A 226,944-nucleotide genomic window follows, 5' to 3' on the forward strand; every position below is an offset into this window, starting at 1 on the left:
AGAACTGACAACCTTTTTATCCCATCACCCTTATCTCAGCGCCGCCTGGGTTGTGCTCTTGGTGCTGCTGATAGCGGCGCTGGTCCAGGGCATGTTCTCCAGCATCAAGCGGGTCAAGCCTCAACAGGCGGTATTCCTGATGAACCAGGAAGGCAGTGTGGTGGTGGATATCCGCCCGGCAGCAGACTTTAAAAAAGGGCATATCGCCAATGCCCTGAGCCTTTCCAAGGATGAATTGTTAAAAGGTGAAACAACTCGCCTTGAAAAGCACAAAGACGCCCCCATTATCCTGGTATGCGACGCGGGCCATAACGCTCAGCAAGTTGCTAAAACGCTCAGCAAAGCCGGCTTTAAGTCCCTTTATGTGCTCAGCGGTGGTCTCCAGGGCTGGCGCGACGCCGGAATGCCCGTCAAAGGTTAAGGAGTTATGACATGGCGGATATCGTTATTTACACCAAAACCGGATGCCCCTACTGTGTACGGGCCAAGGCTCTGCTGAGTGAAAAACAGCAAGCGTTCGAAGAAATCTGCAATGACAATGCGGCCGAGCGCCGCGAGAAGATGCTGGAACTGACCGGTGGCCAAAGTTACACCGTGCCCCAGATCTTCATTAATGGCCAACTCATCGGCGGTTGTTCCGACCTCGAAGCCCTCGAGGCCCAAGGTAAACTCGACGCCCTGCTGAGCGCCTAAGCAGACACCTAATAACGACAAATACACAATCAAAACAGGTTTATATCATGGCTGAAGAACTGAACAACGCCGCCGAGCAGCAAGCTCCGCAATTCAACATCCAGCGCATCTACACCAAGGACATCTCCTTCGAGACCCCTAACTCTCCGGCCATTTTCCAGAAAGACTGGACCCCGGAAGTGAAGCTGGACATCGACACCCGCTCCAACAAGCTGGCTGACGACGTTTATGAAGTGGTACTGGCCCTGACCGTTACCACCACCGTTGGCGAAGAAACCGCCTTCCTGGCCGAAGTGCAACAAGCCGGTATCTTCACCATCGGCAACATGCCTGACCCGCAACTGGCCCACACCCTGGGTTCTTTTGCCCCGAACATCCTGTTCCCTTATGCCCGCGAAGCGGTGTCCAACCTGGTTAATCGTGGCACCTTCCCGCCGCTGAACCTGGCACCGGTCAACTTCGACGCCCTGTTCGCCCAATACGTACAGCAGCGCGCCGCCGCTGCCAACGGTGAGGCCCAGGCCGAAGCCTGAGATTAGCGCATGACAGCCGAACAACCGGCCATTTGCGTACTGGGGGCGGGGTCTTACGGCACCGCCCTTGCCATTTCTCTGGCACGCAATGGCAACCGCACCCTGCTGTGGGGCCACAACCCCAAGCACCTGGCCGACCTTGCCAAAGATCGCCAGAACCGTCGTTACCTCGACGGTATTGCCTTCCCTGACAGCCTGGAAATGGAGCCCGATCTCGCCAAGGCGGTATCGAGCTGCCGCGATATCCTGGTGGTGGTGCCTTCCCACGCCTTTGACGACGTGCTCAAGCAGATGAAGCCACACCTGCGGCCTGATGCTCGGGTGGCCTGGGCCACCAAGGGCCTGGAGCCCGATACTGGCCGCCTGCTGCAGGACGCTGCCCGGGAAGTGCTGGGCGAGCAAATTCCGCTGGCGGTAGTGTCTGGCCCCACCTTTGCCAAGGAGCTGGCCGCTGGCCTGCCCACGGCCATTTCCATTTCCAGCACTGACGAAGACTTCATGCACCGCCTGGCGGACCTGCTGCACTGCGAAAAGCGGCTGCGCACCTACGCCAACCCCGATTTTATCGGGGTGCAACTGGGCGGCGCCGTGAAGAACGTTATCGCTATTGGTGCCGGCATGGCCGACGGCCTGGGCTTTGGGGCCAACGCCCGTACCGCCCTTATCACCCGAGGCCTGGTTGAACTGTCGCGCCTGGGCGCCGCCCTGGGAGCCGATCCGGCCACCTTTATGGGTATGTCCGGCCTTGGCGACCTGGTGCTGACCTGTACTGACAACCAGTCTCGCAACCGGCGTTTCGGCTTGGCCCTCGGCCAAGGCAAGAACGCCCAGCAGGCCATGGACGATATCGGGCAGGTGGTGGAAGGCTATCGCAACGCCAAAGAGGTGTTCGAGCTGTCACGGCGGCTGGGGGTGGAAATGCCCATCACCGAGCAAATTTACGCCGTGCTCTACGAGGGACGCGACCCAAAAGAAGCGGCGCGAAACCTCTTGGCCCGGGAACGAAAATCCGAATCCCTGGCATAAAAAAACCGGCCTTCTGGCCGGTTTTCTTTTTCTGCCTTTTGCTTTGCTGATATGCCTTTGTACGAAAATTCGCCAGCCTCTACATTGCTGTTCAACCATCAACCCAGTGCAAGGATGCCGTTATGTTGAAGCTGCAAAACTCCGTGGGGCTGTCGGGCATTAACCTGCCGGCCGACGTCAAACTGATCCAGACCCTCCTTAACCTCCATAACCCCAAGCCCCAGCACATCGGCACCGACGGGCGCTGCGGCAATAAGACCATCAAGGCCATCATCGCCTACCAAAACCGCATCATGCCCGGCTGGAAAGCCGATGGCCGGGTCGACCCAGGCGGCCGCACCCTCTTGAAGCTACTCAGCGATGTTGCCGCCAAGGACCAAGACAAAATCGAGCTCTCGCTGCATTCGGGTAAACCGGCCAAGCTGGTCAAGCTCGCCGCCGTTTCCACCGCCGATAAAAGCGTGGCCTACAGCAGCGGTGTGCCCAGCAACAAGCGGCTGGTCAGCGACTACGCCATCAAAGTGGTAAAAAAGGCCCTGGCCGAGGCCGGCATGAAAAAAGCCATCATCACCAGCACCCTGCGCTTTCCACAGGAGCAGGCCGCCATCATGTACAGCAACGCCAAAATCAACCTGGCCAAGCAAAAGCAGCTTTACGGGGTGAACGGCGACAAGGTGCTGGACGTGTATGACGCCAACAAGAGCAAAGCGCAAAGCGAAGTGGTGGCGCTGATGACCAGCAAAATCGAAGAGCTGGCCAAAGCCGGGCGTAAGGTGTCCAAGCACTGCACCTCGGTGGAGGACTACAACCGGCTTAACGTCTTTGATATCGGGGTCAACTCCACCAAGGCCGCCGATCCAAGCAACTTCGACCTGAAAAAGCTCACCACCGCCTTCAAGGCATTGGCCACCGACGGCTATATCAATAAACTGATCGACGAGACCGCCAAGAGCAATAGCTGCTGGCATTTGGAGATCCAACCCAACAAGAAGCCTCTTGAAGACAAGGACGTAAAATGAAACCCCTGATGCCGCTGTTGCTGACAGTGTTGCTGGCCCCCGCCGCCAACGCCTGTACCCTGGCGCCCATTAAACCGAGCTTTACCGGCACCGACATTGCCTCGGTCACCTACCAGCAAGGCATACGCCAAGACAGCGAAGAGCCCTTTATCCGGGCGCTGGTGCTTTATAAAGACAGCGACATGGCGGTGGTGGAGTCGCGAAGCTGCGAGATGGAAAACTACAGCGTTAACTACTTCAGCACCCAGGGCGGCACCGACAGCGCCCGTATCCAGGCCCTGCTGGCGCCCTCGCCGCTAAGCAAGGTGACCCTCACCAAGCCGCTTTTGGCGCAACTGCCCAAAAAGCCTGGCCTACAAGACCTCTCCGATGACGTGACCTACGCCCAGGGCCAGGTGGAGCTCTTGGTCAGCAACCAATCCCTGGACGACGCCCTGACCCCTTTTCGTACCCTGGTGTCGGTGAGCCTTGCCCTTGGCGGCGCCGATTAACCGAGGTTTGGATAGCCCAGTTGCCGCAGCGCCTCGTAGCTGATGATGGCCACGGCGTTGGAGAGGTTGAGGGACCGCGAATCGGGCTGCATGGGAATGCGGATGCGCTGCTCGGGGGGCAGGCTTTCAATCACCGCCATGGGCAGGCCACGGGTCTCGGGGCCGAACAGCAACACGTCTCCTGCCTGGTAGGCCGGTAAGTGAAAACTGCGGCTGCCCTTGGTGGTGCAGGCGTAGACGGTGGCACCCGGCAAGGAGGCCAAGCAATCGGCCAGGCTGTCGTGTTGGGTGACGGTGGCAAATTCGTCGTAATCCAGGCCGGCCCGGCGCAAGCGCTTATCTTCAAAGACAAAACCCAGGGGTTTGACGAGATGCAATTTGCAGCCGTTATTGGCGCAAAGGCGGATGATGTTGCCGGTATTGGGCGGGATTTCCGGTTGGAATAAGACAATATTGAGCATGTTTACGCTTCTTTACCGGGGCTAAACGCCCCTTTGCATTGCGCGGGTTAATCTAGAGGCGAAGTCAATCACAGGAGACACCCCATGAAAAGCCTTTTCCGTACTCTGACCCTGGCCTCTGCACTGGTGCTGTCTGCCCAAGCCATGGCAGGCGACAACCCCGGTCCCCGCCCTGGTCACGGCGGCCCAGAAGGCCCTGGCATGATGCCGCTGCACATGCTGCTTAAAGACCGCGTATCCGAAAAACTGGCCCTGACCGACACCCAGAAGGCGCAAATCAAGAGCCTGCTGGAAGCCCACAAGGGCGAGCGCCCCAGCCGCGATGAAATGAAAGCCAAGATGGCTGAATTCAAAGCGCTGATGGAAGCCCCCACCTTCGACGAGAACAAGGCCCGCGCCCTTCTGGAAGAGCGAGTGGACCACGAGCTCGACCGCATGAAACTGGGTCACGACGTAATGCAGGTGCTAACTCAGGAGCAGCGGGATAAACTGGCGGACATGAGAGAGAAAATGATGTCCCGCCATCTTAAGAAACATGACTGAGCAATACGCCAATTTAGTGAAAAAGGCGACAATGGCCTCTACCTTTGTCGCCACCCTTCTTATCATCAGCAAGCTGCTGGCGTGGATCATGACCGGTTCCGCCAGCATGCTCGCGTCCCTGACCGACTCGCTGATGGACGTGTCCGCGTCCCTTATCAACCTCTTTGCAGTGCGTTACGCCGTGCAACCGGCCGATGAAGAGCACCGCTTTGGCCACGGCAAGGCCGAATCCCTGGCGGGTATCGCCCAGTCCGGTTTTATTGCCGGCTCCGCCATCTTACTGATCTTCAACGCCGCCGACCGGCTGATAAACCCCATGCCGTTAACCCAAACCAGTATCGGCGTTGGCGTAACCCTGCTGGCCCTGGTGCTCACCCTCGGGCTTATCGCCTATCAGAGCTATGTGGTTAAAAAGACCGGCTCTCAGGCGGTCAAAGCCGATGCCCTGCACTACCGCTCCGACTTACTGCTGAACATGGGGGTGCTGATTGCCCTGGTGGCAGGCGGTTTTGGCCTGATGTGGGCCGACGGCGCCCTGGCGCTGGTGATTGGGGTTTATATCCTGGTTTCGGCCGGCAGCATTGCCATCGAGGCCGGTAACACCTTGATGGATAAAGAACTGCCGGAGGAAGAGAAGGAGCAGATCATGCGCATCGTGCACGGCTTCGAGCAGGTTCACGGCGCCCATGAAGTGCGTACCCGCCAGGCCGGCCCTACCCGTTTTATCCAGATGCACCTGGAGCTGCCTGACGATATGTCGCTGGTGGCGGCGCACCGGGTCGCCGATGAGGTGGAAAAAGCCCTGGAAGCCGCCTTCCCGGGGGCCGATGTCATCATCCACCAAGACCCCCTGTCAGTGACCCCCCGCTCTCGCAAGGCTAAGCCGGCAGGCTGAGCGCAAAGCGCAGGCCGCCAAGGGCCGAGCGGCTCACCTTGAGCTCCCCGGCCATGGCCTTGGCCGCCGCCTGGGCAATGGCCAGGCCCAGCCCGGTTTTGCCCTGGTGGCCACGGGCCGGGTCGCCCCGGTAGAAGGGCTCGAAGATCTTGTCGAGCATCTCTTCCGGCACGCCGGGGCCGTTATCGTCCACCGACAAAAACCACTGGGCGCCGCGCTTTTCCAAGCCCACATCGATGCGGTCAGCGTAGCGGCAGGCGTTGGACAGCAGGTTGTCGAGGATGCGTTGCAGCAGCCGTGGCTTAAAGCTGCCCGGCGCCTCGGCAGGGGCGGCCAGGTTGATGGTTTTACCGGGCATCTGGAAACGCCAGTCTTGCACCGAGGAGTTAACCTGTTCGCCCAGGTCGCCCTCTTCGGGCTCTTCCTGATTGAGGGTGGCTTCCAGGCGCGACAGGGTCAGTACTTGGTCAATCAGGTGCTCGAGGGTGTCGCATTCCTTCTCGATGCGGGGCACGTATTTGTTGTCTTTATGCTGGTCCCCCAGCAGCGCTGCCGCCAATTTAAGGCGAGTCAGCGGTGAGCGCAGCTCATGGGAGACATCCGCCAGCAGCCGTTTTTGCGAGGCCAGCAGGGTTTGCAGCTTCTCGGCCATGGTGTTGAAGTCGCGGCCAAGTTTACCCAACTCGCCGCCGCCGGGTTTGACCCGCACGCTCAAATCGCCATCACCAAAACGTGCCGCCGCCCGCGACAAGGTGCGCACCGGCCCGGCCAGCCAGGCCGCCAGCCCCAGGCTCAGCAGCAGCACCACTACCAACGAGATGCTCAGCCGTATCCAGGCCGGGCCCTGCCAGAACCGCTCCCAGGGCCCCATGGGCCGTGGCGGCATCATCCACACCGCCAGCACCGGGCCGTCCAGGGTTTGAATATCAAAAGGGCCTATAGCGCGCATCTCGCCTTGTTCCAGCACCTGCACGCCGTTATCGGAGGCCACCAATTCAGGAATGCGCCAATGGCGGGGCCTGCGCCGCTCCAAAGGTTGCAGGCTGCGGGCGTCGAACAGCACCAGAAAGCGGGCCGATTTACTGTGAATAAGGGCGTCTTTGGGGCGCTCGGCAAAGCGGCGCAGGTGGTCACGAAGGCCGGCCAGCTCTTCCATTTCCTGGGGCATGGCCGGGCGCAGCTCCTCGTTTGAGCGAAGGTGGCGGCTAAGTTGCACATTGGCCACCAACATCAGCGTCAGTACCAGCCAGAACCACAGAAACAGGCGGCCGGCAAAGCCGGTCAGCCACCCCAATCCCAGGCGCCTCATTGGGGCTCCGCGATCAGCTGGTAGCCGACTCCGCGCAAGGTACGGATCACCTGGGCCGGGTTTACCTCGGTCATTTTCTTGCGGATATGAGAGACATGGATATCGATGTGGCGGTCAAAAGGCTGCAGGTGGCGGCCAAAGGCCTGCTGGCAGATGTCTTCTTTGCTCACCACCTCGCCGCAGCGCTCAAACAGCACCGCCAGCACCCGAAACTCGGCAGCGGTGAGATCAAGCACCTGGCCATGGTAGCGGGCCTCGAGGCGCTCGGGCAGCAGGTCAAGGGCGCCCATGGCCTGGCTCGGCGGCGACAAACGCCGCAAAATCGCCTGAATACGGGCCACCAGCTCGCGGTGAGAAAAGGGCTTGCCCACGTAATCGTCGGCGCCCAGCTCCAGGCCCAGCACCCGGTCGACTTCGTCGCCACGGGCGGTCAGCATCAGCACCGGCACCTGGCTTTTCTGGCGGATACCACGCAGCACCCCAAAACCGTCAAGGCCGGGCAGCATGACATCCAGCAGCACCAGATCCGGGCTGGTATCCAAGGCAAGGGCCAGCCCCTCGGGGCCGGTGTGGGCACTTTGCAGCTCAAAACCGTGGCTGGTCAGGTAGTCACCCAACAGCTCACAGAGGCTGGTGTCGTCATCGATAATAAGGATTCTGGTCATAGCGGCATCCTAACTGAGTCCTTATTTTAACCAACTGTTTTTACCGTTCTTTGCAAAGCTTTAATCCTGCCCCGAGAGCTTGCGGGTAAGGGTGTTGCGGCCCCAACCGAGGCTTTTGGCGGCGTCTTGCTTGTGGCCGTTGGAGCGGCGCAGCGCCACTTCGATAAGGGCGTCTTCCAACATCTGCTGGGCCTGGGCCGCCACTCCCTGGTTACCTGCCACCATCAGTTGGTCGGCCCATACCTTGAGCGCTTCCACCCAATCGAGGGAGGCTTCCTTAAGCTCCAGGTTGTCGGGCAGATCCGAGGGCAAGATCTCCTGGCCGGCGGCCATCACCGTGAGGTAGCGGCAGGTGTTCTCCAACTGGCGCACGTTGCCAGGCCAGGGCAGCTTGGTGAGCAGCTTGACTGTCTCCGGGTGCAGGCGCCGCTCCGGGGTGCGCAGCTCGGCGGCGATACTGGCCAGGAAATGCTCGGCCAGCTTGGGAATGTCTTCCCGGCGCTCGGCGAGGGGCGGCAGCTGGATGCGAATGACGTTGAGGCGGTGGAACAAATCTTCCCGAAAGCGTCCTTCTTTTACGCCCTTTTCCAGGTCTTGGTGGGTGGCGGCGATGATGCGCACATCAACGCTCACCGCCACCGCGCCGCCAACCCGGTAGAACTGCCCTTCTTGCAGCACCCGCAGTAGCCGGGTTTGGGCGGGCAGCGGCATGTCGCCGATTTCGTCCAGAAACAGGGTGCCACCGTCGGCCTGTTCAAAACGCCCTTCGCGGCGCCCGGCGGCGCCGGTAAAGGCGCCTTTTTCATGGCCGAACAGTTCCGACTCAATCAAGTCGGCCGGAATAGCGGCCATGTTGATGGCCACAAAAGGTGCCTTGCTGCGCGGGCTGTGGCGGTGCAGGGCCCGGGCCACCAGCTCCTTACCGGTGCCGCTTTGGCCGTTAATCAGCACCGACACCGAGGAGCGAGACAGCCTCCCCACAGCGCGAAACACCGCCTGCATGGCCGGCGCCTCGCCGATAAGGTCGGGCATGGCGCCTTGGGGGCTGGCGGCCACCTCGGCTTCGGGCTGGTCTTTGACTGCCCTTTTGAGGAGCGCCACCACTTCGTCCAAATCAAAGGGTTTGGGCAGGTACTCAAAAGCCCCGGTCTGGTAGGCGCTGACGGCGGTGTCGAGATCCGAGTGGGCGGTCATGATGATGATCGGCAGCTTGGGGTGGCTCTGGCGCAGCGACTCGGTCAGGGCCAGGCCGTCCATGCCGGGCATGCGCACGTCGGTCAGCACCACGTCGGGCTGGTCGCTTTCCAGGGCGTCCAGCAGGCTACGGGCATCTACAAAGGTGGTGACCTCTATCTTTTGCTGGCTAAGGGCACGCTCAAGCACCCAGCGGATAGCGGCGTCGTCGTCCAGGACCCAGGCTTTCATCAGGCCTCCTCCATTGGCAGATACAGGGTAAAGAGGGTGCGACCGGGCTGGCTGTCCAGCTCGATACGGCCGCCATGCAGGGCCACCAGGGACTGGGCGATGGCAAGGCCCATGCCGGAGCCGTCGGCGCGGCCGGTAACCAGCGGGTAAAAGAGGGTGTCTTTGAGCTTCTCGGGTACGCCTGGGCCGTTATCTTCGATATCGATACGGGCCACCATGCGGTGGCGGCTGCCTTGTAAGGTCACCCCTGAAGCGACCCTTGAGCGCAGGATGATTTGCCCGCTCTCCCCCAGGGCCTGGGCGGCGTTTTGCAAAATATTCAGCACCGCCTGCTCTATCTGGGCGCCGTCCAGGGCCATGTCCGGCAGGGACGGGTCGTAATCGCGCAAGATGCGAATGCCCTCTGGCACCTGCAGGCACACCAGGGTCCGGACCCGCTCCAGCACCTGGTGGATATTGATAAGGCTGCGCTGAGGGCCGGTTTTGGGGCCAAGCAGCCGGTCAACAAGGTCGGTCAGGCGGTCAACCTGGGCCATGATGAGGTCGGTGTATTCGCGCTGCTCGGGCGTCAGCTCCAGCGACAACAACTGCGCCGCGCCGCGCAGGCCGCCGAGGGGATTTTTTATCTCATGGGCCAGGCCGCGCAAGATCTCCTGGCTGGCTTGTTGCTGCACCTGGTGAAAAGCGTCTTGGGAGAGCCTTTTTAGCTGGTCGATGGGGGTGAGCTCGATAACCAGCCGGCGGCTGTCGCCTTCCAGCACCGACACCGCCAGCTCCACATGCACTTGGCCGAGGTTGCAGTCGGCGTCGATAAAGCCTTGGCCGGTAGCCAGGATCTCTTCAAACCGGCTCATGCTCAGGTATTCCCCCAGCAACAGCGCCAATGGCTGCCCCTGGCTTTTGACCCTTGAAACGCCCAGCAATGACTCGGCCGAGGTGTTGAGGTAAGCCACCTTCATGGCTTCGTCCACCACCAGCACGCCGGTCAGCAAGTTGTCCAGAACCTGTTGTTTTTCCATCACCCCTCCAATTGCACCAATTTGGTGCAAAAGCCAAAGCAAGTAAAGGAAAAGTTCCCGGCTAAGGCAAGTGGGCCGGCGCTTTGTGACCAATAGCAGCAATTGTCGAACGTTCTGTTACTTGAGCTGTCATCCGCTACTGGTACTCTTTGACGGTCCGCTTTGATTGCAAAGGAGTTGTGCCCATGAAATATCCTCTCGCGCTAGCTTTGGTGGCCCTTAGCAGCACCGCCATGGCCGAGGAGGCATCGCGCTGGTCAGCCGGTATCGGCGTGATCCAGTCTCCTTCTCCTTATATCGGTGTCAGCAACCAGAACCTGGTGTTCCCGGCGGTGGGTTACGAGGGTAAGGATTTTTATCTGCGCGGCCCTTCTGCCGGTTATTACCTGGCCAAGGATGAGCAATGGTCTTTGGCTTTGGGCCTGCAACTGGGGCCATCGCGGCTCGACCCGGATAAGTCCGACGATCAGCGGATGAAACGCCTCGATGATCGCAAGTTCAGCGTACTGGGCGGGGTTAGAGCGACCCACAAAGCCAAGTGGGGTCTGTTGGAAGGGACACTGGCAACCGATGTGTCAGGCCGCCATGACGGCCAGTATGCAGAGCTCGCCTACAAGTACCCGGTGATCCGCAACGCCCGCTTTCAGCTGACCCCCGGCCTGGGCCTGGCTTACTACTCGGACGACTATGCCGACTACTACTATGGTGTCAGCACCGGTGAGAGCCTGCGTAGCGGCTTTGCCGAGTATCACCCCGGTTCGGCCACCAACAGCTTTGCCACTTTGGATATGAACTGGAAGTTTGCCAGCCAGTGGCTGGCAGTGGCGTCCCTGCGCTACACCTGGCTGGACGACAGCTTGTCAGACAGCCCCATTGTCGACAAAGACCACAGCACCTCGGCCTATCTGGGGCTGGTGTACCGCTTTTAACCGCCGCCACCGGCCGGCTGACGGCTGGGGCTGAAGATGCTGGCCCTGTGCATATAAATGGTATGGGGCTCGCTCTCGGCGATGATCTGGTTGCTGCGATCAATCAGCTGCACCTTGATGCTGTGCTCGCCTCGCTCCACATCCCTTATCACAAAGCTGCTCACGGTTCTGGCCGCCCCCAGGGGTTTGCCGTCCATGAACAGTTGTACCCGCTGGCCAGGCAACATGGCCGGCTGGGTCTGCACCGACACCGACATTTCACCGTCGTTTTCACGCAAAGTGGCCTCGTCACCGGGGCTCAGAATGGTAATGCTCCAACGGGTTTCCTCGGCAGCCTTGGGCGCTTGCTTGAGGATGTTGGGGTCGGCCTTGGGCATGTCGTACTGCTGCGACAAGGCCACATTGGTTTCCTTGGCGCCGGGGTGGGGTTTGTCGGAGTAATGCGTCACGCCGTTGGCATCGGTCCAGGTGTATATCTTGCCGGACTCGGCCGCCATGGCGGTCGACGCGGCAAGCAGCAATATCAGCAGAGCCTGTTTCATGATCCGGGTCCGTAGAGGGGTCTGTTCCCAGCCTCGGACAATGCTCGGGCCTTGTCCAAGGCAATACCTCAAAAATCTTCTACCAACATCGCCGTTGCCGCAATAAAAAAGCCCACCTGACGGTGGGCCCAACACGCAAAGCAGCAAACTTTCAGTGTTGTTAAACGCTGTAGTAGAGCTCGAATTCCACCGGGTGGGTGGTCATGGCGATACGCTTGGCTTCAGCCGCTTTCAGCTCGATGTAGGCATCGATAGCTTCGTCGGTGAACACGCCGCCACGGGTCAGGAACTCGCGGTCAGCGTCCAGGCAGGCCAGGGCTTCTTCCAAGCTGGAGGCAACAGTCGGGATCTCGGCCGCTTCTTCGGCAGGCAGATCGTACAAGTCTTTATCCATGGCATCGCCAGGGTGGATCTTGTTCTGAATACCGTCCAGACCGGCCATCATCAGGGCAGCAAAGCCCAGGTAAGGGTTGGCAGTCGGGTCAGGGAAGCGTACTTCGATGCGGCGAGCCTTGGGGCTGGACACATGGGGAATACGGATGGAAGCGGAACGGTTACGGGCAGAGTAAGCCAGCATGACCGGGGCTTCAAAGCCGGGCACCAGACGCTTGTAGGAGTTGGTAGAAGCGTTGGTGAAGGCGTTGATGGCCTTGGCGTGCTTGATGATACCGCCGATGTAGTACAGGGCTTCTTCAGACAGGCCGCCGTATTTGTCGCCAGCGAAGATGTTTTTGCCATCTTTGCTCAGAGACTGGTGGCAGTGCATGCCAGAACCGTTGTCGCCAACGATGGGCTTGGGCATGAAGGTAACAGTTTTGCCGTAAGCGTGAGCCACGTTGTGCACGACATACTTGTAGATTTGGATCTCGTCAGCCTTGGCAGTCAGGGTGTTGAAGCGGGTAGCCACTTCGTTCTGACCGGCAGTAGCCACTTCATGGTGGTGAGCTTCAACCACCAGACCCATCTCTTCCATCACCATACACATGGCGGCGCGGATGTCGTTGGAGGAATCAACCGGGGCAACCGGGAAGTAACCACCTTTAACCATGGGGCGGTGGCCTTTGTTGCCTTCGGCGTATTCACGGCCGGAGTTCCAGGCAGCTTCTTCAGAGTCGAGCTTGTAGAAGCAGCCGGACATGTCGGCGCCGAAACGGACGTCGTCGAACATGAAGAATTCGGGCTCAGGGCCAAACAGCACGGTGTCGGCGATGCCGGTGGAGACCAGGTAGGCCTCGGCGCGCTTGGCGATGGAGCGGGGGTCACGGTCGTAACCTTGCATGGTGGCAGGCTCGAGGATGTCGCAGCGCAGGTTCAGGGTCACTTCTTCAGCGAAGGGGTCCAGAACGGCGGTGGTCAGATCCGGCTTGAGCACCATGTCGGATTCGTTGATTGCTTTCCAGCCAGCGATGGAAGAGCCGTCAAACATTTTGCCGTCTTCCAGGAAATCGGCGTCCACCTGGTGGTGGGGGATGGCTACGTGCTGCTCTTTACCTTTGGTATCGGTAAAACGCAGGTCGACAAATTTGACTTCGTGTTCTTTGATCAGGTCGAGGATTTGCTCAACGGACATTCGAATTAGCCTCCGATTTTAAGTAGATGTCGCCTGGCTGGGGCGTCGCTGGCACTATCACTACAATTCTCGCGCCAACTTCACAAGAGATTGTTTTACATGACTAATCTACCCATTTCCCTTGGGGTTCCAGACGGGCAATGCACCAGATTGGAACAGCGATTGCACCACATTGGTGCAAACCGAAATATCCGGTGCGAAAATCAGTTTACGCTTAGTACTGTTAAAGTCATGTGGCTTGAGTACAATAGCGGCCATTTTTTCATCTGGGGCCTTGGGCCCCGGATCCAGTGCCGAACTGTGGCGCACTCACACCACTCCTGGAAAAGTCATGCAAATTCAACAACTTCGTAACGTCGCTATTATTGCGCACGTCGACCACGGCAAAACCACTCTGGTGGATAAGCTGCTGTCCCAGTCCGGTACCCTGGAAACCCGCGGCGAAATGGCCGAACGCGTAATGGACTCCAACGATCAGGAGCGTGAGCGCGGCATTACCATCCTGGCCAAGAACACCGCCATCCGCTGGACTTCTCCTGCTGGCGAAGAGTTCCGCATCAACATCGTGGACACCCCCGGACACGCCGACTTCGGCGGCGAAGTAGAGCGCGTGCTGTCCATGGTGGACTCAGTGCTGCTGCTGGTTGACGCCCAAGAAGGCCCGATGCCGCAAACCCGCTTCGTGACCCAAAAGGCATTCGCCCAGGGCCTCAAGCCCATCGTGGTTATCAACAAAATCGACAAGCCCGGCGCCCGCCCTGACTGGGTTATCGACCAGGTATTCGACCTCTTCGACAACCTCGGCGCCACCGACGAGCAGTTGGACTTCCCTATCGTTTACGCCTCTGCTCTGAACGGCTGGGCCAGCGATTCCGACAGCGAAGTGGGTGCCGACATGACCCCGCTGTTCCAAGCCATCGTTGACAAGGTTTCCCCGCCTGACGTGGACTTGGACGGCGGCCTGCAAATGCAGATCTCCCAGCTCGACTACAGCTCCTACGTGGGCGTTATCGGCATCGGCCGCATCAAGCGCGGCAAAGTTAAGCTTGGCCAGCAGGTGACTATTCTGGGCGCCGACGGCTCCAAGCGTAACGGCAAAGTCGGCCAGGTACTGGGCTACATGGGCCTGGACCGCTTCGAGACCACCGAAGCCACCGCGGGCGACATCGTTGCCATCACCGGCCTTGGCGAGCTGAAAATTTCCGACACCGTTTGTGACACCAGCGCCCCCGAGGCCCTGCCTGCCCTGACCGTGGACGAGCCTACTGTAACCATGAACTTCCTGGTTAACACCTCGCCCTTCGCCGGCAAGGAAGGCAAGTTCGTTACCTCTCGCCAGATCCTTGACCGCCTGACCCAGGAGCTCAAGCACAACGTGGCCCTGCGTGTTGAAGAAACCCAAGACCCGGATACCTTCCGCGTCTCCGGCCGTGGCGAACTGCACCTGGGCGTGTTGATTGAGAACATGCGCCGCGAAGGTTTCGAGCTGGCTGTTTCCCGCCCTCAGGTGATCATGCGCACCAACGAAGCTGGCGAGAAAGAAGAGCCCATGGAAACCCTGACCGTGGACGTTGAAGAACAGTCCCAGGGCAGCGTCATGGAAGCTCTTGGCCTGCGTAAAGCTGAGCTTCGCAACATGGACATCGACGGCAAGGGCCGTGTTCGTATCGACTTCATGATCCCGGCTCGTGGCCTTATCGGCTTCCAGACCGACTTTATGACCATGACTTCCGGTACCGGCCTGATGTACCACAGCTTTGACCACTACGGCCCCTTCAAAGGCGGCACCATTGGTCAGCGCAACAACGGCGTGTTGATCTCCAACGCCACCGGTAAGGCCCTGGCCTACGCCCTGTTTAACCTGCAAGAGCGCGGCCGTCTCTTCATCGGCCACGCCGTTGAGGTGTACGAAGGTCAGATCATCGGTATCCACAGCCGTGACAACGACCTCACCGTAAACTGCCTCAAAGGTAAGCAGCTGACCAACATGCGTGCGGCCGGTACCGACGAAGCCCTGACCCTGACTCCGCCGATCAAGATGACCCTGGAACGCGCCATGGAATTCATCGACGACGACGAACTGGTGGAAGTGACCCCGCAGAGCATCCGTATCCGCAAACGCCACCTGACCGAGAACGACCGTAAGCGCGCTTCCCGCGCGTCCAAGGACTAAGTTCCGGCCAGCAAAAAACGGCGCCCAAGGGCGCCGTTTTTTTATGCCTGTCAGGCGGCAACCACCCGGTTTCGCCCTGCCTCTTTGGCCTTGGACAATCGCAGCTCGGCCTGGGCCAACCAGCCATGATGGTCTCGCTGGGCCGGGCTGAAACCGGCTACCCCGGCGCACAGCCCAAGCTGCCCCTGGTCGCGGCTCAGTTCAGTTAATTGCTGGCGGATGCGCTCGGCAATCACCACCGCTGCATCGAGCCGGGTCCCCGGTAACAGCAGCCCCAGCCCCTTGTTCCCCCAAAAACCCAGCTTGTCGCCGCCGCGCATCTGCAGCGCCAGGATGTTGGCCAAATGGCGCATCTGAGTGCTGCTCCACTGCTCGCCCCTTCGTCGCCTAGCCTGGCTCATATCCAGCAAGATAATACTGGCCGATGCCAGATCTGCCTGGCATTGCAAGAAACGCTGCTCCACCAGCCGCTCCCAATCGCTCATGGGGTAAATGCTGGCCGGGCCGCTTTCTATGGCCAGCGCGCCATTACCGGGTTTGTCGGCGCCAAGGTAGCTCAGCAAGGCCCAGAGGAGGGGATAGCACAGCAATAACGGCAGGCAGCCCAAAAGCTCAAAAGCCGAGGTCTGCCACTGCCAATGCCCCACGCCGGCCAGCAGCATAGCGCCCACCACCAGCAGCTGGCCGGCCACGGCTTTCGCGAGCAGCACCGGGCCACCGGCCACCAGCAGGTTGGCCGCCAGCAGCACCCACACCAGTACCGAGGGCAAGGCGTTAAAGCCAATCAGGGGTAACCAGGCCGCGCCCAGCAAGGCATCGGCCAGCAGGTGCTGGCGCTCGGATCGCAGGGCGCTGCGGCACAGCAAGGTTCGAAGGAAGGCCAGATGCGGCCAGATAAAGCCGTGCAGCAGCAACAGCCCCCAAAGCCACCAGGCGGTGGCGCCTTCCCACAGCACAGCGGCCATGGCCAGCGCCCCCAGTCCCAAGCCCATGATGCGCAGCAGATAAGCGCGCCTCACCAGATCCAGACTGTTGCCTTTCATCCCACGTCTCCAGATACCACCCTGAAGCGAACAGTCCAGTTCAACTGCCGGGAAAATGGCCCTGCTTGATAAAAAGCACCGTGTCCTGTGCGGTCATCAGTTTGTCACCATGCCAATCCGGCCTTCTCAGCCAGGTACCGGCGCGGTATCTGCCCCGGGCATCAAGCAGGGTACCGGCCAGCACCAGCGCCTCAACCCGGCCATCAAGGCAAGGCAGGCAGGTGTCGGCCCCCTGGGGCAGACGAATTAGAGCGGTGTATTCACCACCAAAACTGTGCAGCGGCAACTCCACCGGCAACCCCGGCTCGCAGCACCATGGCCGGGTATCGACGGCAAAACGCCGGCTGTCGCCTGGGCGAAACTGATTGAGTTTAACCAGCAGCTTGCAACCTTGCTCGCTGAAGGGCGCATGGCGGGTGCCAGGGGGGTTGCGAAGATAGGTGCCGGCCTTGTAGTCGCCGTTTTCGTCGCTGAAGGTGCCTTCCAATACCAAGATCTCCTCCCCGCCGGGGTGGGCATGGGGGCTGAACCTTGAACCGGGCTCGTAGCGCACCAGGCTGGTGGCATGGCCTTCTTCGGCTTGTTGGCGTTCAAGGGGGCAGCGGTACACCCCCTTTTTCGGGCTGGGTAGCCAGTTGGCACTGGCCGAATCGACGGTGACTGCTTCACCGAAATCCATATTTAAGGGTACAAACATGCAATAACTCCTTGGGGGAGCTTTAAATTTAGGCAAGAAAAGGGGCGCTGAGAAGTCCGTTAAAATACGGCAGGGGCGCCGAGGCGCCCCTGAATTGTGCAAGCAAGATAATTTTATATTGGTTTTAGAAGCGCCAGTTAAGGCTCAGATGGTAGGAACTGCTGAACTGGCCGCCATCAAATGCTGCCGGTTGTTTGAATTCCACACGCTGATGTTCGGCCTTTTCGAATTGGCTGCTCAGGCCCAGGGTGAGCGCCTGGTTGAGCTTAACCTTGAGCAACGACGGCTCTAAGACTTTGGCCTGCTGCGGAGCAGGTTCCGCCATCAGGTGTTGATACCAACTGGTAACAGGTTCTGGTTGTGCGGTGGTCTCCGCCAAGACGGGCATCCCTGCCAACGCAACCAGAATACCGCAGAGCATGTGGTGCATTGCATTTCCCCTCTCGTTAACCCGTGGCTACAGATTGATTCAGGGAGCATTCACCTTCCAAGGCATTAACACTGGCGCAACACTGAATAATGCTTAAACAATGACCATATCCATATGTTTTTAAAAGATTAAATAAACTTGGCACGCCATTGATGAGCATTCAGTAATGCAGGCTATATCACAACTTTTTTCCGCGGTTTGGGCGCCATGGCGCTGGCCCTTGCTAGGCTGAACATGAAATGCCTTGTTTGGGGGTGTTATGCGAAACAAGGGACGCGGTTTTATCAAACCCGGTTTGGGTACCTTGGCGGTGGTGATGCTGCTGGGCTGGTCGGCAAGGGAACTGACCCTCGACTGGCTGGGAGACGAAATCGCCCCTGCCAAGCCCAGCCACCAAGTGCTAGCCCTGCCCGCAGGTTACCAACCCAACCGGGCCAAAGTGCCCTACCCGGGCCCACACCCAGTATTTAACCCATTGGATCTCAGCGCCTTTTCCCTGCCGGTGGCAATAGGTGACAGCGGCCCCGTAGACACCCAGCTGTGGCCGCTGGACTACCCCTTTGCCTGCGCTACCGAAGACTCAGGCCTTGGCCAGCCCTTGGTGGATAACCAGCAGGGCGCCGGTACCCCGGTTACAAGCGCAGACGGCGCGGCCCTGGGGTTTAGCCAAGATTGCCAGATAGCCACCCGGGTTGATTACTTCTACCTGCAAGAGGGGGCGGAGCAACCCGTGCCTCTGCCGCCTGGGGCGCTGCCAACGGATGCCCAGCGTGACGCCCAGGGCCCGGTGATAGTGCGAGTCGAGCGCGGCAGCCTAAACCGCTACCTCTACGGCATTGCCATGCGGGTAATGCCAGAGGAGCCCATCAACAGCGCCACGCTTTGGAATCACAAGGTGATTTTTGCCTTCAAGGGCGGGGTGGGTATAGGCAAGTACCAGGGTAAATTGCGCCTCTCAGACCTAACCGAAGACAACCTCACGCTGCTTAAGGCCGGTTACGCCATCCTGGCCTCCAGCGGCAACGTTACCAGCACCCATTACCACCTCTGGCGCGGCGCCCGCACCGCGCAATTGGTCAAGGCGCAGTTTGTGGCCCGTTACGGCGAGCCGCGCTGGACCATCGGTATCGGCGGCTCGGGCGGCGCGGTGCAGCAGTATATCTTTGCCGAAATCGCCCCGGGTCTGCTCGACGGCCTGCTGCCCCAATACAGCTACCCGGACATGGTGACCCAATCCATCTGGGCCCTCGATTGCGAGCTGCTGGAATATTACTTCGACGAACTGGGCGGCCCGCGCTGGCAGGTTCAGACCGAGCGGCCATTGGTGGAGGGGCTGACCGCCTCCAACACCCAAGGCCACCGCTTTCGGCGCATGGACGACTGGTCCCGCTGGCTCAACTTCAAACCCAGCCGCCTGCCCCCCGGTGCCACCGAATGCAGCGCCTCCTGGCGGGGCCTGACTCCGCTCACCAACAACCCCCATTACTACCACCGGGCGCCGCTGTTCAGCGACGCCCTAGCCGCCCAAAGCCATTTCAGCTACTGGCACGACTTGGGGGATATTTACGGCCAAGACGCCGCCGGTTACGCCAACCGCACCTATGACAACATCGGCGTGCAGTATGGTCTTGAAGCCTTGAAGGAAGGCGCGCTGAGCCCGGCAGAATTTTTGCACCTCAACGCCCATATCGGCGGCTGGAAGCCCCCGGCCCAGATGCAGCAAGAGCGGTTTTGGGTGCTCTCTGGTGACCAAAAGCTAAGGCGCCTGTCCCTGTGGGGAGACCACAACATGCAAAAACGGCCCGGCGGCCTGCTGCCCCTGGCAGCCTTTTCAGGCCCGGTGTCCGCCGGGTTCGAGCCCGCCCCTCGCAACCAGGGGCACCCACAAGCCATGGCTGCAGCCTACCTGGGCGGCCAGGTGTTTTTGGGCCGCCTCTCCCTGCCCACCATCGATTTACGCCACTACCTGGACCCGGTGCTCAACATGCACCACTCCTTTGCCAGCCTGTCGGTACGGGAGCGGCTTATTCGCCAGCAGGGCAACAGCGACAATTTGGTGATCTGGGTAGCGGCCAAGCCCTTTGACCCTACGCCCCAGGCCCTTAGAGCCATGGAGCAGTGGCTCGAAAGCGGCAGGCGCCCGGTAAGCGACAGCTGTTTTGACGGCGAAGGCAAGGTATTGGCCAGTGGCGATACGGTGTGGAACGGCCGCTGGAACCAGCAAGCCGATGGCGCCTGCATGGCCATCTACCCGGCCCACAGTTCACCGCGCAATAGGGCCGGCTCGCCTCTGGCGGGAGACTTGTTCAAATGCGCGCGGGTAAGCGTTCAAGACGCCATAGCGCAGGGCTTTTACGGCACCAAAGAAATGGCCCCCTACCAGGCATGGTTGGAGGCCATTTTCCCCGATGGGGTTTGCGATTATCGCCAGGAGGACGCAGCCCGGCCCAGCGAGCGTGCCATGGGGTTTTAGGCGACAGCGTCCCGGGCTTTGCTGTCGATTTTCGCCAGCACCTTTTCCACCAGGCCGTTCTCGGAGAGCTTTCTGCTGCTGGCCATCATCTGGTCAAGGATCTCCTCACGGTCCAGGCAGGCGCTGGTTTTGAGCTTGTCCATCTCGGCCATGGTTTCGCTGAGTTCGTCCAAAAAGGTTTTGAGCAGCTTGGGCATGTACTGGCGGCTTTGATAAAGCGCGTACATCTCGCCGCTTTCCATGGTCCAGTCGGGCAGCACCCGCACCAGGCGGCCCTCGTTAACGTAGGGCAGCGCCATAAAGAGCGGCACGGCGCCAACCCCAAGGCCTGAGAGCAGCGCTTCGCGGGCAAAGGTGACGTTATTGCAGTGCATGCGGCCCTTGGGCTGCACTGTTACCTGCTCCTTGCCTTTGGAAAAACGCAGCGGCTCGTAAGCATCGCCAGACATCTTCAGCAGAATGTTTTCGTGGTCACCCAAGTCTTCGGGGTGCAGCAGCGGGCTGTTGCCGGCCAGGTAGTCAGGGGTGGCCACCAAAATCTTGCGGGTCGAGCTCAGGCGCCGGGCGATAAGGTTGGAGTCCTGGCCAAGGCCCACCTGGATGTTCACATCCACCCCTTCTTGCACCATGTCGATGCGGCGGTTGGTAAGCTCCGCGTCGATTTCCACATCGGGATAGCGCTGCATGAAGTGGCCAAGGAAGCGGCCCATCAGCATCTGGCCCAGCTCGATGGGCATGACAATTTTCAGCTTGCCCCGCACCTGCTCGGCGCGGGTTGTAACCAGTGCCTGGGCATCGCCAAGGTCGGTCATGATCCGCGAGCAGCGCTCATAGAACGCCTGGCCGGTTTCAGTGAGATTGAGCTGGCGGGTGGTGCGGTTTAAAAGCCGCACCCCGAGCCGCTCTTCAAGGTCAGCGATTTTGCGGCTGACCGTGGCCTTGGTCATGTTCAATCGTTCACCGGCCGAGGTAAAGCTTCCGACTTCCACTACCTTGGTAAATACCTGAATTTCATTGAGATCCATGAAGCCTCCTACGCCGGTTGAACGGTTATAACGCCATAACGAACTGTTATAAAACTAGAAACAGTACGTGTTATACAGAGCGACTAATAAAAATAATGTAACGACGCTAGAATGTCGAGCCTCAGATTGGAGGTCCAATGTCCAAACGCATTATTTTCTTGCTTGTAGTGGTAGCTCTGGCCGCAGGTGGTGGGGCCTGGTGGTGGTTGCATCAGGGCCAGGAGACAACCGACAACGCCTATGTCAAAGCTGACATCGTGCCGGTGATGAGCCGCATCAACGGCACTGTGACACAGATACTGGTTGCCGATAACCAAAAGGTGACCGCCGGCACCCCCCTTATCCAACTCGACCCCCGGGATTATCAGGTCGCCCTGGCCGAAGCCAAGGCCGACCTTGCCGAGCAGCAATCGGTACTCGACCACTTGGTTGATCGCCAGAATGCCCAGCAAACCTTGGTGGAATCGGCCCAGGCCAGCTTTGATGCCGCCAGCGCGGAGCTTAAACGCGCCCAGCAACAGGTAGACCGGCTGTCGCGCCTGTCGGGCAAGCAGTATGTCTCCCAAGACGACCTGGACGCAGCCGAGCTGAACCGCGACGCCGCCAAGGCCCGCCTGGCCCAGGCCAAGGCGCAAATCGCCTCCGAACAGGCGCAATTGCAGGTGATTTTGGGTGAACAGCCGCAGCTGCAAGCCACAGTGGATGCCGCCAAGGCCAAGGTAGAAGATGCCGAGTTGCAGCTCTCCTATACCACCATCACCGCCCCTCGCGACGGTTTTGTGACCAGCCGCCAGGTGCAGCTGGGCCAAACCGCCAGCCCCGGCGCGCGGCTGATGAGCTTGGTGACACCCAAGATTTGGGTAGAAGCCAACTATAAGGAAACCCAGGTTGCCGGCATGAAGATTGGCCAGCAGGTCGATATCGTGGCCGACGCCAAATCCGGGGTGACCTTCAAGGCCCACGTTGAGAGCTTTGCCGGTGCCACCGGCTCCGAGTTCGCCCTGTTGCCGCCTGAAAATGCCACCGGCAACTTCACCAAAGTGGTACAGCGCCTGCCGGTTCGCCTGGCCTTTGATAACGGCCAGGACTTGAGCGTAATGCGCCCCGGCATGTCGGTGCTGGCCACGGTCCACACGGAGTAAGGGATGCTGTCGCGCATACCGAAAAACTGGCTGGCGGTGATGGGCGCCCTGGTGGGCGCGTTCATGGCGATCCTGGATATCCAGATCACCAACTCATCGCTCAAGGAGATCCAGGGGGCCCTGGGGGCCACCCTGACCGAGTCTTCCTGGATAGCCACCGCCTATCTGGTGGCGGAGATGATCGCCATCCCCCTGACCGGCTTTTTCACCCGCTGGCTCAGCCCTCGGCGATTCCTGCTGTGGACCAGTGCCGGCTTTGTGCTGGCATCCTTGGCCTGTTCCTTCTCCTGGAACCTGGAGTCGATGATCGCCTTTCGGGCCCTGCAAGGGTTTACCGGCGGCGCCCTCATTCCCATGGCTTTTACCCTGGTCATGACCCAGCTACCCATGGAGAAGCAACCGGTGGGCATGGCGCTGTTCGGTGTCACCGCCACCTTCGCGCCCTCTATCGGCCCAACCCTTGGCGGCTGGCTCACCGACACCTTCAGCTGGCACTACATCTTCTACCTGAATGTGCTGCCCGGCCTGCTGGTGATGGTGCTGCTGGCCATGGGCCTGGACAAACAAGACCGTGACGACGACCAGCTCAAGACCATAGACCTGTTCGGCATGGTGACCATGGCCCTCGGCCTTGGCTCCCTGGAAGTGGTGCTGGAAGAGGGCTCCCGCGACGACTGGTTCGACGCCGAGTACATTCGCTGGCTGTCGGTCATAGCCGTGGTCAGCATGACGGTGTTTGTCTGGCGCCAGCTCACCGCCAAGGCGCCACTGGTGAACCTGCGGCTCTTTAAGAACCCGGATTTCTCCAAGGCCTGCCTGGCTTACTTTGCCCTGGGCGCCGGTCTTTTTGGCTCGGTGTACCTGGTGCCGCTGTACCTGGCGCAAATACACGACTACAACGCCATGCAAATCGGCCTGGTGCTGATGTGGGTGGGCTTCCCGCAGCTGCCGCTGTTTCCGCTCATTCCCAAACTGGTGAAGAAGGTTGACCCGCGCTACCTGGTGTTTGCCGGCTTCGTGGGCATCGCCATCAGCATGTGGATGAACGTCAATATGACGGTACTCTACGACGGCGCCTTCCTGATCCCGGCAATGTTGGTCAGGGCCATGGCCCAGCCCTTTATGATGGTGCCGCTGTCTATCATCGCCACCCAGGGGGTGGACAAGAAAGACGCCCCCTCGGCTTCGACCTTGCTGAACGTGATGCGCAACATGGGCGGCGCCGTGGGCATTGCCCTGCTGGCCACCTTGATGGACGTGCGCACCCGCCATTACCTGTGGCAGGTACGGGAATCCCTGGTAAGCGGCAGCCAGAACCTGACCCAGTGGCTGAGCCACACCGGCCAAATACTGGAGGCCCAGGGCGGCAACGCCACCCAGGCCTATGGCCTGCTGTTTAAGGAAGTGAACCGCCAGGCCAGCGTTATGGCCTACAACGAGGCCTTCTTGTTGATGGGCTGCATGCTGTTTATAGCCGCCCTGGCGGTGCTGGCCATTAGCCCGGTCCGCCAGCAGGCTGCCAAGCCGGCCGAACCGGCGCCCAAGACCGAGGCCCTGGAACAGGCCGCCTGACCTAAAGCCCTCATCCGAGGGCTTTTTTATTGCTGTGGGTCACGAAAAGCCGCCATCAAACGCCAAAGCCTTGTTCAGCTATTGACCAAACCCGCCGCCGCCTGCAATTAATCCCACAAAGGATGCGGATTTATTCAAGGGGTGTGCGGTGTTCAACGAGATGATGAGCGACGACAAGGTCCGGGAGCCCTACCAGGCCCTGGTGGAATGGATGGAAGCCACAGGCCCAGAGCAGCTGGCCCAAAAGCGCATGGAAGCCGAGACCCTGTTTCGCAAGATTGGCATTACCTTCGCCGTGTACGGTGACGGTGGCGACCCAGAGCGGCTTATTCCCTTCGACCTTATTCCCCGCATCTTCACCGCCGCCGAGTGGCGGCTGCTCAAAAGAGGGGTCGAGCAGCGGGCCCGGGCCCTGAACGCCTTTTTGTTCGACGTCTACCACAACGCCGAGATCATCAAAGCCGGGGTCATTCCCGGTGAGCTGGTGTTCAACAACGCCGCCTTCGAGCCTTCGGTGATCGGCATCGACCCGCCCGGCAAGGTGTACAGCCACATCATCGGCGTCGATATCGTGCGGGTCAGCGAAAACGAGTTTTACGTGCTGGAGGACAACTGCCGGACCCCATCCGGGGTGTCCTACATGCTGGAAAACCGCGAGATAATGATGCGCATGTTCCCGGAGCTGTTCTCCCAGCTGCGTATCGAACCGGTAGACAGCTACCCCGAAAGCCTGCTCAAAACCCTCAAAAGCATCGCCCCCAAAGGCTGCGGCGGTGACCCCTGCATCGTGGTGCTAACCCCCGGCGCCATGAACAGCGCCTATTACGAGCACTCGTTCCTGGCCGACCAGATGGGGGTGGAGCTGGTGGAAGGCCAGGATCTCTTTGTGGAAAACGGCCACGTTTACATGCGCACCACCCGCGGCCCAGCCAGGGTGGACGTGATTTACCGGCGCATTGACGACGCCTTTTTGGACCCTCTGTGCTTTCGCCCCGACTCGGTGCTGGGAGTGCCGGGGCTGCTGAACGTGTACCGGGCCGGCAACGTGGCCATTTGCTCGGCGCCGGGCGCCGGAGTGGCCGACGACAAGGCGGTGTACACCTATGTGCCGTCGATGATCCGCTTTTATCTCGGCGAAGAGCCCATCCTCAACAACGTGCCCACCTACCAGTGCGCCAAGCCCGACGACCTCGAATACGTGCTGGCCCACCTGCCAGAGCTGGTGGTCAAGGAAGTACACGGCTCCGGCGGTTACGGCATGTTGGTGGGCCCGGCCGCCACCCGCGAGGAAATCGACGCCTACGCCGGGCGCATCCGCGCCAACCCCGGCGAGTTTATCGCCCAGCCCACCTTGAGCCTCTCCACCTGCCCCACCTTTGTGGAGAGCGGCATCGCGCCGCGCCATGTGGACTTGCGGCCATTTTGCCTGGTGGGCGACAAGATACGGCTCACCCCGGGCGGTTTGACCCGGGTGGCGCTCAGGGAAGGGTCTCTGGTGGTTAACTCCTCCCAGGGCGGTGGTGTCAAAGACACCTGGATCATGGCCGAATAACAGGAGCCGCCATTATGCTCAGCCGTACCGCAGCCAACCTGTTCTGGCTGTCTCGCTATGTGGAGCGGGCCGAAAACATGGCCCGCCTGATGGAAATGGGTTATCGCATGGGGCTGATGCCCGCCGCCGGCAAGGGCTATCGCAGCGAGTGGCAATCGGTGCTGGCCGCCGCCGGTTTCAGCCCCACCGATTACATTCCCCTGACCCAAGCCGAAGTGGCCGATTACCTGGTGTTCGACCCGGCCAACCCCTCTTCGGTGAGCAACTGCCTGGAGCAGGCCCGCAACAACGCCCGCGCCATGCGCACCGCCATCACCGCCGACATGTGGGACGCTATCAACAGCGCCCATATGGAGCTGAAAAAGCCGGCGCTGCGCTACATGGTGCGCAACAACCTGCCGGAATTTTTGGACTGGGTAAAACGCCAGGGCGCGCTGTTTCGCGGCGCCACCGACTCCACGGTGCTGCGTAACGACGGCTACGACTTTTTGCGCCTGGGCACCCTGTTGGAGCGGGCCGACAACACCGCCCGTCTGCTGGACGTGAAATACTACGTGCTGCTGCCGGAAACCTCAGTAGTGGGGGACAGCCGCGACAGCTACCAGTGGACCACGGTGCTGCGGGCGGTGTCGGCCTTGCGGGCCTTTCATTGGGTGTACAAGGACAACTACACGCCGCTGCTGATTGCCGATTTTTTGATTTTAAACCCGCTCAGCCCGCGCTCCCTCACCCACTGTTACGCCGGCACCACCGACCACCTGCAACGGCTGGCCCGCCATTACGGGCGCCGCTCAAGTGCCGCCGCCGAGGCCCTGGAGACGTACTCGATACTGCTGCACGGCGACATGGAGGACATTTTCAGCACCGGCCTGCACGAGTTTTTAAGCGATTTTCTGATGCGTAACGCGGCGCTGTCTAACAGCATCGCCGAGTCGTACTACTTCGGAGGACAATAAATGCGCCTGACCGTCAGCCACAGCACCCGTTACCGCTATGACCCGCCGGTGCGCAGCGTCACCCAGAGCCTCAAACTCAGCGCCAGCCGCTTCGCCGGCCAGCAGGTACTGAACTGGCAGATAAGCGCCGAGGGCGCCACCATCGGCACCCCCTTTGTGGATGGCTTTGGCGATACCGTCTTTACCCTCACCGCCAATGGCCCCCTGGACAGCCTGGAAGTGCTGGTGACCGGCACGGTGCGCACCCAGGACCACGCCGGGGTGCTCAAGGGCCACCGGGAAAAGGCCTCGCCCCAGGTATTTTTGCGCGCCACCGCCGCCACCCGGGCCGACGAGACCATCCTGGCTTTGGCGCAAAAGGTGAAAGCCGACAATGCCCAGGCCAGCCAGTTGGATCTCGCCCACGCCCTTTCCCAGGCGGTGAGCGAGGCGATGCGCTACGCCCCCGGCAGCACCCACGCCCACACCAGCGCCGCCGAGGCCCTGGCCGAGGGCCAAGGGGTGTGCCAGGACCACACCCAGGTGCTTATCGCCATGGCCCGCAGCATCGGCCTGCCGGCCCGCTATGTGTCGGGGTATCTGTTTGCCGACGCCGACGGCGTGCCCCATGAAGCGGCCCACGCCTGGGCCGAGATTTATGTCGACACCCTCGGCTGGGTGGGCTTTGATTGCGCCAACCGCTGCTGCCCCACCGAGTACTACATTCGCCTGGGCTCGGGGCTCGATGCCCGCGACGCCGCCCCCATCCGCGGCATACATTCCGGTGGCAGCGAGGAACAACTTGATGTATCAGTGGTGGTGAAACAATCACAGCAATAACAGGCGCGCCATGACCTACTGTGTCGGACTCAAGCTCAACGAGGGCCTGGTTCTGCTCTCCGATACCCGCACCAATGCCGGCCTCGACAACGTGGCCCGCTTTCGCAAGATGTTCACTTGGGAAGAACCCGGCGAGCGGGCCATTGCCATGGTTACCGCCGGCAACCTGGCCATCACCCAGGCGGTGATGAACCGGCTGCAAGAGGCCATCGACACCAGCGACGCCGAGGGCACCCTGCTCAGCGCCCCCACCATGCACAAGGTGGCGCAGATGGTGGGAGATGCCATGCAGCAGGTGCAGGGGAAGTATCACCAGACGCTGGAGCAGCGTAACGAGAACTCCGCCGCCACCATCATGGTGGCTGGGCAGGTCAAAGGTGGCCAGCCGCGGCTGTTTTTGGTGTACGCCGCCGGTAACTTTATCGAGGCCACCGAAGACACCCCCTACCTGCAGATTGGCGAGCACAAATACGGCAAGCCCATACTCGATAGGGTAATAACCGAAGACACCCCACTTAGCGACGGCATCAAGGCGGTGCTGCTGTCCATGGACTCCACCCTGCGCTCCAATTTGTCGGTCGGTATGCCGCTTGATCTCACCGTGCTGCCGGCCGGGCAATGCCAATTTAGTATCCGCCGGCGCATCGAAGCCGAAGACAGCCACTTTCGGGCGCTGTCTGATGCCTGGTCACAGGCGCTGCGCCACGCCTTTACCGATATGCCCGACTAAACCAAGGACTGCAGGGACTGCCAAGACGGCCGCCAGATTGCATCGAGGCGGCCCGCTCTTTACAGTAGCGCCCCCATTACAAGGAATTTGCCCACGCCATGCGACGCGCCAACAACCCCGACGACAAAGCCCTGCGCTACCGGCAGATCCTCGATTGCGCCCGCACCTTGCACCGTGATTTTCAGCGCCTGCCCACCGCCGCCGAAATGGCCGGGCACCTGGGCCTGGGCAAAGGCACCTTGTATCTGTACTTTCGCTCCCGCGAAGCCATCTTCCTGACCCTGCTGGAAGATGACATGCGCAGCTGGCTGGAGCGGCTGGAGACCGCCGTGGATACCCTGCCGCTGCCCCAGGCCATAGACGAACTGTGCCGCCACATTGCTGGCGACGAAGACAGCTGCCGCCTGGCGGCCCTGGCCCACGGCCTGATTGAGCATTGCGACGATCTGGACGCCATCCAGACCTTCAAGCGCCACATGGCCGATGCCGTGGCCCGCTGTGCCGCCCGGGTGGCCAAGGCCGCCGCCATGGAAGAGCGCAGTATCCAGGCCCTTATTCAAGCCAGCCACGCCATGGTGGTAGGGCTGTGGCAAGCGGCCAACCCGCCAGCTGCCATTCGCGCCCTGCCCGATGCCACTGGCCTTTTGGTACCGGATTTTTCCAACACGGTGCGCCAGGCGCTGTTTGCCCTGTGGCAAGGTTGGCTGACCAAGTACCGCCACTGAGCATTCACCCTGCCTGCCGGTCTTGTGGTCGTGCCGGCCGTTGAGCCTGGCGCCAAATCAGGGACACTGAACAAAAAACGCCATAGGAAGTGCTATGAACCGTCTCACCCCTGTCGCCGCCCTCTGTTTCGCCCTTTTAGGCGGCTGTGCCCAGACCCATTCCCCGGCCGACCCGGCCCAAAGCGTTCAAACCAATTTCAATAGCCTGATGGACCAGTACTGGCAGGCCAGCAGCCAATACGACAGCCTGCTGGCTGGCAGCCATAACCCCAGGCGCAGTGCCGGCCACCTGCCGGACCTTTCCCCGGCAGCCCTGGCCGCCGAGGACCAATACTGGCAGCAGTTCAAACGCCAGGTCGAAGCGGTGCCAACGGCCAGCCTTGGCAACCAAGACCAGATCAGCAAAACCATGCTGATCTACGAGCTCGACAACCGCATCGACAACTACCGCTTTGGCGACCACCTGATGCCGCTCACCTCCGAGTACGGCTTCTGGGTGGGCCTGGCCGGCATGAAGGATTACCTGCGTTTTCAAAAAGACGCCGATTTTGACGCCTACCTCACCGCCCTTGGCGATGTGCCCCGTTACATCGACCAGCAAATCGCCTGGATGAAAGAAGGCCTGGCCAAGGGCATCACCCAACCCAAGGCGGTGCTGGGGCTGGTGGGCAGCAACATCAATTCCTACATCAACGAAGAGCAGTTCCTGAGCCCCTTTGATGCCTTGGCGCAAGACGACCCGCGCCGGGCCAAGGCCAACGAGGTGGTAGACAAGGCGGTGCTGCCGGCCTTTAACAAGCTGCACGACTTCATGGTCAACACCTACATTCCCAACGCCCGCACTAGCATCGGCATGTCCGAGATGCCCAATGGCCGGGAGTGGTACAAAAACCGGGTCAAACACTACGTCACCCTGGATATCAGCCCCGAAGAGGTGCATCAGCTCGGCCTGACCGAGATGAAGCACATCCACGAGCAGATGAACGCCATCATCCAGCAGCTGCACTTCAAGGGCGATTTGCATGACTTCATGCAGTTCCTGCGTACCGACCCGCAGTTCTACGCCAAAACCCCGCTGGAGCTACTCAAAGACGCCTCCTACTACGCCAAGCGGGCCGACGGCATCCTGCCCCGCTACTTCGGCAAGCTACCCCGCAAGCCCTACACCGTTACCCCGGTGCCGGCGGATATTGCCCCCAACTACACCTCGGCCCGTTACTCCGGCTCCTACACCGACGACAGGCCAGGGGAGTTCTGGGTCAATACCTACAACCTCAAGGTGCGCCCCATCTACGAGCTGGCGCCGCTGACACTGCACGAAGCGGTGCCGGGCCACCACCTGCAAATCAGCCTTACCCAGGAACAAACCGGTCTGCCAGCCTTTCGCCGCAACGGCTACATCAGCGCCTTTGGCGAAGGTTGGGGCCTATATAGCGAATACCTCGGCGAAGAAGCCGGTTTCTACCAGACCCCTTACGAGCACTTTGCGCGGCTGATCTTCGACGCCTGGCGCGCCGCCCGGTTGGTGGTGGACACCGGAGTGCATTGGTACGGCTGGAGCCGCGAGCAGGCCCAGAAATACATGGCCGACAACACCGGCCTTAGCCTGCACAACGTGCAAACCGAGACCGACCGCTACATCACCTGGCCCGGCCAGGCGCTGTCATACAAGATGGGCGAGCTGACCATCTTGCGGCTGCGTGAAAAGGCCCAAACCGAGCTTGGCGACAAATTCGATATCCGCCGCTTCCACGACGCAGTACTGGCCAACGGCGCCGTCCCCCTCAAGGTGCTGGAGCAGCAGATAGACCAATTCATCGCCACCGAGCAAGCCCGCAAGGACTAACCCCCAAGCCCCGCCAGCGGGGCTTTTTATGGCTCCGGCGCCACTAAAAACCAAGCGGCGCTGCTGCTTTTTAAGGCAATATAGCCAAGGCGTCGTATAGCGAAAAAGCCAATAACAATGAAAGGGGGATAGATGCAACAATCTATGTTTAAGGGCCTGGCGTTTGCGCTGGCACTGGTTGCCTCGGCACCGGCCTTCTCGCAAAGCTGTGAAGTCACGTTACCGGTCACCATCGATCACAACACGCCTTTTCTGACCTTAGCGATCGGCAAACAAACAGTGACGGCAGAACTTGATTTAGGGGCGAGAACAGCGCTGCATCTGCCAAGCACGCTGATTAAAACCCTGCCGGGTGTGCATTACAGCAACAAAAGCCTTCGCAGCATGAACGCCGAAGGTAAAGTGCAGCAAAATAAACTTTTTACCCTCGACAGCCTTTCCTTAGGCTGCCTGACCCTTACCCAGCTTAGCGGCGTTGAATTCCAGCCCTGGGAAGTAAACATGGGCGATGCATCCGAAGCGCCCAAACAGCCCAAAGCGGTAATAGGCCGTGACTTTTTTAAAGGCCAGATACTGCACCTTGATTTAGCCCACCAACGCCTGACCATAACGCCAAGCAAGGCACCACTGGTGGGTGCGAGTGGTTACCAAAATACAGCCGAGGGCCTGACCATAATGGCTACAAACCATGGCCACCCTTATCACTTGGTGCTAGATACCGGCGCCACCAACTCGGTATTGGCAACGGCGAAAGTCGCCAAAGATGCGGTCATTGACCATTGCAGCTTTAATCTTGGCAACAACATTCCCTGCCAAACCTTGGCAGGGGGCCTTACGGTCCAGAGCCACACCTTTGCCTTGTCGCCGCTGCTGATAATCCCCTTCGATCCGCGTTTTCAACAGGACGGTCTGCTGGGCTACGACTTTTTTAGCCAAGCGGTAGTCGACATCGATTTTGGCCACCAGCAATGGCGTTTGGCGGCCAAGGCCCAACCGAGCCCACAATAGCCAGCGCCTTGCTCAGCATTAGCCCTTGTCAGCAACGTCACCGGAACGATCAGTGCAGCCAGCGGCAGCGAAAATGCTGCCTGCTTGCTGCTTAAAGCCCGCCAATATAAAGGCCCCACCCAGCGGGGCTTTTTTATCAGCCCAGCGCTGGTAAACTTGGCAAAAACCCGTTGTAACTCAAAGGAATGAACATGCACCTGGGTAAAGCCCTTTTTCTGCTGGGCCTGTTGTGGTGCAAACCGCTGCTGGCCGCCACGTGTGACCATGTCACCCTGCCACTGACTTTTGACGCCCAAGGCCGGCCCTATATCGAGGTAGAGGTGGCTGGCCATGACTACCAGGCGCGGATCGAGGTAGGCAGCAAGATTGGCTTGTCCATGGCGCAGGAGGTATTGCTCAAGGTGCATGCCACCAAGTTCAGCGGCAAGGACGTACGCATCACCGACCTGGACGACAATCAGCGTAACCCCTGGGATTACCAGGTGTCGCACTTTCAGATTGGCTGCATGCGCTTTAGCAACATCAGCGGCGCCGAGCTGCCGCCACAAAGCCAGCAACCCGGCCAGGACAAAATCGTGCTGGGCCGCGACATGTTTAAAGGTCGGCAACTGGAATTAAGTTATCTGTTCTCGGCGGTGACCATCCGCGAAGTCAGCAAACACGGGGCCACCGACCGCTTCGAACCCATGACCCTGGACCCCTACTTCGGCATCATGATCAGCGCCCGAACGCTGGCCAAAAACTACCGTTTGGCACTCACCAACGGCACCCGCCACACCCTGCTGGATAAAGCCAAGGTGCCCAAGACCGAGCAGGTCAAACCCAGCACCTATTCCACCGACCAAGGGCCGCTCAGCGAGCTGGACAGGCCGCTGCTGGTAGGCCACAAGGCCTTTAGCTCACACATTTTGCTCTACCCCATCAAGGGCCCTAACCGAGAGGACAGCGACGGCGTCCTGGGCAACGACTTTTTCAAACAATACGATGTGGATATCGACTTTAAAAACAAGTTGATACGGCTAATTAAGACGTAAAAAAACAATAGGGCCTGCATAACAGGGTGAGGCATCCGTGACCCTCAGGTCAGGAAAAAAACGGGTGTCAGAGCGGCTCACTCCATCGAGCATAAAGCGGCATCGCCAGCGAAAGACAGTGACCTTCACTTTGACTACGGGAAACCCTAAGCCCGCGCGTTCAGCATTCACTGGGCCAGGGTGGGCGATAGTCGCTTTTTTGCCAGCAATGGAGTGCTGCCATGAAGTGTCTTTTTCCGCTGATGTTATTGTTGGCCAGCGGCGCCCAGGCCACCGAAGCCGAGGCCCTGGTGGCGGCAGCCAAGGCCCGCACCGAGCAAGCGGTACGTTACGACGGCCGCTATTTCACCATCGGCTACCCTGGCGGCGATGTACCAGCCGGGCTTGGGGTCTGTACCGATGTGGTGATCAGAAGCTACCGGCGCCTGGGGGTCGATTTGCAGCAAAAGGTGCACGAGGACATGGCCCAGCACTTTGCGCTGTATCCGTCCAAACGGATCTGGGGCCTTAGCCGCCCCGACAGCAATATCGACCACCGCCGAGTGCCCAACCTGCAGGTGTTTTTCAGCCGCCACGGCCAATCGCTACCCGTCAGCCAAGACCCGGCCGCCTACCGCCCCGGCGATTTAGTCACCTGGATGCTGCCCGGCAACCTGCCTCATATCGGTATCGTCAGCGACCAGCGCGCCCCTTCGGGCAACCTGATGGTGGTGCATAACATCGGCCGGGGCCCGGAGCAGGACGACAGCCTGCTGCGCTTTCCCATCACCGGGCATTATCGCTACTTCCCGCAATAAAGCGCTTTTCAAATCAGCCGGTTGCGGTAACGTAACCGGTGATTGAAGGAGAGCAAGCCATGTTGACCATCACCCCATTCCAGCCCCACCACCAGCAAGGGGTGGTGGAGCTTATCCTGCCCATTCAGCAGCGCGAATTCGGTATCGACATCGATATTGCCCGCCAGAGCGATTTGCTGGATATCCCCGGGTTTTACCGCCAGGGCGCCGGTAATTTCTGGGTGGCTTTGGACGGCGAACAGGTGGTGGGCTCCATCTCGGTGCTGGATATCGGCGCCGGCCAGGGGGCACTTCGCAAGATGTTTGTCAAAGCCAGCCACCGGGGCGCGGGCCAGGGAGTGGCCGGCCAGCTCCTTGATACCCTGCTCCTCTGGTGCGCCCAGCAAGGCCTTAGCGACATTTACCTTGGCACCACCGCCCAGTTTCTGGCGGCCCACCGCTTTTACGAGAAACACGGCTTTAGCCTGGTGGCCAAAGAGGCGCTGCCGGCACGTTTTCCGGTGATGGCAGTAGACAGCCGCTTTTACCGCCGGCAACTGCCCGCAAGCTGAACCCGGCCCGGCCTGCCTTTGCACCGGCCCCGGCGCCTTTGTTTTACTGGGGGCTCACGGCATCGCAAAGGAGTAGAGATGAACGTTTTGGTTATAGGCGCCACCGGAGGCGTCGGTAAGCACCTGCTGCCGCTCTTGGCAGACAAACACCAAGTGGTGGCCATGGCCCGCAGCGACGCGCAGCTGGCCGCCTTTGAGGCAAAGGGCGTTGACGCGGTCGCCGCCTCCCTTGAACAACCGGTCAGCCAACTGGCCGCGGCCATGGCCGGCATGGATGCGGTGGTGTTCAGCGCCGGCTCCGGCGGCGCTACCGGCAGCGACAAAACCCTGCTGATAGACCTCGACGGCGCCGTTAAAGCCATGGAGGCGGCCAAGGCCAGCGGCGCCACCCGCTTTTTGATGGTCAGCGCCATCCAGGCCCACCACCGCCCCAACTGGAACGAGAGCCTGCTGCCCTATTACGCCGCTAAGCACTATGCCGACCGCGAGTTGATGGCAAGCGGCCTCGCCTACACCATAGTGCGCCCGGCGCTGCTAAAAGATGAGCCCGGCACCGGCCTGATAACGGCCGCCAAAGACATCACCAGCGGCGGCGCCATTGCCCGCCAGGATGTCGCCCGGGTGCTGGCCGCCTGCCTCGATACGCCCCACACCCAAGGCCAGGCCTTTGACCTGATAAGCGGCGAGACCCCCATCCCACAAGCCCTGGCCGCGCTATGAAAAAAGCCCCGCATTGCGGGGCTTTTCATTATCAGGCGGCGAAGCGCTGATGCAGGTAACGGTTGATGTCGTTGGACTCGTACATCCACTCAACCTCGCCGTCGGCGTGGGTGATACGCAGGCACGGCACCTTTACCTTGCCGCCGCCGGCTTCCAGAGCCTGGCGAGCGTTGGGGTCACGGCGGACATTGGCCATGTCGATGGGCAGGGCCAGGCGGTGCACTTCCTTTTTCACCTTGATGCAAAACGGGCAGGTATTGAACTGATACAGAGTCAGCTGGCGACAGGCAGCGTCCACTTCAGCCTGTTTGGCAGCGTCACGTTTAATGGCTTTGGGTTTGGAAAGGGCCGCGTAGATCAGCATAAAAGGCATCAACACTCGGCGAAGGACGATAAAAAACAAACGGATAACGGGTCTCATAGACTCTTCCTCATGCCCTTGGGCATACCGCAAAGAAAGGAAAACCCGTGCAGTTTATCAGCCAGGCGGCCCCCGGGCGAGACCGGGGGCGCCCAGTTAGCGGCGCGGAGGCGGCGGCGCCCGGTATTCGTCTTCGCTGATCACGCCATCGCCGTTGGCATCAAGCTTGTCGAACATCTGCGACAGCATCGGGTCGCTGGCCGCTTCGCTGGTGCTGATCATGCCGTCACCGTCGGTGTCGAGGCTGGCAAAGGACGGCGGCCCGTGGCGGTCTCCCGGGCCATGGCTGAGGGCAGCTTTAAACTCGGCTTCGCTGAGGGTGCCGCTGCCGTCGGTGTCGATGCGGCTGAACATATGGCTCAGCATCGGGTCGTTGGCGGCTTCACTGCTGCTTATCTCGCCGTCGCCATTGCTGTCGAGGCTGCTGAACGAGGGCGGAGCGGGAGGCGCCGGGCGGTCTTCGGCCCAGGCGGTGCTGACCGCCAACAAAGAGGCCAACGCCAGAAGATGGTGTTTTTGCATGGTATGGTGGTCCTGTGATTTACCCGTTACCGACAGTAAACCCGGGCCAGACGCGGCGCGGTAAAGATTTGCAAAGGAAAATACGCAAATGAGCAGCAAAAGTGCACCGCCCCTGATCCGTTTTCCCAATGCGCAAAAAACCGAACTGCTAACCCTGTTGCAAGACTGGTTCGACAAGGAGCTGGACCAAGAGCTGGGCCAGTTTGATGCCGAATTCCTGCTCGATTTTATCGCCGCCAAAATGGGCCCGTATTTTTACAACCAGGCCCTGGCCGATGCCCAGGCGCTTATCGCGGCCCGTCTCGACAGCCTCAACGACGGTTTTTTTGAGCTGGAAAAGCCCCTGGGCTAAGCGGGGATCTCCGCCACCTTGCAAAGCACCTGCAAGAAGGCCTCGCAGGCTGCGATGGAGGCGGTCTCTTCCATGGTGTGATAGCCGGTGGTGGGGATCTGCAAGGTGGTGCCGGTCACCATACCGTTGGAGGCGGCCACAATGCGGCCCATCTCGGTACTGCCCAGCGACTGGGGCTCAAGGCCCTGAGCCTGCAACTCGCGGTTATGCTGCTCGATAAACTGGTCTTTGAAGCTCGCCTGGTAGCCGCTTTGCTGGCAAAGCCGCTGTAACTGCCCGGTGAGTTCCAAATCAAAGGCGGCGTTGGCGTCTTTGTTGCGAAGCACCAGGTGCTGCTGGTCGGCAGCGGCGCGGTCCGGGTAGGGGCTGGTGTCTACTACCACCAGCCGGTTGGTGCTGCTGCCAAAGCGGCGGAACCATTCCAGCAGGTAGCGCCAGCTTTTGCCCGCTTCTTCCTGGGCGGTGAAGAAGGCGGTGCCTTCAAAACCCAGGCTAAAAAGATGCACCAAAAAGGCGGCGGTAAGCACGTTGTCCAGCTGCCCTGAGACGGTATCGGAGCCAACGGTCAGGCGGTCGGCAAAGGCTACCGGGGTGCCCGCCACCAGATGCTCCAGGCCATCGAGGGTAAAAATCAGGTTGTTGCGCCGCTCACAGACATGGGCCGAGGCGATCTGCCCCTTGCCCCGGTATGCGCCGGACCAAGGCTCGTAAGCCATCACCGGGGTAGCGTCGAAGCGGTCCACAATTTTCGCCATCAGCTGCTCAGACACCGAGTTACCCAGCAGATCGGAGCGGTTACCGGCCACAAAGGCGGCGTATTGAAACTCGTTGGGGCCGGTGCAAATCAGGCCATGGCGGTCGATATGGGCCGAGAACATCGCCGATTGCGGCTTGTTACCCTGGGCCACCAGCAGCCCCTCATACCAAGTCACCTTGGCGCCCCGCTCTTCCAGCTCGCGCTGTAACACCCTGAAAAACGCATGCTCGGCGCCCACCACACTGGGCTCGCGGATCAGCACCTTGAGCAAGTCAAAAACGTCATTCAATTGCGCGGATGGGTTCACAAGGGCTGCCTGCTGCCGGAAAAAGGTGCCTCTAGCATAAGCAGCCGGCGCCTTTTTGCCAGCGACTTTTTAGCGCCAGCGCCCTGATGGCAAGGCGCAATGCCCGGTGCGTCAAAAAATTGGCCTTTGGCGGTTTTCTTTTGATTCAGGCTTTGATAAATCATGTAGTTAGAAGGCGCGATGGCGCCATCAGGGAACAGAGCAGGACGATGTCACAAACAGCCACAGGGTCACCCCGGCGCAATGCGGGCCAGGCCTTTTTACAAAACGCCACCGTTACCACCGTTAACAGCACCGACGCCTTTGCCATGATTGAGCACGGCGGCGCGCTGGATTTGCACATCACCACCCCGGTGGGCAGCCAATACCATTGCTCCACGGTGCTGATTGGCAAGCACGGTAACCGCTGCCTGCTGCTGGAAGTGCCGGACATTCCCGCCGACGACTTCAACTACTTCTTCCAAGACGGCTTTTGGATAAACGTACGGGCCATCTCGCCCCGTGGCGAAGGAGCCGAGCTGCACTTTCGCAGCCAGCTGTTGCATCAGGTTAAAGATCCGCTGCCGATGCTGCTGCTGTCGGTGCCCACCTCGGTCAAGGTAACCCAGCTCAGAAAAGAACCCCGGTTCGAGGTAAAACTGCCCGGCAAGGTGATTTTGGAGAGCCACAAGAGCGATTGCGAGCTTAGGGATTTATCCAAAAGCGGCTGCCGCTTTGTTACCCCGCCCCTTGGCAGAACCTTTCAGCTGGGAGACCAGCTCACCCTCAGCATTTTTGCCAACAGCCAAAAGACCCAGGTGTTTGCCCCGCTGCAAGGCTCGGTGTGCAACCTGCAACGCTCCTTGCACTACGCCCTTTACGGCCTGAAGTTCGACGAAGAAGGGGCCAATGCCGCCAGGGCGCTGCTTAACCGCCTGAAATTCAACGGCAGTAAGCTGACGCTACCGGCCTAGCGGCCACAAAAAAGCCTCCCGGGGGGAGGCTTTTTCACAACTGCGCCCTTACAGGGTGAAGCTGTAATCCAGGTAGTAATCGGCGCCGCATTTGGCGGTAAATTCTTTGTCTTCCATCATCGCCTGGGGCTTGCCGTCGCCCTTGATCAGGCTTATCCAGTGGCGCATGGCGGCCATGCTGGGGGGCAGGGCCGGGCCCTGGCTGAAGGTGGTGCAGCTTTCCAGTTGGATATCTTCAATCGCCACCAATTCCACGGCGCCGCTGCCCTTGCGGCACCCCAAAGACAACTCCAGGTGGCAGCCGCTGCCATCACGCAGCAAGATGGCGCAGGGGTCTTCCTTCTCGCCGGTAAAGGCCACGAAGTGGCTGGCGTCTTTCAGGCCACAATGACTGCCGTCTTTGAAGTAGGCCAGCAGGTGGTGGTAATCGATGACGTAGCAGGTTACGTCCTGGTGGGAGCCGGCATCGAGGGGGAACAGGTTGTCCAGCACCGCTTTGGCTTTGAGCTGCTTCTCGCTTTGCTCGCCGGCGCTCACCGCTTCCACCGCAAAGATGGCCTCGGCGATAACGGGTTTGTGCTGGTCGTGCAGGTCTGTTCTGTTCAATGCGGGCATGTTCATTTGTGGTTACCTCGTTGAAAGTGTCCTCGTTACTGGGCAGTTGCCCACCTGATTTTTCTGCCGCCAGGGCTTTTGAGCGGCTTGTTTTGTAGCCTAGCCAAATCCTGACTATAATTTGACAACAAAAATTTCACAGTGTGAATTTTACAAAATGGCAGTGTCAAAAAGTCTGGTAAGGCAATCCCACTTCCTCGGCACCAAGGTTAGAAACTTGCGTAAAAGCAACAGGTTAACCATGGAAGACCTGTCATCGCGCTGTATCCGAATCAACCCTGAATACGCGCCGTCGGTGTCTTACCTGTCGATGATTGAAAGGGGCAAGCGGGTGCCCAGCGTGGAAATGCTGGAGGTGATTGCCGAGGTTTTTCAAAAAGATGCCAAGTGGTTTTTGGACAACGAACCCGAGCAAAGCAGCGAGCTGACCCCCGACAAAGGCAGCCGTGGCGGCATCAGCGGTATGGCCCTGGAGCCGGGGTTTTTGTTCTCCAACGAGATTTTGCAAATCGCCATACCCGAGATGCTGTCGCAAACCGGCATCACCGGCCGCCAGTTCGCTCACCTGCTGATCCGCGCCCACCAGGAAAACCTGCAAAACCACTTTCCCAACCTGGAACGGGCCGCCGAAGACATAGGCCAAAAGCGCCTAAACCTGGCGGTGGACGACTTGCTGGCCATGGCCAAGGCCCAAGGTCTGAGTATCCGCTGGGTAAAAAGGCCCCCTAAAGAGGTGGTGGACGAACTGGGCAACAGCGCCAAACAGTTGGTGACCTCCTTCTTCGAGCCCCCCGGCACCCTCTACCTCAACGAAGTGCTGCGCCAATACCCCACCCGCCTCAAGTACGACTTGGCGGTGTATATCGGCCACAAGGTGCTGCACAGTACCGACACCCTGCAAAGCGTGCTGGCCATCGGCAATACCCAGCCCTGGGAAGAAACCCCCGACAGCCAACCTACCTCCGATCTCAACGCCCAGGACATACTGCAAGCCTGGCGGGATTTCGAGTCCAGCTTCTTCGCCGGCGCCCTGTTGTGCCCCAAGGTGCCCTTTCGGCAACTGTTGGACCGCAACGGCTACGAGATAGACGTACACACCAAGGCCGGAGTGTCGCCGTCGGTGGCGATGCGGCGGATGACGGTGGTCTCCCCCTACCCGCACTGGCACTACTTCGACGCCTACGGCCAAGGCAAACTCAAAGCGGTGTACCGGGGCAACGGCATCCCCCTGCCCTGGGGCAACATGCGCAAGGTCAACGACCCTTGCCAGCACTGGGCGGTGTTTCGCCGGCTCAGTGAAGCCCACGCCAGCAGCCAAAGCTCGGCGCAGATCTCCATTCTCAACGTCGGCGACCAGCCCCGCATTTATTGCTGTGAATCGGTGAACGTTATCGACCCGGCCGGCAACAACCGGGTGCTGTGCGCCGGTATCGACCTGCTACCCGCCCTCGCCGCCCAGGGCTTTGCAGCAGACGCCATCGCCCAAGAACTCAAAGCCTCCTGCGTGAAAAACGGCGGCAGCACCACCATTCCCAACCCCATCAAAAAAGAGCTGCGCACCGTCGCCAAGATTTTGAATATCAACTGGATAGAAAGAGGCATCGACACCGAAGCCCGCCTTATTTGCTCCCGAGGCGCGGTGTGCCCCAGAAAGCCCAGCTGCTACGCAGGGTGCGGTGAGGGCTAGGCGTACGCCACTTTTGAGAGATTTTTAATGCCAGCCCGTTTACCCGTCGTTTTGATGTGGCTATGGTGAGTCTATGGCGCTTATCTCGCTGAGTAATATGGAGATTTGGTGAAAGGCTAATGCCCAAGCAACTCCGGATATACGAGGTGGAAGGAGCCACCAGGGATGGGTAACAACTCAAGATGAGAAAGGGACATTGGGAACCACACTCAAGGGGTGAACCTCGAAGTCAAAGCATTGCTTTGACGCAGGTGAACGCGAGTGCACAGGACGCACGAGCCGGGTGACTCGCCAGGGAAGGTTTCCCAACGCTGGGTCAAGTGATAACAAGGATGCTATCAGCATTTGAGAGCTGTAACTCAAGGGCGGTAGCGTCGCTTACCCCAAGGTTATTTCCGCATATATCACACTGATAATTAATAGTTTTTATTCTTTCCTGATTTTCCTGACAGCTCCTCTATACGCCGGGTCTCGCCCCGGCAGGCGAGGTACTTTGTTTTCGCACAAAGTCAGCAGGGCAGCCCACCCAAAAGCACTGCCCAGGCGTTGCGCGTTGTCCTTTCGGGTATCTTCGATTGAAGCATGTGTCGATAGCCGTCCGTGGCGGATCCTTCCGGCTCGCATGTCCTGTGCTCGCGCTCAGCAGCATCAAAGCAGCACTTTGATATGCAAGCTTCGCCCCGACGGTAAGGCGCTCCACTTAAATGGGCTCCAAGAGCGGCGTTAGCGATGCGTTTGGTTGAGAAGACTGACTAAAGCCATTCCCATCAAACCGCAGTAGCTAAGCCACTGACTAAATTGAATCTCTAAGGTGGTCCGACTTCACGACATGAAGCCGGTCCGATCAGCAAAAGAAGCCGGCGCGTTTTCACGTAGGGTGATTGACAGGTTCGCAGATATCACCAAGGAGATCAGGTGGTTAAAATCACCATCCCAAGTGATCTGATAAGTGAAAACGAGCCGGTATTATAACTATTGTTATAATGCATAGTATGCATCTCAATGAACTAGCAGAATCCTACTTATTGTCGTTAACTCATGACAATCAAAGTCTGTACATTGAGTTTCTGTTTTTATCTGAAAACGGGCAAAAAGTTAAAGTGTTTGCCCATAAAAAATAAAAATCCAATTTCAGTTGAGTTTGTTGGCTTAACTCTTAAGGCAAACTTCATCACATTTGAAGGCGTATCTAGCCTTGGAGAAATAGAGTCAGTAGAAGAATCTGACTTTGGATTTTCATTCGAAGGTGACATGGGATTTATCAAAGTTGTTGCTGATACTTGGTATATTGAAAATGCCCTATAACAAGTGCATGTTGCATCATCCACTGCGTTGCTTGGACGGTTTTTCCGCTCGTGCCTCGCTACAAACCGCCGCAAATACTGGCGTTATCCCCTTAGAGGATAAGTATGAGTTTTAGTGATCCTAAAATACAGGCGGCGTTGATTTCGGCTGTAGTTTCAATTTTTGTATTAATACTGAAGGGAATCTCTAGACCCATTTGGGAACGGTATTTCCACACATATAAATTAGAAAGTGACTATAGATTTAAACAAAAAAAACAAGTGAGAGAGGCGTTATCTAAGCACAAAATAGCTTTGTTAAACGCAGCAGAATCGCTGAACCATCGAATGTGGAACTTTTCTGATAACGCTCCAGAAGGTTGGCACAAAGTTGATAGCTCTCCTATAGCTCAAAAATATTACTTAGTTTCCTTTTGCTATAGGTTTCTGTTGTTTTTTGCTATTTGCAGGGACATTGAAAAGGAAGCTGTATATTTAGATAGCACAGTGTCAACAGACACTGATTTAACTTTTTTAAAATATATTAAGTTGTTTCCGCAACTGTTTTGTGACGCAAGTATATTTAAAGAGTTAGATTATGATAAATCATCAGACTCCGACCATTTTTATCGAGATGATTTCAATGCAATGCTGAAAAAACTGTACTCTAACGAACAATTGCTGGATTTTGACGATTTCAAAAAGCTTAATTTAGATAACGACTTTGCAAAAATCATTGAGTATTTGTCTGGTGTTTCGGTTCAAAGAGACTGTATGAGGTGGCAGGCTTTAAACTCATTTCATTTTGTTTTGATGGCGTTTATTAATGAGTATGGCTATGACTTCCAATTTACTAGCCCAAAGCAGTTTAAAAAGCTTGCCGCTGATTTACCTACAAATATCCTTGCGCATAATGTTGATAAGTTTGTAAGGCGATCAGGTTTAGGGAAAAGTAAGCAATTGAAAGGTGCTCTCAACTCTTTAAAACGGGTATAACAAATAATTTAAGAGTGATTCGGCACGCGTGGCATTTTTGGTTTGTGGTGGCTTTAGTGGTTAAGGTGGTATGAGGCGGCATTGGTATTGCGTACCTCACACATTAATTGGGCGTTATGCAAAATAAGCATGGATCAATAAATGTTAGAATTCCTAATTAGAAATCAAGATTCTTTTATTGTTAGCTTTATATTTTTAGTGGCTGGGTCTGGTCTTGGTCCTCTTTGGGCTGCATTACAAAGGCGTAACTCTAATCCTAAAACGGCTCAGCCGAAGCAGTCACTTCCAGAAATAGTCGAAAGATCAGGCAGGGTTATTTATCTTCCTATGGAAGATCGTACAGATAAAAGTCGTAGCTCAAGAGACAATAGTCAAGATGACATTCTGCCATTAGTTTATGGGACTATTTTTGTACTATGTGGACTTTATATCTACTGGCGTTACGAAATACTTATAGCCCTTACTTCTATATCATTCTTTTTGATTTCATTTTTTAGTAGCGCATCATTATATGCGTACATAAAAAACCAAATTGGTGGAAATGAATGGATTATTTATCTGACTGCAATTCTTTTCGCCTCGTTTTTCACGCTTATTTTAATATCATCAGCCCTAAGGCCGAGGTACGCTCCTGAAGGGTTTTCATCTATACAGCAGATTTTTAGAGAGCTTGGTGTCAAAGGCTTAATCAAGTTGTTAACACCCGAATCAATTCCTTGGCTGTTAACACATGTTATGGGTGTGTTTTTTCTCCTATCTATGCAACTGCGAATGGCTAGTTCTTTGGTTCATTACACATCAATAGTTCATATTAGAGCTACAGGAAAAAATAATGGCCTAGCATTCCAGATGGCAAAGCTAACTCGAGAGTATCGAAACCCATATAAAAACATATTTATTCTCATATTTTTATCATTTGTTTCATACTATTTCATAAATGGGTATGCCTATATTCTATTTAATTCATTTATTGGCCAACCATAGTGCATGACAAACACCTCACCGGAACCAAAAGCGACGCTTTTGGTTCCGGTGAGGTGAGCGTTAGCCGTCTTCGGAAGATTAAACATAATTAAGTGGAAATTGATATGAGTATATTGGATAAAAAAGAGATATTTCGTGTAGAAGAATCTAGCTTGACATTTGCACAATTAGTTAATGAAGCAGCTCCTGAGATATCCTCTGGATTGAGGGAGAAGAGTGTCGTAATTCTCCCTTCACATGGTCATGATGATGTGTTTTACGCGGGAACATTAGACACATTGGACTTCTTAAATGAAAATGGAATCAATACTGATGTATATGCTTCTGATGAAGAATATAAGGAACTAGGTTTACACGGGGCAGAGTTTTGGCTTGGTACATTCATAATTCAAAGCATTGTAGTTCCAGTATTTTGCGGTGTTATTTCTTCATATATCTATGACAAACTAAAAGCTAAAGATGATGACAACATTGCATTAAAAATTATGGTGGAAAACAAAGAAGGAAAAACCACTGCTATAGAGTTTAATGGTAAGGTAGAAAATTTAAGTAAAGCTATAGATGCAGTGAAGAGCTTGAGCGATGAAGATTGAACTAACAACTATAGATGACACTGAAACTAATGAAATAAAAAAAGTTATAGAATATCTTGAGGCGGAGAAAAGATCTGCTATTGATAATGGTGATGAAGATAAGGCTAATAACTGTTGGCTAAGCCTAGAATCTCTGGATTTGAATATATCGTTTATTAAGGCGTTCAATAACATAAAGCTAAAAAATTATAGACAAGCGTGGAATGAGCTAGAGCAGTGTGAAATAAAAGAGAACTATATTCGAGAAAACTCTTACAAAGATCATATCGTTGCTTCGAGGTTAGACTTTATCAAGAGTAAGGTTTCTAAATGGCAATCTCTTTATCCATATTGTTTATTCTGTAGTCCAGGGTTTAAAGTTGGCTATTATTCTTGCAGTATCTGTGGTCACAAAGTAAGGCCTAGATCTCGGTGTGAACATAAGAAGGGCAAGGTATATAATGGCCAGTTATGTGTACATGAAGTGCACGATATGGAGATACTCGAAATTTCTATCGTAACAAAACCTGTCCAAAAATATTCAGTGATGCACGATGACTCAACTTTAGACTTCACGCTTTTGGAACGTTTATCTAGTTTCTTAGATAATGCATTTGAAGATTGGGATGTACGCTGGACGAAAATGAAATTCCCAATTGCACGATTTAGCAGCGTTTCTAAGGAAGATAAATGTCCTTGCAAAAGTGATAAAACTTTTGAAACATGCTGTATGAATAAGGAAGATGTTGAAATTCCACATGTGGATTTTATTTTTTCAAAACCATTACTGAGTGATGCAGAAAATATAGTGTTCCCATATGACAACGGCTAACAAAATTCTTAAGAGTGATTTGGACTTAAAATATAAAAAATATAAAGGACACCCATCTTTTGAGTAACCATAAAGGGTGAACTCGATGTGTTTCCTCGTCGCTATATAAAAAATAAAGAAAAATAAAAAAATAAAGGAAATCCATCTCCTGAGTAATTCAAAGTCCAGTTTTCGTATCGCATCGACAGTGCGGTATTAATCAGCCTTGAAGGTGTTTTCTTCGCGCTGATACCGCGTTTTATCGTTAAAAACGCAAATTCAAGGCGAGCAAGATTGTCAGCGGGTGCCGAGGGTTTGTGAGTGTGGCGGTGAAGGGGAGCGTTAAGCGGCTTTTATCGGTGGGCCGACCACATGTCGTCGATGATGGGCTTTGGCGTAAGCACTTTGGGCTTGTTTGTGGCCAATCACAGAGCCACGGGAAAGCTGGTGTTGGCCAAGAGCGATAAGGAAGCTGTCGGCATCAAGGCCGAAGCGTTCCAGAATGGCAGGGGTGTCTGGGGTGATGAAACCGCGCTTGTCGTCTCGTTGTGCCCGACCCGTCCAATCCACCAGCGCCAAGTAATCGGCCAGTGCAAAAGGAATACCCTTGGGGCTGTCTTTAAACTGAGTGACAAAAGGCAGTAGTGCAGGCTTTGTTCCGTCTTCAGTATTAAGTCTTGCCGACAGCGACACATCAGCGGAAGCCTCTGGGGTATCCACTATCTTGGCGCGAAGCGGGTTGAGTTCGATATAAGCCATACAAGCCAATAAACCGGCTTCATCCAAAATGACTTGCGACTTAAAACATGATGGGATGGGTGTCTTTTTTTCTTAAAGGACGTATATGGACGCCCCGTATTTTGCAACTTTCGATGAAAAGCGGTTTGTGGCGGTTGTGGGAATACATGTCCTCTTTCACTTTTTTCTTTTATTTTTATGTGAATCTATGAAATTCAAAATAACGGAAATCTACGGCGTAGACATTTGCAGGGATGGAGGATCTTATTCCTTATCGTTCAAAGCGGATGACGGCGACTGGTACGAGTTTTTTGTCCAGGTTAAAGAAATTGATAGCACAGAGTACTACGAGCCAAAAATGTATAAGGGCGGTGTAGATGGTGGGGAGGTAGTTAAAGAATATAGCTGGAAAAGTGCACGCGAGTTTCTCTCAAAAATACAGTGCCAGGAAGAAAGGTTTCCAGAAATTATTCGACTCGTAGATGCTGGCGGTGTACTCACATAAAAAGCAGCTAAATTAGTTATTGGACCTCACCCGCTTTAATGGACTGCATCACTTACTCCCCCAAAGGGGAGCGATAAACGCATACAAAACTTGAAATGCACACAGCAACACTGGCCTAAATACGATATAACAACATCATTTTCCGAATCTTATAGGTTAACCCAGGCTCTTAAGTAGCCTGGGCTAATAAATATCACCGTTTTCGTAAACCTATGTATTCAGACTAGATTTTATAAAAACTATTCCGCTACGTAACTAAAACACCCCAAAAATACTGGATCGTCGGAAACTTCTCTCTTCACTTTGCTCGGGTTATATTCGAATTCATACTGAACTATGACCCAACGTGCTTCTGACAATCCTTTTTCCCTAGCCCTATCTAATGCATCTATCATGAAGGACTTAGAGTAGGAAATGTCTTCAAGCAGCTCCTGTAATGTCACTAAATTAAAATCAAAACAGTTAGCTTCTTGATTATCTAGATCATAATATCCAACACCACACAAATCCTGTAATGCATCTAGCTCTTCAGGGTCATTGGCATTGTCTGTTAATCCAACCCAAATAGATACTACTCCTTCCTTTTCGAATCCTTGGGTGTAGTAATCGTCTTCATCAGAGTAGTCTTTTAACGACATATCATTGCCTACTTAGTTATGAAATCCCGAGGGCAATGCATCATAGCCCCCATTTATCCACTTCTCAGCCCACACTCTCATGTTCGTTCTGTAATCACTCAAGCTATTAGACTTTTGAATTACGGTCTGCAACTCATTATGTGCGGTCTTTGAACCTGGCGCTTTAGACCCTTTGATTCCAGTTGAATGCTTCCAACCCTTGGCTAATCCACCCTCATTGAGCGTCGAGATCGGAATTGCGAAGTCCTCTTGCACTTGCTGCGCTGTAACACCCCATTTGCTCCATTGAGGGGCTTCAACAACCATCATGAATTCGTGTTTGCCCCCAGCACCTCTTAACCCGTCAGATATTTTGTTCTTAAGACTAGGCGTTTGATAAAGAACGGCAAGCTCTTCTGGAGTCCTCGCATCGAACCACTTATTAAAGTCCCCACTCTTGAACGACGGAACATCATTCGGAGTTATGTTGTTCAAATCAATAGGCCTGCTATTTTGAACAACTTCACTTTCTGCTTTGATAGACTCCCCAAGAATATCAGCTTTGTCTCCCGGTACAACCGCAGCCTCGCTTTCAGCAGTACGTGCGGCAACGGATTGGGACTGGGCAGTACTGACCTGTTGGTTTTGTTGCCTTGGGGTGTCATTTCCCGCAGCGGGGACAGCATTGTTGCCTGCTCCGTTACCGTTACTTGCGGTAGCGCTGCTTAGCTCAGTATCGAGGCCGTCGGTAACTTGGAAGACGTAGAGATCGCCATTTTCTATCGCTTGAATCAGTTGTTGCTCTGCCTGGGTATCACAGAAGGTATGTAGCGATGACTGAGTATTGAGATCGCGCCAAAAGTGAAGTAGCTCGTTTAAGCCGTAGTATGGAAGCCTGTTTAAAATCAGAGGCAGGTCGTCACGGCCGATGTTTTTGGCATCGCCAAACAACTGCAAACCTACCGCATCACCCCGACCAGCAAAGACGTAGGTGTTGCCCAGGTTGTCGATAACTTCCAGATTTTCTGAGAAAAAGCGCATCCATGCACTCCAGATAACAAAATCTTGGCGACGTTACAGCCCCCTAGACATGGCAAAAAGAGCGCATCCAGTTTTGGAGAATATCTATTCGCTCTTAGCTGTTTTAGCCGTCCTTAATAAGAAAGTGCGCCGATGAGATAGAGTTGTCAGCTGCGTCAAGGGCAGTATCACTAAACGAACTGTGGATTTGGGAAACAGCGATACCAGAAAGTCAGTCGCCCGTCGGGGTGACAAACCTATCCGGAACAGCTTTGAGCATCGGAGCGAAGTGGCGATGGCCCTTGGGGCGAAAGCCAGGGATGGCTCGAGCTGGCTGGACAAAAAGCTTGGGATTAAACCCCGGCCGCCCGTAGGCAACCGGGGCCTTGATACCCTCTTTACAGCGACTTTAAGAAGCTCAGCAACTGCTGGCGCTCTTGCGCACTGAGTGCTGCAAAACGCTGTTTACTGGTTTGCGCTTCTCCGCCATGCCACATAATGGCTTCGGTCAGGTTACGCGCTCGGCTGTCGTGCAGATATCCCACAGGTGTGCCCGCCGCAACATATTCGGTGTAGCCAATGCCCCACAGCGGTGATGTGCGCCACATGCTGCCCGTTGCCAAACCTTCTTGAAAGCCATCGGCCAATCCGTCACCCATATCGTGCAACAGCATGTCGGTGTAGGGCTTTATTGTCTGATTGCGCACTTCGGCAAATTCTGACGTGTTGCCGGTCTGCAGCTCCACCACATGGCAACTGCTGCAACGGATATCGGTAAAGAGTTTCTCCCCTTTGGCTATCGCATCTGGGTCTACATCCAGGTACGGCAAGGGGGTAACGCCTTTGGGAAAGCCACTGACTAGGCTGCGCTGCGCCGGGACGCCCAGCAGCTGCAAATACTGGGTCATGCGCTCGACCGCTTCGGCAGAAAGCCCCATATCTAGCCCATCACTGGCATTACAGTGGGCAGAGCCTGCCAAGCACAGCCGATTGGGGTAGACCGGTGAGGTGACCGACATATCCAGCAATGCTGCGTTGGTTACTTGATGGCGCAAGCTGACTTTACCGGCCTTCCAGCCATAGCGGCCGAGATGTACTTCGCCGGTTTCTGGGTCGTAGCCGTAGTTTGCTGTGCCTTTCACGCCATCTTCGTCTGGGCTGGTGCGCACCCGAGATAAAATCTCGGCATCGGGGATGGCTTCTAGCAGCCCCATGCCAATCATCGGCTGCGCCGCACGCAGTGAATAGACCGCAGGCGCCGGCCCCTCGAACGCTATCTTGGGTTTTCGAAGCGCCACCACTGTGCCATCGGCCAGGGTTGCTGAGGAATCGTCAAACCCTGCCAACCAAACCCCGGTGCCCCAATTTTGCGCTTCGCCAGTGGTTACTGAGCGGGCGTTCATCTGTACCGCAAGGCCGTAATGGCGGTCTGGCCAATAGGTGCCATCGACGGTGGATTCGGCGGTGCGTACCGCCATGGTATCGAGCCGCTGATTAACCACCGTTGGCGCTGCACTGCGGCCATTATTGATGTGGCAACCAAAGCAGGAAGACTGGTTGAAGCGCGGCCCCTGCAACGCCATGCCCGCATCGTTGCGGTCGTTATCCGGCTCGTTGTGCTCGCCAGTCCACAGGTTGGTATGGATCCAACGGCGCCCTTCCACAAAGCGTTGCATGTTTTCCATGGCAATGGTGGTTTGCGGCTGTTGGAACATAAAAGCGGCATTATCGGCGTAATCGTAAGAAATAGAGCCCGTGCCGCCTTGCAGTGTTTCCTTGGGCAGTGGCTCGTTTTTCAGCCGTGGCTGCACCCCATACCAAGGCCGCAAACCTTCACCCATGACGTAAGTCAGCTCATTGGTGTAGTAGCGATAACCGTGGCTGTCGCCCAGGGAATCCATGATCTCGCGGGTGGTAAAAAACGAGCTGGAAAACTCCAACACATCGCCTACTTCCAACGGGCGGGCGTCAATAGTTTTACCGTTCGGCACCATAACGCCGTTGGCGTCGGGTGAATTGTCGCGATGGCCCGGAAAGGTATCAAACAACACACTGCAACCGTCGTTTGCACCAATTACGCCGCCATAGCCACTGTCGGGACGCAGCAACACACCATTAGCGGGTTTAGCCACTACCGGGCAGGGGGCACCATCGGTCAAATAGGTGGAGTCATCCAGCAAATCACCCGGGCTCATCCAGCCATAACCGGTCACATAGGGATTATCAAAGCCACGAACAAAGACATGCCCGCCGCCTTTTTGCGGCTGTTGAAAATATTGGTTAACCACTAACTTGGGATGGGTCACCCCGGCGACATGGCTGTCGTCGATGATCTCCACGCCCCAGGTACGAAACTGAAAATAGTTGGCCACAAAATTAAGATGCGCCCCTGGACCTTTGTCGCGGGGATTACCTGCCGCATCCACGGTGTCATTCACGCCATAGCCAATCTCGTTCCAGTCTTCACCGCGTTCACGGGCATGGCGAGAGCGGCCAACCATACCAAAGCGTGTTACCAAGCGGCCGTCGGGTAAGGAAAACTGGGTGGACTCTATCGGCTCGTCAAACTGTGGCAGTGGGGTCAGCCCTTCACCCGACATCGGCACAGACACGGCTGAAGTTTGCAGTGTGGGCAGAGAATTCTCGGCAGTTGGTGCGCGAAATTCGGCCTCAAACAGTGAGTAGCCATACTGGGTTGACCGCGTTATCCCCTGCAAACGCAGATAACGGGCGTAGATACCCAAGTTGTAAAACTGCTCGGTCTCCCCCTGCGAACCGACCACATAACGCAATTGATACCAGGTTTGGGCATCGTCAGAGATATACACCGCATATTCCGCTGCATGGGCGCGTTCCCATTGCAGTTTCATGTAACCGATGGCGGTCTTGCTCCCAAAATCAAACTGCAGCCACGCCGCGTCGGGGTCAGTCGCTGTGTTACTCCAGGCGCTTTCCCAACGGGTTTGTAAATCACCATCAATGGCTTTTGCGGCAGTATTGGTGTCGTTCTCATCGCCCGAAGAGCTGGCTTGCACAGGCGTAACCACCTCCGCATCCGTTACTGCTGCCGCGGCGCTCATGGCGGACTGGCGTTGCGATGAGCTAAACACAAAATCTGCCGGCAGCCTTAAGCTATCCGGCGGCGGTGGTAATGAAGGGCCACCGGCCTTGGGCAACAGTACCGCACTGGTGAGAGTGGGCGCTTCCAAGGTGGGTTGGTTTTCATCTTCCGGCACCGGCGTTACCGGTGTATCACCCGGTTCGTCAGTATCAGGGGTACTCACAGGGGGTGTGGGAGTTGTCTCTGTACTGCCATCATCACCGCCACCGCCACCGCCACCGCAGCCAACAAGCAGCGTGCCAAGGAGTGGCAACATGACAACCCAGCGAGCGACAGAGAGAAAGCGAGTTTTATCATTGGTGAGCAAAGGCAGTTCCATTGTGATTCTTCCTAAGAGGCGTTTATGCACCCCTTTTCAAAAGGCGATTAGTTGCCATGATTGACGCAGGGCTGCACTGCGTTTTCATGCTCATCGCAATCCGCTACGTCGCCAGACGACATGAATGCTTAACTCATATTGGCGACATGGTTTTTACATTTATTGATTGCGATGTGAAAAATTGTTTTTTGAAGCGACAACAAACCCAGCATCAATAGGGGTAAGCCACTTCCGTATCCAAATCAGTTCAAGAGGTAACGAAGCTACCCGCCTTGGCCCGCTTTACGTGGAACGCCTTACTGCCGTGGGCGCAAGCGAATGTGACCAGTAAGTAAACGTCAAGTTTACACTTTGGCGCCAGCGCGCGAAGAGCAAAGCCAAAAGGCAGCGGCCAGAGAAAGCCTGAGTAACCAAGACCATAAGTCGCCCGGCGGGGTGAGGCTTGCCTATCAAAGCGCTGCGGTGCTGCTGCGAAGCGCGAGCACAGAACCTGCAAGCCAGAAGGAATCGCCACGCAATGTAAGCAACATTTGATTCAACCCAAGCTCCCCGAGAGGGCACCGCGTAACGCCTGAGATTCTGCTTTGCCTCAGCGGCCCGCATACATTTTTAGACAAAAATGATCGTTTAAAAATTAGGGCCGCCCGCCGGGGCGGCAAATTTGTTTGAACATCGAAGTAAAACGACGATGCCCTTTAGTGCTAAGGCCAGAGATGGCTTTTGTCGCCCCGGTTTTACAACCAGCCGAAATGCGACATTCATACCCTCGCCAACACCTCCACAAAAAAAGGCCGCCCTCAGGCGGCCTTTTTATTGCAGCAGAAAATGCACTCAATCTTTCAACACGTTAAAGCTCACCGAGCTCGGGTACTGGGCCGAGTGGTAAATCTTGTGAGTGGCGCGGACGTAGTCGCTCTTTTTGGCTTCAAAGATATTGGGCACGTACTTCTGGGGGTTTAAATCCAGGAAGGGGAACATGCTGCTTTGTACCTGGATCTCCAGCTTGTGGCCACGCTTGATGGTGTGCAGCACGTCGTAAAGGGTGAACTTCACTTCGGTGGGCTGGCCGGGCACAAAGGGCTTGGGATCAGAGAAGCTGTCACGGAAGCGCCCGCGCATCACGCCCCAACGCACCAACTCGTGGCGGTTGCCGGTGGCGTCGTCTTTAAGACCGGTGTTTTCGTCGGTGCCGGGGAATACATCCACCAGCTTGACGATGATGTCGGCGGCGCTTTGGTCGGTGGAGAACCACAGATCCAGGTTCAGCTGGCCGGCGATGGTCATGTCATCTTTGGCAACCGGGGTGTCAAACACCAGCACATCGGGGCGACGGGCGGCAAAGCGCTGGTCGGCAGTCATGTACTCGCGGTCCCAGCCACGGCTGATGGCGGTGGATTGCGGCACCGGTTTATTGGGGTCAGACACGTAATCGCTAAAGCCACCGGCCGGGTCTTTTTGCTTGAGCAGCTGCTGGTTGCTGCCCAGATAGAGGGTCTCGGGCTGGGTGTGCTTGGGCGGCCAGGTGTCGAAGGTGCGCCAGCGGTTGGCGCCGGTTTCAAAGACGGTGGCGCGGGCCAGCTCGGGCTCGTCTTTACCTTTGAGGTAGTGCTCGAAGAACGGCAGCTGGATGTTGTCCTGGTACCACTTGGTGGTGTCAAAGCCGAAGTGGGCTTCGCCAAGGCTGGAGCCGTCGGCGCGGTTCCACTGGCCGTGGAACCAGGGGCCCATGACCAGCCGCACGTTGTCCTTCTTGTTTTTGTGGGACATGGTGGCGTAGGTGGCCAGCGCCCCGTAGAGATCCTCGGTGTCGTACCAGCCGCCTACCACCAGGGTGGCGGGCTTGGTGTTGCCAAGGTGCGGCAAGACGTTGCGGGCCTGCCAGTAGCTGTCGTAGTTGGGGTGCTGGGTGATTTCGTTCCAGAACGGGCGGTCGTTCTTGAAGTAATCCTTGTTGACGTTGCTGTGTGGGCCCAGGTCTTTAAAGAACTGGTAGCCGTCTGGCGTTGGCAGCTTGTGGCCCTCTGGCCAGGCGCTGATGGTGCCGTCGCGGGGCTTGTCGAAGGTGTCGAAGAACAAGAACGCCATGGGGGTGACAAAGGCGCCGTTACGGTGGAAATCGTCAAAGAACCAGTCGGCGATGGGGGCTTGGGGCGAGATGGCCTTAAGGGCCGGGTGGGCGTTGATGGACGACACCGAGGTGTAGTAACCGGGGTAGGAAATGCCCCACTGGCCCACTTTGCCGTTGTTGTCCGGCACGTGTTTGACCAGCCAGTCGATGGTGTCGTAGGCGTCGGTGGCGTCGTCAACGGCTTTGCCGCCTTTCTCGCCGGCGTCCTGGGGGCGCATGTTCACGAAAGTGCCTTCAGACATGAACTTACCGCGCACGTCTTGGAACACGAAGATATAACCGGCTTTTTCAAAGCTCTCGCTTGGGCCCAGGCGGGTTTTGTACTGATCGAGGCCGTAGGGCGACACCGTGTAGGGGGTGCGCTGCATCAGCATCGGGTATTTCTTGGTGTGGTCGTACGGCACGTAGACGGAGGTAAAGAGCTTGGTGCCGTCGCGCATGGGGATCTGGTATTCGTACTTGGCGTAATGGCTGCGAATGTAGTCGGCCCGCTCTTTGTCGGCAGCGGTTTCGTCGGCCCAGGCCATGCTGGTCAGCAAGGCGGTGCCAAGCAAGGCAAGGGCGCCCCGGGTGAACAGATTTTTCATGTCATCTCCTTATTGTTGTGCTGCTTTTTTACCGGGCTTGGCGAGCCGGCACAAGCCTCGTTAGCCAGGGGGCGAGCCAGGCAGGGCGAAAGGCTAGGAGGCGGCCACCGCCGACTTCAGCCGGCGCACATCGCGAAGGGGCGGGGCACCAAAAAGGCGGGTGTATTCGCGGCTGAACTGCGACGGGCTCTCATACCCCACCCGCAGGGCGGCGCTGGCAGCGTCCAGCTCATGGTTTAGCAGCAGCTGGCGCGCTTCAAGCAGGCGGTAGCGCTTGAGGTATTGCAGCGGGCTCATGCCGGTCACCGCCCGAAAATGCTGGCGAAAGGACGACGGGCTCATATTGGCCATGGCGGCCAGCTCATCTACCGGCAGGTTGCGAGAGAAATTAAACCTAAGCCAAGACACCACCTTGGCCACCCGGTTGATGGGCGAGCCGGCCGACACCAACTGGCGCAGCGTCCAGCCACCGGGGCCCAGCAGCAGCCTGACCACAATCTCCTGCTGGATAAGGGGCGCAAGCTGGGCCAGCAACACCGGCTGGTCCAGTATCGCCAGCAGCCGGGTGAGGGCGTCGGCGATGTCGTCTTCGAGGTCGAGAATTTTCATGCTCTGGCAGTAGCCGCCATCTTTGCCGGCGTCCATGGCCAGGGCCAGCTGGGCGATAAGCTGCATGTCCAAATCCAGCCAGATACCGAGGTAGGGGCTGTTGTCACTGGCCGGGATGATGTTGTTGATCACCGGCAAGTCTGCCGAGGTGATCATCAGCTGCCCGGCGCTGGCCAGGTAAACATCCTCTCCCGCCATCAGCCGCTTACTGCCCTGCACCGTGATGCCCAGGCCAAAGATATACAAGCAAGGCATGGGTACCACCTTGCCGCTGTAGCGATACAGCTTGAGCCCGCCATAGGCGGTGGCGGTTTCGCCGTCGCGCTCAAGCTTTTGGCTAAGGGCCGTGGCCAGGGCAGCAAGGGAAGGGCTTGGCATAAATGGCAATCCAGCAGCACCAAAGATACTGGCCAGCCTAGCACGGCTCGCCTACGGCGATAGTGCCCGGCCATGACGCTTTGTTGGTTTAGGCAAAAATCGGCTTAAAACAGACAACCGCAACAGCAGGCTCCTGGCCGAAGATGGCTTCCCGGCGGCATCGCCGCTCCCCATCAACCACCCAGGAGTTCCCATGGCAAAGGTTCTAATCATCAACGCCCATCAGCTTTACGAAGGTTGGTCCCCCGGCAACCTTAACCGGCACCTGGCCGAGGTTATCGACCAGGAAATGCAGACCAGGGGCCACGAGGTGCGCCACACCCATATCGACAGCGGCTACCAGGTAGACGACGAAGTGCAAAAGCATGTGTGGGCCGACATCATCGTGCTGCAAACCCCGGTTAACTGGTTTGGCGCCCCTTGGAAGCACAAGAAGTATCTGGACGAAGTGTTCAACGCCGGGCTTGAGCAGCAGTTGCTGATTGCCACCGATGGCCGCACCCGCACCGACCCCACCCGCCAGTACGGCATGGGCGGCTTGATGCAGGGCAAATCCTTGATGATGTCCCTGACCTGGAACGCCCCGGCCGAGGCCTTTGGCAACCCCGAACAGGTGCTTTACCAGGGCCGAACGGACCACGACGCCTTCTTGCACATCGCCACCTGCTACCGCTTTTGCGGCGCCGAGGTGTTGCCGACCTTTTCCTGCTTTGACGTGATGAAAAACCCCGCCATCGACGCCGATATCGAGCGCCTCAAGGCTCACCTTAGCCGCCATTTTGGCGCCAAGGTGCCGGCTGAGCTTGCCGGTTGAGTTACAGCTGGCTGCGCACCGGCAGCCAAGATAGCACCCGTGCCAAAAAGCGGCGCCCCAGGCTTGCCAGGGGCTCCACCGAGGCGCTCCACTGCTCCCCCTGATGGCTGCGGCGCCACAGCAGCGCCGAGCCGCTAAACCCCGGTTGCCAGCTCTGGCTGCCACCCACATAAGGGGCAAGCTGCGCCTCAAGCTCGGCAACGATAGCCGGGCAATCGAGCAGCAGGCCCATCTCGGTGTTGATGAAAATCGAGCGCGGGTCGAGGTTGAAGGTACCCACAAAGAGCCGGCGTTTGTCGTAGGCGATAAGCTTGGCGTGCAGGCCAGACTGGCTGCCTGCTTCCTGGCCGCCGGGCAGGTCAGCGTCGCTGGCCAGCTCGAAAAGCTCGATACCGGTGGCCAGCATGGCCTGGCGCTGGGCGGCATAACCGGTGTGGGCGATCACCACGTCGTTGGCAGCCAGGCTGTTGGTGAGGATGCGCACCTGGGCACCAGCGCCCTTTAACTGGCCCATCTGCCCCAAGATCTCACCAGACGGCACCAGATAGGGGCTCACTACCAGAAGCTCGTGGCGGGTTTCTCTGGCCAGGCGGCCAAGGGCAATAGCCGTGCGCGAGCCGGCTCGGCGCCGCTGCTTGCGCAAGGGATGCACCTTGGAGGGCGGGTCGAACAACACCTCCATGCCAGCCGGGTGCAAGGGTTGCTCCAGCACATTCTTTGGCAGGCTGGCCAGCAGCGCCTGGCATTGGGGCCTGTCCCAGAAAGCTTTGAGGTTTTTAAAGGCCTGGCGCGCCTCGCGCTTTAATGGCCGCAATGAAATGAGCCGGGAAACCGGCACCGCCCACTGGGCGTTGTAGAAAAGGTCAAAGGCTTCGGCCACGTCTTCGGCTATCGGGCCCACCGCCAACAGATCCATATCCAGAAAGTTGCGCCTGGGGTGCAGCCCGAAGTATTCGTCCCCCACGTTGCGCCCGCCCAGCACCACCAGCTCGCCATCGACGATCAGCGCCTTGTTGTGCATGCGGTGGTTGGCGCGGGAAAAATCCCACAGCCATTCCAGGGGCCGGGTGATGGGGGTAAGTACCCGGCTGCCAAAGGGGTTAAAGAGGCGGATGGACACATTCTGGTGCACGTTGAGGCGGGCAATGAGGGGGTCGTCGTCGGTGTGGACATCGTCAATCAGCAGCCGCACCCTCACCCCGCGCTCGGCGGCGTCCAGCACCGCTGCCAGCAGCAACTTGCCGGAGGTGTCGGCCCGCCACTGGTAATACTGGGCATCGATGCTGGCTTTGGCGTTTTGAATCAGTGCCAGGCGGGTGGCCAGGGCATCTTTGTTGTCCCACAGCAGCCGCACTCCGGCTCCCAGGCGCTGCTGCCAGGGCGTGCCCTCTGGCACCGGCAGGCGATAAGAGGGCTCGCGGGCAAAACGGGGCACCCGGTTAATGGCACCGGCCACCAGCAGCGACAAGGATGTCAGCCACCAACGCAGACCACTCATGCCACCGCCTCCCAGTTGCCGCCGTTACCGGGCCCATTATTCCAAGTGCATGAGATATAACATAAACAACCAAGGGCTTGTTCATTTTCCCTTAAAGTACTTCGGGTCACCTTATGGGGGCTGCTGGGGCCGTACTACGCCGGTAGTGGAACTCTCGCGGCGGTTTTGATATTGTCCTCCCGCTCAAATAACGCTCAGTATCCAAAGGAGTGGATCATGCAAAAAGCGCTCTTCCTTGTCGCCCTTACACTTCTGATGTCCGGCTGCGTGCAGACCTCGGGCAAAGATAAGAGCAAGCCCCAGTTCGACGTGGTTGTCACCCAGGACAAACTGGAAGAAAGCCCCGTCAAATCCGACGTTCTGCACCGGGTACAAAGCATTGCCGTGGCCGACTTGTCTGCCTTCTTGGTGAACACCTCCCCGGAAAACCAGCGCCTTTATCAAAGCATTGTCGGCCAGACCACCGAGCTGCTGGCCGAGGATACCCGTTACCGCCTGGTGGGCCCTGCCACCTTCGCCAAGCAGATGCGCGACATGAAAGTGTCGTTGGATCTCAACAGCATGAGCGAAGACGAGATCAACCAGATCCTGGCCAAAGTGGCCTATTCCCTCGGCGTTCACGCCGTGGCAGTGGTGGATCTTAAAGACAGCATGGGCAACACCCGCTGGTTTGAGGCTCCCAAAGATGCCAACGTCACCGCCAGCCTGACCCTGCTGCGCACCCGCGTGTACATGCCGCTGTGGCAGCAGCGTGAAGCCCTGGCCTGGGTAGACGTCAACAACGGCCTGGCTTCGGTAAACGACGCCGCGCTCAACGAAGAAGTGCACAGCTTCATGCAGCCGCTGGTGCAATCGCTCAGAGGCGATTACCAGAACTGAGTAAAGGGCCTGCGGGCCCTTTTTTATTGCCCGGCTCCACCACCTTTTTGCCCATGGTTTACAATCCTTTAACACGTACGTTGTTAGGGGCCTGGCTATGCGGCACACCAGTCTTCGCGTACAGATAGCAGTGGGCATTGCCCTGGTCGCCATCTGTATTTCCTGGGTTTTCACCTTCTTTACCATCATCCAAACCAAGGACGACGTTCGCACCCTCTCCGGACACCTGCTCACCCAGAATGCCCGCATTCTGATGAACCAACTGGATATGGACATGGAAAAGCGCCTGCAGTTTTTTGAAGGCGCCGCCAGCCTGCCCCTGTTCCGCCCACCCATCGATGGCGACGCAGTGGTGGCCTTTTTTGATAACGTCGAGCGCTTTTCGCAAAACCTGGACTGGATTGGCCTGCTGGATGCCGAGGGTAAGGTGCTCTACGCCACCGACCCTTGGCTGGTGGGCCAAACCCTGACCGGGCTCGACCTGCTGCATCTGCCGGGCGATGCCAACAAACCGGTACCGGTAGTCAACCCGGCCTGGCCCAGCCGCCAAGCCCACCCCTACTTGCAGGCTGGCCTGACCATAGCCATTCGCGGCCCCGACCAGCAAACCCTGGCCATCCTTGCCGGTCAGTTCTCCTGGGACTGGGCCAAGGTTATCGAGCAGGCCCTGGCCCTGCCACGCCAAGACAGCGCCAGCATCGAGCCGCTGCTGCTGGATAAAGCCGGGGTGGTAATGGTGGGCAGCGGCGCTCAGCTGGGGGATTTGATTGACGGCGAGCAACTGGCCGCGCTGAAAAAACGTGGCTGGCAGCGCTTTTACGACGACCAGGGCCAGGCCTTTTTATATGCCCTGACGGCCAGCCACTACCACTCGCCGGGCTGGCAGGTGCTGCTGCGCCAACCAGTGGCGGAGATAGCCGAGCAGATATCGCCGATGCTGCTGCGGCTATTGGGGATGACAGTGCTGGCCAGTCTGCTGGCTGCCGGCCTCGGCTGGTGGTTGTCAGGGAGGATAAGCCGGCCCATCACCCGCATTGCCCGGGCCGCCAATCGCCTTAGCGCCGGCATTCCGGCCTCCATTCCCAAGGTCAAAGGCGTGTGGGAGCTGCAAATGCTCAGCGATTCCCTGTGCGACATGGTAACCAACCTCAGCAAGCACCAGTCGGCGCTGGGGGTGATGGAATCTCTGGCGCTCAAAGACACCCTCACCGGCCTGCCCAACCGTGCCGCCCTGCTGCGCTTTATGCAGGGCCAAGTCGACCCACTGGTGTTTTTGTACCTGGATCTCGACGGCTTTAAGGCCATCAACGATAACTTCGGCCACCAGGCCGGCGACTTGGTGTTAAAGGAGGTGGCCGAGCGGCTTATTCACAACACCCGCGACGGCGACTTGGCAGTGCGGCTGGGGGGCGACGAATTCCTGGTGGTGCTGCAACTGGGCCCCCACACCCAACCGGTGCAAGTGGCCGAGCGCATTTTGGCGGCGGTAAACGAGCCCATGGAAAGCCAATGGGGCTCGCTGCTGGTGGGTTGCAGTATCGGCGGCGCCTATTGGCCCAAGGACAACGACGACCCCAAAACCGTGGTGTCGCTGGCTGACCAGGCGCTTTATACCGCCAAATCCCAGGGCAAGGGCCGGGTTTGCTTTTACCGCTTTCCCGGCGACTAGCGCTGCTGCCCCTTCAGATGGGTATCTAAAAACCGCAGGTACGCCTCAGAAGCGGCGATGCGGTTGAGCTTTTTGGTAAAGCCGTGGCCTTCATCGGCAAATTCTAGGTACTGCACCGGCGCGCCGTTTTTCTTTACCGCCGCCACCAGCTCCTGGCTCTCCACCGGCAATACTCGCGGGTCGTTAAGGCCCTGCACCACCAGCAGCGGCTTGTTGATATTGCTGGCATGAAAGAGCGGCGAGATGCGCCGCAGCCGCTCGCCGTCTTTGGCCGGGTCGCCCATCTCCGCGTACAGGTAGGACTTAAAGCTCTCCCACCAGGGCGGAATGGCGCTCAAGGTGCGCGGCCAGTTGGTGACCCCGAAAATATCCACGCCGGCGGCAAACACATCGGGGTGAAAGGCCAGGGCCGCCACCGTCAGGTAGCCGCCATAACTGCCACCCATGATGCCAATACGGTCTTTATCCACCCAGGGCAGGCTTTGCAGGTAGCCTTTGGCCTCGACCAGATCCCTCAGGTCGTCCTCGCCGTGGCGCCTGTCGTCCAGGTGAAAAAACGGTTTACCGTACCCCGACGAGCCCCTGTTGTTGACCGCCAGCACCCCGTAACCGTGGTTGACCAGATGCTGCAAGGTGGCGTTGTAGCCATGGCGGCTCTGGCCACCTGGGCCGCCATGTACCCAGACAATCACCGGCGCCGGGTCCTCGGCTGAGGCGCCTTTGGGCCGGTACAGCAAGGCCGGGATCTGCAACTGGTCAAAGCTCGGGTAGCGCACCACTTGGGCAGTCACCAGCTGCCCGGCATCGATAGCCGGGTTCAGGGCCGAGGTAAGCGCGCGGGCCTGGCCGCTCTTTAAATCCAGGGCGTAGAGATTGGCCGGGCTGGTGTCACTGGACAGGTAAAAGACCATGGTGGCGTCGTCGTCGCTGAAGTTGACGCCGGTAATGTCGCCGGGGGGCAAATCGGGTAGCGCCAGGGCCTTGCCGGTGCGGGCATTGCTGACCCTAAGCTCGGTACGGCCATCCGCGTTAACCGATTCCACCCGGTACTGGCCCGAGGGCGAGAAGGCAAAGCCGCTGACGTCCCAGTCGCTGCCAGCCACCTTTTCCTGGGTGCCGGTGGCCAGATGGTGGGACCACACCTGGTTGAAGTTGCCGTAGGCATCGGTGGCAAAATACAAAAAGTGCCCTTCGGGGCCAAAGGTGAGGCCGCGAAAATTGGCATTCTCGCCGGGTAAGTCTCCTATCAGTACCGGGGTTTTGTCGGCAGCTTGCAGGTCGACCAGGTAAAGGTCGGTGTCGCTGTTGCTGTTGACCCTGTCCAGGGCCAAAAAGCGGCCGTCACGGCTGATGGCGCCAATTTCAAAGGCCTGGTCGTTGTTGAATAGCCGCTGGCGCTGGTAGGTGGTGGCGTCGTAGCGGTAGAGGTCCATCAGCTTGGGGTTGCGCTCGTTGCTGAGCAGGTAAAAGGCGGTGCCGTCCTGATTGAAGGCCAGGAACTGGGCGCGGGCGTTGGGGTCGGGGATAAGGTCGTGCTGGCCGGCGTCATCGGCCACAAAAAGGTGATAAATCTCATTGCCGCCGTCGTCGCGGGTAAAGAGAAACCGCTCGTCATGGGGAAACCAGCTCACCGCAAAGGTGGAGCCGGGGTTATCGGTCAGCTCCCTGGGGCTGCCGCCCTGCACCGGGATGGCAAACACATTGAAGATGCCGCTGATATCGCTGCTGACCAGCACCTGCTGGCCGTCGTGAGACAACGACAGCCCCCGGTAGTTAACGGTATCGAAAAACGCTTTGGCGTCATAACGGGGAGTTTGGGGGGCGGGGGGTTTGCTGTCGCAGGCGGCTAAGGCCAGCCCCAGCAGGGTCAGGTATACAAGGCGCATCCGGCTCTCCTTTTCTGGCCATGGCAGCCATTGAAAGTTGGTAGAGAGCTAACAAGTTGTCAAGTAAGGAAAAAATCTCCACTTTCTAGCGGCGCTAGGCTGGCAGTTGGCCTGTTGTAGCGGTAGATAAAGGCTAAAAGCGCCTCTTCCCCCAACCACACCTGATGGCGCTCGCGCCGGTATTCCCAGGGCTCGCTAAAGCCCGGGCCGCACTCTTCGTAGCTATCCAGCGCCGCCAGCAGCGCCGGGGTTAACCGGTACAAGTCCCCTGTTACCCAGCCAGGCCCTGGCACCCAACCGGGGTAATGGGCCACTCGGTAAAGCTGGCCCTGGCAGCGCGCCTCTCCAAGATAACGGCCCTCATCCGCCAGCCGCCGGGCCAGGGGATGAGGGCTTTGCCGGCGCAAGGTGCCGTAGACAAAAACCGGCAGCTCAGCCCACCTGGGTGGTGACATCCAGCTTGTCTTCCAGCACTAGGCGCAGGGTGTCGCCTTTATTGAGCACGCCAACCCCTTTGGGGGTGCCGGTCAGCACCAGGTCGCCCGGCTCCAGGGTAAAGGTGGTGCTGATCAGCGCCAGCAGCTCGGTGATGGGGGTGATCATCTGGCTGCTGTGGCCGTCTTGGCGCAGTTCACCGTTTTGGAAGAACTGGTAATGCACGGCGCCAAGGTCGTCAAAACCCTCGGGGCCCACCAGGGAAGTAACCACGCAGGAGCCATCGAAAGCCTTAGCCAGCTCCCAGGGGTGGCCTTTTTCTTTAAGCTCGCTTTGCAGGTCACGCAGGGTCAAATCCAGGGCTAGGCCAAAGCCGGCAATGGCATCGGCCGCTTCGGCAGCGCTGGCCTTGGTGAGGGGTTTGCCCACCAGCACCGCCAACTCGCACTCGTAGTGCACCTGACCACGGCTCTCGTCGATGCTAAAGCCGCCTTCGGCCGGTACCAGAGCGGTAGCCGGTTTCATAAACAGCAGCGGCCGCTCGGGCACGGCATTGCCCAGTTCTTTGGCGTGCTCGGCGTAATTACGGCCCACACAGACCACTTTTCCTCTGGGCCAGGCCAGGGGCTCACCGGAATTCCACTTCAACTGCATCTTGTGACCTCCATTGAGTAAGCAGCTGTTTTACTACGGCGTCGCGGCCGGTACAAGGTGGCTGAACCACGGCTGTCGCCCCGGTATGGGGCCAGGAAGCCCTTACCCGGAAGGCGGTAATTTTTACAGGCTGGCAGGGGCGCCGGTAAAACAGAAAATCAATAAATTATTGAAATAAAACGGTTTTAAAAGTTGGCACGGTGCTCGCAATAGCTAAAGCGACAACGCTTACCCAGTCCCAAGGAGGAACTTATGCGTTTTAACAAAACCGTACTGACCGCCCTGACCCTGACCGCCCTTGCCAGCGCCCCGGCCATGGCAGCCAACAACTGGAAAGGGGATGCCAAAGACGCCTGGCTGGACGGCAAACTGGAAACCGCGTTGATGCTCAACACCGAGCTCAACAACTTCACCATCGACACCGAAGTGTCCCACGGTGTAGCCACACTGAGCGGTACCGTCTCCAGCGACGTTGAAAAAGACCTGGCTGGCCAGATAGCCAAAAACGTCGATGGCGTGTCCGACGTCAACAACAAGTTGACCGTCAAGAAGGACTATAAAGGCGAGGCCGACAAGACCAGCAAGAACTTCTCGCGCGCCTGGCATGACGCCACCATCACCGCTGGCCTGAACATGAAGTACGCCGCCAGCAGTGAACTGAGCGCCATGGATATCGACGTCGACACCGACAACGGTGTAGTGACCCTCACCGGTGAGGTGAAAAACGACGCGGCGCACGATCTCGCCATCGAAATGGCCAAAGGTTATGACAACGTCTCCGACGTGAAAGATAACCTCAAGGTCAGCGAGTAACGGGTATCTCGATGTTCGGTACCCATGATGCACGGCTGGTACAGGACCTGATTGCCGTCTGCCAAGACGGACGGCAGTTCTACCAGTACGCAGCCCGCCAGGTCGACGACAGCGATTTGCAGTCCCTGTTTCGCGACATGGCCATGGCCCGGGCGGACATTGTCCGCGACCTGAGCAAACAGGTAGAGGCCATGGGTGAAACACCGGACCGCGGCGGCACCCTGGCAGGCAGCATGCAAGCCGTTTACACCGACCTTCGCGCCCAGCTGAGCAACGACCCGAACTACCAGTACGTTGCCCAGCTTGAAGAAGCCGAGCACCGCGCCTTGCGCCGGTTTCGAGATGGGGTGAGGGAGCTGCAGAGCCGGCCCCTGGCCCAGGATGTGGCGGGTTGTCTGGCGACCATCCAGCTCACCCACGACCGAATGAAGGCCATCAAAGACGGTTTGCAAGCCCGCAAACATTGAGTGTCGCCCCATTAAAAAGCGCAGCTTCGGCTGCGCTTTTTGTTGCCCGCGCCAAGCCAAGGGTGAGGCGATGCTGAACCAACTTGGCCCTAAATGATAGTTAAGTATCTGGTTAATCTCGTGATCATCCAGCCTTTGCTGTACTGGACCACCAACACGGAAGAGGACTCGGATATGGCTCGTCTGCACCTTGTTACCGATGATCTGGCCCTGGCCCAGCAATTGGCCACTCCCCTTACCCAGGCCGGTTACCAGCTGACCCAAAGCACGACCCTTCAAGAGCCCTTCCGGGCCGATCTGGTGGTTTATGGCCCCAGCCGTTTTGGCGAGCAAGACTACCGCGAGTATCGCCAGCACCCCCTGGCCCACCAGGCCGATTGGCTGCTGGTAAGCGACGGCACCCCCAACCCCTGGCTCGACAAACTGATGCGCCGGGGAGTGGCCTACCACTTTCGTAAACCCCTGGATCTGGACCACCTGCAACAGGTGCTGGCCGAATTTCGCGATGAATTGGCCGAGCAAAGCGCCAATGGCGCCCAAGCGCCGCTTCGCTCCAACCTGGACCAATTTGGGCTGCTGCTGGGCTCAAGCGAAGTGATGCGCCGGCTGTACCGGCTTATTCGCCGGGTATCGCGCACCGACGCCAACGTACTGCTGGTGGGGGAGAGCGGCAGCGGTAAGGAACTGGCCGCCCGCACCATTCACCAGCAAAGCCAGCGCGCCACCGAGCCTTTTGTGGCGGTGAACTGCGCTGCCCTCTCAGCTGAACTGGTAGAGAGCGAGCTGTTCGGCCATGTCAAAGGAGCCTTTACCGGCGCGCTGAAGGACCATTGCGGCTTTTTCGAGCGCGGCGCTGCCGGCACCCTCTTTTTGGACGAGATCACCGAGATGCCGCTGGAGCTGCAAAGCAAATTGCTGCGAGTGCTGGAAACGGGCGAATTCCGCCGGGTGGGCAGCGACAAGGTGCAATACACCAAGGTGCGCATTATCGCCGCCACCAACCGCAGCCCAGACGAGGCCATAGACGGCGGCTTTTTGCGTGAAGACCTTTATTTTCGCCTGGCCCACTTTCCCATCCAGCTGCCGCCCCTTCGCCAGCGCGACGACGATATTGTCGAGCTGGCCCGGCATTTTCTGGCATACCGCAACGTGGAAACCGGCACCGACAAGGCCTTTACCCAAGGCGCCATCGACGCCATCGCCCAGTATTCCTGGCCGGGCAACGTGCGCCAGCTCAAGCATTGCATCGAGCGGGCCCATATTTTGGCCGTTACCGAGATTGGCCTGGGCGAGCTGCCCGATCTCACTGAAAAGCCCCTCACCACCGAAGATATCGGCCCCGGCACCACCTTGCGGGATGCCGAGCGCTCCTTGATCCTCGCCACTTTGGAAGCCTGCCAGCAAAACAAAACCCAGGCCGCGCAGCAGCTGGGGGTAAGCGTGAAAACCCTCTACAACAAGCTGGAAAAATACCGCGAAGGCGAAGAGGAGTGGCAATAAGGGCGGCCTCTGCCCTGCTTTTTTACGCCGCGCTCTCACAAAAAGGCCAGGGTTAACCCTGGCTTTTGCCATTAGGCGCTCCCGCCGCCTTCACGGCCAGATACAAAACTGCCGGTAGAATTTTCACGGCCACCCTGAGTTTTTTGCCCGGCACATCAAAGCCCTGAAACTAAAATCCCTTTATTTTCAACTCATTATGAGTTGGCACGGATACTGCGATAGTCAGGATGAACCCTAACTTCAGGAGGACGCATGTTACGCTGGGCACTGATATTTCTGATTGTCGCTTTGGTGGCCGCCGCCTTGGGTTTTGGTGGTATCGCTGGCGCCGCGGCGGGTATCGCCAAGGTATTGTTCTTTGTGTTTGTGGTGTTGCTGGTGATTTCCATCCTGGTGCATCTGGTTCGTGGCGGCAGCCCCAGGCTTTAGGAGGACGTGATGAACCACGATATTGCACAAGGCAAGTGGTTGCAGCTGAAAGGCAAGGTCAAAGCCCGCTGGGGTAAGTTGACCGACGACGAGCTGGAACAGGCCGAAGGCCACACCGAGAAGCTGATTGGCCTGCTGCAAAGCCATTACGGCATGGCCAGAGAAGAGGCCGAAAAAGCCTTGGATAAACTCTGACGCAAAGTAAAAACCCGGCCAAGGCCGGGTTTTTTAATCGCCGCTCAGCCCTGAGACTCCTCAGGTACCGCCACATTCATCCGCCCGTATTTGTAGTCGATGGTCAGCAGGAAGTGCTTGATTACGTCGTACCCCAACAACCCCCGCACCCGCACCGCATGTACCGGAGCAAACAAGGAGCGGCGCTCCGGGTCGTCCCTGATGTCGATGCTGCCGTCTTTGGGTACCGTCACGGCCACGTTCTCGACCTCAAAGGGGCCAAAACTGATCACCGGCAACCGAAAGCTGTCGTTAAGGGCGGTGAAGTTAACCCCCATGCCGACGGTATCTTGGGTTTCGTATTTATCCAGCCAGCCTTGATCCTCGGCCAACAGCCGGGGCAGCACCAGGCCGCCGGTATTACCGGTATCCACAACCAGCCACACCGATTTTTGGTTGTTGAGCCTGACCTTGACCACCGGGCTGCCCCCTTCGTCGGAGCGCATCTCGATGTTGTTGTATTTCTGCATGTCCAAAGAGTCGCGCTCAATCAGGCGCAGCCGATTGTGGGGGTAGTCAATCTGGAAGATGAATTTGTCAAAAAAGCTGGCACCCAGCAGCAGCCCCACGTCTTTGCCGCCAAAGTGGCTGGTAACCAGCTGGTCCATCTTCCACTCGGTGCCAAACAGCGACACCGGCACCTGGTTGTAACTGGTCTGGCGCTGGGTGCCGTAAACGCCCCGCACCATCACCGGCGTACCTTTGGCGAGCTCCAGGTGGTTTGCTTTTACAAAAGCGGCGTTGATACCGTTGATTTGGGCGCCCGAATCCAGCACCACTTTGGTTTCAATGCCAGCTATCGTCACCGGCAGGGTGATGTGGCCGTGGTGCAGCTCGAAGGAAACCCAGGGGGTAACGGCGGCGTGAGAAAAGAGGGGAAACAGCAGTAACAGCAGCATCAGGCTGCGGCGAAACACAAAACGCATGGCTCATCCTTAAGGCATCGGTTTACCGCCGCCACTGTATCCGGGTGGCGGCGGATTGTCAGCCCTACAAACTCACATTTGATAACAAGCTCAACAAGTTAATGTTACAAACCTTGGTGAATAACGGCGATGGGCCTGGTTGGCCATTGTGTGGCATGCTGGCGTTTCGTCTCCCCAAGCCCAAAACCTATGGAAATTTTCATCGCCGTTTTGTTCTTTGCCTTTTCCACCTCCATTACCCCGGGGCCCAACAACGTGATGATCATGTCTTCCGGCATGAACTATGGGGTGCGGGCCAGCCTGGCGCACCTTTGCGGGATCTGCCTGGGATTTCCGCTAATGGTGCTGTTGGTGGGGCTGGGTTTCGGGCTGGTGTTTGAGCGCTTCCCTCATCTGCATCAGCTGATCAAGGTGCTGGGTACCCTGTACCTGCTGTGGTTGGCCTGGAAGATTGCCAGCCAGACTCCCAAAGCCATCCAGGCTGGCCACGCCAAGCCGCTGAATTTTTGGCAAGGGGCTGCTTTTCAGTGGGTAAATGGCAAGGCCTGGGTGATGGCCACCGGCGCCATCGCCGCCTTCACCTCGACCCAAACCGGCATGTGGTGGCAAGTGCTGGCCATTGCCCTGGCCTTTTTGGTGGTGGCTTTTCCCTGTGTGGGGCTTTGGCTGGTGGCTGGGGCGGGCCTGCGCCGGGTGCTGACCCAGCCGCTGGCCCAGCGTATTTTCAACATTGCCATGGGCTTGCTGCTGGTGTTGTCGGTTGTGCCGGTATTGATTGAGCTTTGGCACTACTACCTGAGCTAGCGACAAAAAAGGAGGCCTGAGCCTCCTTCTTTTTTATCCCAGTTTGCCGCTGGCCAGCGCCAGCACAAAGGCGAAGTCGCGGGCGATTTCCTTAAAGCGCTGATAACGCCCGGAAAGGCCGCCATGGCCCACCTCCAGCTCGGTTTCCAGCAGCAGCAAGTGGTTATCGGTTTTCAGCTCCCGAAGCCTGGCCACCCATTTGGCCGGTTCCCAATAGGCGACTTGGGTGTCGTGCAGGCCGCTTCGCACATAGATATGCGGGTAGGCTTGGGGGCGGATATTGTCGTAAGGGCTGTACGAGAGCATCAGGAAGTAATCGGAAGGGTTATTGGGGTTGCCCCATTCGTCGTACTCGCCGGTGGTCAGCGGCAGGCTGTCGTCCAGCATGGTGGACACCACATCCACAAAGGGCACACCGACCAAGGCGCCTTTGTACAGCTCTGGCGCTTCATTGAGCACGGCGCCCATCAACAGGCCACCGGCGCTGCGCCCCTCGCAAAACACTTGGTCGTGAGCGCCGTAACCTTCGGCAACCAGCGCTTTGGTGACATCGATAAAGTCATGGAAGCTGTGCCATTTATGCTGGCGCCGGCCCCCTTCGTACCAGGCACGGCCCTTTTCCTGGCCACCGCGAATGTGGGCCATGGCCACCACGAAGCCTCTATCCAATAGGCTAAGACGCGCCATGGAAAAGCCAGGGTCGATGCTGATGCCATAGGCGCCGTAGCCGTCTATTAGCAAGGGGTTGGTGCCGTTTTGAAAGTTGTCCTTGCGCCACACCAGGGTTACCGGCACTAAGGCGCCGTCCCTTGCCGGCACTTCAATACGTTTGCAGTCGTAAAGCGCTGGCTCGACATTGGGCACCGGCTTAGTTTTGAGTAGCGTCTTGGTCAGCCCCGCGTCGATGCGATAAAGGCTGGGGGGCTGCACCGGGTTTTGGTAACCCACCACCAGTTCGCGGGTGTCGTCGCTGTGGCCAAGCCAGACATCGTGCACCTCGGCGTCCCAGGTGAGCAGCTGGTTGCCGTCACCTTGCAGGATCCGCACCCGAGGCTGGCCTTCAAAGCGCTCCAGCAGGGCGATACCGCTATCCAGCAGGTCAAAATCTTCCAGCAACACCGCCGGGTTGTGAGCCTGGCACTCGCTCATGGCATCGGGGCCGCTGCCGGTTAGCAGCTTGAAGTTAAGGGCATTTTCATTGCTGAGCGCCACAAAGCGCGCGCCGAGGCTATCAAGGTTGTACTCGATACCATCGCGGCGCGGCCAAAATGGCGCCGGCACGTCGCTGCTGCCATCCAAGGGCAACAGCCGCACTTCCGAGGTCAGGGTCGCAGCGCAGGACAGCAGCAGCCATTGGCGGTCGCGGCTCTCGCCCATGCCCAGCCAGAAGGTGTTGTCGGTTTCTTCATAGAGCACCTGTGGCGCCTGGCCAAGCACTTGGCGGTTAAGGCGATAAGGCAGCAGGCTGTCGTCAAGGGTGAGGTAATAGAGGGTTTGGCTATCGCTACCCCAGATCAATTCGCCGCTGATGGCAGGAAAGGGGTGGTCCAGCAGCTTGCCGCTGGTTAAATCCAGCAGATGCACCTCATAGCTGCGATCGCCATTGTGGTCGGTGCTGTAGGCCAGCAAGTTGCCGTCGGGGCTGAGAGCCATATCGCCCAAGGAGAAGTAACTGGCTGACCCGGCCAACAGGTTGCCGTCCAGCAGCAACTGCCAGGGGGCATCTTCACTGCGCCGCCCCTCCACCAGAGCATATTCCTTGCCGTCCAGAGTGCGCTCGCGAAGCTGCCAAAGGTGATCCCACCAGGGCAGGCTGGCATCTTCTGGGGCGGTGCGTGAGCGCATCTCGTCAAAAAGCTGCTGCTCCAACTCGCCGTTTACCGCCAGCAGCGATTGGGCGTGGTGGTTTTCAGCCTCAAGATGCGCCAAGACCTCGGGGCTGTTTCGCTCGTCGTCGCGCAGCCAATGGTAAGGGTCGTGGCGCTGGTGGCCGTGGCAATGGTGAATGTGGTTCTTTTTCGCGGCAATTGGCGGCATGGCAAAGCCTGGCTCAATACAAATTTGCCACCATTATGCCCAACTGGGCCGGGCCTGGTTAGCCCCGCAGCCGATTAACCAAATCGGCCACCTTGTCCGCTGAAAAGCCCGGGTATTTGGCTTTTATTACCCCGTCACCGTCAACTTCATACAGCACCGGCGACAAGATGGCGTCCATATAAAGCACGCTGGGTTTAGCCGCTGTTGAAAGCACCACCATATTACGGTTACTGGCATCAGCCATGGCCGGCGCCTTTTCATCATCAAAAGCAATGACCAGAAAAGGCACATCGTGTTGTTGGCTCAGGTAATGCACCAGTTCGTCGCAGGATGGGCAGTTCTCAACATAAGGCAGGATAAGCGTATCCCTGTTGATAAAATCACCCAGCCTCGCTTTTTTACCCTGCACCACTACCTTGGTAGAAAGATCCATCTTCATATTCAGGTTGTGCTGCTTTTCCTTTTCCGCCAGTGAGAGAAAACTGGCGTTACTGTTAAAGAACAAGTCCAGGGTGTAGCGCCCGGGCTCGGTCTTTAAAAACACGGCAACCGCCAATGCCAGCACACAAAAGCTGACGGAGAACTTGGCGAAGCCGTTAATAGCCTGACTTCCTGTCATTAAAATATGCTTCCATTCAAAAGTAACTTGGTGATCGCCTGGTTGCGATTTTCGCTTTGCGTCTTTGCTAACACATTATTCAAGTGAAATGAAGCTGTCCTTTCTGCAATATTCAAAATCTTGGCCACTTCCCAAGTGGTTTTCCCCTCAGACACCCACTTAAGGCATTCCTTTTCCCTTGGGCTGAGTTTCGGATTTTGCGCTTCTTCCATCAAAATGCGATTGGCCTGCTGGTGAAGTACTTGGAATATGGCTGCCAGCAAATCCACATTGGCACTGAAGAACCGTACACTTTCCGGGTCGCGGAAAAAGAAGGTCAGGCTACCAAAAGAAAGTCCCATACCATGAACCGGCGTTACCAAACCAATCAGCCGTTGGCTTTTCAGTGCCTGTTGATAGTTCTTTTTTAAAAGAGGGGACAAAGCAGTCACTTCGGTGTGCTCGGAGGCGTACTGCGCGACAGGGCAGTCCACTGTCTTGCTTTGGGTGAGGCCAGCGCCCCACTCGAAAGGAATGTTGTGCAGGCTCAGTACATCATGGCGAGTCAGAGTAAGGGGTTTGTGCATGGCAAACCAGTAATGGGTGGCGCCAAGCTGACGGGTCAGGTTACCCAGGCTCTGGCCCAGGCTGGCCCTACTGTCGATGTCCCTGGCATCAGCCAGAACGCTACAGATATCAATGTGCCCTTCCATGTTTTTATCCTCAACAACCGTGGTGTGGGTCCACAGTAGGAACACGGCTTTGGTATGACCATAAGGAGCAACTGATATTGGGGTGACTTTCGCCAAGTCACACGAAAGTCACACAGCACAAGCAGGCAAGAGGGCTTTACATCACTAGTTACCAATCAATGACCTATATGCCGCCACTAGGCATTTACCGCCATTGATACATCTGATAATAATAGTCCTATCAGGGAAATAGGTTGGCACGTAACGTGTTAAAAGTAGGACGTTTTTATATCAATCCCCAGCAACAGCTCTTGCTGGACGAAAATAAAAATGAGATCGCCCTTGAAGCGAAAGTTCAGGAGATCCTCTTTTATCTTTTCGATAATCGCGACCGCTACGTCTCCTTGGAAGAACTGCACGAAAACGTTTGGTCTGGTCGAATTGTCAGCGACTCCGCCGTCAGACGCACCATCAGCAAACTGCGTAAACTCTTTGATGATAACGGTGAGGAAGCCGAGTATATCAAGTCGGTAGTCAAAAAGGGTTATAAGTTTGTTTGTGATGTGGAAGAATCTGTTGACAATGAAATATTCCATGAAGAAAAAAGTAAGAAAGTGCAAGGAAGGAAATTTACCTTTTCCTTTAAATTATTCTTCAAAATGATAATTTTTTCTTTATTGATTGCTTTTATCTTGTTTTTATCTGTCACTACATTTTTTAAGATTATGACCTTGGCGCAAGATGATATATTAGCCTTGGACCAGAACGAGTACGGCGATTATACATACATTGGCTATGAAGCTAGTGAACATCGATATCAACTTTTTTACAGGCCATCGGGAACAAAAGACGATCAGCAGCTTATTTTTTCAAGTGAACCATTAATAAACCCTATATTCATTGATAAAAACATTTACGTTGGATTAAAAAATTCTGACTTTTGCGGCCTTAAAATAGTATCAGTTAATGACTCAAGTACAAACAACAAAGATCTACACTGTTACTCTTTGACTCATTTATCAAAAATTGACAGTGGAGAGCTATTAATTACGATGCAGATGACACTTGGTGGGAACTACCAGTCATACATCTTTGATATAAAAGATGAGAGTATATATGCGCTAGAAAACACAGTTAATCAGACTCCATATATTGCAGCTTTATCTAAAAATAAAAGTATTCTCGCAATTGCAACCTCTCATAAGAAAGGAAGTAGCTTACGATTATTAGACATGAAGAATCGGCTTCAGCTAAAGCAAAAGTTCTTTAATGAACGGGTTGTGCAAATTAGGTGGAACAAATCAACATTAATTTTAGCCACAGAATACTCTACGTACTCACTGAATAATAGCACTGGGGTCTTAGATAAATTTGATGTCCGGACGAATGTAGCAAGTAAAACAAGAATTTTAGACTTCAGCTTGTACGGCGATGATATAAATGTGCTTAATGACGCCGATCTTAATGTCAGTCAATATTTAAATACTTATATAAAAAAATCTGGCCAATTGAAAGTTTTCAACACTGTTTTCCTAGATTCGCATATGCTACCTGTGTTGAATACCAAGGACTTGATTGTTGATTATCAAGATACTGGCTATGTTCTTAAATTCAGAGGGGAAAGTAAGGCACTAGAAGTAAGTGATGAGCCTTTCAGTCTAGTTACTCAACTTGTCGATAAGCAGAAAATCCTTATCGTGAAAAAATCAAATGTCGAATTAATTGATGTAGATAAAGGGACATTACAATATAAGCTAGACATACAAGGCGAGGTAAAACAGGTCATTGATCTACCAAGCGAGCCGGCTTTATGGCTGATAGTGAAATCTCAATTTGGTTGGCAAACATTGCTTTGGAAATACCACGAGAATAAGCTATCTACGATAGCCCTGAATGAGCGATTAAGATTTTTAGTTAATAATGACCTCTACTGGATTGATAGCGAAAGCAATAGACTATTGACTAAAAATGAAAATGGAGACACTAGAATTCTCAGCAATTACATTCCCATTACTCCAGATAGTCTTTGGGTTTTAAGTGATGACGGAAATCTTTTCTTCTCTGCTCCAACTGCCTACGGTTCTGAGATATATAGCATTAGCCTGAAAAATGGCTCAGATGCAAATTTAGAGCTAAGAGTAAGGGATCTAGTTAATCTGGGAATAGACGAAAAAGGACGACTTGTCGTAGTCGTAGAGAAAAGACCAAAAAGTCAGGTCTCTAGCTCATTTCGTTTGTTTGGCTTATAAAAAAGGCCCTGATGGGCCCTTTTTTATAAAATAAAATCAGAACTCAAGACAAATTCTGGCGCCTTGCCCGGCGTTGATGCAATATTTCTCCGTCCCACCCTGCGTAGTCATGGTCTCGTCATCCGAGGCATTGGCAGAGGGGACGGCTAACAAAGTGGAAGCTACGGCAACTACCAGCAAGATTTTCTTGAACATGATGAGGTCCTCCTGTGACCTAGCTAGGGAGCAGCATTAAGGTTAATAGGATGTAATATGCTTAATAGCTGTACGATCCCACAGTAAAAAGCGACAGGGCAGGTGACTTTTGTTAGGTCGCTGTTACGCCTTTTGTAAGGATTTTCGGGTATGATGCCGCGCAGCCGAGATTGAAGAGGACACAAGGATGCGTGCGTTGCTGGCAACACTTTTTGGCCAATGGCAGGCCCCGCCCTGGATGCGCTGGTGCGCAAAGCACCCCGTAAAAGCCGTTGGCAGCCTGTTGCTGCTGGCACTGATCGCCGCACTTTGCTGGGGTGGCTGGTATTGGTACCAGCATCTGCCCAAACCCCGCACCCTGCACTATTCCCTTGAAGCGCCGGCCCTCACCGATTACCACCAGGACAAACCCCAGGTCGCCCCTTTAACCCTGGCCTTCAGCGGCTCGGTGGCGCCTCTTGATGGCATCGGTAAACCGATAACCAAAGGCATCAGCCTGAGCCCCAAGCTCGCCGGGCAGTGGCGCTGGGCCAGCGACAAGCATCTGCAATTTATCCCCGACGGCGACTGGCCGGTTGCAACCCGCTTTGAGGTGACGCTGGATAAAAAGCAGCTGCTGGCTGACCACATCCTCTTGAATAAATACCAGAGCGAATTTGGCACCGCACCCTTTACCGCCAAGATAACCGAAGGGCGTCTTTATCAGGACCCAACCCAGCCTAGCATCCAAAAGCTGGTGGCTACCCTCGCCTTCAGCCACCCGGTGGACATGGCCTCGGTCAAAACCCATTTGTCGGTGCTGCTAAGCCCTGGCCTCACTTACAGCGCCAGTGGCGACACCGAAGTCACCTTCGACGACAAACACCTTTTTGCCTACGTGCACTCGCCGGCGCTGGCCACGCCGCTGGAGCAAAGCACCGTGACCCTGGAGATGGCCAGCGGCATCCACGCCGCCGGTGGCGGCAATGAGGCCGGTAAAGACAAATGGCAGGTGCGGGTGCCGGGCCGGTACCAGCTGAGCTTTGAGCCGGCCCAAGTGAGCTTTGCCTACAACGACAAAGACGAGCCCAAACCGGTGCTGACCATGGAAAGCTCCCGGCCGGTGAGTGACGACGCCCTGCGCGGCAAGGTGCAGGCCTGGCTGCTGCCCAAGAAAAACCCCAAAGGCAGCAACAGCTGGTATGAAGAGAACGTCACCGAGCAGGTGCTGGCCGGCTCCCCGAAACTGTTCCTGACCCAGATCCCCGGCGCCGAAGGCCTGAATCAGCTGCACAGCTTCAAGTTGCAGGCCCCGGTTGGCCGCTACGTGGCGGTGATGGTCGACAAGGAAGTGGAAGGCCAAGGCGGCTACCTGTCTCGCAACCCAGTGCTGAGCGTGGTGCGCATGCCCCAGTATCCCAAGGCTCTTAAATTTCTGGGTGAAGGCTCGCTGCTCAGCCTGGACGACGACCAGCGCCTGGGTTACCTCGCCCGTGGCGTGCAAAAAGTGCAGGTGGAGGTGGCGCAATTGCTGCCTGACCAGCTCAATGCCCTTATCGACCAAAGCACCGGCAGCTTTGCCGAGCCACACCTTAATAACAGCGATTTTGACCGGCTAGTGACCCGCCAGGTCTTTAACCAGCAGTTTGCCAGCAAAGACCCCAGCAAGACCCTCTATGGCAGCATCAACCTCAAGCCGTTCTTCAAAGACAGGCGCGGCATCTTTGTTGTCAAACTGACCCCGGCCAACGAGAAAGACAACGAAACCTTCGATTACTACCAGACCGAGGCCCACGACCTGCGCTTTGTGGTGGTGACCGACCTTGGCATCCTTGCCAAACGCAGCCGCGACGGCAGCCAGGATTTGTTCGTGCAGTCCCTTGCCAGCGGCCAGCCGGTGGCTGGCGCCGACGTGGCGGTGATTGGCCGTAACGGCCTCCCGGTAGCCACCGGCAGAACTGACGAGCGCGGCCACGCCCGCTTTGGCAAACTCGGCAACCTGCGCCGGGAAAAGACCCCCCTCTATTACCGGGTGGAAAAGGGCAGTGACCTGTCCTTCCTGCCCATGGGCGACTGGCGCCGCCATCTCGATTTGTCCCGTTTCGACACCGGCGGCAGCTATGAAAGCGACGACCAAGCGGCACTGAGCGCCTACCTCTTTACCGACCGCGGCCTCTACCGCCCCGGTGAAACCGCCCATATTGCCAGCCTGGTCCGCGGCCAGGATTGGGCCACCGCCCTTGGCGGCCTGCCGGTAAAATTGCAGGTCACAGACCCTCGCGGGGTAACGGTGCTGGACCGCACCTTCAAATTGGATGCCAGCGGCTTTGACAGCCTGGATTTCACCGCCAGCGAAACAGCCGCCGCCGGCGATTACCAGGCCAGCCTGTCCCTTATCAAAGGCAAGTACCGGCTCACCCGCCTGGGCGACGTGAGCTTCAAGGTGCGCGATTTCGAGCCCGACCGCATCAAGGTGCGAGTCTCCCTTGGCGCCGACAACAGCCCAGCAGGCTGGCTCAAACCGGCGCAGATGAGAGCCGGGGTATTGGCCGAGCAGCTCTTTGGCGGCCCGGCCAGCGACCGGCGGGTCACCGGTGAGATGGTGCTGTCCCCCACCGATATCAGTTTCCAGGCCTGGCCCGGTTACCGCTTTGGGGTACTGGGTAAACTCAAGGAGTCGTTCCGCGAGACCTTGAGTGAAGCCACCACCGACGGCGATGGCAAAGCCAGCCTCGACCTGGCCCTAGACCGTTTTGCCGGTAGCACCTACAAGCTGCACCTGCTGGCCAAGGTGTTTGAAGCTGGCTCCGGCCACGGCGTCAGCGCCCAAAGCCAGGTGCTGGTGTCCGATGCCGATTGGCTACTGGGCTACAAGGCCGATGGCGACCTTGGCTTTATCAGCAAAGGTGGCGAGCGCCAGCTCAGCCTGCAGGCGGTGGGCCAGGATCTCAAAGGCATGGCCGCCGAGCTTCAGGTTGAGCGCATTGCCCGCCGTTGGGTGTCGGTATTGGTTAAGCAAGACGACGGCACCTACCGCTACCAGTCGCGCCGCAAAGACACCCTGCTGGACAGCAACCCCCTGGCGCTGGCCGCCCAAGGCCAAGTGCTGGCCCTGGATACCCGCACCCCGGGCGACTACCGGCTGCGGCTGGTGGACGCCAGCGGCCGCCAGCTCAACCAGATTGACTACAGCGTCGCCGGCAGCGGCAACGCCAGCCGCACCCTGGAGCGCAACGCCGAGCTGGAGCTGACCCTGGACAAAGGCGAATACCAGCCCGGCGAGACCATCCAAGTGGCTATTCAGGCGCCTTACAGCGGCGCCGGCCTTATCACTATCGAGCGCGACAAGGTTTACGCCTTCAAATGGTTCAAGGCTGACAGCACCCGCTCTTTGCAAAGCATCACCCTGCCGGCCGGCATCGAGGGCAACGCCTACATCAACGTGCAATTCCTGCGGGCGCCCGATGCCAAGGAAGTGTTCATGAGCCCGCTGTCCTACGCCGTCAAACCCTTCAAGGTTGACCTGGGTGAGCGCCGCCAGGCCATCAGCCTCAGCGTGCCAGCCAAGGTCAAACCCGGCAGCGATCTCGATATTGCCCTGAACCTGCCGGTGGCCTCCAAAGTGGTGGTGTTTGGGGTGGATGCCGGCATCCTGCAGGTGGCCCGTTACGCCCCGCCGGACCCGCTGGGCCACTTTTTTGACAAAAAGGCGCTGAGCGTTGATTCGAGCCAAATTCTCGACCTGCTGCTGCCCGACCTCAACGTGCTGATGCGCCAGGCCGCCCCCGGCGGTGACGCCGCTGCGCTCTTGGCCGCCAACCTCAACCCCTTTAAGCGTAAACGCGCCATGCCGGTGGTGTATTGGTCCGGCATTCGCGAACTGGTCGCTGGCGAGCAGCACCTGAGCTATGCCGTGCCGGATAGCTTTAACGGCAATATCCGCTTCTTTGCGGTCAGTGCCACCGACACCGCCATGGGCACCAGCGAGGCCGATGTCGCCGTCAAGGCGCCGGTGGTGATGAGCCCCAATGTGCCTGCCTTCCTGGCACCGGGCGACACCGGCGATGTCACCCTCGGGCTCTACAACACCGAGCCCAAAGCCGCCGATGTCACCCTCACCCTGACCCTGGAAGGGGGCCTTGCCAGCACCCTTGCGCCCCAGCAGTTTCATATCGAGCCGGGCCATGAAGTCACCGCCCACTTTGCGGTCAAGGCCGGTACTGCTTTGGGTGAAGGCAAGCTGCATTGGCAGCTCGCCACCAGCGAGGGCCAATTCAAGATGAGCGAGAGCATCTCGGTGCGGCCGCTCACCCCTCACCGCCTGACCCTGGCGACAAAAGTGCTGGACAGCAGCGAAGCCAGCCTCAAGGTCGACCGCCAGCTCTTTGCCCCGTTCAGCAAGGTGGACGCCGCCCTTGGCAGCAGCCCGCTGGTGTGGGCCCAGGGCCTTAGCCAATACCTCAATAGCTATCCCCACGCCTGCACCGAGCAGCTGGTGTCCAAATCGGTACCGGCGCTGCTCCTTGGCAAGCCCCAAGACAACCTGGCCGCCTTCAACCAGTTGATTGGCCAACTGCGCAGCCGCCAGAACAGCAAAGGCGGCTTCGGGCTCTGGGCCGCCAACCCGGTGGTGGAACCCATGGTGGCTCTGTACGTGGTGGACATGCTGCTGGACGCCAAGGCCAACGGCTACCCGGTGCCGCAAGATCTGCTGGATAAGGCCAACGGTTATCTCTCGGCGCTAAGCTCAGGCCCCAGCAATGGCCTAGGTGAGCTGCGCGAGCGGGCCTACGGCGCTTACTTGCTGGCCCGCCAGGGCGTGCAGGTGAGCGGCGCCCTGGCCGATATCCGCGAGCGCCTGCAGCGCTACTATCCCAAGGACTGGCAGGGCGATATCGCCAGCGCCTGGCTGGCGGCGAGCTTCACCCTGATGCAGCAGCAACAGCTGGCCGAACCGCTGTGGCAGGCCCAGCACTGGCAGCTGCTGGAAGACACCCCCAAGCGCCTTGGCCTCTACCTCGACCCCATGGTCCACGACGCCCAGTTGCTAACCCTGCTGGCCCGCCAGGCGCCAGCGCGCCTTGCCGACCTGCCCGCGAACCTGCTGCCACGCATGGGCCAGTGGCTGAGCGAGCAGCGCTACAGCTCGCTGTCGGCCGGCACCCTGGTGCGCGCCCTCACCGCCCTGGGTAACGCCCGTGGCGACCAGGGCCTTGCCATGCAGGCGCTGGTGGGCCAGGCCTGGCAGGTGCTGAGCCTGCCCCAGGCCGAGCTACCCGCCGGCAGCCAGCAGGTGAAATTCCAAAAGACCGGTAACGGCCAGGCCTTTTATCTTCTGAGCCAAGAAGGCTTTGACCAACAGCCGCCTGCACCTTTCAGCCAAGGGCTGGAAGTGAGCCGCGATTATCTGAGCCTGGACGGCCAGCCCCTTGGCAAGGTCAAGGTGGGTGACGAATTCCTGGTCAGGCTGCGGCTGCGCGCCACCAGCCTCGACCAGCTGCAACAGGTGGTGATGATCGACCTGCTGCCGGGCGGGGTGGAGCCGGTGTACCGCGACAAGGACGACAGCTTCGACGGCTGGCAGCCGCCGGTGGGGGTAGGCAAGCTCAGTGACTGGTCGCCCCAGTGGCTGAACGTGCGGGAAGACCGCCTGGTGCTCTACGGCACCGCTTGGCGCGATGCCAAAACCTTTGTCTACAAGGTGCGGGCCACCAACGCCGGGCAGTTCCAGATACCGCCCGTCTATGCCGAAGGCCTGTACGACCCGCTGAGCCAGGCCCAGGGCCCGGCCGGTGAGCTGGTGATCGAGGCGCCATGAGGCGCCGCTACCAGGCCCTTCTGGCCCTGGCAGCCTTGCTGCTGGGGCTTAGGCTCTGGCCGGCCCAGCCTTTTTCGGCCATGGCCCCTTCGTCGCGGGAGGTGCTGGCCAGCGACGGCAGCCTGCTGCGCCTGACCCTGGCCAGCGACGGCCAGTACCGGCTTTGGCAACCCCTGGAAGGGGTGTCGGCCAACATGGTGCAAGCCATGCTGCTAAAAGAAGACCGCTACTTTTACCTGCACCCCGGCATCAACCCGGTGGCCATGGCCAGGGCCATTGCCGCCACTTATATCGGCGGCGATCGCCAGGGCGCGTCCACCCTCACCATGCAGGTAGCCCGGCGGCTTTACGGCATCAACAGCCGCCAGGTGCCGGGTAAACTCCAGCAAATGGCGGCCGCGCTGTGGCTGGAGCTGCGCTACTCCAAGCACGACATTCTGGAGGCCTACCTCAACCTGGCGCCCATGGGCGGTAACGTGGAAGGAGTGGGGGCCGCCAGCCAGATTTACTTTCACAAAGCGGCCGGTGAGCTGTCGTTGAGCGAGGCGCTGAGCCTGGCGGTGATGCCGCAAAGCCCGGCGCGGCGCGCCCGCTTTGGCGCCGATTTCCAAGACGCCCGCGACCGCCTGGCCAGATTCTGGCAACAAAGCTACCCCGGCGACCCGCGCAACAGCGCCCTGCTGGCGCTGAGTGCCATCGGCCACGACCGGCGCGAGCTGCCCTTTTTGGCGCCGCACTTTAGCCGCCGCCTGCTGCGCGAAGACGCCGCCACCGTTATCCACAGCACCCTGGACCCGGCCCTGCAAGATCTCCTAGAACGGCGGCTCGGCCAGTACATCGCCAGCCGCCGCCACCTGGGGGTAACCAACGCCGCCGCCCTGCTGGTGGACAGCCGCGACCAGAGCATCAAGGCCTGGGTGGGCTCGGCGGACTTTTTCAACGCCGACATCGAAGGCCAGGTCGATGGGGTCACCGCCCGCCGCTCGCCGGGCTCCACCTTAAAGCCCTTCCTCTACGGCCTGGGGCTGGACCAGGGCATCATCCACCCTTTGAGCATCCTCAAAGACGCCCCCACCGCCTTTGGCAGCTTCGAGCCGGAGAACTTCGACCACCGCTTTACCGGCCCCATCAGCGCGCACGACGCCCTGATTAAAAGCCGCAACCTGCCGGCGGTGTGGCTGGCCGGGCAAATCAGCCACCCCAACCTGTACGGCTTTTTGCGCCAGGCCGGCATCAAGGGGCTGCGGGGGGAAAGCCATTACGGTCTGGCCCTGGCCCTTGGCGGCGGCGAGCTGACCATGGCCGAGCTGGCCCGGCTATACCTGATGCTGGCAAGCGATGGCCACCATTACCCGCTGCGCGACCGCCAGCGCCAGCCGGTGAGCCCGGCCAGCCAAGCGCTGCTGAGCCCGGCGGCGGCTTTTATGGTGCGCGACATGCTCAAAGACAACCCCCGCGCCGACGGCCTGCCCCGCACCGGCTGGACTGTGGCCTGGAAGACCGGCACCTCCTGGGGCTTTCACGATGCCTGGAGCGCCGGGCTGACCGGCCCTTATGTGCTGGTGGTGTGGGTGGGTAACTTCGACGCCACCCCCAACCCGGCCTTTGTGGGAGTGGAAACCGCCGGGCCGCTGTTTTTTGCCATCAGCGATGCCTTGCAAGGGGCGCTGCCAGCCACTGCCGATCTGGCCAACCCGGCGCCAGATACGGTGAAAAAGGTGGCCATTTGCGCCGCCTCGGGGGATTTACCCAACCCCTGGTGCCCCAAGGTGGTGGAAGGCTGGTATATCCCCGGGGTGTCGCCGGTAAAAGTCTCCACCCTGCACCGGCCGCTGTGGGTGGACAACCTCAGCGGCGCCGCCGTCTGCCCGCCTTACAACCCGGCCCGCCAGCACCAGGAGGTGTTTGCCTTCTGGCCGTCTGACATGGCGGCGCTTTTTGAGCAGGCCGGCCTGCCCCGTAAACTGCCGCCGCCGCTACCTGGCGCCTGCAACCAGAGCCTTGTCCAAAGTAGCGCCTCGCCGCTCATTCGCTCGCCGCTCAAGGGGGTGACCTACAGCCTGCGCCAAAGCCGCCCTGGCGAGCGCATTGCCCTTAAGGCCGACGCCCCCTCCGACAGCCAGGTTTTGTACTGGTTTGCCGGTAATAGCCTGCTTGGCCAGAGCGCGCCGGGTAAGGCGCTGGATTGGCGGCCGCCCCGGGCCGGGCGCTTTGAGTTGTCGGTGACCGACGACAAGGGCCGCAGTGCCAGCCGGCTGCTGCGGGTGGATATCGGACCGTAATTCCCCCTAAAAACCGCACAAAAATCGCGCTTAGCCACCAACGGCAAGCCAAAAGCGACCAAAGTGCTAGCCCTTAAGCTGGTCTTAAGGCCAGCGTATACATTGAAAACATCCGGCAAAGATTGCCATACGTTTCTTTACACGGTTTTACCCCTAAACCAAGGACCAATAGGCAAGATAGGCCTCACCTTGGAAAATGGTGCCGTCGCGCATAGAAGTAGCAGTCATCCTATGAAAAAACTGATGTTAAGGTCCGGCCTGCTGGCACTGGCCTGCGCCCTGGCAGCCTGCCAGGACGCCAATTCCGCCGCCAAGACCGCCCATAAGACCGAGACCGAGGTCGGTGTGGTGACCCTCAAGGCCGCCCCCATCGCCCTGACCACTCAGTTGCAGGGGCGCACCGTGGCGTCGTTGAGCGCCGAGATCCGCCCTCAGGTGAGCGGCATCGTCCAGGAGCGCCGCTTCGTGGAAGGCAGCGAGGTCAAAAAAGGTGACCTGCTCTACCAGATTGACCCGGCCAGCTACCAGGCCGCCTACAACCAGGCCAAGGCCGATCTCCTGGATGCCGAAGCCACCCTCAACTCGGCCCAGCTCAAGGACAACCGCTATCAGGACCTGGTGAAAGACCAGGGGGTATCCAAACAGGACGCCGACGACGCCCACGCTGCCTACCTGCAAGCCAAGGCCAGCGTAGCCCGCTACCAGGCCGCCCTGGACAGCGCCAAAATCGACCTCGATCGCACCCAGGTCAAGGCCCCCATCAGCGGCCATATCGGTATTTCCAGCGTCACTGCCGGCGCCCTGGTGACCGCCGACCAGACCACGGCGCTGGCCACCATTCGCGCCCTGGACCCCATTTACGTTGACCTTACCCAGTCTTCCAAGGAGCTGCTGGAGCTGCGCGACCTGCTGGCCAAGGGCGGCATCGCCCAGCGCAACGCCCAGGTATCGCTGACCTTGGAAGACGGCCGCACTTACCCCCACCAGGGCAAGCTGGAATTCAAGGAAGTGGCGGTTAACCAGGCCACCGGCTCGGTTACCCTGCGGGCCACCTTCCCCAACCCCGACGGCCTGCTGCTGCCCGGCATGTTCGTGCGGGCCACCCTTGCCGAAGCCCGCCAGGACAACGGCATTCTGGCGCCCCAGCAAGGGGTTATCCGCGACAACGACGGCAGTGCCCACGCCTGGGTCGTCGGCGCCAGTGGCAAGGTGGAACGCCGCCAGGTGGTTACCGGCCAGCCCATGGGTAATCAGTGGGTTATCCAAAGCGGCCTGAAAGATGGCGATACGCTTATCGTCGAAGGCACCGACAAGGTCCAGCCCAACCAGCAGGTAAAAACCGTGCCGGTGAAGTTAGATTTGAGCACCGGCGGAGGCGTCTAAGCCATGTTGGCCCGTTTCTTTATCGACCGCCCGGTCTTTGCCTGGGTGCTGGCCATCATCATCATGATGGGCGGCCTCTTTGCCATTCGTACCTTGCCGGTGGCCCAATATCCTGACGTGGCGCCACCCACCATCAACATCAACGCCACCTACACCGGCGCCGACGCCAAGACGGTGGAAAACTCCGTCACCCAGATCCTCGAGCAGCAGCTGACCGGTATCGACGGCCTGCTGTATTTCACCTCGTCCAGCTCTTCTTCCGGCCAGGCCAGTATCTCTGCCGTTTTCGAGCAAGGCACCGACGCCGACACCGCCCAGGTACAGGTGCAGAACAAGGTGCAGCAGGTAACCTCCCGGCTGCCCACCTCGGTGCAATCGCAAGGGATAACGGTTACCAAATCCCAGCATGACTTCTTGATTGTTTTCGCCCTGTACGACACCACAGACCAGGCCACCTCCAACGACGTGGCCGATTTCCTGGTGTCCAACATGCAAGACCGCATCGCCCGTCTCGAAGGGGTGGGCGATGTGCGGGTGTTCGGCGCCCAACATGCCATTCGTATCTGGCTGGACCCCACCAAACTGGCGGCCTACCAGCTGATGCCGTCTGACATCACCAGCGCCCTTGAGGCCCAGAATACCCAGGTGGCGGCCGGTAGCATCGGCGGCCAGCCCAGCCCCGACCAGCAAGAACTGAACGCCACCGTTACCGCCCAGTCGATGCTGCAAACCCCGGAGCAGTTCCGCAAAATCATCGTTAAACACAACTACCAGGGCGCCGACGTCAAACTCAGCGACGTGGCCAAGGTAGAGATGGGCAGCGAAAACTACGGCGCCGCGCCACGGCTTAACGGCCACCCGGCATCGGGCATGGCGGTGATGCTGGCGCCCGGCGCCAACGCCCTGACCACCGCCGAGCGGGTTCGCGCTGCCGTGGCCAGCATGAAGGGCACCTTCCCGGCTGGATACCAGGTGGCCTTCCCCCGCGACAGCACCGCCTTTATCAAGCTGTCTATCGAGGAGGTGGTCAAAACCCTGTTCGAGGCCATAGTGCTGGTGATCATCGTCATGTTCGTGTTCTTGCAGAACTGGCGAGCCACCCTGATCCCGGCCATCGCGGTACCGGTGGTGTTGCTGGGCACCTTCGGGGTGCTGGAGATCTTCGGCTACTCCATCAACACCCTGACCATGTTTGGCATGGTGCTCTCGATAGGCCTGTTGGTAGACGACGCCATCGTGGTGGTGGAGAACGTCGAGCGGGTGATGCGCGAAGACAAGCTCTCGCCACGGGCCGCCACCATCAAATCCATGAAAGAGATCACCCCGGCCCTTATCGGCATTGCCGTGGTGCTGTCGGCGGTGTTCCTGCCCATGGCCTTCTTCGGCGGCTCCACCGGGGTGATTTACCGCCAGTTCTCCATCACCATCGTTTCGTCTATGGTGCTGTCGGTGGTCGTGGCCCTGACCCTGAGCCCCACCCTTTGTGCCAGCCTGCTCAAACCCTCCGACGCCGAGCATAGCCACAAGGGCCTGTTCGGCTGGTTTAACCGCACTTTTGATGCCATGACCGACCGCTACTCAGGCCGGGTTGGCCAGGTGCTGAAAAAACCGGTGCGCTGGATGCTGGTGTACGGCTTGGTGATCGCCGCCCTGGCGGTGCTGCTGGTACGCCTGCCCACCGGCTTTTTGCCCAACGAAGACCAGGGCAGCACCATGGTGCAGTTCAACCTGCCCACTGGCGCGTCCATGTCGCGCAGCCGCGACGTGGCCAAGCAGATTGAGCATTACTTCCTGACCCAGGAAAAAGACAACATCAACACCATCTTCACCATTTCGGGCTTTAGCTTCGGCGGCAGCGGCCAAAACGCCGGCATGGGCTTCTTGTCCCTCAAAAACTGGGATCAGCGCCCCGGTAGCGAGAACAGCGCCGGCGCCATTTCGGCCCGCGCCAATAAGAACCTGGCCAAGATCCGCGACGCCCGGGTGTTTTCCATGCTACCGCTGGCCATCCGCGGCCTGGGCCACAGCGCCGGGTTTGACTTCCAGTTGCTGGCCAACGCCGGCACCTCGCGCCAGCAACTGACCGAACTGCGAGACCAGCTGCTGGCCGAAGCCCGCCAGGACCCGCTGCTAAGCTCGGTGCGTGAGGGCTCCATCAGCGACACCCCGCAGCTCAAAATCAACATCGACGACGCCAAGGCCTCGGCCCTGGGGCTGAGCTTGTCCAATGTCACCAACACCCTGTCCACCGCCTGGGCCGGCCGTTATGTGAACGACTTTCTGGACAAGGACAGGGTCAAGCGGGTCTACGTGCAGGGTGATGCACCCTACCGCTCCAAGCCCGACGACCTGCGCCACTGGTTTGTGCGCGGCACCGACAGCGACGGCAACACCACCATGACCCCGTTCTCGGCCTTCTCGTCGGTGAAATGGACCTCGGGCCCACAAAGCCTGGACCGCTTCAACGGCAACGCCTCCTATGAGCTTCAAGGCTCCGGCAACGGGGTCAGCTCCGGTGAAGCCATGAACGAGATGGTGCGCCTGGCCAAAGCGCTGCCGGGCCATGCTATCAGCTACGCCTGGAGCGGCCTGTCTTACCAGGAGCAGCTATCCAGCGGCCAGGCGTCGATGCTCTATACGGTGTCCATCATCGTGGTGTTTTTGTGCTTGGCCGCCCTTTATGAGAGCTGGACTGTGCCGTTCTCGGTGATCTTGGTGATCCCGCTGGGGGTTATCGGTGCCGCCCTGGCCGCTACCTTGCGCGGCCTTGAAAACGACATCTACTTCCAGGTGGCGCTGCTCACCACCATTGGGCTTTCATCCAAGAACGCCATTCTTATCGTCGAGTTTGCCGAAGAGGCCTACGAGCGCGGTAAATCGGCCTTTGATGCGGCCATGGAAGGGGCGAGGCTGCGGCTGCGGCCCATTTTGATGACCTCCCTGGCCTTTATTTTCGGCACCCTGCCTCTGGCGCTTTCCAGCGGCGCCGGCGCCAACAGCCGCATCTCCATCGGCACCGGTATTGTTGGCGGCACCCTCACCGCCACGGTGCTGGCCATATTTATGGTGCCGCTGTTCTTCGTGCTGGTGCGTAGCTTCTTCCCGGCCAGAAAGCCGGTGTACAGCAGTGACTTGGAGTAAGGCCATGACCGACCATAAAACCGCCCTGGCCTTATTACTGGCAGCCCCTTTGCTGTTGGCCGGCTGCAACCTGGCCCCCGACTACCAGCGCCCGGCAGCGGACATTCCGGCCAAACTGCCCTTAGGGGCCGCCGATGGCCAGCCACAACAGGCCGCCAGTGCCGCCACGCTGCCCTGGCGCCAGTTTGTGGCCGACAGCCGCCTGCAACAAGTGATTGCCAAGGCCCTTACCAGCAACCGCTCCTTAAAAGAAACCCTGGCCGATGTGGCATCGGCCAGGGCCACTTATAAGGGCCAGTACGCCAGCCAGTTCCCCGAATTGGACGCCAGCGTCTCCTCCAGCCGCGCCAAGACCACCAGCGGCAGCATTACCAGCAGCAGCGAAGCCACCCTTGGCCTGTCGAGCTACGAGATAGACTTGTTCGGCAAAGCCCGCAACATGAGCGAGATGGAGCTGGAAAATTACCTCTCCAGCAGTGAAACCTTGCGGGCCGCGCAGATCAGCCTGATTGGTGAAGCCGCCAATGCCTGGCTGACCTTGGCCGCCGACCACTCCTTGCTGAAACTGGCCGAACAAACCGCCGCCAGCGCTCAGCAAACCATGGCCATCAGCCAAAAACGCCTGGCCATGGGGGTAGACTCGCGGGTCGATCTGGCCGGCGCCGAGACCACTTACCAAAGTGCCCGGGCCGATGTGGCCAGCTACAAGACCCAGGCGGCCCAGGACATCAACGCCCTGAACCTCCTTGCCGGGCAACAGCTGCCGGCAGAGCTGCTGCCCACCGCCCTTGCAGATAACGGCCAGTGGCTGAGCGATGTGCCGGCGGGGCTCTCTTCTGATGTGCTGCTAAGCCGCCCCGATGTGCTGGCCGCCGAGCATGACCTAAAAGCCGCCAACGCCAATATCGGCGTGGCCAGGGCCGCGTTCTTCCCGAGCCTGAGCCTGACCGCCAAAGGCGGGGTGGGCAGTGACGCGCTGTCAGATCTCTTTAATGGCGCCAGCAGTATCTGGTCGGTGGCCCCCAGCCTGACCCTGCCCATTTTTGATGCCGGTGCCAACAGCGCCCAGTTGGCCTACACCAAGGCCCAGCGGGACAAATACCTGGCCGCTTACCAAAACGCGGTGCAAACCGCCTTTAAGGAAAGCGCCGACGCCCTGGCCCGGCGCGGCACAATAGAGGAGCAACTGGCGGCCCAAAGCGCCCTGGTGGCAGCCGCCCAGCAAAGCTACCGGCTCTCCTTTAAGCGCTACCAGGCTGGCATCGACAGCTTCCAGGACGCCCTGATTGCCCAGCGCACCCTCTACAGCGCCCAGCAGGGGCTGATCAGCACCCGCCTGACCGAGCTCAGCAACAGGGTCACCCTGTACCGGGTGCTGGGCGGGGGTCTGGCCGGCACTGCGGCCGAAGCGCCGGCAACACCATAAAAAAGGGCGCCAACCGGCGCCCTTTTTTATATCTCGGTGTCGTCCAGCCGGCTTAAATCCTCTGCGGCCTGGCGCAGCTGGGGCGCAAAGGCCAGCAGCCCATCCAGGCTCAGCCGCAATTTGGGGGCATGAATATACAGGCAGGCCACCAGCTTGCCCCGTCCGTCTTTGATGGGGACAGAGCAGGCCACCATGCCGTCGATGAACTCTTCATCGTCGGTGCCGATGCCGGTTTTGGCGATGCGATCCAGCTCGGCGTTCAGGGCGTCAAGGTCGGTAATGGTGTTGCGGGTCATGGCCTTGATGGGCAGGGAGGCCAGTACCGTCTGGCGCTTGGCCTTGGACAATGAGGCCAGGTACAGCTTACCGGAGGAAGTGCACCACACTGGGGTGTGGCTGCCTTCTGGCAGGTAAATTTGCAACGGCCAGTTGGCCTGCACCCGGTCGTAATACACCATCTCCAGGCCATTGGGGATGGAGATACCGCAGGTTTCCTGCACCGCGTCCGCCAGCCGCTGCATGATGGCCTGGCGCGAGGTCTTGAAGCGGTCGGCATGCCAAACCCCCATGCTCAGCTGATACAGGCGGTTACCCGGCTCCCACAGGCCGCGCAGGTTCATCTGCAAGAAGCCGTCCTGTTTGAGCTGGGCCAGCAGCCGGTGCACGCTGGGCTTGGGAATATCCAGGGCGTGGGCAATATCGGCCGGCGACAACGGCGCCTCGGCGTTGGACACCAGCTCGATGATCTCCAGCACCCGGCTGATGGCCGAGCCCTTATCGCGTTTTGTGGTCAAGGGGTTACCTGCGTTCCTGAAAAGTCGGTTAATGGTGGCGTTTTCATCCCCGCCCTGCAACACCCGAGAGCGGCCCATAAAAAAAGCCGCCCGCAGGCGGCCAAAACTCGCGGGGGTTTTACTTCATGGTAGGCATGGAGAATTCGGCCCCTTCCCGCACGTTGGCCGAGGGCCAGCGCTGGGTAATGGTTTTGCGGCGGGTGTAGAAGCGGGCGCCGTCCGGGCCGTAGGCGTGCAGGTCACCAAACAGGGAACGCTTCCAGCCGCCGAAGCTGTGGTAGGCCACCGGTACCGGCAGCGGCACGTTGATACCCACCATGCCCACCAGGATGTTGTCGGAAAAATAACGGGCCGCCTCACCGTCGCGGGTGTAGATGCAGGTGCCGTTGCCGTACTCGTGGTCGTTGATAAGCGCCATGGCCTCTTCCATGGTGTTTACCCGCACCACTTGCAATACCGGCCCGAAGATCTCGGCCTGGTAGCTGTCCATGTCGGGGGTAACCCGGTCAATCAGGGTGGCGCCAACGAAAAAGCCCTCTTCAAAGCCCGGCACCGTTACGCTGCGGCCATCCACCACTACCTTGGCCCCCTGGGCCTCGGCACTGTTGATGTGGCCTACCACCTTTTCCTGGTGGGCGCGGGTGATGACGGGGCCAAAGTCGTTTTGCTTGTCGTGGTAAGCGCCGACCTTCAGGCCCTGCATGCCGGCCTGCATTTTCTCAATCAGGGTGTCCGCTGCGGCGTCGCCCACCGCTACCGCTACCGACAGCGCCATGCAGCGCTCGCCGGAGGAGCCAAAGGCGGCCCCCAGCAGGGAGTTCACCACGTTGTCCATGTCTGCGTCGGGCATGACGATGGCGTGGTTCTTGGCGCCGCCCAGGGCCTGGCAACGTTTGCCGTGGCTGCTGGCAGTGGCGTAGATGTACTCGGCCACCGGGGTGGAGCCTACAAAGCTCACCGCTTGCACCCGTGGGTCGGTGAGCAGGGTGTCTACCGCCTCCTTGTCGCCGTTGACCAGGTTGAACACCCCGGCTGGCAGGCCGGCTTCCTGCAACAGCTCGCCAATAAAGAGGGTGGCGGACGGGTCGCGCTCCGAGGGTTTGAGCACGAAGGTGTTACCGCACACCAGCGCCATGGGGAACATCCACAGCGGCACCATCACCGGGAAGTTAAAGGGGGTAATGCCCGCGACAACGCCCAGCGGCTGCATCTCGCTCCAGGCGTCGATGGCCGGGCCGACGTTCTTGGTGTACTCGCCTTTTAACAGCTCCGGGGCGCCGCAGGCGTACTCGACGTTCTCGATGCCGCGCTGCAATTCACCGGCGGCGTCGTGGACGATCTTGCCGTGCTCCTGGCCGATGAGTTCACAAATTTTGTCGCTGTGCTGCTCCAGCAATTCCTTGAAGCGAAACATCACCCGCGCCCGCTTGATGGGTGGGGTGTTGCGCCAGGCAGGATAAGCGGCCTGGGCGGCGGCGATGGCCTCTTCCACCGTGGCCTTGGGGGCCAGGGCCACTTTTTTCTCGGCCTTGCCGGTGGCGGGGTTGAATACGTCCTGGGTGCGGGCCGCGTCCATGCGCGGCTGGCCGTTGATGAGATGTCCGATGGTAGTCATTGCAAATCTCCTTGGGGGCTGGGCATCAGGCCCAAAGCTGTTCGTAAAGGGTGACGATGTCTTCGGCGCTGGGCACCCGTGGGTTGTTACCGGGGGAACCCGAGGCCAGGGCCTGCTCGGCCATGGTGTGGCGCACTGCGAAGAAACGGTCTTTGTCGATGCCAAAATCCGCCGGGCTCGGCACCTTGAGTTCGGTGTTGATGGCCACCAGCTCTGCCAGCAATTTCTGGTTGGCCAGTTCGGTTGGGTCGTCCATATGGGCAAACCCTAGGGCCCTGGCGCAATCGGCATAACGCTCGGCGGCAGCAGGGATGGACCAGGCGGTTACCGCCGGCAGCAACATGGCGTTGGACAGGCCATGGGGCACATGGAAGAAGGCGCCGATGGGCCGGCTCATGCCGTGCACCAGCGCCACCGAGGCGTTGGAAAAGGCAATACCGGCCAGGCTAGCGCCCAGCATCATCGCCTCGCGGGCGGCTTTATCGTCGCCCTGGTGGTAGGCGCGGCGAAGGTTCGGGCCAATCAGGCCCATGGCGGCCAGGGCCTGGCTGTCGGTGTAGGGGCTGGCCTTCTTGCTGACATAGGCTTCGATGGCATGGGTCATGGCGTCGATACCGGTGTCGGCGGTGGTGCGGGCCGGCACCGTTAAGGTCAGCTCGTAATCAATCAGGGCCGCCACCGGCATAAAGCCAACACCGGCGCAGAGCAATTTCTCGTCGGTCTTTTCATCGGTGATGATGGTAAAGCGGGTCGCCTCCGAACCGGTGCCGGCGGTGGTGGGGATGGCGATAATCGGCAGCCCCGCCTCGTTAACCTGGTGCGGGAAACGGTAGTCGTTAATGACGCCGCCAAATTTCCCCAAGATGGCGATGGCTTTGGCGCTGTCGATAGGGCTGCCGCCACCGAGGGCCACTACGGCGTCAAAGTCGCCGGCGCGCACCTTATCCACCCCGGCCTGGATGGAGGCGGCGGTGGGCTCGGGCACGGTGTCGGCAAAGACATCGCTGGCAATGCCTTTGGCCGCCAGCAGGGTTTGCACCTTATCGAGGTAACCGAGCTGCACCATCATTTTGTCGGTCACCAGCAGCGGCTTTTTGCAGCCAAAGGTAGCCAGCAATTCGGGCAGTTTTTGAAGCACGCCGGGGCCGACTTCCATCACCCGGGGCAGAACGACTGAGGCCATAAGACCCTCCTTTACGGCGCCCGGCCGGGCGCCAACTGACACATGCTCAGAAGGCACCGAACATGCTACCAAGACCAATCACCACCACCAGGCCGGCCAGGGCCGCAGGAATGGTGACCATGAAAATATCCAGATACGACTGCCGGTGGGTCAGGCCGCAAATGGCCAGCAAGGTGATCACGGCGCCGTTATGGGGCAGGGTATCGAGCCCACCAGAGGCCATGGCCGCCACCCGGTGCAGCAGCTCCGGCGACACCCCGGCCTGGGTGGCCAGCTGCATGTAGGTATCGCCCATGGTGTTAAGGGCAATGCTCATGCCGCCAGAGGCCGAGCCGGTAATGCCGGCCAGCACGTTCACCACCACCGCTTCGGAGATCAAAATGTTGTCTGGCGACAGGTTCAGCATCAGCGCCTTGAGTACCCCGAAGGCGGCCAAAGAGGCGATCACCGAGCCATAACCCACTTCCGATGCGGTGTTGAAAATCGGCAGCAACGAACCCAGGGTGCCCTTGTTGAGGGTCTCCTTGAGGTTGCCCCAGCGGCGCCAGTTAAAGGCCACCAACGCCAAGCAGGCCAGCAGCAGCGCGCTGATGATGGACCAGATCCCCAGCACCGCGCTGAGTTCGGTGTGGCCGAACTTGGCCTCGGCCAGGTAGCTGTTGTTAAGGGCCGGGAACAACACCTTGCTAAAGAGGTAGTTGCCCAGCACCACCAGCACGATGGGCAGCAGCGCCACCCACAGCGGCGGCAGGCGGCTGGTATCAAAACCGCTTTCCTGGCTGTCGGGGTGGCTGCCGTAACCTTCGCCAGCCAGCCGCGCCTTGCGGGCCCGGTATTCCATCCAGCCCCAGCCACAACCAAACATCACCACAGCGCCGATAAGGCCAAGGCCGGGGGCGGCAAAGGCGTCGGTGCCGAAAAACGGCATGGGTATAGCGTTCTGAATGGCCGGGGTGCCGGGCAGGGCGGTCATGGTAAAGCCCAAGGAGCCGATGGCGATGGCCCCGGGGATCAGCCGCTTGGGCACATCCGCTTCACGAAACAGCGCCGCAGCGATGGGAAACACCGCAAAACCCACCACAAACAGCGACACGCCGCCGTAGGTCAACAGCGCACAGGCAAGGGCAATGGCCAGCACCGCCCGTGAGCCACCCAATTTGCCCACCAGGGCGTGGGCGATGGCCCGGGCTGAGCCCGAGTCGTCCATCAACTTGCCGAAAATGGCCCCCAGCAGGAACAGCGGGAAGTATTTAATGACGTAGCCGCCAAGGCCGGTCATGAAGATTTGGGTGTAGGTGCCCAGTAACTGGTTGCCTTCACCGCTCAGCAGCACCGCCAACATGGCCAGCAGCGGCGCCAGGATCAACACACTGATGCCGCGATACGCCAGGTACATCAGCAGCCCCAGCGACAGCACTATTCCTATCAAACTCATGGTTTCCCCCAAAGGCGGCGCCGTACTTGGCACCCTTGTTGTTATTGGTTTTCTGGCGGTTCTGCCTGGGCCTGTTGCACCGGCCTTTATGCTGCCAACCCCGCCACACAACGAAATAAAATCATTTATCGATACGAAACGTATCATTATCGATCAAAATAACCCTGTCAAACCCAATCGCCATTTACGTAAACGTCAAAATGTCGCTAACCCGGCCCGAGCCTAGCCAGTGGGGATAGAGTGAAAATTCAGAAATCCGTTTTTCACCACTGCCCAGGGCTGCGCCGGGCGGCTGGCTCAAGTACACTAGGGGCGATTTGAAAAGGATGAGCCCATGGCAGACAACAACAGCACCGACTTCGGCTACAAGACGGTCCCGGTGGCGGATAAAGCCAAGATGGTGGCCGGGGTGTTCCACTCCGTGGCCGGCAAATACGACGTAATGAACGACCTGATGTCCATGGGCATCCACCGGTTGTGGAAGCGTTTTACCATCGACCTTTCCGGGGTGCGCTCCGGCCAGAAGGTGCTGGATCTGGCCGGTGGTACCGGCGATCTGGCTGCCAAGTTTGCCCGCATCGTTGGCGACAGCGGTGAAGTGGTGCTGGCCGACATCAACGACTCCATGCTCAATGTCGGCAAGGAAAAGCTGCGCAACATGGGCATCGTCAGCAACGTGCGCTTTGTCCAGGCCAACGCCGAATGCCTGCCCTTCCCGGACAACCACTTCGACCTCATCACCATCGCCTTTGGCCTGCGTAACGTCACCGACAAACTGGCGGCGCTCAAGTCCATGCAACGGGTGCTCAAGCCCGGTGGCCGCCTGCTGGTGCTGGAGTTCTCCAAGCCCGCCAACCCGCTGCTGACCCAGGCCTACGACATCTACTCGTTCAAGGTACTGCCTGCCATGGGCAAACTGGTGGCTGGCGACAGCGAGTCTTACCAATACCTGGCCGAGAGCATCCGCATGCACCCGGACCAGGAAACCCTCAAAGGCATGATGCTCGAAGCCGGTTTTGACGAGGTGGAATACCACAACCTCACCGGTGGCATCGTCGCCCTGCACCGAGGCTTCAAGTTCTAAGATGCCGTTCAAGCAACTTATCCAGGCCCTAGCTCAAACCGGTGCCAACCGTTTGCTGGCACTGGATGAGTCCAGCGGCCGCCGCTTGGGGCGCCTGAGCGGCAAAACGGTGCTGGTGCAACTGACCGACATCAACCTTGGCCTTGGTTTTGTGGTGCTGGACGACGGCCTGCTGGTGACCGGCGATCTGGCGGCCCCCGACGCCAAGGTGGCCCTGCCGGTGGCCGCCATCAAAGAGCTTAAAGACAGCGCCAACCTGCCCCGCGCCATCAAAGAAGGGCGCCTGGAGCTGACCGGCGATCCGATGCTGCTCAAGCAGTTTTCGGAACTCTTTGCCAAGCTCGACATCGACTGGGAAGGGGAACTGGCCAAATACCTGGGCGATGTACCGGCACACCTGCTGTTTAGCAGCGCCGCACGCCTCAGCCGGCGCCTGGCTGGCAGTGCCGGCCGCTTTGCACAGTGGGGCGCCGAGCAGCTCACCGAAGAATCCCGGCTAACCCCCAATGCCCTCGAGCAGCGCCAGTTCTTTGATGATGTGGACGACCTGAAAAGCGCCCTGGCCCGCCTGGAGAGGCGTCTTGCGGCGCTGGAGCACCGATGAGCAGTCTGCGACTCTATAAAGTCTTAAAAACCTTTTTAAACCATGGCCTTGATGACCTGATCCCAACCCGGTTCTGGCCTTGGTACATGCGCCTTTGGCGGCTGTCGCTGTTTTGGATCCCCAACCGCCACAAGCAAAAGCCCCGCGCCGAGCGGCTGCGCCTGGCTCTGGAAAGCCTGGGCCCGGTGTACATCAAGTTCGGGCAGATGCTCTCTACCCGCCGCGACCTGATGCCGGACGACATCGCCCAGGAGCTCACCAAGTTGCAGGACAAGGTGCCGCCCTTTGACGGCAAGGCAGCCCGCGCCAGTATCGAGCGCAGCCTTGGCGGCCCCCTGGAGCAGTGGTTCAGCGACTTTGACGAAAAGCCCCTGGCTTCTGCCTCCATCGCCCAGGTGCACACCGCCCGCCTCAAAGACACCGGCGCCGAGGTGGTGCTCAAGGTGATCCGCCCCGGTATCGGCAAGGTAATGAGCGCCGATGTGGAGCTGATGAGCACCTTCGCCGCTATCGCCGCCAAGGTGATGCCAGACGGGCGCCGCCTCAAGCCCAAGGAAGTGGTGCGCGAGTACCAAAAGACCCTTTTTGACGAGCTGGATTTGCTGCGCGAAGCGGCCAACGCCATCCAGCTGCGCCGCAACTTCGACGGCTCCGACTCCCTCTATGTGCCGGAGGTCTACCCGGACTTGTGCCGCAAGCGGCTGTTGGTGATGGAGCGCATCTACGGCATTCCGGTAGCCGATATCGAGACCCTCAAGGCCAACGGCACCAACCTTGAACGCCTGGCCGAAAAAGGCGTGGAGGTATTCTTCACCCAGGTGTTTCGCGACTCGTTCTTCCACGCCGACATGCACCCGGGCAACATCTTCGTGGCCTACGAAAATCCCCAGGATCCCAAGTACATCGGCATCGACTGCGGCATCGTCGGCACCCTGGCCAAGGAGGACAAACGCTACCTGGCCGAGAACTTCGTGGCTTTCTTTAACCGGGATTATCGCAAGGTGGCCGAGCTGCATGTGGATTCGGGCTGGGTGCCCTTTGACACCAGCGTTGACGAGTTCGAGGTAGCCATTCGCACCGTGTGCGAACCGATATTTGAAAAGCCCTTGGCGGAAATTTCCTTTGGCCAGGTGCTGGTGAACCTCTTTAACACCGCCCGGCGTTTTAACATGGAAGTGCAGCCACAGCTGGTGCTGCTGCAAAAGACCCTGCTCTATATCGAGGGCCTGGGCCGCCAGCTTTACCCGCAGCTGGATCTGTGGAAAACCGCCAAGCCCTTCCTGGAAGACTGGCTCAAAGATCAGATGGGCCCCAAGGCCATGCTGCGCCATATCAAGTCCAACCTGCCGTTCTGGGGCGAGAAGCTGCCGGAGCTGCCGGATCTTTTGTATGACAACCTGCGCCTGGCCCGAGACTGGCAACAGCGCCAGTCCCAGCGAGACCAGCAACAGCAAAAGCAGCACCAGCAACAATTACAGAAACAAAGTTTGCGCATTCTTGCCGCAACCCTGCTGGTGTGCGGCGCCATACTTTATGGCAAAGTGAACGGATGGGTACCGGTAGTCTTGGCATTGGCCTCGGCGGTAGCCTGGATAAAGGCGCTGCGAAAGTAGGCGCTACTTAGAATCGTGTAACCACGTTGTAGGGATCTTCCATGGGTAATATCAGTATCTGGCAATTGCTTATCGTATGCGCCATCGTCGTGCTGCTGTTCGGCACCAAAAAACTGCGCAATATCGGCTCCGACCTCGGCTCGGCTTTCAAGGGCTTTAAAAAAGCCATGAAGGACGACGAGGAAGAAAAGAAACTGGAAGACAAGCCTGACGCCCAGTTCAAGGAAGAAAAACAGGAGGAAAAGGCCCCGTCTGACAAGGATAAGGTCTGATGTTCGACATTGGCTTCTGGGAGCTAGTTCTGGTTGGCATCATCGCCCTGGTGGTGCTGGGGCCGGAACGCCTGCCCGGCGCGGCCCGCACCCTGGGACGCTGGGTTCGCACCGTCAAGGGCATGGCCAATCAGGTGCGTAGCGAACTGGAGCGCGAGCTGGAAGCCCATGAGCTCAACGAGAGCATGAAAAAAGCCGAGCAGATGGGCAAGGATTTGCCCAAAGAGCTGGCCGACACCGTCGACGACATGAAACGCAGCGCCAAAGAAATGGAAAGGCCTTACCAGGATGCCCCCGAGGCCAAAGACGCCAAGGATCCCAAGGACCCATGAGTGATATGCCGTTACTTGCGCACCTTCTGGAGCTGCGCACCCGTATCCTGCGCGCCCTGATCGCAGTGGGCCTAGCACTGGTGGTGATGGCCTACTTTGCCAAAGACCTTTATCACCACCTAGCCTTGCCATTGATCAGCAAACTGCCCGTCGGCAGCTCGATGATCGCCACTGACGTGGCCTCCCCCTTCTTTGCGCCGTTCAAACTGGCCATGGTGCTGTCGTTTTTCGTGGCCATGCCAGCAGTGCTCTACCAAATCTGGGCCTTTGTGGCGCCGGGGCTTTATAAGCATGAGCGGCGGCTGGTAGCGCCCTTGCTGGCGATGAGCAGCCTGCTGTTTTACGCCGGCATTGCCTTTGCCTACTACGTTGTTTTCCCGGTTATTTTTGCCTTTTTCACCTCGGTTGCCCCAGAGGGGGTGACCATCGCCACCGACATCTCCAGTTATTTGGACTTCGTTCTGAAACTGTTTTTTGCATTTGGTGTGGCCTTTGAGATACCCATCGCCGTGGTGCTGCTCTGTTACACTGGCGCCACCGACGTGGAGAGCCTCGCCAAAAAGCGCCCTTATATCATCGTAACGGCCTTTACCCTGGGGATGCTGCTAACGCCACCGGATGTGATTTCCCAAACCCTGCTGGCCGTGCCCATGTGGCTGCTGTTCGAGTCCGGACTGGTGATGGCCAAGCTGGTGAAGCGCCGCCGAGCGCCAGACGAAGAAGAGGATTCTGAATGAAACTGCGTTACCTGACCCTGCTGGCCCTGGCCTTTGGCGCCAATGCCTCTATCCAGGACAAACTGGCCCAGTGCACCCAACTGAGCGACAACGAGTTGCGTCTGGCCTGCTTTGACGCCCTGGCCAAACAGGTTAAGGCCAACCCCGATATGGCTGCCACCGAGCAGGCCGTGGGCCGCTCTACCGTGATAGCCAAAACCGAGGATCCGGTGGCCAGCTTCGGGATAGAGGAAAAGGTGCAAAACCAGGACGCCCTGCAGAGCATCAACGCCATCGTTACCCAGGTTAACAAAGGCCCCTACGGCAAGCTGGTAGTGGTACTGGATAACGGCCAAATCTGGAAACAGACCGACAGCAGCTATTCCGGCATCAAAGCCGACGACAAAGTCGAGCTGAAAAAAGGTGTGTTCGGCGCCGTTTATCTCAGCAAGGAAGGCGGCCGCACCATCCGGGTAGTACGTAGCAAATGACCCTCTGCGACATCGCCATCAACCTTACCGACAGCGCCTTTGACGGCGACCGGCAGCAAGTGGTGGCCGATGCCGCGGCCCAAGGGGTCGACTATCTGATTTTGACCGGCACCACGGTCGAGCAAAGTACCCAGGCCGCAGATTATGCGGCCTCTTCGCAAAGGGCCTTTGCCACCGCTGGTGTCCACCCCCATTATGCCGATGAGGCTCCTGCCGACTTTATTGCCAGCCTGCGCCAATTAGCCCAGCGCCCAGAGGTGCTGGCCATAGGGGAATGCGGCCTGGATTTTTTCCGCGATTTAAGCCCAAGGGCGGTGCAGGAGCAGGTGTTTGCCGCGCAGCTTGAGCTGGCCGGCGAACTTGCCATGCCGGTGCTGCTTCACGAGCGGGAGGCCGCCGAGCGCCAGTACGCCATTTTGCGCCAGTTCCGTGACCGCCTGCCCGGCGCCGTGGCTCATTGCTTTACCGGCGATGAGGCCACCCTCAAAGGCTGGCTGGATCTCGACCTTTATATCGGCATTACCGGCTGGATCTGCGACGAGCGGCGCGGCCAGCACCTGCGCGAGTTGGTGCGGATGATCCCCGACGACAGGCTGCTGGTGGAAACCGACGCCCCCTATCTCATCCCCCGGGATCTCAAGCTCAAAAGCCGCCGCAACGAACCACAGTATTTGCCCCACATTGTCCGCACCATTGCTGCGTGCCGCCGACAAGACCCACAAACGCTGGCCGCCATAACCTTGGCCAACAGCCAGCGCCTGTTCGGCTTTGCCGGGTAGCAGGTGCCTTATTCAGGAGTATCGATAATGATGAACCGCGCGCCTTACCCCAACACCCGCCTGCGCCGCATGCGCAAACACGACTTCACCCGCCGGCTGATGGCCGAGAACCACCTGCGCACCGACGATTTGATTTTGCCGGTGTTCATTATGGAAGGGGAAGGCAAGCGCGAGGCGGTGCCCTCCATGCCCGGCGTGGAGCGCCTGACCATCGACGAGCTGCTCAAGGAAGTGGCCGAGCTGGTGGAACTGGGGGTACCGGTTATCGACCTGTTCCCGGTCACCAACCCGGCGGCCAAGTCGTTGCTGGCCGAAGAGGCTTATAACCCGGATGGCCTCATTCCCCGCGCTATTCGCGCCGTCAAAGCCGCCTTCCCGCAAATGGGGGTGATGACCGACGTAGCCCTGGACCCTTACACCACCCACGGCCAGGACGGCATCATCGACGATGATGGTTATGTGATTAACGACATCACCATCGACATCCTGATCAAGCAGGTGCTTTGCCATGTTGAAGCCGGCGCCGACATCATTTCCCCGTCCGACATGATGGATGGCCGCATCGGCGCCATGCGCCAGGCCCTGGAAGAAGCGGGCCATGTGAACACCAGCATCATGGCCTATTCCGCCAAGTATGCCTCGGCCTACTATGGTCCGTTCCGCGACGCTATCGGCTCTGCCGGCAATATCAAGGGCGGCAACAAGAAGACCTATCAGCAGGATCCGGCTAACAGTGACGAAGCACTCCATGAAATCGCCCTGGACTTGATGGAGGGCGCCGACATGGTGATGGTCAAACCCGGCATGCCCTACCTGGATGTGGTGCGCCGCGTAAAAGACGAGTTCCGGGTACCCACCTTTGCCTATCAGGTGTCCGGCGAGTACGCCATGATCATGGCCGCCGTGCAGAACGGTTGGCTGGCCGAAAAAGAGACCATCATGGAATCACTGCTTTGCTTCAAGCGAGCCGGCGCCGACGGCATTCTCACGTACTTCGCCAAACAAGCGGCGAAATGGCTGAAAGAAGCACAGTAAATTCACAAAAATGTCAAAAGCCGGTCATCACCGGCTTTTTTTTTGCCCTTAATTTTTTGTTAAGTCTGACTGGCCAGACTGCAAATTTAAGCTATTGATAAATAGTAATTTTCAATACTGCGAGGGGCGATGGAAGTTTCCGTTATTATTCCGGCCAAGAACGAGGCCGAAAACCTACCCATTCTGCTGAAAGAAGTTGGCCAAGCCCTCGAAAGCGAGCAATTTGAAGTCGTGGTCATTGACGACGGCTCTACCGACAACAGCTGGAACCTGCTGTGTGAGCTGAAAGAAAGCTACCCCTGGCTACGAGCCCTGCGCCTGGGGCAATCGTCCGGCCAAAGCACCGCTGTCTGGCTGGGTGGCCGCAAAGCCAAGGGCCGGTTTGTGGCCACCATCGACGGCGACGGCCAGAACGACCCTGCCGATATCCCCAACTTGCTAAACCAAGCCCGCCAGGCCGGTGGTGATGTGTGCGTTTGTGGGATCCGTACCCGCCGCAACGACAGCTGGCTCAAAAGAATGTCGTCCAAGGTTGCCAACGGCGTGCGCCGCCGCCTATTGAGCGATGGTGTGGTGGATACCGGTTGTGGCCTTAAGCTCCTGAACCGCGAACTGTTCCTGACCCTGCCTTATTTCGACCACATGCATCGCTTCCTGCCCGCTCTTTGTGTGCGCACAGGCGCCAAGGTGCTGAGCGTGCCGGTTAACCACAGGGCTCGGGTGGCTGGCACTTCCAAATACGGTCTGCACAACCGGCTCTGGGTTGGTTTGGTGGACATGGCCGGGGTGCGCTGGCTGCAAAAGCGGGCCAAAAAGCCCTTGCTGCAGGAGGAGCTGCAATGACCATTGATTGGTGGCTGCTGCTGGGATTTGCCGGCCAGCTGCTGTTCTCGGCCCGCTTCCTGGTGCAATGGCTGGTGAGTGAAAAAGCCAAGCAGAGCATAGTGCCGACCGCTTTTTGGTACCTGTCTATCGGTGGTTCCAGTTTGTTGCTGGTGTACGCCATTTACCGCAAAGACCCGGTGTTTATCCTCGGCCAGAGCGCTGGCTTCATCATTTATCTTCGCAACCTGCAGCTGATCAAAAAACATGAAGCCAGAAACTGAATATCGCCTCGGATGGCTATTGTTGCTGGTGGTGGTGTTGGCCGGTATCGGCCTGCGCTGGCCCTGGCCTGCCGATGAACCCCGCTTTGCCCTTATCGCCCAGGAAATGGTCAACACCGGCCAGTGGCTGATCCCGCACCGGGTGGGCGAGCTTTATCCCGACAAACCCCCCATCTTCATGTGGGCCATCGCCGTGCTGCTGTGGTTGAAAGTCCCCATGAAAATTGCCTTTCTGCTGCCCTCGGCCCTGGCCGGTATTGGCACCGCCTGGCTGACCGTGGACTTGGCCAAACGCCTCCATGGTCCCAGAGTCGCCACCTGGTGCCTGTGGCTGCTGGCCTTCACCATCCAGTTCAGCCTGCAATCGCGGACAGCGCAGATAGATATGCTGCTGGTATTCTGGGTCACCCTTGGCGGTTACGGTATTGCCCGCCACCTGCTGCTGGGCCCGGCCTGGGGATGGTACTTCCTCGGCTTTGCCGCCGCCGGTTTTGGGGTGATCACCAAAGGGGTGGGGATTATCGCCCTATTCCTGCTGCTGCCGCTGATTTGGCGCAGCGATTTGCGCCAGAAAATGGCCAAGAAGGCCTGGCTGGGGCCGCTGGTGCTGATAGCCGCCATTGCTACCTGGGGCCTGCCCATGCTGTGGTACGCCGCCCATAGCAGTAACCCCGAAGCGGTGGCCTACCGCGACAACATCCTCTTTAACCAGACCGCCAATCGCTACGTCCATTCCCTGGGCCATAAAAAGCCGTTCTGGTATTACGTGGTGGAGGTGGCACCGGTGTTCTGGCTGCCGCTGTCGGTGTTGGCGCCGTTCCTAGTCAAAACCTGGTGGCGCGACAAGGTCAAGCCGGAGATCCTGCTGCCGCTGGTGATGGTGCTGGCTACCGTACTGTTCTTCTCCATCAGCCCCGGTAAACGCGGGGTGTATATTACGCCGGCGGTGCCGTGGCTGACTCTGGCCATCGCGCCTTACCTGGAGCAGCTGCTGAGCCGGGTGTGGCCAAAGCGGTTGTGGATGGCCTTTGCCTGGCTGTTGTCTCTTATCCTCATCGTGGCGTCCTTCCTCCACAAGGTGCTGGAGCAACTGGGCACGCACGGCAGAGTATTCCTGCTCGGCACCGGTATTGCCATGGCCCTGGCCTTGCTGCTGACCCGCCGCCAATCCCCCATGCACCGCTGGGGTTGGGCCCTGGCGGCGTTCTGGGCCGGTTACGGCTTTATTGGTGGCCCGGCTCTGGATAGCATCCGCACCCCCAGGGACATCATGGTGGAAGTGGCCAAGCGTATCGGCCCCGACGGCCAACTGGCGCTACTGGATTACAAAGAGCAGTTCGCTCTCTTTGCCGACCGCCCGGTCACCCAGTTCGGTTTCCACGGCCCCATGGACGAACAGCGTGCCAGCGCCCGTGATTGGGTGGAGCGTGGCCCGCAGTATTACGTGATGGGGCCAAAGGAGAACATGGAGCAGTGCTTTGAAATGAAGCCAGAGGACAACCTTGGCGAGCGCCACGGCGGCACTTGGTACCTAGTGTCGGCCAAGGAGCTAAAAGCCGGTTGTGAGCCCGGTGTGACCCCCGCACCGCTTTACAAAGGCCCGGACTACGGTCTTTACCAAAAGCCCTGAGACACTTCCATGAAAAAGCCCCGCAGATGCGGGGCTTTTTTACGAGCATTTGATCAATTGTCGTCGGCCTTGCCCAGCAGGGCGGCGGCTAACTGGCTGGCCAAGCGCTCACGCTCAAGCAGGTAGTAGTGGCCGGTTTCATCGCTGCGACCGATAAATTCCACGCCCAGCACGTTGCACAGGGCATCGGCATCGCCACGGGAGCCACGCCAGATCACGCCATGGATATGGCTGCTGTGGGTGATGCAGTTCATCAGCTTGCGAAGGCAACGCTCCAGTTGGCTGTCACACAGGCCGCCGGCATGGGTAACCAGCAGGTAGCAGGGCGCATTGGCGTCAGGTTGCTGCGAGGCGGTGAGATTCTTGAAGTAATCAGACGCATTGGTGGCAATGGCATCACGGGCCGATTTCTTAATCGGCACCATCACCATATGCGCCAGCAGCAGGTCGTGGTGGCGGATCAGCTGATGCGAGATCTGCCCTTCGCGATTGAGCCGCAGGCAAGCCTGGATCATGATGTCACTCTTGTCACAAGAGCCTATCCAAGACTGAAAACGTTCGAACTCTTCGGGATCGTCCTCGCTCATGTCGACACCGACCTTCAAATGGTCGGCCACACGATAGCGATAGAAGAAGGCACGCAGCCGCGTCCAGGGCTCGCGCAACAAGAAGGCGTCGGCCAGTTCTTTGGCTTCCTGGTCATCGCTGTCACACAGCGTCTTCAGTGGGTCGTCCCCCACTGCGGCGATGATTTGGGCCTGGCGATATAAAGAAGGAGTCGTTACCCCCCGCTCCCAGCGACTGATGGTCACGGCATCCAGCCTGGCAAAGGCTTCGCGGCGGCAGGACAGGTGGTGGGCAAATTCTTCCTGTGAAAGACCCAGGGTTCGCCGCTTCGCTTTCACAAAAGCGGAAAATTCAAAGTTCATCAACCACCTATTGTGCTTGAAGTTGTCTGGCAGTGGTCGAGGCGCAAGTTTCCCCCCTGGCCCTTGACTTGGTAAATAGCATTGTAGTGACTCCCCTCTATTCCTTTGCCTATTTATTAAGCTCTTGTTATTTAAGAAACGGATGTTAGTCTTTGGGATGTTACTGCTTAATTTAGAGAAACAGCATGCCCCGACTCTGGCTTTTTGTCACCCTGTGTTTTTGCACTGGCTCTGTGCAGGCCGGGGTGTATCAGTGCCAGACGGCCGATGGCCGGACCGAGTATCGTGATACCCCCTGCACATCGGGCGTACAACGTATTTATCAAAAAAGTAAGCTGCCTTCCGGCACCCGCACCAAGGTTACACGAACCCAGGAATTTCGCCCCATTATTGGCCAATGGTGTAACTTTGCGACGTCCCTTTCCATGACCGGCACTAAAGACGTAAGCCAACCCAGTTTATGGTCCTTTGGTGAAACCCAACTGAACGTGACTAACAGTGCAATAACAATCCTGAGTGATTTCAACCAACAGCAGAGCTTTCTGCAAGTCGAAGATACCCGGTTGGGAAATTACCACCTGATCATGCAAGGTGCCGACAGCATGGTAATGAAAGGAGACTTTGGCTATTACTTTTTCCGCCGTGGAAGCTGCCCGACGGCCAATCCTCCTAAATAATCTTCTTTAGCGACATTTTCAATTGAAGGTGCCTTGCCAAAAACCAGGCAGACACCATTCGTTATTGATTCTTTGCCATCCGTTCAGATCCGACCTCTTATTGGCCAATTAGCATTTGATGATTTATCTAAAATTGCCGCTTGGTAAATAAAGTAAGGCCATGCTTTGCACTGCACCCTTGGGGCAGTAAATGCCCTATTGCCGTGCTACCTTTTAGTGACCGTTTTGAGGTGCCTGGCCCGGATGCTTGCCCTGGGGCTTGGCAATACCCCTTCAAAACCATCACCAGAACACAACTTTAAAAGTAAAAACAATATGATAGATATCGATCAGTTCCTCACTGTGCTGGCCCGTAACGAAGGCTCCGACCTTTACCTCTCCACCGGGGCGCCTCCCTGCGCCAAGTTCCACGGCCAGCTGAAAATGCTGACCAAAGAAGCGCTGCAACCAGGAGAAATCGAAGAGGTGGCCACGGCCATCATGGACACGGAGCAGCAGGAGAAATTCAAGAAAGAGCTGGAGATGAACCTGGCTAGATCTATCCCCGGCGTCGGGCGCTTTCGGGTCAATATCTTCAAGCAGCGCAACGAAGTCAGCATCGTTGCCCGTTATATCCGCAACGACATTCCCGATATCGAATCACTGGGCCTGCCCCCGGTGCTAAAAGAAGTGATCATGGCCAAGCGCGGCTTGGTGCTATTTGTGGGCGCCACCGGCTCGGGTAAATCCACCTCCCTGGCGGCCCTTATCGACTACCGCAACACCAATGCCAGTGGCCACATCATCACCATCGAAGATCCGGTGGAGTTTGTGCATAAGCACAAGAAGAGCATCATCAACCAACGGGAAGTGGGCACCGACACCCGCAGCTTCCACAGCGCCCTTATCAACACCCTGCGCCAGGCGCCGGACGTTATCCTTATCGGCGAGATTCGTGACCGCGAGACCATGGAACACGCCATTGCCTTCGCCGAAACCGGCCACCTCTGCATCTCCACCCTGCACGCCAACAACGCTAACCAGGCCCTGGACCGGATCATCAACTTCTTCCCGGAAGAGCGGCGCCCGCAATTGCTGCTGGATTTGTCTTTGAACCTGCGCTGCTTTGTGTCCCAACGGCTGGTACCCACCGTGGACGGCAAGCGCTGCGCCGCCGTCGAGGTGCTGCTGGGCACCTCCACCGTGCAGGACATGGTCAAACGCGGTGACGTGCACGCCATCAAGGAGATCATGCAGAAATCGGAAAACCTCGGCATGCAGACCTTCGACAAGGCTCTGTTCGACCTGCATATGGCCGGTAAGATTGACCTTGACCAAGCCCTTCGCAACGCCGACTCGGTCAACGACCTGCGCCTGAAGGTCAAACTGGCCAAAAACGAGTTGGGCACTCCAAGCAGCAACAGCGGTTCATCGCCGCTGGAACTGCGCCTGGAAGGGGATCAGGAAGAAGAAGACTAAGCCAAAGGGCCGGCAATGCCGGCCCCTTTAACCTTTCAATCGCCGCACGTTGTCGGCCTCGGCTTGCGCCGCCTGGCCGTTGTAGCGGTCGCCGTATTCCAGCCAATGCTCCCTTGGCAGCCGCACCATAAAGAACTTCTCTCGATGCACATCGCTGACCAGCCCCCAGCCGGCGGCAGCCAGTTCAAAATGCACGTCGGTGATGTAATCCATGGTGAAACGCTGCCGTCCGGTGAGCTGCTGGATATCGTCTCGAGTCAGGTAGACCCCTTGTGGAGCGTGACCAACCCGACCAGCAAGCCACTGTGCAAACGCCTTGGCACTTTTCATGTGCAGCCCTTTTCTTGGCAACGTCATGACTTTGTTATAGCAAAGTGTGCTTAGGCGTAATCCAGCGTCCAGTTAACCGCTTGAAAGTGTGAGACTTCTTCACCAAGGAGCTGGCTAAGGAGGGGTTTGCCGGCCAGCCAGCCATCGGGCAGCAGCAAATGCAGGTGATGCTGGTTTACCGCCAGGGCCATGGCGTCCGGCAGCGGCCCACGATGGGCACAAAGGAGGATTGCCAGGCGCAGTACCATCAGCGGCAAGGAAGCGGCGACGATAGGGCCTTGTTGCTGGCTGAGCCAAGCGGCCAGGGTTTCCCGGTCCTGTTCGCAAAAGCCGGGCAGGTCGAGGTGGCAAATCAGATAACGGCTGTGCTCGCAGGCCTGCTTGAAACCCACGGCCAGGCCCAGCTCATGAAGCCTTGCCGCAGCCACCACCAGCGCCATCTTCTGCTCGTCCAGGCTGCTGGCACCCAGTTGCATGGCAAGGTCTGCCACTTGGCGGCCATGGGCGTCATCCAGGGAAAAACGGGAGCTGATGGCAGCCAGGGTGCGGGCCCTGACATCCACCTCGCCATTGGGAATAAGCCCGTAAAGCACCCCTTCGCGCAGGGCGCCGCCGGAGGCCTCCATGTCGCTCACTGCCAGGGTCTCGAAGATGGCCAGCAGTATGGCAAGGCCGGCGGCAAACACCGGCTTGCGCTCGTCACTGAGCCCAGGCAGGGACAACTGATCGAGGCGGCCGCAGGTGATGGTATCGGCCAGGGTTTGCTTGAGGCGCGCCAGCGTCACGGTTTGGTCTTCGCCCCGGGCTATCTGCACTTCCTGCACCGCCTGAACCGAGCCGGAGGCCCCAACACAATGCTGCCAGCCACGTTGGATGTAATCATCCTTAAAGGGCGCCAAGCGCGCTTTGGCGGCTTGGATGGCGGCATCGAATTGGGCCTGGCCCAGCATCCCTTCCGGGAAAAATTTCTGCTGAAAGGTGACGCAGCCCATTTCCAGGCTTTCAAGGCGCTCGGCGGTGAAATCGGTGCCGATCACCAGCTCGGTGGAGGCGCCGCCAATATCCACCACCAGGCGCCGGCCAGTTTGGCCGCTGGTGTGGGCAACCCCCTGATAGATAAGCGCTGCTTCGTCTTCGCCGCTGATCACATCGATGGGGCAGCCGAGGATCTGCCAGCCCTTGGCCAGGAATACATCGGCATTCTTGGCAAACCGCAGGGTCGCGGTGGCCACCACTTTTATTTGGTCGGGGGGAATACCGCCGAGGCGTTCGGCGAACAGAGACAGGCAGTCCCAGCCCCGTTCCATGGCGTCAACGGACAGCTGGTATTGATCGTCAAGGCCCGCCGCCAGGCGGACCTTGCGCTTGATCTTGGCCAGGGTTTGCACCTGGCCATGTATGGCGCGCACCACCAGCATGTGGAAGCTGTTTGAGCCGAGATCGATGGCCGCATACAGCGGGCTGGTTTCGCGCACCTTGGCCTCAGTGGGAAGCGTTGCTGCTTCGGCGAGGACCATTGCTGCGGCCACGTCCTCGGCCATTACCACCGCCACTGCGGTTTCCAGGCCGGTCGCGGCCAGCGCGATGCAGGCGAAGCGGCGGGTTGAGATCGGTCAGTAGCGCGTCGGAGCGGTACTGGGTCACCGGGATCTCATGGCCGATGTACTCTTCGATGGCCGGCAGGTTAAAGACGTACTCCTCGCAGGCCAGGCTCACGGCGTGGCCGGAGGCGCCGGCACGGCCGGTACGGCCGATGCGGTGTACGTAGTCTTCGCAGTCGTCAGGCAAATCGAAGTTATAAACGTGGGTCACCGCCGGAATGTGCAGGCCCCGGGCCGCCACGTCGGTGGCTACCAGGAAATCGAGCTTGCCTTCGGTGAACTCTTCGAGGATTTTGACCCGCTTTTTCTGCGGCACATCGCCGGTCAGCAGGCCAACGCGGTGGCCGTCGGCCGCCAAATGGCCCCAAACCCGCTCACAGACAATCTTGGTGTTGGCGAAAACGATGGCGCGCTCGGGCCAGTCTTCTTCTATTAAAGTGAGCAGCAGCTTGTACTTGTCTTCCTTGGAAGGGTACAGCAGCTCTTCGCTGATGCGGGCGCCGGTCTTCTGGGCTGGCTCCACTTCCACGTGCTCGGGGTTGTCCATGTGCTCGTAGGCCAGTTCCTGCACCTTAAAGGAGAGGGTGGCGGAGAACAGCAGGTTCAGGCGCTGGGTCGGCTCGGGCATACGCCGGAACAGATAGCGGATGTCCTTGATAAAGCCAAGGTCAAACATGCGGTCGGCTTCGTCAAGCACCACCACTTGGATGGCCTTGAGGTCGAACACGCCCTGTTTGAAGTAATCGATGATGCGGCCGGTGGTACCGATCAGGATGTCGATACCGTCTTCGAGCTGCTTGCGCTGGCTGTCGTAGCCCTCACCACCATAGATTAACCCCATCGTTAATTTCGATTCCCGGGCCATTTCGATGGCATCTTTATGGATCTGAATCGCCAGCTCGCGGGTCGGCGCCATGATAATGGCACGAGGTTGCTGCACTTTTCGATCAGCAGAAGCGGGATTATTTAACAAATGGTGGAAGGTGGCGGCGAGGAAGGCAATGGTCTTGCCGGTGCCGGTTTGTGCTTGACCCGCAACGTCTTTTCCCCGCAATGCGACGGGCAGGGAAAGCGCCTGGATAGGCGTACAATTGTGAAAACCCTTGTCTGAAAGGGCCTTAATTACGGGTTCTGCCAGGCCAAGTTCACTGAACTTGGTTTCGGTTAAATGCGTCTTTGTCATAGGGTTCCAAGCATATCAGCTTCGGCTTGCAATGAGGAACAGATTCCTTTGAAATAGGTCCGTCCAGCGCCGAGGCCAAGTTGTTTGCCCCGGATCGCGCACATTATTGGAGAAAGCCATGAGCGATAAAATTGTTCACGTAAGTGACGACAGCTTCGATGCCGACGTTCTGCAGGCTCAGGGTCCTGTCCTGGTCGACTTCTGGGCTGAGTGGTGCGGTCCTTGTAAAATGATCGCCCCGGTTTTGGATGACGTAGCAGAAGAATATGCTGGTCGCCTGACCATCGCCAAGATCAATATTGATCAGAACAGCGATACCCCGCCGAAATTCGGCATCCGCGGTATTCCTACCCTGCTGCTTTTCAAAAACGGCCAACTGGCCGCCACCAAGGTCGGCGCTCTGTCCAAGACTCAACTCAAAGAGTTCCTCGACAGCAACATCTGATCTTAAATAAACAGGGCGCTCAATAGCGCCCTGTTTATATTTACGCCTTTACTTCTAGACGCGGCAAACGTTCGCTGCTAACTTAACCCCGTATTGCTTCCCTTCATGCCCTTCCTGTGTTCACGCCGGGGCGTGGAATTTTCCCGTTGATACCAAACGTTTTAGACAACCCACCACTATGAATCTTACCGAGTTAAAGAATACACCAGTCTCGGAACTGGTTGCCCTGGCCGACCAGATGAACCTGGAAAACATGGCGCGGGCCCGCAAACAAGACATTATCTTTGCGATCCTCAAAGCCCACGCGAAATCCGGCGAAGACATTTTCGGTGACGGCGTTCTGGAGATCCTGCAGGACGGTTTTGGTTTCCTGCGTAGCGCCGATTCCTCCTACCTGGCCGGCCCTGACGACATTTATGTCTCTCCCAGCCAGATCCGCCGTTTCAACTTGCGCACGGGCGATACCATTTCCGGTAAGATTCGGCCGCCGAAGGAAGGGGAACGCTATTTCGCCCTTCTGAAAGTCAACGACGTTAACTTCGACCGCCCCGAAAACTCCCGCAACAAGATCCTCTTCGAAAACCTCACGCCCCTGCATGCCAACAGCCGCATGCGCATGGAGCGCGGTAACGGTTCTACCGAAGACATTACCGCCCGGGTACTGGACTTGGCCTCGCCCATCGGTAAAGGCCAGCGCGGCCTTATCGTCGCGCCGCCCAAGGCCGGTAAAACCATCCTGTTGCAGAACATTGCCCAGAGCATCACCTACAACCATCCGGAAGCCACCCTCATCGTGCTGCTCATCGACGAGCGCCCCGAGGAAGTCACCGAGATGCAGCGCCTGGTTAAAGGCGAAGTGGTTGCCTCTACCTTTGACGAACCGGCCAGCCGCCACGTGCAGGTTGCCGAAATGGTCATCGAGAAGGCCAAGCGTCTGGTTGAACACAAAAAAGACGTGGTGATCCTGCTCGACTCCATCACCCGTTTGGCCCGTGCCTACAACACCGTGGTACCCAGCTCCGGCAAGGTACTGACCGGTGGTGTGGACGCCAACGCCCTGCACAAACCCAAGCGCTTCTTCGGTGCGGCCCGTAATGTTGAGGAAGGCGGCAGCCTGACCATCATCGCCACCGCTCTGATTGATACCGGCTCCAAAATGGACGAGGTTATCTACGAAGAGTTCAAGGGTACCGGTAACATGGAACTGCACCTGTCGCGCAAAATTGCCGAGAAACGGGTGTTCCCTGCCATCGACTTCAACCGTTCAGGTACCCGCCGCGAAGAGCTGCTGTGCCGTGATGACGAGCTGCAGAAGATGTGGATTTTGCGCAAGATCCTCCATCCCATGGACGAAATTGCCGCCATGGAGTTCCTTATCGACAAGCTGTCGATGACCAAAACCAACGACGAGTTCTTCGAGGCGATGAAACGCACCAAGAGCTAAGTCCAAAAGCCCCCGCCACTCGGCGGGGGTTTTGTTTTAAGGCCCCAGGCGCGGCATAATGGCGCCACTTCCATCAGCCCAGCCGTGCCAATGAAATACCGGGATCTTCGCGACTTTATCGAGCAGCTCGAGAAAATGGGCGAGCTCAAGCGCATCAAACACCCCATCAGCCCCGATCTGGAAATGACCGAGATCGCCGACCGCACCCTGCGCGCCGGTGGCCCGGCACTGCTGTTTGAAAACCCAACCGGCTATGACATGCCGGTGCTGGCCAACCTCTTTGGCACCCCCAAGCGGGTGGCGCTGGGCATGGGCCAGGAAGATGTCAGCGCCCTTCGGGAAGTGGGCAAACTGCTGGCTTACCTCAAAGAGCCCGAGCCGCCCAAGGGCTTTAAGGAACTGTGGGACAAGCTGCCGGTGTTCAAGCAGGTGCTGAACATGCCGGTGAAAAAGCTCAAATCCGCCCCCTGCCAGGATGTGGTATTGGAGGGGGACGCGGTGGATCTCGACGCCATTCCCATCCAAAAATGCTGGCCAGAGGATGCGGCGCCACTGATGACCTGGGGCCTGACCGTCACTCGCGGCCCTTATAAGCCCCGCCAGAACCTCGGTATCTATCGCCAGCAGAAGCTCAGTAAGAACAAGGTGATCATGCGCTGGCTGTCACACCGTGGCGGCGCCCTGGACTTTGCCGAATGGAAAGAAGCCCACCCCGGCGAGAAATTCCCGGTGGTGGTGGCCTTTGGCGCCGACCCGGCCACCATTCTCGGCGCCGTGACCCCGGTGCCGGACAGCCTTTCCGAATACGCCTTTGCCGGCCTGCTTCGTGGCAACAAAACCGAAGTAGTACAAGCCCTTAGCTGCGACCTGGAAATTCCGGCCAGCGCCGAGATTGTCCTGGAAGGTTATATCGACCCGGACGAGACCCACATGGAAGGGCCCTTTGGCGACCACACCGGCTACTACAACGAGCAGGAACGCCACGCTGTCTTCACCGTCACCCACATTACCCGCCGCAAAGATGCGATTTATCACAGCACCTACACCGGCCGCCCGCCCGATGAGCCGGCGGTGCTGGGGGTGGCGCTCAACGAAGTGTTCGTGCCGATACTGCAAAAGCAGTTCCCGGAAATTGTCGACTTCTACCTGCCGCCAGAAGGCTGCAGCTACCGCATGGCGGTGGTGACCATGAAGAAGCGTTACCCCGGCCACGCCAAGCGGGTGATGCTGGGAGTGTGGTCCTTCCTGCGCCAGTTCATGTACACCAAATTCGTGATCGTCTGTGACGACGACATCAACGCCCGGGACTGGCAAGACGTGATTTGGGCCATTACCACCCGTATGGACCCCAAACGCGATACCGTGTTTATCGAAAACACCCCCATCGACTTCCTCGATTTCGCCTCGCCAGAGGCGGGCCTTGGGTCGAAAATGGGATTGGATGCCACCAACAAGTGGCCGGGTGAAGTGCACCGCGACTGGGGTAAACCCATTGTCAAAGACCCGGAAGTGGTCGCCCGTATCGACGCCATCTGGGATGAGCTTGGCATCCTCGACAACTGAAGAGCCGTTATGCAAAGAATCAAATGCCGGGTGCTGGACGTGCGCCCCTTTAGCGACACCGTCTACCACATTCGCCTCGAGGCCCCGAAAGGGCTGCATTTCGAGGCGGGGCAGTACCTCAAGGTGGTGCTGAGCGAAGAAGACAAGCGCCCCTTCTCCATCGCCTCCATGGCTGGCGAAGAAGTGCTGGAACTGCACCTAGGCGCCTTTGGCCCAGACTCCTGGGCGATGCAGGTGGTGGAATACTTCAAGAGCCACGATGAAGTGGAGCTGGAAGTGGCTGCCGGCCACGCGCACCTTAGGGAAGAGTCGCAGCGGCCGCTGATCCTCATCGCTGGCGGCACCGGTTTTTCCTACGTACGGGCCATATTGCGCCGCGCCCTCAAGCTCAACCCCGACCGCGCCATCCAGGTGTTCTGGGGCGGCAAAGACCCGTCAGCCCTGTACCTGCATCAGGAAATGCTGGCCCTGGCCGCCAAACACCCCAACCTCGCCTACCGGCCGGTGGTGGAGCACAAGCCGGCCGACTTTGACGGCCTAGAAGGGCTGGTGCTGGACAAGGTAAAAGAGCTGAACCCGGATCTGTCCGGTTTTGACATCTACATTGCTGGCCGCTTTGAAATGGCTGCTGTCGCCCGGGATCTCTTCCTTGCCCACGGAGCTGTGAGTGACAACCTCTTCGGTGACGCCTTCGCCTTTATTTAAGCTGTTGGCGTTGCTGCTGGTCGCCCTGAACCTGCGGCCAGTGTTGTCGAGCCTCGGTACCGTTCTGCCACAACTTGGCCTTTCCGCCACCGCTGCCGGCTGGTTAAGCACCTTGCCGGTGGCCTGCCTGGGGCTTTTTGCCCCTTTAGCACCACTGCTGGCCCGCCGCCTTGGCCTGGGCTGGGCTATCCGCCTGGCGCTGCTGGCAGTGCTGATGGGCGCCTTGCTGCGCGGCCTGGGCTCGGCGCCAGCACTCTTTGCCGGCATGGTGCTGGCCGGTGGCGGCATTGGCGTAGCCGGGGTATTGCTGCCCGGCATCGTTAAACGCGACTACCCCGGCCGCGCTGGCCTGATGACCGGTTGCTACACCATGGCCCTGTGCCTGGGCGCGGCCCTCGCGGCCGGTACCACGGTGCCGCTTGCCCACCAGTTTGGGTCGGCGCCCCTGGCGCTGGCGTTCTGGGCCCTGCCGGCCCTGGTGGCACTGCTGCTGTGGCGTTATGGCGACCAGCGCCTGGCTTCTAGCAGCGACAGGCCCAAACCGCTCTGGCACGCGCCGCTGGCTTGGCAGGTCACCCTCTTTATGGGGTTGCAATCCTCCCTGGCCTACACCGTCTTTGCCTGGCTGCCCAGCATGCTGGCAAGCCGCGGCCTGAGCCCGGAAGCCGCCGGTTGGCTGACCTCGGTATCTATCCTGGTGCAGGCCCCGGCGGCGCTGCTGGCGCCGTCCATCAGCCATCTTGGCCGTGACCAACGCTTGCCGGTACTGGTGGCCATGCTGATGACCCTGGCCGGGCTGATGCTGGTATTGCTGGCCGGTCCCCAATGGCTGTGGCCGGCAGGGGTGGTGCTGGGGATAGGCCAAGGGGCCAGTTTTGGGCTGGCCCTGGCGCTGATTGTGCTAAGAAGCGCTGATGCCCAGGTGGCAGCCAGGCTGTCCGGCATGGCCCAGGGCCTGGGGTATGCCCTGGCCGCTTTGGGGCCGCTGGCGGTTGGCGCCTGGCAGGAAGCCTTTGGCAGTTGGACGGCGGTAGCGCCGCTGCTGGCTGTAATCGCCCTGTTTGCCACCGGTTTTGGGTTGATGGCCGGTCGCAACCGGCACATCGCGGCGGCTTGAGCTTAGATAAGCCCCACCAGGCGCATCACGTAAATGCCCCCAGACAGGCTCAGCACCGAGCCGAGGGTTGAGGCGAGGATGATATTGGCGGTGAGCTGGGCATTGGAGCCCATGGCTCTTGCCATTACAAAGGCTGCGGCGGCGGTGGGGGAACCCAGCATCACAAACAGCAGCGCCACGTCTTTGCCGTCAAAGCCCATCAGCCAGGCAATAAAACTGAAGATCCCCGGCATCCACAGCAGCTTGACCAAACTGGCCTGAATGGCCAGTTTGGAGTCCGAACGCATATCCCTGAGGTTCAAGGTGGCACCTATGGTCAGCAGCGCCAGCGGCAGGGTCATTTTACCCAGGGAGCCCGCGGCATCGGTGACGATAGACGGCATCGGCACTTCCAAAATGGAAAAGGGCAGCGCCACCACCACCGCGATGATCAGCGGGTTCTTGCAGACATTCTTGAGGGTGGCGGCCCAGTTCTGCTCGGTGCCGCTGGACAGCGCCACAATGGACAGCACGTTGAACATGGGAATGCCCAGGGCCAGCAGCACCGAGGCCCGGGCCAGGCCGCTGTCACCAAAAAGGCTGACCGCCATGGCCAGGCCAATGATGCCGAAGTTAGACCGAAAGGCCCCCTGCACAAAGGCGCCTCGGTCGCCCCCCGCCAGACCCTTGAGCCGGGCCCAGAAGGCGCAGCCGAGGAACGTGAGCAGCACCGCCGCTGCTGTCAGCCCCATCAGCCGCAGATCCAGCACCTGGCGGATATGGGTTTGGCTGATAGACAAAAATACCAGCACCGGCAGACACACCAGGAACACCAGCCGCGAACCGGTCTGTACAAAGGCATCGTCCAGCAGCCGCCAGCGCTTGAGCAGGGCCCCCAGCAGCACCAACAGGAAGATGGGGGCGACCATGTTGGCGGTAAACAGCAGGGTGTCCCAGTAAAGCGCCAGGCCCTGGAGGCGGGTGGTCATAAGCGGTACTACGTGAAAATGATTGGGATCATATCAAAACCGCTTTGGCGCCCAAGCTCAAGTAGCGAAACGTCGTATGGTCGCTTTAGCCTGTCAAAGGCCCTGTGCTTCCCGCTGGCCGGCAACCGGCACCAGCAGCACGTCCACCGGCTCGTCCAGGCGGCGAAGATCGACACTGCTGCGCACCTGGGTAACGTATAAAAGCTGCCCGGCCTTGTTGGTGATCTGTGCCTTGACCACGTATTGGGTATGGTCCTCGCCCAGGCCCTTGGGCAGGGCCAGCCGATAGGGATGGGGCCAGGTACGGGTGTCCAGGCGGGCTTTGACGATGGTGTGAATGGGGGCGTCCGGGCTCTCGAAGGTGTCCAGGCTCACCACCAGGGCGGCATCGGCCGGGATTTTCGCGTCCATGGGCAGGTGCAATTGGCCGTGTAACCACGGGCCGTTGTCGGGTTGGCAGGCCGCCAGTAACAGCAGCAGGCTCAGCAACCAAGTTTTCATTGTTAGTACCGTCGGCAAAAAGAGGCGGGATGAGCCTAACGGATGGGCTTCAATGCAACCTGAATCAGTTGCCCTGCTGCTGGGTGCGGCAGCTGTCGATGGCTTGCTGGCGAGTGTAGCGGCCGGCCAGGCGGCACTCGATATGGTAGCGCCGGCCACGATACAGAGGCTTGTTGTCGGCGCCGACAATAAATACCACCAGGTGATAGGGCTGGCCGCTCAGCAGTGCCTGCTGGGTCAGCACCACCGCCTCCTTGCTTTGCCACAACACCTGCGACACCACCGGAGCGCGGTAGCGGGCGCCGGGGGCGTCCAGATCCGCCGGGCGCCGCTGGCGCAGCAAGTCTTTCACAAAGGCGTCGCGGCTGGGGTAGGCGATGTCCATAAAGCGGGAAGACAACAGCGGCTCCTCCGCCTGTAGCGGCAAGGACGCGGCCGCCAGCAGCGCAGCGGCCAGGCAGCCCGCCCGCCTACACCAGGCGGCGATACTGTTCCACCGCACCTTGGAAATCACCTTGTTTGGTTAACACCTCGGCCAAGCGCTGGCGCCAGGCCCCTTCGTCTTTGAGTTGCAGGGCCGCTTCGAGGTAACGGCGCGCTTCACGCAGGTCGCCCTGCACCTGGCTAAGGCCGCCAAGGCAGGCCAGCAGCGCCGGGTCACGGTCACGGCCATGGTGCCATTTGAGCAGCTGGCGCTGGGTGCTGGCCGCCGATTCGTGGTCGGTGAGCACCGGCAGGGTGGCCAGCAGCTGGGGCTGTGGATCTTTCTTGATGCCGGGCATCACCAGATCCAGGCCCTTGGCCTTTTCACCCAAGGCGCCATGGGCCAGGGCCAAGGAGGCCAGCACTTCGGGGCGCTGGCGGCTGTGTTTATCCAGCACCTGCTCAAGGCGAGACAAGCTGGCGCTGCCTTCTTGGCTGGCGACCCGCAACCGGGCCTGGAAGGCCTGCTGGTAGTATTTGTCGCGGTCGCTATCGGACAGGGCGTCAATATTGGCCCACAGGCCAGCCATGTCTCCTTCGGCAAGAGCCAGGCGTGCCGCCAGGGCATTGCCGCTCTTGGCGTCTTTGAGCTCGGTGGGCAGTTCGTCAAAGGCTTTGCGGGCCGCCTCGACATCCCCTAAATGCAGCAGCATGGCAGGCCCTGCCAGGGGCTGGTCCAGGGCTTTTAGCTGGCGGTCCCGCTCGTCTTTGTCGCCGGCGCGGTGCTCGGCGTAGGCGGCTGCCAGGCGCGGGAAATCCGGCAACGGTGCATGGGGCACGGCCGCCGCCAGGGCAGCGCCGGCCTGGCCGTAATGGCCCTGCCACAACTGCTCCCAGGCCTTGGAGGCTTTCTTCTGGGCGCGGCGCCCTGAGCGGTCGCTAAACCAGCTTTTGGAAGAGCCAAAGGAGCGGGCAATGCGCCGCACCAGCCAGTCCAGGCACCAGATCAGCCCCATCAGCACCAAAATCAAGGTGGCCAGCACCACCCCTGTGGTTTCGATGGTGTAATCGCCCAGGGCGATCAGCACATAGCCGGTCTTGTTCATTAGCAGAGGGCCAGCGATAAGCCCGGCAATGAGGATTGCAAGGAGGATCAGCAGCCTTATCATTGCGCGGCCTCCGCCATGCGCAGCGAGTCAAGCTGGCCAGGCAGGCTGAGGCTGACCGGGGTGTCCAGCAGTGCCGTCAATTCGCCGGCAAAGGCCTTCCAGCTCTCGTTGTTGCTGTCGCCATAGGCTTTTTGCCAATCCAGCAGCTGGCGCAGGCTGGCCTGGTAGCGGCTGGCATCGCCGGCAAACATGGCGAGCTTGGCCTCGCTCAGGGCCAGCTTGAAGTCTTCCCGCAGGTAGGCCTCGTGGCTGGGGCTAAGCAGCGGTTTGACACCATCTTCGCGGCGGCGAATGGTGATGAACTTGTCGGCAAAGCGCTCCAGGGATTTTTCCAGGTTGTCGCGCCAGTCCCCTTCGTCCTCGGTGAGGGTGAGATCTTGCTGCTGGCCATCGGCTGCCGGCAGCTGCACGGTGTTCATGGGCAGCTTGGGCACCTGGCGAGCCAGTGCCTCCAAGCGCATGGCGATGGCGGTGCGGTCAATCTTGGGCTGGGCATCGAGGTTGGCGATATCGGCGGCGATAGCCTGCCGCCAGGCCAGCACATCGGTGCTTTCAGGCAGCTGCTTGAGGCTGGCGTCAGCATCTTTCAGCAGCGCCTTGGCCACGGTCAGGTCTTGGGCCAGATAGAGGCGGCGGTTGGCCATACGCACCAGCATGGCGGCTTCTTCCCGCGGCCAGCTGATGGTTTTTTGTTGTTGTTTCCAAAGCTTATCCAACTGGCCCTGAAAGCCGTCGAGGCGGTTTTGCTGTTGGCCAGCCAGTTGTTGCTGGCGCTGCTCAAGCCCGGCAAGCTTGCCGCTCAGGCTTTGCTCGGCGGCGCTCAGCTGGGCCGGGCTTACCGTCGGCGCCCGGTTGGCGAGAGCCTGTTGCTGCTGATAATACTGCCAGCCAGACACACCCAAGGCGCCAGCACCCAGCAGCACGGCCAGCAGCGCCAGGGCCAACGGCCCCTTAGCCGATTTGGGCTTGGCGACGGCGGCTTTGGCCGGCGCGGCCTTGGGCGAAGATTTAGGGTCGGCCGCCGCTTTGGGCGCCGCAGAAGTCGGGGTATCCGTCATGGGAGAGGCACTTTCCTTGAGATAATCGACAACGGCCTGGTCAGAGGCGTCTTTAAGTTGCACCAATTTGGTAAAGCCTTTGGCTGCGGCATAGTCCTTGACCCTTTTCGAGGGCACCAGCAAGGTCAGGCCGTGCAGCCAGGGCAGCAGATGGGGCGCGGCGGTATCCAGCAAGGCATCGAGCAGGCTGTTGGAGGTTACCAGCACCTTGTCTACGCCTTTGTCCTGCCAGTCCAGCAGCACCTGGGGCGGGAGCGACACCGGCTCACGGCGATACAACGCCAGCTCTTCAACCACGGCGCCGCGCTCACGCAAAGTGGTGGCAAGGAGGTCGCGGCCCCCTTCGCCCTTGGCAATCAAAATTTGTTCGTCCTGGACCTTGGCCAGGGCCGGCTGGGCCAGCAGCCCTTCGGAATCGGGCGGGTCGGCCACCAGCACCGCTTCGGCGCCAGCGTTTTTCAGCGCCTGGGCGGTAGCTTCGCCCACAGCGGCATAACGGGGGCCTTTGGGCAGCGGCGCCGGTAGCGCGGCCGCAGCATGGGCCGAGACCACCAGCACCCAGTTAGCAACGGCCAGAAGAGCAGGCAACTCGGCAGGGGCGGGCAGGGGAGTGATCATCAGCAGCGGCGCCACCAGATGCGAGATCCGGTGTTTGTCGAGTTCGGCGCCCAGGCGGTCTGCCTGGGGCTGTGGCCTGATGATCAGCACTGTCATAGGGTTCGTCCGTACACCGCTTCAAGTATCGCCTTGGCGCCATCGTCCAGCAGTTGCTGGCCAAGCTGTTGGCCAAGCTGCTCGGCGTCTTTGGCCAGGCCTCTTACCTCGCCTTCAACCATAGCACTGCCGTCGGGGCGGCCCACCAGGCCGCGCAGCCAAAGCTGCTCGCCTTCAAGGATGGCATAGCTGCCGATGGGCACCTGGCAGCCCCCTTCGAGGCGGGTATTCATGGCCCGCTCGGCGGCCACCCGGATGCGGGTGGCTTCGTGGCCCAAGGGTTTTAGCAGCGCGATGATACGGGCGTCGTCGAGGCGCGCTTCGATACCCACAGCCCCTTGGCCTACCGCCGGCAGGCTCTGCTCGGCGCTCAGGGCACTTTTTATGCGATGGCCCATGCCCAGGCGTTTAAGGCCGGCGCAGGCGAGGATGATGGCGTCGTACTGGCCGTCATCGAGCTTAGCCAGGCGGGTGTTAACGTTACCGCGCAGGTCTTTGATGACAAGATCTGGGCGGCGGGCGCGCAGCTGGCACTGGCGGCGCAGGCTGGAGGTGCCCACCACGGCGCCGGCAGGCAGGGCGTCGAGGCTGTCAAACTGGTTGGAGACAAAGGCGTCCAGGGGATCTTCGCGCTCGCAGATGGTCACCAGCCCCAGGCCGTCGGGGAAATCCACCGGCACATCCTTCATGGAGTGCACGGCGATATCGGCGCGGCCTTCAAGCATGGCCACTTCCAGCTCTTTGACGAACAGACCCTTGCCGCCAACCTTGGCCAGCGGGGTGTCGAGGATTTTGTCGCCCTTGGTCACCATGGGTACCAGCTCTACCACCAGGCCGGGGTGGGCCTGCTCCAGAGCGGCTTTAACGAACTCGGCCTGCCACAGGGCCAGGGGGCTTTGTCGGGTAGCGATACGAACGGCGTTGGACATCTTGGTAACCTTGGATTGAACTGAACTCATCCTACCACTAGGAGGACGGGCTTTCGACGTTGCCCAGGGTCAGATCACGCTCATAGAGCAGTTGGCCGTCTTCGGAAAGGACTTCCAGCCGCCATTGGCCGGGCTGGACGTGCTTTTGCGACCAGGTGCGCCAGTGATTTGCCCCGACCGGCAACGCCACGTCGGATTGCAATTGGCCGTTAAGATACCAGCGGTGGTGGATCTTTTCTCCGGCCGCGCCACTGACTTCGGTAAAAAGCACCAGTTGGTCGACACCGCCAGGCAGTTGCTGGCCGTCAAATACCCCTACCGGCTCACGCTGGACCACATCGCGGCACACCAGGGCGCGGTCCAAGCTGGCCTGGGCCAATGCCAGGGGGCTCAGTAGCGAAAACAGCCATATAAATGTCCATTTGCGCATTCTAAATAGTCCTTTTTTCTAATAATGTCAGCAGTATACCCATACCCACACTGATGATCCGGAAATCGGTCATTGGCGAAAGCATCGCCAAGGTTTAAAATGTGACGGAATTAACGTTTTAAGTGGTTCATGTCTTATCTCAGTCTCGACCAACTCACCCTGAACATTGCCGCCCTGCACGCTGAAAGAAGGCGACTGGCCCGCAAGGCCATGACGTCCCAGGCAGCTGCGGTGTTCGATTTGGTACCGGCGCTGCTGCATTGTCAGTCGCCGGCGCTTCCGGGTGGGGAAGTGCCAGCGCCCCATGGCATTTGCGGCGTCGAGGACGAACCCTTGAGAAAACGCCTGGCCAAGCGCCTGGGCATCAAGGCCGCGGCGCCCCAGGCCAGGGATATCCTGGCGGTGTACTCCATGGGCTCCACCGGCACCCTGGGCCAGACCCCCAATTCCGACCTGGATATCTGGGTCTGCCATCGCCCCACCCTGACTCTGGAAGAGCGCCAGGCCCTGAAGGCCAAGTGCCAGTGTCTGAGCGATTGGGGCAAGGGCCAGGGCATGGACATCACCTTCTTCCTTATTGACCCGGACGAATTTCGCCAGGGTAACAAGCAGGGTATGAACGTGGAGTCCTGCGGCAGCTTCCAGCATTGGTTGCTGCTGGACGAGTTCTACCGCAGCGCCATCTGCCTGGCCGGTCAATTACCGGTGTGGGTACTGATCTCCCCCGACGACCGCCGCCCCTATTTGCAGGCCAAGGCTCATCTCTTTGCCAACGGCGTCGACCCCGAGCACTGGATTGACCTTGGCGCCCCGGACCCTATCCCGGCCGACGAATTCCTCGGTTCCATGCTGTGGCTGCTCTACAAGGGCATCGAGAACCCCTACAAGGCGCTGCTGAAACTGACCTTAATGTCGGTGTATGCCCGCCAGTATCCCAAGGTGCAGCTGCTCAGCAACGAGACCCGCCGGGCCCTGCACCAGGGCGAAACCGACGTGATGGCCCTGGACCCTTACCTGCAGCTGGAACGCTACCTGGCCCACCAGGGGCTGGCCCCGGCGGACTTGGACATGGCCCGCTGCTGCCTGTACCTCAAATGCGGTGGCGACGAGCTCAACCAGGTGCCCAATCATCATGCTGACGTGCTGGGCGAGCTGGCGGTTTCCTGGGGTTGGGATAACGACAAACGCCAGTTGCTGCAATCGCACCGCAGCTGGCCGCTGGCCGAACTCAAGCAGTGGCACCAGCGCCTGCGCGAGCAGATGCTGGCTGGCATCCACGAGGCGCGCGAGCTGTTCCGCCGCACCAGTTCCAGCTCCAGGCTCTGCCCCATCGAGCTGACGGTACTGAGCCGCAAGCTCGACGCCGCCTTTGCCGAAAAGCCCCACAAGCTTCAGCAGCTGTGCCTGCCGCCCAAAGTGGAAGTGGGCCAGGAAGCGCTGATAGTGCGGGCCACCGACGAACATTGGCAGCTGGCCTGCCCGGACAGCGGCCGTACTCTTTATCAATGGACCGAATTGCCCGGCCTGCTGGCCTGGTGCCTGCTGAACGGCTTTATCACCAGCCGCACCGAGCTCAAGCTTGAGAGCGACAAACTGAGCCTGGATACCCTCGACAGTCTCTGCGACAGCCTGACCTGGCTGACCCGTAAGCCTGATCCGGCCGACCAGATCCTGGCCCAACCGGCCCAGCTGGAGCGGGCGCAGATCATCGTCAACCTGGAGCAAGACGCCACCGACGAGCTCAAAGTGCGCCGCCAGAAAGGGGCCATCAACCCGCTGATGTTCGGCAAGGAGCGCCAGGTGCTGGTCAGCGAGCTGACCCTGGTGATCCGCAACACCTGGGGCGAAAGTTCGGTGCAGAGTTTCAGTGGCGAGCGGGCCCTGGCCGATTTGCTGCTGGTGCTGCTGCCGCTGATGCCCAAAGACGCGGTTGCCGCCAACCGCGTGCATATTCATTGCTTTGCCAGCCAGCTTGGCCAAAGCATTGCTGACACGGTGCTGGAGCTTATCAGCACTGCCCAGCAGCGCCTCACCCAGGGGCCTTGGTGTTTGTCGGTTGGGCAAAGCAAGTGGGTGTTCTGGCGCCATGCCGGCACCTTGCACTGGCAGGAAATGACCGATCCGGTGGCCTTTTACGCCCAGCTATCGGCCGCCAAGCTGGCCCAGCAGGGCAACGACAGCGAAAGCAGGGTACCGGCGCCGGTCTACGGCCACGCCTTGAGCGGTTTGGTGCAGTTTTTCTTTGTCAGCAAGGACCAGGGCTACAGCCTGTACGTGTCCAACGAACAAAACCAGGTGAGCTTCTACCATTATCCAGCCATGGACAAAGCCAACCTGGTCAACCTCATCAGCCGCTTCTACACCCAGAAAGAAAGCCTGTGCCCCAGCACCACCTTCAACCTGCCGCAGTATTACGAGTTGTTTGAGGGAACAGAGGGCTGGCAGATGCAGCCCCTGACCACCACCACGCTGGCGGAATAACCTGGCTCAGAGCGCCAGTTTGATGGAGCTGCCGGCCTGCAGGCTGACCGCTTCGTCGAGGAAGGCGTGCAGCTCGGCGCCACTGCGCACATCCACCCACTGCCCCTCCTGATAGCCAAAATGATGGCCGTTGAACTTGGTGGCAACCCAGATCTGCTGCAGAGGGGGCTGCTTGTTGATGATGATCTTGGTGTGGTCGGGAAAGACCAAGTCGACCTTGCCGCCAACCGACTCCACTTCGATGTCCAGGCCGGTTTGGTCGGCGGCGTTTTCCACTGCGTCCTCAATGGCCAGCAGCAGGGCATCGGTGAGGTCTTCGTACTGGCTGTCGTTCATCTTCTACCTTCGGTTTGCAATTGCCATGGGTAGTGCGATTATAGGGCCAGATTCCGATAAATCCGATTGCCGATCCCGATGAAAAAGCGCTTATTTTTACTGGCCCTGTTTGGCCTCGTTCTCGCCGGTTGTGGCCAAAAAGGCCCGCTCTACAAGCCTGCCCCCGCCCCGGTCAACCAACCCAGCGAGCCGTCATCATGAGCGCCCATTACCAGAACCAGCAGCTTTGGGTTGAAGACCAGGGCGTCGCCGCCCTGGCCGAGCGGTTCGGCACGCCTCTTTATATTTATTCCAAGGCCGCCATCGAGCAGGCCTACCAAGCCTTTGCCACCCCCCTTCAGGGCCGCAAGCACCTGATCTGCTTTGCGGTAAAAGCCAACTCCAACCTGGCGGTACTGAACCTGCTGGCCCGCCTGGGCGCCGGTTTTGACATCGTCTCCGGTGGCGAACTGGCGCGGGTGCTGGCCGCCGGCGGCGACCCGGCCAAGGTGGTGTTCTCCGGGGTCGGCAAGACCCGCAGCGAGATGGCCCAGGCCCTCAAGGCCGGCATTCACTGCTTTAACGTCGAATCCGTGGCTGAGCTCGACCGCATCAATGGCGTGGCCGCCGAGCTGGGCCTGGTGGCGCCCATCAGCATCCGGGTCAACCCGGACGTAGACGCCAAAACCCACCCCTACATCGCCACCGGCCTTAAGGAAAACAAGTTCGGCATCGACATCCTGATGGCGCCGGACGCCTTCCGTAAGGCCGCCAGCCTGCCCAATATCAAGGTGCTGGGGGTCGATTGCCATATCGGTTCGCAACTGACCCAGACCCAGCCCTTTGTGGACGCCATCAAACGGCTGATGGAGCTAAGAGAAACCCTGGCCCAGGACGGCATCGAACTGGCCCACATGGATATCGGCGGCGGCCTGGGGGTGACTTACACCAACGAGCAGCCCCCTAAGCCTGCCGAATACCTGGCCGAGGTGCTGCCCCTTATTCCCCCCAGCCTGACCCTGGTGATGGAGCCGGGCCGGGCTCTGGTGGCCAACGCCGGGCTGCTGGTGGGCCGGGTGGAAATGACCAAAGACAACGGCTTCAAGCGCTTTGTGATCCTCGATACCGGCATGAACGATTTGATGCGCCCCACCCTCTACCAAGCGGTAATGCCGGTGCTGGCCGTCAACCAGAGCCAAAACCAGGGCCCGATGAGCGATCTGGTGGGCCCGGTGTGCGAAACCGGCGACTGGCTGGCCAAAGACGTGCCGCTGTCTGCCGAGGAAGGGGACTTGGTCGCCATTGGTGGCGCCGGTGCCTATGGTTTCGTGATGAGCTCCAACTACAACAGCCGCCCCCGCGCCGCCGAGGTGATGGTGGACGGCGACAAGGCCCACTTGGTGCGCCAGCGGGAAGCCGTGGAGAACCTGTGGGCAGGTGAGCAGTTGCTGGCGGAGTAGGAATGTGATCAATTTTTCCAAGATGCATGGCCTGGGCAACGATTTCATGGTGGTAGATAACGTCACCCAGAACGTTTTTTTCTCGGCCGAGCAGGTGCAAAAACTGGCAGACCGCCATACCGGCATCGGCTTTGACCAGCTGCTGGTGGTTGAGCCCCCTTACGACCCGGACCTCGATTTTCACTACCGGATCTTCAACGCCGACGGCTCAGAGGTGGAGCAGTGCGGCAACGGCGCTCGCTGCTTTGCCCGCTTTGTGCGCCTCAAGGGCCTGACCAACAAGAACCGCATCAAGGTGTCCACCAAGAAGGGCAAGATGGTGCTCAGCATCGAAAAGGACGGCCTGGTCACGGTGAACATGGGTATACCGGAGCTGGAGCCGGGCCAGGTGCCCTTTCGCGCCCAAAAGGAAGAAAAGACCTATATTCTGCGCGAAGGCGAACAAACCTTTTTCGTGGGCGCCGTGTCCATGGGTAACCCCCATTGCGTGCTGACCGTGGACAGCATCAAAACCGCCGATGTCGAGCAGGTAGGGCCCCTTATCGGCAGCTCCGACCGCTTCCCCGAGGGGGTCAACGTCGGCTTTATGGAAGTGGTCAGCAAAGACCGCATCCGGCTGCGGGTATTTGAGCGGGGCGCCGGCGAAACCCAGGCTTGTGGCAGTGGCGCCTGCGCCGCCGCGGTAGTGGGCCAGTTGCAGGACAAACTGGGCCGCAAGGTGCAGGTGGACTTACCCGGCGGCAGCCTCAGCATCAGCTGGGCCGGCCCTGGCGAGCCCCTTTACATGACCGGCCCGGCCGAGCACGTATACGACGGACAGATACACCTATGAGCGAGAGCAACACCGCCAGCCTGCTGGCCCTGGATGAAGACCTCATTGCCGAGTACCTGGAGTCCAACCCGGATTTCTTCCACCGCAACCCGAGGCTGTTGGAAAGGCTGCGCTTGCCCCACGGCGAGCGCGGCTCGGTGTCTCTTCTGGAGCGCCAGCTCGAATTGGCCCGCCATCGCCACCAGAACCTGGAGGAGGAAATCACCGGTCTGTTGTCGGTGGCGGCGCACAACGAGCAGGTGGCGGTGGCCTGCCATCGCCTGAGCCTCGAAGCCATGGCGTCCAGCAGCCTTGACCAGCTCATTGCCCTCTTGGGTGAAGGGGTGCGCAAGCACCTTGGCATGGAAATAAGCCGCCTGGTACTGTGCGCCCGGTTGGCCGAAACCCAGCACAAGGCGCTGCAATCGGTGTATGCCCGCCTCGAAAAGGGCGCCTATTTTGGCCGCCTCACCGAAGATGAAAAACGGCTGCTGCTGGGCCACGCCCCACAGCGGGCCGGCTCCCTGGCGCTGATGCCGGTCAGAAAAGACGCAGAGCTACTGGGAATTTGGGTGATTGCCTCCCCGGACCCTGGGCATTTCCAACCCGACATGGACGCCCTGCTGATCAGCCAGCTGTGCGAGGTGGTGGCCCTGAAAATAGCCAGCTTCGGCCATGGCCGCCTTCGCTGAGGCGCTGCCGCGCTTTTACCGTCATCTGCAAGCCGAGCGCCAGCGCTCGGCCCATACCCTGGCGGGGTATCGCCGCCAGTTGGAAAGCCAAGCCGCCTTCTTTAAAGACCATGGGGTGAACCAGCTTGATGAGCTGAGTGAAGGCCACATCCGCCAGTGGCTGGCCTTCGAAAGCCGCCGTGGCCAGTCGCCCCGCTCCCTGGCCCAGGGCCTGTCGGCGCTGCGAAGCTGCTACCAGTACTTCGTCCATTTAGGGGAACTTGGCGACAACCCTGCCAGCCGGGTCAAGCCCCCCAAACAGCCCAAGCGGCTACCCAAAGCCCTGGATCTCGACGAAACCGAACGCCTTTTTAACGGCACCAGCCAGGACCCACTGCTGATCCGCGACAAAGCCATGCTGGAGCTGATGTACAGCTGCGGCCTGCGCCTGGCCGAGTTGGTGGCGGTGGACGTAGACCACATCCATAACGGCGAGGTGCGGGTCACGGGTAAAGGCAGCAAGGAACGCATCGTGCCGGTGGGCGGCAAGGCCTTGGAGGCCATCGCCAAATGGCGCCAGCAGCGCGGCCAGTTCAACAAAGGCGGCGAGAAAGCGCTTTTTATCAGCAGCCGCGGCAGCCGGGTGTCGGTGCGCACCGTGCAGCAACGCTTTGGCCAGTACGCCAAAAAGGCCGGCCTGGACAGCCACCTCAACCCGCACCGGCTTCGCCACAGTTTTGCCACCCATTTGTTGTCATCCAGCGGCGACCTTCGCGCCGTACAGGAACTACTGGGCCACAGCCAACTGGCCACCACCCAGATCTATACCCACCTGGACATGGACCGTCTGGCCCAGGTGTATGACGCGGCCCATCCAAGAGCGAGACGCAAATGATCCATTACCGCCCCCTGGGGCCCATTGCCGCCATCAGCTTCGATCTGGACGATACCCTGTACGACAACGGGCCCATTATCCAGCGCGCCGAGCAGCGCCTGAGCGACTGGCTGGCCGAGCGGGTCAAACTGCGTGACGACAGCTACCAGTACTTCCAGGGGTGGCGCCAGCGGGTTATTCAAGAAGACCCAGCCCTGGCCCACGACACCACCGCCTGCCGCCATCGGGCCCTGGCCCGGGGCCTGACCGCCCTTGGCGTCAGCCAGGCCGAGGTGCTGGCCGACGCCGCCATGGGGCATTTTCTGGAATGGCGCTCCGAGTGCGCCCTGGCCCCCGAAGTGCACCAGCTGCTGGCCCAGCTGGCCACGCGCCGGCCACTGGTGGCCATCTCCAACGGCAACGCCGACATCGACCGTCTCGGCCTTGGCCCCTATTTCAAGGCCGCCTTCCACGCCGGTGGCAGCCGCCGCATGAAGCCAGCGCCGGACCTGTTCCTGGCCGCCGCCCAGCACTTGAAGCTCACTCCCAAAGCGATACTGCACATTGGCGATCACCTGCGGGAAGACATCGAAGGCGCCCTTGGCGCCGGTTTCCAGGCCGCTTGGTACAACCCCCAAGGGTTAGCCATCAAAGATCAGCACAAAGGCAAGCTGTTGCCGCATTTTGAGTTCCAGACATTGGCCTCGCTGCGCCAGTTGTTATAATGGCCGCCACGCTCACCACTGTATAAATTCCCATGAATATTGCGCACCTGCTGGAAGGCCTTAACGGCAAACAACGGGAGGCGGTGGCCGCGCCCCAGTCCAACCTGCTGGTGCTGGCCGGTGCCGGCTCCGGTAAGACCCGGGTGCTGGTGCACCGCATCGCCTACCTCATCCAGGGGCTGAACGTCTCCCCCTACGCGGTGATGGCGGTCACCTTCACCAACAAGGCCGCCAGCGAAATGCGCGGCCGAGTGGAGCAACTGATGGGCGGCCAGCTGCGGGGCATGTGGCTCGGCACCTTCCACGGCCTGGCTCACCGGCTGCTGCGCTTTCACCACCAAGACGCCGGGCTGCCGGAGAACTTTCAAATTCTCGACTCCGACGACCAGCTGCGGCTCATCAAAAGGGTGATGCGCAGCCTGAATCTGGATGACAAAAAATGGCCTCCGCGCCAGGCCATGGGCTACATCAACGCCAAGAAAGACGAAGGGCTGCGCCCCAAGCACATCGACCCGCAAGATCCGGTGGAACGCCTTTGGCACCAGATTTATGAGGCCTACCAGAGCGCCTGCAACCTGGCCGGCCTGGTGGACTTTGCCGAGCTGCTGCTGCGAGCCCTGGAGCTTTTGCGCGACAACCAGCACCTGCGCGACCATTACCAGGCCCGCTTTCACCATGTGCTGGTGGACGAATTCCAAGACACCAACGCCATCCAGTACGCCTGGCTGCGCCTGTTGGCAGGGCCCCAGAGCCACGTGATGATCGTCGGCGACGACGACCAGTCCATCTACGGCTGGCGCGGCGCCCGGGTCGACAACATTCACCGCTTCCTGGACGATTTCGCCCCGGCCGTCACCATCCGCCTGGAGCAGAACTACCGCTCCACCGGCACCATATTGAAGGCCGCCAACGGCCTGATTGCCCACAACGCCGAGCGGCTGGGTAAAGACTTGTGGACCGACGGTAAAAGCGGCGAGCCGGTGTCGGTGTACGCCGGTTTTAATGAAATCGACGAAGCCCGCTTTGTAGTGAGCCGCATCCAGGCTTGGGTGGACGACGGCGGCCGCTGGTCCGACGCCGCCATCCTGTACCGCAACAACGCCCAATCGCGGGTGCTGGAAGACGCCCTGCTTCGGGAAAGCATCAAGTACCGCATCTACGGCGGCCTGCGCTTTTTCGAGCGCCAGGAGATCAAGGACGCCCTGGCCTACCTGCGGCTAATGGCCAGCCGCGACGACGACGCCGCCTTCGAGCGGGTGGTGAACACCCCGGCCCGTGGCATTGGCGATCGCACCATCGGTATCGTGCGCCAACAGGCCCGCGAGCAAGGCACCACCCTGTGGCGGGCCTGCCGCCAGCTGCTGGACGCCAAGGTGCTGTCGGGCCGGGCCGGCAATGCCGTTGCCGGCTTTATGACCCTGGTGGACAACCTCGACGAGCAAGGCTGCGACGAGGTGCTCTCCCGCCAGGTGGATATCGCCATCAAGGAGTCCGGGCTCTTTGCCATGTACCAGGCAGAGAAGGGCGAGAAAGGCCAGGCCCGGGTGGAGAACTTGGAGGAATTGGTGTCTGCCACCCAGGACTTCGAACCGCCGGAAGGCAGCGAGGAGATGAGCGAGCTGAACGCCTTTTTGGCCCACGCTGCCCTGGAATCTGGCGACACCCAGGCCGACGAGTTTGAAGACGCGGTGCAGATGATGACCATGCACACCGCCAAGGGCCTGGAATTCCCGCTGGTGTTCGTGGTGGGGGTGGAAGAAGGTATGTTCCCGTCGATGCAATCGGTCACCGACCCGGACCGCCTCGAGGAAGAGCGGCGCCTCTGTTACGTGGGCATGACCCGGGCCATGAAAAAGCTCTACCTGTGCTACGCCGAGTCGCGCCGCCTCTATGGACGCGACGAGTACCACACTCCCAGCCGTTTTCTGCGGGAAATCCCCCAAGAATGCCTGGAAGAGGTGCGGGTGCGTACCCAGGTGACGCGCCCCATCACCCAGTACCAAAAGAGCAGCGACCAGTTCAACGAAACCGGCCTGAACCTGGGTCAGCGGGTGCGCCACAGCAAGTTTGGCGACGGCATCATCATTAATTACGAAGGCACCGGCCCCCAGTCGCGGGTGCAGGTGGCGTTTGATGAGGCTGGCCCCAAATGGCTGGTGGTGGCTTACGCCCGCCTAGAAGTGCTGTAACAGCCGATGAAAAAGCCGCCTTTAAGGCGGCTTTTTTACAGCAGAAGCGCCAGCCCAATCACGCCGATGGCCACCAGCACCCCTTTTTGGAACAGCTCGCCCCAGTCTCGGGTTTGCTCGGCGTTCGGCCCTTTGCGGCTTTCTACCCGCGCCACCTCGCTCAAAGGCACAGCGCCGACCGAGGTGTAGAGCTTTTCATCGTCAATGCGTTCAAAACGCCCCTCCAGCTGGCGCCCGTCCGCCAGGGACACCAGCACCGGCTCACCCGAGCGCAGCTGGTTAAGGTCGTGTACTTCTCGGGTCAGGGTACAGGCACCGAGCAGCAGCGCCAGCATCACCACAACAGCATGCATCTGCTATTCCCTTTGTTGTCATTACCTTAACCGAGCTTAGCTGGTGGCAACCCGCTTTGCCCTTTGGCGCTGGTTGCGCAGGGCATCAAAGGTAAAGAGCAGCAGCGCGCCCCAAATAAAGGCAAAGGTGAGGGCGTTGTGAGGGTCGAACTGTTCGCCGTACACCAGCACCGCCAGCAAAAAAGCCAGGCTCGGCGCGATGTACTGGAAGAACCCCAACACCGACAGCGGCAGGTGCCGCGCGGCGGCGATAAAGCACAGCAGCGGCACCGTAGTCACGATACCGGCCGCCACCAGCAGCAGATTAAGCGACCAGGGGTTCTCGGTCATGGCGGTGGCGCTGGTGTTGAACCACAGGTACAAGAATGCGGCAGGCAGCAACAGCAGGGTTTCCACAAAAAGGCCGGCCACCGGATCGACCGGCACCTTCTTTCGAAACAGGCCGTAACAGCCGAAGGAAAAGGCCAGCACCAGCGCTATCCAGGGCAAGCTGCCAAAGTAAAGCAACTGGGCCAGTACCCCGGCACTGGCCAGCGCCAGCGCAAACCACTGCAACCGCCTGAGCCTTTCCCCCAAAAACGCCATCCCCAGGGCCACGTTCAGCAACGGGTTGATGTAATACCCCAGGCTCGCTTCGAGGATGTGGTTATTGTTGACGGCCCAGATATAGAGCCCCCAGTTGGTGGCGATAAAGCAGGCGGTGAGCATCAGGGTGCGCCACTGGCGCTTGTCCTTGAACACTTGGCGCACCGCGCCCACCTTGCCCAGCGCCAGCAGCAACGCCACCAGAAACACACAGGACCAAATCACCCGGTGCGAGAGGATCTCAACGGCGGGCACCGCCTGGATCAGCTTGAAATAGACAGGCGCTATCCCCCAAAGCAGGTAGGCCGACAACGCATACAGGGTACCTTTGGAATCCACGCTGGCCATGGCCGCTCCGGGAAGATGAGAAAGCGCCCTATGCTACCCAGCTTGCGGTATTTAGGCCATCCGAAAACCGCTGAGCCGCTTCTCCAACGCCTGCAATTGCTCGCTTAAACCCTCGGCCTCCTGGTGCACGCTGCTCACCTGCTGGGCGGTGTCCTGAGACAAGCGGTTAATGCCCACCGTGGCTTCGTTGACCTCGGCCAGGGTGGCCGATTGCTGCTCGGCGGCGGCCGCCACCTGGCGCACCAGATCCTGCACCCGCTCAATCTGCACCGTTACCTGCGACACCGCTTCGCTGCTGGCCCTGACACTGCCAGCGGTTTCACTTACTTGGCTGGCGTTGCGGTTCATGGCCGCCAAGGCGCTGGCGCTCGATTGCTGCAGGCGCTCTATCATGTCCCGTACGCTCTCGGTGGACTCGCGAGTCTTGTAGGCAAGAGAGCGCACTTCGTCGGCGACCACCGCAAAGCCCCGGCCCTGCTCGCCGGCCCGGGCCGCCTCGATGGCGGCATTGAGCGCCAAGAGGTTGGTTTGTTCGGCAATGCCGGTAATGGTGTCCAAAATGCCGGAAATCTCGCCGCTGTGCTGGGCCAGGCGCTCGATTTCCTCGCGGTTTTCGGCGATGGACACCGTTAACTGCTCAAAACCCTGGGTGACGGTATCGGTAAGCCGCTGGCTGCTGCCGACATGACTGTGGGCCTGGTTCATGGCATCCCTAGCCTGCTGCATGCTGGCCGACACCTCCGCCGAGGCCTGGGCGATTTCATCCATGGCGTGGGCCAGCTGATCGGCGCTCTGGTTCTGCTGCTCGGCATTGGCGTTGGCGCGGCCAGCCGAGCTGATGATGTTGTGCATGGTACTGCTGGCCGAGCTGGCGGTGCTGTGGAAGCCTTTGAAAATCCCGTTGACCTCTTCAAGGTGCACATCGATGGAGCGGCTTATGTTGCCGAATTCATCGGCCCGAGTGTCACCGAGGCGCAGGGTCAGGTCGGATTGCTGGGTGATGGCCTTGAGGGTGTCGTCGACATAGGCGACCCGCTTTTTAAGGGAGCGGGTCAGGGAGAAGATGAGGTAGCAAAGGGGCAACAGCACCACCAGGCTCACTGCCAGGGTGACCCACAGGCCGTTCAAGGCCCGCTGCTTAATCTGGTGCGCCTCGGCTACAAACGTGCTGTTAAGCTCGCCGGAAACCTGCTTGATGGCGGCAATGCGCTGGGTGGCCAGGGCAAACCACTGGCCGTTTGAGGGGTCGGCCAGGGTGTCGCTGGGGCCACCATCCGCCACTGTCTGCTGGATGGCCTCCACCTGCTGCCAACTTTGCTGCTGACGCGCCTTTTCCAATACCCCCTGGGCTTCTACCGAGGCCAGAGACATGAAGCGATCCAGCTGGTCCTGCTCCGAGGTGGTGGCTTGGAGCACCATGGCAAAGGCTTTGTTATCAAGGCTGTGGCGAGCAAAGGCGCCATTTAAAAGCCCCCGCACCTGGCCGGCGTATTCACCGCTCCAATACAGGGCCAGAATGCCGTCCAGCAGGCTTTTTAACGACGGCAGGTCTGACAGCTGCAAGGCCTGGCGGGATGAGAGGTTCAGAGCTAGGTCGTTAAGGCGGCTGTAGTAACCAAAGGCGCCGCTCTGGGGGTTGAGGTTATCCACCTGGCGGCGGATCTCGCTGCGGTTATCAAGGGTTTGTTGCAGCTGGTCAAAAAGAGCCTGGCTGCGCTTACCCAGGTGGGCAACCGGCACCGATTGAAAATGGCTGATGGCCTGATCCAGCTTCTGGCGCTGCTCGGCGAGTTCTGGCCCAAATTTTTTACCGGCCGAGCCCAGAAAACCGGCGCTAAGGCCCCTTTCTGCCGCACCTTGCTGGGCCAGGTTTGACGCCGCTTCCACCAGCTCAACCAGCGCCACGGCATTGGCGGCCTGGCCTGAGTCCTTAACCAGAGAGCTAAAGTGCACTCCCCACAAAAACACCAGCCCCGCCAGGGGCACCAGTGACACTATCAATACCGCGTGGACAAACTTGAGCCGGGCCAGTAAGCGTCGCATCTTTCCTCCTGCGTGGCTGGCAAATCATTTACCGCGCCTGTAAAGGCCAAGAAGCTAAGTCTAGACCACGCAAGAGTTTTTACTGTCAGTCCGGCAGATTGCGCGCATGGCAGTCGAGCAGGTGATCGTTCACCATCCCCACGGCCTGCATAAAGGCATAAATGATGGTGGGGCCGACAAAGCGAAAGCCGCGTTTTTTCAAATCCTTGCTGATCTGCTCGGCCAGGGGCGTCACCGCCGGCACGTCACTCAAGCTACGGGGTTGGTTGACGATGGGCTGGCCACCCACAAAGGCCCAGAGGTAGGCGTCGAAGCTGCCAAATTCCTGCTGCACCCGGATAAAGGCCTTGGCGTTGTCGATGCTGGCCGCCACCTTGAGGCGGTTACGCACTATGCCGGGGTTGGCCAGAAGCCGCTGCTGGTCGGCTTCGGTATAGGCCGCTATTTGGTGCACGTCGAACTGGTGGTAGGCATCGCGGTAGGCCTGGCGCTTACGCAGTACCGTTATCCACGACAGCCCGGCTTGGGCGCCTTCAAGGATGAGGAACTCGAACAAGGTGCGGTCTTCGTGGACCGGGCGGCCCCATTCGGTGTCGTGATAGTGCTGGTAGAGCGGGTCGTCCCCACACCAGGGGCAGCGAAAAAGGGTGTCCATCTTGGCTCATTCATAAGTAAAAGTGCTCCCACCTTGCCCGAGCCCGGCCCTGGCCACAAGAGCGCGCCACCTTGTTACCGGCGCCGGCTCAACCCCTGGTGAAAAAACCTGCAAAACAGAACAGGCGAGGCTGATTCAACTTCAACAAAAACCCTTTAATAACAGCCTCTTTACATTGCGACACGGCGCCATCCGGCCAGGCACATCACGGCCAAGGCTCCGGGGATTTGCCCGGCAAAACTGTGAGCCAGATCGGGGCGAAGACGCGGCACCATGCCTAGGGTAAAGGACGATTGTTGCCGCTATACGACACAAAATGACAACGCTGTCACCACGAGCTGTCGGTGCAAGCCGTCGGCGTTGTTGCCCAGAAATAAACCCTTGCGAGGATCTCATGCACCACAAACAACAACTCCTGCCGGCCCTGGTGGCCGCCTTGTTGGCCACCCCGGCCCTGGCCGCCGCGCCGGGCAAACCCAGCCTGGACTGGATGGAAACCAGCTTTGCCCTTATCGAGGTGGATGATGCCGCCACCGCCTACCAAAACCTGGTGACGGTGCACGACAGCGTGTCGGTGCCGGTGGCCTGGAGCACATACGCCGGCGACGGTGCCACCCGGGTGCAATACCTGCTGAATGGCGCCGTGGTGTTGGAGCAAAGCACCAGTGGCGGCGCCACCCAAACCGGCTCGGCCAACCTCAGCATCAACAAAGGGGGCCAGTACCAACTGCAGGTGGCGCTTTGCAACGACGACGGCTGTACCCCAAGCGACGCCAAAGCCATCACCGTGGCCGATACCGACGGCAGCCACCTAGACCCCATCACCCTCAACGCTGGTGAAAACAACACTCCCTACACCGACCAATCCGACAAGGTGCTGGGGGCCTACTTTGTGGAATGGGGGGTCTATGGCCGCGCCTTCCCAGTGGACAAGATCCCGGCGTACAACCTCAACCACCTGTTGTACGGCTTTATCCCCATCTGCGGTGGCGACGGCATCAACGACAGCCTCAAATCCATCGAGGGTAGCTTTGCCGCCCTGCAGCGGGCCTGCGCCGGCCGTGACGACTTCAAAGTCGCCCTGCACGACCCTTTCGCCGCCCTGCAAAAAACCCAGGCCGGCCAAACCTATGCCAGCGCCTACAAGGGCAACTTCGGCCAGCTGATGGCCCTGAAGAAGGCCTACCCCGGCCTTAAGATCCTGCCCTCCATCGGCGGCTGGACCTTGTCTGATCCCTTCTACTTCCTGGGCGACGCCGCCAAGCGCAAGGTGTTTGTGGACTCGGTAGAAGAATTCATCCGCACCTGGAAGTTCTTTGACGGCATCGATATCGACTGGGAATTCCCCGGTGGCCAGGGCGCCAACCCGGCGCTTGGCAGCCCCAGCGACGGCGCCACCTACCAGACCCTGATGCAGGAGCTGCGGGCCATGCTCGACAGGGTACAAGCCGACACCGGCCGCACCCTGGAGCTGACTTCGGCCATCAGCGCCGGGCCGGACAAAATCGCCAAGGTCGATTACCAGGCTACTGCCCAGTACATGGACCACTACTTTTTGATGTCCTACGACTTCTTCGGCGCCTTTGATACCCAGAATCTCGGCAACCAGACCGCCCTCTATGCGCCGGCCAACAAACCGGACACCCCATACACCACCGACAAAGGGGTGCAGGCGATGCTGGCCCAGGGCGTCGACCCAAGCAAAGTGGTGGTAGGAGCTGCCATGTACGGCCGCGGCTGGACCGGGGTGTCTGGTTATAACGATGGCGACCCCTTCAGCGGCACCGCCACCGGCGCCGTCAAAGGCACCTGGGAAGCCGGGGTGGTGGATTATCGGCAAATCGCCAACGAGTACCGCGCCACCTGGCAATACGGCTACGATGTCAGCGCCGAGGCGCCCTATCTGTTCAAGGCGGACACCGGCGATCTCATCACCTACGACGACCCCCGCTCGGTCAAGGCCAAGGGCCAGTACGTGCTCAATCACAACCTGGGCGGCCTCTTTGCCTGGGAAATAGACGCCGATAACGGCGATATCCTCAACGCCATGAATGAAGGCCTGGGCAACGGCGAAGGCAGCGGCAACCAGAACCACGCCCCGGTAGCCCGCGCTGGCAGCGACCAGTCGGTCACCGGGCCGGTCACCGTTACCCTCTCGGGCAGCGCCTCAAGCGACGCCGACGGCGACACCTTGAGTTTTAGCTGGAGCCAAAGCAGCGGCCCGGCCCTGACCCTGGCCGGCACTAACAGCAGCACCCTGAGCGTTACCCTGCCGGCCGTCAGCGCCACCACCGGTTACGGCTTTACTTTGACCGTGTCCGACGGCGCCCTTGAAAGCACCGACACCGTCACCCTCACCAACAACCCGCCAGCGGCCAACCAAGCGCCGTCGGTCAGCCTACCGGCCCAGGTACTGGCCGCCAGCAATGGGGCTGTGACCATCAATGCCACTGTGTCTGATGAAGGCGAGGTGAGCTACCAGTGGAGCCTCGCCGATGGCCTGAGCGCCGCCAGCCTCACCAGCCCGGCCTTGGTGCTGACCGCACCCAGTGTCTCGGCCCGGACCAGCTACAGCATCAGCCTGACCGTTACCGACGCCGAGGGGCTCAGCAGCAGCGCCAGCACCACCCTGGTGGTAAGCCCGGCCGGCAGCGGCTGCGATGCCAGCGACCCCAACGCCGGCAACTACCCGGCCTGGGAGACAAGCTCCGTCTACACCGGTGGCGACGAGGTGAGCTACCAGGGGCTGGTATGGCAGGCCAAATACTGGACCCAGGGCGACGCCCCCAGCCAGGCCGATGGCCCCTGGGCACTGGTGTCTGACGTGGCTCAAACCTGGCAGGCAGGCGTGGCCTACAACGGCGGCGATGAGGTTGACCATAACGGCCGCCACTACCGCGCCCAATGGTGGACCAAAGGCGAAGAGCCGGGGGTAGCCTCGGTTTGGGTAGACATAGGAGAGGCCAGTTGCCAATAACCGACAGCCCCGCTTCGCGGGGCTTTTTTTCGCCAAGCCGCACCGGGGTTAGGCCAAGGGCGCTTTTAACCGCAGCGCCTTTCTGCCAAGCTGAGCCGAATCAAGGAGATAGCCATGTTCCGAACCCTGTTGCTGCTGGCACTGTTCACCCTGCCGGCCCTGGCCGACGTAGAAGAAGACCGCCTACCCAAGGCCGAAGCCGCCATGCCCGGCCTGATTGAACCGTTCAAGCCGCTGCTGGCGCGCCTGAGCGCCAGCCCCGATCTGGCCACCGTGGTCGAGGTAGCCAGCCAGGGCTTTACCCTGGGTAAGGACATCGCCAAAACCCAGCTCGACGACAGACCCCTTTATTGGTTTCGCCTGGCCGGCAAGGCCAAACTGCGGGCACTGGCGCTGCCCGACGCGCAAAAAGACAAGTTGCTGCGCCGCTTCGAGCGGGTCAGCCGCGGCATCGAAGATGTGCACTTCAAACCCGGTATCAAACACATTTTGCTGACCGGTTTTGACCCCTTCTTCCTCGACCGCCATATCGATCAATCCAACCCCTCTGGGCTGGCAGCCTTGCTGCTGGACGGCACCATTTTGGAAAAAGACGGCGTCAAGGCGCAGGTAGAAACGGTGCTGGTACCGGTGCGTTTTGCCGATTTTGACGAGGGTCTTATCGAGCAGACCTTGCTGCCCTATTACACCCAGCACACCGCCGACATGGTGGTGACGGTATCCATGGGCCGCAGCGATTTCGACATCGAGCGCTTCCCCGGCAAGCGCCGTAGCGCCGAGGCTCCGGACAACCTGCGGGTGATGACCGGCGCCACCGCCGCCGTTCCCAAACTGCCGCTGCTCTACGGCAAGCCCTTGTCTGGCAAGGAGTTCGTGGCCCTTAGCCTGCCGGTTGATGCCCTGCAGGACGGCGAAGGCCCCTTTAAAATGAACGACAACCGCAAGGTCACCACCCTGGCTGGCGACCGCGAGCCCCAGCACCTTTTCGAGCTGGACGGCCAAGTGTCGGTTAACGGCTCCGGCGGCGGTTATCTCTCCAACGAGATAAGCTACCGCGCCATTCGCCTGCGCAACTTGCTGAAAAGCCACATCCCTACCGGCCATATCCACACCCCGCGCATCGAGGCCTACGACAAGGCCAAGGAAGCGGCCATCGTCAAACAGCTGGGCTCCATGCTGACCCAGGCGGCGGGCACCCTCCAATAACAAAAAAGGCAGCCAACCGGCTGCCTTTTTTCATCGCGACGCGCTTACATCCGCTCGAGGGTTTTGATGCCCAGCAGATCCAGGCCCTGCTTGAGGGTGCGGGCGGTGAGGTGCGCCAATTTGAGGCGCGAGCCTTTAACGGACTCGTCTTCGCTGGAGAGGATCGGGCAGGCTTCGTAGAAGCCGGAGAACAGCCCTGCCAGTTCAAAGAGATACAGGCACAGATAGTGCGGCGCACCTTCACGCACCACCGACTCGATAGTCTCTTCTAACTGCACCAGCTTCTGGGCCAGGGCCTTTTCCTGGGGCTCGCCCAGTACCAACGGCGCGGTGAGGCTTTGTGGCTCGATGCCGGCCTTACGGAAGATGGAGGCCACCCGGGTGTAGGCGTAGAGCATGTAAGGCGCGGTGTTGCCCTCGAAGCTCAGCATGGCGTCGAAGCTGAAGATGTAGTCGGAGCTGCGGTGCTTGGACAAATCCGCGTATTTCACGGCGCCGATACCCACGGCGTGGGCCACTTCCTTGAGCTCGTCTTCGCTAAAGTCGCCGCCGCGCTCTTTGACCAGCTGATAGGCCTTCTCTTCGGCCTCGTTCAACAGATCGATAAGCTTAACGGTACCGCCGCTGCGGGTCTTGAAGGGGCGGCCGTCTTCACCGTTCATGGTGCCAAAGCCCATGTGCTCGAGGCTCAGCGCGTCACGCACGAAACCGGCCTTGTGGGCCAGGGTAAAGACCTGCTTGAAGTGCAGGGCCTGGCGCTGGTCTACAAAGTAGAGGGCGCGGTCGGCTTTGAGCACGTTGTTGCGATAGCGCATCGCCGCCAGGTCGGTGGTGGCGTACAGGTAACCGCCGCCGGCCTTTTGAATGATGATGGGGGTGATGGAGCCGTCTTTGTTTTTGAACTCGTCGAGGAACACGCACTTGGCGCCCTGGTCTTCCACCAAGAGGCCTGTGGCGTCGAGGTCGGCCACTACCTGAGCCAGGTCGTCGTTGTAGGCGGACTCGCCCATCACGTCGGCCCGGGTCATGGATACGTTCAGTTTTTCGTACACTTCCAGGCAGTGGGCCAGGGAGATGTCGTTGAATTCACGCCACATTTTCAGGCAGGCCTCGTCACCGCCTTGCAGCAGCACCACCAGCTCGCGGGCGCGGTTGGCAAAGGCTTCGTCTTCGTCGAAGCAGCCCTTGGCGGCGCGGTAGAAGACTTCGAGGTCTGACAGGCCCATCTCGGCCTGGCTCTTGCCTTCGGCCTTTTGCTTCTCAAGGTAGGCCAGCAGCATGCCGAACTGGGTGCCCCAGTCGCCCACGTGGTTTTGGCGCACCACCTTGTGGCCCAAAAACGCCAGGGTACGGGCCACGGCGTCACCGATGATGGTGGAGCGCAGGTGGCCGACGTGCATTTCCTTGGCAAGGTTGGGGCTGGAGTAGTCCACCACCACGGTTTGGCTGGCCGGTTTGGTGACGGCGAGATCAGCATCCGCCACGGCTTTTTCGGCCTGTTCGGCCAGCCACTGGGGCTTGAGGAAGATGTTGATAAAGCCAGGGCCGGCGATTTCCAGTTTGTCGGCAATGTCGGCCAAATCCAGGTTATCCAGCAGCTTTTGCGCGAATTCGCGGGGGTTTTGGCCCATTCGCTTGGCAGCGCCCATGACACCGTTGGCCTGATAATCGCCGAACTCCGGCCTGGCCGATTGGCGCACCGCCGCAGGGGTCCCAACTGGCGCACCCGCGGCCACCATGGCGGCCCCAACCTTGTCATTAAGCAGCGCTTGAATGTTCACAACACCATCCCGTCGAAGAAGAAATTGAGCAAAGGGTCAGCATTCTACCCCAGACGCCGCCCCTTGGCACCACGCCAAGGGGTCCGGCACCTGGTATTGGTAACCGAGGCTCTGGGCAGTCCAATCGCCAAGCACCCGCTTGCCGCCGTGCTGGTCGGCAAAGTACGGCGGCGCCAGCCCAAGTAGCTTGGCCGCTTCGCTGTAGAAATGGTCACGGCGATAGGCCACCTGCGCCACACCATGGAAAATTTCCCCCCAGCGCTGCTGGTTAAGTACAGCCAGGCACAGGCCCACGGCGTCCGCCTGGTGAATAAGATTGACCGGGGCCGCGCCTCGGGGCAGCTCAGTCTTGCCAGCCAGGAAGCGGCCCGGATAACGCTCGGGGCCAAAGAGGCCGGCCATGCGGATAATGCTGCTCTGGTAGCGGCTGTCTTGCAGCAAAGCCTGCTCGGCTTGGGCCAGGGGCGAATGTGGGTCCGCCGGGGTTTGCTCATCCACCTCGGCCTCCACATCGGCCAGGGCGCCAGTGGAAGATACCAGCAGTATTTGCCGCACCGAGGTGCCGGCCAGGCCGTCGCGCAGGCGGGCCAGCATGGCCAGGTAGTCCTCCCCCTTGCCACGGCGAATACCGGGGGGAAAAGCCAAGACCAGCCGCGAAAAGCCGGCTAGAGCGGTGAGCTTGGCGTCATCAGCCGCGAGGTCGAGCGCCGCACAAGGTAGCCCGGCGGCTTTCAGTTCGTCGCATCCTGCGGCGCTCCGGCGCGTGGTCAAAATCGACTCACCTTGGGCCAAAAGCCTTTCAGCCAGCGGCTTTCCCAGCCATCCGGCGCCGATGATTGCTGTTGAAAATTCAGTCGTTTTAGGCACAACCATAAATTTCGTCTATCCAACTGCCTAAGTGATGTTGTAGAGTGAACGGGTGTTCAGCGGATGCCCTTTTGCAAGCGGGGTCATTGCGGCGGTTCACAGCTGTGCAGACGACGTCCCGGCTGCGCAGTTCCTTATCAGGTCCGCTAGTTACCGGTTTCGGCCGGTAACGTTGTTTTCGGACTGGCCCGACGACAATAGAAACAGGCAGAATCCCCTCTTCCCTCCTCTAGCCGTTGTCGTCGGGTTTATTTTCACCCTCTTCTACCGTCTTTTTCAGACTGGCAAGACCCTTCTCGAAATCCTTACCCAGCACGCTGTCCATCATCAGCCCAAAATAGCGGCCAGCAATGTCGTTGCCAAAGTTGGTGCGAAAGCCCCAGGTGACTTCGCTTTGCTTGCCGTCTTTGCGGATCCGAAAGTAGCTGTCGGCCTGGCCCTGGGGGCCAAAGTCGAGCTTGAAGGCCACGTAACCGGGCGCGTTGGACTCTACCAACGTCATGGAGCCTTTGCCGACACTGGGGTTGTCCGACTGCCAGCTAAGCTGTTGGCCCGGTTGGCCGGGCTTGCCAGCCAGTTGATAGCGGGTGGCAGGGTCGATACCGAACCAGGGTGACCAATGGTTGAAGTGTTTGAGATCCACCACCTCGGCATAGACCTGCTGAGGCGGCGAGGTGATGGTGACGGTGCGCTCCACCTGCACGTCTCGCGGCAGGAACAAGCCGACAATCAACAATATCACCACCAACAGCACCAGTGCTGTCACCACTCTTTTCAACCAGACCATGGTTGCTCCCGAATATCCAGATTGCCTTAAGAGTGGCGCCCAATGGCTATAAGTCAATGATGATGGTGAGGTTTTATCTCCAAACCCTTGGGCCATAGCTCGGCCACAAAGCCCCTGGCGCCGCGTCTGAGTAGCGCGGTGGAAAACACCGCAATCAGCACCAGCGCGCACAGTATCCGCCAGGGGCTGTCTAGCTGCTCGGCACTGAGTTCTGGCAACGAGCTGGCGCCAATGCCAAGCCACTGGCTGATCACCAGTGCCAGTACCGCAGCAATAGCCACCACCGCCAGGCCATACGCCAGGGCGAACTGGCGCGAATGCTGCGCCGCCAGATAGCGCAGCAAGCCCAGGTTCAAGGCCGGCCCCACCAGCAACAAAGCCAGGGCGGCGCCCCAATCGAGGCCAAAGGCCAGCAGCACCGCCACCACCGGCGTCAAACCAGTGGCGCAAAGATGTAGGGGAAAGGCCAGCGCCAACACCAGCAGCAGCTGCAACACCGGTTGCGCCGCCAAGGTGGCCCACAGCGGATGGGGGGCCAGGGTGGAGGCCACCACCAGGCCGGTGATCACCCAAGGCGCGGTGTGGTCAATCAAGTGGCCGTAGCCCATTTCAAAAGCTGAGCGCAGCGGCGCTTCGGCGTCATGCTGGTAGCAGCTGCGCCCCGGCACCTGGGGCAAAAACCGCACCAGCAAACCGGCGCACACCAAGGCCAACACCAATACCGCCACAAAGCGCCAGAGGGTCAGCTCCCCGCCCAGCAGTGCAAAGCTGGCCAGTAGGGCGTCGATACCGAAAATGGGCGCGACTAACAAGAAGGCCAGCGCCATCAGTGGCTTGGCGCCGTGTTGCAGCAATTTGGGGTAAACCCGGGCAGCATCGGGCAGGCACACCGGCAGCATCAGCCCCCAGACCATGCCCCGCAGCAGCCCTTGGCCGTGCTCGTCGCCCCGGTGGCGAAGGGGGCGCAGCCAGTTCATCAGCATTGCCAGGCCGTAGGCCGCCAACAACCAGGGGGACAGAGCCAGCAACAGGTGCCAAAAACGCAGCAATGCCGCACCGGCATCGGCGTCATGGACATGGCCGTGGGCCTGCGCCTGGTAAAGGGCCGGCATGGAGATCACCACCAGCACCGCAGCGCCGGCCAGGCCACCAAGGCCCGCCATCCACTGGCTGCCATGGTGGTGGCGGCTAAAGGGCCGGTGCAGCACCACGTGCAGCAAGGTGCCGGCCACCAGGCCCTGCAACCAGCCCAACTGGCGGGGGCTGACATCCGGCAACCAGTGGAAGCCGACGAAATAGCCCACCAGGGTACCGATCACCACCAGCGCCAGCGCCAGTACCGCCGAGAAGGTGCCAAACTGCGGCCTTAATAGCCACCACAGGGTCAACCCCACCGGCAGGCGATGCAGCACCACTCCCAAGGCCAGCAGGGCGCCAGCCTGGGTGTGGCTGGCATCCACCAGCGCCGCACCGTCGGTGATGGCATGCAGGCAAAGACCCGCCACCCCCACCAGCAGGGTCAGGTTATGGGTAGCCTTGGCAGCGCCGCTGAACAGGTGTTCCAATTTACCGGGGCCGATAGCACCGGCCAGCAGCAAGATAAGCACCGGCCAGCCACCGGCCCGCAAGGCCTCAGGCATCACATGAAACAGCAGCAAGCCACCTATCACCACGAAGATGAAATTATCCAGCAGCACCAGCCAGTCTTGCTGGCGGGCGAGGTAGCGATAAAGCAGGGGACCGGCAAAAAGGGCCAGCAAACTCAGTAGCAACAGCATGGAGTTCTCAAAGGGAAAAGCGCTGTGACATTATAACAACACCAATCCGAGGCTGGCTACGGTTCAATAGCGCGGCAACACCACAAAGGTGCCTTGAAACTCGGAGACGCACTGTTTCTCCTCGGTGACCACGGCGCCCACCTGAATGCGCGCTCTGTTACCACTTTGCAGCTTGTCGAGATTGGCCCAACTGGCCACCGGCAGGCTGAACATGCGCGGCGCACTTTTGGCTGGCCTGGCGTAACGGATGTCGCCTTTGGCCAGCACAATATCCCCTTCCAAGCCTTGCAGTTGCAGCTGCCACCAAATGCGCCCCCAGGCCGTGAGGGTAGCCAGCGCATAGTGGCTGCCGGCAAACAGGGTGCCGTGCAGGTTGCTGTTGGCCTCAAAGGGCGCTTGGCACACCAGCTGCTCGCCGTTAAAGGCCAGCGCCTCAAGACCCATAAACTGGGCCAGGGGAATGGTGCTGTGCCAGGTGCCGGTAAGAGCACGCGCCAGCGCCGCCTGGCTGCCAGCCAGGCTTATTCGCATCTTGAAATGGGGGATAGCGCCATAAAGGGTATGGCTCGGCCCCAGTAGCTCAAAGCCGGCCTGCTGATAAAAACGCAGGGCGTTGTCCCTGGCGTTCAGTTCCACCTCGGCCAGCCCCAAGCTGTCGGCCAAAGTCATCAGCCCATTCAGGATGAGCTTGCCAAGGCCCTTGCCCTGCTGGCCGGGAGCCACCGCCATATAGCGAATGTGGCCAACACCGGGGGCGCCAATATGCAACCGGCCGGTGGCCAACACCGCCTCACCGTCTTTGACCATCAGGTTCCAGCTGCCAGCTTCCAGCTCATCAAGCTCGGAGCCCACCGGCTGGTGCCATGGCGCCCTCAATACTTGCCAACGCAAGGCATAGATCGCGATAAAGTCTTGTTCCGAAAGGGGCGCACAAAGTTGCATTGGGTCAATACCCTTGTCATTTGCCTGTCGCACCATTAGATATCATGGGGTAGGATGCAAGCAATTGATTAGATTTAACGATTAACATCAATTGATTTAAGCGCTTATTCAACTAGGAAGACTAGAATAGACTGGTATTCCAAATGACGACGGAGGTCTTATGAGCAACCACAATCTGATTGGTTTGAACCAGGACGGTGTAAGCAAGCTGACCGGTTTGCTGAACAAGCTGCTGGCCAACTACCAAATTCTGTACATGAACGTGCGGGGCTTCCACTGGAACGTCCGTGGCGAGAACTTCTTCGAACTGCACGCCAAGTTCGAGGAAACCTACAACGAACTGCTGCTCAAGGTTGACGAGATAGCCGAGCGTATCCTGACCCTAAGCGAGCGCCCGCTGCATAGCTTCAGCTCCTATATCGAGCGCGCCAGCATCAACGAAGAGCGGGACATCACCGACGGCAAGAAAGGCATCTCTCATCTGCTCGACTCCTATCAGAAACTGATCAAGGAACAGCGCGAGATTTTGGAACTGGCCGGTGAAATTGGCGACGAAGGTACCTCTTCTTTGATGAGCGATTACATCAAGGAGCAGGAAAAAACCGTATGGATGCTGGGTGCTTACCTCAACCGTTAAGCACTGCGGCATCAAAAAAAGGCGCGTTAAGCGCCTTTTTTATTGCCTGAAGTTCTGCTCAAGCAGTCAGCCAGAAGGTTACCGGGCCATCGTTACAGAGGCTGACCTGCATGTCGGCCCCAAAACGGCCGGTGGCGACCGGCAAGCCTAGCCCCTTGCAAGCCTCGCAAAACACCTGATAGAGCCGCTCGCCCTCGGCCGGTGGCGCGGCACTCGAAAAACTGGGCCTGTTGCCACTTTGGGTGTCGGCGGCCAGGGTGAACTGGCTGACGATGAGCAAACCGCCCCCTGCTTGGGCGACATTCAGGTTCATCTTGCCCTCATCGTCGCCAAAAACCCGGTATTTGGCGACTTTCTGAGCCAGCCGCTGAGCTTTGGCGTCGTCATCACCCTTCTCTACCCCCAGCAGCACCAGCAGCCCTTGGTCTATGGCACCGACGGTGCTACCTGCAATGTCCACCCGCGCCTGGCTCACCCGTTGAATAAGGGCGATCACTTAAGGCGCTCCCACATCCAGTCCATGGCGCGAATAAGGCCATCGGTGATGCCGGGCTCCATGGCGCTGTGCCCCGCCGCCGGCACTATCCACAGCTGGGCGGCAGGCAGTACCTTGGCCAAGGAGGTGGCGTTTTCCAGCTTGCACACCATGTCGTAGCGACCATGGACAATTACCGTGGGAATGTCGACTATCTTGTGGGCATCGCTCAGCAACTGGCCTTCTTCGATAAAGCAGCCGTTGACGAAGTAGTGGCACTCCATGCGCCCCACCGCCAGCGCCAGGCTGGGGTCGGTGTAAATCTCGTCGACCTTGCTGGGAGGAATAAGGTTGACCATACGCCCTTCCCAGAGGGTCCAGGCCTTGGCCGCCTGCATCCGCTTGAGTTCGTTGTCGGACGTGAGCAGCTGATAGTAGCGGCCCAACAGATCGTCGGTGTTGCCCTTGAGCGGCGCGATGAAATCCTGATAGTGGTCAGGGTAAACCTGCGAGCAGCCCTGGCCGGGGGCGGTCATCCAGGCAAAGTCTTCTTCCCGCGCCAGGAATATCCCCCGCAGCACCAGGCCGGTCACCCGCTTTGGGTGCGCCTGGGCATAGGCCAGGGCCAGGGTCGAGCCCCAAGAGCCGCCAAACACCAGCCAGCTATCAACCCCCACCTTTTGGCGGATAAGCTCGATATCGGCTATGAGCGCCTGGGTGTGGTTCTGGTTCAGCGAGGCATGGGGCCTTGATTGGCCGGCGCCGCGCTGGTCGAACAAAATCACCCGGTAACGCTCCGGGTCGAAGAAGCGGCGCATATTCTCGTTACAGCCAGCGCCGGGGCCGCCGTGCAGCACCACCACCGGCATGCCGTCAGGGTTACCCACTTCTTCCACGTACAGCTCGTGGCCATCACCTACCGGCAGCCATTGCTGCCAGTTAGCCTGGATCTCAGGCAACAGTTCCCGCATTACAGTCATCCTCTTGCTGTTCCTGGTCCAGATCGGTGAGGTAGGCGGTTAGCTCCGCCCCCAGCAGCACGATCAGCCAGCACAGGTAAATCCAGAAAAACAAAATCGGTATCGCCGCCAGGGCGCCGTAAATCAGCTGATAAGACGGCACCTGGGCCACGTAAAGGGCAAAAGCCCGCTTGGAGAACTCAAACAGCACCGCCCCCAGGATGGCGCCGCCCATCGCATGGCGCATCCGCACCCTTTTGTTGGGCACCAGCAGGTAAAGCACCATAAAAGCGGCCCAGGAGGCCAAAAAGGGCGCCAGGCCAATCAGAAAGGTGCGCACCCCGGAAAGAGCGCCTTTTTGAAAGACATCCATACCCACCACATAGGAGGTGATGGCCAGGGAAACCCCCATCAGCAGCGGGCCCAGGGTCAGTACCGACCAGTAAATGGCAAAGGCCACCGACCAGCGCCGTGGCCGGTGAATACGAAAAATACGGTTGATGGTGCTGTCCACGGAGCGAATGAGGGTCAGGGCCGTTACCACCAGAAAAAGTATGCCTACGGCGGTCATTTTGGAGGCATTGGCGGCAAAACCCTGCACTTGGTCGGCAATCACATCTGAGGCGGCTGGCACGAAGTTGTTGAAGATAAAATGCTGCAATTCCCCTTTGACGTTCTCAAAACCGGGAAAGGCCGAAAACAGGCTGAACAGCACGGCGATAAAGGGCACCAGCGACAGCAAGGTCACGTAGGCCATGGCGCCGGCGTGCAGGGTCAGGCGGTCTTCGGCGATGCGGTTCCAAAAGCCCTTGAGGTGCGCAAAAAGGTCTGTCCTGGTCAGCAGCGGCATAGGCGATATTTGCTCATTGAAATGCTGTCTTTTACTCTAACACCAAATACTTGCTGCAAAGGACCACTGCATGCGCGCTCTTCCCCTAGCTTTTGCCACCCTGCTGCTACTGACCGGTTGCCAAAGCGCCTATTACGCCACCATGGAAAAGGTGGGTATCCATAAGCGCGATATCCTCTCCGACCGCGTTGAAGCGGCCGGCGAAGCCCAAGAAGAGGCCCAGCAGCAGTTCAAGGATGCCCTCGAGCATTTTCGCGCCGTGGTGAAAGTCGATGGCGGCGACCTTGAAGACCGTTACGACGATCTCTCGGCCCAATATGACGCCGCCGAGCAATCGGCCAAGAACGTCACCGAACGCATCAACGCCGTGCAAGACGTAGCCGAGGCCCTGTTTGACGAGTGGCAGGGCGAGCTGGACCAATACAGCTCCCCCACCTTGCGGGCCGCTTCTGCCAAGACCCTGAGCGACACCAAGGCGCGTTACCAAAGGCTTATCAAGGCTATGCGTAAGGCAGAGGCAAAAATGCCGCCGGTGTTGGCCAAGTTCCATGACCAAGTCTTGTTTCTCAAGCACAACCTCAACGCCCGCGCCATCGGCTCCCTTAAAGGCGAGCTGGGCAGCATCGAGCAGCAGGTCGGTAACCTGGTCAATGAGATGCAAAAAGCCATCAGCGAATCCGAGCGCTTTATCCAGCAGCTCAACAGCAACGGCTGAAGCGGCCTTATCACGGCAGGTTTAGGCCGGGCTGCCTATCCTTAAGCAACTGAAGAGGAAAAGGTTATGCGGCTGCTCATCACTATTTTATCCCTTAGCCTGTTAGCCGGCTGCGCCATGACCAAGGAAGACTGCGCCAGCCTGAACTGGCACCAGCAAGGCCTGGAAGACGGCTTTAAAGGCCTGGTGGCCCGCAGCGGTTATTGGCAGGCCCAGTGCCAGCAACATGGCTATACGGTGGATAACAGCGCCTACTCCAAAGGCTGGGCCGAGGGTAACCGCCAGTACTGCACCCCCGAACAGGGCTACCGCAACGGCAGCCTGGGCAACCACTACCAAGGGGTTTGCCAGGGCGGCGCCAAAGACGATTTCATGCTTAGCTACGAGCGTGGCTGGAAGGTGTACGAGCGTAACCAGTACCGCGAATCCCTCTACGACCGGCAACGGGATATCCGCTGGCGTATCAGCGAAATAGACGACCGGCTCGGCGACGACAAGCTCTCCCACAAGACCCGTGACCACCTGAAATGGGAGCGCGACCACCTGATCCAGGAATCCATGCACATCAACAGCCTGCTGCTGCGGATGATGTAACGCAACACAGCGTTGCACTTGCTAATTGTGCAAAAAAAGGCCACATTGACCGGTACGTTTTTGATTTTAAGGACAAAGTCATGCGCCACGTCATTCTTGCTCTCTCCCTGTTGGCCGCTTCCCTGCCGTCGATTGCTCACACCGATAGCGGCTGCGACAGCAAACGCCTCTACTTGGAAGGCCGCAAAGGCCATGACTTCCCGGTCACCTGCCAAAAGGTAGGGGAGGATGGGCGCTCCGCCTACCTCAAAGGCCTGCAGAACCGCCAAAAACACTTTATCGGTTTGTCTTCGGTGACGGTCAGCAGCTTGGCCACCAGCCTGAACAGCCACTTTCGTGCCAAGGATAATGACCGTATTCCCGCCTTTGTCCGCAGCACCCAGCGGGACGTGAAAGACAGCGAATATCAGCGTTTGGAACAGTTAAAAGAGTCAGCAAAATAAGGAGTAATTGCATGAAATGGATGACTATCAGTGCCTTGGCCCTGGCGACCTTGTCACCTCTAGCCCAGGCAGGAACCAAGCTGGCCTATCAGGAATGCGATGCGCACAAGGCCTACCTAGCCGGCCGTCAAGGCAAGCAATACCTGGCCCAGTGTGACAAGGCCATGGCGCCCATAGTACAGGCCGCCTTTATCAAGGGCCGCAATCGCTACTACGCTAAACAGACCGATGCCATGTACAGCGCTCAGTTAACCGCTCAGATGTCGGCGCAGCGATACCATCAGGTCTGGTCTTCGGGCAATCGCAGCAGCGGCGAGCGTATTGCAGAAAGCGAGTATATGAATGCCGTTACTTTTGCCAAACCCACCGTCAAGCGCATTGAGCCGGTAGATGAAAGTGACGCCAAAGACGAAGAAGCGCCACCAGTCGAGAAAGCCCAATAAAAAAGGCGCCCTTAGGCGCCTTTTTTATTGCAGAGCCGGGCTATCGAGCAGCGCCCTTAGGGTAAAGCGCACCCCAAAACCGGTGACCTCGGTGGCTACCGGCCCCAGGCCGCCTTTGTTTTCACAGGCGCTCAAATCCACATGCACCCAGTTGACCCCTTTTTCCACAAAACGGGACAAGAAGCGGGCGGCGTCGATATGGTCGCAGCTGGAACCGGGATGGCATTGTTTGACATCGGCCACATCGGACTCGATGTTGCTGTCGTAGTCTTCATCCAGCGGGAAGGGCCAGACCCGTTCGCCGCTTTGGCGGCCGGCCTGCACCAGAGCCTCGCGCCAGTCGTCGCGGCTGGTGAAGACGCCACTTTGGGCGGTGCCGATGGCGCGGATACAGGCGCCGGTCAGGGTGGCGTAGTCAAACAACAGGTCAGGAGCTTCCCGGGAGGCCAGGGTCAGGGTATCGGCCAGCACCATCCGCCCTTCGGCGTCGGTATCCACCACCTCGATGGTGGTGCCGTTCAGGGCGCGCACCAGATCGTTGGGTTTGTAGGCCTTGGGGCCGATATGGTTTTCCGCCAGCGCCAGCCAGCAGTCCACTTCCAGGTCGCTGCCCAGTTCGGTCAGGGCCAACAGGTTGGCGAGCGCCACGGCGCTGCCGCCCATGTCGCCGTTCATGCCGAACATGTGGCTGGTCTTGAGGTTGTAGCCGCCGGTATCAAAGCACAAGCCCTTACCCACAAAAGCGACCTTGCGCTTGGGGCTGGCCGGGCGGTAGCGCAGCCGCATGATGGCCGCCTCGTCGTTGTCGGAGCCTTTGCTCACCGCCAGGAAGGCGCCGGCGCCCAGGCCGTCGAGCTTGGTCTGGTCAAAGAGCTCCACTTGCCAGCCATGGTCGCGGGCCAGGGCTTCGAGGATCACCCGGTAATGGGCCGGGGTCAGCTCGGAGGCGGGCAGGGCGCTTAACCAGCGCACCAGGCCATTGGCCCGGGCTTCGGCCAACAGCCGCGGCGCGTCCAGGGCGATATCGGTGCTGAGCCGCTCCAGGGCCACCGGTGCCTGGGTGTCTTTTTTAAAACTGGGCAGTTGCACCTGGCGGGCCAGCAGCACTTCCACCACCGCTTTAACCCAGGCTGGGTCGCTGCCTTGCACATGGATGCGTTTGGGCTGGAAGCCATCGAGCTTGGCCAGCCATTTGCGGGCCTGGGTTTGGCAATCGAAGGTGGATTTGGCCTCGCCGGTTTCAATCACCAGGGTCGGTTGGTCTTGGGTCAACAGCCAGGCTTTGGCCTTGGGGGCCAGGGCTTTACTGGCGGCCAGGCCTTGGGGAGCAGAAGCCGGATTAAGGCAGATAGTCAGATCGCTGTCCGTCTGGCCGGTCACCAGTTCAATCTTGGGAAAAGCGTAAGTTTGCATCATGACTTCCTTTATTCGCGTCATGGCGCATTATAAAGGTCCGTTTGGACGAACCCTAATCAAAGGAGAGAACATGGGTAAGACACCGTTAGTTTGCTGCCTGGCCCTGGCCAGCTTTATGGCCGTGGCCGGTGATGTGGAAGAGGCCATCAAGGCAGGGCAGGACGCCTACCAGCAAGGCCAGCTCTCAGAGGCGGCCAACCAGTTTTCCTACGCCGCCACCCTTATCCGCCAGCAGCAGGGCGACAAGATGGTCAAACTGTTCCCCGCACCGTTAAAAGGCTGGCAGGCCGACGACGCCGAGTCCGAAAGCGCCGGCGCTGCCATGCTGGGCGGCGGCGTCACCGGCAGCCGCCTCTACCACAAGGGTGATGACATCAGCCTGGAGCTCAAAATCATCAAGGACTCGCCCCTGGTCCAGGCCATGGCCGGGCTCTTTACCAACCCCAACATGGCCGCCATGGCCGGTTACAAAATCAAGAAAATCAACGGTGTCAGCGCCATGCTCAAAACCGATGACGAAATGAGCCTGACCATGATGGACGGCACCGTGTTGGTGCAGATGGAATGCAGCGAGTGCCAAAGCAGCGACTTGGAAGACTACGCCAAGGCGCTGGATATCAGCGCCATCAAGCAGCTGTAAAAAAGGCGACCGGAAGGTCGCCTTTTTCGTTGGTGATTGTCAGGAGCGCTGCTCGGCCAGGTTCACTACCAGCTCGGCCTGCTCGCCGATACCGGCCAGTTTGGCATCCTTGTGCTGCCAGCGGCTGTTGAGCCAGCCTTGGAACTGGCGTTTAAATTCCACGTCGCCAAAGTAGTCGCCGATGATCTCGGGAGTTACCGCCAGGGCTTCGACATCCACCACGATATGTTTGAGCTTGCCGGTCAGGATATCGCGGCCGATACGGCCTTCAGAGCCAGGGTAAGCCAGGGTTACGTCCAGCACCTTGTCAAACTGCTGGCCCATGGCCGACAGGGTAAAGGCAATGCCGGCCGCCTTGGGGGGCAACAGATGCTGAAACGGCGAGTTGCGCTTGACCCGCTTTTGGGCGGTAAAGCGGGTGCCTTCAACGAAGTTGATCATGGTGGAAGGGTGGTGCTTGAGCTTGGCGCAGGCCTTGGCGGTGGCCTCGATGTCCTTGCCCTTTTTATGGGGGTGCTTTTTCAGGTAACCGGTGGAATAGCGGCGCATAAAGGGCATGTCCATGGCCCAGCAGCCCAACCCCAGAAAAGGCACATACAGCAGCTCGTGCTTGAGGAAGAACCTCGGCAGCGGCAGGTTGCCACCGGCAATACCAAACAGCACCACGATATCCAGCCACGACAAGTGGTTGGCCATCATCAGGTACCAGCTGTGTTTATCCAGCCCGTCCAGGCCGCGCACGTCCCATTGGACGCGGTTGCCAAGGCGTAAAATCCCGAGGTTGAGAAGGCTCCAGGCCCGCACCACCTGCTCCATCAGCCGGGTCATGGCCCGGCGCCAGATAGGCACCGGGATCAGCAGCTTGGGCAGCGACAGCACAAACACCAGCCCACCACAGAGCGCCACGTTCAGGCACAACAGGGCAATCAGCAGTGGCGCCAGAATAACGCCGGGAAGAAAACGCAGCATGGGTTCCTTTACTTCGCTTTGAGGCGGGCCAGTTCAGCATCCTTCTGGGCCCACAATTGATTGACCCACTCCTGGAAACGGGCCTTGTACTCGGCGTCACCAACATAGTCACCGAGCAATTTGTCGTCAATCGGTAACACGCGAATGTTAACCTTGATCTCTTTTACCCGGCCACTAATGAAGTCCCAAAAGCTGGGGATCTCCTTGCCGTAGCAGATGGTCACGTCCAGCAGCTTATGCAGTTTGTCACCCATGGCGCTCAACACAAAACCGATACCGCCAGCCTTGGGTTTGAGCAGATGGGTAAAAGGCGACTGCTGATGGTCGTGCTTGGACTGGGTAAAGCGGGTGCCTTCCACGAAGTTCATCACCGTTACCGGCAGGTGGCGAAATTTCTCACAGGCCTGGCGAGTGGTGTCGATATCCTTCTGGGCCAGGGACGGGTCCTTGGCTATCTGCGCCTTGGTGTGGCGGCGCATGAAGGGGAAATCCAGCGCCCACCAGCACAAGCCCAGGAAGGGCACGTACAGCAGTTCCTTTTTCAAGAAGAACTTGATGAAGGGAATGCGGCCGTTAAAGATGCGTTGCAGCACCAGAATGTCCACCCAGGACTGGTGGTTGGCCACCACCAGATACCAATCCTTGCGCTTGATGCCTTCCAGGCCCTCAACCACCCAGCGGGTGCGGGCAAAAAGCCGGCTGTTGGCGTTGTTGATGGCGATCCACAAGGTGGCAATGCGGTCCAGCACCCAGTTGCACAGAACGCGCACCGCTTTAAGGGGCAGCAACAGCTTGATAACCCCCAGGCCAACGGCCAGGGGGAACCAGAACAGGGTGTTTATCACGTAACCCAAGACCGCCAGCGGCCCTTTGATGAAGCTGGGCAGAAAAGCGAACATCAATCCTCCAGGTAGGTGTAGCCGTGAATGCCGGCTTCCAGCTCGGCACTGAATTGCTGGCGCTCGCTGTCGGTGAGCTTGGCGGCGGCCAGTTGGCGGCGATACCCCTGGATAAGGCTCTTGGGATCGAAACTCACGTAACGCAGCACGTCGGCCACGGTGTCGCCCTTGAGGGCGGCGTCAAAGCGGTAGCCGTCCTTGGTGAGCTGCACATGTACCGAGTCGGTGTCGCCGAACAGGTTATGCAGGTCGCCGAGGATCTCCTGGTAAGCCCCCACCATGAAGAAACCGATGCAGTAGTCGTTGCCCGGATGGTAGCCGGTCAGCGGCAGGCTAGACTCGATGCCTTCGGCGTCCACGTACTGGCGAATTTGGCCGTCGGAGTCGCAGGTGATGTCCTGGATGATGGCGCGGGCGCTGGGCGCTTCGCTCAAGTGGCTGACCGGCATGATCGGGAACAGCTGGTCGATGCCCCATACGTCCGGGGTGCTCTGGAACAGACTGAAGTTACAGAACAGCTTGTCGGCCAGCTTTTCATTGAGCTCGTCCAGCACCGGGCGATGGGCACGGCTGCGAGGGTTGAGCTGCTCGCGCACGGCGCGGCACACCGCAAAGTACATCTTCTCGGCCTGGGCCCACTCACCGATACGCAGCAGGCCGTGGGTGTACATGGCGTGGGCTTCGGAGAGGAAGTACACGGCGTCGTGATAGCTTTCCAGCGGCGGCTCTTCGTTAACGTATTCGAGGGTACGCCACAGATCCTTGAGCACCGACGGCGCCTCGTCGTCCGGCTCGTCAAACTGCACCTGGGTGGGGGCGCGCTCTACGTCAATCACGTTGGTGATCATCACCGCGTGGTGGGCGGTCATGGCGCGGCCAGACTCGGTGATGATGTCCGGCTCGGGCAAGTCACGGGCGCTACAGATTTCTTTAAGGGCGTACACCACCTTGGCGGCGTATTCGTCCACGGTGTAGTTCATGGAACAGTTGCCACGGGAACGTGAACCTTCGTAGTCCACCCCCAGGCCGCCGCCCACATCTACCACGTCCAGCGGCACACCCAGTTCACGCAGCTCGGCGTAGTAACGGGCACACTCTTTGAGGGCGCCCTGGATGTCGCGGATGTTGGCCACCTGGGAGCCGATATGAAAATGCACCAGTTTCAGGCAATCGAGCTTGCCCGCTTCGCGCATCATGTCTACCGCTTCCAGCACTTGGTGGGCGGCCAGGCCAAACTTGCCCTTCTCGCCGCCGGTGTTCTGCCAGTTGCCTTTACCCACGGAGTTCAGGCGCACCCGCACCCCAACCAGGGGGTCGATGCCCATTTCCTTGCTTTCGCCCAGCAGCTTTTTCAGCTCGGAGAGCTTTTCCACCACCACATAGACCTTGTGGCCCAGGCGGCGGCCAATCAGGGCCAAGCGCAGGAATTCGGAGTCTTTGTAGCCGTTACAGACGATGGTAATGGGGCGGGTAGCCACACCCAGCACCGCCATCAGCTCGGGCTTGGAGCCGGCTTCCAGGCCCACGTGGGGGCTGGCATTGAGCAGCCCTTCCACCACCGATTTCTGCTGGTTGACCTTGATGGGGTACACGGCGTGGTAGCGGCCGCTGTAGTCGAGGTTCTCCACCGCCTTGGCAAAGCCGCTGGTCAGCCGTTTTACGCGGTCGGTGAGGATGTCGTTAAAGCGCACCAATACCGGCAGGGACAAGCCCTGGTCCTTGAGATCCTTGACCAGGTCAGACAATCTGACCCCGGCTCTTTCACGGTTTCTATCGGGAAACGCGACCAGTTCACCCTGGTCATCAATGTCGAAATAGCCGTCACTCCAGTGAGCAACGCCGTAAAGATGTCGTGCCTTGTCGAGGGTCCAGTTTGGCATTGGTAGCAGCTCCTGTGGCCGCAAAGAATTTTAGGGGGCGTATTGTAATGATCCCCCACACCCTATGCAGCTAAAATGTGCGCAAAATTCATTGTGCCTGTCTGACCACAGAGGCACAATGCGCGCTCTTTTTTCGCCCTCGTCGATGGAGACAGACAAGCATGTCCCAATTGGACCCCAAGCACTGGTTCACCGAAATCAGCGACCGTGACGGCAGCGGCTTTTCCCTGCGTATCACAAAGCACCTGGAAACCCGCCAGTCTCAGTGGCAAACCACTGAAATGTATGACACCACCGACTGGGGCAAGCTGATGATCATCGACGGCTGCACCATGGTGTCGAGCCGCGACAACTTCCTCTATCACGAGATGATGAGCCACCCGGCGCTCTACACCCACACCGACCCGAAAGTGGTGGTGATCATCGGTGGCGGCGACTGCGGCACCCTGCGCGAAGTCCTCAAGCACCCTGGCGTTGAAAACGCCGTGCAAATCGACATCGACGAGAACGTCACCCGCCTGTCCGAGATTTACTTCCCGGAGCTGTGCGAGTCCAACAACGACCCGCGCGCCGAGCTGAAATTCATCGACGGCATCCAGTGGATGAAAGACCGCGATAGCGCCTCGGTGGATATCATCATCGTTGATTCCACCGACCCGGTAGGCCCGGCCGAAGGCCTCTTTAACCGCGCCTTCTACGAAGAGTGCCTGCGCGCCCTTCGCCCCGGCGGCATTCTGGTGCAGCAATCTGAAAGCCCGCTGCTGCACACCAAACTCATCCAGGAAATGCGCTCCGAGATGGCCAAGGCCGGTTTCGACGCCTTCCAGACCCTGCCGTTTCCGCAGCCGCTGTACCCCTCCGGCTGGTGGAGCTGCACCCTGGCCCGTAAAGGCGAAGCCTTCGGCGAATTCCGCCGCGACGCCGCCGACGCCCAGCTGTTCGAGACCCACTACTACAACAGCGGCGTACACCAAGGCGCCATGGCCCTGCCCAACTTCCTGAAGAAGGCCCTGGAAGGCTAAGCCGGGTTTTGGAAAACAGAATCGTAAAAAGCGCACTTCGGTGCGCTTTTTCATTTGGTATAGTGCTCAAACCTGCACAACAGCGGAGGCTATGATGATCGCCTCGTTCGATGTCGATGCCCAGCGCACCTTTACCCCGCTTTGCCCCGGCGAGCTGCCGGTACCGGGTGGCGACCAGATTGCCGAGGAGCTTAATGCCCAGGCGGCGCTGGCCCATTTTCGCATCGCCTCCAAAGACGCCCACAACCCCAATGCCAAGTGGGTGGTCGCCAGCCACGACGACATGCTCCAGCCCCTGGACTACCCCGATACCGACCTCACCTGGGTACGCCACGCCGAAACCGGCACCCCGGGCTTTGAACTGATCCCCGGCCTGCCACGGCCCCAGGCTTACGATTTTCTGGTCTACAAGGGGGTGGAGAACGACATGCACCCCTACGGCGCCTGCTATCACGACCTTAAAGACCGCATCTCCACCGGCGTTATCGAGTGGCTCAGGTGCAATGAGGTCAACACTGTGTTGGTGGGGGGCCTGGCCCTGGATTTTTGTGTTAAAACCACTGCCATACAGCTGGCCAACGCCGGCTTTACCGTCTATCTGAATCAGGCTGCCTGCCGCGCCATCAGCCCCCAAGGGGCCAAGGCCGCCTGCCAGGAAATGGTCAGGGCCGGTATCCACTTGGTGGACAACGCCCGCACCCTGGCCCAGCTCGTCAAAAAGGACTCATGATATGTTCGGAAAGACCTCGGTGCAGAGCCTGCTGGACACCGACTTCTACAAGCTCACCATGCAGCAGGCCTACCTGCATCAGCAGCCCAACACCCAAGCCCGCTGGACCTTCCGCTGCCGCAGCAACGAAGATTTAAGCCCCTATGTGGCGCCGCTGCGCGAAGAATTTGAGGCACTGTCGCAGCTTTATGCCACCGAGGACCAGCTGGCCCACCTGCGCCAGCATTACCCCTTTTTAAAGCCCGACTACCTGGAGTTTTTGCGGCTGTTCCGCTTTAACCCCAACTTCCTGAAAGTAAGCGCCCTGGACGGCCAACTGGTGATCGAGGCCAACGGCCCGCTGCTCCATGTATCGCCCTTGGAGATCCCGGTGCTGGCCGCCATCTCCGAGGTGCGTAACCGCCACCGCTACCCCGAAGTGGATGCCGACACCATCCACAAAAGCACCCAGGGCAAAATTCGCCAACTCGAAGCCTTTGGCGACAAGGTGGACCTGTCGGACTTCCTGTTTACCGATTTCGGCACCCGCCGCCGCTTCAGCTTTGCCGCCCAGCGCATGGTGCTGGAGCAAATCAAAAGCGCCCTGCCCCAGCATTTTGCCGGCACCTCCAACCCGCACCTGGCCCGCGAGCTGCACCTGCGCTGCCAGGGCACCATGGGCCACGAATGGCTGCAAAGCCACCAGGCCCTCAATTACCGCTTGGTAGACAGCCAGAAAATGGCCCTGGAAAACTGGGTGAAGGAGTTTCGGGGCGACCTTGGGGTGGCATTGACCGATGTCATCGGCGTGGACGCCTTCTGCCGGGATCTGGACCGCTACCTGGCCAAGCTCTATGACGGTTTTCGCCACGACAGCGGCGACCCCATCATCTGGGGCGAGAAGATCATCAAGCGCCTTGAAGAACTGGACGTGGACCCGACCCGCAAACGCCTGGTGTTCTCCGACGGCCTCAACTTCGACAAGGCGGTGCAGATTTACAGCCATTTCCGTGGCCGCATCAACACCGCCTTTGGCATCGGCACTTGGCTGATGGGAGATTTTGGCGTCAACGAACCCATGAACATCGTGATGAAGCTAACCCGCCTCAACGGCCAGCCGGTGGCCAAGATCTCCGACAGCCCCGGCAAGACCATGTGCGACGACGAGAACTTCCTGCGCTACCTGATGCAGGTGTTCCAGGTGCAGGGCTCGGTGCAGCAGCAGGTGCTGGAGCAGTTCAACCCCCACCATTGAAAAAGCCGCCCTCGGGCGGCTTTTTTATCGGCTGGCGTGGGCGATGGCCAGCAGCACGATTATCTTCGAGATGAAATCCGACACCGATTTCTGGTAATCGGAGAGCTTGGCACTCAAGTCGGCGTTAAGGGCTTTTAGCTGGCTTTCTTCCAAGGGAACGGTGATGTCGGCTTTCATCCGCACCGACACCACGTCTTTGGACTCGTTAAAGAGTGGCAGCGCCACTTTAAGCGCCTCGGCCACGGCCTGGTCGGTAAACCCCAGCTTCAACAGCTCCTCGCGCAGCGCCTGCTCGAGCTGCGGATTTGTTCTTTGGTAGGGCTTATCAAACCGGATCCACGACTCCACGCCAACTCCTATTCGGACCTTTTAAACCAACTTCTGAAAGGATAGAGGAACTGGCCAACTATGCCGTCGGGGATGTTGTCACTGACGGTGCCGTAGCGGCTGGCAAGATGCCGGGGCATAAAAACGGTGCCGAACAGCACATCGTAAATGGGCAGGAAACCGGCGTAGTTTTTGTCGATGGCCTCGTCCTCGGAAGAATGGTGCCAATGGTGATACTCGGGGGTTGCCAGCAGCCAGCGCAGCACCGGGAAGCGAAAGCGCACGTTAGCGTGGATAAAGATGGCGTGGAAGGAGATAAACACCAGATAGGCGTAAACCGCCGACGGGGCAAAACCCAGCACGAAAATCGGCAGGTAACCGGCCAGGCGGTTGACCAGGATCTCAATCAGATGCAGCCGCGAAGAGGCCAGCCAGTTCATCTGCTCGGTGGAGTGGTGCACGGCGTGGATTTTCCACAGCGCCGGGATCTCATGCATGGCCCTGTGTATCCAGTAGGTGCCAAAATCCACCACCAGCAGGATCTCGATAAACTGCAACCATATGGGCTGGGCCGCTATCCACAGCTGGAACTCCCAGGCAGTCACCTGATGCAAAAACACCTGCACCGGGATCACCGTGAAAAAGCTGATGAGCTGCACCCCCATGTGGCTGAACATGAAGTACTTGAGATCCGTTATCCAGCCCTTGCGCAGGATGTTCTGGGCCGGATCCTTGGGAAAGGCCCGCTCCAGGGGCACAAACACCAGCGCCAGTACCACCAGGGTCAGCACGAAGTAATCGAGCCCCACATAGAGGTTACGGCCGTCGATATTGGGCGCCTCAATATGGCCCGAGCCCACCAGGGCCGCCGCCACCGCCAGCACCATGCCGGTCAGGCCATAGCTGGCCGATTGATGGCGCATCATGGAAAAGAGTCCGCAGCCAAACCCCAGCACGATGCACAGTTGCAGCAGGGGTTTGAGGATACCGGTGTTGTAAAAGCCCCGGAACTCGGGGGTGGTAAAGACCGCCGGCATCCAAAAACACAGGGCGCCCAGCAAGGAAAGGCTGCCCAGGAACAGCGCCAGGGCGGCGCTGCCTTTGCCCTGGCCGGGGCTTAGGTCGACGTCTTCGTATTTATCGCGCAGTGCTTTGCTCATCACGGTCCCTGTATAAGCATGGGGTTCTGGCGGCAGGTTACCAGCTTGCCCCGCTACCGGCAGCGGCTTTTTTGCGCCCTTGCGACGGGGGCGTCTTTTTTGGCGGCCAAACTGAAAGATAAATTAATGAAACGCCATTGGCAGGCCATTTTATGAAAAGAGCGGCATGGAAAGGATCTGTCTAAAAAATTATCTATTGATAACAACCGCAACATGACGTTTACGGAAACTAAAACCAAAACCGGGGTAAAAATTGATGAAGATCGCAGTTTAACTTTCAAAATAAGCAGCAGCTCATTTAAAAAAAGCCAAGTGTCATAAAAGTTAAACATTCCTTGCTGTCACAGTACGGAATAACCAGATCCTTCCTGCCAAAACTTTCTGCTATTCAATATTTAAGGGCCAACCACACCAATTAGCGCCCCCTATAACCTTGTAAATAAAAAGGTTTTAAACGAACGCCACATTGACCCTATTGCCGAGATCCGTTCCAGCGATAAGGCAACTTTTTAACCCTGATAGTTAAGGATATCTGGTTATGGAACATGTTATTTCCGGTGTAGCGAAATTCCAGAAGGAAGTCTTTCCAGGAAAAAAAGCGACCTTTAAAAAGCTGGCCACCGGGCAAAATCCCGAGGTGCTGTTTATTACCTGTGCCGATTCAAGAATCGACCCCAACCTGGTCACTCAAACCGAGCCGGGGGATCTGTTTATTTGCCGCAATGCCGGCAATATCGTCCCGCCGCACAGCAACCAGACCGGTGGCATGACCGCCTCCATCGAATACGCGGTGGCGGCCCTTGGGGTGCGGCATATCGTGATTTGCGGCCACACCGATTGCGGCGCCATGAAGGGCGCTCTGGCGCCGGAAAAACTCGGCGCCCTGCCCCATGTCAGGGAATGGCTGGGCCATTGCCGCTGCGCCACCGAAGTGCTCCGTGAAAAACACGGCGAGCTTGGCGAGCAGCACCTGGACGAGCTCATCCGCGAGAACGTGCTGCAGCAAATCCAGCACCTTCGCACCCACCCGGCGGTGGCGGCCAAACTGGCCACCAAGCAGGTGCAGCTGCACGGCTGGGTGTATGACATCGCCAAGGGCAATGTGCATTGCTACGACCCGGCCAGCGAAACCTTTATCGAAATGCAGGAAGCCTACGCCGAGCAGAATCTGGCGGCGGGCTGAGGAGGCAGCCATGTTAAAGGACTTATCGTTCAAGGAGATACGCGCTGACCTCCCGGCCAGCATCATCGTCTTTTTTGTGGCGTTGCCACTGTGCCTGGGTATCGCCCTGGCCTCGGGGGCGCCGCTGCTGTCGGGGGTGATCGCCGGCATTATCGGCGGCGTGGTGGTGGGCATGGCCAGTGGCTCGCGGCTGGGGGTGAGCGGCCCGGCCGCTGGCCTGGCGGTGATCGTCTTTGACGCCATCGACACCCTGGGTGGCTGGGAGGTGTTTCTCTGCGCCGTGGTGCTGGCCGGGGTGTTTCAGCTGCTGCTGGGCTACCTCAAGGCCGGTTTTGTGGCCTATTTCTTCCCGTCGGCGGTGATCACCGGCATGCTGACCGGCATTGGCCTGTTGATCATCCTAAAGCAGCTTCCCTACCTCTTTGGCCTGGACGCCGATGCCGTTAGCCTCAATGGCAACCTCTTTGCCAGCCTCTCTCCGGCGGCAACCGCCATCGCCTTTGGGTCGCTGGCGCTGCTGTATGTCTGGGACAAATACCTGAGCCCGGCCCATAAGCTGTTCCGGCTGGTGCAAGGGCCCATCGCCGTGGTGCTGCTCGGTATCGGCTGCGCGCTGCTGCTTGACCAGCAAGGGGCGCCGCTGAGCGAGGGCCAGCTGGTGTCGTTGCCGGTGATGGAAGGCATTGGCTCTTTTGCCGAGCAACTGGCCTTTCCGGACTTCTCGCAGATGTTGAGCCTGGAGGTACTGAGTGTGGCGCTGGTGATGGCGGTGGTTGCCAGCATCGAGACCCTGCTCAGTGTCGAGGCCACTGACAAGATGGACCCCAACAAGCAAACCACGCCCACCAACCGTGAGCTCAAAGCCCAGGGCCTTGGCAACATTGTCTCCGGTTTGGTGGGGGGCCTGCCGGTAACGCAAGTGATAGTGCGCAGCTCGGCCAACGTCGCCTTTGGCGCCAAGACCAAGCTGTCGGCCATTTTGCACGGGTTGTTCCTGCTGGTGGCGGTGCTGGCGCTGTCGCAGATGCTGAACCTCATTCCGCTGGCCTCCCTGGCGGCGGTGCTGATGGTGGTGGGCTTCAAGTTGGCCAAACCGGCGGTGTTCAAGACCATGTTTAAAAACGGCATGGAGCAGTTTCTGCCCTTTATCACCACCATTGCCGGCATGCTCGCTACCGATCTGCTGACCGGGGTAATGGCGGGCCTGGCGGTCAGCATCTTCTTTACCCTCAAGCACAGCTACCGCAATTCCTATCACTTCAAGGAAACGGTCAGCCGCCGCGACGACCGCGAGAGCCACCATATCGTGCTGGCTGAAGAAGTGTCCTTCTTCAACAAGCCCAGCATCCTTAAAAAGCTCAATGAGATCCCCAAGGGCTCGCACCTGGTGCTGGATTTTTCCAACACCAAATCGGTGGCCCATGACGTGGTGGAGCTGGTGAAGGACTACATGGCGCAGGCTCGCCACCGCAATATCGAGGTGGAGACCATCCACTTCGACAGGGCCAAGGCCAGTTAGCAAAAAGGGCAGCCTTGGCTGCCCTTTTTTATGGCCATCTTCAGCCCAAACGGCTCGGGAAATCGCTGACCAGCCAGTCAATAAAGACCCGCAGCCGCCGGGTGACATGGCGGTTTTGGGGGTAGACCACATGGAAGGGGTAACTGGGGGGCCGCCATGGCGAGAGAATTTCCACCAACGCCCCCGAGGCCAGCGCCGCCTTGGCCGAATAGCGGAAGGTTTGAATGATGCCAAGGCCAGCAAGGCCGGCGGCAAAGTGGGCGTTGCTTTCATTAACGCCAATCAGGTGCTCGGCCTTGATATCCAGCAGCTCGCCCTTGTCGGTAAAGCGAAAGGGCACGGCACGGCCATGCTGGGTGGTGACATAGCTCACCAGCCGGTGGCCGTTTCTGAGCTCATTGGGGTAGGCCGGCACCCCGTATTGCTTAAGGTAGCCCGGGGTGGCACAGGTAACCATGCTGGCCTGGCCGATGGCGCGGGCCATCAGGGAGGAGCTGTCCAGCGGGCCGCCCCGGATCACGCAATCGACGTTGTCACTGATGAGATCCACGGCCCGGTCTGACACCCCCAGCTCCAGCTTTATCTCGGGATACTTGGCGATAAAGGCCGGCAGCGCCGGGATCAGCACTTCACTGGCGGTGGAGCCGCCCACATCCACCCGCAGCTTGCCCCGGGGCGAGTTGCGCACGGCGCTAAAGGAGCTGTCGATGTCGTCAAGGTCGGCCAGGATGCGCAGGGTCTTTTCGTAATACTGCTGGCCCTCGGCGGTAACCGTCACCCGGCGCGTGGTGCGGTGCAGCAGCCGGATCCCAAGGTAAGCCTCTAAGTCCTGCACCTGCTTACTCAAGGTGGCCTTGGGTAGGTCCAGCGAATCCGCCGCCCGGGTAAAACTGCCCGCCTCTACCACCCGCGCAAAACTCTTGATTGCCTGAAGTTGGTCCATCGCGCCTCCGCCCTGATTATCCATTGTGCTGGATAATCATTCCAATTTTGCACGGTTTATCGCCAATAAGCCACTGGATAAAGTTCACCCATGCCTTGCAGCACAGGGCCCAAACCGGGCAGCGCGGGCACTCTGACTCAACCACACAGATAAAGGTGAACATTATGAATAAGCAACTGAACGGTAAAATCGCACTGGTAACCGGCGGCACCACTGGCATCGGTTTTGGCACCGCCAAGGTCCTGGCCGAACAGGGCGCCAAGGTCTTTATCACCGGCCGCCGCCAGGCCGAACTGGACGCCGCCGTGGCTGAACTGGGCAACAGTGTGACCGGCATCCGCGCCGACGCCTCGGTCCTTACCGACTTGGACGCGGTTTACGCCCAAATCGCCAAATCCGCCGGCAAGCTGGACATCCTCTTTGCCAACGCCGGTGGCGGCGACATGCTGCCCCTGGGCGCCATCACCGAAGAACACTTCGACCGTATCTTCGGCACCAACGTACGCGGCCTGGTCTTTACCGTACAAAAAGCGCTGCCGCTGCTGACCAACGGCGCTTCCGTGGTGCTGACCGGCTCCACCACCTCCATCCAGGGCACCGCCAACTTCAGCGTCTACAGCGCCAGCAAGGCCGCCGTGCGCAACTTCGCCCGCTCCTGGACCCTGGATGTGAAAGACCGTGGCATTCGCATCAACGTGGTCAGCCCCGGCCCCGTCCGTACCCCAGGCCTGGCCGGTGTCGTACCAGAAGAGGCGCGCCAAGGCTTCTTCGACTATCTGGCCGGGCAAGTGCCGCTGGGCCGCCTGGGCGAGCCGGAAGAAATCGGCAAAGTGGTGGCTTTTTTGTCCTCCGAGGGCGCTAGCTTCATCAACGGCGTTGAGCTGTTCGTCGACGGCGGCATGGCCCAAATCTAACATCGCCCCTCCAAAGCACACCGCCGGTCTGATGACCAGCGGTGTGCTTGTTTGGCGAAATGACAACTACGGCAAGGTGCCCAGCAGCCGGTCCATGGCCCGGTACTGCATGGCTTCACTCAAATGAGCCTGGGTGATGGCCTCGGCCTTTTGCCAATCGGCCAGGGTGCGGGCCACTTTCAGCAACTTGTGGTGCACCCGGGCCGACAGCCCCAGGGCTTGCAAGGTGGCGTCGTACCACTGGGCAAGCTCTGGCGGCAATTGGCAGGCATGGCGCATCGGTTCCCCTTCAAGGTCGGCATTCAAGCAGTCCTGGCGCGCCAGTTGGCGCTGCTGGCAGGCAGCCACTTTGGCTCGCAGCTCGTCGTTGTCGGGGCCGCTGGGTGCCTGGCCAGCAAGGCTGCCCGGCGGCAACATGGCCACTTCTACTTGCAGATCGATACGGTCCAAAAAGGGGCCGGACAGTTTGGCCAGATAGCGGCGAATTTGCTCGGGGCTACAGCGACACGCCCGGCGCGGGTTGCCAAAATGGCCACAGGGGCAAGGGTTGGCGGCCGCCACCAAGCGAAACCGGGCCGGAAAGCGGGCCTGGTGGGCGGCGCGGCTGATGCTCACTTCACCGGTTTCCATGGGTTCGCGCAGGCAATCGAGCACTTTACGGTCGTACTCGGCAATTTCGTCCAGAAACAGCACGCCGTTGTGGGCCAGGGAGATCTCCCCAGGCCTAGGGATAGAGCCGCCCCCCACCAGGGCCACTGCCGAGGCGGTGTGATGAGGCGTGCGCCAAGGCGGCTGGCGCCAACTGTCGCTGTCGCGGGGTTTGCCAGCCAGGGAATAAATGGCGGCGCTCTGCTGGGCGCAGTCTTCGCCAAGGGGCGGCAAAATCCCCGGCAGGCGCCGCGCCAGCATGGATTTACCGGTGCCGGGCGGGCCGATAAAAAGCAGGTGATGGCCGCCGGCCGCGGCCACCATCAACGCCCTTTTGGCCTGGGCCTGACCGACCACATCGTTAAGGGAGAGGCTGTCTGGCGCCGCAGACTGGGTAGCGGCCAGAGGCTCCAGCAGCGTTAGCGCCTGCTGCCCGGCCAGATGCGCGCACACCGCCAGCAACGACGGCGCGCCATAGGCCTTGAGGCTGGGCAGCAGGCTGGCCTCGTCCCGGCACGCCTCGGGAAAGAGCGCCGCCCGGCCCGCCTTTTGGCAGGCCAGCAGCGCCGGCAGCAAACCGGTGCAGGGGCGCAGCTCACCAGACAGCGCCAGCTCGCCGTAAAGCTCCAGGCGGGCGTTGCTGTCCATGGGCACTTGGTTTGAGGCCTGCAAAATGCCGATGGCAATGGCCAAATCAAAACGGCCGCCCTCTTTGGGCAGCTCAGCCGGGGCCAGATTGACGGTAATGCGCCGGGCAGGGAACTCGAAACCGGCATTGAGGATGGCGGCACGGACCCGCTCCCTGGCTTCTCGCACCGAGGCTTCTGGCAGCCCCACCAGGGCGAAGGCAGGCAGGCCGTTGCCGATGTCTACCTCGACGGTGACCAGCGGCGCATCCATACCCAGCTGCGCACGGCAATAAAGCGTTGCAAGTGCCATAGTTATCCGTACCTTGCGTTCGTCCTTGTAACAAATTGATAATAGCCTCAACACAGGCTTAAAAGGGTGATGACACTGCTGCTGCGCCTCTTTCTCCTCTGGCTGCTCTCTTTGCCCTGCTGGGCAACACCACTGCTGGCCCCGCCCTACCTGCCACCGCAGGTACTTGATGTGCGTAGCGGCCTGAGCCAGAACACCGTCGAGGCCATCTACCGCGACCACAACGGCTTCTTGTGGTTTGCGACCCAAGATGGCCTGAACCGCTATGACGGCGCTCAGATAAAGCGCTATTACGCCGATGCCGATAGCAGCGCCAACCCCTACGGCCTAGCCAGCAATCACCTCACGGCCCTGACCGGCGACAGCGAAAACCAGCTCTGGCTAGGTACCGCCAACGGCGACTTGCAACGCTTTGACGGTAAGCTCTTCCGCAGTTACCAGACCCCCTGGCAACACCAGTACATCAGCCACCTGGCGAGCGTTGGCCATCAGTTGGCCGTGGCCAATGACCTGGGATTGTGGCTGTTGGATCTGGGTAGTCAGCAATGGCACAAGGTGCTGAACGGTAAGGTCAAAGATCTCGCCGCGTCAGGTAACACCCTGTGGGTGCTGGCCGCAGATGGCCGCTTGTTCGAACTTGAAGGCAGCCAACTAACCCTGAAACTGACCCGCCCCGACTTGCAGGCCCTGACCCTCGATCCCAAAGGCATGCTGTGGCTGGCAGGAGACGGCCAGCTCTGGCACTACACCGACAGCGGCCTGATCCAGGTATTGCAGTGGGCATCCTTTGCCGAGCACCCGGCATTGAAACTCATGGCCGACGGCAAGGGGCACTTTTATCTGGCACTCAAACGCCGCGGCCTGATGTGGCTGGACCCGCATCACCAAAAAGCCGAACAACTGCTGCAAGGCACACAGCACAACCTGGTGGACTGGCCCCGCACCCTTTATGTTGACGCCGACAATCAGCTCTGGGTGGGGACCTTTTCCCGAGGCGTTATCCATCTGCCAGGCCATGACGGCGCCATCCGCTACTTTAGCCACGGTGAACCACAGGCCAGCCAGAACAACGTGCGCAGCCTACTTAAAGACGCCCAAGGCCTTTGGATTGGCACCATGGGCAATGGCCTGTGGCGCATCGACAACCAAGGCCAGTACCACAACTACAACACCGAGCTGGCCCGCCTGACCGGCCAGTCGCCGGCACGCTTCTTACTGGTGGTCACGGCCCTGGCAAAAGATCCACAGGGAGACCTGTGGATTGGCACCAACCAAGGCCTGATACGCTATGACACCCAGCAGCAATGGCAATGGTTTAGCACCGAACAAGGGCTTGGCGACCCGCTGGTGTGGTCGCTGCTGTGGCATAACGGGCAATTGCTGGTTGGTACCGAGAAAGGGCTCGATGCCTTCAACGGCGAGACCTTCTCCCACCTTGATAGCCAGGCACAGTTCTATGCCCTGGCCGAGCATCAAGGGGTAGTGATGGCCGCCACCGGCAAGGGGGTTTGCCGGTTGGAGCCCCAGGCCCATTGCTGGGGTAAGCCGCAGATCACTGGCCGCGGCCGCAGCCTGCTCAATGACGGCAATAACGGCTGGTGGGTTGGTACTCAAAACGGCCTGGTACACCTGAGCGGCGATGGCAAGCTTAGGCTGTACCAAAAGCAGCCGGGCCTGGAAGACGACACCATCTATGCTGTCGCACCCGGCAGCGAGGGCCGGCTTTGGCTCAGTACCAACCGTGGTTTGGTGTTGTTCGACCCAGACCTAAGCCGCTTTTCCGCGCCGCCTATCGACCAATTCATTCTTGAGTACAACGGCAATGCCGTTTTTAAGGACGGTAATGGCCTGCTGTATTTCGGGGGCGTTAACGGGCTGGCGGAGATCCAACCGGGCATCAACGACAAACCCGGCGCCCACTACGCGCTGCAATGGATTGGCGCGTCGGTTAACGGCCAGCCCCACAACCTCAGCAGCGATGAAGTATTGGTACTGCCCCCCGATATCAGCCGGCTCAGCCTGTCCTTTGCCGACCTGGATTTTGGCCATGGCAACAACCAATACCTCTACCAGTTAGATGGCTCCTGGCAGCCTCTGGGCATGGGCAAGGAAGTGGTGTTTACCCACCTCACCCCAGGCCATTACCAGCTCAAACTGCGCCGCCTTGGGGACCCTCAGCCGCCGCTGCTACTGAGCCTGGAAGTGCTGGAGCCGTGGTACCTGCAAAGTGCCAACCTGCTGTGGGAGATCTTACTGCTGGCACTGCTGGTCGCCTGGCTTTGGTACCGCTGGTGGCTGCGCCGTGAGCGCGACATTGCGCTGCGCCGGGCACTGGCTGACAGCGAACAACGGCTGCGCCTGGCCATGGTGGCTTCTGGCTACGGGGTATGGGATTGGGACTGGCAAACCCAGGCGGTGGTGCGCACCGGCCTCGATTTTCTTGGCTATCAAGACGGTGAGATTGCCCCGAACCGGCGCGGCTTGTCGCAGCTGGTCAATCCCGAAGACCAGCCCAAAATCATTGCCGCCATAAAGCGCCACCTCAAGGGCCAGGACGACCACTACCACTGCATTTACCGGCTGCGCCATGCCAAAGGCCATTGGCTTTGGGTGCAAGACCGGGGCCGGGTGGTGGCCAGAGACCACAAAGGCAAAGTACTGCGCATGGCTGGCACCCACCGTGACATCAGTGCCGAGCGAGCCCAGGAGCGGCAGTTGCAACTGTCAGACCTAGTGACCCGCGCCATGTCAGAAGGGGTAGTGGTAACCAATGAACGGCTGGATATTATCAACACCAACCCGGCCGTGGAGACGCACCTGGCCACCCCCACCGAGACGCTGCTGGCGCTCAAACCCTGGCGGTTTTTACCAAAGACCACCCGCCTGAGCCTGTTGCGCAAAATTCGCGGCGCCCTCAAAGACCGAGGCAGTTGGGCCGGGGAGCTGCGCATTCAGGATGGCCATGGCCAACTCAAGCTGTTGGAAACCGAGATCCACTGGGCACAAGACCAGGCCCAGGGCGCTAACCTAGTGATTTTGTTCAGCGATATCACCCAGCGTAAAGCCGCCGAAGAGGAGCTGCGTTACCTCGCCAACTTTGACCCTTTGACCGGCCTGCCCAACCGCACCCTGTTCCGTGACCGCCTGGGCCATGCCATGACCCGCGCCAACCGCACCGTGCAGCAAGTGGCGCTGCTGTTTTTGGATCTCGACCACTTCAAGCACGTTAACGACTCCCTGGGCCACGAGCTGGGCGACCGGTTACTCAAGGAAGTGGCCCAGCGCCTGCTGCATGCCGTGCGCAGCTACGACACCGTGGCGCGCCTGGGGGGCGATGAGTTCATCATCATCATGGAAGACGTTAAAGAAACCCTCACCACCACCTTGGTGGCCGAGAAAGTGATGCAGGCGCTGGAGCCGCCGGTGGTGCTGGCCGGGCACCGGGTGTCGGTCACCCCGAGTATTGGTATCGCCCTTTACCCTCAAGACAGTACCGACCCCAACACCCTGCTGCGCTACGCCGATACCGCCATGTATCACGCCAAAGCCAGGGGCCGGGGCAACTTCCAGTACTACACCAACACCATGAACGCCGCCGCCCAGCGCCGCCTGGCGCTGGAACACGGCCTGCGTCAGGCCTTGGAAGAAGGGGGCCTTAGCCTGCGCTACCAGCCGCGCATCCGCCTTGGCAATAATCTGGTGGCCGGGGTTGAAGCACTGTGCCGCTGGCATCACCCGGAGCTTGGGGAGATCCCCCCCAGCGATTTCATTCCCCTGGCTGAAGAAACCGGCCTTATCAGCGCCCTGGGGCAATGGGTGCTGCGCGAAGCCTTAACCCAGCAAAAGGTCTGGCGCCAACAGGGTATCGTGCTGCAAATGGCCGTTAACCTCTCGGCCCGGCAGTTCCAAGACCATGACTTGCCAGGCCAGGTCACCCAGCTACTGCGCGATTTGGACCTGCCGCCAGATGCCCTAGAGTTGGAGCTGACCGAGTCGATGCTGTTGTCTGGTAAAGACAACGCCGCCAAACAGATCACCCGGCTGCGCCACAGCGGCATCAGGGTAGCGCTGGACGACTTTGGTACCGGCTATTCGGCGCTCTCTTACCTGACCGAACTGCGCTTTGACATCCTCAAACTCGACCGCAGCTTTGTGGCCAAACTGCCACAAGACAAAGAGCCGGTGGCCATTATCAAAGCGGTAGTGGAACTGGCTCACAGCCTTAACATGCAGGTGGTGGCAGAAGGGATAGAGACCGATGCCCAGCTCGACTGCCTGCGCACCCTCGATTGTGACGAAGGCCAGGGCTACCACTTCGCCCGGCCACTCACGGCCGGGGAGCTGGAGCATTGGTTAGGGCATTGGCTGGGTTAAAGCTCCGAAGCGGGTGCCATGGCGGTCAAGGTGCAGCCGTGGCGCGGCGCCTGCTGGCAGGCAAGGCGAATGCCCTGAGCCAACTGTTCGGTACTGAGCAGGCGCTTTTCGTTGCTGGAGATAGGCAACGGCAACTCGCTGCTGGTGCGCACCAAACACCCGCCACAGCGGCCGCCACCGTTGCATGGCCCGGTCACCGGCAGCCCCACTTGCTCAAGGCGCTGGGCCAGGGTGCCGGGGCCGGCGGCAAGGGCCGGCAGCGGAAAGCCTTCGAGCATCACCGGCTGATGGCGACGGCGCTGTAGCAAGCGCTGCACGCCCATCCACAAGCCGCTTAAGATCAAGGCCATGGTCACCAGGCTGGTCAGTTTCACCAGCCATTGGTTGAAGTTCTTACCATTACCCCACCAGTCCATGAAATGCAGCCGCAGCAGCCAGGGCGCCAGCCAGTACTGGTTGGATTGAATGTTGCCATCATCCCCCAGCTCCACCTTAAAGCCACCGGGCAGGGAGCTTTGCCAGCCATGGTCGAGGCGCTCCATGGGGCCAATATCCAAACCGGGGAAGTATTGGGCAAACAGCACCTGAGCATCACCCTGGGACATAGGGGTCAGTACCTGGCCGTCGACCTTGATACGGGTTTTACCCAGCAGGGTAATGGCGCCCACCGAACCGGCACCGGCCGGCGGCTGAGGCAGCACCAGCGCCTTGGCATCCAGGGGTTCTGGTACCCGAGGCACCGGCAGCGGCGGTGTGGGCAGCATGCCCAAGGCCAGCCCGGTGACCACCCAAATCAGCAGCTGCGTCCCCACCAGCAGTGCCAACCAGCGATGCCAGCGGCTCATGGGGCAAGCCTTGTAAAACGGGTGCGCAGCCACAGCAAGCTGCCGCTTAGCATCAGCAGCAGCGACAAGCCGCACATGGCCTGGAACCAAGGCAGGTTGATGCGGCTACGCTGGCTGTAATCCATGATATGCAGCGCCCAGGCGGCATCAAACCAACGCCAGTAACGATGGCGCTGGGTGAGCAAGGTGCCGGTTTTATCGGAGAGGTACAGGGTGGTGTCGAAGGCATCGTCAAAACGCACCTGCCAGACCGGCAACGGGCGGCTGCCCAGTTCGCGCGGCGCGTCTTTTTCGATATGGGTGACTTGAGCCACGTCGCCCTTGCCCCGGTAATAGCCCTTGGCCAGTTGGCCCACGTCTTGTGGCCCCAACAGGAACGGCAGGCCGTTGACGGCGTCCAGCAAAAAGGCGGTGGTCTCGGTGAGCACTTCGTACACCGGGTGGCCCATACGGGTAGTGAGGGTCAGCTGGCGGGTGTCAGGCGGCAATTTCAGCGCAGCAGGGGCAACATAACCGGGCTGCCAAGCCAGGGGATCGGGATGGGCGTCAACCAGCGGTTTGCCGTGAATAAAATCGAGGCTAATCCACACCATATAAAGGCCGGTAGCCCCCCAGATAAACATCTGGATACCGGTTACCCACCCCAACCACAGGTGCCAGCGCCGCCACCTCATGACACCCATTTTCCCACCTTAAAAAGTCGATTTTCGATCAGCTGTCGCCCAGCTCTGCGCCTTTTTCCAGCGCTTCAACACGGGCTTCCAGAGCATCGAGTTTTTCCCGGGTTTTCAGCAGCACCCGGCTTTGTACGTCAAATTCGTCACGGCTGACCAAGTCCAGCTTCATCAACTGGGCTTGCAGTACCTGCTTCACACGGCTTTCCACTTCACCACTGAAGGCCTTGACCCCAGGCGGCAGCGCCTCGGTGATCTGCTTAGCCAGCTCTTCGAGTTTCTGGGTGTTAATCATGATGCTCTCCTTTTCGCCAGCAACGGCATGGGGCAGTTTACCTCAAGTTTCCTTACCGCTTCTTGAAATCACGGCCCGGCTTGTTACAGGGTGATAGCTGCCCAACAGGCATCGCGCACCACCTCAATTTCAGCTTGTGTCAGGGTCAGCTTCCCTGCCAGCTGTTTGAAGGCCAAGTCGGCACAGACTTCAAAGGTAAGGGTGGCAAAAATCTCGTCGTGCATCTCTTTGAACACCCCTTGTTCCCGGCCTTCCTGCCAGTAAGCACTGATGGGGGCAAAAACCTGCTCTTCAAGGTCTTGCATCTGCTGGCGGTCGGCTTCCAGCGGCAGGCGCTCAAACTGGTACTTGCTGACCAGCACGTCGGGCATGTCCAAAAACAGCTGCCAGGAACAATGCCACAGGTAGTCAAAACGCTCACGCAGGCTGGCAGCGGTGTTGTAGCCCCGAAACAGCTCGGCGGCCACATCGTGGATTATCTGCCCATGCAGGGCTTTGATCATGCAGGTCTTGGAATCGAAATAACGATAGATGGTCCCAGCCGCCACCCCAGCTTCCTTGGCTACCAACTGCATGGATAATCCGTGAAAGCCATACGAGGCCAACAAGCGCCCGGTGGCATCGAGGATTAATTGCCGTTTGTCGGCCGGTTTGCTGTGTTCGGTCATGGTCGGATGAGTGAATGAACGTTCATGCATTCTACCAGAGGTGATACACAAGGCCAGCGCTGCATAAGGTACAATGCCAGGCTCTGTGTGATCCCGGGCCCGCCAATGAAACTCAACCCTAGCCAAGACGAAGCCGTCAAATATATCTCCGGCCCCCTGCTGGTGCTGGCCGGGGCCGGTTCGGGCAAGACCCGGGTGATCACCAACAAGATTGCCTATCTGGTGCAGCAATGCGGTTGGCAGGCCAAACACATTGCCGCCGTTACCTTTACCAACAAAGCCGCCAGGGAAATGAAAGAGCGGGTCGCCCAGACCCTGGGCAAGGCTGAGGCCCGCGGCCTGACTGTATCCACCTTCCACACCCTGGGGCTGACCATCCTGAAAAGGGACGGCCACCACCTGGGCTTGCGGGCCGGTTTTACCCTCTTTGACGAAGCGGACATGAGCCAGGCCCTCAAGGAAATCGGCGCCAAGGCGCTGCAGGACGACAAAGATCTGCTTAACCAACTGATGTGGCGCATCGGCCAGTGGAAGAACGACCTGATACTGCCGGACCGGGCCAAGGTGCAGGCGGTGGACGGCAAGGAAGCGGCCTTTGCCGAAATTTACGACCGCTACACCCAGTACATGCGGGCCGTAAACGCCCTGGATTTTGACGATCTCATTCTGCTGCCCACCCTGCTGCTGGCCGGCAACGAAGCGGTGCGCGAACGCTGGCAAGACCGCCTCCGCTACCTGCTGGTGGACGAATACCAAGACACCAACACCAGCCAGTACGAGCTGGTCAAATTGCTGGTGGGCGAGCGGGCCCGCTTTACCGTGGTGGGGGATGACGACCAGTCCATCTACTCCTGGCGTGGCGCCCGGCCGGAAAACCTGGTGCGCCTTAAAGACGATTTTCCCGGCCTGAAACTGGTCAAGTTGGAGCAAAACTACCGCTCCAGCGCCACCATCTTGCGCAGCGCCAACATCCTTATCGCCAACAACCCCCACGTCTACGAGAAGGAGTTGTTCTCGGAGCTGGGCCAGGGCGAAAGGCTCAAGGTGATGATGGCCAACAACGAAGATCACGAAGCCGAGCGGGTGGTGGCGGAGATCCTCTCCCACAAGTTTTTGAACAAGACCCACTACAAAGACTACGCCGTGCTATATCGCGGCAACCACCAGTCCAGGCTCCTGGAAAAGGCGCTGATGCAAAACCGCATCCCCTACCGCATCTCCGGTGGCACCAGCTTTTTCTCGCGGGCCGAGGTCAAGGACATCATGGCCTACCTGCGCCTGTTGGTGAACCCGGACGACGACACCTCGTTGCTGCGCATCATCAACGTGCCGCGCCGCGAAATTGGCCCTGTGACCCTGGAAAAGCTCGGCCATTACGCCAGCCTGCGAAAAACCAGCCTCTTTGCCGCCAGCTTTGACCTGGGCGTTGAACAGCATCTGACCGGCCGCGCCTTGGAAGCGGTGCAGGGCTTTACCCGCTGGCTGACCGATCTGCAAGAAGAAGCCAAAAGAGGCGAGCCGGTCGAAGCAGTCAGGGAGCTCATTCGCGGCAGCCACTACGAAGACTGGCTCTATGAAAGCTCGCCTTCGGCCAAGGCCGCCGAGATGCGCATGAAAAACGTCTCCACCCTGTTTGGCTGGATTAGCGGCATGCTCAAGGGCGACGACCTGGACGAACCCATGAGCCTGCAAGACGTCGTCACCCGCCTGACCCTTCGCGACATGATGGAACGCCAGAGCGAAGAGGGCGAAGCCGACCAGGTGCAGCTGATGACCCTGCACGCTTCCAAAGGCCTGGAATTCCCCTACGTCTATCTGATTGGCATGGAAGAAGGGCTGCTGCCGCACCAGAGCAGCATCGACGAGGACAACATCGAAGAGGAGCGTCGCTTGGCTTACGTGGGCATCACCCGCGCCCAGCGCGAGCTGACCTTTATGTTGTGCCGCGAACGCCGCCAGTTTGGCGAAAGCATTCGCCCCCAGCCGTCACGCTTTCTCGACGAGCTGCCTCAGGACGACTTGGTGTGGGAGCACCGCCAACCACCACCGACACCGGAAGAACGCCAAGCCAAGGGCAAAGCCAATATCGCCAACCTGCGGTCCATGTTTAACAAGGAATAAGCGGAATAATGAAAAGGCTCAGGCGCAGAGCATCAGCTCGGCCTGGGCGGTGGCCAAAGGCTGGCAGAGGTATTCGCCCTGACCGTAAGCGCAGCCCATGCTTTGCACGGCTTGTAGCTGGCCTTCTTCTTCGATGCCGTGGGCAATCAGCGGCACTTTAAGGTAACGGGACACGGCAATCACCGACTGCAACAGGCTCTGGCCTCGCTCATGCTCGGTGACTTGGCGCAGGAAATGCGGGCTCATCTTCAGCGCCTGGAAATGGTGCTGCATCAGCACCGACAAGGTAGCCGAACCGGCGCCGAAGTGGTCCAGAATCAAACCCACCCCCACTTCCTTGAGGGCGTTGAGCGCCTCATCCAGGCCCGGCGACGGCTGGATAAGCACATTCTCGCGGATCTCCACCATCAGCTGGCCAGGGGCCAATTCATGCTCTCTGACCTGCTCTACCAGATGCTTCATAAAAGCGCTGCTTTGCAGGCTGCGGGCCGACAGGTTGACCGACACAAATAACGGCTGATCGGTCAGCTGATGGCCCCAGATGCTGAGCTGCCGGCAGGCCTGGCTCACCATCAGGGTGTCGATATCAACGATGATGCCGGTCTCTTCTGCCGCTTCCAAAAACAATTCAGGCGTTAGCTCGCCGCCGCCAGTGCGGGGCCAGCGGGCCAGCAATTCAAAGCCGTGCAGCTTGCGCCCCGGCAGGCTGAAAATGGGTTGAAAGGCCGGGAAGATCTGCCCGGACTCCACCGCCAGGCGCAGCGCATTTTGCAGGCTGAAGCGGCTGACCAGATTCTCACGCATGGTGTCATCGAAGAACACCATCTGTCCCCGGCCACGGGATTTGGCCTGGTACATGGCGGTATCGGCGTCGCGCAGTACGTCAGACGCTTCCTTGTAGCGGCGCGACAGGTGCGCCACCCCCAAAGAGCATCCCGAGAATACCTGCTGCTCTTGGATCTCAAAGGGCTGGTGCAGGGCATTGATGATGCGCTGGCCTACCAGGGCCACGTCTTCATCGTGCTGCACGCAATCGAACAGAATCACGAACTCGTCGCCACCGAGGCGCGCCACCATGTCGGTCTCGCGGATGCAGGCCTGCAGGCGCTGGGCTACTTGCTTGAGCAGCTGATCGCCAGCCAGGTGCCCCATGGAATCGTTGATGATCTTAAAGCGGTCCAAATCGATAAAGGCCACCACGTAACGGCGATTGGGGTAGCGGCTTAAGGACTTGAGCACCCGGTTGAGCTGGGTGGTAAAGAAGGCGCGATTGGCAAGGCCGGTGAGGGCGTCGTGCATGGCGTCGAAGCGGTGGCGCTCGGCCAGGGCCGCCTTTTCCTGCATTTGCCGGCGCAGGGCGCCGTTGGCCACTTCCAGCTCGCGGGTCCGCTCGGTGACCTTGGCTTCCAGCTCACGTTTGGCCGCTTCCAGCATTTCCCGGTGCCGGCGCCTTGACAAGGCCTCGGATACCGAGCGCGATACGAAGGAAATCAGCTCCAAGTCTTCGCGCCGGTAACGGTTGGACTCGTCGTAGCTTTGCACCACCAGGGCGCCGACCACCTGGCCATCTACCACCAGCGGCCCGCCCAGCCAATGGAAGGCCTCGGTGCCTTCGGAATCGAGAATGCCCTTTTGGATAAGCTCGTCGCGGACCTTGCGGGTCACCAGCACCGCCTGGCCGTTACGCATCAGGTACTCGGTCAAGCCCTTGCCCGGTTTGCGGGCCTTGGCCTGTAGCTGGTTCTGGTCGACAAAATAGGGGAAGGTCAGCAGCTGCTTGCGATCCAGCAGAGCGATGTAGAAGTTGCGGGCGTCGATAAGCCGGGACACCTGGTCGTGCACCTGCTCATAAAAATCCTGGGGGTCACCGTCACTGTGGGCAAGCTCGGACAGATGCAGCATCACCGACTGGAAGGTCTCGGCCCTTTTACGCTCCTGCACTTCCCGGCGCAGCAGTTGGTTGCTTTCATGCAGGGCCTGGGTGCGCTCCATAATTTGCTGCTCTAAAAGCTCACGGTGGCGGATCCGCTCAAGGGTGTTAACCACCTGGCGGGCCACGAAGGTCAGCAGCTGTTTGTCGTCTTCGTTGTAGCGGGTGCTGGCGTCGTAGCTTTGCACCACCATGGCGCCGATGATTTTATGGTCGAGCTTGAGGGGGATACCCAGCCAATCGAGAGAATCTGGGCCGATATGGGCAATTTCGCCTTTCTCCGCTAGTTGCTTGAAGCCGTCTCCCGACAGCAGCAGAGCATCGCCACTTCGCAGCAGGTAGCCGGTCAACCCACGGTGCAGATCCTGGGAGCTGACCGAACCTGGGGTCATGTCTGGATCGGCCAAATCCACCATGTATACCAGTTCAATGGTGTCGTCGAATTCGTGGTAGAGGGCAACGTAGAAGTTTTCAGCAGGCAGCAGATTGCCAATGATGCGGTGCACCATGGGAAAGAAAGAGGCGAGATCGTTCGCTTCGCTAGACAGCTCAGCGATGTCGAACAGGGCGTCCAATAAAACATCTTTGGCGCCCATGAGCGGCTTTTGATCGTCCATGAGGCTCAAATTCTGCTGGGTGGCCGAAAATTAGGCGGTCAGACTTTTTAGCATGGAAATTAGGCAGACCACAATAATTAATTAACGAAAAAGCTAAATCTGATAAAGCAATTGATAACTTTTATTTTGCGGCCATGAACTCAATGGCGGCGCGCAGTTCCGCCTCGCTGCAATCGGGGCAGGCGCCCTTTGGTGGCATGGCATTAAAGCCGTTGAGAGCATGCTGCACCAGGGTGTCCATGCCCTTGGCCAGACGGGGCTGCCAGTCTTCGGTGTGGGGTTTGGGCGCATTGAGCATGCCGGTAGCGTGGCAGGCAAAGCAGGCCTTCTGATAAACAACCTCGCCGCTGCGTTCGCCACCAGTCTGTGCCGTAGCTGGCTGGTCTCCCTCTACATAAAGCTGGCCAACCGGTTGGATGCGCGCTTCGATGGCCTGGCGCTGGGCTTCACTGAGGCTATCAGCCCCCTGTGCCAGCCCGGTCCAGGCCAATAACAACCAGGAAGCACCCCATTTTGCGATCATTTTCAGGCTCATTTGACCCCCACGCCGTCTTTTAATTGACCTTCCTGGCCATAAAGTAGCCGAACAGCCGCTTTTAGGCACTTTTTTCCTGACTTACCGTAGACGACCCCATAGCAGCTCAGTATTATATGCGCTCGCCGGTCGGGCGCCCGTAGCTCAGCTGGATAGAGCGCTGCCCTCCGGAGGCAGAGGTCAGAGGTTCGAATCCTCTCGGGCGCGCCATCCCGATATATGTGCGTAAAGAATTTATGGTGGGCGTAGCTCAGTTGGTAGAGCCCCGGATTGTGATTCCGGTTGTCGTGGGTTCAAGTCCCATCGTCCACCCCATATTTCGGTGCTTAGCGCAGTTTGGTAGCGCATCTGGTTTGGGACCAGAGGGTCGGGGGTTCGAATCCCTCAGCACCGACCAAAAATAAGAAAGCTCGCATCATGCGGGCTTTTTTATTGCCCAAAATCGGCCGTTCTGGTTAGCTAATAAGCAATGTTCACCGTCGGTACCGAAGATGAAACGGATTTTCACCCTCGCGCTCCTGGCCACGCTGGCCCAAGGTTGCACCACAGTACACCTCAGGGCTCAGGGCCCCAGCCTGATGTCGAGCCAGATAGCCACCTACCGGTTATCTGCCATCAACAACATGAGCAAGCAGGATCTCGGCAGCGTGATCAGCAATGACTGCATCAACGACCAACCAGACAACCGGCCTTATCTTGTGCACAGTGCCAGTGGCGCCATCGAGAAGCTCAAGGTCCAGGCCTACCGCAAGGGCGCCAATGTGATCACCCCGCCATCCTGCCAAAGCCGCTTTCACACCGCCAGCTGCCAGCAGGAAGTGAACTGCACCGCCCAGGCCTGGCATGTAGACCAAATAGACGGCCCGCACCCGGTCAAAGACGCCCCCAACATTGTGGATGCCTTTATCACTCAACCTGTCGCGAAGCGCTTTCACCTGCCGCAAAGCGCCTTTGGCAAGCAGCAGTAAAAAACAGCCAAAGAAAAAGGGGCCTTGGGCCCCTTTTTTTAATCTTTCTTCTGGGTCAGGTAATCAACCAACTGGAACAGCTCTTCTTTAGAAGAAACCGAGCCCATGTTGACCTTGTATTTACCATTCACCACCACAGTGGGTACGCCGGTAATGTCGGCGCTCTGGGTGTTGCGCTCCATCTGGGCCAGGCGGCCGTTAACAGAGAAGGAGTTCACGGCGGAGTCAAAGTCCTCACCAGGAACGCCGGCAGCCACAAAAACCTTGCGGATGTCGTCGCGGCCGGTCAGGCGCACATGTTGCTCGTGGATCATGGAGAACATTTTGGGCGCCACTTTATCTTCCACGCCCAGCAGTTCCATCACCGCGTAGGAGCGGGACAGCTCCACACCGAGGTCGCGGCCCAGAAAGTCCACGTGGTTACGGGTGAACTTCACATCTTTGGGCAGCTGCGCGGCCAGTTCGTGCACGATGGGCTCGAAGCGATAGCAGTGGGGGCACAGGAAAGAAAAGTATTCGGTCACTTCAGGTTGGGCAGTAGGAGCTGCCATTTTAATGACGTCGTAGTTTTCCCCTTCCTTGAAATCCTTGGCAAATGCAAAGGGAACAAGGCAAAGGGCAACCAGGCCCAACAACAGATTTTTCATAGTTATCCTCGGGAATGGCATTTTTCAGCGCTAGCCTAACACAAAATACATCACCGCTATGGCAGCGGCGATGAACGGAAAGTTTCATTCATTTTTTGCGGCCAGATACTCAATCAGGGCCTGAAGTTGGGCCGGTTGCGGCACCGCCGCCCTGTTGATGCGGTATTTACCGTTAACGATGAGATCCGGCACCGCCGTCGGTTGCAGGGCCTCGACCCGCTGGCGCATCTGGTTGAGGCGGCTTTCTACCTGGAAGGAGCGGGAGGCGTTGTCAAAGTCGCTGCCGCTGACCCCGGCAGCCACAAAGGCGGCCCGTACGTCACGCAAATCACGGTAGCGCACATTGAAACGGTGCACGCTGTCGAAGATCTTCGGCGACACCTTGGCCTCGACGCCAAGGGTCTCCATGATGGCCCAGGCCCTGGCCATCAGTTTGCCAGTGCTGCCCCCTAGGGCCTCGATGTGTACCTTTTCAAAGGCAATATTGGCCGGCAGCTTGCTGCGCACGCTGTCCAATGTGCCTTCAAGGGCGTAGCAATGGGGGCAAAGGAAGGAGAAAAACTCCAGCAGCTCCGGCCGCTCGGTGCCAGCGGCACCTTTTATTACCTGGTAGTCCTTACCGGCCTGAAAATCTGCCGCAAAGAGCGGCAGGGCAAGCAACAGAAAGAGCGCAAAAAGTCCTTTTTTCATCAGCTTGGGTCAGTTGCATGGCAGGTTTTTAAACTGGCACAGCTTCACATGCCGGTCAATAAACGCAGCGGCGGTTCGTTAAGTGCCGCCAGGCTTTCCTTGAAATTGAGAATTTGGTTTTCCCAGTGCCGCGGCTCGGCAAACCAGGGGAAGGCCAAGGGAAAGGCCGGGTCGCCCCAGCGCTGGGCCAGCCAGCCCAGATGCTGCACCTGGCGCAAGGCCTGCAAGGGCGCCACCAACCGCAGTTGCCGCCCCTCAAAATCCATAAACTGCTCGTAGGCCTCCACCAACACCGCCAACTGGCTCTCCTGCTCGTGGCGGCTGCCGCAAAGCAGCATCCACAAATCCTGCATGGCAGGGCCCTGGCGGGCGTCGTCCAGGTCCAGCACGAAGAGCCCCTGGCTGCCTTCAAGGAAGTTACCGGCGTGGCAATCGCCGTGCAGGCGAAGCGATGGCACCTGCACCTGGGCAAAGGCCTCCAGGGTGGCATCCACCAGGGGCGCAAGAATGGCGTCGATGGGCCTTTGTAGGTAATCGGGAATGTGCTGGCAGCCCTTGATGGCGGCAACGGCATTGGCCAGCAGCGCCGCCGGGTCGAGCCGCTCGCGGTGGCTAAAAGGGGTCTTGGCGCCTACCTGATGCAGCCGGCCCAGGTATTGGCCCAGGGTGTCGAGGGTGTCGAGGTCGGCAATTTCCACCGGCCGGCCGCCCACCGAAGGGTAAAGCGCCAGGCGATAGCCCTGGCAGTGGTGCAGGGTATTGCCGTGCAGGCGCTCCGGGGCCACCACCGGCACCTCGGCCTGGGCCAGCTCCTCGGCAAAATCGTGCTCTTCTTGGATTTGCGCGTCGCTCCAGCGGGCCGGGCGATAGAACTTCACCACCCAGCGTTTGCGGTCGTCGTCGAGGAACTGGTAGACGCGGTTTTCAAAGGAGTTGAGCGCCAGCAGGCCGGAGCTAACCCCAATATCCAGCTCCTCGATGGCGTCGAGGATGGTATCCGGGGTGAGGTCGGAAAAATCGAAATGCGACATGAAAGCCCCTGTGGCCAAAGCGTTGCGCCATTATCCACAGCCAGGCCCGGCAACACGAGCCGCGTTCAGGACTTTTGCAACAGCGCCCGGTCTTTACCGACCTTGAGCATGGCCAGGATTTGCTGCTGGGAGGCCTCAAGGATACGGCGGCGCTCTTCGTCGTCGGCAATGACCTTGGCCATGGTCACGGCGCCCACCAGAGACGCCAAAATGGCCCTGGCCTTGTCACGAATGAGCGCCGGGCCGTCCTGCACCTTGTGCAGCCGGTTGAGGGCGATGATGCGCCGCTCCAGCATGGTGCGAAGGTGCTCGTAGGAGCTTTGGAACAACTGGCGGATACGGTCGTTGTCGTTGCCGATTTCGTTGAACAGCACCGCCTCGGGGCCGGGCCCGACATTCCCGCTCTGGCGCAGCCCCCAGTAGTTGGCGGCCAGGGCGATAAGCTTTTTCACCGGCAGCGGCGTTTTTACCAGCCGGGAGCGGCCGCTGTCTTTGAGGGTTTCAACAAAAGAGGCCGAGTACAGCGCTTCTTTGGAGTCGAAATGGGCATAGAAGGCGCCGTGGGTCATGCGCGCTTCTTTCATGATCTGGCTGATGGAGACCTTTTCAAAACCATGGCGGCTGAACAGCTCGGTGGCGGCCGCAATGATCCTGGCCCTGGACCTGGCTTTCTGGTCCTTTGGGTGAGACATGGCGACGCTCCTTACTTAACCGGAATGAATATTACCTTGATCATATAGTGCCGAACGCTAGGGTTTGGGCCAGAAAACCTCTTCGGCTCTGGAGTCCCTGATGAACTCACCTATCGTTATTACCGGCATGGGCATGGTCAGCCCTCTTGGCTGCGGCGTCAAGGCAGTATGGCAGCGCCTGACCGCTGGTCAGTCCGGCCTCGGCTTTATAGACCGCTTCGACACCAGCGACTTCCCCATCAAAATTGCAGGCTTGGTGCCCACCATCGACCAAGACGCCGACGCCGGTTTTGATGTAGACGCCATCATCGAGCCCAAAGAGCGCAAGAAGCTCGACCCCTTCACCGTCTACGCCCTGGCCGCCGCCAAAGAAGCGCTGGAGCAAGCCGGCTGGGCGCCTCAAAGCGTTGAAGACCAAGAAGCCACCGCCACCATTATCGGTACCGGCATCGGCGGCTTTACCACCATCACCAGTGCCCAGCAGACCCTCGACAGTCGCGGCTACAAGCGCCTGTCCCCCTTTACCGTGCCGGCCTTCCTGGCCAACCTGGCCGCCGGCAACCTGTCCATCAAATACGGCTTTAAAGGCCCCATGGGCTGCCCGGTGACCGCCTGCGCCGCAGGGGTTCAGGCAATTGGCGACGGTATGCGCCTTATCCGCAGCGGCGAAGCCAAAGTCGCCCTGGTGGGCGGCACCGAGTCTTGTGTTGACCCGCTGTCCCTGGCGAGCTTTAACGCCCTTAAGGCCCTTTGCACCCAAACAGACGACCCGGCCAGCGCCTCGCGCCCCTTTGATGCCGCCCGCAGCGGCTTTGTAATGGGCGAAGGGGCAGGGTTGCTGGTGATTGAAACCCTCGACCACGCCCTGGCCCGGGGCGCCAAGCCGCTGGCGGTGCTGAGCGGCTATGGCACCAGCGCTGACGCTCACCACATTACCTCCGGCCCGGAAGACGGCGCCGGCGCGGCGGCAGCAGTACGCCGGGCACTGGCCATGGCCGGCCTTAAACCCCAGGACATCGGTTATATCAATGCCCACGCCACCTCCACGCCGGTGGGCGACAGGGCCGAGATAGCCAGCCTGCGCAATGTCTTTGGCGCCGGCCTGCCCGCCATCCCGGTCTCGTCTACCAAGTCCGCCACCGGCCACCTGCTGGGCGCCGCCGGCGGTGTGGAGAGCATCTTTACCGCCCTGGCGGTAATGAACGACACCCTGCCGCCCACCCTCAACCTCGATGAGGTGGACGACACCATGGCCGACCTCGACCTGCTGCCCAACCACAGCCGCCAGCAGGCCACCAGCCACGCCCTTTGCAACGGCTTTGGCTTTGGTGGCGTCAACGCCGCGCTAATAGTCAGCAAGCTCCCCGGCTAACCCCAGGCCCGCCACCCGGCGGGCTTTTTATTTGCAGCAGTTTGGCGTTTTTACACTAGGCTCAGAGAGTCACAATTAAGCAAACCCTGTTGCAATGCAGCCCACTCCGGCCAACCTTTCCTTCGAGCAACTGGCGTTGTTAGTCAACGCCTTGCCCGACCCGGTTTTCATCCTCACCCGTAGCGGCCGCTACGCCGGTATTTTTGGCGGCACCGATCTGCGTTATTACCACGACGGCAGCGCCCTGGTGGGTAAACAGCTGCACGAGGTGCTGGTGCAGGAAAAGGCCGACTGGTTTTGCCAGCAAATTGCCCAGGCCCTGGCCCAGCAACAATTGCATATCGTCGAATACGGCCTGGGCGGCCGCGATGTCAAAGGCCTAGAAGACGGCCCAGACGGCCGCATCTGGTTCGAGGGCCGGGTCCAGGCCCTGCCGTTTTTGGTTGCCGGTGAAGAGGCGGTGCTGTGGGTGGCCAGCAACATCACCGAGCGCCACGAGCTGGAAACGAGGCTGCGCCATTATTGCGATACCGACGAGCTGACCGGCCTCTATAACAGGCGGCGGCTGATGCAGGCCCTGAATGAACACTTCGCCGACTTTCAGCGCAGCGCCATTCCCTGCTCGCTGCTGCTGTTCGATATCGACCACTTCAAACACATCAACGACGACTACGGCCACCAGCAAGGCGACAAGGCCCTGCAACTGGCCGCTACCTTGTGCCGCCAGCAGCTCCGGCCGGCCGATATCTGCGCCCGCCTCGGCGGCGACGAATTTGTGGTGCTGATGGGCCACACCCCACCCGATTTGGCCATGGCGGTGGCAGAGCGGGTCCGTATCCAACTGGCCAAGGGGCTCAAAGCGCAGCTGAGCCTGGGCCAGGGCGGCTCCATCAGCGGCGGGCTGACAGCCTTTGGCAGCGGCGACAGTTGCAGTGAAACGGTGCTGAAAAGGGCGGACGACGCCCTCTACGAAGCCAAGCGCACCGGCCGCAACAGGATTGTCAGGGCCGATGCGCCTGAAAAGCGGCAGATCAGGTAAGGGCGGGTTCGGAGCTGAGGATGGTCAAAGCCAGTTGGATATGCTCGGCGGTCTCCCGGCCAAGCTCGGTGAGGTAACCCCCGTCGCGGGCACTTATCAGCCCTTTGTCAAAGAGCCGCTGGGTGGCGGCCACTAGCTGCGGCTCGGCGTCGTGGTGCACCTTGATGCCGGTTTGCACCGAGTTCAATGAGAAGCTGGAAAGAACGCGAATTTCTTCAATCAGTTGCTGCGAAATGGCCATGGCCGGTTACTCCTTTTTTGTTGTCCTCCATTCATAGCAGGCCAGGCGCCTTTTTGCCGTGATAAATCGCACTTCTCTGCGGCAGGTCAATTCAGGTAGGGTGAGGGCACATTGCCGCAAGATGCTGGTTTTTAGGGAGAAAGCTCATGTCCATTCGTATCGCCGCCCTGACAGCGGCCATGGCCCTGGCCCTTGGCGGCTGTGGCCCCAAAGAGGCCAGCACCTCGGCCCCTCAGCAAAGCCAGGCCAAAGCCCAGGTTGATGTTACCGCCCTTGCCGACCAGTACTTTGAAGACAACCTGCAGCTCAACCCCTGTATGGGGGTGTACCTGGGGGACTATCGCTTCAACGACCAGTACTGCCTGCAAACCCCGGCCCACTTCCAGGCCCAGCGGGCGCTGACTAAAAAATACCTGGATAAACTGGCGGCGGTGGACCCCAGCCACCTTTCTGGCGAGCAGCGCACCACCTTTGAGATGCTGAATTTCGACCTGAACCTGGCCAAAGACGGCGAGCGTTTCCCCAACGAACTGCTGCCCATTAACCAGTTCTATAACGACTTTGCCACCTTCGCCCAATTGGGCTCCGGCACCGGCGCCCAGCCCTTTGCCACCGTGGCCGACTACGACGCCTTCTTAAAGAAAATCGACGGTTTTGCACAAAATGCCGACCTTGAGATCGGCTACATGAAAGACGGCATGAGCAAAGGGGTGGTATTGCCCAAAGTGCTGGCTGAAAGGTTGCTACCGCAGCTGCAGGCCATGGTGGTGGCGAGCCCCGAAGACAGCCTGTTCTGGGAACCCATCAAGGCCCTGCCGGCCAGCTTCAGCGAGGCTGACAAAACCCGGCTGCAAGCGGCCTACCGCGCCGCCATCACCAACCAGGTGGTGCCCGCTTACCAGAAAATGCACGACTTTATCGCCGGCAGTTATCTGGCGGCTTGTCGTGACAGCGACGGCTGGGGCGGCCTGCCGGACGGCAAAGCCTGGTATGACTGGGAGATCCGCTCCCAGACCACGGTTACCGACATGAGCGCCGACCAAATCCACAATCTGGGCCTGCAACTGGTGGACGACATCCACGGCCAGATGCAAAAGGTGCAGCAAGAGCTGGGCATTCCGGGCGATCTGCATGCGCTCTTTACCCACATGCAAAACGACCCAAGCGAGTACTTCAAGACCCCTGAACAAGCCCTGCAGGCCTTTCGTGACCTCAAAACCAAGGTCGACGCCCAGCTGCCGCGCTTTTTCGACAAGATGCCCAAGCAAGATTACGAAGTGCGGGCCACCGAGGCCTTTCGCGCCGCCAACTCCGCCGCCGGTGAATACCAGCCCGGCACCCCAGACGGCAAACGCAAAGGCATCTTCTACGCCAATATCTACAACCTGAAAGTGCAGCCCATCTACGGCATCACCACCTTGTCGCTGCACGAAGCCTCACCGGGCCACCACTTCCAAATTGCGCTGCAGATGGAGCAGGGCACCCAGTCCCGCTATCGCCAGTTCAGCGGCTATAACGCCTACGTGGAAGGCTGGGCCCTCTACGCCGAGACCCTGGGCAAGGACATGGGCCTGTACCAAGACCCCAACCAGTATTACGGCCACCTCTCCGACGCCTTGCTGCGCGCCATGCGCCTGGTGGTAGACACCGGCCTGCACGCCAAGGGCTGGAGCCACGACAAGGCCATTGCCTACATGCGCGACAACTCCAGCATGAGCGATGCCGACATTCAAAGCGAAGTGGAGCGCTACATGGCGCTGCCGGGCCAGGCCCTGGGCTACATGCTGGGCCGCCGCGATATCGAAAAACTGCGTGACGAGGCCAAGGCCGCCCTCGGCGACAAGTTCGACATCCGCGCCTTCCACCATCAGGTGCTGGGTGTAGGTGCCGTGCCCCTGGCCGTGCTGGACGACCATATCCACCAGTGGATAGCGAGCCAGCAAAAAGCCTAACCCGCACAAACCGGCCGCTAGGCCGGTTTTTTTTATGCCGGGGAATAGTCTCGCCGCTGCCACGTCTTACCCTCGCATTCCCCAACGAAGCGGAGTAAGACCATGCTAAAAGCCGTCCTTGGTGCCTCTACCCTGGCCCTGACCTTATTCAGTGGTGCCAGCCAGGCACAAACCCAGCCCATCAAAGAAATTGTGCTGGTACACGGAGCCTTTGTTAACGGCGCCGGCTGGAAGCCGGTGTACGACATCCTGACCAAGGACGGCTACCAGGTCAGCATTGCCGAGCATCCCCTGACCAGCTTCAGCGCCGATGTTACGGCCGTTAAACGCACCATCGATGCCCTGCCTGGCCCGGTATTACTGGTGGGCCACAGCTATGGCGGCGCCATCATCACCGATGCCGGTAACGACCCCAAGGTCAAAGGATTGGTGTATATCGCCGCCCATGCCCTGGATAAGGGCGAGACCGAAAAGGCCAACGGCAAGCGCTTTCCCAATAGCGCCAAGCCACTGCGAAAATCTGCCGATGGCTACCTGACCATAGCCCCGGCCAATTACCCGGCCGACTTTGCTGCCGACCTGCCCACAGCCCAGGCCAACTTTGAAGCCGATGCCCAGGAATGGACCAACGCTTCGGTGTTCGCAGCAGTAGCGGGCGAGCCGGCCTGGCGCCACAAGCCCACCTGGTACGCCGTGGCCAAGATGGACAAAATCATTAACCCCGACCTAGAGCGCATGTACGCCAAGCGGGCCCATGCCCACACCATTGAAATCGCCGGCGCCAGCCACTCGGTGTATGAATCCCACCCACAGCAAGTGGCCGCCTTGATAGAAGAGGCCGCCCGCCAGGCCCTTAACGACAAGGCCATGGACTAAAAACAAAAAAGCCTGTCATCCGACAGGCTTTTTTCTTACCTAAAACCTTACTTGGCTTCGGCTTCGGTGGTGATCTCAAGGGTCACTTCGTCGCTGACGTAAGGCACGTATTGGCCCAGGTCGAAATCGGTACGCTTAATAACGGTGCTGGCGTCAAAGCCCACTGCCGGCACTTTGGCCATGGGGTGCTCACCGGCCTTGTTCAGGGTGGCGTGCAGTACCACCGGCTTGGTGATGCCCTTGATGGTCAGCTGGCCTTCCACATCGTATTTCTTGCCGCCTTTGGCAACGATCTTGGTGCTTTTGAAGGTAGCGGTCGGGAACTTGGCCACTTCAAAGTAAGGGGCTTCCATGAACTCGGCAGTCAGAGCCGGTACGCGAGTATCAACGGTTTTAACCGGGATGGACACTTCCACGTTGGATTTGGCAGGGTTCTTTTCATCGAAGTTGATGGTGCCGCTCACATCAGAAAAAGACGCGGTCGGGTTGGAAAAACCAAAGTGGTTCCAGGACACCACCACGCTGGTGTGGGTGGGGTCAATCTGGTAGGCCTTGGTGGCCGCCATGGCGCTCATGCTCAGGGAACCGGCTACCAACATCAACGCCAGACTGGTTTTACGAAACATCCTTCTCTCCTTTTTGCCTTTGCTTCGCCTGGCGCGTTAGACGTGCAGGCATCTGTGATCTTTTACGATGGTAATGTCGACAACACCGATCACAATGGCTAAAAATTCACGCTACCTTTCGACTGGGTAGAACGTTAGCCCCTCACCTCCCTCTTAGTCAGCCAGAGCAGCCACAGGCCAAGAGCGCGCAAAATAAGCAACCCAGCCTCCTGGCCAAACTTTATCGCCAAAAACCTCGGCAAATTCGCAGTGTTAACCACTGGACAAAACCGCGCACCCGCACAAAACTCTTAACAAATAATTAACCATGGATAAGGTTATGCAGCTACGTCGCACCGCACCACGCCAAGCGTTGCCAGACAATCGGCTTCCTCACTTACCCAGCGCCCTGCTCACCATCCCCTGGCGCCATGCCCCCTTGAACCTGTGCCAGCGCTGGCGCCTGTTGCAGCAAAAGGGCGCCCTGGCCATCACGCTATGGCTGCTGGCCACCCTGGCCTTGGCGACCCTGCTTTGGGGGATAGATCAAATGGCGGGGCATCTGGGGCTGGCCATCGGCATCATACTGACCGTGGCCATCGCCACCCTTATTGGCGGAGTGGCGGTATTGGGCGAGCAGTATTGGTTTGACTACCTCAAGGGCCTGGGCGAGCTCAAAAAAGCCCGCTTTGCCGCCATTCCAAGCGCCGCGAAATCCGTCGCCCAAAAGATGCCGCCAGCCAACGATAAAAACGGCTCTCACAGGCACCTTCGCCACCGGGAAAAGCAGGTAGCCCATCACGGCTTAGCCTTGCCTGCCAATCATAGAAAATAAATATAACTAAACTTAAAAATATAGATTTTAATGATAGAAATAAGACTAGTTGGGTACCTCAGCCTCCTGCGCCATCTGGAGCCCTCCGCCTAGCAAGCTCACCTTTCCATCTCCCCTTTAAAACCGGCATGGCATTGGGCCTGCCGGGATTTGTCAGCCGTCGCAGACGGCAAGTCGCAGTTGGGCTCACCAAGGGGTTACAGGGATGCTACCCGTAGCGCTCCGGCCCCAGCCGTGATTTGACAGGTACCGGTTATCACCGGCTTTTCTATAAAAGATTGGCTCAAGGTAATAAGCTAAGCGCGACTCTTATCGGTGGTAGCAGCATGAACAGCATTTTTAAAACGGCCCTCGCCCTGGCGCTAAGCCTATTGGCCACTGTGTCGTGGGCGCAGTCCAGTCGCGGTAGCCTGCTGGTTGGGCAGCAGCAACGCAGCTACCTTATCGAGTTACCGCCAGGGGCCGCACCACCGTCAGGCTTCCCACTGGTGCTGGCCTTTCACGGCGGCGGCATGCAGGGCCTTGGCATGGAAAAGATCTCCTTGCTGGACCAGCAGGCCGAGCAGCATCGGTTTATCGTGCTCTACCCCGACGGTATTGATAAACACTGGAACGATGGCCGCTCAACCATCCGCAACCCGCAAGACGACGTGGCTTTTGTCGCGGCACTGATTGCCCAGGTAGCGCAGCGTTATCCGGTGGATAAGGCCCGAATTTTTGCCACCGGCATTTCCAACGGCGCTCTCTTTACCGAACGCTTAGGCTGCGAGCTTGCCAGCCAAATTGCTGCCATAGCGCCAGTGGCCGGTACCTTGCCCAGCGAACTGATTGGCCGCTGCCATCCCGCTAAAAAAGTGGCGGTACTGCAGATAGACGGCGATGCCGACCCCATCATGCCCTTTGCCGGCGGCGCCGTGAAAGACTTCAACGGCCGCGGTGAAGGCGGCCTGGTTAGCTCGGTGGCCGACACCGCCGCCTTTTGGGCCAAGCACAACGGCTGCCAAGGCCCAGGGGCAAGCGAGCCATTACCGGCCAAGGCCAGGTTTGATCGCACCCGCATCGAGCGCCAGCGTTTTAAGGACTGCCCGACCAGTAGCCCAGTTGAAGTGCTGACCGTTGTTGGCGGTGGCCACGTTTGGCCAGGCGGTAATCAACCCTTTCACCCCTTTATTACCGGCCGCCCCAGCCGGCAAATCGACGCCAGCGCCGTTATCGCCGACTTCTTCCTAACGCTGCCAAAGCGCCCATGAAAAAGTCCGCCATTTGGCGGACTTTTGCCGTCAGGCCCCAATGCCGGGTATATCCTGGGCGCTGCCGCCAAAGAAGCTATTGAAGGGACCATTCAGACTGAACAACCTGGGGATGATGCACTACCTGGGCCGCCTGCTGCCGGCCAAGACCCAGCGCTTTATCGCGTTTTTGCAGCAGGAAATGCAAAGCAGCGCTGGCAGCTGAGCCAGGCTAGCAGCGATGCTGGCAGGCTTTACCGCCCTTCAGCCCTTGGCTTGGCGCAGCGCCACCGGCTCGGCGTCGCTAAGATGCAGGCCCATGGCGTCAGACTTGCTTATCTCTTTAACCTGGCCATCTTGCAATAGCAGCACCCGGTCAGCCCGCAGTAAGGTCTCGGGCCGGTGAGCAATGCACAGCCGGGTCAGGTTAAGCCGGCTTATTTCGTCCAGGACCGCCCTTTCATTTTCGCTGTCGAGGTTGGCGGTGCCTTCATCGGTAAACAGAATTTTGGGGTTGTGATAAAGGGCCCTGGCCAACAAAATCCGCTGCTTTTGCCCGCCTGAAAGCGTAGAGCCCAGGTCACCGATGGGGGTGTTGTACTTCATCGGCATGCTCATGATCTCGTCATGGATATTGGCTTGTTTGGCCGCTACCTGCACCTGCTCGAAGTCCGCCCAGGGATCTTCAAATGAGATGTTATCCACTACCGACGCACTCAATAGCCGATCATCCTGCATTACCACCCCAAACTGGCGCCGATACCAGCCGCTGTCATGCTCGGCCACCGGCACCCCGTCGAGGGTAATTTGGCCAGCATCCGGTGAATAAAGGCCTAGGGCCAACTTGATAAGGGTGGTCTTGCCGGTGCCAGAGGGCCCGACAATGGCCACAAACTCACCGGGCTGCACGGTAAAGCTGGCATTGGCCAGCACCGGTTGGTCGGCCACGGCATAAGAGAAAGCAACATCGTCAAAGGCCAGTGCTCCGGCGGGCTGTTCGGGCTCCAGCCCTTTGCCAAGGTCGCTGCCCTCGGGCTTTGCCAACACGATATCGGACAACCGATCGAGATAGACGCTGACATATTTGATATCCAACAGGCTGGTTATCAAGGAGTTAGCTTTAACGGCGAATTGCCCTTTGAAGATAAAAAACGCGAACAGGGTACCGATGCCCATGGCGCCACCGATCACCAAGCCACCGCCAAAGTAGATACAAAGGGCGGTGTCTACCCCCAGTACAAGGATGCGCAGGCCGTTCTGGAGGTTGATGAAATTGGCCAGCTTTACCTCGGAGGCCATCAGGGCCTGGTACTTGTTCTGCCATATGCCCAGGCGGTCATCTTCCTTGGCAAAAATTTTGATGGGCGACATGCTGCGCAGGGTGTCTATCACGATGCCGGTTTCAATTTCCTTGGCCTTAATCTTCTCCCTAAGGCGCAGCCCGGTTTCTTTTGAGCAATACCAGCGCAGCAGAAAATACAGGGAGAATGACCCCAAGGTGATGGCCCCCAGCACCGGGGAGATAAAGAAGATGGCGGCACAAACCCCCACCGCAATGGCGCCGTCCAGCACCACGCTGACAAAGTTGGATGTCAGCAAGCTCCTTAGCTGATCGGTAGAGTGGTACTTCTCAATCAGGGCGCCGACATTGCGCTTCTCAAAGTAGGACAGCGGCAACGACAGCAAATGCACGAACACACCGCGCACAAACTGCTGATTAAACCGAGTGCCAAGATAAACCCCAACGTAGTCGCGCATGATACTGAGCAAAAACTGCGACAACACCAGCAGCACAAAGCCGATGGACAACCATTTGATAAAGGCCAGGTCTCCCAGCTGCACGCCATGGTCTACCGCCAGCTTGATAAAGAGCGGGCTACCCAGCGCCAAGACTTCCAGAAACAAGGTCAACCAGAGGGTTTGCGCCAGCAAGGAGCGAACCCCTTTGGTATTGCCAAGCAACCAACGAAATCCTAGGCGGCCGCCTTGGGGCGCAACCGAGAATTCGCCGCCAGCCCTGATTTCCAGAGCGATACCGGTAAAGTGGCGAGAAAACTCTTCACGGCTCAAACTCCGGACCCCAAGGGCCGGATCGTGGATCAGAAATTTACCACCCTTGATGCTTTTAAGAACAACAAAGTGATTGAAATCCCAATGCAAAATGGCCGGGAGTGCCAGCTTGGCCAGGTTATCGACGTCGATTTTGACCGGCCTGCTGATGAGGCCATATCGGTTAGCAATGCTGACAACCTGTTTGAGGGTTATTCCCTTAAGCGAAACCGGATGGGCCTCTTGGATGGCGGTAATAGAAACCGCTTTGCCATGAAACTGCATCACCATAGCCAGGCAGGCCAAGCCGCAGGTGGAGGACTCGGTTTGATACACCATGGGCAACCGAGACCAGCTAAATAATTTCATTGATCAGCCTCTTTTTCGCGACCAGGGAAACGCGCCCAGATTGGTTAGCGCTGTCACCCAAGTCTTGAATCACCAGGCAGCGCTGGTTTTTGTCGCAATACTGCCAATGGCTCAACTGAACGCCGCCTTCAGTAGAGAGCGCTACAATGGTGCCGTTCACGGGTTCAAAGAGCTGTATCACACTACCTTGCTGGCCAGGCAGCTTTTGCACCGTTCCACTTAGATGCACGGTGACGGTGATAAACAGGAACCCCAATACCAGTAATGCTGCCAACAGCAGCGGCAGGCAAAGCACCAGGGCAAGGTGCAGGGGTTTGACCACACTGACTTCACCAAGCAGCCGGTATTTGTAGTGCTCCCTGGCCTTTTCCAGAAAAAGATTGGCGTTATCCATGGTCAGGCACCAACTCCATCGCCACGGCCTCGGGGATGCGAAGCAGAGCTTCCCGAAGCGGCAGATACAGGCTCAGGCCCAGCTCGGTGAGATATGCGCGGTTGGCCTCCAAGCCGCTGGATAACTCCCGCATGTAGTAAATGGCTTTCTTGTCCCGGTCGGCCAGCGACGCCTCAAAACCGGCGGCCTTTAACGACGAATAAGCCAGCATAACGTTGCCAAAGGCGTGATAACCGGTCAGTAGCAAAAAGAGCGGCCGCTCTTTGCTTTTCAACGGGGAATACACCGCTGGGGCGTTTTCCGACACCAGGGGCTCAAGGCACAGGGCCAGGTTGAAATACTGGTGCGAGCATTCGTGGATCAGCATTTCCAAGGTTTCAAAAGGTGACGCCGGGCAGGCGATCTCCACCGCCCCAAATCGATACCGAATGGACGCGCTAGCCAGGGTATCTTGTGCCGGGCGACAAACGGGAATGACCTTATGCAGGACGTTTGTCACCCATCTTTGGTAATGGGGAATATGCTGGCCAAGGAGACTCAACGCCGCTTCAAGCTGGCCAGTGGCAAGGGGACTGTGACATGGCTCATTTACCGAGTCAGCCCAAAACGCCCAGAAATCGGGATTGAGGTCGCCCAAGGAGATAACTTTATCCGCCACCGCTATCACCGCGTCGCTCTCGCCCAAAGTGCCGGTAAAAACACCGCTTTCGGCCAGTTTGTCTACAACGAACGGCGTATCAAGGCCATCGCCCGACACCCTGATACGGCTCGCGGTCACCGACAAGTGGTAACGACCCGGCGCCAACAGCTTGCCCTGGAGCAGCAGCTGGCTGGCGGTGCTAAAGCCGATATCGATATCACTTAGCACTCCTATCAGGCTGGCAGCGATCACCAGCTGCGCACGAATATCCATCAGCATCTCGAGGGTAATTTCCCTCAAGCTGAAGATCTTCAAAAGGCAGCCCACTTCGGGCCTGAAAAAATGGCTTTTAGGGTCAACTCCCTCCAATGCCGCCAACACAGACCCGGTTGCCTCATCGTTTTTGCCGGTCAGCCTTAAAAACTCTTTTTGGAGCCGGTTAGCTGCCGATTGCATTTGAAAGGCCGCTAACAGCCCCACTAGATCGGCATTATCTTCGCCGGCAGCGGGAAGAGAAAACTGGGTAATGGTGGTCATGCTGAAAGTCCTTTTTCACAAGCTGACACGAATAATCTCGACGTCTCTGGCTGCGGCTCTGGCAATAGTGGTATTCAAGCCATTTTTTGCCAGATACCCAGGATCTTTGGAAAGCACGTTACTCAACTCTTCAAGAGAGAGCCCCTTATCCACTAAATACTGCGCAATATAGTTGTGGATAAAATCCATGGTCTCGCAAAATACCGTGTTTTGTTTAAAACCTTTACCTCGTTGATAACGGTTGAAAAGGGCACCACCTCGGCATGAGCGGAACCATTCACAGCCGTCACATCCCTGGGGTTTTTCATCAATGGCAGTAATAAGAGATTGCCAAAGCTGGCTACTTAGAAACTGGTTAAGCGAGGTATTAAAAATAGTGACATTCTTGTCAAGCAGCGCATTATCCAAGGACAGGATATTATCGTCCACCCCAAGCTGGCCTTCGCTGCTGACATTGATGATATTGTGCTGCATGGATTTATACTCATCCAGGCATTCCGCATGCTGTTCGGTCAACATCATTTCCAGAATACGATTAAGGGTATTCATGTAAAGCTTGTTATTTTTTTGATTCTCCGACCAGTAGTCCAGTACCTCGTTAAAATAGCGGATCCATTTATCCTGTTGCTGCTTTAACGAGCTGTCATGGCCTTCCCTTGGGAAAAGCAGATCGAAGTTCTTGATGCCAAGCTCTTGGTGCATATGTTTGACCAGCTCGCCCCCGTCGGCTTCTACATTGGCTACGCACAATGCACCGGTAGAGGGAATACGGCCACTTTTAGCCGCCTCGGCCAACATCCGAATGCCTCTGACCGTCTCGTCGTAGCTGCCTTTACCGTTGTGGTCGATTCGGCTTTTATCATGAATAGCTTTGGGACCATCGATACTGACCCCTACATGGACCTGGTATTTTTCAAAGATTGCAAGCCACTGATCGTCAACCAAGGTACCGTTGGTCTGGCACATTAACTTCAACGAGCAATAGGGCTTAATCCCCTCAGCAAGGGTGCGGCAGATATTCTCAAAGTGGCTTTTTTTCATCAGTAGCGGCTCACCGCCATGTAGACCAATATTCACTGACGAAAGGCCTATTTCATCTACCGCTTGCCGGACAAATACAACCAGTTGCTCAACGGTAGACATTTTAATAACAGCGGTATTTTCTTTATGGGTATCCATTTCCTGAAAGAAGAAATAACAATAGGTACAGGCCAAATTACACCTTTCAGATATTTTAAGTACGATATCTATACCTTTCCTTGGCGACGGCATAATTTCTCCTGCTTTTACTTTATTAATTTTAAAAAAGGTATGGACATACTCCATACCTTTAACGCCAAATAATTACTCGGCGATTTCTTTACCAACAGAAAGGTGGCCAGAAGCGTGACCGGAGCCATGGGCTGAACCATGGGCAGCGGCACCGCTGATCATTTCCAGGTGCTCTTCACGCAGCTCAACGATTTCATTTTGCTTTTCGGCAGATACATTCAGGCGCTGAGCCAGTTTTTCCTGTAAATTCATTTTTTATTCCCTTACGTATTATCAATGGGTTGATGCCGACACTCCTTAAGACGGCAACAAAACATTAACAACGGTGACATTACGTCGAACCTGTATCAAAAGACAGGCCTAGGGCTTTATGTGATCGTCATCTAAAAATTTAGCGGCGCCAAACGCCTAAACAGCAATTGGCGATACCGGCTAAATTTGACCTATGTGATTGTTTGGCAAGGATTGAAGTAAGGTTCGCTCTGATAAAAGAGTTGGAGCTTTGGCTAACACCGCTAATTTGCAATGCCCGGCCGAAGCCGGGCAATGGGCTTATGGCATTACTCCTCGTCTTCGGCGGCGGTATCGAGCATCAACCAATCGCGGCTTGGCATCAGCACGAAGAACCGGGTCCGATAGGGGTAAACCTCGGTGGCAAGGTGGCGCATCTGCTCGCTGGGCTTTTTGACCACTGCCACCAACAGGCCTTGTGGGTGCTGGCTGGCCCAGGCTTGCACGTCAGCGGGCTTGCCCAGCGTTACCAGGTCTTTATCGCCGCGCCCTAAAAAACGGAACTGGTTAGCGTAGTGGCCGATATAGGCCACTGGCATGCCTTGGTCCTGCATCTGGGTTATCTGCTGGGCAAAGGGTTTGAAGTCGTAATAGGGGCGGATCACCGGCCCGGCCAAGCACAACAGCAGCTGCACCGTCAGCGGGAAGGCCACCAGCATCGCAAAGGGCCGCCGGTATACCCAGGCCGCCAGCAGCAGCGGCAACAATGCCAACCAGCGCATCGCGCCCGGCACGGCGGTGCCTGGGAAGGAATGGGCCAGCAACTCAGGCAAAAAGCCGATAGCCGCCGCAAAGGCCACCAACAGCGCCATAAAGCCCCAGCGGCGCCCGGGCAACTCCAGCCATTTTCCGGCCAACCAGACCGCCGCAAAGGGGAAGGTGGGAATGAGATAATGCAATTGCTTGGAGCTGATGATGCTAAATATCACCAGTTGCGGCAAAAAGCCGCACAGCACAAAGCGCTGCCATGGCGCGGCAGCGATGCGGCCCTTCCAAAAAGGCATGGCTATCCAAGGCAGCAAGAACAGCGGCAGCAACGTCAGGTACCAATACCAGGGGCGGGTGTGGGCAAAGGCATTGGCCACCCGGCCTGCCGATTGCTTCCAGAAAATGGCCTGGGCGTAATCGCTGCCGCCAGCCATAGCGGCCGGAATGGCCCACGCCAATATCACCGCGATACCGACTACCGTCGCCACCGCCAGGCCTTGGTACCAGCGCTTTAACGCCAGATGCTCGGGCCGCCAGTAAAAAGCGCTCAGGCCAATGGGCAACCAATAAAGCAAAAAGACCGGTCCCTTGGTCAGCATGCCAAGGCCCACCGCAATGCCGCTCACCACTGCCCAATAGCGGTTTTGCTGAGCCTTGAACAGGCTGGTTAACGCCAGCAGCAAAAACAGGCAGACCAGCATGTCGAACATGGTCAGCGCCATGAAGACCTGCCAGGAGAAAGCCCCCAGCAGCAACCAGGGGCTAAGGGCAGCCAACTGTTGCTGGCGGGGAGCAACGCTGACAATCAAGGCCCGCAGCGCCAGCACGTTCATCAACCCCGCCATCGGCACCACAAGCCGCGACAGAAAATCACTGCCAATGCCCAGTAGCCAGCCGATATTGAGCAACCAGAACATCAGCGGCGGTTTTTGCGGGTAAGGTTCGCCGTTGATATGCGGTACCAGCCAGTTGGATGACTGGTGCATCTCCCAAGCCACCGATAGGTAGCGGGTTTCGTCTACCGGGAGCAGGGGAAAGGCCAGCAACCGGACACAGACCACCGCCAGCCCCATCAACCAGAGCACCAATAGCCCCTGACGATGGCCAAATAAGCCGATATCGGCCCCCAATTCATTGCTGCGCTCAATGGTTGCTGCGTGTAGAGAGGATTCTCGTTGTTGGATCATGCAAGCCTTAGCCTTTGCTATTTTTTGTTTACCCTAGGAATCAAATCTTAAGAAAGCGTTAGGATTTGAGTGTAGATTCTAAATGTATTTTTCATGACAATGTGCGACGGCGCTCTTTTATTTTAAAATTGAACTATTCTTTGTGGTTGGCTTCTTACCCCCAAGCCTTACTTTTATCCTGACGAACCGCTATCTTTAGCAATCAATGATTTAGTTACCAATTTCAATTCAATCTCTCGGTCAGGTTCCCTTTTTAGCGAGGCAATTTCTTAATAGACTTTTAATTATCCATGACGATGCTCGGCAGGCTTTTCCAATCCGAGTGCAATGTCATGGGTCACATTAAAACTTTATTAAGACATTTTGATAAATACCGCCGCCGTCATACCAAGATCATGGATGGGTGGTTACTCCGTTGGCTGTCGAAGTTTTCCAAAATAGACAGCCAGCCTTTGGAGGAGGGCCAGATAAAGCAGATACTGCTGATGAGAACCAATAAACGCATTGGCAATATGTTATTTCTTATCCCTTTCTTAAGGATGCTCAAAAAACGCTACCCCCATGCTGAGATCGATCTGCTGGTGCATGCATCCTGGCAGAACCCTCTTTTTTCGGGGCTAGGGCTCAGGCAAATCTACCACACTAACCTGACCGGCAAAGGCCGCTTGCCAAGAGCCATAAAAGTTATCCGTGAATTACGGCGCCAACGTTACGATTTATTGCTGATGCCCTATAGCTCTTCCACCGACACGCTGCTGGCCGCCTTTATTCACGGCCGCAATAAGAAGGCCCGTCATTTTGGCAGCCGGCATTTGATCTTCAAGCACTCGATGACGGTTGCAAAACGCCAATGCCATTCCGCCTTTGCCGCGCTGCCTCTTATCGATGCCAGGCCCGATACCCACTGCCATCATTTGCAATTATCCCCGGCGGAAATAGCCGCAGGCAGGCAGCAAGCCGAGCAATTACGTGGCGACTTTACCGGCCCGGTTGTTGCCTACTTTCGCGGTGCCAGAGGCAATAAGGCTCTTGGCGATAAGGACTGGCAGCGTCTTTTAGAAAGGGTTGAAAACCACGGCCAGATAAAGTGGATAGAGCTGACCTGCCCGGACATTTCAGCGCCGCTTTACCCTCACAGCCAAACCTTTAGCAGCCCTGACCTTCGCCAACTGGCGACTACCCTGGCGGCGCTGGACGGATTTATCAGTGCCGATACCGGCCCGCTGCACCTGGCCGATGCTGCCGGTGCCCGCTGCTATGGGCTTTTTAATCACACCGACCCGATCATCTTTGGCTGTATCGGTGAGCACTCATTAAATATCGAGCTAAAAGACGGTATTGACTCGGCAGCCAGTGAAATTAGCTCTGATATTTTTTATAAAACGATATTGGTGGCTGATAAGGCCAATATAACGACACTGGCAATTAAAAATGAAAATATCCCATTCATGCCGGCACCGAATGCTTACACAGCTTAAGTATTTTTTAAACGCTATCTTTTTTATGATTTTTACCTACACTCCTAATCTAAAAATGGAGTTGTAATATCAAATCAACTTTTTTCACTGTGAGTACCTAGCGTTATCTAACGGAGCCTATCCAATACTGGCTAGTCAATGCTCCCAATAAAAAAGCCCGCCAAATGGCGGGCTTTGTCTTGTGGGATGAAACTTTATTTTCATCCCACAAGGGGCTTTTTGCTGATCGGTTGGGTTATTCCACCGTCACTGACTTAGCCAAGTTGCGGGGCTGGTCCACGTCGGTGCCCTTGATGATGGCCACGTGGTAGCTCAAAAGCTGCAGCGGCAGGGTGTAGAGGATGGGGGCCAGCACTTCGTCGCAGTGAGGCACGCTCAGCACCTGCATGTTGGCGGCGGGGCTGATAGCGGCGTCCACATCGGCGAACACGTACAGCTCGCCGCCACGGGCGCGCACTTCCTCGATATTGGATTTGAGCTTTTCCACCAAATCGTTGTTGGGGGCCACCACGATGATTGGCATGTCGGCGTCAATCAGCGCCAAGGGGCCGTGTTTCAGCTCGCCGGCGGCGTAGGCTTCAGCGTGGATATAGCTGATTTCTTTGAGCTTAAGCGCCCCCTCCATGGCGATGGGGTACTGGTCACCACGGCCCAGGAACAGGGCGTGGTGCTTCTCGGCAAAGCACTCGGCCAGGGCTTCGATTTGTTTATCCAGGGTCAGCGCGCTTTCAATCAGGGCCGGCAGCTTGTGCAGGGCCTGGGCGATACGCACTTGCTGGGCTGGGCCTTGGCCGAGGGCGGCGGTCAGCATCAGCAGGCCGGTGAGCTGGGTGGTAAAGGCCTTGGTGGAGGCGACGCCAATTTCGGCGCCGGCGCGGGTCATTAGGGCCAAGTCAGATTCCCGTACCAGGGACGAGCCAGGCACGTTGCAGATGGTCAGGGTCTTGGCGTAGCCAATTTCCTTGGCCAGGCGCAGGGCGGCCAGGGTGTCGGCGGTTTCGCCGCTCTGGGAAATGGTGACCAGCAGGGAGCCGGGGCGGGTCACGGATTTGCGGTAGCGAAATTCGGAGGCAATTTCGACGTTGCAGCTGATGCCGGCGATGTCCTCAATCCAGTAACGGGCCACCATGCCGGCGTGGTAGCTGGTACCGCAGGCAATGATCTGCACGTGTTGGATGTCGGAGAGATCCCCCAGCTCAGCCAGGGTCAGGCTATCGCCTACTAGGCGGCCTTCGAGGGTGTTGCGAATGGCGATGGGCTGCTCGTGAATTTCTTTGAGCATGTAGTGGCGATAGGGGCCTTTGTCGCCGCTGTCGTGCTTGAGATCGGTCTCGGCCGCTTCGCGCGCCACTGGCTGGCCGCTGGCATCAAAGATGTTCACTTCGTGGCGGGTCACTTCGGCCACGTCGCCTTCTTCCAGAAAGGCAAACTTGCGGGTCACCGGCAGCAACGCCAGTTGGTCGGAGGCCAGGAAGTTCTCGCCAATACCAAAACCAATCACCAGCGGGCTGCCGCTGCGGGCAGCGATAAGGCGTTCGGGGTCGGCTTTGTCCATCACCACCATGCCGTAGGCGCCGTGCAGTTGCTTAACAGCGCTTTGCACCGCGGCCAGCAGGCTGGTGGCGGTTTTCAGCTCATGGTGCACCAAGTGGGCAATGACTTCGGTGTCGGTCTGGGAGCTAAACACATAACCCAGAGCCTGCAGGGACTGGCGCAGGGTTTCGTAGTTTTCGATGATGCCGTTATGCACCACAGCCAAGGTTTCATGTGAAACATGGGGGTGGGCGTTGGCTTCGGAAGGCACGCCGTGGGTGGCCCAGCGGGTATGGGCAATACCGGTGCCACCCTTAAGGGGCGCTTCTGCCAGGGCATCGGCCAGAGCCTGCACCTTGCCGAGGCGACGGGTACGGCCAAGGTCGCCCTGTTGGCTGACCACGGCCACACCGGCTGAATCGTAACCGCGATATTCCAGGCGCTTGAGGCCTTCAACCAGAATATCTGCCACATCGCGCTGAGCAACAGCGCCAACAATGCCACACATGGGTTTACTCCTTAAGTCCGGCGCAAAGCACAGTGGTGCCCTGGGCCTCGATTTGGGTTTTGGCCGCCTCATCCAGGCGGTCATCGGTAATGAGTATCGAAACTGCCGACCAGGGCAGTTCCAGATTGGGGATTTTGCGGCCCAGCTTGTCGGCTTCGGCCACCACTATCACTTCACGGGCCACCTCGCTCATCACCCGCGACAGCCCCAGCAGCTCGTTGAAGGTGGTGGTGCCACGGGCCGGGTCGATGCCGTCGCAGCCGATAAACAGCTGGTCAAAGTCGTAGGCCCGGAGCACCGACTCGGCCACCTGGCCTTGAAAGGCTTCGGTGTGAGGGTCCCAGGTGCCGCCGGTCATCAACAGGGTGGGCTCGTTTTCCAGCTCGCGCAGGGCCTGGGCCATGGTGAGGCTGTTGGTCATCACCACCAGGCCGCGCTTGTCGTTGAGGTGCGGGATCATGGCCGCCGTGGTGGAGCCGAAATCCATGATGATGCGGTTATGGTCACGAATGCGGCTGGCGGCCAACTCGCCAATGGCTAACTTTCGTTTCGAAACTTCTTGCGCGCTTTGCTGTTGCACCAGCTCGGAAGGCAGCGGCACGGCGCCCCCATAGCGGCGCAACAACAGGCCATTACGCTCCAGTTCGGCCAGATCCTTGCGGATGGTCACTTCCGAGGTAGCAAAGTGGGAGGACAGTTGCTCAACCGACACTTCACCTTGTTTATCAAGTAGATGAAGTATGGTGTGACGGCGCTGGAGGGTGTTGCGTTTGGCCATTGCAGGTAGTTAAGTTTCGATTTGAAACTTATGTTAGCAAAACAAAAGTTTTAGGCAAGCACCTGAAGAGAAAAGAGACAGGCCTAGTTAACCGGGCCAGGGGTTACAGATGGGTCCAGTAGCCGCTCAGGACCGAGCCGGGCAGCTGCACGTCCAGTTGGTCGGCGCTGCCATAAAGGCTCTTGGCCGCCATGAAGCGCGCGGCACTGCTCAAGTAAAACAAAACCGGCCACAGGGGCCGGTCTTTTTATTTCTTCTTCACCGGTCTTTGCCAGCCGTCGATATTGCGCTGCTTGGCGCGGGCGATGGCAAGCTGGGCCTCGGCGACGTCCTTGGTGACGGTAGAGCCGGCGCCGACGGTGGCGTTTTTGCCTACCGTGACCGGAGCCACCAGGGCGCTGTTGGAGCCGATAAAGGCGCCGTCTTCGATGCGGGTAAGAGACTTGTTGGCGCCATCGTAGTTGCAGGTGATGGTGCCGGCGCCGATGTTCACACCGCTGCCAATCTCGGCATCGCCAAGGTAGGTGAGGTGGTTGGCCTTGGAGCCTTCACCCAGCACCGCCTTTTTCATCTCCACGAAGTTCCCCACATGGCTGTTGTCCTTCATCACCGCGCCGGGGCGCAGGCGGGCGAAGGGCCCCAGGGTGCAGTGGCGGCCAACCTCGGCCTCTTCTACCAGGGTATTGGCCTTGATGTGGCTGCCGTCGCCTATGGTGCAATCTTTGAGTACGCAGCCGCTGTCGATAACCACGTGATTGCCGATGACCACCTTGCCTTCGAAGATGACGTTCACATCCACCAGCACGTCTTCGCCAACGCTCACCTCGCCGCGCACGTCGATACGGGCCGGGTCGCGCAGGGTAGCGCCGCTCAGCATCAACTGTTCTGCCTGGCGCTGCTGGTAAGCGCGCTCCAGGGCCGCCAGTTGCACCCTGTTGTTGGCCCCTTCCACTTCCATGGCATCAAGGGGGTGGCCTGTGGCAATGGACTTACCCTCGCCATGGGCCATGGCGATGATGTCGGTGAGGTAGTACTCGCCCTGGGCGTTGTTGTTGGAAAGACTCCCCAGCCAACGCTTAAGGTCTGGCGCTTCGGCGGCGAGGATGCCGGTGTTCACCTCGTTGATGGCAAGCTCGGCCGCGCTGGCGTCTTTTTGCTCGCGAATACCCACCACTTGGCCACCCTCACGCAAGATACGGCCATAGCCGCTGGGGTTATCGAGGGTGACGGTAAGCAGGCTCAGGCCACCGCTTTCGCGCTTGGCCAGGAGGGTTTTTAAGGTTTCAGGGCGAATCAGGGGCACATCGCCGTACAGCACCAAAACCAGGGCGTCGTCCGGCACCGCAGGCATGGCCTGGGCCACGGCGTGGCCGGTGCCCAGCTGCTCGCCCTGCAAGGCCCAGCTAACCGTTTCGCCGGCCAGGCGCTCTTGCATCAGCTCGCCACCATGGCCGTAGACCAGGTGGATACCGGCAGCGCTCAAGGCATGGGCGGCGTCGATAACGTGCTTGACCATGCTCTTGTGGGCAACGCCGTGTAGCACCTTGGGCAGGCTAGAGCGCATACGGGTGCCTTTACCGGCGGCGAGAATAACGATGTGCAGATCCATGGGGCGAGTCCTTGTTGAAACTGGGCGCAGCATAACCAAAAACAAAAAGGCGGCCAAGTTGGCCGCCTTTTCCAATCACGGTTTTGGCCGTGATCAGTTCTTTTTCAAGAGCTCCAGCAGGCGCAGCTTGGCTGCGGCCTGGGCCAGTTCGGCCATGGCTTCGGCATAGTCGAAGTCGTGGCTCTGAGCAGTAATGTTGTTAAGGGCATCTTGGCGGGCAGTTTCGGCTGCCTCACCATCGATGTCCTTACCACGAAGCACGGTATCGGCCAGAACGGTAATGCCATTGGGTTGAACCTCAAGCACACCACCGGACAGATACAAAAGCTCTTCGTCACCAAACTGCTTGACCATACGCAGTACACCGGGCTTGAGGTGGGTCAGCAGCGGGGCGTGGCCATAATGCACGCCCAGATCGCCCCACTCACCGGTGACCTGGATACTCTCGACGAGGCCGGAGAAGATCTTCTTCTCGGCGCTCACCACATCCAACTGTATCGTCATCGCTGCCATTGGCTCCTCCTAATTAGAGCTTGCTGGCTTTCTCGATAGCTTCGTCGATGCTACCAACCATGTAGAAAGCCTGCTCAGGCATGTGGTCGAACTCGCCTTCCAGGATCCCTTTAAAGCCACGGATGGTGTCTTTGAGGGAAACGTATTTACCCGGAGAGCCGGTGAACACTTCGGCCACGAAGAAGGGCTGAGACAGGAAGCGCTCGATTTTACGGGCGCGGGCCACGATCAGTTTGTCTTCTTCAGACAGCTCGTCCATACCCAGGATGGCGATGATGTCTTTGAGCTCTTTGTAGCGTTGCAGCACGGTTTGAACGCCGCGGGCAATGCCGTAGTGCTCTTCACCAACCACCAGCGGGTCCAGCTGACGGCTGGTGGAATCCAGCGGGTCAACGGCCGGGTAGATACCCAGGGACGCGATCTGACGACTCAGAGTCACGGTGGAATCCAAGTGGGCAAAGGTGGTGGCAGGAGACGGGTCAGTCAAGTCATCCGCAGGCACGTAAACGGCCTGGATGGAGGTGATAGAGCCGGTCTTGGTGGAGGTGATACGCTCTTGCAGCACACCCATCTCTTCGGCCAGGGTAGGCTGATAACCTACGGCAGAAGGCATACGACCCAGCAGCGCGGACACTTCGGTACCGGCCAGGGTGTAACGGTAGATGTTGTCCACGAAGAACAGTACGTCACGGCCTTCGTCACGGAACTTCTCGGCCATGGTCAGGCCGGTCAGGGCCACGCGCAGACGGTTGCCCGGCGGCTCGTTCATCTGGCCGTAAACCATGGCTACTTTGGACTGGCTCAGGTCGTCAGCGTTGATTACGCCCGCTTCCTGCATCTCGTAGTAGAAGTCGTTACCTTCACGGGTACGCTCACCGACACCGGCGAATACGGACAGACCGCTGTGCTGGGTAGCGATGTTGTTGATAAGTTCCATCATGTTGACGGTCTTACCTACACCGGCGCCACCGAACAGGCCGACTTTACCGCCTTTGGCGAAGGGGCAAATCAGGTCGATAACCTTGATACCGGTTTCCAGCAGCTCGGTGCTGTTGGACTGGTCTTCGTAGCTGGGGGCATCGCGGTGGATAGACCAACGCTCTTCCTCACCGATGGCGCCTTGCTCATCGATGGGGTTACCCAGTACGTCCATGATCCGGCCCAGGGTGTGGGTGCCTACCGGCACCTGGATGGTACCGCCGGTGGCCAGCAGGGCCATGCCACGCTTGAGGCCCTCGGAAGGACCCATAACGATACAACGGACAACGCCGCCGCCCAGCTGCTGCTGAACTTCAAAAACCACGCCGTTAAGGGCACTGCCTTCGGCCTGGAGTTTCAGGGCTTCGTATACCTGAGGTACAGCGTTCTGCGGGAACTCTACGTCCACCACAGCACCGATGACCTGTACGATCTTACCTGTACTCATGATGTTTCCTCTGAACTGTTAATTCGGATGAACGCCTTAAACGGCGGCTGCTCCGCCGACAATCTCGCTGAGTTCCTGGGTGATCGCGGCCTGACGGGCCTTGTTGAACACCAGTTGCAACTCGTCGATGAGGTTGCCTGCGTTATCGGTAGCCGCCTTCATGGCCACCATCCGTGCTGCCTGCTCACAAGCGAGGTTTTCCACCACGCCTTGGTATACCTGGGACTCCACATAGCGTTTGCACAGGGTGTCCAACAGGTCACGGGGCTCGCCCTCGTAGAGGTAATCCCAGCGATGAGCGATGTCCGCGTCCTGTGATTTAGGCAGGGGCAGCAGTTGGTCGATCTGGGCGTCCTGCTTCATGGTGTTGACGAACTCGTTGTACACCAGGAACAGACGGTCGATGCGACCTTCATCAAATGCTTTCAACATGACCTGGACGGACCCGATCAAGTCAGACAGTGCCGGCTCGTCGCCCAGACCACTGGTCTGAGCCAACAGGTTGCCACCGTGACGTTTGAAGAACGCGGTGGCCTTGGTGCCGATGACGGCAAAGTCCACTTCCACGTTTTTCTCACGCCACTGCTTCACATCGGCAGTGACTTTCTTGAGCAGGTTGGCGTTCAGGCCACCGCAAAGACCGCGGTCGGTCGAGACCACAATGTAGCCAATCCGTTTTGCCTCGCGCTCATCCACATAGGGATGCTTGTACTCGAGGTTGCCACGGGCAATATGGCCGATCACCTTGCGAATAGCCTCGGCGTAGGGGCGGCTATGGGCCATGCGGTCTTGCGCACGACGCATTTTGGAGGCCGCCACCATTTCCATGGCTTTGGTGATCTTCTGTGTGCTCTTGACGCTGGCAATCTTGCCTTTAATTTCTTTAGCGCCGGCCATAATGATTCACTCCGTTTTCAACGGGGGGCGGGCCTTAGCCCGCCCGGCGAATTACCAAGACTGGGTAGCCTTGAATTTATCCAGGGCGGCGGTCAGGCCGTTCTGGATGTCGTCGTTGTAATCGCCTTTCTCATTGATCTTGGCCAGAAGCTCGGCGTGCTCGCTACGCATGTAGGACAGCAGAGCGTCTTCAAAGGCGACAACCTTCTTAACCTCGACGTCGTTCAGGTAACCCTTCTCGGCAGCGAACAGAGACACACCCATTTCTGCAACAGACATAGGGGCGTACTGCTTCTGTTTCAGAAGCTCGGTTACTTTCTGACCGTGGTCCAGCTGACGGCGAGTGGCGTCGTCCAGATCAGAGGCAAACTGGGCGAATGCCGCCAGTTCACGGTACTGAGCCAGCGCGGTACGGATACCACCAGACAGCTTCTTGATGATCTTGGTCTGAGCAGCACCACCTACACGGGATACGGAGATACCCGGGTCAGCCGCCGGGCGAATGCCGGAGTTGAACAGGTTGGTGGTCAGGAAGATCTGGCCGTCGGTGATAGAAATCACGTTGGTCGGTACGAACGCGGAAACGTCGCCGGCCTGGGTTTCGATGATCGGCAGGGCGGTCAGAGAACCGGTTTTGCCTTTCACTTCGCCCTTGGTGAACTTCTCTACGTACTCGGCGTTAACGCGGGAGGCACGCTCCAGCAGACGGGAGTGCAGATAGAAAACGTCACCAGGATAGGCTTCGCGGCCCGGCGGACGGCGCAGCAGCAGGGAGATCTGACGGTAAGCAACGGCCTGCTTGGACAGGTCATCGTACACGATCAGCGCGTCTTCACCGCGGTCACGGAAGTACTCACCCATGGCACAGCCAGAGTAAGGCGCCAGGTACTGCAGGGCAGCAGCTTCGGACGCAGAGGCAACCACCACGATGGTGTTGGCCAGGGCGCCGTGCTCTTCAAGCTTGCGTACCACGTTGGCGATGGTAGAGGCTTTTTGACCGATGGCCACGTACACACATTTCACGCCAGAGGTTTTCTGGTTGATGATGGCGTCCAGGGCCAGGGCGGTTTTACCTACCTGACGGTCACCGATGATCAGCTCACGCTGACCACGGCCTACCGGTACCATGGCGTCGATGGCCTTGTAACCGGTTTGCAGGGGCTGGTCTACGCCTTGACGGTCGATTACGCCGGGGGCGATCACTTCAACCGGGGAGAAGCCGTCGTTATCGATAGGACCTTTACCATCGATAGGCTCACCCAGGGTGTTGACCACACGGCCCAGCAGGCCACGGCCAACCGGAACCTGCAGGATGCGGCCGGTAGACTTAACCTTGGTGCCTTCAGCCAGGTCGGCATAGGGACCCATTACCACGGCGCCCACGGAGTCACGCTCCAGGTTCAGGGCGATGGCGTAGCGGTCGCCAGGCAGTTCAATCATTTCGCCTTGCATAACGTCAGCGAGGCCGTGAATGCGGATGATACCGTCGGACACGGTTACGATGGTGCCCTCGTCATGCGCTTCACTGACGACGTCGAACTGCTCAATACGATTTTTGATCAGCTCAGCGATTTCGGTGGAATTCAGTTGCATGCTCTATTCCCCAATCAGGATTGCAGCGATTGATTCATCCGCCCAAGCTGCCCTTTTACGGAGCTGTCGATCACCAGGTCACCAACCTGAATCAGGGTGCCGGAGATCAGGGACGGGTCGATGCTGCAATTAAGCTTAACTTTGCGTGCGAGACGCTTCTCTAGCGCAGCACTCAGCTTGCTTTGCTCGTCGGCGCTCAGGGCCACGGCGGACTTAACGTCGGCCTCGACTTCCTTCGCGTACTCATGACGCAGCTCAGCATAGAGCTCTGCCACTGCCGGCAGCGCCGGCAGGCGTTCGTTTTCAGCCATCACCTTCACCAGGTTCTGGCCATGCGCGTCCAGTTGTTCGCCGCAGATCTGGATAAGGGCATCGGCCTTTTGGCCGGCGCCCAGATTGCCGGCAAAGAGGGCCTGCAGTTTTTCGTGCTTGGCCACTTCACCCACAAAGTGCAGCATGGCTGCCCATTGATCTACTGCGGACTTTTCGACCGCAAAATCAAAAGCCGCTTTGGCATAGGGACGAGCAACGGTAGTCAGCTCAGACATGGCTCCCCCTATCAAATGTCGGCGACAATCTTGTCGAGAATGTCGCGGTGTGCAGCTTCATCAATAGAACGCTCAAGAATCTTCTCAGCGCCGGCAACGGCAAGAGCAGCAACTTGCTTGCGCAGCTCTTCACGAGCACGCACACGCTCGGCGTCAACTTCTGCATGACCAGAAGCGATGATTTTCGCTTTCTCGGCCTTGGCTTCGGTTTGGGCCTCTTCGATGATCTGCGCCTTGCGCTTGTTAGCCTGCTCAATCAGGGCGCTGGCATCGACTTTTGCTTGCTTGATGGTATCAGCAGCATTGGCCTGGGCCAGTTCCAGATCTTTGGCAGCACGGTCAGCACTGGCCAGACCGTCAGCGATTTTCTTCTGACGATCTTCAATAGCTTTTATCAGCGGCGGCCACACATACTTCATGCAGAACAGCACGAAGATGATGAAGGCAATTGCCTGGCCGATAAGGGTCGCGTTGATACTCACAACGGGTCTCCTCTAAATCGGTGAGTGGGAGGCGTTACCGTTGATATTAACCAGCCACCTGAGACAGGAAGGGGTTGGCGAAGGTGAAGAACAGGGCCAGACCAACACCGATCATGGTAACGGCGTCGAGCAGACCAGCAACGATGAACATTTTAACTTGCAGCATGGGAGCCAGCTCAGGCTGACGCGCAGCGCTCTCGAGGAATTTGCCGCCCAGCAGGCCGAAACCGATAGCAGTACCCAGGGCACCCAGACCGATAAGAAGCGCAACAGCGATAGCGGTAAAGCCAACGATAGTTTCCATGGTTATCTCCAGTTTTAATGGTTAATGGTTAAAAACAAATCAAACAGCAAATCAGTGGTCTTCACTCGCCAGGCTCAGGTACACGATGGTCAGCATCATGAAGATAAAGGCCTGCAGAGTGATGATCAGAATGTGGAAAATGGCCCAGGGTACGGACAGGAACCATTGGCCGTACCAAGGCAGCAGGGCGATCAGGATGAAGATCAGCTCACCTGCGTAAAGGTTACCGAACAGACGCAGCGCCAGAGAGATGGGCTTGGCGATCAGGGTGACGGTTTCCAGAATCAAGTTGAAGGGGATCATGGCCCAGTGATTAAAGGGCTGCATGGTCATTTCCTTGATGAAGCCACCCACGCCCTTGATGGCGATAGAGTAGTACAGCATCAGCACAAACACGCCCAGCGACAGCGCAAAGGTGGTGTTCATGTCAGTGGTGGGTACCACTTTGGAATAGACGTGATGCGGATCGGCACCGAAGGCCTCGGCCACTTTCTGCACCAGCACGGGCAGGAAGTCGACGGGGATAAGGTCCATCAGGTTCATCAGGAAAATCCAGACGAAGATGGTCAGGGCCAGGGGGGCGATCAGCTTGGAGCGGCCGTGGAAGGTCTCTTTTACCGAGGTATCCACGAACTCGATGATCATCTCCAGGAAGCACTGCAGCTTACCGGGCACGCCGGTGTCAGCCTTTTTGGCTACCATGCGGAACAGGCCAAGGAAGATCAGGCCCAGTACCACGGAGACGATGATGGTGTCGATGTGCCAAGTCCAGAATCCTTCACCCACTGTCGCATTGGTCAGGTGGTGGTGGATGTAGCCGGACGTTGTCAGTTCTGAAGCATTACCAGACATTGTCGGTCCCGTTTATTTTCGTTGAATCAAAACTGGTGCCAGCCATTGCGCCACAATCCCCACCCCGTAGGCGGCAAAAAGGGCCCCCACGTGAATAGGAGCCCATTTGAGCACAATGACAAACAGCAAAATTGTCAGCCCGAGCTTGGCCGCTTCACCTTTGTAGAAGCCGTACACCACTTGTCGGGCGGCCCTGGCACCAGCCTGGCTGAAGGCGATGCGGGCAAAAATCAGGTTGGGAAGGACACAGATAATGGCGCCCATAAGGGCCGAGAAACCAGCCTGCCATCCCCAACCGGCAGTGATTATTATGACGGCCACCAACACCACGAGGGCTTGGCGAGCTACCACCTGATACGCTTGCCGGCGGCCGGCGGTAGCCAGTTTGTTCGTCACTTTTTTCTCCAGTCCCCCCGAAAAAAAGTCCCTAAACGCCGGGGGGTCAAAAAAACTGGCGAAAGTATACCGTTTTGCAACCTGATTGCAAATCGGGAACAGCAACAGGTACCTATAAAAAACGGGCTTTTTTGTTCAGGTTTTGTCGTCTTCCAACGCCGGTTAATACTGAAAATGGCCGATTAAAGGGCTTTTTGCGCCTAAGCCTCGAGCACCAGCGGCGACCTGGGGCCATATGGGACCTGTTAACTTGATGTTGCTTTACTACAAATGGGCATATTTGCAAAAAAAAGCGCCGTTAATGGCGCTTTAATTTGTTTTTTTACAGCTTTATCAGTGAAATCTTGTTAAAGCCGCTAATAGTTAACATCTCAGTTTGTTTCCACACCAAGGTGAGCGAGGATCCCGTCCAGCTCATCGAGAGAGCTGTAGCTGATAGTGACCTTGCCTTTACCCTTGGGGCCGTTATCGATGGCCACCTTGGCCCCGAAACGTTCGGAAAGGGTGGTCTCCAGGCGGCGAATATCCGGGTCCACCGGCTTTTCGACCTTGGCCGGTTTGCCTTCCAGCACCTTTTTGACCAGCTTCTCGGTCTCACGAACCGACAAGCCCTTGCCTGCCACCAGGCGGGCGGTCTCGCTTTGCACATCGCCACTGAGGGCCAGCAGGGCGCGGGCATGCCCCATCTCGATGTCGCCGTGTTCCAGCAGCCGTTTGACGTCGTCATTGAGGGAGTTGAGGCGCAGCAGGTTGGTGACCGCGGTGCGGGATTTACCCACCGCATCGGCCACTTCCTGGTGGGTCAGCTCGAACTCGGCCATCAGGCGCTTGAGGGCGACCGCCTCTTCCATGGCGTTGAGATCTTCGCGCTGGATGTTCTCAATCAGGGCAATGGCCACCGCCGCTTCGTCGGGCACTTCCCGCACCACGCAGGGCACCAGCTCCAGCTCGGCCATCTGCGCGGCCCGCCAACGGCGCTCACCGGCGATGATCTCGAACTGCTCGGGGCCAACCGGGCGCACCACGATGGGCTGAATAATGCCCTGGGCACGGATGGAGCTGGCCAGCTCTTCGAGGGCATCGGGGACCATGTCACGCCGTGGCTGGTATTTACCGGGCCTGAGCTGCTCTACCGGCAGGCGGCGCAGCTCTTTTTCCTTGGCCGAAGACGCCGCGCTGGCAGCGGCCTGGGGTTCAGGCTGCTGGTCGTCACGGTCACGGCTGGCATTGCTGGTGGCCAGCAGCGCATCCAGGCCACGGCCCAATCCACGAGGTTTCTTTACCATGGTATTCCCTTACTCTCCGCTGGCCGCCGCCAGGGCGGAGGTGTCCTCGTCGTGGCGGCGCAAAATCTCGCCTGCCAGTGCCAGGTAGGCTTTGGCGCCGTTGGAGGCTTTGTCGTAATACATGACCGGGGCGCCAAAGCTGGGGGCTTCGGCCAGGCGCACATTGCGCGGAATCACGGTGCGATAGAGCTTGTCGCCAAAATGGGCTTTTAGCTGATCGGACACATCATTGGCCAGGCGGTTGCGGGCATCGTACATGGTCCGCAGCACCCCTTCGATATGCAGCTTGGGGTTCACCACGGCGGCCAGCTTGCTGATGGTGTCCATCAAGGAAGTCAGGCCTTCCAGGGCGTAGTATTCGCACTGCATGGGCACCAGCACCGAGTCGGCAGCCGACATGGCGTTGACGGTCAGCAGGTTCAGTGACGGCGGGCAGTCGATGAAGATGTAATCGTATTGGTCCAGCACCGGAGCCAGGGCATTGCGCAGCCGCACTTCCCGGGCGAAGAACTCGATCATCTTGACTTCGGCAGCGGTGACATCTCCATTGGCGGCAACCAAGTGAAAGCCGCCAACGGTGTCTTTGACCACCACTTCATCCAGCGGCTTTTCGTCTACCAGCAGGTCGTAAACGGTATGGGGAACGTCGTATTTGTCCACCCCGGATCCCATGGTGGCATTGCCCTGGGGATCGAGGTCGATCAGCAAAACCCTGCGTTTGGTAGCCGCCAGTGAGGCAGCCAGATTGACACTGGTGGTGGTTTTGCCAACCCCACCTTTCTGGTTGGCTACGGCGATAACTCTTGCCACTGTCGTCCCTTATCGATTTATTCGGTATCCGCGTATCCTAGCGCGATCAGATGGCGCTGACCATCCAGACCCGGCACCGCAAGGGGATATACCGCACGAACCTCGATATTCTCAGGCAGGGCGTTCAATTCTTCTTCAGGATAGAGGCCTTTCATGGCCAAAAAAGCGCCGCGGTGGTCGGTCAGGTGGCCACACCAGGAAAGCATGTCCTGGATGGAGGCAAAGGCGCGGCTGACCACGGCAGCATAAGGCTGCTCGGGCTGATGCTCCTCAACCCGGCTTTGGATGGCGGTCACGTTGCTGATGCCAAGCTCATGGCAGGTCTGGCGGATAAAACGGATGCGCTTGCCCAGAGAATCGAGCAGCACAAAGGTTTTGTCCGGGTTGATGATGGCCAGAGGCAACCCGGGCAGCCCCGGGCCTGTACCTACGTCGATAATAGCCCCAGAGGGTAAGTAAGGACTCACAACCAGGCTATCGACGATATGCTTGGCCACCATCTCCAAGGGCTCGCGCACTGAGGTGAGGTTGTAGGCCTTGTTCCACTTGTCGAGCTGTTCCACCAGTTTCACCAGTAGCTCGCGCTGATGACCGGTCACCTCAAGGCTGGTCTCGGCCAGCAGTTGGTCCAGACGCTTACGCAGCATGTTCACGCCTCAACAGACCTTGCTTCTTGAGATACACCAGCAGCAGGGAAATGGCGGCCGGGGTGATGCCGGATATGCGCGAGGCCTGGCCTACGGTCTGCGGCTTGGCGTCGTTCAGTTTGACGATCACCTCGTTGGACAGGCCCTTGACGTTTTTGTAGTCAAGATCGGCGGGCAGCAAGGTGTGCTCGTTACGCAGAATCTTATCAATCTCGTCTTTCTGGCGCTCGATGTAACCGGCGTACTTGATTTGGGTTTCCACCTGCTCGGCGGCCTGCTCGTTGCCAAGGGCCGGGCCGAAGCCCTCGATGCCCATCAGCGCGTCGTAGGTCATTTCCGGGCGGCGCAGCAGCTCTTCAAGGCTGTTCTCGCGGGTCAGCGGCGCTTTGAGCAAAGCGTTGAGCGCCTCAGCCTGGGGGCTGCCGGGGTGAGCGTATTGGCCCTTGAGGCGCTGGGCTTCTTGCTCAATCAGCTCCACCTTCTCGCTAAAGGCCTGCCAGCGCACATCGTCCACCAGGCCCAGCTCGCGGCCCTTGGCGGTCAGGCGAAGGTCGGCGTTGTCTTCACGCAGCAGCAGGCGGTATTCGGCGCGGCTGGTAAACATGCGGTAGGGCTCTTTGGTGCCGAGGGTGGACAGATCGTCGATCAGCACCCCCATGTAGGCATCGGAGCGGTGCGGCGCCCAGCCTTCCTCGCCACGGGCAAGGTGCGCGGCGTTAAGGCCGGCAATAAGGCCTTGGGCCCCGGCTTCTTCGTAACCGGTGGTGCCGTTGATCTGCCCGGCAAAGAACAGACCCTTGATGAATTTGGTCTCAAGGGTGCTTTTCAGATCCCGCGGATCGAAGAAATCGTACTCGATGGCATAACCGGGACGCATGATGTGGGCGTTTTCCAAGCCCTTGATCGAACGGACGATCGCCAGCTGCACGTCATAGGGCAGCGAGGTGGAAATACCGTTGGGATAGACCTCGTGGGTGGTGAGACCTTCTGGCTCCAAGAAGATCTGGTGGCTTTGCTTATCGGCAAAACGCACCACTTTGTCTTCGATGGACGGGCAATAGCGCGGGCCAATACCTTCGATAACCCCGGCATACATGGGGCTGCGGTCGAGGTTGGCACGGATCACGTCATGGGTCGCTTCACTGGTGTGGGCGATGTAGCAGTTGATCTGGGTCGGGTGCTGCTGGCGATTGCCCAGGAAGGAAAAGGTCGGCGTCGGGTTGTCGCCGGGCTGCGCTTCCATCAGGGAAAAGTCGATGCTGCGGGCATCGAGGCGCGGCGGTGTACCGGTTTTTAAGCGATCCACCCGAAACGGCAGTTCACGTAATCGCTTGGACAGGGCATTGGCCGGCGGATCGCCCGCGCGGCCGCCTTCAAAATTATCAAGGCCGATGTGAATACGCCCGCCAAGGAAAGTGCCCACCGTCAGTACCACGGTAGGGGCATAGAATTTGAGGCCCATCTGGGTAACGGCGCCTTTGACCGTTTCGCCTTCGACGATGAGGTCGATACAAGGCTGCTGAAACAACGTCAGGTTGGGCTGGTTCTCAAGGGCGCTTCGCACAAAGGCCTTGTACAGGGCGCGGTCAGCCTGGGCGCGGGTGGCACGTACGGCCGGGCCTTTAGAGGCATTGAGGGTACGGAACTGAATACCGCCGTGATCGATGGCGGTGGCCATCAAGCCACCCAGGGCATCGATCTCCTTGACCAGGTGGCCCTTACCGATACCGCCGATCGCCGGGTTACAGGACATCTGGCCCAAGGTATCAATGTTGTGGGTCAGCAACAGGGTACGGCGGCCCATGCGAGCAGACGCCATTGCCGCTTCGGTACCGGCATGACCGCCACCGACAACGATCACTTCAAAGTGATGCGGATTATCCATTGAGAACCTCAACGCCAGACTGATAGAGAGCCGCGCATTGTACTCCGAAGCGCAGCGCTCACCAAGTCGGTGATCGGCTCGGTGATCCAGTATTAGATCAAAGATCTTTTTTAAAGATCCTTTACTGTTTGATCTATTAGATCGCGCCAGATCTGTGGGTAACACGAAAAAGATCAATTAAGACAGGATCATGGGTGCGATCAGATCATGTTGATAATGGTTGATCCCAGCCGGTATGAGCTGGGATCAACTTGGTTAGTTATTCACAGGGTGGGGCGGTGGTGGATCTTAATCAGTGAATAAACACCGGTTTTCCACCTGTACGATCCAAGGATATCCACAGCTTTGATCTGAATGAGAGACGAGATGTGGATCAAATTTTCGCGATCTGCGCTTCCAGATAGGCGGTTGCAAGCTCTTCCGGCAAGGCTTCAGCCAGGACGTCGATGTCCACTCTTGGCCAGATCTCCTCGGCCTGGCAGGCGATCATCGCTTGTTCCAGCTGCTTGCCACCCTCACAGAAGGTGTCGTAGCTGCTGTCGCCGATGGCAAAGACGGCGAAGCGGATCTGGCTCAGATCGGGTTTGTCTGCCAGTTGCTCGGCAAAAGGCTGAATGTTGTCGGGCAGCTCCCCGGCGCCGTGGGTTGAGCTGCATAGCAGCCAGATACCGCTGGTAGGGAGAGATCCCAGATCGGGGCTGAGGTGGATCTGTACTTGATGTTGGTGCTGTTGCAGGGTTTCGCACAGGGCATCGGCAACATATTCACTGCCGCCCAGGGTACTGCCCACCAGGATATGGATATCAGACAAGATAAGGCCTCCGTATGACTGGCCCTATCATAAACCCAAGGTCCCCGCCTCAATAGGCCGGCATGGTAAAACGCCATTGCCGGTATTCAAGCTCAATGCCATCTGGGGTGATGGCGGTCAGCGTCAAGCCATTGCCGAGCTTGGCTCCTTCGCCGTAAGCCCGGTTGTTTATCTTCACCAGCCGGTCTTTGGGCTCCTTGGCATAGATGTGCACCGTTACCACCAGTGCCGGCAGCTCCCGCTGCACATCCACCGGCAGTTGCCGCCAACTGGGTAGGGCCTGTTGGGTGTCAGCCGCCTCTGTTTGTGCGGTTTGTTCGGCTTCGGGAGCAGGGGCTTTGCTATCAGCCTTGATGGCCGGCTCTTTCGCAGGCACAGCTACTGGCTCGGCAATGGGCGGCGGCAGTCTTGCCTGCGCCAGCTCAGAGGAAGGCGGCTTGCTATCGCTACCATTTTCCACCGGCGCGGCCGGGGTTTGCAAAGTGGGCTGCTCGGTCTCAAGGGTGACTGGGCTCAGCGCCTTTGGGTCAAGCCCGGGAGCGGCCGATATCCCCTTCGCGGTGGGCGTTTTTACCGGCGGTGGCGCACTTGGCCAGAACAGCCAGGTGGCGAGCAGGGCGGCCAATACCAGCAAATAAGGCAGCAGGGACGCGCCTTTGGGTTTTAGCGGTGGCGGCATGGCCTGCGGGGTGTCGAGGCCCGGGGCCTGCTGGCCTTGGCGGCGCTGGCGCTCCGATTGCTTGAGCACTTCCAGGATATAGGACATGGCTAGCCCTCGGGGGGGAAGAGCAACGGCACGCTGCCGTCGGTCAGGCTGGTTAAACGAATGCTGGTTTGGGGGCCCACCACCCCATCGGCAGCGAGGCCCTGGCTGAATTGAAAGGTTTTCACGTCACGAAACAAGGGAAAGTCATAGTGGTTGTCGGGCAAAGGCCGCTCGGCCCTGCCTTGGATCTCAGCCAGTTGGTGCTCTAACCAGGCAACGGCGAGGCTCTGTTGGCCGGGCCTTAGCGGTTCTACGTAACCGGGAGGCATCCGCCACAGCAGGGTGTAGCTGCCGTCCCAGTGCGCTTTTACATCATCCAAAGGCACCAGATCCTGGTTGCCGCCTCTGTCGAGCTCGGCCAGATCGCCACTGACTCTTAACAGCAGCGCGAAGTAATGCTGGCTGCCGGCATTGATACCGATAACAGCCGGCCTGTTGTGGGCGGTGAGGTGCTGCCAACTGGCGTTTTCGCTAAAGCAGCCCAGCTGGTTGTCTCTTGCGAACTGGCATACCGACGGCTGCTCGGCAGCTTTGTAATCGAGGTGCCAAGCGCTAAACAGCCGGGTAAAGGCCGCCGCCTGGCTTAGCTCCATGGCGAGCCCCTCTGGCCACTGCCAATCAAATGCTAGCGCCGTTGCCGGTTTAGGTTCGGTGCCGGGGCTCTGGGCAATAGGCGTAGGCGACAGCGCCATGGCCTTGGCTTCAACGGCGTTAAGAGAAGCGCCCGGTATCCAGGCCAGGCGATAGCCTGCCAGCAGCACGGCGGCGCCAAGGGCGGTGAGCAACCACCAAAGGCGGCGGCGCCCTGCCGGTTGCGGCTGGCCTTTTAACTCCCGCGCGGCTTGGTTGAGGATGGCGCTGCTGACCCGGGTTTTGCGTTGGCTGTAGGTGCCCAATAGCGCCCGGTCGCACAACAGGTTGATAACCCGCGGCACCCCTTTGGAGAGCTGATAAAGGCGCCTGAGTACCGAGGCTGAAAATAGCGGCTGCTCCTGGCCAGCCACGGCCAGGCGGTGCTGCACATAGGCCGCCGTTTCCGCGGCGCTCAAGGGGCCGAGGTGAAAGCGGGCGGTGATGCGCTGCGATAACTGCCGAAGCTCTGGTTTGGCGAGCATTGTCAGCAGCTCCGGTTGGCCCAGCAGGATGATTTGCAAAAGCTTGCGCTGGTTGGTCTCAAGGTTGGTGAGCAGCCGCAGCTGCTCTAACACTTCGCTGGAGAGGTTTTGGGCTTCGTCGATGATAAGCACGGTGTGCCGGCCCTTGGCGTGGCTTTCAAGCAGGTGGCGGTTAAGGGCGTCGATATAGGTTTTAAGCCAGGTGCTGCCGGGGGCGTAGGGAATGGCCAGCTCGTCGCAAATGGCCGCCAGCAGTTCCAGCACCGAGTATTTGGGATTGAGGATAAAGGCCAAGTCGGTGTGCTCGCCCAGCTGTTCAAGCAGGCAACGGCAGACCGTGGTCTTGCCGGTGCCCACTTCGCCGGTCAAGAGCACAAAGCCGTTGTCGTTACGGATCCCGTAAAGGAGGTGGGCCAGTGCTTCCTTGTGCTGCTCACTCAGGTACAGATAACGCGGATCCGGTGCGATGGAAAAGGGCGACTCAGTCAGCCCGAAGTAGTGGTTGTACATGGCACCTAAACCACAGAGTGACTGTTTTAACAGTAGTCCGAAATTGCCGCTGTTACATGGCAGGATCACTAGGTGAACAATCTATTAACACTCGTTGTGGCCGCTGCTGCTGTGTATCGCAGGCAACTAAACTTTGCACACTGGGACCAAGGCCTAAGTGGTAGCCACGTGAATAAAGTTGAATACGAGTGGCCTTGCCAAGGACAGGAGGGGCAAAGAAAAGCACTTTTTTTGGATCTGTCGTCATCCAGTGAAGATATCCGCCTGCCGGGTTGGCAATTGGACCGGGTCACCAGCCCCGCCAAAGCCAGGATGATGTTGGCCCAGAACGGCTACGAGGTAGCACTGGCAAGGGTTTGCCCGTTAAAGGATAGCCAGCGCGATGAGCTTGAAGACGTTCTTTGCGACAACAACGCACCCGCCTGGATAGTCCTCACCCGCACCGAAGAGCTTGAAGACCAGGATTTCTGCCGGCTCATCTACGAAAACTGCTACGACTTCTACACCCTGCCGTTGGACGGCAAGGTCAGCTTCCTGCAGGCCACCCTGGGCCACGCCTACGGTATTAATCGCCTGCGGGAGATAGGCGAGAAGCAGCTTTCCTGCCTGGACGAATGCCAGATGGTCGGCGCCAGCCCGCCAATCATGCAGGTCTTTAGCCAAATTCGTAAGGTGGCGGCGGTCGATGCGCCGGTGCTTATCCTGGGGGAAAGCGGCACCGGCAAAGAGCTTATCGCCCGCGCCATCCACCAGCGCTCTGCCCGTCGCAAGGGGCCTTTTATTGCCGTTAACTGCGGCGCCTTGCCAGAGACCCTTATCCAGTCGGAACTCTTTGGCCATGAAAAGGGCGCCTTTACCGGGGCGCTGCGCCGCAAGTTGGGGCGTTTTGAAATGGCCCAAGGCGGCACCGTGTTTTTGGATGAAGTGGGGGACTTGCCCCTGGAGATGCAGGTGAACCTGCTGCGCTTTTTGCAAGAAGGCAGTATCGAGCGTCTGGGGGGAGAGCAGAGCCTGAACCTGGATGTGCGGGTGATTGCCGCCACCCATGTGGACCTGGACAAAGCTGTGGCCGAAGGGCGTTTTCGTGAAGACTTGTTCTACCGGCTAAATGTGCTGCACCTTCGGGTGCCGCCCCTTCGGGAGCGGCCGGGAGATGTGGAGCTGCTGGCACGGTTTTTCTTCCAAAAATTCAGCCTCGACCACAACAGCAAGGCCAGGGGCCTTAGCCAGCAGGCACTGGTGGCCATCAACCAGTACGGCTGGCCTGGCAATGTGCGGGAGATGATAAACCGCATCCGCCGCGCCCTGGTGATGAGCGAAAACCGGCTGATAAGCGCCGAAGATCTGGGGCTCAAAAGCCCCAAACAGGACACCCGGGTGCTGAGCCTGGATGCGGCTAGGCAAAGCGCCGAGCGCGAGGCGCTGATCGCCTCACTGGCTTTTACCCAGCACAATGTCTCGGAGGCCGCCAGGCTGTTGGGGGTGTCCAGGGTGACCCTGTACCGCCTGATGGACAAACATCAGCTTAATTGACGCCGCCTGTTCCGTTTGTGCAACAAAAGCCACCCTCGGGGTGGCTTTTAATTTACTAAGGCATTGATAAATATAGGTTAGCCGTTGTGGCTTGGGTTTTGCAAAATCCACTGGACCCACAACAGCTGGAAGCAGCCCATGACAGCACAAACGCCACAGCAACAGCAGCTGCGTCTGGAACGGCTGGCACAAATCGTCGACGAGCCGGGGCTGCCCCATCGGGCGTTGTTGTTATGGAGCCTCAGGACCCTGCAATACCTTCTGGAAGAAGAACCGGTGCATCTTTGGGATGAAGACCGTGATCCACGGCGCAGATCGCGCAGGCGCTGAAAATCGCAGCCCTCAGGCCAAGTGTTTGCCGGTCAATGAGTTAGCTGACAGCTGCGTAAAAAGTAGGCATTTGATCGACTCACCCACCCTGTATTGTTTATTTTTTATTCAATAAGCCCGTGCTAATGTTCACGCCGTCCTGGCCCAACTGCCGGGAATTATTGCCTTCAGCCAGACCCTGCTGACCCGCGGAACCGGACCCTCCAAGGCGACAATTTTACCTAAGAAAGATCCTCTCCTGACAAAGGCACACTTCGGGTAACCGAAGGTCGCAAAGCCAGGGGCCCCTTATGGGTTGCCCGGCTGCCGAAAGAGAGAATCCCTGCTTCGGGCCTATGCTGGCTTGAGGATCTTTCTCTGCTGTTTATGAGGAGATCCTGTTGAAACGTCCAGCCCTTAGCCTGCTATCCGCTGCCCTATTGATGTCTGCCACCGCTTATGGCGCCGCCCCTGCCGAAAACGCACGGGATTTGACCCAGGATCTGGTCAAACTCATTAAAAACAGCCATGGCAATGGCAAGGCCCACGGCCTGGAAGCCAAAGCCCAGGCCCGCCAGCAAGCCTTGCTGGCCCTGGCCGACAGCGACCCGCAAGCGGCGGTGGAGCTGCTGATACCAGCTGGTAAACAACAAGGGCTGGACGCGTCGGTGCTGGCCTATCTGGAACAACCGGTGGCCATGAGCGGGGAAGTACAAACCCTGGTGGCCGACCACGAAGACGGCAGTTTCAGCCACCAGTACCTGCTCAATACCCCCTTTGGCGACCAGATCCCCCTCAAAGGCAAAGGCCTTGGCAAACTGAGTGGCAAAGGTGAAGTGCAGCTGAGCGGCGCCATGCTGGGTAGCGAGATGCTGGTGGACGACAGCAACATTCTGGTGATGGCCGCCGACGGCAGCACCACCACCAGTAACGGCGGCACTGCCGGCGCTTCTGGTACCGTGACCGGCGAGCAAAAGACCCTGGTGGTGCTGGCCAACTTCAGCGACGACCCCCAGCAGCCTTGGACCAAAGACGCCATCAACAGCCTGGTGTTTGGCACCGTCAACGACGTGATCATGGAAAACTCCCAGAACAAAGCCTGGCTGAGCGGCGACGTATACGGCTGGTACACCTTGGGGGTCAGCTCCAGCCAGTGCGATTTCAATACTGTGGTACCGGCCTTTAAAGAAGCGGCCAGCGCCAACGGCGTGGATCTGAGCGCTTACAGCCGTTACGTGTTCATTACCCCCAAAACCAGCAGTTGCGGCTTTACCGGCCTGTCTACCGTGGGCGGCAACCCGGCGGTGTCCCTCATTAACGGCCAGGTGGCCAACTGGCAGATAATCACCCACGAAATGGGCCACGGCATGGGTCTGTACCACGCCCACGCCCTGGAATGCGGCGCCAACGTTGAAGGCAGCAGCTGCACCAGCTCCGAATACGGCGACATCACCGACCCCATGGGTAAAGGCCTGGCCCTGTTCGGCGCCCGCAACCGTGAGGCCCTGGGCTGGCTCAATGTTACCGACGCCAGCAACGGCGGCGTCTATACCCTGGGCGGTTATGCCGGCACCAGCGGCTACGAAAAAGCCATCAAAATCGCCAAGGGCGATGGCACCTATTACTACCTGAGCTATCGCCAGCCCACCGGGCTGGACAGCAGCCTGGCCACCGCCAACTTTGAAAACGGTGTGGTGTTCCACGAAGTAGACCCCAGCAACGGCAATGCCCAGTACCTGCTGGACATGACCCCGGGCTCCGGCACCACCAATACCGACTTTTACGACCCAGCCCTGGTGGCCGGTTACAGCTACCAGAGCGGTAATGTACAGGTAGATACCCTGAGCGCCGGTGGCGACACCGCCGAGGTCTCGGTGATTGCCTCTGGCAGCAGCGCCGACAGCTGCGTCGCCAAGGCCCCCTCTGTGGTGCTGAGCCCCGGCCAAAGCCCTTGGCTGGCCGCGGGTAGCGCCGCCACCTACACCGTCAGCGTTACCAACAACGACTCTGCCGCTTGCGCCACCGGTACCGTTAGCCTGGCCAAATCCCTGCCAAGCGGCTGGTCCGCCACCTTGGGCGCCAGCAGCCTGAGCCTTGCCCCCGGCAGCAGTGCCAGCACCACCTTGGTGGTGAGCTCTGCCAGCACGGCGGTGGACGGCTTTTACACTGTGCAAGTCAGTGCCAGCCAGCACCAGAACAGCGTCAGCAGCAGCGCCACCTATGTGGTGGATAACCCGGCCTCCAGCACCAACAGTGCGCCGGTTGCCAACAACGACAGCGCCACCACCAGCGGCAGCAGCGTGGTGATTGCGGTACTGAGTAACGATACCGACGCCGACGGCGACACCCTGTCTATCAGCAGCTTTACCCAGGGCAGCAAGGGCAGTGTCACCCAGAGCGGCAACAACCTGATTTACACCCCGGCCAAGAGTTTCAAGGGCAGTGACAGCTTCAGCTACACCGTCACCGACGGCACCGCCTCGGCCAGCGCCACGGTCACCATAGGTACGGCCAGCAGCTCCGGCAGCACCAGTGGCGGTTCCACCGGTGGCGGCGGCAAAGGCCGCAACAAATAAAAAAACGGCGGGTTTAACCCGCCGTTTTTATTGGCTCTGCCGTTACTGCGGGCAGAGGTTATTGTTGTTGTAAGCATCCAATGTGCCGGCCAGGCTGTTAGCCAGGGCGGCGTCACCTTGCCCTTTCTTACCTTTGAAGTAAGTGCCGTTGCCGTCAAAGCTGATGCTTTGCAGCAGAGTGGCTGCCTGGGCAGCGGCGCTGCTGGCGGCAGGGCAGGTACCGGCACCGGCGTTTTGGTTCAGCAGGTAAGCAATGTACTGAGCGGCCAGGCCAAAGGCGGCATCACTAGCGGATTTCTTACCGTCACGAACCACATCCGGGTCGGCAACCTGGCGTTTATCCAACAGGTCTACCGCGAACGGGCAGGCTTCCTGGTCACCACTGTCACCGTCCAGGTTCATCGGGTTAGCGATGACAAAGCCGGGGTACAGGGTGATGGGCAGGTTGGCATCCAGAACTGCTTCTTGGTTACCACGACCATCACAGCTGGTGTGGTTTTTCCAGAAACCGATAGTCCTGGCGTCGCCACCGGGAGGCGGTGTGTCTTCGATGTGGAAGCTACGGGTTTCACCGGCGCTCAGGGTGAAGGCAATACATTCAGTGGAGTTATCCACGTCGGCGTTGCCGCCACCCGGTACGAACCAGGTGTCACCGTCGAGGCTGGTGTTAGCCCAGCCGGGCAGCATGTTGGTTTCGCAGAAAGCGTACTGCACGTTCACTTTCAGCTTGGCCATGCCGTCCACATTGACGCAGTTTTCGGTGGTGCCGTTACAGCTGAAGCTCACCGCTTCGCCGTTACCCAGCGGGCCACTGGCGGTGGCGCTGGCAATGGCGCCGCCAGTACCGTCACCGAGGCGGATCTCAAAGGTATAGGCCTCACCCGCCATCAGCGGCAAGCCGTTTACGGTTTTGATCACTTCTGCCATACCGCGTTTGACGTTGGTAATGGTACAGGTGCCTTCTTGGTCCAGACCCAGGGTAATGGTGCCGTCTGCTGCGCAGTCGCCGCCGATGGTGGCGTCATAGCTGTTCAGGTTGGTATTGCTACCGGCCTGTTCGCTGACGGTGTGCTGGGCGTTGGCCAGGACATTGACGAAGCCGTTGGTACCGTTATGGCCTACATCAGAGGCGTACAGGCCGCCGTCGATGTAAAGGTTGAACAGGCCACCATCGTCTGTGGGATCAAGGTACTTGATGACCCGCAGGCGCGGCGCGATGTCGTTGTTGGTGATAGTACAGGTTTTGTTTTCACCTACGCTCAGGCTGACCGAGCCGTCACCGGCGCAATCCCCTGTCCAGCTGCCGGCGGCATAGCCCGGTTGCTGGGTTTCGGAGGCGTTGTAACTACCGGCATTGACGTTGTTGCTTTGGCCACTGGTGACCTGCATGGCGTCAATAAAGAGCGGGAAGTCACCAACCTGCAGGGTACCGCCGTCGTCATTCACCACCACTTTGATAAGGGTCAGAGTGGGTGAAATGTCGTTGTTGGTGATGGTACAGGTTTTACTGTCGCCAACACTCAGGGTGACCGAACCGTTAGCAGCGCAGTCGCCACCCCAGCTGCCCGCGGCATAGCCGAACTGCTGGGTTTCGGAGGCGGTGTAGCTGCCAGCAGCAACGTTGTTGCTTTGGCCACTGGTGACCTGCATGGCGTCGATAAAGAGCGGGAAGTCACTGACCTGCAAGGTACCGCCGTTGTCATTGATCACCACCTTGATAAGGGTCAAGTTAGGTGCAATGTCGTCGTTGGTAATGGTGCAGGTTTTGTTTTCGCCCACGCTCAGGCTGACGGAGCCGTCACCGGCGCAATCCCCTGTCCAGCCACTGGCGCTATAGCCATATTGCTGGGTCTCAGACGCGCTGTAGTTGCCGGCGTTCAAGGTGTTGCTTTGGCCACTGGTGACCTGCATGGCGTCAATAAAGAGCGGGAAGTCACTGACCTGCAGGGTACCGCCGTTGTCATTCACCACCACTTTGATAAGGGTCAGGGTGGGGGGAATGTCGTCGTTGGTGATGGTACAGGTTTTACTGTCGCCAACACCCAGGGTAACCGAGCCGTTAGCAGCGCAATCGCCGCCCCAGCTGCCCGCGGCATAGCCGAACTGCTGGGTCTCGGACGCGGTGTAGCTACCGGCATTCAGGTTGTTGCTTTGGCCACTGGTGACCTGCATGGCGTCGATAAAGAGCGGGAAGTCACCGGCCTGCAAGGTACCGCCGTTGTCATTGATCACGACCTTGATAAGGGTCAAGTTCGGTGCAATGTCGTCGTTGGTAATAGTACAGGTTTTGTTTTCGCCCACGCTCAGGCTGACGCTGCCATCCACTGCGCAATCGCCACTCCAGCCGCTGGCTTGATAGCCATATTGCTGGGTTTCAGACGCGCTGTAGTTACCGGCGTTCAGGGTGTTGCTTTGGCCACTGATAGCCGGGTTGCCGCTGATAAAGAGCGGGAAGTCACCAACCTGCAGGGTACCGCCGTTGTCATTCACCACCACTTTGATAAGGGTCAGGGTGGGGGGAATGTCGTCGTTAGTGATGGTACAGGTTTTGTTTTCGCCCACACCCAGGGTGACCGAGCCATTAGCGGCGCAATCGCCACCCCAACTGCCAGCCAGATAGCCGAACTGTTGGATTTCGGAGGCAGTGTAGCTACCGGCGCTCAGGGTGTTGCTTTGGCCACTGATGGCCGGGTTGCCGCTGATAAAGAGCGGGAAGTCGCTGACCTGCAGGGTACCGCCGTTATCGTTGATAACGGTTTTAATCAGGGTCAGGGTCGGTGCGATGTCGTCGTTGGTGATGGTACAGACCGCAGACTCGCCCACAGTCAGGGTGACGGTGTCGCCATCGTTCTGAGTGCCGCCTACGCAGACCCAGTTGGAGGCGGCATAACCTGCCGGACCGTTTTCGGACAAGTCATAACTGCCAGCGGCAACATTGCTGCTGACATTGGGGCCAGCGCCGCTGAAGTTAACCGGGCCTGTTGCAGACAAGGTCCAGTCACTGGCGAGCGCGGTACCACCGTCGTCGTTCACCACCACTTTAATGAGCGTCAGGCTCGGCGGTTGGTCATCGTTGGTGATGGTACAGACTTTATTTTCGGCCAGGGCCAAGGTCACGGAGCCATCACTGGCACAATCGCCACCCCAACTGCCGGCGGTATAGCCCGGTTGCTGAGTTTCAGAGGCATTGTGGCTACCGGCATCTACGTTGTTAACCGTGCCGCTGGTGACTTGCATGGCGTCGATAAACAGCGGGAAGTCGCTGACCTGCAAGGTGCCGCCGTTATCGTTGATAACGGTTTTCACCAGGGTCAGGGTCGGTGAGATGTCGTCGTTGGTGATGGTACAGGTGACCACCTCGCCGTAGTCGAGGCTGATGCTGGCACCGCTTTGGTTGCCGCCGTCACACACCCAGGCTGAGGCGCTGTAGCCGCTGGGGCCGTTTTCGCTCAGGGCATAACTGGTGTTGGCGTTGACATAGTTAAAGCCGGTGTCGCCGTTGCCGTTGAAACCGCCGCTGCCGGTGGCGCTCAGCTGCCAATCGCTGGCAGTGGCGGTGCCGCCGTTGTCGTTAACCACCTGTTTGACCAGGCGCAGCTTGGGTTTCTCTTTGTTGTAGAAGGTACAGTCGAACTCGTCGCCATCGAGGATGGTGATGTTGGCGGTATTGCCGTTGATTTGGTAGCTACCCAGGGGGTCGCTGTTGAGGATGGAGCAGGAGATGGAGTCCAGCTCCCAACCGGCCGGTACCGTCTCGGTAACGAAGTAGGGTGTATCACTGGCGTCGGCGGTGTATTGGGTTGAGCCGCCGTCGGTCAGGTTAAAGGCCAAGGGGATACCAAGGTCGGTGGTAAAGCCGAAGCTGGTGGCGGTATCACCTGCCAGCACCACTTTGTTGATGGTCACCACACCGGGCCCGGGGGCGATGGTGTTGGTGTAGGTACAAGTGACGTTGTCACCCAGGCCCAGGGTGATGTCCAGCGCCGAATTGCCGCCGGTGTTGGCGGAATTGCTGGCAGTGTAATCGGTGGCGCCAGTACAACTGACGTCGCTGAATACAAAGTTGCCGGACAAGCTGCTCTCATCCACCTGATAGCTGCCGGGGAACAGTGACAGATAGGATTTCTGAGCACTGGGCTGGGCATCGGTGGTGTTGAGGGTGAAGCTGTCTGAGCTGGCATCGGGGTAGGTGAAGTCGAAGTCGAAACTGCCCTCTTTACTGAGGTAATCAGCCAAAGACTCGGCCACCTTGACGATAGTGATGGTACCGCAGGTGTTGAGCTGGCCACCGACAAAGTCTTTCAGGTCGGCCCCGGTCTCAAACGATGAGCGGGTTTCCAGCAAGAAGGAGTTAAAGCACACCTGGTTGCCAAGCCCCAGCAGCGCCGTTAAATCCACCCCGGCTTCAAAGTACTGGCCCGGCTCACGTACATCGGTGGTCCAGGCGGGGGTGATGTTGGTGGCGTTGACCGCGGCGCACAAGTCCGGGCTACCGGTACTGTGGTGGTCTGGCGCGGTGGCGGTACAGTCTGTCCCTGAGATGAAGGGGTCATCTTCATTGATGATTTCGTCACCGTTGTAGGTGCCGCTCAAGGCGACCGAGTTGTCCGGGTCAATCAGTTGCCCCAGCACTTCGTCGCCGGTGTCGGGCACCCCGTCGGGGTCTATCCAGCGGTAGGCGATGATGGTGGAGATTTTACCGCCACCGGTAAACTCGGATACCAGCAGGATGTCGCCATCGGTTTTCTGGCCCTGGAAGCCAAGGCCGGAGAGCGGGTCGCAACCCACCACGCCCTGGAACAGCCAGATACCAACGTTGGCACTGCCGTTTTTGCTTTCCCGGTCGGCCCCGGCCACCAGCAGGGTGTGGGGC

207 protein-coding genes, 3 tRNA genes and 1 riboswitch (2 of these 211 cut by a window edge) are annotated in these 226,944 nt (G+C 59.0%); of the genes, 106 read left to right on the forward strand and 104 right to left on the reverse strand.

Annotation, left to right across the window (positions count from 1 at the left end; all coding sequences use genetic code 11):
• The 6 genes from AC22G1_RS19260 to AC22G1_RS19285 all read left to right on the forward strand — a co-directional run.
• A protein-coding gene (locus tag AC22G1_RS19260) for a rhodanese-like domain-containing protein (protein ID WP_050659545.1) crosses the window boundary here: on the forward strand, positions 1-421 show its 3' portion. It extends 11 nt beyond the left edge of the window; 421 of the gene's 432 nt are visible here — the last part of the coding sequence; its start codon lies off the left edge, out of view; it ends in the stop codon at positions 419-421.
• Between the two features lie 11 nt (positions 422-432).
• A complete protein-coding gene (gene grxC / locus AC22G1_RS19265; RefSeq protein WP_050659544.1) occupies positions 433-693 on the forward strand; it encodes a glutaredoxin 3 in 261 nt (86 codons plus the stop codon).
• Between the two features lie 47 nt (positions 694-740).
• The gene (secB, locus tag AC22G1_RS19270) at positions 741-1,226 is read left to right on the forward strand and encodes a protein-export chaperone SecB (RefSeq protein ID WP_487314785.1); all 486 of its coding nucleotides are present in this window, start codon (positions 741-743) and stop codon (positions 1,224-1,226) included.
• Between the two features lie 9 nt (positions 1,227-1,235).
• Complete coding sequence (gene gpsA, locus AC22G1_RS19275) at positions 1,236-2,252, forward strand: NAD(P)H-dependent glycerol-3-phosphate dehydrogenase (protein ID WP_487314786.1); 1,017 nt, start codon at positions 1,236-1,238, stop codon at positions 2,250-2,252.
• Between the two features lie 122 nt (positions 2,253-2,374).
• Positions 2,375-3,271 (forward strand): peptidoglycan-binding domain-containing protein, encoded by an 897-nt coding sequence (locus tag AC22G1_RS19280; RefSeq protein WP_487314787.1) that lies wholly within the window; start codon positions 2,375-2,377, stop codon positions 3,269-3,271.
• Positions 3,268-3,762 carry a hypothetical protein gene (locus AC22G1_RS19285; protein ID WP_487314788.1) on the forward strand — a complete coding sequence of 165 codons (495 nt, stop codon included), beginning with the start codon at positions 3,268-3,270 and terminating at the stop codon, positions 3,760-3,762. The genes AC22G1_RS19280 and AC22G1_RS19285 overlap by 4 nt, the downstream gene beginning before the upstream one ends.
• Here the strand turns inward: AC22G1_RS19285 and trmL are convergent.
• The gene (trmL, locus tag AC22G1_RS19290) at positions 3,759-4,223 is read right to left on the reverse strand and encodes a tRNA (uridine(34)/cytosine(34)/5-carboxymethylaminomethyluridine(34)-2'-O)-methyltransferase TrmL (protein ID WP_487314789.1); all 465 of its coding nucleotides are present in this window, start codon (positions 4,221-4,223) and stop codon (positions 3,759-3,761) included. The genes AC22G1_RS19285 and trmL overlap by 4 nt on opposite strands.
• Positions 4,224-4,307: 84 nt before the next feature.
• On the opposite strand from trmL, the gene AC22G1_RS19295 reads away from it, so the two are divergent.
• Together AC22G1_RS19295 and fieF are read left to right on the forward strand one after the other, a co-directional pair.
• Positions 4,308-4,766 carry a Spy/CpxP family protein refolding chaperone gene (locus AC22G1_RS19295; protein WP_487314790.1) on the forward strand — a complete coding sequence of 153 codons (459 nt, stop codon included), beginning with the start codon at positions 4,308-4,310 and terminating at the stop codon, positions 4,764-4,766.
• Positions 4,759-5,661, forward strand: coding sequence for a cation efflux pump FieF (fieF, locus tag AC22G1_RS19300; RefSeq protein ID WP_487314791.1), 903 nt, complete (start codon positions 4,759-4,761; stop codon positions 5,659-5,661). Before AC22G1_RS19295 ends, fieF begins: the two co-directional genes overlap by 8 nt.
• Here fieF and AC22G1_RS19305 read toward each other — a convergent pair.
• From AC22G1_RS19305 to glnL, 4 genes are read right to left on the reverse strand one after another with little or no spacing between them, the layout of a single operon-like run.
• Positions 5,645-6,970 carry an ATP-binding protein gene (locus AC22G1_RS19305; RefSeq protein WP_487314792.1) on the reverse strand — a complete coding sequence of 442 codons (1,326 nt, stop codon included), beginning with the start codon at positions 6,968-6,970 and terminating at the stop codon, positions 5,645-5,647. The two genes, fieF and AC22G1_RS19305, sit on opposite strands and share 17 nt — an antisense overlap.
• Positions 6,967-7,635, reverse strand: coding sequence for a response regulator transcription factor (locus tag AC22G1_RS19310; protein ID WP_487314793.1), 669 nt, complete (start codon positions 7,633-7,635; stop codon positions 6,967-6,969). The genes AC22G1_RS19305 and AC22G1_RS19310 overlap by 4 nt, the downstream gene beginning before the upstream one ends.
• A gap of 60 nt (positions 7,636-7,695) precedes the next feature.
• A complete protein-coding gene (glnG, locus tag AC22G1_RS19315; protein ID WP_487314794.1) occupies positions 7,696-9,060 on the reverse strand; it encodes a nitrogen regulation protein NR(I) in 1,365 nt (454 codons plus the stop codon).
• Positions 9,060-10,079, reverse strand: a complete 1,020-nt coding sequence (gene glnL, locus AC22G1_RS19320; protein ID WP_487314795.1) for a nitrogen regulation protein NR(II) — start codon at positions 10,077-10,079, stop codon at positions 9,060-9,062. Before glnL ends, glnG begins: the two co-directional genes overlap by 1 nt.
• A gap of 185 nt (positions 10,080-10,264) precedes the next feature.
• Between glnL and AC22G1_RS19325 the strand changes: the two genes are divergently transcribed.
• Positions 10,265-11,008 (forward strand): MipA/OmpV family protein, encoded by a 744-nt coding sequence (locus AC22G1_RS19325; RefSeq protein WP_487314796.1) that lies wholly within the window; start codon positions 10,265-10,267, stop codon positions 11,006-11,008.
• Here the strand turns inward: AC22G1_RS19325 and AC22G1_RS19330 are convergent.
• Together AC22G1_RS19330 and glnA are read right to left on the reverse strand one after the other, a co-directional pair.
• On the reverse strand, positions 11,005-11,550 hold the full coding sequence (locus AC22G1_RS19330; RefSeq protein ID WP_487314797.1) for a DUF4124 domain-containing protein: 546 nt from the start codon (positions 11,548-11,550) through the stop codon (positions 11,005-11,007). The genes AC22G1_RS19325 and AC22G1_RS19330 overlap by 4 nt on opposite strands.
• A gap of 160 nt (positions 11,551-11,710) precedes the next feature.
• Positions 11,711-13,120: a glutamate--ammonia ligase gene (gene glnA / locus AC22G1_RS19335; protein WP_487314798.1), complete on the reverse strand. Its 1,410-nt coding sequence runs from the start codon at positions 13,118-13,120 to the stop codon at positions 11,711-11,713.
• Positions 13,121-13,451: 331 nt separating this feature from the next.
• On the opposite strand from glnA, the gene typA reads away from it, so the two are divergent.
• The gene (gene typA, locus AC22G1_RS19340; RefSeq protein ID WP_487314799.1) at positions 13,452-15,293 is read left to right on the forward strand and encodes a translational GTPase TypA; all 1,842 of its coding nucleotides are present in this window, start codon (positions 13,452-13,454) and stop codon (positions 15,291-15,293) included.
• 50 nt (positions 15,294-15,343) lie between these two features.
• Here typA and AC22G1_RS19345 read toward each other — a convergent pair whose 3' ends face one another.
• The 3 genes from AC22G1_RS19345 to AC22G1_RS19355 form a co-directional block, all read right to left on the reverse strand.
• A complete protein-coding gene (locus AC22G1_RS19345) occupies positions 15,344-16,336 on the reverse strand; it encodes an MASE2 domain-containing protein (protein WP_487314800.1) in 993 nt (330 codons plus the stop codon).
• Positions 16,337-16,376: 40 nt separating this feature from the next.
• Positions 16,377-17,033, reverse strand: a complete 657-nt coding sequence (locus AC22G1_RS19350) for a cupin domain-containing protein (protein ID WP_487314801.1) — start codon at positions 17,031-17,033, stop codon at positions 16,377-16,379.
• Between the two features lie 124 nt (positions 17,034-17,157).
• Positions 17,158-17,463, reverse strand: a complete 306-nt coding sequence (locus tag AC22G1_RS19355; RefSeq protein ID WP_487314802.1) for a hypothetical protein — start codon at positions 17,461-17,463, stop codon at positions 17,158-17,160.
• A 259-nt stretch (positions 17,464-17,722) separates the two neighbouring features.
• Between AC22G1_RS19355 and AC22G1_RS19360 the strand changes: the two genes are divergently transcribed.
• Positions 17,723-19,936 (forward strand): DUF6351 family protein, encoded by a 2,214-nt coding sequence (locus AC22G1_RS19360; protein WP_487314803.1) that lies wholly within the window; start codon positions 17,723-17,725, stop codon positions 19,934-19,936.
• Here the strand turns inward: AC22G1_RS19360 and AC22G1_RS19365 are convergent.
• Complete coding sequence (locus AC22G1_RS19365) at positions 19,933-20,961, reverse strand: LysR family transcriptional regulator (RefSeq protein WP_487314804.1); 1,029 nt, start codon at positions 20,959-20,961, stop codon at positions 19,933-19,935. The genes AC22G1_RS19360 and AC22G1_RS19365 overlap by 4 nt on opposite strands.
• Before the next feature lie 137 nt (positions 20,962-21,098).
• Here AC22G1_RS19365 and AC22G1_RS19370 point away from each other — a divergent pair, with 137 nt between their 5' ends.
• From AC22G1_RS19370 to AC22G1_RS19430, 13 genes are all read left to right on the forward strand, one after another.
• A complete protein-coding gene (locus tag AC22G1_RS19370) occupies positions 21,099-22,103 on the forward strand; it encodes an HlyD family secretion protein (protein WP_487314805.1) in 1,005 nt (334 codons plus the stop codon).
• A 3-nt stretch (positions 22,104-22,106) separates the two neighbouring features.
• A complete protein-coding gene (locus tag AC22G1_RS19375; protein WP_487314806.1) occupies positions 22,107-23,675 on the forward strand; it encodes a DHA2 family efflux MFS transporter permease subunit in 1,569 nt (522 codons plus the stop codon).
• Positions 23,676-23,835: 160 nt separating this feature from the next.
• Complete coding sequence (locus tag AC22G1_RS19380) at positions 23,836-25,227, forward strand: circularly permuted type 2 ATP-grasp protein (RefSeq protein ID WP_487316756.1); 1,392 nt, start codon at positions 23,836-23,838, stop codon at positions 25,225-25,227.
• Between the two features lie 14 nt (positions 25,228-25,241).
• A complete protein-coding gene (locus tag AC22G1_RS19385) occupies positions 25,242-26,183 on the forward strand; it encodes an alpha-E domain-containing protein (RefSeq protein WP_487314807.1) in 942 nt (313 codons plus the stop codon).
• Positions 26,184-27,002: a transglutaminase family protein gene (locus tag AC22G1_RS19390; protein WP_487314808.1), complete on the forward strand. Its 819-nt coding sequence runs from the start codon at positions 26,184-26,186 to the stop codon at positions 27,000-27,002.
• A 10-nt stretch (positions 27,003-27,012) separates the two neighbouring features.
• Complete coding sequence (locus tag AC22G1_RS19395) at positions 27,013-27,732, forward strand: proteasome-type protease (protein ID WP_487314809.1); 720 nt, start codon at positions 27,013-27,015, stop codon at positions 27,730-27,732.
• Between the two features lie 98 nt (positions 27,733-27,830).
• Positions 27,831-28,457, forward strand: a complete 627-nt coding sequence (locus AC22G1_RS19400) for a TetR/AcrR family transcriptional regulator (RefSeq protein ID WP_487314810.1) — start codon at positions 27,831-27,833, stop codon at positions 28,455-28,457.
• A 94-nt stretch (positions 28,458-28,551) separates the two neighbouring features.
• Entirely contained in the window at positions 28,552-30,303 is a 1,752-nt protein-coding gene (locus AC22G1_RS19405) for a DUF885 domain-containing protein (RefSeq protein WP_487314811.1), read from the forward strand.
• A gap of 132 nt (positions 30,304-30,435) precedes the next feature.
• On the forward strand, positions 30,436-31,311 hold the full coding sequence (locus AC22G1_RS19410) for a pepsin/retropepsin-like aspartic protease family protein (protein WP_487314812.1): 876 nt from the start codon (positions 30,436-30,438) through the stop codon (positions 31,309-31,311).
• Between the two features lie 185 nt (positions 31,312-31,496).
• Entirely contained in the window at positions 31,497-32,345 is an 849-nt protein-coding gene (locus tag AC22G1_RS19415; RefSeq protein ID WP_487314813.1) for a hypothetical protein, read from the forward strand.
• A 221-nt stretch (positions 32,346-32,566) separates the two neighbouring features.
• Positions 32,567-33,142 carry a DUF1287 domain-containing protein gene (locus tag AC22G1_RS19420; protein ID WP_123422030.1) on the forward strand — a complete coding sequence of 192 codons (576 nt, stop codon included), beginning with the start codon at positions 32,567-32,569 and terminating at the stop codon, positions 33,140-33,142.
• A 59-nt stretch (positions 33,143-33,201) separates the two neighbouring features.
• On the forward strand, positions 33,202-33,693 hold the full coding sequence (locus AC22G1_RS19425) for a GNAT family N-acetyltransferase (RefSeq protein ID WP_487314814.1): 492 nt from the start codon (positions 33,202-33,204) through the stop codon (positions 33,691-33,693).
• Between the two features lie 78 nt (positions 33,694-33,771).
• Positions 33,772-34,413 (forward strand): SDR family oxidoreductase, encoded by a 642-nt coding sequence (locus AC22G1_RS19430; RefSeq protein ID WP_487314815.1) that lies wholly within the window; start codon positions 33,772-33,774, stop codon positions 34,411-34,413.
• A gap of 31 nt (positions 34,414-34,444) precedes the next feature.
• Here AC22G1_RS19430 and AC22G1_RS19435 read toward each other — a convergent pair whose 3' ends face one another.
• Both AC22G1_RS19435 and AC22G1_RS19440 read right to left on the reverse strand, forming a co-directional pair.
• Positions 34,445-34,834, reverse strand: coding sequence for a glutaredoxin family protein (locus AC22G1_RS19435; protein ID WP_050659515.1), 390 nt, complete (start codon positions 34,832-34,834; stop codon positions 34,445-34,447).
• 96 nt (positions 34,835-34,930) lie between these two features.
• Complete coding sequence (locus tag AC22G1_RS19440; RefSeq protein ID WP_417357472.1) at positions 34,931-35,356, reverse strand: EF-hand domain-containing protein; 426 nt, start codon at positions 35,354-35,356, stop codon at positions 34,931-34,933.
• 88 nt (positions 35,357-35,444) lie between these two features.
• Here AC22G1_RS19440 and AC22G1_RS19445 point away from each other — a divergent pair, with 88 nt between their 5' ends.
• Positions 35,445-35,708, forward strand: coding sequence for a DUF2164 domain-containing protein (locus tag AC22G1_RS19445; protein WP_050659513.1), 264 nt, complete (start codon positions 35,445-35,447; stop codon positions 35,706-35,708).
• Here the strand turns inward: AC22G1_RS19445 and AC22G1_RS19450 are convergent.
• Positions 35,705-36,772 carry a hypothetical protein gene (locus tag AC22G1_RS19450; RefSeq protein WP_487314816.1) on the reverse strand — a complete coding sequence of 356 codons (1,068 nt, stop codon included), beginning with the start codon at positions 36,770-36,772 and terminating at the stop codon, positions 35,705-35,707. The genes AC22G1_RS19445 and AC22G1_RS19450 overlap by 4 nt on opposite strands.
• Positions 36,773-36,981: 209 nt before the next feature.
• Here AC22G1_RS19450 and AC22G1_RS19455 point away from each other — a divergent pair, with 209 nt between their 5' ends.
• Positions 36,982-37,725, forward strand: a complete 744-nt coding sequence (locus tag AC22G1_RS19455; RefSeq protein ID WP_487314817.1) for a flagellar brake protein — start codon at positions 36,982-36,984, stop codon at positions 37,723-37,725.
• Between the two features lie 48 nt (positions 37,726-37,773).
• Here the strand turns inward: AC22G1_RS19455 and AC22G1_RS19460 are convergent, their stop codons facing one another.
• The gene (locus AC22G1_RS19460; protein ID WP_487314818.1) at positions 37,774-38,346 is read right to left on the reverse strand and encodes an aldolase/citrate lyase/malate synthase family protein; all 573 of its coding nucleotides are present in this window, start codon (positions 38,344-38,346) and stop codon (positions 37,774-37,776) included.
• 235 nt (positions 38,347-38,581) lie between these two features.
• Here AC22G1_RS19460 and AC22G1_RS19465 point away from each other — a divergent pair, with 235 nt between their 5' ends.
• From AC22G1_RS19465 to AC22G1_RS19490, 6 genes are all read left to right on the forward strand, one after another.
• On the forward strand, positions 38,582-40,027 hold the full coding sequence (locus AC22G1_RS19465; protein WP_487314819.1) for a DUF3612 domain-containing protein: 1,446 nt from the start codon (positions 38,582-38,584) through the stop codon (positions 40,025-40,027).
• Positions 40,028-41,065: 1,038 nt separating this feature from the next.
• Positions 41,066-41,332, forward strand: a complete 267-nt coding sequence (locus AC22G1_RS19470; protein WP_487314820.1) for a hypothetical protein — start codon at positions 41,066-41,068, stop codon at positions 41,330-41,332.
• 104 nt (positions 41,333-41,436) lie between these two features.
• Positions 41,437-42,306: a hypothetical protein gene (locus tag AC22G1_RS19475; RefSeq protein ID WP_487314821.1), complete on the forward strand. Its 870-nt coding sequence runs from the start codon at positions 41,437-41,439 to the stop codon at positions 42,304-42,306.
• Between the two features lie 141 nt (positions 42,307-42,447).
• Positions 42,448-43,290 (forward strand): hypothetical protein, encoded by an 843-nt coding sequence (locus tag AC22G1_RS19480; protein ID WP_487314822.1) that lies wholly within the window; start codon positions 42,448-42,450, stop codon positions 43,288-43,290.
• A gap of 104 nt (positions 43,291-43,394) precedes the next feature.
• Positions 43,395-43,883, forward strand: a complete 489-nt coding sequence (locus tag AC22G1_RS19485; RefSeq protein ID WP_487314823.1) for a hypothetical protein — start codon at positions 43,395-43,397, stop codon at positions 43,881-43,883.
• On the forward strand, positions 43,873-44,694 hold the full coding sequence (locus AC22G1_RS19490; RefSeq protein ID WP_487314824.1) for a hypothetical protein: 822 nt from the start codon (positions 43,873-43,875) through the stop codon (positions 44,692-44,694). Before AC22G1_RS19485 ends, AC22G1_RS19490 begins: the two co-directional genes overlap by 11 nt.
• A 321-nt stretch (positions 44,695-45,015) precedes the next feature.
• On the opposite strand, the gene AC22G1_RS19495 is transcribed toward AC22G1_RS19490, so the two are convergent.
• Complete coding sequence (locus tag AC22G1_RS19495) at positions 45,016-45,432, reverse strand: hypothetical protein (RefSeq protein WP_487314825.1); 417 nt, start codon at positions 45,430-45,432, stop codon at positions 45,016-45,018.
• Positions 45,433-45,517: 85 nt separating this feature from the next.
• Between AC22G1_RS19495 and AC22G1_RS19500 the strand changes: the two genes are divergently transcribed.
• Positions 45,518-45,916, forward strand: a complete 399-nt coding sequence (locus tag AC22G1_RS19500; RefSeq protein WP_487314826.1) for a hypothetical protein — start codon at positions 45,518-45,520, stop codon at positions 45,914-45,916.
• 239 nt (positions 45,917-46,155) lie between these two features.
• Here the strand turns inward: AC22G1_RS19500 and AC22G1_RS19505 are convergent, their stop codons facing one another.
• The 5 genes from AC22G1_RS19505 to AC22G1_RS19525 all read right to left on the reverse strand — a co-directional run bounded on the left by AC22G1_RS19505 (position 46,156) and on the right by AC22G1_RS19525 (position 54,695).
• Entirely contained in the window at positions 46,156-46,554 is a 399-nt protein-coding gene (locus tag AC22G1_RS19505; protein WP_487314827.1) for an immunity 22 family protein, read from the reverse strand.
• A 12-nt stretch (positions 46,555-46,566) separates the two neighbouring features.
• Positions 46,567-47,574 carry a hypothetical protein gene (locus AC22G1_RS19510; RefSeq protein ID WP_487314828.1) on the reverse strand — a complete coding sequence of 336 codons (1,008 nt, stop codon included), beginning with the start codon at positions 47,572-47,574 and terminating at the stop codon, positions 46,567-46,569.
• Positions 47,575-47,951: 377 nt separating this feature from the next.
• On the reverse strand, positions 47,952-50,993 hold the full coding sequence (locus tag AC22G1_RS19515) for a di-heme oxidoredictase family protein (RefSeq protein WP_487314829.1): 3,042 nt from the start codon (positions 50,991-50,993) through the stop codon (positions 47,952-47,954).
• An 831-nt stretch (positions 50,994-51,824) separates the two neighbouring features.
• Entirely contained in the window at positions 51,825-53,708 is a 1,884-nt protein-coding gene (locus AC22G1_RS19520; protein ID WP_487314830.1) for a CocE/NonD family hydrolase, read from the reverse strand.
• 93 nt (positions 53,709-53,801) lie between these two features.
• On the reverse strand, positions 53,802-54,695 hold the full coding sequence (locus AC22G1_RS19525) for an AraC family transcriptional regulator (RefSeq protein WP_487314831.1): 894 nt from the start codon (positions 54,693-54,695) through the stop codon (positions 53,802-53,804).
• 193 nt (positions 54,696-54,888) lie between these two features.
• Here AC22G1_RS19525 and AC22G1_RS19530 point away from each other — a divergent pair, with 193 nt between their 5' ends.
• Positions 54,889-55,509 (forward strand): NAD(P)H-dependent oxidoreductase, encoded by a 621-nt coding sequence (locus AC22G1_RS19530; RefSeq protein WP_487314832.1) that lies wholly within the window; start codon positions 54,889-54,891, stop codon positions 55,507-55,509.
• Position 55,510: 1 nt separating this feature from the next.
• On the opposite strand, the gene AC22G1_RS19535 is transcribed toward AC22G1_RS19530, so the two are convergent.
• Positions 55,511-57,007, reverse strand: a complete 1,497-nt coding sequence (locus tag AC22G1_RS19535) for a phospholipase D family protein (protein WP_487314833.1) — start codon at positions 57,005-57,007, stop codon at positions 55,511-55,513.
• Between the two features lie 216 nt (positions 57,008-57,223).
• Between AC22G1_RS19535 and AC22G1_RS19540 the strand changes: the two genes are divergently transcribed.
• Both AC22G1_RS19540 and AC22G1_RS19545 read left to right on the forward strand, forming a co-directional pair.
• Positions 57,224-57,886, forward strand: a complete 663-nt coding sequence (locus AC22G1_RS19540) for a hypothetical protein (RefSeq protein ID WP_050659791.1) — start codon at positions 57,224-57,226, stop codon at positions 57,884-57,886.
• 97 nt (positions 57,887-57,983) lie between these two features.
• Complete coding sequence (locus AC22G1_RS19545; protein WP_487314834.1) at positions 57,984-59,555, forward strand: sensor domain-containing diguanylate cyclase; 1,572 nt, start codon at positions 57,984-57,986, stop codon at positions 59,553-59,555.
• On the opposite strand, the gene AC22G1_RS19550 is transcribed toward AC22G1_RS19545, so the two are convergent.
• From AC22G1_RS19550 to AC22G1_RS19560, 3 genes are read right to left on the reverse strand one after another with little or no spacing between them, the layout of a single operon-like run.
• Complete coding sequence (locus AC22G1_RS19550; protein WP_487314835.1) at positions 59,552-61,441, reverse strand: alpha/beta hydrolase family protein; 1,890 nt, start codon at positions 61,439-61,441, stop codon at positions 59,552-59,554. The genes AC22G1_RS19545 and AC22G1_RS19550 overlap by 4 nt on opposite strands.
• A 59-nt stretch (positions 61,442-61,500) precedes the next feature.
• Positions 61,501-61,896, reverse strand: a complete 396-nt coding sequence (locus tag AC22G1_RS19555; RefSeq protein WP_487314836.1) for a gamma-glutamylcyclotransferase family protein — start codon at positions 61,894-61,896, stop codon at positions 61,501-61,503.
• Positions 61,874-62,530 (reverse strand): fumarylacetoacetate hydrolase family protein, encoded by a 657-nt coding sequence (locus AC22G1_RS19560; protein ID WP_487314837.1) that lies wholly within the window; start codon positions 62,528-62,530, stop codon positions 61,874-61,876. The genes AC22G1_RS19555 and AC22G1_RS19560 overlap by 23 nt, the downstream gene beginning before the upstream one ends.
• A gap of 252 nt (positions 62,531-62,782) precedes the next feature.
• On the opposite strand from AC22G1_RS19560, the gene AC22G1_RS19565 reads away from it, so the two are divergent.
• From AC22G1_RS19565 to AC22G1_RS19585, 5 genes are all read left to right on the forward strand, one after another.
• On the forward strand, positions 62,783-63,343 hold the full coding sequence (locus AC22G1_RS19565) for a BON domain-containing protein (protein ID WP_487314838.1): 561 nt from the start codon (positions 62,783-62,785) through the stop codon (positions 63,341-63,343).
• An 11-nt stretch (positions 63,344-63,354) separates the two neighbouring features.
• The gene (locus AC22G1_RS19570) at positions 63,355-63,810 is read left to right on the forward strand and encodes a ferritin-like domain-containing protein (protein WP_487314839.1); all 456 of its coding nucleotides are present in this window, start codon (positions 63,355-63,357) and stop codon (positions 63,808-63,810) included.
• Positions 63,811-63,984: 174 nt separating this feature from the next.
• Positions 63,985-65,310, forward strand: a complete 1,326-nt coding sequence (locus AC22G1_RS19575) for a sigma-54-dependent transcriptional regulator (protein ID WP_487314840.1) — start codon at positions 63,985-63,987, stop codon at positions 65,308-65,310.
• A gap of 252 nt (positions 65,311-65,562) precedes the next feature.
• A complete protein-coding gene (locus AC22G1_RS19580) occupies positions 65,563-65,739 on the forward strand; it encodes a DUF1328 family protein (protein WP_487314841.1) in 177 nt (58 codons plus the stop codon).
• Positions 65,740-65,748: 9 nt separating this feature from the next.
• Positions 65,749-65,934 carry a CsbD family protein gene (locus AC22G1_RS19585; protein WP_487314842.1) on the forward strand — a complete coding sequence of 62 codons (186 nt, stop codon included), beginning with the start codon at positions 65,749-65,751 and terminating at the stop codon, positions 65,932-65,934.
• 44 nt (positions 65,935-65,978) lie between these two features.
• Here AC22G1_RS19585 and AC22G1_RS19590 read toward each other — a convergent pair whose 3' ends face one another.
• Positions 65,979-66,899: a pepsin/retropepsin-like aspartic protease family protein gene (locus AC22G1_RS19590; protein WP_487314843.1), complete on the reverse strand. Its 921-nt coding sequence runs from the start codon at positions 66,897-66,899 to the stop codon at positions 65,979-65,981.
• Positions 66,900-67,088: 189 nt separating this feature from the next.
• Between AC22G1_RS19590 and AC22G1_RS19595 the strand changes: the two genes are divergently transcribed.
• Positions 67,089-67,703: a LysE family translocator gene (locus AC22G1_RS19595; protein WP_487314844.1), complete on the forward strand. Its 615-nt coding sequence runs from the start codon at positions 67,089-67,091 to the stop codon at positions 67,701-67,703.
• 33 nt (positions 67,704-67,736) lie between these two features.
• On the opposite strand, the gene AC22G1_RS19600 is transcribed toward AC22G1_RS19595, so the two are convergent.
• The 3 genes from AC22G1_RS19600 to AC22G1_RS19610 are packed head-to-tail and all read right to left on the reverse strand — an operon-like array spanning position 67,737 to position 71,147.
• The gene (locus AC22G1_RS19600) at positions 67,737-69,740 is read right to left on the reverse strand and encodes a S9 family peptidase (RefSeq protein WP_487314845.1); all 2,004 of its coding nucleotides are present in this window, start codon (positions 69,738-69,740) and stop codon (positions 67,737-67,739) included.
• Positions 69,741-69,798: 58 nt separating this feature from the next.
• Positions 69,799-70,359 carry a hypothetical protein gene (locus tag AC22G1_RS19605; RefSeq protein ID WP_487314846.1) on the reverse strand — a complete coding sequence of 187 codons (561 nt, stop codon included), beginning with the start codon at positions 70,357-70,359 and terminating at the stop codon, positions 69,799-69,801.
• On the reverse strand, positions 70,359-71,147 hold the full coding sequence (locus tag AC22G1_RS19610; protein ID WP_487314847.1) for a helix-turn-helix transcriptional regulator: 789 nt from the start codon (positions 71,145-71,147) through the stop codon (positions 70,359-70,361). Before AC22G1_RS19610 ends, AC22G1_RS19605 begins: the two co-directional genes overlap by 1 nt.
• Before the next feature lie 137 nt (positions 71,148-71,284).
• Between AC22G1_RS19610 and AC22G1_RS19615 the strand changes: the two genes are divergently transcribed.
• Positions 71,285-73,279, forward strand: coding sequence for a winged helix-turn-helix domain-containing protein (locus AC22G1_RS19615; RefSeq protein ID WP_487314848.1), 1,995 nt, complete (start codon positions 71,285-71,287; stop codon positions 73,277-73,279).
• Positions 73,280-73,315: 36 nt separating this feature from the next.
• Here AC22G1_RS19615 and AC22G1_RS19620 read toward each other — a convergent pair whose 3' ends face one another.
• Entirely contained in the window at positions 73,316-73,474 is a 159-nt protein-coding gene (locus tag AC22G1_RS19620) for a hypothetical protein (protein ID WP_487314849.1), read from the reverse strand.
• Between the two features lie 187 nt (positions 73,475-73,661).
• On the opposite strand from AC22G1_RS19620, the gene AC22G1_RS19625 reads away from it, so the two are divergent.
• From AC22G1_RS19625 to AC22G1_RS19645, 5 genes are all read left to right on the forward strand, one after another.
• Positions 73,662-79,271 (forward strand): alpha-2-macroglobulin family protein, encoded by a 5,610-nt coding sequence (locus AC22G1_RS19625; protein ID WP_487314850.1) that lies wholly within the window; start codon positions 73,662-73,664, stop codon positions 79,269-79,271.
• Positions 79,268-81,553, forward strand: a complete 2,286-nt coding sequence (gene pbpC, locus AC22G1_RS19630; protein ID WP_487314851.1) for a penicillin-binding protein 1C — start codon at positions 79,268-79,270, stop codon at positions 81,551-81,553. The genes AC22G1_RS19625 and pbpC overlap by 4 nt, the downstream gene beginning before the upstream one ends.
• Positions 81,554-81,796: 243 nt before the next feature.
• The gene (locus tag AC22G1_RS19635; protein ID WP_487314852.1) at positions 81,797-82,936 is read left to right on the forward strand and encodes an efflux RND transporter periplasmic adaptor subunit; all 1,140 of its coding nucleotides are present in this window, start codon (positions 81,797-81,799) and stop codon (positions 82,934-82,936) included.
• Between the two features lie 3 nt (positions 82,937-82,939).
• The gene (locus tag AC22G1_RS19640) at positions 82,940-86,077 is read left to right on the forward strand and encodes an efflux RND transporter permease subunit (RefSeq protein ID WP_487314853.1); all 3,138 of its coding nucleotides are present in this window, start codon (positions 82,940-82,942) and stop codon (positions 86,075-86,077) included.
• 4 nt (positions 86,078-86,081) lie between these two features.
• A complete protein-coding gene (locus AC22G1_RS19645; protein ID WP_487314854.1) occupies positions 86,082-87,503 on the forward strand; it encodes an efflux transporter outer membrane subunit in 1,422 nt (473 codons plus the stop codon).
• A 26-nt stretch (positions 87,504-87,529) separates the two neighbouring features.
• On the opposite strand, the gene AC22G1_RS19650 is transcribed toward AC22G1_RS19645, so the two are convergent.
• From AC22G1_RS19650 to AC22G1_RS19665, 4 genes are all read right to left on the reverse strand, one after another.
• Entirely contained in the window at positions 87,530-88,297 is a 768-nt protein-coding gene (locus AC22G1_RS19650) for an IclR family transcriptional regulator (protein WP_487314855.1), read from the reverse strand.
• Positions 88,298-88,415: 118 nt separating this feature from the next.
• A complete protein-coding gene (locus AC22G1_RS19655) occupies positions 88,416-89,912 on the reverse strand; it encodes a CoA-acylating methylmalonate-semialdehyde dehydrogenase (protein ID WP_487314856.1) in 1,497 nt (498 codons plus the stop codon).
• A gap of 25 nt (positions 89,913-89,937) precedes the next feature.
• Positions 89,938-91,095 carry an iron-containing alcohol dehydrogenase gene (locus tag AC22G1_RS19660; RefSeq protein WP_487314857.1) on the reverse strand — a complete coding sequence of 386 codons (1,158 nt, stop codon included), beginning with the start codon at positions 91,093-91,095 and terminating at the stop codon, positions 89,938-89,940.
• A 46-nt stretch (positions 91,096-91,141) separates the two neighbouring features.
• Complete coding sequence (locus AC22G1_RS19665) at positions 91,142-92,530, reverse strand: GntP family permease (protein ID WP_487314858.1); 1,389 nt, start codon at positions 92,528-92,530, stop codon at positions 91,142-91,144.
• Here AC22G1_RS19665 and AC22G1_RS19670 point away from each other — a divergent pair.
• From AC22G1_RS19670 to AC22G1_RS19730, 13 genes are all read left to right on the forward strand, one after another.
• On the forward strand, positions 92,529-92,756 hold the full coding sequence (locus AC22G1_RS19670; RefSeq protein WP_487314859.1) for a hypothetical protein: 228 nt from the start codon (positions 92,529-92,531) through the stop codon (positions 92,754-92,756). The two genes, AC22G1_RS19665 and AC22G1_RS19670, sit on opposite strands and share 2 nt — an antisense overlap.
• A gap of 108 nt (positions 92,757-92,864) precedes the next feature.
• Complete coding sequence (gene ubiE, locus AC22G1_RS19675) at positions 92,865-93,614, forward strand: bifunctional demethylmenaquinone methyltransferase/2-methoxy-6-polyprenyl-1,4-benzoquinol methylase UbiE (protein WP_487314860.1); 750 nt, start codon at positions 92,865-92,867, stop codon at positions 93,612-93,614.
• Between the two features lies 1 nt (position 93,615).
• On the forward strand, positions 93,616-94,218 hold the full coding sequence (locus AC22G1_RS19680) for a ubiquinone biosynthesis accessory factor UbiJ (protein ID WP_487314861.1): 603 nt from the start codon (positions 93,616-93,618) through the stop codon (positions 94,216-94,218).
• On the forward strand, positions 94,215-95,831 hold the full coding sequence (gene ubiB, locus AC22G1_RS19685; protein WP_487314862.1) for a ubiquinone biosynthesis regulatory protein kinase UbiB: 1,617 nt from the start codon (positions 94,215-94,217) through the stop codon (positions 95,829-95,831). Before AC22G1_RS19680 ends, ubiB begins: the two co-directional genes overlap by 4 nt.
• Before the next feature lie 41 nt (positions 95,832-95,872).
• Complete coding sequence (tatA, locus tag AC22G1_RS19690; RefSeq protein WP_487314863.1) at positions 95,873-96,103, forward strand: Sec-independent protein translocase subunit TatA; 231 nt, start codon at positions 95,873-95,875, stop codon at positions 96,101-96,103.
• Complete coding sequence (tatB, locus tag AC22G1_RS19695; protein WP_487314864.1) at positions 96,103-96,435, forward strand: Sec-independent protein translocase protein TatB; 333 nt, start codon at positions 96,103-96,105, stop codon at positions 96,433-96,435. Before tatA ends, tatB begins: the two co-directional genes overlap by 1 nt.
• On the forward strand, positions 96,432-97,172 hold the full coding sequence (gene tatC, locus AC22G1_RS19700; protein WP_487314865.1) for a twin-arginine translocase subunit TatC: 741 nt from the start codon (positions 96,432-96,434) through the stop codon (positions 97,170-97,172). Before tatB ends, tatC begins: the two co-directional genes overlap by 4 nt.
• Complete coding sequence (locus AC22G1_RS19705) at positions 97,169-97,642, forward strand: hypothetical protein (RefSeq protein WP_487314866.1); 474 nt, start codon at positions 97,169-97,171, stop codon at positions 97,640-97,642. Before tatC ends, AC22G1_RS19705 begins: the two co-directional genes overlap by 4 nt.
• Positions 97,639-98,421 carry a TatD family hydrolase gene (locus tag AC22G1_RS19710; protein WP_487314867.1) on the forward strand — a complete coding sequence of 261 codons (783 nt, stop codon included), beginning with the start codon at positions 97,639-97,641 and terminating at the stop codon, positions 98,419-98,421. The genes AC22G1_RS19705 and AC22G1_RS19710 overlap by 4 nt, the downstream gene beginning before the upstream one ends.
• Positions 98,422-98,448: 27 nt before the next feature.
• The gene (gene hemB / locus AC22G1_RS19715; RefSeq protein WP_487314868.1) at positions 98,449-99,456 is read left to right on the forward strand and encodes a porphobilinogen synthase; all 1,008 of its coding nucleotides are present in this window, start codon (positions 98,449-98,451) and stop codon (positions 99,454-99,456) included.
• Positions 99,457-99,585: 129 nt separating this feature from the next.
• Positions 99,586-100,299 (forward strand): glycosyltransferase family 2 protein, encoded by a 714-nt coding sequence (locus tag AC22G1_RS19720; RefSeq protein WP_487314869.1) that lies wholly within the window; start codon positions 99,586-99,588, stop codon positions 100,297-100,299.
• Positions 100,296-100,562: a lipid-A-disaccharide synthase N-terminal domain-containing protein gene (locus tag AC22G1_RS19725; RefSeq protein WP_050659759.1), complete on the forward strand. Its 267-nt coding sequence runs from the start codon at positions 100,296-100,298 to the stop codon at positions 100,560-100,562. Before AC22G1_RS19720 ends, AC22G1_RS19725 begins: the two co-directional genes overlap by 4 nt.
• On the forward strand, positions 100,546-102,192 hold the full coding sequence (locus tag AC22G1_RS19730; protein ID WP_487314870.1) for an ArnT family glycosyltransferase: 1,647 nt from the start codon (positions 100,546-100,548) through the stop codon (positions 102,190-102,192). The genes AC22G1_RS19725 and AC22G1_RS19730 overlap by 17 nt, the downstream gene beginning before the upstream one ends.
• A 53-nt stretch (positions 102,193-102,245) precedes the next feature.
• Here AC22G1_RS19730 and AC22G1_RS19735 read toward each other — a convergent pair whose 3' ends face one another.
• Entirely contained in the window at positions 102,246-103,121 is an 876-nt protein-coding gene (locus AC22G1_RS19735) for a helix-turn-helix transcriptional regulator (RefSeq protein ID WP_050659757.1), read from the reverse strand.
• A gap of 185 nt (positions 103,122-103,306) precedes the next feature.
• On the opposite strand from AC22G1_RS19735, the gene AC22G1_RS19740 reads away from it, so the two are divergent.
• On the forward strand, positions 103,307-103,798 hold the full coding sequence (locus AC22G1_RS19740) for a DUF4124 domain-containing protein (RefSeq protein ID WP_487314871.1): 492 nt from the start codon (positions 103,307-103,309) through the stop codon (positions 103,796-103,798).
• A gap of 315 nt (positions 103,799-104,113) precedes the next feature.
• On the forward strand, positions 104,114-105,256 hold the full coding sequence (locus AC22G1_RS19745) for a PilT/PilU family type 4a pilus ATPase (protein WP_487314872.1): 1,143 nt from the start codon (positions 104,114-104,116) through the stop codon (positions 105,254-105,256).
• Positions 105,257-105,283: 27 nt separating this feature from the next.
• Here the strand turns inward: AC22G1_RS19745 and AC22G1_RS19750 are convergent, their stop codons facing one another.
• The 3 genes from AC22G1_RS19750 to rhlB are packed head-to-tail and all read right to left on the reverse strand — an operon-like array spanning position 105,284 to position 108,370.
• Positions 105,284-105,613 (reverse strand): hypothetical protein, encoded by a 330-nt coding sequence (locus AC22G1_RS19750; protein ID WP_487314873.1) that lies wholly within the window; start codon positions 105,611-105,613, stop codon positions 105,284-105,286.
• A 23-nt stretch (positions 105,614-105,636) separates the two neighbouring features.
• Entirely contained in the window at positions 105,637-107,061 is a 1,425-nt protein-coding gene (locus tag AC22G1_RS19755; RefSeq protein WP_487316757.1) for a Ppx/GppA phosphatase family protein, read from the reverse strand.
• A 7-nt stretch (positions 107,062-107,068) separates the two neighbouring features.
• Positions 107,069-108,370, reverse strand: coding sequence for an ATP-dependent RNA helicase RhlB (gene rhlB, locus AC22G1_RS19760; RefSeq protein WP_487314874.1), 1,302 nt, complete (start codon positions 108,368-108,370; stop codon positions 107,069-107,071).
• Between the two features lie 118 nt (positions 108,371-108,488).
• Here rhlB and trxA point away from each other — a divergent pair, with 118 nt between their 5' ends.
• The 5 genes from trxA to AC22G1_RS19785 all read left to right on the forward strand — a co-directional run bounded on the left by trxA (position 108,489) and on the right by AC22G1_RS19785 (position 113,644).
• The gene (gene trxA, locus AC22G1_RS19765; RefSeq protein WP_050659753.1) at positions 108,489-108,815 is read left to right on the forward strand and encodes a thioredoxin TrxA; all 327 of its coding nucleotides are present in this window, start codon (positions 108,489-108,491) and stop codon (positions 108,813-108,815) included.
• A 178-nt stretch (positions 108,816-108,993) separates the two neighbouring features.
• The gene (rho, locus tag AC22G1_RS19770; RefSeq protein ID WP_487314875.1) at positions 108,994-110,259 is read left to right on the forward strand and encodes a transcription termination factor Rho; all 1,266 of its coding nucleotides are present in this window, start codon (positions 108,994-108,996) and stop codon (positions 110,257-110,259) included.
• 90 nt (positions 110,260-110,349) lie between these two features.
• Positions 110,350-111,822 carry a 4-hydroxy-3-polyprenylbenzoate decarboxylase gene (gene ubiD, locus AC22G1_RS19775; RefSeq protein WP_487314876.1) on the forward strand — a complete coding sequence of 491 codons (1,473 nt, stop codon included), beginning with the start codon at positions 110,350-110,352 and terminating at the stop codon, positions 111,820-111,822.
• A 9-nt stretch (positions 111,823-111,831) separates the two neighbouring features.
• On the forward strand, positions 111,832-112,527 hold the full coding sequence (gene fre, locus AC22G1_RS19780; protein ID WP_487314877.1) for an NAD(P)H-flavin reductase: 696 nt from the start codon (positions 111,832-111,834) through the stop codon (positions 112,525-112,527).
• The gene (locus AC22G1_RS19785; protein WP_487314878.1) at positions 112,490-113,644 is read left to right on the forward strand and encodes an MFS transporter; all 1,155 of its coding nucleotides are present in this window, start codon (positions 112,490-112,492) and stop codon (positions 113,642-113,644) included. Before fre ends, AC22G1_RS19785 begins: the two co-directional genes overlap by 38 nt.
• Before the next feature lie 2 nt (positions 113,645-113,646).
• Here AC22G1_RS19785 and AC22G1_RS19790 read toward each other — a convergent pair whose 3' ends face one another.
• The 7 genes from AC22G1_RS19790 to AC22G1_RS19820 form a co-directional block, all read right to left on the reverse strand.
• The gene (locus tag AC22G1_RS19790) at positions 113,647-114,612 is read right to left on the reverse strand and encodes an AEC family transporter (protein ID WP_083445929.1); all 966 of its coding nucleotides are present in this window, start codon (positions 114,610-114,612) and stop codon (positions 113,647-113,649) included.
• 93 nt (positions 114,613-114,705) lie between these two features.
• Complete coding sequence (locus AC22G1_RS19795) at positions 114,706-115,113, reverse strand: YbaY family lipoprotein (RefSeq protein WP_487314879.1); 408 nt, start codon at positions 115,111-115,113, stop codon at positions 114,706-114,708.
• Positions 115,114-115,177: 64 nt separating this feature from the next.
• Positions 115,178-115,615 carry a hypothetical protein gene (locus AC22G1_RS19800; protein WP_487314880.1) on the reverse strand — a complete coding sequence of 146 codons (438 nt, stop codon included), beginning with the start codon at positions 115,613-115,615 and terminating at the stop codon, positions 115,178-115,180.
• Positions 115,584-116,705: a heme biosynthesis HemY N-terminal domain-containing protein gene (locus tag AC22G1_RS19805; RefSeq protein WP_487314881.1), complete on the reverse strand. Its 1,122-nt coding sequence runs from the start codon at positions 116,703-116,705 to the stop codon at positions 115,584-115,586. Before AC22G1_RS19805 ends, AC22G1_RS19800 begins: the two co-directional genes overlap by 32 nt.
• Positions 116,702-118,477, reverse strand: coding sequence for a uroporphyrinogen-III C-methyltransferase (locus AC22G1_RS19810; protein WP_487314882.1), 1,776 nt, complete (start codon positions 118,475-118,477; stop codon positions 116,702-116,704). The genes AC22G1_RS19805 and AC22G1_RS19810 overlap by 4 nt, the downstream gene beginning before the upstream one ends.
• On the reverse strand, positions 118,474-119,406 hold the full coding sequence (hemC, locus tag AC22G1_RS19815) for a hydroxymethylbilane synthase (RefSeq protein ID WP_487314883.1): 933 nt from the start codon (positions 119,404-119,406) through the stop codon (positions 118,474-118,476). The genes AC22G1_RS19810 and hemC overlap by 4 nt, the downstream gene beginning before the upstream one ends.
• A 37-nt stretch (positions 119,407-119,443) precedes the next feature.
• Positions 119,444-119,836 (reverse strand): DUF2914 domain-containing protein, encoded by a 393-nt coding sequence (locus AC22G1_RS19820; protein WP_487314884.1) that lies wholly within the window; start codon positions 119,834-119,836, stop codon positions 119,444-119,446.
• 129 nt (positions 119,837-119,965) lie between these two features.
• Between AC22G1_RS19820 and AC22G1_RS19825 the strand changes: the two genes are divergently transcribed.
• Complete coding sequence (locus AC22G1_RS19825; RefSeq protein ID WP_487314885.1) at positions 119,966-122,317, forward strand: class I adenylate cyclase domain-containing protein; 2,352 nt, start codon at positions 119,966-119,968, stop codon at positions 122,315-122,317.
• Positions 122,318-122,323: 6 nt separating this feature from the next.
• Here the strand turns inward: AC22G1_RS19825 and cyaY are convergent, their stop codons facing one another.
• Positions 122,324-122,653 carry an iron donor protein CyaY gene (gene cyaY / locus AC22G1_RS19830; protein WP_487314886.1) on the reverse strand — a complete coding sequence of 110 codons (330 nt, stop codon included), beginning with the start codon at positions 122,651-122,653 and terminating at the stop codon, positions 122,324-122,326.
• A gap of 78 nt (positions 122,654-122,731) precedes the next feature.
• Here cyaY and lptM point away from each other — a divergent pair, with 78 nt between their 5' ends.
• The 7 genes from lptM to uvrD are packed head-to-tail and all read left to right on the forward strand — an operon-like array spanning position 122,732 to position 129,362.
• Positions 122,732-122,854 carry an LPS translocon maturation chaperone LptM gene (lptM, locus tag AC22G1_RS19835; protein WP_083445928.1) on the forward strand — a complete coding sequence of 41 codons (123 nt, stop codon included), beginning with the start codon at positions 122,732-122,734 and terminating at the stop codon, positions 122,852-122,854.
• Positions 122,851-124,092 carry a diaminopimelate decarboxylase gene (gene lysA / locus AC22G1_RS19840; protein WP_487314887.1) on the forward strand — a complete coding sequence of 414 codons (1,242 nt, stop codon included), beginning with the start codon at positions 122,851-122,853 and terminating at the stop codon, positions 124,090-124,092. The genes lptM and lysA overlap by 4 nt, the downstream gene beginning before the upstream one ends.
• 7 nt (positions 124,093-124,099) lie before the next feature.
• Positions 124,100-124,924, forward strand: a complete 825-nt coding sequence (gene dapF / locus AC22G1_RS19845) for a diaminopimelate epimerase (protein ID WP_487316758.1) — start codon at positions 124,100-124,102, stop codon at positions 124,922-124,924.
• On the forward strand, positions 124,921-125,595 hold the full coding sequence (locus AC22G1_RS19850; RefSeq protein ID WP_487314888.1) for a DUF484 family protein: 675 nt from the start codon (positions 124,921-124,923) through the stop codon (positions 125,593-125,595). Before dapF ends, AC22G1_RS19850 begins: the two co-directional genes overlap by 4 nt.
• Positions 125,579-126,469: a tyrosine recombinase XerC gene (gene xerC, locus AC22G1_RS19855; RefSeq protein WP_487314889.1), complete on the forward strand. Its 891-nt coding sequence runs from the start codon at positions 125,579-125,581 to the stop codon at positions 126,467-126,469. Before AC22G1_RS19850 ends, xerC begins: the two co-directional genes overlap by 17 nt.
• Complete coding sequence (locus tag AC22G1_RS19860; RefSeq protein ID WP_487314890.1) at positions 126,466-127,173, forward strand: HAD-IA family hydrolase; 708 nt, start codon at positions 126,466-126,468, stop codon at positions 127,171-127,173. The genes xerC and AC22G1_RS19860 overlap by 4 nt, the downstream gene beginning before the upstream one ends.
• Before the next feature lie 32 nt (positions 127,174-127,205).
• Positions 127,206-129,362, forward strand: coding sequence for a DNA helicase II (uvrD, locus tag AC22G1_RS19865; RefSeq protein ID WP_487314891.1), 2,157 nt, complete (start codon positions 127,206-127,208; stop codon positions 129,360-129,362).
• 35 nt (positions 129,363-129,397) lie between these two features.
• Here uvrD and AC22G1_RS19870 read toward each other — a convergent pair whose 3' ends face one another.
• The 4 genes from AC22G1_RS19870 to AC22G1_RS19885 all read right to left on the reverse strand — a co-directional run bounded on the left by AC22G1_RS19870 (position 129,398) and on the right by AC22G1_RS19885 (position 133,346).
• Positions 129,398-129,715 (reverse strand): hypothetical protein, encoded by a 318-nt coding sequence (locus AC22G1_RS19870; RefSeq protein WP_487314892.1) that lies wholly within the window; start codon positions 129,713-129,715, stop codon positions 129,398-129,400.
• Positions 129,716-129,751: 36 nt separating this feature from the next.
• Complete coding sequence (gene rarD, locus AC22G1_RS19875) at positions 129,752-130,648, reverse strand: EamA family transporter RarD (protein ID WP_487314893.1); 897 nt, start codon at positions 130,646-130,648, stop codon at positions 129,752-129,754.
• Between the two features lie 51 nt (positions 130,649-130,699).
• Positions 130,700-132,691, reverse strand: coding sequence for a methyl-accepting chemotaxis protein (locus AC22G1_RS19880; RefSeq protein WP_487314894.1), 1,992 nt, complete (start codon positions 132,689-132,691; stop codon positions 130,700-130,702).
• Positions 132,692-132,776: 85 nt separating this feature from the next.
• The gene (locus AC22G1_RS19885; RefSeq protein ID WP_487314895.1) at positions 132,777-133,346 is read right to left on the reverse strand and encodes a DNA-3-methyladenine glycosylase I; all 570 of its coding nucleotides are present in this window, start codon (positions 133,344-133,346) and stop codon (positions 132,777-132,779) included.
• A gap of 394 nt (positions 133,347-133,740) precedes the next feature.
• Between AC22G1_RS19885 and AC22G1_RS19890 the strand changes: the two genes are divergently transcribed.
• Together AC22G1_RS19890 and AC22G1_RS19895 are read left to right on the forward strand one after the other, a co-directional pair.
• Complete coding sequence (locus AC22G1_RS19890) at positions 133,741-136,323, forward strand: glycosyl hydrolase family 18 protein (RefSeq protein ID WP_487314896.1); 2,583 nt, start codon at positions 133,741-133,743, stop codon at positions 136,321-136,323.
• Between the two features lie 114 nt (positions 136,324-136,437).
• A complete protein-coding gene (locus AC22G1_RS19895) occupies positions 136,438-137,529 on the forward strand; it encodes a PA0049 C-terminal domain-containing protein (protein WP_487314897.1) in 1,092 nt (363 codons plus the stop codon).
• A 44-nt stretch (positions 137,530-137,573) separates the two neighbouring features.
• Here AC22G1_RS19895 and argS read toward each other — a convergent pair whose 3' ends face one another.
• The 5 genes from argS to AC22G1_RS19920 form a co-directional block, all read right to left on the reverse strand.
• The gene (gene argS, locus AC22G1_RS19900) at positions 137,574-139,310 is read right to left on the reverse strand and encodes an arginine--tRNA ligase (RefSeq protein ID WP_487314898.1); all 1,737 of its coding nucleotides are present in this window, start codon (positions 139,308-139,310) and stop codon (positions 137,574-137,576) included.
• Positions 139,311-139,346: 36 nt separating this feature from the next.
• Positions 139,347-140,081, reverse strand: a complete 735-nt coding sequence (locus AC22G1_RS19905) for a Rossmann-fold NAD(P)-binding domain-containing protein (protein ID WP_487314899.1) — start codon at positions 140,079-140,081, stop codon at positions 139,347-139,349.
• Between the two features lie 325 nt (positions 140,082-140,406).
• Positions 140,407-140,964, reverse strand: a complete 558-nt coding sequence (locus AC22G1_RS19910) for an SRPBCC family protein (RefSeq protein ID WP_487314900.1) — start codon at positions 140,962-140,964, stop codon at positions 140,407-140,409.
• 53 nt (positions 140,965-141,017) lie between these two features.
• Positions 141,018-142,742: a permease gene (locus AC22G1_RS19915; protein WP_487314901.1), complete on the reverse strand. Its 1,725-nt coding sequence runs from the start codon at positions 142,740-142,742 to the stop codon at positions 141,018-141,020.
• Between the two features lie 63 nt (positions 142,743-142,805).
• Complete coding sequence (locus AC22G1_RS19920) at positions 142,806-143,618, reverse strand: bifunctional GNAT family N-acetyltransferase/hotdog fold thioesterase (RefSeq protein ID WP_487314902.1); 813 nt, start codon at positions 143,616-143,618, stop codon at positions 142,806-142,808.
• Positions 143,619-143,844: 226 nt separating this feature from the next.
• On the opposite strand from AC22G1_RS19920, the gene AC22G1_RS19925 reads away from it, so the two are divergent.
• Positions 143,845-144,321 carry a Dps family protein gene (locus AC22G1_RS19925; RefSeq protein ID WP_487314903.1) on the forward strand — a complete coding sequence of 159 codons (477 nt, stop codon included), beginning with the start codon at positions 143,845-143,847 and terminating at the stop codon, positions 144,319-144,321.
• 58 nt (positions 144,322-144,379) lie between these two features.
• Here the strand turns inward: AC22G1_RS19925 and dtd are convergent, their stop codons facing one another.
• Genes dtd through AC22G1_RS19940 form a run of 3 tightly spaced genes read right to left on the reverse strand, consistent with a single transcriptional unit; the run spans position 144,380 to position 146,605 of the window.
• Positions 144,380-144,817, reverse strand: a complete 438-nt coding sequence (dtd, locus tag AC22G1_RS19930; RefSeq protein ID WP_487314904.1) for a D-aminoacyl-tRNA deacylase — start codon at positions 144,815-144,817, stop codon at positions 144,380-144,382.
• Positions 144,814-145,767, reverse strand: a complete 954-nt coding sequence (pip, locus tag AC22G1_RS19935; RefSeq protein ID WP_487314905.1) for a prolyl aminopeptidase — start codon at positions 145,765-145,767, stop codon at positions 144,814-144,816. The genes dtd and pip overlap by 4 nt, the downstream gene beginning before the upstream one ends.
• Positions 145,748-146,605: a virulence factor BrkB family protein gene (locus AC22G1_RS19940; RefSeq protein WP_487314906.1), complete on the reverse strand. Its 858-nt coding sequence runs from the start codon at positions 146,603-146,605 to the stop codon at positions 145,748-145,750. The genes pip and AC22G1_RS19940 overlap by 20 nt, the downstream gene beginning before the upstream one ends.
• Positions 146,606-146,675: 70 nt before the next feature.
• On the opposite strand from AC22G1_RS19940, the gene AC22G1_RS19945 reads away from it, so the two are divergent.
• The 4 genes from AC22G1_RS19945 (at position 146,676) to AC22G1_RS19960 (ending at position 148,800) form a co-directional block, all read left to right on the forward strand.
• Positions 146,676-147,320: a DUF2959 domain-containing protein gene (locus tag AC22G1_RS19945; RefSeq protein ID WP_487314907.1), complete on the forward strand. Its 645-nt coding sequence runs from the start codon at positions 146,676-146,678 to the stop codon at positions 147,318-147,320.
• A gap of 66 nt (positions 147,321-147,386) precedes the next feature.
• Complete coding sequence (locus tag AC22G1_RS19950; RefSeq protein ID WP_487314908.1) at positions 147,387-147,914, forward strand: DUF2799 domain-containing protein; 528 nt, start codon at positions 147,387-147,389, stop codon at positions 147,912-147,914.
• Between the two features lie 80 nt (positions 147,915-147,994).
• Positions 147,995-148,357 (forward strand): hypothetical protein, encoded by a 363-nt coding sequence (locus tag AC22G1_RS19955; RefSeq protein WP_487314909.1) that lies wholly within the window; start codon positions 147,995-147,997, stop codon positions 148,355-148,357.
• A gap of 11 nt (positions 148,358-148,368) precedes the next feature.
• A complete protein-coding gene (locus AC22G1_RS19960) occupies positions 148,369-148,800 on the forward strand; it encodes a hypothetical protein (RefSeq protein ID WP_487314910.1) in 432 nt (143 codons plus the stop codon).
• 24 nt (positions 148,801-148,824) lie between these two features.
• Here the strand turns inward: AC22G1_RS19960 and AC22G1_RS19965 are convergent, their stop codons facing one another.
• Complete coding sequence (locus AC22G1_RS19965; protein WP_487314911.1) at positions 148,825-150,213, reverse strand: M17 family metallopeptidase; 1,389 nt, start codon at positions 150,211-150,213, stop codon at positions 148,825-148,827.
• A 73-nt stretch (positions 150,214-150,286) separates the two neighbouring features.
• Between AC22G1_RS19965 and AC22G1_RS19970 the strand changes: the two genes are divergently transcribed.
• Positions 150,287-150,856, forward strand: a complete 570-nt coding sequence (locus tag AC22G1_RS19970) for a hypothetical protein (RefSeq protein ID WP_487314912.1) — start codon at positions 150,287-150,289, stop codon at positions 150,854-150,856.
• 39 nt (positions 150,857-150,895) lie between these two features.
• Here the strand turns inward: AC22G1_RS19970 and yihG (AC22G1_RS19975) are convergent, their stop codons facing one another.
• The 3 genes from yihG (AC22G1_RS19975) to speA are packed head-to-tail and all read right to left on the reverse strand — an operon-like array spanning position 150,896 to position 154,604.
• Positions 150,896-151,825, reverse strand: coding sequence for a 1-acylglycerol-3-phosphate O-acyltransferase, YihG family (yihG, locus tag AC22G1_RS19975; protein WP_050659712.1), 930 nt, complete (start codon positions 151,823-151,825; stop codon positions 150,896-150,898).
• Positions 151,826-151,833: 8 nt separating this feature from the next.
• Positions 151,834-152,724 (reverse strand): 1-acylglycerol-3-phosphate O-acyltransferase, YihG family, encoded by an 891-nt coding sequence (yihG, locus tag AC22G1_RS19980; protein ID WP_487314913.1) that lies wholly within the window; start codon positions 152,722-152,724, stop codon positions 151,834-151,836.
• Positions 152,724-154,604, reverse strand: coding sequence for a biosynthetic arginine decarboxylase (gene speA, locus AC22G1_RS19985; RefSeq protein ID WP_487314914.1), 1,881 nt, complete (start codon positions 154,602-154,604; stop codon positions 152,724-152,726). Before speA ends, yihG (AC22G1_RS19980) begins: the two co-directional genes overlap by 1 nt.
• A 161-nt stretch (positions 154,605-154,765) precedes the next feature.
• Between speA and speE the strand changes: the two genes are divergently transcribed.
• From speE to pncB, 3 genes are all read left to right on the forward strand, one after another.
• A complete protein-coding gene (gene speE / locus AC22G1_RS19990) occupies positions 154,766-155,626 on the forward strand; it encodes a polyamine aminopropyltransferase (RefSeq protein ID WP_487314915.1) in 861 nt (286 codons plus the stop codon).
• Positions 155,627-155,720: 94 nt separating this feature from the next.
• The gene (locus tag AC22G1_RS19995; RefSeq protein WP_123422604.1) at positions 155,721-156,356 is read left to right on the forward strand and encodes a nicotinamidase; all 636 of its coding nucleotides are present in this window, start codon (positions 155,721-155,723) and stop codon (positions 156,354-156,356) included.
• 1 nt (position 156,357) lies between these two features.
• Positions 156,358-157,590 (forward strand): nicotinate phosphoribosyltransferase, encoded by a 1,233-nt coding sequence (pncB, locus tag AC22G1_RS20000; RefSeq protein WP_487314916.1) that lies wholly within the window; start codon positions 156,358-156,360, stop codon positions 157,588-157,590.
• A 24-nt stretch (positions 157,591-157,614) separates the two neighbouring features.
• Here pncB and AC22G1_RS20005 read toward each other — a convergent pair whose 3' ends face one another.
• Both AC22G1_RS20005 and AC22G1_RS20010 read right to left on the reverse strand, forming a co-directional pair.
• Entirely contained in the window at positions 157,615-157,938 is a 324-nt protein-coding gene (locus AC22G1_RS20005; RefSeq protein WP_487314917.1) for a hypothetical protein, read from the reverse strand.
• A gap of 8 nt (positions 157,939-157,946) precedes the next feature.
• Complete coding sequence (locus AC22G1_RS20010; protein WP_487314918.1) at positions 157,947-159,077, reverse strand: sterol desaturase family protein; 1,131 nt, start codon at positions 159,075-159,077, stop codon at positions 157,947-157,949.
• A 538-nt stretch (positions 159,078-159,615) separates the two neighbouring features.
• Here AC22G1_RS20010 and AC22G1_RS20015 point away from each other — a divergent pair.
• Together AC22G1_RS20015 and AC22G1_RS20020 are read left to right on the forward strand one after the other, a co-directional pair.
• Complete coding sequence (locus AC22G1_RS20015; protein WP_487314919.1) at positions 159,616-160,260, forward strand: carbonic anhydrase; 645 nt, start codon at positions 159,616-159,618, stop codon at positions 160,258-160,260.
• A gap of 10 nt (positions 160,261-160,270) precedes the next feature.
• On the forward strand, positions 160,271-161,779 hold the full coding sequence (locus tag AC22G1_RS20020; protein ID WP_487314920.1) for a SulP family inorganic anion transporter: 1,509 nt from the start codon (positions 160,271-160,273) through the stop codon (positions 161,777-161,779).
• A 40-nt stretch (positions 161,780-161,819) separates the two neighbouring features.
• Here AC22G1_RS20020 and AC22G1_RS20025 read toward each other — a convergent pair whose 3' ends face one another.
• Entirely contained in the window at positions 161,820-162,722 is a 903-nt protein-coding gene (locus AC22G1_RS20025) for a LysR family transcriptional regulator (RefSeq protein WP_487314921.1), read from the reverse strand.
• Between the two features lie 164 nt (positions 162,723-162,886).
• On the opposite strand from AC22G1_RS20025, the gene AC22G1_RS20030 reads away from it, so the two are divergent.
• Positions 162,887-163,636 carry an SDR family oxidoreductase gene (locus tag AC22G1_RS20030; RefSeq protein WP_487314922.1) on the forward strand — a complete coding sequence of 250 codons (750 nt, stop codon included), beginning with the start codon at positions 162,887-162,889 and terminating at the stop codon, positions 163,634-163,636.
• A gap of 66 nt (positions 163,637-163,702) precedes the next feature.
• Here AC22G1_RS20030 and AC22G1_RS20035 read toward each other — a convergent pair whose 3' ends face one another.
• Positions 163,703-165,223: a YifB family Mg chelatase-like AAA ATPase gene (locus tag AC22G1_RS20035; protein ID WP_487314923.1), complete on the reverse strand. Its 1,521-nt coding sequence runs from the start codon at positions 165,221-165,223 to the stop codon at positions 163,703-163,705.
• A 69-nt stretch (positions 165,224-165,292) separates the two neighbouring features.
• Between AC22G1_RS20035 and AC22G1_RS20040 the strand changes: the two genes are divergently transcribed.
• Positions 165,293-169,597 (forward strand): EAL domain-containing protein, encoded by a 4,305-nt coding sequence (locus AC22G1_RS20040; protein ID WP_487314924.1) that lies wholly within the window; start codon positions 165,293-165,295, stop codon positions 169,595-169,597.
• Here AC22G1_RS20040 and AC22G1_RS20045 read toward each other — a convergent pair.
• The 4 genes from AC22G1_RS20045 to AC22G1_RS20060 all read right to left on the reverse strand — a co-directional run bounded on the left by AC22G1_RS20045 (position 169,594) and on the right by AC22G1_RS20060 (position 172,079).
• Positions 169,594-170,442: a 2Fe-2S iron-sulfur cluster-binding protein gene (locus AC22G1_RS20045; RefSeq protein ID WP_487314925.1), complete on the reverse strand. Its 849-nt coding sequence runs from the start codon at positions 170,440-170,442 to the stop codon at positions 169,594-169,596. The two genes, AC22G1_RS20040 and AC22G1_RS20045, sit on opposite strands and share 4 nt — an antisense overlap.
• Entirely contained in the window at positions 170,439-171,125 is a 687-nt protein-coding gene (locus tag AC22G1_RS20050) for a hypothetical protein (protein ID WP_487314926.1), read from the reverse strand. Before AC22G1_RS20050 ends, AC22G1_RS20045 begins: the two co-directional genes overlap by 4 nt.
• Before the next feature lie 28 nt (positions 171,126-171,153).
• Entirely contained in the window at positions 171,154-171,411 is a 258-nt protein-coding gene (ubiK, locus tag AC22G1_RS20055) for a ubiquinone biosynthesis accessory factor UbiK (protein ID WP_487314927.1), read from the reverse strand.
• An 83-nt stretch (positions 171,412-171,494) separates the two neighbouring features.
• Positions 171,495-172,079: a TetR/AcrR family transcriptional regulator gene (locus tag AC22G1_RS20060; RefSeq protein WP_487314928.1), complete on the reverse strand. Its 585-nt coding sequence runs from the start codon at positions 172,077-172,079 to the stop codon at positions 171,495-171,497.
• 105 nt (positions 172,080-172,184) lie between these two features.
• On the opposite strand from AC22G1_RS20060, the gene rep reads away from it, so the two are divergent.
• Complete coding sequence (gene rep / locus AC22G1_RS20065) at positions 172,185-174,200, forward strand: DNA helicase Rep (protein ID WP_487314929.1); 2,016 nt, start codon at positions 172,185-172,187, stop codon at positions 174,198-174,200.
• 18 nt (positions 174,201-174,218) lie between these two features.
• On the opposite strand, the gene AC22G1_RS20070 is transcribed toward rep, so the two are convergent.
• Together AC22G1_RS20070 and AC22G1_RS20075 are read right to left on the reverse strand one after the other, a co-directional pair.
• Positions 174,219-176,747 (reverse strand): EAL domain-containing protein, encoded by a 2,529-nt coding sequence (locus tag AC22G1_RS20070; protein ID WP_487314930.1) that lies wholly within the window; start codon positions 176,745-176,747, stop codon positions 174,219-174,221.
• A gap of 121 nt (positions 176,748-176,868) precedes the next feature.
• Positions 176,869-177,270, reverse strand: coding sequence for a c-type cytochrome (locus tag AC22G1_RS20075; RefSeq protein WP_487314931.1), 402 nt, complete (start codon positions 177,268-177,270; stop codon positions 176,869-176,871).
• A gap of 145 nt (positions 177,271-177,415) precedes the next feature.
• Here AC22G1_RS20075 and AC22G1_RS20080 point away from each other — a divergent pair.
• From AC22G1_RS20080 to AC22G1_RS20095, 4 genes are all read left to right on the forward strand, one after another.
• Positions 177,416-177,492, forward strand: a tRNA-Arg gene (locus AC22G1_RS20080).
• A 29-nt stretch (positions 177,493-177,521) separates the two neighbouring features.
• Positions 177,522-177,597 (forward strand) — tRNA-His (locus AC22G1_RS20085).
• Positions 177,598-177,602: 5 nt separating this feature from the next.
• A tRNA-Pro gene (locus AC22G1_RS20090) sits at positions 177,603-177,679 on the forward strand.
• Positions 177,680-177,773: 94 nt separating this feature from the next.
• Entirely contained in the window at positions 177,774-178,250 is a 477-nt protein-coding gene (locus AC22G1_RS20095; protein WP_487314932.1) for a hypothetical protein, read from the forward strand.
• Between the two features lie 38 nt (positions 178,251-178,288).
• Here AC22G1_RS20095 and AC22G1_RS20100 read toward each other — a convergent pair whose 3' ends face one another.
• The 4 genes from AC22G1_RS20100 to AC22G1_RS20115 form a co-directional block, all read right to left on the reverse strand.
• Positions 178,289-178,897 carry a thiol:disulfide interchange protein DsbA/DsbL gene (locus AC22G1_RS20100; protein WP_487314933.1) on the reverse strand — a complete coding sequence of 203 codons (609 nt, stop codon included), beginning with the start codon at positions 178,895-178,897 and terminating at the stop codon, positions 178,289-178,291.
• Positions 178,898-178,981: 84 nt separating this feature from the next.
• Positions 178,982-179,587, reverse strand: a complete 606-nt coding sequence (locus AC22G1_RS20105; RefSeq protein WP_487314934.1) for a thiol:disulfide interchange protein DsbA/DsbL — start codon at positions 179,585-179,587, stop codon at positions 178,982-178,984.
• Positions 179,588-179,631: 44 nt separating this feature from the next.
• A complete protein-coding gene (locus AC22G1_RS20110) occupies positions 179,632-180,618 on the reverse strand; it encodes a serine/threonine protein kinase (protein WP_487314935.1) in 987 nt (328 codons plus the stop codon).
• Between the two features lie 65 nt (positions 180,619-180,683).
• Entirely contained in the window at positions 180,684-181,310 is a 627-nt protein-coding gene (locus tag AC22G1_RS20115) for a TetR/AcrR family transcriptional regulator (protein WP_050659692.1), read from the reverse strand.
• 100 nt (positions 181,311-181,410) lie between these two features.
• Here AC22G1_RS20115 and fabF point away from each other — a divergent pair, with 100 nt between their 5' ends.
• Together fabF and AC22G1_RS20125 are read left to right on the forward strand one after the other, a co-directional pair.
• Positions 181,411-182,682: a beta-ketoacyl-ACP synthase II gene (gene fabF, locus AC22G1_RS20120; RefSeq protein WP_487314936.1), complete on the forward strand. Its 1,272-nt coding sequence runs from the start codon at positions 181,411-181,413 to the stop codon at positions 182,680-182,682.
• Positions 182,683-182,776: 94 nt separating this feature from the next.
• Positions 182,777-183,721 carry a GGDEF domain-containing protein gene (locus AC22G1_RS20125; protein ID WP_487314937.1) on the forward strand — a complete coding sequence of 315 codons (945 nt, stop codon included), beginning with the start codon at positions 182,777-182,779 and terminating at the stop codon, positions 183,719-183,721.
• On the opposite strand, the gene AC22G1_RS20130 is transcribed toward AC22G1_RS20125, so the two are convergent.
• Positions 183,714-183,962, reverse strand: a complete 249-nt coding sequence (locus tag AC22G1_RS20130) for a TIGR02647 family protein (protein ID WP_123422588.1) — start codon at positions 183,960-183,962, stop codon at positions 183,714-183,716. The two genes, AC22G1_RS20125 and AC22G1_RS20130, sit on opposite strands and share 8 nt — an antisense overlap.
• 146 nt (positions 183,963-184,108) lie before the next feature.
• On the opposite strand from AC22G1_RS20130, the gene AC22G1_RS20135 reads away from it, so the two are divergent.
• Together AC22G1_RS20135 and AC22G1_RS20140 are read left to right on the forward strand one after the other, a co-directional pair.
• Positions 184,109-185,914 (forward strand): DUF885 domain-containing protein, encoded by a 1,806-nt coding sequence (locus tag AC22G1_RS20135; protein ID WP_487314938.1) that lies wholly within the window; start codon positions 184,109-184,111, stop codon positions 185,912-185,914.
• Between the two features lie 102 nt (positions 185,915-186,016).
• A complete protein-coding gene (locus AC22G1_RS20140; RefSeq protein ID WP_487314939.1) occupies positions 186,017-186,790 on the forward strand; it encodes an alpha/beta fold hydrolase in 774 nt (257 codons plus the stop codon).
• A 47-nt stretch (positions 186,791-186,837) separates the two neighbouring features.
• Here the strand turns inward: AC22G1_RS20140 and AC22G1_RS20145 are convergent, their stop codons facing one another.
• The gene (locus AC22G1_RS20145) at positions 186,838-187,416 is read right to left on the reverse strand and encodes a YceI family protein (protein ID WP_050659686.1); all 579 of its coding nucleotides are present in this window, start codon (positions 187,414-187,416) and stop codon (positions 186,838-186,840) included.
• A 319-nt stretch (positions 187,417-187,735) separates the two neighbouring features.
• Here AC22G1_RS20145 and AC22G1_RS20150 point away from each other — a divergent pair, with 319 nt between their 5' ends.
• Positions 187,736-188,230: a hypothetical protein gene (locus tag AC22G1_RS20150; RefSeq protein WP_487314940.1), complete on the forward strand. Its 495-nt coding sequence runs from the start codon at positions 187,736-187,738 to the stop codon at positions 188,228-188,230.
• Positions 188,231-188,556: 326 nt separating this feature from the next.
• Positions 188,557-189,480 (forward strand): CE1 family esterase, encoded by a 924-nt coding sequence (locus AC22G1_RS20155; protein WP_487314941.1) that lies wholly within the window; start codon positions 188,557-188,559, stop codon positions 189,478-189,480.
• Between the two features lie 243 nt (positions 189,481-189,723).
• Here AC22G1_RS20155 and AC22G1_RS20160 read toward each other — a convergent pair whose 3' ends face one another.
• The 6 genes from AC22G1_RS20160 to AC22G1_RS20185 all read right to left on the reverse strand — a co-directional run bounded on the left by AC22G1_RS20160 (position 189,724) and on the right by AC22G1_RS20185 (position 196,906).
• Positions 189,724-191,877 (reverse strand): peptidase domain-containing ABC transporter, encoded by a 2,154-nt coding sequence (locus AC22G1_RS20160; protein ID WP_487314942.1) that lies wholly within the window; start codon positions 191,875-191,877, stop codon positions 189,724-189,726.
• The gene (locus tag AC22G1_RS20165; RefSeq protein ID WP_487314943.1) at positions 191,864-192,271 is read right to left on the reverse strand and encodes a hypothetical protein; all 408 of its coding nucleotides are present in this window, start codon (positions 192,269-192,271) and stop codon (positions 191,864-191,866) included. The genes AC22G1_RS20160 and AC22G1_RS20165 overlap by 14 nt, the downstream gene beginning before the upstream one ends.
• Complete coding sequence (locus AC22G1_RS20170) at positions 192,264-193,448, reverse strand: aKG-HExxH-type peptide beta-hydroxylase (protein WP_487314944.1); 1,185 nt, start codon at positions 193,446-193,448, stop codon at positions 192,264-192,266. The genes AC22G1_RS20165 and AC22G1_RS20170 overlap by 8 nt, the downstream gene beginning before the upstream one ends.
• 15 nt (positions 193,449-193,463) lie before the next feature.
• A complete protein-coding gene (locus AC22G1_RS20175; protein WP_487314945.1) occupies positions 193,464-194,774 on the reverse strand; it encodes a radical SAM protein in 1,311 nt (436 codons plus the stop codon).
• An 18-nt stretch (positions 194,775-194,792) separates the two neighbouring features.
• Entirely contained in the window at positions 194,793-194,972 is a 180-nt protein-coding gene (locus AC22G1_RS20180; RefSeq protein ID WP_487314946.1) for a hypothetical protein, read from the reverse strand.
• A 308-nt stretch (positions 194,973-195,280) separates the two neighbouring features.
• Positions 195,281-196,906, reverse strand: a complete 1,626-nt coding sequence (locus AC22G1_RS20185) for an ArnT family glycosyltransferase (RefSeq protein WP_487314947.1) — start codon at positions 196,904-196,906, stop codon at positions 195,281-195,283.
• Positions 196,907-197,196: 290 nt separating this feature from the next.
• Here AC22G1_RS20185 and AC22G1_RS20190 point away from each other — a divergent pair, with 290 nt between their 5' ends.
• Positions 197,197-198,384 carry a glycosyltransferase family 9 protein gene (locus tag AC22G1_RS20190; RefSeq protein ID WP_487314948.1) on the forward strand — a complete coding sequence of 396 codons (1,188 nt, stop codon included), beginning with the start codon at positions 197,197-197,199 and terminating at the stop codon, positions 198,382-198,384.
• A gap of 235 nt (positions 198,385-198,619) precedes the next feature.
• Here the strand turns inward: AC22G1_RS20190 and glmS are convergent, their stop codons facing one another.
• From glmS to AC22G1_RS20285, 19 genes are all read right to left on the reverse strand, one after another.
• The gene (glmS, locus tag AC22G1_RS20195) at positions 198,620-200,425 is read right to left on the reverse strand and encodes a glutamine--fructose-6-phosphate transaminase (isomerizing) (protein ID WP_487314949.1); all 1,806 of its coding nucleotides are present in this window, start codon (positions 200,423-200,425) and stop codon (positions 198,620-198,622) included.
• A 4-nt stretch (positions 200,426-200,429) separates the two neighbouring features.
• Positions 200,430-201,203 (reverse strand): DeoR/GlpR family DNA-binding transcription regulator, encoded by a 774-nt coding sequence (locus tag AC22G1_RS20200; protein ID WP_487314950.1) that lies wholly within the window; start codon positions 201,201-201,203, stop codon positions 200,430-200,432.
• 247 nt (positions 201,204-201,450) lie between these two features.
• Complete coding sequence (glmU, locus tag AC22G1_RS20205; protein WP_487314951.1) at positions 201,451-202,812, reverse strand: bifunctional UDP-N-acetylglucosamine diphosphorylase/glucosamine-1-phosphate N-acetyltransferase GlmU; 1,362 nt, start codon at positions 202,810-202,812, stop codon at positions 201,451-201,453.
• Between the two features lie 93 nt (positions 202,813-202,905).
• A complete protein-coding gene (locus tag AC22G1_RS20210) occupies positions 202,906-203,325 on the reverse strand; it encodes a F0F1 ATP synthase subunit epsilon (RefSeq protein ID WP_487314952.1) in 420 nt (139 codons plus the stop codon).
• Between the two features lie 13 nt (positions 203,326-203,338).
• Positions 203,339-204,751 carry a F0F1 ATP synthase subunit beta gene (atpD, locus tag AC22G1_RS20215; RefSeq protein WP_487314953.1) on the reverse strand — a complete coding sequence of 471 codons (1,413 nt, stop codon included), beginning with the start codon at positions 204,749-204,751 and terminating at the stop codon, positions 203,339-203,341.
• Positions 204,752-204,787: 36 nt separating this feature from the next.
• A complete protein-coding gene (gene atpG / locus AC22G1_RS20220) occupies positions 204,788-205,648 on the reverse strand; it encodes a F0F1 ATP synthase subunit gamma (RefSeq protein ID WP_050660536.1) in 861 nt (286 codons plus the stop codon).
• Positions 205,649-205,699: 51 nt separating this feature from the next.
• Positions 205,700-207,241 (reverse strand): F0F1 ATP synthase subunit alpha, encoded by a 1,542-nt coding sequence (atpA, locus tag AC22G1_RS20225; protein WP_487314954.1) that lies wholly within the window; start codon positions 207,239-207,241, stop codon positions 205,700-205,702.
• A 14-nt stretch (positions 207,242-207,255) separates the two neighbouring features.
• A complete protein-coding gene (gene atpH, locus AC22G1_RS20230; protein WP_487314955.1) occupies positions 207,256-207,789 on the reverse strand; it encodes a F0F1 ATP synthase subunit delta in 534 nt (177 codons plus the stop codon).
• Between the two features lie 11 nt (positions 207,790-207,800).
• Positions 207,801-208,271, reverse strand: coding sequence for a F0F1 ATP synthase subunit B (atpF, locus tag AC22G1_RS20235; RefSeq protein ID WP_050660533.1), 471 nt, complete (start codon positions 208,269-208,271; stop codon positions 207,801-207,803).
• A 46-nt stretch (positions 208,272-208,317) separates the two neighbouring features.
• Positions 208,318-208,575, reverse strand: a complete 258-nt coding sequence (gene atpE, locus AC22G1_RS20240) for a F0F1 ATP synthase subunit C (RefSeq protein ID WP_083445994.1) — start codon at positions 208,573-208,575, stop codon at positions 208,318-208,320.
• Positions 208,576-208,626: 51 nt separating this feature from the next.
• The gene (gene atpB, locus AC22G1_RS20245; protein ID WP_050660532.1) at positions 208,627-209,427 is read right to left on the reverse strand and encodes a F0F1 ATP synthase subunit A; all 801 of its coding nucleotides are present in this window, start codon (positions 209,425-209,427) and stop codon (positions 208,627-208,629) included.
• A 12-nt stretch (positions 209,428-209,439) separates the two neighbouring features.
• Positions 209,440-209,823: an ATP synthase subunit I gene (locus AC22G1_RS20250; protein WP_198174040.1), complete on the reverse strand. Its 384-nt coding sequence runs from the start codon at positions 209,821-209,823 to the stop codon at positions 209,440-209,442.
• Between the two features lie 371 nt (positions 209,824-210,194).
• Positions 210,195-211,109 (reverse strand): ParB/RepB/Spo0J family partition protein, encoded by a 915-nt coding sequence (locus tag AC22G1_RS20255; RefSeq protein ID WP_487314956.1) that lies wholly within the window; start codon positions 211,107-211,109, stop codon positions 210,195-210,197.
• Positions 211,110-211,118: 9 nt separating this feature from the next.
• Positions 211,119-211,919 carry a ParA family protein gene (locus AC22G1_RS20260; RefSeq protein ID WP_050660530.1) on the reverse strand — a complete coding sequence of 267 codons (801 nt, stop codon included), beginning with the start codon at positions 211,917-211,919 and terminating at the stop codon, positions 211,119-211,121.
• 17 nt (positions 211,920-211,936) lie between these two features.
• Positions 211,937-212,563 (reverse strand): 16S rRNA (guanine(527)-N(7))-methyltransferase RsmG, encoded by a 627-nt coding sequence (gene rsmG, locus AC22G1_RS20265; RefSeq protein WP_487316759.1) that lies wholly within the window; start codon positions 212,561-212,563, stop codon positions 211,937-211,939.
• Positions 212,556-214,451, reverse strand: a complete 1,896-nt coding sequence (gene mnmG / locus AC22G1_RS20270) for a tRNA uridine-5-carboxymethylaminomethyl(34) synthesis enzyme MnmG (protein WP_487314957.1) — start codon at positions 214,449-214,451, stop codon at positions 212,556-212,558. The genes rsmG and mnmG overlap by 8 nt, the downstream gene beginning before the upstream one ends.
• A 373-nt stretch (positions 214,452-214,824) precedes the next feature.
• Positions 214,825-215,262 (reverse strand): FMN-binding protein MioC, encoded by a 438-nt coding sequence (gene mioC / locus AC22G1_RS20275; protein ID WP_487314958.1) that lies wholly within the window; start codon positions 215,260-215,262, stop codon positions 214,825-214,827.
• Positions 215,263-215,311: 49 nt separating this feature from the next.
• Positions 215,312-216,028 carry a general secretion pathway protein GspB gene (locus AC22G1_RS20280; protein ID WP_487314959.1) on the reverse strand — a complete coding sequence of 239 codons (717 nt, stop codon included), beginning with the start codon at positions 216,026-216,028 and terminating at the stop codon, positions 215,312-215,314.
• 2 nt (positions 216,029-216,030) lie between these two features.
• Positions 216,031-217,653, reverse strand: coding sequence for an AAA family ATPase (locus tag AC22G1_RS20285; protein ID WP_487314960.1), 1,623 nt, complete (start codon positions 217,651-217,653; stop codon positions 216,031-216,033).
• A 231-nt stretch (positions 217,654-217,884) separates the two neighbouring features.
• Between AC22G1_RS20285 and AC22G1_RS20290 the strand changes: the two genes are divergently transcribed.
• The 3 genes from AC22G1_RS20290 (at position 217,885) to AC22G1_RS20300 (ending at position 222,071) form a co-directional block, all read left to right on the forward strand.
• Positions 217,885-219,186: a sigma-54 dependent transcriptional regulator gene (locus AC22G1_RS20290; protein WP_487314961.1), complete on the forward strand. Its 1,302-nt coding sequence runs from the start codon at positions 217,885-217,887 to the stop codon at positions 219,184-219,186.
• 138 nt (positions 219,187-219,324) lie between these two features.
• Positions 219,325-219,516 carry a hypothetical protein gene (locus tag AC22G1_RS20295; RefSeq protein ID WP_148049880.1) on the forward strand — a complete coding sequence of 64 codons (192 nt, stop codon included), beginning with the start codon at positions 219,325-219,327 and terminating at the stop codon, positions 219,514-219,516.
• Between the two features lie 236 nt (positions 219,517-219,752).
• Positions 219,753-219,827: riboswitch (cyclic di-GMP riboswitch) on the forward strand.
• 69 nt (positions 219,828-219,896) lie between these two features.
• On the forward strand, positions 219,897-222,071 hold the full coding sequence (locus tag AC22G1_RS20300) for an Ig-like domain-containing protein (RefSeq protein WP_487314962.1): 2,175 nt from the start codon (positions 219,897-219,899) through the stop codon (positions 222,069-222,071).
• A gap of 42 nt (positions 222,072-222,113) precedes the next feature.
• Here AC22G1_RS20300 and AC22G1_RS20305 read toward each other — a convergent pair whose 3' ends face one another.
• On the reverse strand, positions 222,114-226,944 hold the 3' portion of the coding sequence (locus AC22G1_RS20305; protein ID WP_487314963.1) for a prealbumin-like fold domain-containing protein. Its footprint extends 341 nt past the window's final position; 4,831 of the gene's 5,172 nt are visible here — the last part of the coding sequence; its start codon lies beyond the right edge, outside the window; its stop codon occupies positions 222,114-222,116.

Source organism: Gallaecimonas zhanjiangensis (genome assembly GCF_057624825.1).

Excerpts from the sequence above, each read along its gene's own strand:
- AC22G1_RS19355 (WP_487314802.1), bottom strand. The coding sequence starts at position 17,463 with ATGCACCACATGCTCTGCGGTATTCTGGTTGCGTTGGCAGGGATGCCC.
- AC22G1_RS19955 (WP_487314909.1), top strand. The coding sequence starts at position 147,995 with ATGCGCCACGTCATTCTTGCTCTCTCCCTGTTGGCCGCTTCCCTGCCG.
- AC22G1_RS19460 (WP_487314818.1), bottom strand. The coding sequence starts at position 38,346 with ATGAACATGCCCGCATTGAACAGAACAGACCTGCACGACCAGCACAAA.
- AC22G1_RS19805 (WP_487314881.1), bottom strand. The coding sequence starts at position 116,705 with ATGATAAGGCTGCTGATCCTCCTTGCAATCCTCATTGCCGGGCTTATC.
- fre (WP_487314877.1), top strand. The coding sequence starts at position 111,832 with ATGCAAAGAATCAAATGCCGGGTGCTGGACGTGCGCCCCTTTAGCGAC.
- fabF (WP_487314936.1), top strand. The coding sequence starts at position 181,411 with ATGAACTCACCTATCGTTATTACCGGCATGGGCATGGTCAGCCCTCTT.
- AC22G1_RS19425 (WP_487314814.1), top strand. The coding sequence starts at position 33,202 with ATGTTGACCATCACCCCATTCCAGCCCCACCACCAGCAAGGGGTGGTG.
- AC22G1_RS19620 (WP_487314849.1), bottom strand. The coding sequence starts at position 73,474 with ATGTTCAAGAAAATCTTGCTGGTAGTTGCCGTAGCTTCCACTTTGTTA.
- AC22G1_RS19430 (WP_487314815.1), top strand. The coding sequence starts at position 33,772 with ATGAACGTTTTGGTTATAGGCGCCACCGGAGGCGTCGGTAAGCACCTG.
- AC22G1_RS19720 (WP_487314869.1), top strand. The coding sequence starts at position 99,586 with ATGGAAGTTTCCGTTATTATTCCGGCCAAGAACGAGGCCGAAAACCTA.
- speA (WP_487314914.1), bottom strand. The coding sequence starts at position 154,604 with ATGCCAAACTGGACCCTCGACAAGGCACGACATCTTTACGGCGTTGCT.
- AC22G1_RS19595 (WP_487314844.1), top strand. The coding sequence starts at position 67,089 with ATGGAAATTTTCATCGCCGTTTTGTTCTTTGCCTTTTCCACCTCCATT.
- AC22G1_RS19590 (WP_487314843.1), bottom strand. The coding sequence starts at position 66,899 with ATGCGTTTTGTGTTTCGCCGCAGCCTGATGCTGCTGTTACTGCTGTTT.
- rho (WP_487314875.1), top strand. The coding sequence starts at position 108,994 with ATGAATCTTACCGAGTTAAAGAATACACCAGTCTCGGAACTGGTTGCC.
- AC22G1_RS19395 (WP_487314809.1), top strand. The coding sequence starts at position 27,013 with ATGACCTACTGTGTCGGACTCAAGCTCAACGAGGGCCTGGTTCTGCTC.
- AC22G1_RS19625 (WP_487314850.1), top strand. The coding sequence starts at position 73,662 with ATGCGTGCGTTGCTGGCAACACTTTTTGGCCAATGGCAGGCCCCGCCC.
- AC22G1_RS19365 (WP_487314804.1), bottom strand. The coding sequence starts at position 20,961 with ATGGATCTCAATGAAATTCAGGTATTTACCAAGGTAGTGGAAGTCGGA.
- AC22G1_RS20030 (WP_487314922.1), top strand. The coding sequence starts at position 162,887 with ATGAATAAGCAACTGAACGGTAAAATCGCACTGGTAACCGGCGGCACC.
- AC22G1_RS20105 (WP_487314934.1), bottom strand. The coding sequence starts at position 179,587 with ATGAAAAAAGGACTTTTTGCGCTCTTTCTGTTGCTTGCCCTGCCGCTC.
- atpD (WP_487314953.1), bottom strand. The coding sequence starts at position 204,751 with ATGAGTACAGGTAAGATCGTACAGGTCATCGGTGCTGTGGTGGACGTA.
- AC22G1_RS19390 (WP_487314808.1), top strand. The coding sequence starts at position 26,184 with ATGCGCCTGACCGTCAGCCACAGCACCCGTTACCGCTATGACCCGCCG.
- AC22G1_RS20050 (WP_487314926.1), bottom strand. The coding sequence starts at position 171,125 with ATGGGTGTCATGAGGTGGCGGCGCTGGCACCTGTGGTTGGGGTGGGTA.
- glnL (WP_487314795.1), bottom strand. The coding sequence starts at position 10,079 with ATGGAAAAACAACAGGTTCTGGACAACTTGCTGACCGGCGTGCTGGTG.
- AC22G1_RS19475 (WP_487314821.1), top strand. The coding sequence starts at position 41,437 with ATGAGTTTTAGTGATCCTAAAATACAGGCGGCGTTGATTTCGGCTGTA.
- AC22G1_RS20150 (WP_487314940.1), top strand. The coding sequence starts at position 187,736 with ATGCAGCTACGTCGCACCGCACCACGCCAAGCGTTGCCAGACAATCGG.
- AC22G1_RS19825 (WP_487314885.1), top strand. The coding sequence starts at position 119,966 with ATGTCTTATCTCAGTCTCGACCAACTCACCCTGAACATTGCCGCCCTG.
- AC22G1_RS19440 (WP_417357472.1), bottom strand. The coding sequence starts at position 35,356 with ATGCAAAAACACCATCTTCTGGCGTTGGCCTCTTTGTTGGCGGTCAGC.
- AC22G1_RS19850 (WP_487314888.1), top strand. The coding sequence starts at position 124,921 with ATGAGCGAGAGCAACACCGCCAGCCTGCTGGCCCTGGATGAAGACCTC.
- ubiE (WP_487314860.1), top strand. The coding sequence starts at position 92,865 with ATGGCAGACAACAACAGCACCGACTTCGGCTACAAGACGGTCCCGGTG.
- AC22G1_RS20075 (WP_487314931.1), bottom strand. The coding sequence starts at position 177,270 with ATGATCGCAAAATGGGGTGCTTCCTGGTTGTTATTGGCCTGGACCGGG.
- AC22G1_RS19305 (WP_487314792.1), bottom strand. The coding sequence starts at position 6,970 with ATGAGGCGCCTGGGATTGGGGTGGCTGACCGGCTTTGCCGGCCGCCTG.
- lptM (WP_083445928.1), top strand. The coding sequence starts at position 122,732 with ATGAAAAAGCGCTTATTTTTACTGGCCCTGTTTGGCCTCGTTCTCGCC.
- AC22G1_RS19345 (WP_487314800.1), bottom strand. The coding sequence starts at position 16,336 with ATGAAAGGCAACAGTCTGGATCTGGTGAGGCGCGCTTATCTGCTGCGC.
- AC22G1_RS19465 (WP_487314819.1), top strand. The coding sequence starts at position 38,582 with ATGGAAGACCTGTCATCGCGCTGTATCCGAATCAACCCTGAATACGCG.
- AC22G1_RS19360 (WP_487314803.1), top strand. The coding sequence starts at position 17,723 with ATGCGAAACAAGGGACGCGGTTTTATCAAACCCGGTTTGGGTACCTTG.
- AC22G1_RS19750 (WP_487314873.1), bottom strand. The coding sequence starts at position 105,613 with ATGACGTTGCCAAGAAAAGGGCTGCACATGAAAAGTGCCAAGGCGTTT.
- AC22G1_RS19810 (WP_487314882.1), bottom strand. The coding sequence starts at position 118,477 with ATGACAGTGCTGATCATCAGGCCACAGCCCCAGGCAGACCGCCTGGGC.
- AC22G1_RS19400 (WP_487314810.1), top strand. The coding sequence starts at position 27,831 with ATGCGACGCGCCAACAACCCCGACGACAAAGCCCTGCGCTACCGGCAG.
- AC22G1_RS19970 (WP_487314912.1), top strand. The coding sequence starts at position 150,287 with ATGGGTAAGACACCGTTAGTTTGCTGCCTGGCCCTGGCCAGCTTTATG.
- AC22G1_RS20185 (WP_487314947.1), bottom strand. The coding sequence starts at position 196,906 with ATGATCCAACAACGAGAATCCTCTCTACACGCAGCAACCATTGAGCGC.
- AC22G1_RS20115 (WP_050659692.1), bottom strand. The coding sequence starts at position 181,310 with ATGTCTCACCCAAAGGACCAGAAAGCCAGGTCCAGGGCCAGGATCATT.
- AC22G1_RS19660 (WP_487314857.1), bottom strand. The coding sequence starts at position 91,095 with ATGGCCTCAGTCGTTCTGCCCCGGGTGATGGAAGTCGGCCCCGGCGTG.
- AC22G1_RS19445 (WP_050659513.1), top strand. The coding sequence starts at position 35,445 with ATGAGCAGCAAAAGTGCACCGCCCCTGATCCGTTTTCCCAATGCGCAA.
- grxC (WP_050659544.1), top strand. The coding sequence starts at position 433 with ATGGCGGATATCGTTATTTACACCAAAACCGGATGCCCCTACTGTGTA.
- AC22G1_RS19790 (WP_083445929.1), bottom strand. The coding sequence starts at position 114,612 with ATGACCACCCGCCTCCAGGGCCTGGCGCTTTACTGGGACACCCTGCTG.
- AC22G1_RS19330 (WP_487314797.1), bottom strand. The coding sequence starts at position 11,550 with ATGAAACAGGCTCTGCTGATATTGCTGCTTGCCGCGTCGACCGCCATG.
- AC22G1_RS20170 (WP_487314944.1), bottom strand. The coding sequence starts at position 193,448 with ATGACCACCATTACCCAGTTTTCTCTTCCCGCTGCCGGCGAAGATAAT.
- AC22G1_RS19940 (WP_487314906.1), bottom strand. The coding sequence starts at position 146,605 with ATGCCGCTGCTGACCAGGACAGACCTTTTTGCGCACCTCAAGGGCTTT.
- hemC (WP_487314883.1), bottom strand. The coding sequence starts at position 119,406 with ATGTCCAACGCCGTTCGTATCGCTACCCGACAAAGCCCCCTGGCCCTG.
- AC22G1_RS19470 (WP_487314820.1), top strand. The coding sequence starts at position 41,066 with ATGACAATCAAAGTCTGTACATTGAGTTTCTGTTTTTATCTGAAAACG.
- gpsA (WP_487314786.1), top strand. The coding sequence starts at position 1,236 with ATGACAGCCGAACAACCGGCCATTTGCGTACTGGGGGCGGGGTCTTAC.
- AC22G1_RS19655 (WP_487314856.1), bottom strand. The coding sequence starts at position 89,912 with ATGACTACCATCGGACATCTCATCAACGGCCAGCCGCGCATGGACGCG.
- AC22G1_RS19455 (WP_487314817.1), top strand. The coding sequence starts at position 36,982 with ATGTCACAAACAGCCACAGGGTCACCCCGGCGCAATGCGGGCCAGGCC.
- AC22G1_RS19525 (WP_487314831.1), bottom strand. The coding sequence starts at position 54,695 with ATGCCAAGCCCTTCCCTTGCTGCCCTGGCCACGGCCCTTAGCCAAAAG.
- AC22G1_RS19730 (WP_487314870.1), top strand. The coding sequence starts at position 100,546 with ATGAAGCCAGAAACTGAATATCGCCTCGGATGGCTATTGTTGCTGGTG.
- AC22G1_RS19420 (WP_123422030.1), top strand. The coding sequence starts at position 32,567 with ATGAAGTGTCTTTTTCCGCTGATGTTATTGTTGGCCAGCGGCGCCCAG.
- AC22G1_RS19885 (WP_487314895.1), bottom strand. The coding sequence starts at position 133,346 with ATGGACACCCTTTTTCGCTGCCCCTGGTGTGGGGACGACCCGCTCTAC.
- glmS (WP_487314949.1), bottom strand. The coding sequence starts at position 200,425 with ATGTGTGGCATTGTTGGCGCTGTTGCTCAGCGCGATGTGGCAGATATT.
- trxA (WP_050659753.1), top strand. The coding sequence starts at position 108,489 with ATGAGCGATAAAATTGTTCACGTAAGTGACGACAGCTTCGATGCCGAC.
- glmU (WP_487314951.1), bottom strand. The coding sequence starts at position 202,812 with ATGGATCTGCACATCGTTATTCTCGCCGCCGGTAAAGGCACCCGTATG.
- typA (WP_487314799.1), top strand. The coding sequence starts at position 13,452 with ATGCAAATTCAACAACTTCGTAACGTCGCTATTATTGCGCACGTCGAC.
- AC22G1_RS20285 (WP_487314960.1), bottom strand. The coding sequence starts at position 217,653 with ATGTACAACCACTACTTCGGGCTGACTGAGTCGCCCTTTTCCATCGCA.
- yihG (WP_050659712.1), bottom strand. The coding sequence starts at position 151,825 with ATGCTGCGTTTTCTTCCCGGCGTTATTCTGGCGCCACTGCTGATTGCC.
- AC22G1_RS19370 (WP_487314805.1), top strand. The coding sequence starts at position 21,099 with ATGTCCAAACGCATTATTTTCTTGCTTGTAGTGGTAGCTCTGGCCGCA.
- AC22G1_RS19735 (WP_050659757.1), bottom strand. The coding sequence starts at position 103,121 with ATGAACTTTGAATTTTCCGCTTTTGTGAAAGCGAAGCGGCGAACCCTG.
- AC22G1_RS19560 (WP_487314837.1), bottom strand. The coding sequence starts at position 62,530 with ATGCAGTTGAAGTGGAATTCCGGTGAGCCCCTGGCCTGGCCCAGAGGA.
- atpA (WP_487314954.1), bottom strand. The coding sequence starts at position 207,241 with ATGCAACTGAATTCCACCGAAATCGCTGAGCTGATCAAAAATCGTATT.
- pncB (WP_487314916.1), top strand. The coding sequence starts at position 156,358 with ATGTTCGGAAAGACCTCGGTGCAGAGCCTGCTGGACACCGACTTCTAC.
- AC22G1_RS19640 (WP_487314853.1), top strand. The coding sequence starts at position 82,940 with ATGTTGGCCCGTTTCTTTATCGACCGCCCGGTCTTTGCCTGGGTGCTG.
- lysA (WP_487314887.1), top strand. The coding sequence starts at position 122,851 with ATGAGCGCCCATTACCAGAACCAGCAGCTTTGGGTTGAAGACCAGGGC.
- AC22G1_RS19880 (WP_487314894.1), bottom strand. The coding sequence starts at position 132,691 with ATGCGACGCTTACTGGCCCGGCTCAAGTTTGTCCACGCGGTATTGATA.
- AC22G1_RS20200 (WP_487314950.1), bottom strand. The coding sequence starts at position 201,203 with ATGGCCAAACGCAACACCCTCCAGCGCCGTCACACCATACTTCATCTA.
- AC22G1_RS20125 (WP_487314937.1), top strand. The coding sequence starts at position 182,777 with ATGCAGCCCACTCCGGCCAACCTTTCCTTCGAGCAACTGGCGTTGTTA.
- AC22G1_RS19385 (WP_487314807.1), top strand. The coding sequence starts at position 25,242 with ATGCTCAGCCGTACCGCAGCCAACCTGTTCTGGCTGTCTCGCTATGTG.
- rarD (WP_487314893.1), bottom strand. The coding sequence starts at position 130,648 with ATGGCCAGCGTGGATTCCAAAGGTACCCTGTATGCGTTGTCGGCCTAC.
- AC22G1_RS19995 (WP_123422604.1), top strand. The coding sequence starts at position 155,721 with ATGATCGCCTCGTTCGATGTCGATGCCCAGCGCACCTTTACCCCGCTT.
- AC22G1_RS20135 (WP_487314938.1), top strand. The coding sequence starts at position 184,109 with ATGTCCATTCGTATCGCCGCCCTGACAGCGGCCATGGCCCTGGCCCTT.
- fieF (WP_487314791.1), top strand. The coding sequence starts at position 4,759 with ATGACTGAGCAATACGCCAATTTAGTGAAAAAGGCGACAATGGCCTCT.
- AC22G1_RS19535 (WP_487314833.1), bottom strand. The coding sequence starts at position 57,007 with ATGAGTGGTCTGCGTTGGTGGCTGACATCCTTGTCGCTGCTGGTGGCC.
- atpH (WP_487314955.1), bottom strand. The coding sequence starts at position 207,789 with ATGTCTGAGCTGACTACCGTTGCTCGTCCCTATGCCAAAGCGGCTTTT.
- AC22G1_RS20145 (WP_050659686.1), bottom strand. The coding sequence starts at position 187,416 with ATGTTTCGTAAAACCAGTCTGGCGTTGATGTTGGTAGCCGGTTCCCTG.
- AC22G1_RS19575 (WP_487314840.1), top strand. The coding sequence starts at position 63,985 with ATGGCTCGTCTGCACCTTGTTACCGATGATCTGGCCCTGGCCCAGCAA.
- AC22G1_RS19725 (WP_050659759.1), top strand. The coding sequence starts at position 100,296 with ATGACCATTGATTGGTGGCTGCTGCTGGGATTTGCCGGCCAGCTGCTG.
- AC22G1_RS20095 (WP_487314932.1), top strand. The coding sequence starts at position 177,774 with ATGAAACGGATTTTCACCCTCGCGCTCCTGGCCACGCTGGCCCAAGGT.
- AC22G1_RS19895 (WP_487314897.1), top strand. The coding sequence starts at position 136,438 with ATGTTCCGAACCCTGTTGCTGCTGGCACTGTTCACCCTGCCGGCCCTG.
- ubiB (WP_487314862.1), top strand. The coding sequence starts at position 94,215 with ATGAGCAGTCTGCGACTCTATAAAGTCTTAAAAACCTTTTTAAACCAT.
- AC22G1_RS20155 (WP_487314941.1), top strand. The coding sequence starts at position 188,557 with ATGAACAGCATTTTTAAAACGGCCCTCGCCCTGGCGCTAAGCCTATTG.
- uvrD (WP_487314891.1), top strand. The coding sequence starts at position 127,206 with ATGAATATTGCGCACCTGCTGGAAGGCCTTAACGGCAAACAACGGGAG.
- AC22G1_RS19565 (WP_487314838.1), top strand. The coding sequence starts at position 62,783 with ATGCGTTTTAACAAAACCGTACTGACCGCCCTGACCCTGACCGCCCTT.
- AC22G1_RS19710 (WP_487314867.1), top strand. The coding sequence starts at position 97,639 with ATGACCCTCTGCGACATCGCCATCAACCTTACCGACAGCGCCTTTGAC.
- AC22G1_RS19550 (WP_487314835.1), bottom strand. The coding sequence starts at position 61,441 with ATGCGCCTTGTATACCTGACCCTGCTGGGGCTGGCCTTAGCCGCCTGC.
- atpB (WP_050660532.1), bottom strand. The coding sequence starts at position 209,427 with ATGTCTGGTAATGCTTCAGAACTGACAACGTCCGGCTACATCCACCAC.
- pip (WP_487314905.1), bottom strand. The coding sequence starts at position 145,767 with ATGCGGGAACTGTTGCCTGAGATCCAGGCTAACTGGCAGCAATGGCTG.
- AC22G1_RS20210 (WP_487314952.1), bottom strand. The coding sequence starts at position 203,325 with ATGGCAGCGATGACGATACAGTTGGATGTGGTGAGCGCCGAGAAGAAG.
- AC22G1_RS20035 (WP_487314923.1), bottom strand. The coding sequence starts at position 165,223 with ATGGCACTTGCAACGCTTTATTGCCGTGCGCAGCTGGGTATGGATGCG.
- AC22G1_RS19960 (WP_487314910.1), top strand. The coding sequence starts at position 148,369 with ATGAAATGGATGACTATCAGTGCCTTGGCCCTGGCGACCTTGTCACCT.
- AC22G1_RS19665 (WP_487314858.1), bottom strand. The coding sequence starts at position 92,530 with ATGAGTTTGATAGGAATAGTGCTGTCGCTGGGGCTGCTGATGTACCTG.
- AC22G1_RS19405 (WP_487314811.1), top strand. The coding sequence starts at position 28,552 with ATGAACCGTCTCACCCCTGTCGCCGCCCTCTGTTTCGCCCTTTTAGGC.
- AC22G1_RS19860 (WP_487314890.1), top strand. The coding sequence starts at position 126,466 with ATGATCCATTACCGCCCCCTGGGGCCCATTGCCGCCATCAGCTTCGAT.
- atpE (WP_083445994.1), bottom strand. The coding sequence starts at position 208,575 with ATGGAAACTATCGTTGGCTTTACCGCTATCGCTGTTGCGCTTCTTATC.
- AC22G1_RS19915 (WP_487314901.1), bottom strand. The coding sequence starts at position 142,742 with ATGCTGTTGCTACTGAGTTTGCTGGCCCTTTTTGCCGGTCCCCTGCTT.
- AC22G1_RS19680 (WP_487314861.1), top strand. The coding sequence starts at position 93,616 with ATGCCGTTCAAGCAACTTATCCAGGCCCTAGCTCAAACCGGTGCCAAC.
- glnG (WP_487314794.1), bottom strand. The coding sequence starts at position 9,060 with ATGAAAGCCTGGGTCCTGGACGACGACGCCGCTATCCGCTGGGTGCTT.
- AC22G1_RS19435 (WP_050659515.1), bottom strand. The coding sequence starts at position 34,834 with ATGAGACCCGTTATCCGTTTGTTTTTTATCGTCCTTCGCCGAGTGTTG.
- AC22G1_RS19505 (WP_487314827.1), bottom strand. The coding sequence starts at position 46,554 with ATGTCGTTAAAAGACTACTCTGATGAAGACGATTACTACACCCAAGGA.
- trmL (WP_487314789.1), bottom strand. The coding sequence starts at position 4,223 with ATGCTCAATATTGTCTTATTCCAACCGGAAATCCCGCCCAATACCGGC.
- AC22G1_RS19670 (WP_487314859.1), top strand. The coding sequence starts at position 92,529 with ATGGTTTCCCCCAAAGGCGGCGCCGTACTTGGCACCCTTGTTGTTATT.
- AC22G1_RS19510 (WP_487314828.1), bottom strand. The coding sequence starts at position 47,574 with ATGCGCTTTTTCTCAGAAAATCTGGAAGTTATCGACAACCTGGGCAAC.
- AC22G1_RS20070 (WP_487314930.1), bottom strand. The coding sequence starts at position 176,747 with ATGGACGATCAAAAGCCGCTCATGGGCGCCAAAGATGTTTTATTGGAC.
- AC22G1_RS19910 (WP_487314900.1), bottom strand. The coding sequence starts at position 140,964 with ATGGTCTGGTTGAAAAGAGTGGTGACAGCACTGGTGCTGTTGGTGGTG.
- speE (WP_487314915.1), top strand. The coding sequence starts at position 154,766 with ATGTCCCAATTGGACCCCAAGCACTGGTTCACCGAAATCAGCGACCGT.
- AC22G1_RS20280 (WP_487314959.1), bottom strand. The coding sequence starts at position 216,028 with ATGTCCTATATCCTGGAAGTGCTCAAGCAATCGGAGCGCCAGCGCCGC.
- AC22G1_RS20255 (WP_487314956.1), bottom strand. The coding sequence starts at position 211,109 with ATGGTAAAGAAACCTCGTGGATTGGGCCGTGGCCTGGATGCGCTGCTG.
- AC22G1_RS19965 (WP_487314911.1), bottom strand. The coding sequence starts at position 150,213 with ATGCAAACTTACGCTTTTCCCAAGATTGAACTGGTGACCGGCCAGACG.
- AC22G1_RS20295 (WP_148049880.1), top strand. The coding sequence starts at position 219,325 with ATGACAGCACAAACGCCACAGCAACAGCAGCTGCGTCTGGAACGGCTG.
- AC22G1_RS19555 (WP_487314836.1), bottom strand. The coding sequence starts at position 61,896 with ATGTCACCACCCAGGTGGGCTGAGCTGCCGGTTTTTGTCTACGGCACC.
- AC22G1_RS19945 (WP_487314907.1), top strand. The coding sequence starts at position 146,676 with ATGCGCGCTCTTCCCCTAGCTTTTGCCACCCTGCTGCTACTGACCGGT.
- AC22G1_RS19485 (WP_487314823.1), top strand. The coding sequence starts at position 43,395 with ATGAGTATATTGGATAAAAAAGAGATATTTCGTGTAGAAGAATCTAGC.
- AC22G1_RS19580 (WP_487314841.1), top strand. The coding sequence starts at position 65,563 with ATGTTACGCTGGGCACTGATATTTCTGATTGTCGCTTTGGTGGCCGCC.
- AC22G1_RS20175 (WP_487314945.1), bottom strand. The coding sequence starts at position 194,774 with ATGGAGTATGTCCATACCTTTTTTAAAATTAATAAAGTAAAAGCAGGA.
- AC22G1_RS20110 (WP_487314935.1), bottom strand. The coding sequence starts at position 180,618 with ATGTCGCATTTCGATTTTTCCGACCTCACCCCGGATACCATCCTCGAC.
- AC22G1_RS20060 (WP_487314928.1), bottom strand. The coding sequence starts at position 172,079 with ATGACCGAACACAGCAAACCGGCCGACAAACGGCAATTAATCCTCGAT.
- AC22G1_RS19600 (WP_487314845.1), bottom strand. The coding sequence starts at position 69,740 with ATGCCGCCAATTGCCGCGAAAAAGAACCACATTCACCATTGCCACGGC.
- AC22G1_RS19415 (WP_487314813.1), top strand. The coding sequence starts at position 31,497 with ATGAACATGCACCTGGGTAAAGCCCTTTTTCTGCTGGGCCTGTTGTGG.
- AC22G1_RS19350 (WP_487314801.1), bottom strand. The coding sequence starts at position 17,033 with ATGTTTGTACCCTTAAATATGGATTTCGGTGAAGCAGTCACCGTCGAT.
- AC22G1_RS20040 (WP_487314924.1), top strand. The coding sequence starts at position 165,293 with ATGACACTGCTGCTGCGCCTCTTTCTCCTCTGGCTGCTCTCTTTGCCC.
- AC22G1_RS20045 (WP_487314925.1), bottom strand. The coding sequence starts at position 170,442 with ATGAGCCGCTGGCATCGCTGGTTGGCACTGCTGGTGGGGACGCAGCTG.
- AC22G1_RS20100 (WP_487314933.1), bottom strand. The coding sequence starts at position 178,897 with ATGAAAAATCTGTTGTTGGGCCTGGTTGCCCTTTGCCTTGTTCCCTTT.
- AC22G1_RS19950 (WP_487314908.1), top strand. The coding sequence starts at position 147,387 with ATGCGGCTGCTCATCACTATTTTATCCCTTAGCCTGTTAGCCGGCTGC.
- AC22G1_RS19410 (WP_487314812.1), top strand. The coding sequence starts at position 30,436 with ATGCAACAATCTATGTTTAAGGGCCTGGCGTTTGCGCTGGCACTGGTT.
- xerC (WP_487314889.1), top strand. The coding sequence starts at position 125,579 with ATGGCCGCCTTCGCTGAGGCGCTGCCGCGCTTTTACCGTCATCTGCAA.
- AC22G1_RS19285 (WP_487314788.1), top strand. The coding sequence starts at position 3,268 with ATGAAACCCCTGATGCCGCTGTTGCTGACAGTGTTGCTGGCCCCCGCC.
- AC22G1_RS19585 (WP_487314842.1), top strand. The coding sequence starts at position 65,749 with ATGAACCACGATATTGCACAAGGCAAGTGGTTGCAGCTGAAAGGCAAG.
- AC22G1_RS19745 (WP_487314872.1), top strand. The coding sequence starts at position 104,114 with ATGATAGATATCGATCAGTTCCTCACTGTGCTGGCCCGTAACGAAGGC.
- AC22G1_RS19530 (WP_487314832.1), top strand. The coding sequence starts at position 54,889 with ATGGCAAAGGTTCTAATCATCAACGCCCATCAGCTTTACGAAGGTTGG.
- AC22G1_RS19375 (WP_487314806.1), top strand. The coding sequence starts at position 22,107 with ATGCTGTCGCGCATACCGAAAAACTGGCTGGCGGTGATGGGCGCCCTG.
- cyaY (WP_487314886.1), bottom strand. The coding sequence starts at position 122,653 with ATGAACGACAGCCAGTACGAAGACCTCACCGATGCCCTGCTGCTGGCC.
- ubiK (WP_487314927.1), bottom strand. The coding sequence starts at position 171,411 with ATGATTAACACCCAGAAACTCGAAGAGCTGGCTAAGCAGATCACCGAG.
- AC22G1_RS19295 (WP_487314790.1), top strand. The coding sequence starts at position 4,308 with ATGAAAAGCCTTTTCCGTACTCTGACCCTGGCCTCTGCACTGGTGCTG.
- AC22G1_RS19325 (WP_487314796.1), top strand. The coding sequence starts at position 10,265 with ATGAAATATCCTCTCGCGCTAGCTTTGGTGGCCCTTAGCAGCACCGCC.
- AC22G1_RS19925 (WP_487314903.1), top strand. The coding sequence starts at position 143,845 with ATGAGCAACCACAATCTGATTGGTTTGAACCAGGACGGTGTAAGCAAG.
- hemB (WP_487314868.1), top strand. The coding sequence starts at position 98,449 with ATGATGAACCGCGCGCCTTACCCCAACACCCGCCTGCGCCGCATGCGC.
- AC22G1_RS20025 (WP_487314921.1), bottom strand. The coding sequence starts at position 162,722 with ATGGACCAACTTCAGGCAATCAAGAGTTTTGCGCGGGTGGTAGAGGCG.
- AC22G1_RS20010 (WP_487314918.1), bottom strand. The coding sequence starts at position 159,077 with ATGAGCAAAGCACTGCGCGATAAATACGAAGACGTCGACCTAAGCCCC.
- AC22G1_RS19795 (WP_487314879.1), bottom strand. The coding sequence starts at position 115,113 with ATGAAAACTTGGTTGCTGAGCCTGCTGCTGTTACTGGCGGCCTGCCAA.
- AC22G1_RS20020 (WP_487314920.1), top strand. The coding sequence starts at position 160,271 with ATGTTAAAGGACTTATCGTTCAAGGAGATACGCGCTGACCTCCCGGCC.
- AC22G1_RS19870 (WP_487314892.1), bottom strand. The coding sequence starts at position 129,715 with ATGCATGCTGTTGTGGTGATGCTGGCGCTGCTGCTCGGTGCCTGTACC.
- AC22G1_RS19310 (WP_487314793.1), bottom strand. The coding sequence starts at position 7,635 with ATGACCAGAATCCTTATTATCGATGACGACACCAGCCTCTGTGAGCTG.
- AC22G1_RS20160 (WP_487314942.1), bottom strand. The coding sequence starts at position 191,877 with ATGAAATTATTTAGCTGGTCTCGGTTGCCCATGGTGTATCAAACCGAG.
- glnA (WP_487314798.1), bottom strand. The coding sequence starts at position 13,120 with ATGTCCGTTGAGCAAATCCTCGACCTGATCAAAGAACACGAAGTCAAA.
- secB (WP_487314785.1), top strand. The coding sequence starts at position 741 with ATGGCTGAAGAACTGAACAACGCCGCCGAGCAGCAAGCTCCGCAATTC.
- AC22G1_RS19380 (WP_487316756.1), top strand. The coding sequence starts at position 23,836 with ATGATGAGCGACGACAAGGTCCGGGAGCCCTACCAGGCCCTGGTGGAA.
- AC22G1_RS19540 (WP_050659791.1), top strand. The coding sequence starts at position 57,224 with ATGCAAAAAGCGCTCTTCCTTGTCGCCCTTACACTTCTGATGTCCGGC.
- AC22G1_RS20015 (WP_487314919.1), top strand. The coding sequence starts at position 159,616 with ATGGAACATGTTATTTCCGGTGTAGCGAAATTCCAGAAGGAAGTCTTT.
- tatC (WP_487314865.1), top strand. The coding sequence starts at position 96,432 with ATGAGTGATATGCCGTTACTTGCGCACCTTCTGGAGCTGCGCACCCGT.
- AC22G1_RS19515 (WP_487314829.1), bottom strand. The coding sequence starts at position 50,993 with ATGGAACTGCCTTTGCTCACCAATGATAAAACTCGCTTTCTCTCTGTC.
- AC22G1_RS20165 (WP_487314943.1), bottom strand. The coding sequence starts at position 192,271 with ATGGATAACGCCAATCTTTTTCTGGAAAAGGCCAGGGAGCACTACAAA.
- AC22G1_RS19705 (WP_487314866.1), top strand. The coding sequence starts at position 97,169 with ATGAAACTGCGTTACCTGACCCTGCTGGCCCTGGCCTTTGGCGCCAAT.
- rep (WP_487314929.1), top strand. The coding sequence starts at position 172,185 with ATGAAACTCAACCCTAGCCAAGACGAAGCCGTCAAATATATCTCCGGC.
- AC22G1_RS19890 (WP_487314896.1), top strand. The coding sequence starts at position 133,741 with ATGCACCACAAACAACAACTCCTGCCGGCCCTGGTGGCCGCCTTGTTG.
- AC22G1_RS19635 (WP_487314852.1), top strand. The coding sequence starts at position 81,797 with ATGTTAAGGTCCGGCCTGCTGGCACTGGCCTGCGCCCTGGCAGCCTGC.
- pbpC (WP_487314851.1), top strand. The coding sequence starts at position 79,268 with ATGAGGCGCCGCTACCAGGCCCTTCTGGCCCTGGCAGCCTTGCTGCTG.
- AC22G1_RS20180 (WP_487314946.1), bottom strand. The coding sequence starts at position 194,972 with ATGAATTTACAGGAAAAACTGGCTCAGCGCCTGAATGTATCTGCCGAA.
- AC22G1_RS20130 (WP_123422588.1), bottom strand. The coding sequence starts at position 183,962 with ATGGCCATTTCGCAGCAACTGATTGAAGAAATTCGCGTTCTTTCCAGC.
- yihG (WP_487314913.1), bottom strand. The coding sequence starts at position 152,724 with ATGTTCGCTTTTCTGCCCAGCTTCATCAAAGGGCCGCTGGCGGTCTTG.
- tatA (WP_487314863.1), top strand. The coding sequence starts at position 95,873 with ATGGGTAATATCAGTATCTGGCAATTGCTTATCGTATGCGCCATCGTC.
- AC22G1_RS20190 (WP_487314948.1), top strand. The coding sequence starts at position 197,197 with ATGACGATGCTCGGCAGGCTTTTCCAATCCGAGTGCAATGTCATGGGT.
- AC22G1_RS19490 (WP_487314824.1), top strand. The coding sequence starts at position 43,873 with ATGAAGATTGAACTAACAACTATAGATGACACTGAAACTAATGAAATA.
- rhlB (WP_487314874.1), bottom strand. The coding sequence starts at position 108,370 with ATGACAAAGACGCATTTAACCGAAACCAAGTTCAGTGAACTTGGCCTG.
- atpG (WP_050660536.1), bottom strand. The coding sequence starts at position 205,648 with ATGGCCGGCGCTAAAGAAATTAAAGGCAAGATTGCCAGCGTCAAGAGC.
- tatB (WP_487314864.1), top strand. The coding sequence starts at position 96,103 with ATGTTCGACATTGGCTTCTGGGAGCTAGTTCTGGTTGGCATCATCGCC.
- mnmG (WP_487314957.1), bottom strand. The coding sequence starts at position 214,451 with ATGGATAATCCGCATCACTTTGAAGTGATCGTTGTCGGTGGCGGTCAT.
- AC22G1_RS19480 (WP_487314822.1), top strand. The coding sequence starts at position 42,448 with ATGTTAGAATTCCTAATTAGAAATCAAGATTCTTTTATTGTTAGCTTT.
- AC22G1_RS19820 (WP_487314884.1), bottom strand. The coding sequence starts at position 119,836 with ATGCGCAAATGGACATTTATATGGCTGTTTTCGCTACTGAGCCCCCTG.
- ubiD (WP_487314876.1), top strand. The coding sequence starts at position 110,350 with ATGAAATACCGGGATCTTCGCGACTTTATCGAGCAGCTCGAGAAAATG.
- AC22G1_RS19520 (WP_487314830.1), bottom strand. The coding sequence starts at position 53,708 with ATGAAAAATCTGTTCACCCGGGGCGCCCTTGCCTTGCTTGGCACCGCC.
- AC22G1_RS19645 (WP_487314854.1), top strand. The coding sequence starts at position 86,082 with ATGACCGACCATAAAACCGCCCTGGCCTTATTACTGGCAGCCCCTTTG.
- AC22G1_RS19500 (WP_487314826.1), top strand. The coding sequence starts at position 45,518 with ATGGACGCCCCGTATTTTGCAACTTTCGATGAAAAGCGGTTTGTGGCG.
- AC22G1_RS19545 (WP_487314834.1), top strand. The coding sequence starts at position 57,984 with ATGCGGCACACCAGTCTTCGCGTACAGATAGCAGTGGGCATTGCCCTG.
- AC22G1_RS19570 (WP_487314839.1), top strand. The coding sequence starts at position 63,355 with ATGTTCGGTACCCATGATGCACGGCTGGTACAGGACCTGATTGCCGTC.
- AC22G1_RS20140 (WP_487314939.1), top strand. The coding sequence starts at position 186,017 with ATGCTAAAAGCCGTCCTTGGTGCCTCTACCCTGGCCCTGACCTTATTC.
- AC22G1_RS19495 (WP_487314825.1), bottom strand. The coding sequence starts at position 45,432 with ATGGCTTATATCGAACTCAACCCGCTTCGCGCCAAGATAGTGGATACC.
- AC22G1_RS19740 (WP_487314871.1), top strand. The coding sequence starts at position 103,307 with ATGCCCCGACTCTGGCTTTTTGTCACCCTGTGTTTTTGCACTGGCTCT.
- AC22G1_RS19605 (WP_487314846.1), bottom strand. The coding sequence starts at position 70,359 with ATGACAGGAAGTCAGGCTATTAACGGCTTCGCCAAGTTCTCCGTCAGC.
- AC22G1_RS19280 (WP_487314787.1), top strand. The coding sequence starts at position 2,375 with ATGTTGAAGCTGCAAAACTCCGTGGGGCTGTCGGGCATTAACCTGCCG.